Genomic DNA, 230686 nt, shown 5'->3' with positions numbered 1-230686 from the left:
TGCTCTTCATTAAAGTTTGAAAGACCGATTGCACGAACCTTGCCTTCCTTGTATGCCTTTTCCATTTGCTTATATCCTGCAATATAGTTTCCGGCAGGCTGATGAATTAAAAGCAAATCAATATAATCTGTTTGAAGTCTATCAAGAGTTTTATCTACTGCGTCGTCCTGCTCATAAAATGACGGCCAAAGCTTTGTCTCAAGAAAAATATTTTTACGGTCAATGCCAGCGTTTTTCATTGCTCTGCCTACTGCTTTTTCGTTGCAATAAGCATTTGCTGTATCAATAAGCTGACATCCGTTTTTGAGAGCGTAGGTTGCAGATGCTTCTGCCTCGTCAGGGGACAGCAAAAATGTTCCGATACCCTGCATAGGCATTTGATCATCGTTATTTAATTTTGTAAATTCCATAATAGTTACTCCTTTTCTGCTTGATAATTAAATTTTAATATCTAAAGTTTACTTTAGGTCAAGGGTTTACTTACATTCTTCAAAAATTTTTAATATTTCCTCGTGTGTCATCTTTTTGTATGCACCCGGTACAATGCCGCATGAATCTGCAATTTCTTTAAAATTGATGTTTTCATCAATTCCAAGTTCCTTAAAGGTTGTCGGCATACCGATTTCCTTAATAAAATCTGCCAGGGCCTCAACACCTGCCTTTGCAAGCTCTTCGTCTGTTTTGCCGTCTTTTGAAACACCCCAAACATTAACTGCAAACTGAGCAAATTTCTTTTCGCCTGCCTTGCAAATATGTCTGTAATAAACAGGGTGAAGAACGGCAAGACCTGCACCGTGGTTACAGTTAGTGTATGCGCCGAGCTGATGCTCCATTTGGTGGCACTCAAAATCCGTCTTTTTGCCAAGTTTGATGATACGGTTTTCAGCCATTGTTGCGTCCCACATCAGGTTACTTCTTGCTGTGTAGTCCTCGGGATTTTTGATAGCGGCACGCAAATTGGTGATAACATTTTTCATAAGAGCCTCGGATATATCGTCCGATACATTGCTTTCGTTCGGCTCACTGAAATAGATTTCCATAATGTGTGAAAGAGTATCAAAAGCACCCGATACCATTTGAAATTCAGGAACACTGTATGTGTAGGTCGAATCAAGCATAACGAATTTTGCGTTAAGCTGAGGATAATCTTTGCCTGTTTTGATTTTAAGTTCTTCGTTTGTGATTACCGCACCGCCGTTGCATTCACTACCCGTGCCTGAAACAGTGACGATAATACCAAGCGGCAACGGTTCAAAATCAATTACACCCGGTCTTGCCCAAAAGTCAGCCCAAATGTCGCCGTCATATTTTGCACCGAGTGAAATTGCCTTACAGCAGTCCATAACACTTCCGCCGCCGACTGCAAGAATCAAATCAGCATGGCTTTCTTTGGCAAGTTTGACGCCCTCAAGCACCTTGCTGTAGGTCGGGTTTGACGGAATACCGCTAAACTCAACAACTGCCTTATTTTCTTTTTTGAGTACGGTTATAACCTCGTCATAAATGCCGTTTTTCTTAATCGAGCCACCACCGTAGCAGAGCATAACCGTGTCGCCGTAAGCTGAAAGAATATTTGAAAGATATTCTTTTACACAGCCTTCGCCGAAATATACCTTTGATGAATTTTCAAAAACAAAATTATTCATAGCTTTCTCTCCTATCCTGAAAATTTGATTTTATTATTTCATCGAGTGATACATTTTCATTTCTGTATCGCTCGTTTTTGTTTTTCTCGTGCTTAACGATAATTGCCTTTTGAGGGCAAGCGTGAACACAGGCAAGGCAGTATTCGCATTTTTTGCTTCGCCTTTGTGCATAATTTGTCAGCACAATTATATTACCTGTCGGGCAAACCTTTTCGCACACTTTACAGCCGATACATTTATCGGTTATTTTAATCATCTTGCCGTTATTAAATGACGGAATAAGTTTGTTAAGCGTTGCCACTTGCTTGTGGAGCTTTCTGTCTGCGTCTGTTGCAGAGGGAATGCCTTTTTTCATCAGTCGAATATTCTTGATAATATGTGCAATTTGAATATCCGTCTGCTTGTCAATTTTCTTTTCTTCTGCCATATCAAATACAGGCAGGTAATTATCAACGCAGTGAACGGTATCTATATAATCAAAGTTGATACCGAGAGCCTTAAACTCGTTATATGTAAACTCGGGGCAGTCGCTTGCACTGTTGCCATAGGTTAAAATGAGATACATATATTTTGTATCAAACTTCGATTCTTTCAAAAATTCTTTTACCGTATTCGGTATTTCGCCGCAATAAACAGGGCAAACAATACCGATTTGGTTGTCTGAATAGATTGATGAATTTTTTATAGCCTGCGGTATGCTGACAGGATATTTGTCAATACACTTTGCAACATAAAGGCTGTTGCCCGTTGCGGTGAAATAAAATACCATAATTACTTCCTCTTTTTTATCACTTTCGACCCACCGAAAACAGCGGACATATTTATATTATCAAGCTTATTATCAATCGCTGATACCTCATCGCTCGTTAATATAATATCTGCCACTCCTTCGTTGTTTTTCTTTTCAACTATATTATAAGAAAAACGAGACCTCGTATGAAGTCTCGTTTTGTTATTCAGTATATACCTTTAGATTATAACTGCTTATTTAGTTTTAACTATATTCTTAGCCGCATCTAAAACCCGTCGAACATTTTCGCTTGGAGTCATCGAATGTAAAAGACCGTACGGAATGCTGTATTCCCACTCAACAGGAATAACTTTCAGCAAAGGATGAACATTTGCCCAACCCGGTATTGCAAGCAAAACATCGTTCGTGTTTTCGCATCTGTTAAATATGCTCATATTGTAAAAATCGAAATCAACAATATGTATCTGCGTATGATTTTGCCAAATATCATCACGCAATTGGTCAACATAATTGCTCCAGCCACGGTGCATAAGCATTAAATTTTCGCCGTATAAATCGCTGATTTGAAGCTTATCCTTTTGTGCAAGCTTGTGGTGAATGGATACGGCACAGCAAAACGGCTCACGAGATAATTGCAAGCCCTCGCATTTTCTGAGTTTAAGCATTGTGTCGTCAAATATTCCGCCGATAATATCAATGTTCTTCCCCAAATTCGCAAGTATTTCTTTTGCGTTTTCGGGTGTGTTCTCAAATGGAACAATTTCAAATTTTATATCCGGGCATTGCTCTTGAATTTTCGGCCACATTTGCATAAGTAATTGAGCAGGAGTTGTAGGCGACGAGCCGATACGAATAATATTTTCGCCCTCGCTCATTGCATTTTTCGCCCTGACAACACTGTCCTTGCAATAGCCGATAATGTACTTAGCGTCTTGATAAAGCGACTTGCCTGCGTTAGTCAGTATCAACCCACGGTGCGTACGCTCAAACAAAACCAAGTCAAGCGAGCTTTCAAGCAAATTGATTTGCTTAATAACGGCAGTCGGCGTGATATACAATTCCTCTGCCGCTTTGTTAAAACTTCCTGCGTCCGCAACCTTTATAAATGTTTCTATCTGTGGATTATACATCATCCCACCACCTACATAACAAAATTAAATCACAATCTGTTGTATATCAAAATGATAAATATTTTTCTTAATTATACTTTAAAACTCTCAAAAAATCAAATTGACTAATAAATATCCGTCTGAACACACAGGCGGCTATTTTAATTTTTTAACTTTTCCATCTTATGGTGGTACAAAACGCTTCCCCCTGTTCAAACAAGTAAAGGGCATAAAAAATTTTTCCAAATAATTTTCATTAAACCGTCAATTTTGGGTGTGCATTTCGTCACCCTTTGTCCAAATGAGTAGAGAGGTAAATATTAAAAAATATAAATTTTTCAAAAACACCCCCCAAAAAAGCGTTCTCAGTTCTAACAAGTGAAGGGGTAATAAAAAAATATTGGTCAGAGGGTTAATTTTTGCCCGTTTTCGTTGCCTACCAAGTGAGAGGGAAAAATTATTTGCAAATAGGGGGTGCAAAATGCCTCTCCCGGTTCAAACAAGTGAAAGGAGTTTTTACAATGCCGAGATTATCAAAGAAAGCAAAACAAGAATGGGATTTTTTCATAAATCCCGAAACAGGCAGAAGAACATACAACAGCCTTTGCCGAAAATGCAAAAACAAATGCAAGCAGAGCTACAAGGCAATCGTTATTTTCTGCCCGAAGTACAAATCCAAAAGAGGTGCAAAAAGCGTTAAAAAATCGCCGTGAATATGATGACAGCGGTTAATTTAATATAGCGATACTTGTTTTCAATAAAATGTCGATACAAAAGAAAAAATTACCGATTTCGGCACCAAATCAATACAGAAACAGAGGTGATACAGTGAACAAATATTTCAAAATATCGGATGCTAAAAACTTTGCTTTCTACAAAGTACCGAAAGCGTTATTTGAAGAGAAGTACAAATCTGTTTCAACCGATGCGAAAATGTTGTACGGACTTTTGCTTGACCGAATGCATTTGTCCGTCAAAAACGGTTGGATAGATAATCAAGGCAGAGTATATCAGTATTTTACGATAAAGTCTGCCCAAGAAAAACTGCATTTCGGTCACGAAAAAATATGTAAATTGTTCTCGGAACTTGAAACTTCGGACTTAATACTTCGCAAAAAGCAAGGTCAAGGCAAACCGAGCATTATCTATCTGAAACAATTCTGATTTTCGGTTTTCTTAATTTCCGAATAACGGAAGGTAATAAGACTTAGAAGATTAAGACTGTTACCGGCCGAGAAAAGAATATATATGGAGGTTAAAATGATAAAAAACATAAGCATAGATTTACTTGTTCCTTTTGAAAATCATCCGTTTAAGAAAAGAAACGGAATCGAACATCAAGAATTAACAGAAAGCATAAAAGAAAACGGATTGCTTGAACCGATAATAGTTCGTTCTTTTCCGGCGGGTAAATATGAAATTATCAGCGGACACAGACGAGTTGAGGCGTGCAAGGAACTCGGGATAACAAGCGTACCCGCAATAATCGAAGAACTCACAAAAGACGAGGCGATTGTGCAAATGGTGGATTCAAACATACACCGTGAACATATTTTACCGAGCGAAAAAGCTTTTGCATACAAAATGAAATCAGAGGCTTTGAAACATCAAGGTAAAACTTATGGACAAGTTGTCCACAAGTCAAGAGATAACATATCCGATACCGAAAGCGGCAGAAATGTTCAGCGATATATCCGCTTAACAAACTTAATACCCGAATTACTTAAACTTGTTGACGAGGAAAGGATAGCCTTTACTCCTGCGGTTGAACTTTCATATCTGTCGGAATATGAACAACAAATATTACTTGAACAAATAGAATTTACCGATGCAACACCGTCATTATCGCAAGCACAGCGATTAAGAAAATTCAGTGAACAAGGTAGATATTCAACTGATGTTGTATTTGCCGTTTTGTGCGAAGAAAAGCCCAATCAAAAAGAACAGGTTAGATTTATGGAAGATGATATACGCAAATATTTTCCGAAGAACTACACCAAATCCGATATGCAAAAGATAATTATTTCACTGCTTGAAAAATGGCAAAGGCAAAGAGAAAGAAATAGAAGGGACGAAAGATGACAGATAAAAACAAATCAATATATGCACCGTATTTTGAAAAGAATGATGAAGCGTTCTTTATGAAAATAGGCAACACAACTTATGAAGTCAGTACACATTTTAATCCTAACGGCAGAGAAAATGTGCTTCAACAATTTGAAGATTTACTTACAGAATTAAAGATAGCATAAGTTTGCACAATCGACACTGCGGCATTGCAAGTGTACAATACCTATACATTGTAATGCCCTGTTGTCCACAGAAAGGAGCAAATAGTTTATGGCAACAAACAAAAATATACAAGGGCAAGAAGAAAGAATCACCGCTCTGTATTGCCGCTTATCTCAAGACGACAATTTAGAGGGTGAGAGTAATTCAATATCAAATCAAAAAGAAATTCTTATGACTTATGCAAAGAAAAACGGATATTTACATCCGCAATTCTTTGTTGATGACGGTATCAGCGGAACAACATTTAACCGTCCCGGTTTTCAGGAAATGGAAAACCTTATTGAAGCTGGTAAGGTATCAACCGTAATTGTAAAAGATTTATCCCGTTTTGGCAGAGAGCATTTGCTTTGCGGTCATTATACGGAAATTGTCTATCCGACTTTAGGCGTCAACTTCATCGCCATACAGGAAAATGTTGATACCACGAAAGGTATGGGAACGGAAATGATGCCGTTTCATAACATTTTTAACGAATGGTATGCTGCACAAACTTCAAAGAAAATCCGTGCCGTTAATGAAATGAAAGCCTCAAAGGGTATGAGGATTTCTTCAACAGTGCCTTATGGTTACAAGAAAATTGAAGGTAACAAGGAGCAATGGTACATAGATGAGCCTGCGGCTGAAATTGTTAGAAAGATATTTAATCTTTGCATTTCGGGTAAAGGTCCGTCGCAAATTGCAAGACAACTTGAAGCTGAAAAAGTGCTTACGCCGACAGCATATTTCAATTCCGTAGGTAAGAAAATAAGCAATCCTATGCCTGTTAACATCTATCATTGGAGAGAAAATTCTATTGTTCATATTCTTGAAAACAGACAATATACCGGCTGTACTGTAAACGGCAAAAGTACAACAGTCAGTTATAAAGTGCATAAGAAAATTGAGAAATTACAAGAGGATTATCAGATTATTCCAAACACACAAGAAGCAATTATCAGTGAAAACACTTGGTTGAGAGTGCAAGAACTCAGGAAGAACAAAAGGCGAAATACCGCAACAGGAAGAAGGAGTTTGTTCTCAGGTTTAGTATATTGTGCCGATTGCGGTTCTAAACTTCACTTTTGTGCTTCTAAAAGCTTAAAGAAAAATCAAGAGTTTTGGAGGTGTTCTTCCTACAAAGACGGTCGTGGTACTTGCACAATTCACTTTATACGAGATGTTGTACTTGAAGCAATCGTTAAAGAAGCCATATCCGAACTTGCGGATTTTGTTCGTTGCTACAACAGTGCATTTCTTTATCTTATCTCCGAAAAGAAAGGTGCAGAATCCATAAATCGAGAAAAATCTTTGCGAGCCAAAACCGAAAGTGCAAAGCAAAGAATATCCGATTTGGACAAGTTATTCTCAAGAATTTATGAGGATAATATTCTCGGTAAGTTATCCGATGATCGTTATTCCCGTATGGCAAATGAATACGAAGCTGAGCAAAAGCGACTTATATCAGAGGTTGAAGAAAATGGAAAAGCTCTCATTGAACTTCAAAAGCAAACTGTTGATATGAAGATGCTCTATCAAGGGCTTATGGAATTTACAGAGATGAAACAGCTTACTCCGACCGTTGTAAACAAACTTATTGAGCGTATTGAAATTCACAACAATGAGAAGAAACATTCTCACAATAATGTTAAAGTGGATATTTATTTTACGGCAGTCGGGTTATTTGACATCCCAACAGAGCAGCAGCTTATTAATATAATGGAAAGAGTAAAACAGAAAAAAGCGGAAAAATCCGCTTAAATAAAGAAAAGGTGTAACCCCCTTTATCGGGATTACACCATAATTCCTTAAATACTGCCTTATTAGCCCATGGCTAAATCTGACGGGGATTTGACTTTGTTGTAAGCGATTACGCTTTCTTGGATTTTGAGGTGATTTTGTCTGCAATTTTGGTAACTATGACGCAGAGGATGATTGTGAAAACCATATCGGGCAGAGTGTTGCCGACGATAATGTCAACATTCATCAGGAAACGATATACCGCAAAGCCTGCAAGCCATACTATAATGTTGCAGATGTCAACGGCTTTGTTTGCTCTGTCTTTTTTGAGAATGAAAAAGTCTGCAATCTGAATGGCAATCATCGGAGCAAATACCGAACCGATGAGATAGAGAAAATCGGTAATGTCATCCATAGGATAAACAATTGCGGCGATTACACCTACTATTGTTACTGCAACGGCAACATATTTTCCTTTGAGTTTTGAGAATATCGACTCACTCGAAATTCCTGCCGAGTAAGCATCAAGGAAGGTTGTTGTAACTGTTGAAAGAATTACAATTACAAGACCTGCAATGCTGAGTCCTGATTTAAGCATGATTTTTGCAATATCGCTTTCGCCTGTAAGGATAGATGCACTCATACCGATTATGTACATCCAACAGCTTACCGCACCGTAAACAAGTGTGCTTGCGAGAGTTGCCTTGAACGGCTTTTCCGCCTCTCTTGTGTAGTCGCTGATGAGCGGTAACCATGAAAGCGGCATTGCTACCGAAAGCTCAACTGCCGCACCGAATGACATTGAGTCATCGCCTGCCGCACCCATACCGTTGCCGTTTCCGAAAATAAAGAAACACATCACGATTGTGAGAATGAACAGTGCCGCCATTGCGATTGTGTTGAGCTTGCCGAGGTTTGAAATGCCGACAAGAATCCAAAGCACAATCAATGCGCCGATTACGATACAGGCAATCCACCTGCCTGTGTCGCCCATATTCAGAATACTGTTCACGGAAAGCGAACCGTCATAAATCATAATGGCTGTCCAGCCGACAAGCTGAATAACATTGAGGACAGAGAAAAGAAGTCCGCCCTTGTTGCCAAAGCTCATTTTTACGGTTTCCATTGAGCTTTTACGGCACTTACCGCCGATGAGTCCTGCACAAAAGAGCATTGCACATCCGATTATGTGACCGATGATTACGGCTAAAATTCCCTTTTCAAAACCTAACGGAGCAAAGTATGTACCTGTGAGAATTTCGGCGATTGAAACGCCTGCTCCGAACCATATCAAACTGTTTTCAAATACACTTGTCTGCTTTTTCATTGCTCTGCCTCCGAATTTTCTTTTGTAAATTTACTTTGAATGTCAAAAGCGTGGTTCATGGGACCGCTGCCTTTGCCGAGGTCAAGCATTGCCGCAAGTGCGCCTGAAATATAATCCTTTGCACGCTTTACGGAAGCGTCAAGGTCAAAGCCTTTTGCAAGATTTGCGGCTATTGCACTTGAAAGTGTACAGCCTGTTCCGTGTGTGTTGGGATTGTTGATTCTTTTGCCGTTGTACCATGTGTAGGTGCCGTCTTTAAAGAGCAAATCGTTTGCATCGTTAATCTGATGTCCGCCCTTGCAGAGAACCGCACAACCGTACTTTTCGCTGATTATTTCAGCGGCTTTTATCATTTCTTCCTCATTTGAAATTTTCATTTCAGAGAGAACTTCCGCCTCCGGAATATTCGGTGTAAGAACTGTTGCAAGCGGAAAGAGATGCTCTTTGAGCGTGCTTACCGCCTCGTCGCTGATAAGCTTTGCTCCGCTTGTTGCCACCATAACCGGATCGACAACAATATTTTTTGCATCGTACTTTTTCAGCTTGTCAGAAATTGTTTTGATAAGGCTTGATGAAGAAACCATTCCGATTTTTACGGCATCGGGATAAATATCCGTAAAGATACTTTCAAGCTGTTCACCCAGAAATTCGGGTGTGGATTCCATAATTGCCGTAACGCCGGTTGTGTTCTGTGCGGTAAGTGCGGTGATTGCGCTCATGGCATAAACACCGTTTGTTATCATAGTTTTGATATCCGCTTGAATACCGGCGCCTCCGCTGCAGTCACTGCCAGCGATTGTTAATGCTGTTTTCATTTTAATCTCCTCTTTGCATTAATTTTTTACAGCGACAAAAGGTGGTGCCCCCAATCTGCCGCTTTTTCAAAGCTGTCTGCGTAGTAATCGCAAACGGCTTTTATTCTGTTTTTATCATTCCTGCTCGATTCGTCATACACTCCCACCGTTTTGAAACCTGCCTTGTGAGCAGTTTCTGCGGCAAAAACAGCGTCCTCGAATACAAGCGTTTCACTCGGAGCTGTTCCGAGTTTATCAGCACAGGCAAGGTAAATGTCGGGACTTGTTTTGCCTTTTCCGATTTGTGAACAGGTCACAATGTCCGTAAAATATTTTAGAATACCGAGCCTTTCAAATGCCTTTTTAATATGCGTTTTGTCGCTTGATGTTGCAATAATCATTTTGATATTGTTCGATTCCAAAAACTGCAAAATTTCTTTTGTACCGTTTTTTAAACCGACCTCATAAAAGTAAAAATCTTCAATGATTTTCAGCACACCCGAAACTATTTCATCAGTTGAAAAGGAAAGAGTATACTGCTTTTTCATATACTCTGCACCTTCCGTCAGACTCATATCACAGAGCTTTTCGGAAAGTCCGTTTTCGGCTGTTTTGCCGACAGACGAGAGGTAACGCTCTCCTGCGTCATCCCATATCTTCATTGAATCGAGAAGTGTGCCGTCAACATCAAATATTGCAGATTTAATCATTTGCAACCGTCTTTTCCGTAAGTGCTTTAAGCTCTGCTGTTGCCTTTGTAATATCGGGCTGAGCGAAAATAGCACTGATAACGGCAATGCCTACGATACCTCTGCCCTTGAGTTCCGTAACATTTTTGGAGCTGATTCCGCCGATTGCGATTACAGGAATGTCAACAGCCTCACAGATTTTCTGAAGTTCATCGTGTGAAACATCGTCTGCATCGTCCTTTGAGCCTGTTTTGAAAACTGCTCCGACTCCGAGATAATCTGCTCCGTGCTTCTGAGCAAGAAGAGCCTGTTCAACAGTCTGAGCCGAAACACCGATGATTTTGTCGTCACCGAGAATCTTGCGGACATTGCCTGCCTCCATATCACTCTGACCGACATGAACACCGTCAGCGTCAATTTTTTTTGCAATTTCTACATTGTCATTGATTACGAAGGGAACATTGTACTTTTTGCAGAGTTTCTGAATTTCAAGAGCCTCTTCAAGAAAATGCTTTTGGTCAAGGTTTTTTTCTCTTAACTGAATGAATGTTGCACCGCCTTTAATAGCCTTTTCAACCTGACTGCAAAGTGTTTCACCGTTAAGCCATGCTCTGTCGGTTACGGCATAGAGCAACAAATCTTTTTTATCGCAATTCATACTTTGCTCCTTTTTCAAGTGTTTCGGCATCCATATTATAGATAGCGTCAATAATTCGGTTGCGGTATGTTGAGTTGCCGTCTGTTTCTGCCATATTTGCAAAAGCGATTTCACCTGCAAGTCCCATTGTACAAACTGCTGCGGCAGTTGCCTCAAGAACATTGTCGGGATTTGCAACGATAAATGCAGTTGTCATACCCGAAAGCTGACAGCCTGTTCCTGTGATTTTGCTCATCTCGGGACGACCGTTGCGGATTACATAGCACTTTTCGCCGTCACTTACAAGGTCAATAGCGCCTGTGATTGCAATTACGCATCCCGACTTTTTGGCATAATCCTTTACAAATGCAACTGCGTTATCGAGATTTTCTTCTGTTACCGCATCCGATACATCGGCATCAACACCCTTTGTTGTGCCGCTTCCGAGTGCAAGAGTTTTGATTTCCGAGATGTTACCTCTGATAACATCAAATTTGATTTCTTTTGCAAGCTTAACCGCTGTGTCTGTGCGAAGCTTGCTTGCGCCTGCGCCGACAGGATCAAGTAGAATTTTGTGAGAAAGTTCGTTAGCTTTTTTGCCTGCAATGAACATACCCTCAATTGAGTTTTTGTTAAGTGTACCGATGTTGATGTTAAGACCGCCGCAAATGCTTGTGATGTCGGCAACATCATCGGGTTCGTCTGACATAATCGGACTTCCTCCGCAAGCGAGAAGTACATTTGCAACATCATTTACTGTTACATAGTTTGTGATGTTGTGTACAAGCGGTACATTTTTTCTTACATTTTCAAGACAATTTCCAATCATAGCGGATTCTCCTTTATAAAAATAAAACGGACGCACCAACAAAAGGTGTGTCCGTAAAGGCTCGCTGTTTCCCTCCGTTGGCATTATCCAAATCAGGTCATAGGTCGAGGCATTCAGCCTCCTCTCAGCCGACTAACTTGTCAGCTCCCTTACTTATAATATACAATTTGTGTCGTAATTTGTCAATGAAAACTTGACAAATAGTCACCGAGAACGATTATACGAATCTATCCTCAGTAAAATCTTCTGTATTCAGTATATCTTTTATGTAAAAAACACTGATTTTTAAATATCAGTTGACTTGAAGAAGAAAAAACAGTACAATAAAAATGACAGAAGATAAGGTTGACTTTTGTTGTTAAAAGGGGCTACCTTTGATTAAATATTTATTAAACAGGAGAGAAAGTATGTTTTGTAAAAATTGCGGAAGGCAGTTACTGCCTAATGAAAAGTTTTGTGCCGATTGCGGAACGCCTGTACCCGTACAGGAATCAGCTATACAGAACGAAAAGCCGATTGCAGAAAATCAGTCGGTTGAACAGACTGCCGATATGAATGTTCGGAATGAGCAGACTCAGCCTGTTGAAGTTCAGCAGACTGACGCGTTTAATAATCAGACTGCCGCAAACGATTATGCCGCACCGCAGTATCAGACCGTTAATGCACAGGGCGGATATAATCAGTATCAGAACGGACAGCAGGGCGGATATTCTTATGATTATAACAATCAGGGCGTTCAGCCACAGTATGCACAGCCGATTCCAAAGAAAAAGTCAAAGACACCGTTTATAATCACTGCCTGCGGAGTTGCGGTTGCGCTGGTTATCGCAATTGCTGTGTTCTTTATCTTTACAAATCTTAACAAGGCGACTCCTCAGGGTCAGATTCAGGGTACATGGGTTGCCGAAGAGGACGGCGTAAGAATTCAGCTCGAGTTCAAGCCCGACGGTACAATCAATATTCCGAATGCAAAAGAGCTTGGCAAGCTTATTTCAAGTTATGCCGGCAGTTCCGATTACAGTGATTTCATAAACTATGATGAGATTTTTAATATGATTAAACTGACATACAGCATTGATGACCAAAAGACCCTTTCGGTGAATTTTGAGGTGTCTTTTATCAATCAAAGTCAGTCGCAGTCACTCAAATGGTCGGATGATCCCGCAAACGGCGGTTCGGATACATGGGGTATTGACGGAGATAATCTCTATATTGCCGGCACAAAGCTGACAAGAGTTAATAGCTGACAACTATGTTGAATAACTAAAAACAAGGGGCTGTGGCAGAATGCTGTGATAGCCCCGTTTTTATCGGTTGAATATTCAGAGCAGAGAAGCGGAAAGAGTCCTGTATTGTATAGACGGTCAGCTTGATTACTCAGACTTTCCGCCGCCCGAATATAAATACTTTTCAAGACTGTCAAGGGTCGGCTACAACAACCGTCATAAAGGCTGGGACATAAACATCTGCCTTGAATGGCAGTACAAGCTCAGAACGGCTATGTAACCCGACCTGTGAATGAAGCTTTTGAATGCTCCGAGCAGAGAGCAAAGGAACTCATTGACGGCGATATATCTCACATTGTTTTTCGGAAAGTATATTTCGGTATATGAACCCACTTCAATATAATTTCTTCCGAGTCCGGACAGATCCTTTGTTATGATGATTCCGATTTTTCTGTCCTCAATCAGATGGAGCATACGGCGAAAGGCGGGTCTTTCAAAATTCACTCCGCTGTAACCGTCATCCGCAAACACCTGTGCGTTTTCAAAGCCGTTTTTTAATTTGTTCGAACAGAGCCTTTTGTTGTTCTGTGAGAGTGGCTCTGAGCTTTGTTTCAAGCCGCACAACGGTTACAAACGATCCGCCTTTGTCTATGCCGTTTGCTATGCTCTGCGCTGTTTTTTTAAAGAATGAGCGCCTTAATGCAATCTTAATACAGAGTGCCGAATCATTACACCGTTTTTTTATATTTCACGGTATACTCTTTGTAAACAAGTAGAAATAGGAGAAGTATATATGCCTAAAATTACACATAGAAAAAAGCGGCTGTCATCCTTTAAGCTGATCGTTTTGGGCTTTGCCGGCGTCATAGTGCTTGGAGCGCTGATATTGATGCTGCCGTTTTCATCGACTGCCGGAGTTGTTACGCCGTTTCACGAGGCGCTGTTCACATCGACCTCCGCCGTTTGCGTTACGGGGCTGGTCGTGCAGGATACGGGCAGTTATTGGTCCGCTTTCGGGCAGACGGTAATACTGCTGCTGATTCAGATAGGCGGGCTCGGTGTTGTGACAGTTGCGGCATTTTTCGCTATGCTGTCCGGCAGAAAAATATCGCTGATGCAGCGCAGTACCTTGCAGGATGCCATCTCTGCCCCGAAGGTCGGCGGGATTGTCCGCCTGACTCGTTTTATTGTGCGGGGAACTTTTTTGATCGAGCTTATCGGGATGATCGTCATGCTGCCGACATTTTGCGGAAACTACGGTATTAAGGGAATTTGGATGGCGGCGTTTCATTCGGTTTCCGCCTTTTGCAACGCCGGTTTTGACATACTCGGCACCGCCGAAAACAAATACCCGTCACTTACGGGATACATAGGAAATCCGGCGATAAACATTACAATTATGCTTTTAATTATTGTGGGCGGTATTGGATTTTTGACCTGGGACGATATTTACACAAACAAGTGGCATTTCAAAAAATACCTTATGCAAAGTAAGGTCATATTGGTAACAACGGCAATCCTCATTATCGCTCCCGCAGTATTCTTTTTCTTCTGCGATTTTACGGGGCTGCCGCTCGACAAAAGGATTCTTGCGTCGCTTTTTCAGTCTGTCACACCGAGAACCGCCGGTTTCAATACCGCTGATCTTCCTGCTATGACCGGTTCTTCCAAGGCAATTATGATCCTGCTCATGCTCGTCGGCGGCTCGCCCGGCTCCACGGCAGGCGGTATGAAAACGACCACGCTTGCCGTTCTGATTCTGAGTGCATTCTCCGTCTGTCGCAAAAAGGACGATGCCGAAGTCTGCGGCAGGCGCATTGACGGTTCGGCAGTGAAAAACGCCGCAGCCGTTGCCGTAATGTATTTCCTGCTGTTTTTTGTCGGCGGCATTGTTATCAGCACGGCAGAAGGTCTGCCGCTTAGCACCTGCCTTTACGAAACGGCGTCCGCTGTCGGAACGGTCGGGCTTACCCTTGGAATCACACCGCAGCTCGGTGTTCTTTCTCAGCTTATTTTGATCGTCTTGATGTATCTCGGCAGAGTCGGCGGACTTACCCTGATTTACGCGGCGGTTTCCAACAAAAATCATAGTGGAGCAAAGTTGCCGCTCGAAAAAATCACAGTCGGATAAAGGAGTTACTATATTATGAAAAACATATTGTTAATAGGTCTCGGCAGATTCGGTAGGCATATTGCTTTGCAGCTGAATAAGCTCGGACACGAGGTGATGGCGGTAGACATCAACGAAGAAAGAGTCAATGAAAGTCTGACGATTGTCACCAATGCACAGATCGGCGACAGCACAAACACGGAGTTTTTAAGGTCGCTCGGCATCGGGAACTTTGATGTGTGCATCGTCACCATCGGCGGAAATTTTCAAAACTCGCTGGAAACCACTTCTTTGCTGAAAGAACTCGGCGCAAAATTAGTTGTATCCCGTGCCGAGCGTGATGTGCAGGAAAAATTCCTTCTGCGGAACGGAGCGGACGAGGTCATTTACCCGGAAAAACAGGTAGCAAATTGGGCTGCTATTCGGTACACCGCCGACCACATTCGGGATTACATTGAGGTTGATGAGGGTCATGCCATTTTTGAGGTAGAGGTGCCGGAGGGATGGATCGGCAAAACCGTCGGAGAACTGGATATCCGCAGAAAATACAGCATCAATATTATGGCAACCAAGGAGAACGGAAAAATCAATATGGCAGTTTCACCGGAAACCGTTCTTACGGACAAGATCACTCTTTTGGTTCTCGGTGCTTACAAAGAACTGCAAAAGTGTTTTCGCATTTAACAGAGGTGAATGAGGATGGCTGAGCTATTGCTGATTGTCAGCCTGCTTGCCGTATTTGTTTTCGGATTTTATCTTATGAGCAGGCTGGATCAATTTCTTGAAGAAAACAGAAAGGCACTGTTAAAGGAAAACGAATCCTGCGAGCCTTCCGAAGTCCTGCTGCCGCATGGACTGTCCGAAAGTGAAATATTATGTGAGATCCGCCGTTTTCGTGAAACGCACGGAAATGTCGATATTATTCTTTCCGATGGGCAGAAGAATGATTTTTAGGTTGCGGTAGATTTTTTTACAGTTTTACTGTATAATAATAAAATAAAAAGGGCGGTGAAACCGATGAAAGTACAAACCGAACAGTCAAAATTCGATACAGATGAGCATATCCTTGTCTGCCTATCCTCTTCGCCGTCCAATGCAAGGATCATACACACCGCCGCAAAGATGGCTAAGGTTCTTCATGCAAGATTTACCGCCATCTATGTGCAGACGGATACGGTCATAAATGATGAGGATCAGTCCCGGCTTTCGCAGAACATACAGCTCGCGCAAAGGCTCGGCGCCGAGATCGTTATGACGCACGGCGAGAATGTAGCGCTGCAGATCTCGGAATATGTCAGGCTTTCCGATGTCACAAAAATCGTGATCGGGCAAAGCAGTGCCAGACGCAGAGGGCTGTTTGGAAGACCGACTCTCACCGAAAAGCTGATCTCCTCCGCCCCCGATGTTGACATTCATATTATTCCCGACGCACTGAACTACACAAAGTCGCACAGACGCCGTCTGTTCTTTGGTGCAGAGATACCGTCGCTGCGGGATATTGCCGTGACCGTCCTGGCGCTTGCCGTATGTACGGCGATCGGGTTTCTGTTTGACCATCTCGACTTTCCCGATACCAATATCGTTACGGTATACATCCTAGGTGTGCTGATGATCTCCGTTTTGACCAAAGGATACCTTTGCAGTATGGCAGGCTCACTTCTAAGTGTTGTATTGTTCGGATTTTTTCTTACCGAACCCAGGTTGTCCTTTCAGACCTATGCCGTAGGCTATCCCATTACCTTTGCAGTTATGCTGGCGTCTTCCGTTCTCACCGGCACGCTTGCCTCGAAGCTGAAAGATCATGCAAGGCTCTCGGCTCGCTCCGCGTTCCGTGTGCAGGTGCTGTTTGACACTGACCGTCTGCTGCAAAAAGCAAAAAGCAACGATGATGTTTTAAGCGTGACCTGTATGCAGCTCTCGCGGCTGCTTGACCGCAGTATTGTTGCCTATATGAAAGGCGAAAACGGAATGTTGTCCGGGCGGCTGTATGCCGAAAAAAAGGATACACACGCTGAAAAGCTGCTAAGCGATGCAGAGCGGCAGACCGCAGAATGGGTGCTTCAAAACGGTCGCCGTGCAGGAGCAGCGACAGCACAGTTTGGAAAATCCGAATGTCTTTATCTTGCAATCCGTGCAGGCGGCAGAGTCTACGGTGTAATTGGGATACCGATGAAACCCGAAAAGCCCGATTCATTTGAGAGCAGCATCGTACTGTCGGTTGTGAACGAATGTGCGCTGGCAATGGATAATGCTCACAACGCCGCCGAAAAGGAACGAGCGGCAGATTTTGCAAAAAGCGAGCAGCTGCGCGCCGACCTTTTGCGGTCGATCTCACACGATCTGCGCACGCCGCTTTGCTCCGTTTCGGGTAATGCGGACACGCTTTTGCATAACGGAAACTGCCTGGACGAAGCAACCAAGCAGCAGATCTATAAAGATATTTATGACGATTCCGAATGGCTGATCGGCGTGGTGGAAAATCTGCTGTATGTTACACGGCTGAATGACGGACGCCTGAAGCTGGAGCTTACCGACCAGCTTGTGGACGAAGTGGTCAACGAAGCCGTTTCGCATTTGAAGAAAAAATCCGTCGGACACAAGGTGACGGTAAGGTGCGACGATCTGATTCTTGCCCGTATGGACGCACAGCTTATCGTGCAGGTCATTGTCAACCTTATTGATAATGCTTTGAAATATACCGAACAAGGCTCCGAGATCTGCGTAAGTGCGGAAAAACAGGGCGGGGATGCCGTGATCCGAGTTACCGATAACGGAAACGGAATTGCAGACGATATGAAACCGCATATTTTTGAGATGTTTTACACCGGAAAAAATACCATCGCAGACAGCCGCAGAAGCTTCGGGATCGGGCTTACCCTGTGTAAATCTATCGTAGAGCTGCACGGCGGAACGCTGACGCTTACGGATAACGTACCGCACGGCTGCATATTTACCTTTACTTTACCGCTCAGCGAGGTGACTCTGAATGAATAAACCCCTTGTACTCGTCGTGGAGGACGACCGACCCATCCGCAATCTGATCGTAACAACGCTAAAGGCTCACGATTACCACTACCTGACCGCGGAGAACGGACACAGCGCTATTATAGAGGCGACCTCCCATAACCCGGATATCGTTCTGCTGGATCTGGGACTGCCGGATATCGACGGCACACAGGTGATCGAAAGCATCCGCTCATGGTCAAATATGCCCATTATTGTGATCAGTGCGCGCAGCGAGGATAAAGACAAAATCACGGCGCTGGATGCCGGGGCGGACGACTATCTGACAAAGCCCTTTTCCGTAGAGGAGCTTTTGGCACGCCTTCGGGTCACGCAAAGACGGCTGCTGCTGCTTCAGGCAAGCGGCGACGCCGACTCACCCGTTTTCCAAAACGGCAAGCTTAAAATCGATTATGCCGCCGGCTGCGCTTATCTAAATGGGGAGGAATTGCACCTGACCCCGATTGAATACAAGCTTTTGTGTCTGCTCTCTCATAATGTCGGAAAGGTGCTGACGCACACCTATATCACGCAGCAGATTTGGGGCAGCAGCTGGGAAAACGATATTGCTTCTCTGCGGGTGTTTATGGCGACCCTGCGCAAAAAGCTGGAGCCGCAAAAGGACGGTCCGCAATACATTCAGACGCATATCGGCGTCGGTTACCGTATGCTGCGGGTAGACTGAGAAAAGCGAGGAAACAAGGATTTGAACCGATATGCAATAGAAAATCTTTTCGGAATTGAAGGGCTGAATATCGCTTGGTACGGACTCATTATTACAAATTCTTCGCTCTGCTTTTTTCCTTACGGCGTTTACATAGAAGAAATCGACCAATGGCGGCAGGCAACCTTTTTCTACGAATCTGCATTGAATTTAGCTTTACTCACCGCTATGCTGATATGCTACCCGCATTTCAGGCGAAAAGGCTATCTTCTTCCGTTTTATATGATCGGGTACGGAACGATACGGTTTTTTGTGGAGGGGCTGCGCTCCGACAGCCTTTATCTCCTTCCGGGTATTCGTGTATCACAGGTGCTGTCCGGCTGCCTGATTATTCTCGGTATCGTTATACTTTTTATTATCAGTAAAAGACAGGTGGTGCGGCAATGAGAAAAGAGTGGACTTTGTTTCTCACCTTTCTTAAAATCGGCGCCTTTACCTTCGGCGGCGGATATGCTATGATTGCGCTGCTTGAAAACGAATTTGTAGAGCGCAAGAAGTGGATCGAAAAGGACGACTTTCTGAATATGGTAGCCATTGCCGAGTCTACACCCGGACCGGTTGCAATCAACAGCGCCACATACATCGGCTACAAAATTGCAGGCTTGTTCGGTGCTGCGGCGGCTACCGTGGCGGTTTGTATTCCTTCGTTTACCGTAATTTTTTGCATCTCACTGTTTTTTGATCAATTCTTAAGCCTTACATGGGTTTCCCGTGCTTTCCGCGGAATACAGGTATGTGTGATCTATCTGATCTCCTTTGCCGGCTTGAAAATGCTGAAAAGCATTAAAAGAAATGCCTTTAACACGGTCATATTGCTGTCGGTCATTGTTGCAATGCTGGCGTGCACTGTTTTCGCCGTTTCTTTTTCTTCCGTTTACTATATTCTGATTTGCGGCACAGCAGGAGTTGTAATTTTCTTCCTGAAAAAACTGCGGAAAGGAAACGACAATTAACAATGATCTACCTGAAATTATTCCTGAATTTTTTAATGATCGGCACCCTTTCCTTCGGCGGCGGATACGGAATGGTTTCCCTTGTAAGAGAAACAGTCATTTCAAACGGCTGGCTAACGGAAAGCGAATTCTTAAATTTCATTGCCGTTTCGGAATCGACACCCGGTCCGCTTGCCGTTAATATGGCGACATTTATAGGCTCCACACAAGGCGGCATTCTCGGCTCGTTTATTGCTACGCTCGGCGTTGTTCTTCCGTCTTTCATTATTATACTTTTAATTGCGGCGGTACTCAAAAACCTGATGAAATATGCCGGCGTCAACGCTTTTCTCTCCGGCGTCCGCCCATGCGTTATTGCAATGATTCTCGCTACGGCAATCGGTATGGCCATATCAACATTGCTTGGTTTTGCGAATATTCATTCGGCGCTTGCTCCGGATCCTAAATCCATTTTGGTCTTTGCCATTCTGTGGCTGACACATTTCGGATATAAAAGAATCAAAAAAACTGCACCGTCGCCGATTATAATGATACTCTTTTCTGCCGCACTCGGCATCTTGCTTTGGGGAGTATAAAACACAGCCTGTGCCAATTTGCCGTCCGAAACCGGGCGGCTTTGCTGTTTTTACGGAAATATACTGCTTACTATTCCGGACTGACGGACGCCGCCATTGTAGAATAAATCACTTTGCAGTAACTGTTACGCCCGCAACCTTAATCAAAGATCAAAATTTTTTCTAATCATTTTCCTGTTAGCTATAAAAAAGCACAACGCCACAGAGTTTTTAAACTCTGTGGCGTTGTGCTGCTCTCAATCGGTCACTTTTTGAAAGTATCCTTATGTGAGCCTGCCTTTTGCCGGGCTTCCCGGCGGAGTTTTTGGCGTGCCAAAAGGGATTCGAACCCCCGACCTTTCGCTTAGGAGGCGAACGCTCTATCCAACTGAGCTATTGGCACATAACATAACTATTGTATATGATGGCTTGCGATTTGTCAAGAAATTGGGAAATTTTCTTATTTTACTGAATATTCAAAAAAATTAAAAATAAGTGTTGACAAAAGTAAAAGCTTGTGATAGAATGAATCTTGCTGAAACGCTGAAAGGCGACATAAATAAACGGAGAGGTGTCCGAGTGGTTTAAGGAGCTAGTCTTGAAAACTAGTGATCCCGCGAGGGACCAAGGGTTCGAATCCCTTCCTCTCCGCCATTTTATTTTTATAGTGCATTTAACTTCACACGGAGGATTACTCAAGTGGTGAAGAGGCTCCCCTGCTAAGGGAGTAGGTCGCTAACGCGGCGCGAGGGTTCAAATCCCTTGTCCTCCGCCAAAGGTCCGTCGTAATCTATCAGAATTACGACGGGTCTTTTTCTTTTGGCGGAGTTGTTTTTTTATTCAATGTCAATAGTTGGGGTAACCCGAAAAAACAGAATATATGAGAATTACAAGCGGCAGAAATTAAACTGTCGCTTGTTGTTTTTACATATAATTTTATTTATTAGGCATTTTTTACAGGAGCGTACTCGCTGTTTACGGACTGATAATAACTAATCAAAAAAGTAGTTCAGCCGATTTGACTAAACTGCCTCTTATGTTATTCGTATTGTTTATAACAGCTTATCCCTCAAAATCCCATTTTGGAACATAGCTTTCGCTTGCAGAAGAAAGCTCCTGTGTAAATCCGTCAATATTGAGCCTCATCATTTCAAGCTTAACCTTGTCATATTCTCTGCGTGTGATTTTACGGTTAATTCGCGAAAAATCTTTGTCGCTGACCTTGCCCATAGGAATGTACTGACACATAAGGCTTAACAAAACCTGATCGCCAAACCTGCGTTTTACAATGTCAAGCACTTCAAGGCTGTTTTTAGTGTGTGCAGGCAGAATAAGATGCCTTACGATAACGCCTTTTTTCATAATGCCGTCACCGTCAAACTGCGGCAGACCGACCTGAAAAGTCATTTCGTGGATAGCGGCAACAGCCGTATTGACATAATTCGGTGCGGATGAATATTTTACCGCAAGAAAATCGTCCGCATATTTAAAGTCGGGAAGATAGATGTCAACAAGTCCGTCAAGCATACTGAGAGTTTTCGGGCTTGTGTAGCCGCTGCAGTTGTATACAATCGGAATCCTCGGTTTGTAAATTTCAAGACTTTTAACAACAGCGTGTGCAAAATGGTCGGCTGTTACAAGGTTAATGTTATGCACTCCCTTGTCCTCAAGCTCTTTGTAGCATTCGGCAAGCCTTTCCGGAGTGATTGTTCTTCCGCCGTTCTCGTTTGAAATTTCGTAGTTCTGGCAATAAACGCATCTCATTGTACAACCCGAAAAGAAAACAGTTCCGCTGCCCCTTGTACCGCTTATGCACGGCTCTTCGCCATAATGCGGAGCAACCCTTGCAACAACGGGCAGTTCGCCCATTTTACAAAAGCCGTTTCCGCTGTGAGCAGTACGAACCGCACCGCATTTTCTCGGACATAAATTGCAAATCATGATATCACCTTGTTGTCTGATATATAATGTTCGGCAGAACATTAAACACTATTGTACCACAAGTATGACAAAAGTTAAAGTCCTTGCAAATTAAAGTGTGAAATCAGTAAGATAATCTTCAATAATGTCGTCAAGCTGACAGAGTTCAAGTTCTAACTCGTTGCACATTTCGACAAGTTCGGTCATTTCCCGAAAGCTTTCGCTGATTCCCGAAACGGATTTTACAAGCTTTTTGCCGCAAAAGGCACTTATGCCGAAGGTGTTAATCCCGTCCTCAGGTGTATGATTTAATTTGTAGGTTATCATTTTTCCCTCCGAATGACAACCGATCACAATACAATGATACTATTATATTGCGAAATTGTCAATATTGTTACAAAAATATTGCTGAATTGTAAGCAAACAGTGATGCGTTAGTCATAAATTGTACATAATGACAAATGAATGTAAACCGCAGTTAAAGAATTATATAACAATAAAACTTTTGTTCTAAAGGAATCTTAAAAATGTGTAATAAAATGTTGAAAATACCGTGCAGCCTATATTTGCCGTGAAAACGGATTTTTCGGTAAATCACAAAACAATAACAATTAACTGATGAAATATTTCAATAATAGCTAATTATTGCTTTATGTCGGCTTTTATTTGTGCATAATGTATAAAAAGCACTCTCAAAGTTTGGCTTGAGGGTGCTTTTTTAGTTCTCAATAGGAAAAATACGGCATTTATAAATGTTAAAATATAGTTATCGTGCGGTACTTTATGCGAAATAATATTTAGGAGTGAAAATATGAGATTACGCAAACCATTATCGATTCTTCTTTCTCTGTCCATGATTGCAGGTATGTCAGCCTTTGCTTCAAATGCGGCGGTGACAAGCGACAAATCGGTTTCTGCCGGCAGCTATTACAACGCAAGCTATCTTGAAAGCTATGCGAGCAAGGCATATAACGAGTCGGGGCTTGGCTCTGTTTACAGCAAGACCTCAACATCTTGGAAAACCTGGTCACCTGACGCGTCGTCCGTAAAGCTCAAGCTCTACACAACAGGTTCTGACAACGAGGCGGGCGCTTCGGCAATCGGCACCTATGATATGAAAAAAGACAGCTCAACAGGTGTTTGGTCAATCAGCCTTAACGGCGATTTTAAGAATAAGTATTATACATATCTTGTAACAGTAAACGGCACAACCAAGGAAACACAGGATGTTTACTCACAGGCTGTCGGTGTAAACGGCAACCGTACAATGGTTGTTGACCTTGACTCAACCGATCCGAGCGGTTGGTCGGACGATAAGCATGTTCTCTTTAACAGCGCATCCGAGGCGGCTGTATGGGAAGTTCATGTGCGAGATTTTTCAGTTTCCAAAAACTCCGGTGTGAGTGAGGATAACAAGGGTAAGTACCTTGCATTTGCCGAGGGCGGCACAACCCTTAATTCAGACACAAGTTCATCAGCCGTTTCAACAGGCATTGACTACCTTGTTGAGCAGGGCATTAACTGCGTTCAGCTTATGCCTGTTTATGATTTCGGTTCGGTAAAGGAAGATGTTGCAAGTTCTTCTTCAAACCGTAACTGGGGTTATGATCCGGTGAACTATAACGCTCCCGAGGGTTCATACTCAACGAATCCTTATGACGGCAACACAAGGATTACAGAGTTCAAGCAGATGATTCAGGCTCTTCACGACAGAGGAATTTCCGTTGTAATGGATGTTGTTTACAACCATACATATTCTACGGATTCATGCTTTAACAGAACTGTTCCCGGCTATTATTACAGAATGAATTCATCATCCTCATATTCAAACGGTTCAGGCTGCGGTAGCGAAACTGCGTCAGATAAGCTGATGTACAGAAAGTATATGATTGAATCCGTAAAGTATTGGGCGGAGGAATATCACATTGACGGCTTCCGTTTTGACCTTATGGGTATTCACGATATCACAACAATGAACGATATCCGTTCTGCTCTTGACGGACTTTATTCAGACGGTTCGGGTAAAAAGATTCTCATGTACGGTGAACCGTGGACAGGCGGTAGTGTTGCAATTTCCGACGGTTGTTCGCAGTCAAAGGCAGGTTTGCTTAATTCAAGGGTAGGTATGTTCTGCGACAGCTACCGTGACGCAATCAAGGGAAGCACAGACGGTTCCGATAAGGGATTTGTTCAGGGCAACACCGATAAGAGCGGAACGGTTGCAAACGGTGTAACCGGCAAGGGCTTCTCTGCTCAGGCTCCTTCACAGACAATTGCTTATGCCGACGCTCACGACAACCTTATCCTCTGGGATAAAATTGTAAAGAGTAACGGTTCATCAAGCTGGAATTCAACATCTTCATCGCTCAAGGGTCAGGTTAAGAAAGTAATGGGACTTCTCCTTACTTCACAGGGTATCCCGTTTATGACGGCAGGCTCGGAATTTTGCCGTACAAAACAGGGTGATGCGAACAGCTACAAATCAAGCGACGCAATAAATGAGATTGATTGGTCAAGAGTAAATACCTACTCGGATGTTGCCGCTTATTACAAGGGACTTCTTGAAATCAGAGAAAACTATTCTCCGATGAAGAGTTCAACATTCAACACTCCTTCATTCCAGTCAACATACGGCGATGTTGTTGCTTACACATATTCAAACAACAAGTCAAATGAGTGGGGCAAGGTTTGCGTTCTTGTAAACGCAAGTCCAACAAATGATTGGCCGATTACACTTGACGGCAGCGGCTGGACAGTAGTTGCAGACGGCAAGACAGCAGGTCTTAAGAGTCTTGGCACAGTTTCGGGCAACACATACACAGTTCCCGCAAACAGCGCCTGCGTACTGGTTCAGAGTTCAACATTTGACAATCTTAAGGTTAGTGAAAAAACATTCGGTACGGTAACAATCAAACATATTGACGACAGCGGCAAGGTGCTTAAAACATCAACAGCAAAATATGCAGACGGTACAACATACCGTACTTACCCCGACACAACCATCCTTTATGACTACGCTCTCAAGGACACTCAGGGTGTAACTTCGGGTACTGTTACAGGCGGAAAGAATTACAATGTAACTTATGTTTACAGCTCCAGCGGTATTCGTTCAGGCTATGTGACCGTAAATTATGTTGACGAAAACGGTGAGTCAATTAAGGATACCGTTTCAACAAAGTATCGTGAAGGCGACAGCTACAGCGTTCCGTTCACATCAATTCAGGGCTATCAGCTTGACACGGACAAGTATCCTGCCAACACGACAGGTAAATTTAACGGTACTAACACAACCATTAACTTTGTTTATAAGGCACTTGACAAAACAAGTTCGGTTGTTCACTACTATAACTCAAACAACTGGTCAAATGTTCGTTGCTATGCTTACACAGACGGCGGCGAAGAGCCTAACGGCAAGTGGAACAACGCAACTGTTATGACAAGTGAGGGCAACGGATGGCTCAAATGCACAATTCCTGCACCAAGCTCATATGTAATGTTCCACACAAACTCACAGCAGGAGCCGGGTGCAAACGAGACAGGCTACCTTGTTTCGGGCGAGGCATGGGTTCAGAATAAGAAACTCAGCTTTAGCAGCAAGGTTATCACAAGCCACATTGATGCCGCAACAGGTGAAAAGATTGCCGATGATGAAATTTTAATTCAGTCAAAGGTTTCTTCAGACGATACATACAAAACTTCTCCGCTTTCGGGCAGAACAGATGTTATTGCTCCCATAAATGCATCGGGCAGCCTCTCATCGGGTGTTATCAATGTTGTTTATCTTTACACTTCGTCGGAGCGTCCTTCAACTGCTCCTTCAACGGTAACTCCTACCACAGCTCCTGCTACACAGCCGACGGAAAAAATCCTTATCGGTGATGCTGATCTCAACGGTACAATTGATATAATTGACGCAACAGTAGTTCAGAAGTATATTGTAAAGCTTACAACGCTCTCAGACAAGGCTCTTATCGCAGCCGCAAGATGTGACGCTGACGGCGAGAATAATATCGTAAGCATTAAAGATGCAACATACATTCAGACGTATGCCGCAAAGCTTGACGGTTATGCGAATGTAGGCACTTACTATGAGCCGGAGGTTACTCCGACAACCGCTCCCGTGACTGAGCCTGCAACAGAAGAGCCGACAGTTGCTCCGACAACCGTTCCTGCAACAACAGCTCCTGTTACAGAGCCTACAACCACTCCGTCATCAACCTATACAGTTAAGTTTGCGGATTCACTCAACTGGGACGGCACAATCTACTGTTATTCATGGGTTGACGGCGGCAATCCGACAAAATCTTGGCCGGGCGTTGCAATGACATATCTCAACACAAATGATTACGGTCAGAAGGTTTACTCGGTTGAAGTTCCGAACACTGTTAATTACATTATTTTCACAAACGGTTCGAGTCAGACCATTGATATCGGTTTTGACGGCACTTCGCTCAATTATTATACAGAGTCGCAGTATGACTCACATGGTCATGCTTATGTCGGCACATGGTAATCATTTTTTGAAAAAGTGTAAATAAGTAAAAACACAAGTCGGCAAGACAGTACGCAAATTAAACTGTCTCGCCGGCTTTTTATCTTGGCTTGAAATCAAATCTGCGGCGACAGGATAAAAGCGTGACACATTTTACGGGTGCATTTAGTTTTGTTCTGTCAAGAAGCCGAAGAACCTTGCCAACCGTAAAGAAAATTTTAAAAAAACTCTTGACGAATGTGGCTGAGGATGATATAATAATCAAGCTGGCTCATTCGAGGGCATCTTCAAAAATGAAAACACTTCAAAAAATTTTAAAAAAGTTTGAAAAAAGTGTTGACAAATGACGAAGAATGTGATATATTATATAAGCACTCGAAATTACAGAGCAAGCACAGGAGCGAAAAGCTTAATTTGCTGGTGTAGCTCAGTTGGTAGAGCAGCTGATTTGTAATCAGCAGGTCGGGGGTTCAAGTCCGTCCACCAGCTCCATTGAAGCCTACTGTTTAGGCAGTAGGCTTCGATTTTTGAAAACTTAATATGGGAGAATTCCCGAGTGGCCAAAGGGGGCAGACTGTAAATCTGTTGCGTTTCGCTTCGATGGTTCGAATCCATCTTCTCCCACCAAAAATCGACAAATCTCGTAAGGGGTTTGTCGATTTTACTTATTAACTTTTTTACGGCTCAATGTCAATAGTTGGGGTAACCCGAAAAAATTTAATATATGAGAATTACAAGCGGCAGATTAAGTTCTGCCGCTTGTTTTAATGGGTAAACCCATTAATATAAGCGAGATGAATTCAATCGAAAAATTCATCTCGCTTTTTGCTTGAAGATTAAATTGTTTGCTGAATAAAATCAGAAATCATCGTCGAAATCCGTGTCAAATTCATCATCTAAATCAGACGAAAACAAGTCGTCATTATCTTCATCTTCGTCATCATTCATAATATCTTCAATCACGGTGAACTCAAGACCTTTTTCAAGCGGGTCAAGCGTTCCGTCATGGTTTAAATCAAACAATCTTTCAAAATCAAAAATGCCCATAAATTTTCCTCCTTAACATATGGGATATCCTATATGTTAATCATATCAAATGAGGTGTACGATAAAACGGACTTTCCTTTGCTGTCAGACAAATTTATTGAGTTCTGCGTTGTATTTATAGTCAATTGCAGAAAGCTTGCTTTCAATTTCTTCTTTACTGCAACCGAGATCGTCACACATTTTATCAAGGCTGGGGTAGAAATCACGCAGCTTTGTATTAACAAAGCTTAAAAGAATCATCGGATCGTTCGGAATTGTATTTTCAGCCATAATAATCGCCCTTTCAAAATTATTTACTGTATTTACTAATCTTACAATTAGTAGTATAATATACAGGTACAAATTTGTAAACGGTATTTTGTGTGATGCCGTGTGTAACAGATAAATTTTTTTCAAAGGAACTTGGAAATGGATAAGAAATTTGATGTTGTAATCGTTGGCACAGGTGCGGCCGGACTTTATGCGGCACTTAATTTTCCCGAAAGCGTGAATATTCTTCTTGTTTCAAAGCGTGAACTTCAGCTTTCAAACAGCTCTCTTGCGCAGGGCGGTGTTGCGTGTGTGCTTGATACGGTTCACGACAGCTACAAGCTGCATATTACGGATACATTGATTGCGGGAAAGTATAAAAATACTCTTTCCGCTGTTGAAAAGCTTGTTACCGAAGGTCCTTCGGATGTTCTTAAAATAAAAGACCTCGGTGTTGATTTTGACCTTAACGAGGACGGCACAATGTGCAAAACTCTTGAGGCAGGTCACAGCAGAAACAGGATTGTTCATCATAAGGATTCAACAGGCAAGGCAATTGTTGACGGACTTATCGCAAAGGTTACTCAGCTTAAAAATGTTACCGTGTGTGACAACGCTCTTGTTTATTCAATTGACAAGGTGCTGAACGGTTTTTATATAAGCATTTTGAGAAACGGTGAAAAGCTTCACTACGGCTGTAACTACTGTCTGCTTGCAACAGGCGGTATCGGCAGAGTTTATAAATACACAACCAACTCCGCAATTGCAACAGGTGACGGCATTGCGTTTGCATATATGCTTGGTGCAAGAATTAAAAATCTTTCGAGAATACAGTTTCACCCGACAGCATTTGCGGCTGATCATGGCAGAGAGCGTTTTCTTATAAGTGAGGCTGTTCGTGGTGAGGGTGCGGTTCTGCTCAACTGCAACGGTGAGAGATTTGCCTCAAATTATGACAGCAGAGGAGAGCTTGCTCCGAGAGATGTTGTTTCAAATGCGGTTATGCTTGAATCAATTAAGACAAACAGCGAGAATTTCTATCTTGACATAACCCACAAGCCGGCTGATTTTGTAAGAAATCGTTTTCCGATGATTTATGAAAGATGCCTTGAAGAAGGCGTTGACATTACAAAGGACAGAATCCCTGTATTTCCGTGCCAGCATTACCTTATGGGCGGTATTGATGTTGACCTTCATTCACGCACAACCGTTGAGGGCTTGTATGCCGCAGGAGAGTGCTCGCACACAGGTGTTCACGGTGCAAACCGTCTTGCAAGTAACTCGCTCCTTGAGGCGCTTGTTTATTCAAGAACAGCCGCGCTTGATATTACGGATAAAATAAACAAATTCGGCAGAAGAACTCTTGGTGAAGAACCTGTTTACCGTCCTGTTGAGGGCAAGACCATGCCGCATGGCTGTCGTTCAAAAATCAGAGAGATTTTGCAGGACGCATATTTTGTTCTTCCGAAGCCTGAAAAATATGAAGAAAGCAGTAAGCAGATTCACGAGATTATGAGTGAACTGTTTGCAGAAAAGTACGAAATCAATTCCGACCTTGTTGAGGCAAGAAGTGCGGCAATTGTTGCAAGTATCATTTTTGACGAAATTATGGAGGGTACAGACTGATGACACTTAACAGCATTTATGTTGACAATCTTATCAAAACCGCATTGCTTGAGGATATCAACTATCTTGACACAACAACCGATTACCTTATTGACGAAAATCAAGAAAACACGGCAATTTTCCTTGCAAAAAGTTCAGGTGTTCTTTGCGGTATCGAGGTTGCGCTCCGTGTGTTTGAAATCCTTCAGCCAAACGGTTTTGAGGCAAAGGTTTATAAGCATGACGGCGACAAGCTTGTAAAGGGCGAAATCATCGCTGAAATTCACGGTAAGACAAGAACAATTTTAAAGGGCGAGAGAACGGCTCTTAACCTTATTCAGCATATGAGCGGTATTGCAACCGCAACAAACAAGGCTGTTGAAATTGTCAGCGGTACAAAAGCTTCGATTGCCGACACAAGAAAGACACTCCCGGGTATGCGTCCGCTCCAGAAGTATGCCGTTACGGTTGGCGGCGGAAGAAATCACCGTTACAATCTTTCCGATGCCGCAATGCTCAAGGATAACCACATTGACGCAGGCGGCGGAATTGCCAACGCTGTTTCAAAGCTTAAATCAAAACTCGGTCATATGACCAAGGTCGAGCTTGAAGTAAGAAACCTTGACGAACTCAATCAGGCTCTTGAGGCAGGCGTTGATGTTATTATGCTCGACAATATGAGCCCCGAGCTTATGAAACAGGCTGTTGACATCACGGCAGGCAAGGCACTTCTTGAGGCAAGCGGCGGCATCACCGATGAAACTCTTCGTGACATTGCCGAAACCGGCGTTGATATCATCTCAATGGGTGCGCTCACTCATTCGGTTAAGGCTTTTGATATTTCACTTAAAATTAAATAACCCTGAATCAAAAAGGTTATGAAAAGATTTTGAACTGAAAATAAATCCTATTGAATTTTTACGCAAGGTTTTGCAGTAATTTTCAATAGGATTTTTGTTTTATATTTATTTCAGATTTATTGTTCTTGCTAAGAAATAAAATTACAGACAAACAAGTGCCTGCTGAATATTTGTGCGATAATATGCAAAAATATTAAATAGAATTGACTTTTAAAAGAAAATGCGTTAAACTGTATTTACTGAAAATATTTGTTAGAACTTGCATAAAAATTAAGCGGAGCGATAAAAATGGAGATTAAAAGAGATTTTTATCTGAATAAACTGATTTCAAAAATGCACAATAAATTGATTAAAGTTGTAACGGGAATACGAAGATGCGGAAAATCATACCTTTTATTTTCTTTGTTCAAAAATTACCTTCTTGAAAACGGAACTGACGAAAGCCATATTATTGAAATTGCATTTGATTCATTTGAAAACAAAAAATATAGGAATCCCGAGATTTTGTACCCATATGTCAAGAACCTGATAAAAGATGATAAGATGTACTATATTCTTTTTGATGAGGTTCAACTGCTTGATGAATTTGAGTCTGTACTTAACGGATTTATGAGAATGAACAATGTTGATGTTTATGTGACGGGAAGCAATGCAAAATTTCTGTCAAAGGATGTTATAACGGAGTTTAGAGGCAGAGGAGACGAGCTTCATATGAATCCTCTTTCATTTGCCGAATTTATGTCTGTGTATGACGGAAATAAGTACGACGGTTGGAATGAGTATGTTTTATACGGAGGACTTCCGCCTGTTGTTTTACTTTCAACTTCTGAACAAAAAATTGAGTTTTTAAAATATTTGTTTAAGGAAACATACATTAACGATATTATCGGCAGACACAATATTAAAAACAAAGCAGAGTTTGAGGAATTGATTGACATTCTTTCATCTGCTATCGGCTCTTTGACAAATCCCAAAAAGTTATGTGATACTTTTAAGTCAAAGAAAAATAAAGTCATCAGTTCTGAAACAATTAAGAATTATCTTGATTATCTTTGTGACGCATTTGTCGTGAACAAGGCATCGAGATATGATATAAAGGGCAGAAAATATATTGATACTCCGCAAAAGTATTATTTTACGGATATCGGACTTCGTAATGCAAGAATAAATTTTCGACAAATTGAAGAAAATCATACAATGGAAAATATAATCTTCAATGAACTTGTTAACCGTGATTTGAATGTTGATGTGGGACTTGTCAATGTTGTTCAAAACGATAAAAACGGTAATCCGATACGCAAACAGCTTGAGGTTGATTTTGTCTGCAACAAGGGTTCAAAGCGTTATTATGTGCAGTCGGCTTTTGCAATACCCGACAGTGAGAAAATGGCTCAGGAATCAAATTCTCTTTTGCGTATAGATGATTCTTTCAAGAAAATCATCGTCGTAAAAGACATTCCTGCACCATGGTACACAGAGAAAGGTATTCTTGTAATAGGAATTTATGATTTCCTTCTCAGGGCAGACAGCCTTGATATATAAACCAAAAAAACAGCGGTGATTATTCTTCATCGCTGTTTTGTGTTGTTTGAGTCGAAATTAAATTGTTGTGCTTGTAAAATGCAGGGAGCATTGCATAATGACGATGATTTTATAATCGGAAGTTGTGATAACAATTAGCAAGATTTTTGTATATTTCTGTCGGTATCGCAAGATTTCCTTTTCCGACTCCAAGCGAAATATCGGGTTTTGTTGCTCCGTGAAAGTCACTTCCGCCGCTTTTCAAAAGACCGTATTCGTCACAGATTTTCTCGGCAAGCTCTGTTTCGGCTTTGTCAAAAAGCGAATAGTACGCCTCCGTTGCGTTAAGACCGCAAGCCTTTGCTTTTGGCAGAAATTCTCTCAATTCATCTTCGTTCATGTTGAGAAACGGGTGTGCAAGAACGGATATTGAACCGAAACCTTTCAGCCTTTCAATTATATACAGAGATGACGGCCTTTTCGGCGGAACATAGTAGCCGAACTTCGACATAAGCAAGGTTTGAAATGCCTCTTTGACAGAAGAAACATAGCCCTTCTGCATAAGAGCGGCGGCGATGTTTGCACGGTTTACAAAGCCGTCAACCGTGCTGTTTTTGATTTCGTCATAGTCGAGAATATAGCCGTCTTTCGCAAGATTTTTAACGAGCAGTTTGTTGCTTTCTTCCTTTAATTTTTGCGACTCAGCCATAATTTTGGTTATGTCTGAGTAGTTTTCTTTCTTGATAAACAGACCGACAATGTGCAGCTGTTTTGAATTGTATTCGGTTGAAAATTCAATCCCTGCAACGGTGGTTACGCCGTACTTTTTACCTGCCGAAACAAATTCGTCAAGTCCGGCAATCGTGTTGTGGTCGCAGAGCGCAACAGCGTCAAGCCCGATTTCTTTGGCTTTTAAGACGATTTCCGTAGGTGAAAATGTGCCGTCCGAAAATGTTGAATGTGTATGCAAATCGCAGAACATAAAATTCCTCCGATACAAAATGGAGTGGGATAATTTTATCCACTCCATTTTAGCATATACGGTTTGCAAATTCAACGCAGATGAATATTTCACACAAGCTTTTTCAGTTTCAGTGCAAGGTCGGCAATGTGATTTACTCCGTTTCTGAAAACATAGTCAAACTCGCCGGCATAGGTTTTGACTTTGCCGTTAAATCCCTGTTTAAAGCGATATACACCGTAGTTTTTATGCGTTTCGTCATACCAATAGGGAATACCGCAAAAATCGTATGTATGGCAGCCGCTCTCAATTGCGTACTTAATCATCGTCCATTGCATAAGATAATTCGGCATATATTTTCTGTATTCGTTTGATGAACAGCCGTAAACATAGCTTGCAACATTTGCATAATTTACAAGCAATGCACCCGACAAAACTTTTCCGTCAAGTTTTGCGATACATAGCTTTGCGTTGCCGTGAAATGCCTGTAAAAAATTTCTGAAATATTCTTCCGAACGGATTTCAAAGCCGTCACGCCTGCCTGTTTCTTTCATAAGCTCCATAAAATCGTCAAGCTCATCTTCACCACAGAATTTACACTCAACGCCTTTCCTCATTGCAAGGCGAATGTTGTACCGCCATTTTGATTTAAAATTTGCAAAAACTTCATCACACGATTTATCTTTTATGTCAAGCACATAATTTTCTCTGCATTGGGTGTTGTCATATCCTTGCTTTTCACCGTGATAAACAAAGCCGAGGTCAATAAGATTTTTAATCGAGATAAAGTCGGTTTCGTCAATCAGCGGATCGGTTTTGAGTGTGTATGCGTGATATTTTTCTGCAATCAGCTTTATCTGCTCAAATATTTTTCTGACGGTTTTACTGTCGTGAGTGTCGCATACAAAGCCCCTCGGTGCATAAAGCATTGCCGTGTTGAGAATCGGTATTTTCTTTACAAGCACGAGTGTACAGCCGTTGATTTTTCCGTATTCGTCACGAACTGCAACATACTCGGGAATCCAACCCTTTTTAACCTTTGCCCAGTCTGCCGATTGCATAAAGTTTCCGTATTTACTGTTTTTACAAAATTCCTCATACTCTTTAATATCCATAAAAAAACAAGCCTTTCGTAAGTGTATCTATACTATACAAAAGGCTTGTTTCTGAATTTGTTCAAAAATGTATCATAGTTGTTTCATAACACATAATAATCAAATTGTTCGTTGTTTATTTTGCTGTATTCCAAAAACGGCTGTGGGCAGATGTTGATGCTGAAAGATTCGGGACTTACATTAACCGTTATTGAATCGGAACTGACACCCCAGTATTTTATGAGTGCATCGGACAACTCCTGTTCATAACTGTCGCTGTACGGAATAACCAAATACTGCGGAATTTCATTCTCGGTACCGCTGTCCGACAGGTAGGTTGTATCAATGTTAAGCTCATAAATCGTAAAGGTTTCCGTGTCAAACAGCATTGTTATGTTTAGTCCGTATCGTTCGCCCTCTTTGGCATAGTTGCATGTTACAAACATAAAATCGGACGAAACGATTACATTACCGTCAAGTGTTCCGCGCATTGTAAGTTTGTAACCGCTGCAGCTGTCAAATGTAAAAAACTGCGGAATGTAGCCTGCAATATTGGAAAATAAATTTGTGTCTTTAAGCGAATTTGCAAGATTGCTTATCGCTTTTTTGGCATAGCTGATTACAGTTTCTGCTTTCGGAGCATTGTTTTGAAGAACCCAAACGGTATCTTCGTTTGAAACGAGTTTCAAAAATTCTCCGCCGCTCGAAGTAGTTATGTCAGCGGTAAGTTTAAATGTTTCCGCCGTGTTTCCGACAGAATCCCGATTGTCCGTTACCGAATAATAAAAGCGTGGGAGAAACACAACGGTTGCGACTACGGTCAAGGTGAGCAAAGTGCAGATGATATATTTTGCGGATTTTTTAAGGTTAAATTTCTTCATCTTCAAAGCCCTCACTTTCCGTAGAATTATCGGCAAGACTTACCGTAAAGCTGATGTCCGTACCCTTGCCGACTTCACTGACAATTTCAAGAGTTGAGCCGTGAAGCTTTGCAATTTCATTGCAGATTGAAAGCCCGAGTCCGGCTCCGCCCATACTCCTTGAACGGGATTTGTCAACCATATAAAACGGTTCGGTAATTTTGGCAAGGTCATCTTCCGCAATTCCGCAACCGCTGTCGGTAACGCAAAAACGGTATCTGTCGCTGTCAACATATCCCGTGAGTGTAACAGGCTTTCCGCTCTCACTCGCTTTACAGGCATTGTCAATCAGGTTGTACAAAAGCGTTTTCAAGAGTGACGGCTCTGCGTTGACTTCTGCTTTTTCAACATTCAATTTTAATTTCACACCGTATTTTTTCAAAATAAAGAGAACAGACTTTTTAATGTCATCGGCAATTATGTCCGTTCTGATGTTTACGGTTTTGATTTCGTCATTTTTCAAAACTATAAGGTTTAGCAGATTAAGCGAAAGCGCCTCAAGCCGACTGCCCTCTTTGTAGATAAGGTCGGCACATTCTCTGCGTTGTTTAGGCTCCATTTCATAAGAACGGAGCATATCCGCATAACCTATGACAGATGTCAGCGGAGTTTTTAACTCGTGGGTAAAATCCGCAATAAAGTTGTCACGATTCTGCGTTGCAAGCTTTAGCTGTTCAATGTAGTCTTCAACATAATCTGCCATGGTGTTAAAGCTCTGCGAAAGCTCGGTTATTTCGGTTGAAGATGTAATGCCGTGGCTTTCCTTTACTCTCATATTAAAGTTGCCCTCGGCAACTTCCTTTGACGCATCCTTTAACTTAACAAGCGGTCTTGTCAAAAGCTTTGAGAAGATTACAAGCAGAATTGATGCAAACAACGCAACGCCTATGAGAATGAACTGATAAATTGTGCAGTACATATCACGGTCGCTGTACACGCTTGTTATATTGTCAACAGTTTCAATATAACAGCTTTTGGTTACAAGCTGAATTTTGCTTATTGTCTGAATGTAGTATTTTTTATTTTCAGTAACTACTCTGCTTTTTCTGGAATTTACCGACATACCGTGGGCAAATTCATTTTCTGCCGAAAAGCTGAGCTCGTTTATTGAACCGATTTTGATTTTAGAATCCGAATTGCCTGCAATTTGTTTTGCAAATCCGATTGCCGAAACGCGCAGATATTCCAAGTTTCCGTAGGTGGGTTGGTTGTTGTCTGCATATACCGAAAGTGCCGTTGTGATGTAATTGTTGTTCTTTTTGGCTGAGTCAATGCGGTTGTTCAGCGTGTTTGTAAAAACGGTGTTGATGAGGAGAAAACCTCCCACACCGAAGGAAGTAATTATAATAAGAAAGGTAATAAAAAATATTTTCCACGAAAATTTCATTAGGGCTTTCCCTCCGCTTATTCAACAAGACGGTAACCGACTTTATACACAGACTGAATGTTGTCTTTTAAATCAAGCTTTTTTCTTAACCGCTGAATATGCAGATCCACGGTTCTTGTATCACCCATATACGGTTCATTCCATACCCTTTCGTAAATCATTTCACGGTAAAGGGCAATGTTTTTGTTGCGTACAAAAAGCAGAAGTATTTCGTATTCCTTTAATGTAAGGTCAATTTGTACTCCGTTTTTGGTGACTATTCTTGAATTTGTGTCAATTACTATGTCTTTAAAGCTGAGTTTTGTTTTTGCCTTGTTGTATCTTCGCAGTACCGCATCAACTCTTGCCTGAAGTTCCGAAATGTTAAACGGTTTTGTTATGTAATCGTCAGCCCCCAGGTTAAGCCCGTAAACCCTGTCCGATATATCTGATTTTGCAGTAATGAAAATTACGGGTGTGTCAAAGCCTTTGATGTAGTCCATAAGCTCAAAACCGCTGATTTTCGGCAACATAACATCAAGCAGAATAAGGTCAAAGTGCTTTTTCTCCAGAACATCGGCACAGCTTTCGCCGTCAAACACACAATCGGTTTTGTGCCCGTGCCGAGAAAGAGCCATTTCAATAAGATTTGAAATATTCTTTTCGTCCTCAACAATCAATATGTCAGCCAACAACCCCACCTCCAAGACACAGTTTATATTGCCATTGTATCATAGATGTATCATTTTTTACAAATTATCTTTTTTTGCAGAGCTGTACCCCAAAATCGGTTAATGCAGAATATTGTCAAATTATGTGCAGCTGTTAATTGTTTCACGAACCGTACTTGAAAACAAAGTCGAATAATGGTATTATTTTATTCAAGTTATTCAAGCAAAACATTTTGAAAGGAAGATTACAATGGGCAATTCTAAATCGGTAAAAAAAGGCGTTGCAGTTGTAACGGCAGTTATCGTTGCTGCTGTTATGGTTTGCGTTTCGATAGTTTGCAATTTGCTTTCAACAAAAACAGAAAGCTCAAATCAGACATATCTTGATGACGCAAAGGCTCAGCTTACAGAATACAGCGATAACTATAACTACACTAAATTTGAGTTTATGAACTCACTTTTTGAAAAGGCAAATGTAATTGCAAGTGTTGTTACGGAAAATACTTCGGCTGAAACAAATGCCGCACTTGTAAAGAACCTCGGCATCAATTCATTTGTTATGACAGACGCTGACGGCAAGATTATCGCATCGTCAGACGATAAAAAGGTTGGCACAAATTTCCTTGATGACGAAACAACAAAGCAGTTCAAGGCTAACCTCAAGGGTATGAAGGTCAAGAGCATTTCAGAACCGACAGCCGTTGAGGGCGAGGACGGTGTGTATAATCTCATGGCTTGCGTTGCAAGAACAGAGGGCGGCATCGTTATTATTGATACAAATACAAGCGACTATTCGGCTGTTATCGGTGCTGATATTGCAAAAAGCTGCAAGGGTGATACAATCATCGTTAAGAACGGCGAAGTTGTAAGCACAAATATGAACCTTGGCGATAACGGTCTTAAAAGCGCAGGTATTACAGACGAAATGATTCGTTCGGAAAATTTCAATATTACAATCGACGGCACAACATATTCACTCAGCAGTATGCCGTCAGGTGAATATACAATCATCAGCGGACAGGCTGCGACAGAAAGCGGTTTCAATATGATTTACGGTGACATAATTCCGTGCGCCGCAGGTTTTGTAATGATTATCATTTCCGGAATTATACTCAGCCTTGGTGCAACAAAGAAAAAGGAAAACGAGTAATTGTTAATTACAGCATACAAACAAGAAGTTGACATTTCACGAAATTTGTATGTAAAATGACGAAAAGGTCATAAATTCAAGAAATATCTCCGAAAACATTGTGCTTTAGCACAAAGAATATTGTGCCGAAAAATATTGCATAACCGTATTTTGATGATATAATAATGGCATAAACAAAAAAGACGCAAAGCAAAGGAGCTTCTGAAAAGGAGGCTCCTTTTCTGTTTATCTTTTTTGGTATCTTAAAAAGGGGAAATTATTATGACACCTGAGAAAATTGTTGAAAACCATAAGAAATATGTCCTCCAGTCATGGAGCAAGCAAGGTAATCTTAATCCGATTCCCGTTGCAAAGGCAGACGGAATTTACTTTTACGATTTTGACGGTAACAGATATACAGATATGTCATCACAGCTTGTAAACCTCAATCTCGGTTACGGAAATAAAGCAATCGGTGATGCAATCAAGGAACAGGTTGACAAGTTTTGTTTTGTCGGTCCGTCATATGCCACAGAGGCAAAGTCAACGCTTGCAGAGATGATTATAAATCTTCTTCCCGACAGCTTCGGAAAGGTATTCTTTACAAATGCAGGTGCAGACGCAAACGAAAATGCAGTAAAGATTGCAAGAATGTTCACAGGCAGAAACAAAGTATTCAGCCGTTACAGAAGTTATCACGGTTCATCATTCGGTGCAGGCAACCTTACAGGTGAACCGAGAAGATATCCTCTCGAACCGGGTATTCCCGGATTTGTAAAGTTCTTTGATCCTTATGTTTACCGTGAGGCAATCAACTTTGAATCGGAGGAAGAAGCTACTAAGTTTTACCTTACAAAGCTCCGTGAACAGATTATTTACGAAGGTCCCGACAGCGTAGCCGCAATCGTAATGGAAACAATCACAGGTTCAAACGGTGTAATCATTCCGCCGAAGGGTTATCTGCCGGGCGTAAGAAAGATTTGTGATGAGTTCGGAATTCTGATGATTTGCGATGAAGTTATGGCCGGCTGGTGCAGAACAGGTAAGATGTTTGCATTCCAGAATTTTGATGTAGTTCCCGATATCGTAACATTTGCAAAGGGTGTTACCTGCGGTTATGTTCCTCTCGGCGGTGTTGCAGTATCAAAGAAGGTTGCAGAATATTTTGACGATCATCTTCTTTCATGCGGACTTACATACAGCGGTCATCCTCTTGCCTGTGCGGCAGGTGTTGCCTGTGTAAACTACTACGGTGAGGCACACATTCTCGACAATGTTGCAAAGTCGGGCAAGGTTCTCGGAGAAATCCTTGAAGAAATGAAGGCTAAGCATCCTTGCGTAGGTGATGTAAGATATATCGGTCTTTTCTCGGCAATTGAGCTTGTAAAGGATAAAAAGACAAAAGAACCTCTTGTTCCTTACGGCAAGGACGAAAAGGGTATTATGGGAACTCTCGTCGGTATGCTCAAAAAGAAAAAGTTCATGACATACTCACACGAAAATATGCTCTTCGTCAATCCGCCTCTCATTATTACGGAGGAGCAGATTAAGGAAGAAATGGAGAAGATGGACGAAGTTCTTACATATGTTGACAGCGAATTGATTTGATAATATAGGTTAATTAAAATTTCAAAAACGGGAGATAATAAAATGTCACATTTTGTAATACCAAATCATACGGTTGTCGGTACAAATGTTCTCGGTGAGGCCGCTCCTCTTCTTAAAAAAATGGGAAACAAGGCCTTTATAGTAACAGGCAGGCATGTTGCCGTTTCCAATATGATGAAACAGCTTACCGCATTGCTTGATGAAAACGGTATAGGCTGCGTTATCTTTGACGGCATAACAGGCGAACCGACCGACACTATGATTGAAAACGGTGTTGAAATGTTAAAATCCTCCGGTTGTGACTTTATCATCGGCATAGGCGGAGGCAGTCCTCTTGATTCGGCAAAGGCAATTGCAGCAATGGCAGTAAACGAGGGCAGTATAGCAGATTATAACGGAAAGGAAATTACGGGAGAAATTCTTCCCCTTGCCGCAATTCCGACAACAGCGGGAACAGGCAGTGAGGCAACAAAGTTTACCGTAATTACCGATTCCGAAAAGGGAATAAAAATGCTTTTGAAGGGCGATGTGCTTGTCCCGAAACTTGCAATTGTTGACAGCAGTTTTACGGTTGGCACTCCAAAGTCGGTTACTTCGGCAACAGGTCTTGACGCTCTCACTCACGCAGTTGAGGCATACACTTCAAGAAAAGCATTTTCAATGACAGACACGCTTGCTGTTTCGGCAGTTAAGAGAATTATGAAATACTTACCGATTGCCTACAAAGAACCCGACAACTCACTTGCAAGGGAGCAGATGAGTATTGCGGCTCTTGAGGCAGGTATCTGTATCAATAATTCAAGTGTAACAATTGTTCACGGAATGAGCAGACCGATTGGCGCATTGTTCCATGTTCCGCACGGAATGTCAAATGCAATGCTCCTTAAAGAGTGCTTAAGCTTTGCCGTATCGGGTGCATATGAAAAGTTTGCAAACCTCGGCAGAGAAACGGGTGTTGCAAGTGACTCTGACAGCGACGAAACAGCCGCAGAAAAGTTTATTGATTCACTTCAAAACATTTGTGATGTGTGCGAAATTCCTACTCTTGAACAGTACGGAATTGACAGAGATGAGTATTACTCAAAAATTTTAAAAATGGCAACCGATGCGGTTGCAAGCGGAAGCCCCGCTAACACGGTAAAAGAAGTTACCGTTGATGATTGCATTGAAATCTACAAAAAATTGTATGTTTAGTATCTGAAAAATTTAAAATTTTTAACACGGCAAAGGCGCAGTTGTAATTGTACCTTTGCCGTGTTTTTTATTATCGGGAGGAATGATTATGAATTTGAACAGCGAAGCAATCAAGAAAAATGATGTTGAGATTGCGATAAATAATGTGTCGGTGGTATTCAAAGACAATCAGGGCAATGATGTAAAGGCACTCGATAACATTGATTTTGATATTCACAAGGGAGAATTCATTTCACTTCTCGGTCCGTCGGGATGCGGTAAAACAACTCTCCTTCGTACAATCGCCGATTTGCTTGAACCCACTTCGGGCAATGTCAGAGTAAGCAATATGACTCCGAAGGAAATCAGACTTATGCAGAAATTCGGTATTGTCTTTCAGAATCCCGTGCTTTTTGAGTGGAGAACAGTAAAGAAAAATATTGAGCTTCCGCTTGAAATTATGGGCTATTCAAAGAAAGACCGTTCGGACAGAGCCGATGAAATGCTTGAAATGGTCGGACTCACAAAGTTTGCGGACCATTATCCGCAGCAGCTTTCCGGCGGTATGCAGCAGAGAGTCGGCATTGCAAGAGCCTTTGGTATCAGACCTGAAATTCTTCTCATGGACGAGCCGTTCTCGGCACTTGATGAGTTTACAAAGGAAAAGCTTCACCTTGACCTTTTGAAAATCTGGGAAAAGACAAATAAGACAATCGTTTTTGTAACGCATAACATTCAGGAGGCAGTTTTCCTTTCAACAAGAATTTGTGTTCTCTCACCTCACCCAGGCAGACTTTCTGCGGTAGTTGACGCAGACCTGCCGTATCCGAGAACAATTGATATGAGAGATACACCTCATTTCGGAGAACTTGTTTCAAAGGTAAGAAACAGCTTTGAAGGTGGCAGCTTATGATGAAAACAATAACAAAGATAAAAAATTCCAAAGCACTTGTAACCTTGGTATGGGTGCTCGGATTATTGGTGATATGGGAAATCTTCGCTTTTATAATTCAGGCAACAAAGCGAACCCCCGAAAACATTATGCCTCATGTATGGCAGATTTTCTATTCGTTAATTGATCCCAAACCCGTTTCAAACGGTATGAGTTGTCTGCAAGTTGTTCTTTTTAACGCAGGTCAAACGCTTTCAAGAGCGGGACAGGGCTTTATGATAGGTACGCTGATAGGTTTTGCACTTGCAATACTTATGAAGCTTTCACACATTGTTGAAAAGATTGCCGCCCCGTACCTTATGCTTATTCAGCTTATTCCTATTCTCGGCATGGCTCCGATCATTCTTGCAATGACACACGATATAGGTTCAAGCCGAATCATCATTGCGGCAATCCTCACATTCTATCCTGTTGCAACCAACACACTTGCAGGTCTTAACTCGGTAGAAAAACAAAAGTATGAGCTTATGTATTCATATGCCGCAAAGAAATCAACGGTGTATTTCAAAATGCTCATTCCCTCGTGTATACCGTATTTCTTCACAGGCCTGAAAATTGCCGCACCGATGGCAATTACAGCGTCAATCCTTGTTGATACACTTCAGGGTGACGGCGGACTTGGTTGTATGCTTTCACAGTCGCTCAAACACGCAATGTCAATATATGTTTTCTGGGACATCGTAGTGTTCAGTGCGGTTATAGGTGTTTTAAGCTGTTCGCTCATGGGTTGGATTGAAAATGCAGTTTCACCGCTCAAGAGAATTGAACGCAAAACAAAAAAGAAAAAGGAGGCGGCTTAATTGATTAAAAAAAGAAAAAGCCTTTGGCGAAGGCTTAAAGAAAATAAAGTCGCTCAGGGTGTAAGCTCGGTGCTTCTTCCCGTGCTTTTCGGTGTTCTTATCCTCGCCTTGTGGCAGGGACAGGTTCTTCACAAGATTTTCAACACGGACACAAACACTCTGCCGCTTCCGTCAAGAATTTGTCACATCATCATTGACAATATTCCCGCATTTGCACAGAATGCACTCTACACACTTCTGGTTGCGGTTATAGGACTTGTAATCGGTTCAATCATCGGATATCTGATTGCTGCCTTTGCGGCAACCTTTCAGAAATGGGGCAAAGGCGGTCTTACAATTGTAGGTGCATTCAACGCAATTCCGATTGTTGCTCTTGCTCCTGTAATGACAAACTGGACAAAGGATATAAGCAACGATCCGAACATAAGAAGTATGTTTGCAAAAACACTTGTTGTTATAATTGTCTGCATTGCAAGTATGAGTATCAACGCTTTCAGAGGACTTACGGAACTCAAGCCGTTTGCCCTTGACCTTATGAAATCATATGCGGCAAAGAAAAGCACGGTATTCTTTAAGCTACGACTTCCGAATTCCGTACCTTATGTATTTACCGCTCTCAGGGTAAGCGTTCCGATAAGCATTATCAGTGCAGTTGTTTCGGAATATTTTGCAGAATACATTGTCGGTGTCGGCAGAGAAATCAGAGAAAACATAGTTCTCGGTCAGTATCCGACAGCGTGGGCATATATTGTTGTTGCCTGTCTTATCGGACTTGTAATGTACGGTGTGCTGATGCTGGTTGAATCAATTGTTCTCAAGAACAGAAAAGTTAAATAAGTTGTTTACCGCTTTCGGTTTACATACAAATTTTGAAATTGGAGGAATCAAAATGAAAAAGACAAAGGAACTCAAAAAACTGCTCGCAGTTGTATTTGCAGGTGCAATTGCAGTAACAGCTTTTGCAGGTTGCGGTGAATCAGGCTCATCTTCGGATTCATCATCAAAAGACAGTTCAACTTCGGGTGAATTGATGTCAAATGAAGAGATTATCAAGAAAGCCGCCGCTGACGGCAAGGTTGGTAACTGGGGACTCGGTAACGAGTACGAAATTCTTGCACTTCTTCAGAAGTATGACCTCCCCACAAAGTACCTTTCGGAAGATTTCACAATGGACGGTTTCGATCAGGACGATATTACACTTGCTTCGGCAATGACATTTAACGAACTCGGACTTGTAAAGAACGACTATGACGGCGGTTACAAGTACGGCGATACGGTAGGCACAATTGATATGAACGATGAGGGTGTTGCAATGCTCGAGGACAATATTTTCTGTACCAAAGAGTTTGCAAAGAAAAACCCGAACACAGTAAAGGCTTTCCTTTACGCATCTATGAAGGGTTGGAAATATGCCGTTGAAAACCCCGAGGAAGCAGCTCAGATTGTATTTGACGCAGGCTCATCGGTATCATCAGACCACCAGCTCTATATGGCAAAAGAGGTTGCAAAGCTTGTTAAAACAGACACAAAGGGCAAGACAGTAAGCAACTACGGCAATATGGACGAGGACGCAATGCAGCAGACACTCGACCTCTGCAAGAAGTATGTACAGCTTGACGACTCATCAGCTGTAAAGAAGCTTGAAGGCTTCACACTTGACGATATCCGTGATACACAGTACATTGACGCCGCTAACAAGTCAAAGGACGGCAAGTTCGGTACACTCGAAAAGACAGATGTTACAATCCAGCTCAAGTGGTTGCCTCAGGCACAGTTTATGGGCTACTATGTTGCACAGGCAAAGGGTTACTATGACGAAGTCGGTCTTAAAGTAACAATCACACCGGGCGGCGGTGACATTTCTGAAACAACAGCAGTAAACAACGGCACAGTTGATTTCGGTGTTACATGGGTAGCAAACCTCACATCCGCAAATGCAGGCGGTATGGATCTCCTTGAAATCGCTCAGGTTTATCAGAGATCGGGTCTTGAGCTTGTTTACAAGAAAGACCTTTTCACAAAGTAATTGATTCAGGCTTTCGTCACGGCGGTAAACCGACTGCCGTGACGAAAAGGTCACAAATATGAAAGGAAGGAAACATTATGGATTTATTGATTAAAAACGGAACAATTGTTACGGCAAAGGAAAGCTACAAGGCTGATGTTGCAGTAAATGACGGCAAGATTGTCGCAATCGGCAGTAACCTTGATTTCAATGCAGACAAGGTTGTTGACGCAGGGGGAAAGCTCGTTCTCCCCGGCGCAATTGATGTGCATACTCATCTTGCAATGCCGTTCGGCGGCACGGTTTCTGCCGACAGCTACCTTGCAGGCACAAGAGCGGCGGCTTGCGGCGGTGTAACAACTGTTTTTGATTATCCCGTACAGCACAGCGGTGAAACAATTATGGGACTTATAAATTCAAAGAAAGAGGTTCTTGAAAAAGAGGCCTGTGTTGACTATGCCTTTCATTGTTGTATCACCGACCTTAACGGCGGTGAAATCCTTGATGAAATGGAAACAGCCGTAAAAGAAGGTATTACAAGCTTTAAGTGCTTTTTTGTATATAAAAAGGAACATATGATGGTTGATGACGCAACATTTGTAAGGCTTTTGCTCAGAGCAAAGGAGCTTGGTGCGAAAATCAATCTTCACGCAGAAAATCCCGACCTCATTGATATGAGAACGGAACAGTTCCTAAAAGAGGGCAAAACAAGCGCATGGTATCACTACCTCAGCCGTCCCGAATTTGTTGAGGCAGAGGCTGACAAGAGAGCCGTGCATTGGGCAACACATCTTGACGCTCCTCTTTACATTGTTCATATGGCTGACAAAGAAGGACTTGAGGAATGTATTAAAGCAAAAACAGAGGGACACGAACTCTACATTGAAACCTGTCCGCAGTACCTTGAATTTACCTGTGATGTCTATAAGCGTGAGGACGGCAGAAACTTTGTATGCTCACCGCCTATGAAGGGTAAGGAAAGTCAGGACGCTTTGTGGACGGCAATCAAGTCGGGTATGATTGATACGGTTGCAACAGACCATTGTCCTTTCCAAAGCTACGAAAAAGACTGGGGTAAGGATGATTTTACAAAGATTCCAAACGGCTGTGCAGGTATCGAAAATCTCTATCCTTATATGCTCAATGCGGCAAACAGCGGCAAGATTTCTTTTGAAAGAGCGGTTGAGCTTTGCTCAACAAACCCAGCAAAAATCTTCGGTTGCGACGACAAGGGCTCAATTGAAATCGGTAAGGATGCCGACATCGTGATTTACGATAAGGACAAGGACTTTACAATCAGTGTAAACAATATGCATTCGGACTGTGACCATACTATCTGGGAGGGCAAAAAGCTCCACGGTTATCCCGTTCAGACCTACCTCAGAGGCAGTCTTGTTTATGACAACGGCGACTTTGTGGGAACTCCCGGTAACGGTAAGTATGTAAAACGCAGTACATCAAAATAATTTATATAAGTTTTGAAAGTAGTTGATGTTTATGGGATACAGAGAAGTTGTTTTAAAAAGTGAAAGTAGCAGATGCCTGCTCTGCGAGGATGCACCTTGTGCAAATGCCTGCAAGAACGGCGTCAGTATTGACCGCATTATCCGCTCCGTTAATTTTGACAACACAGAGGGAGCAAGATATATGCTTGGCGACAATCCGTGTGCGGGTTGCATTGACGGAGGCTTTATGCAGGCTTGCAACAGAGCAAAGTTTGATTCGCCCGTTAATATCAACAAGATTACGGATATTGTTTCAAGAGAAGAATTTGTTCCCGAATATGATGCGGATCTCACCACCGATTTGTGCGGAGTAAAGTGTGAAAACCCGTTCTTTCTGTCATCATCGGTTGTTGGCAGTAACTACGATATGGTTGCCAAGGCTTTTGATGAGGGCTGGGCAGGAGTTGCATTCAAGACAATCGGAATGTTTACCCCGAACGAGGTTTCGCCACGATTTGCAGAACTTGACAAGGAAGATACCGCATTTGTGGGTTTTAAGAATATTGAACAGATTTCGACATATTCTCTTGAAGAAAACCTTTCCTTTTTCAGGAAATTAAAGAAAAATTATCCGACAAAGGTCATCATCGCATCTATCATGGGCAGTAATGAAGAAGAATGGACAAAGCTTGCATCTCTTTGTGAAGACGCAGGGGCTGATGTTATAGAATGTAACTTCAGCTGTCCTCAGATGGTCGGCGAGGGACTCGGCAGTGATGTCGGAATAAATCCCGAACTTGTATATACCTACACAAAGGCTGTAAGAAAGGGAACAAAGCTTCCGATTCTTGCCAAGATGACGCCGAACATCACCTCAATGATTCCTCCGGCAGTTAAGGCAATGGAGGCAGGCGCAGACGGACTTGCGGCAATCAATACGATTAAAAGTATTATGAATGTCAACCTCGACAATTTTTCAACATCTCCCGATGTTTGCGGAAAATCGTCAGTCGGCGGATATTCGGGCAAGGCTGTAAAGCCGATTGCACTTAGGTTTATCAACGAGATGAAAAGTGATGAAAGACTGAAGAATGTTACGATAAGCGGTATGGGCGGTATCGAAACATGGTATGATGCGGCGGAGTTTATTTCACTCGGTTGCTCAACGGTTCAGATTACAACCTCGGTAATGCAGTACGGCTACCGCATTATTGACGATTTAAAGGACGGCTTGAAACGATATATGAAAGCTCATAATTTCAAGTCTGTTTCAGATTTTACGGGTATTGCAGAAAGCAATATCATTCCTGCCGATGACCTTGACAGAAGTTACATATGTTTTCCGAAGTTTGACCGTGAAAGATGTGTCGGTTGCGGAAGATGCTTCGTATCATGTTATGACGGCGGTCATCAGGCAATAAAGATGAATGACAATCAGAAACCCGTTCTCTACGGCAAAAAATGCGTGGGCTGTCATCTTTGCAAGGTGGTTTGTCCCGTGGACGCAATAAGTTCGGGCAAAAAAGTCAGCAAAACTGCTTTAAATAAGCATTGATATAAAAATATTAAACAGAATTTAATTTATTAAGGATGGTGCAAAGTATATGTTTACATGCAGCAAAGAAAGAATGCAGGGTAAGATTTCAACTTTCAGTACATTCGGTGATGCCGGTCACGGCGGAATTACAAGATATTCACTTTCTCCCGAGGCATTACAGGCAAGAGCAGAGTTTGTAAAGAGAATGACAGCAATCGGTGCCGAAATCAAGACAGACGATGTTGCCAATGTTTATGCAACTCTCAAAGGTTCGGATCCGACTCTTCCGGCAATCGTCATGGCTTCACACTGTGACTCCGTTAAGAACGGCGGTAACTATGACGGTATCCTCGGTGTTATGGGTGCAATGGAAGTTCTTGAAACAGTTGCAAACGATAAGATTCCCCACAAGCACAACCTTGTTGCCATGATTTGGACAAACGAAGAGGGTTCTCTTTATCCGCCGGCTATGATGTGTTCGGGCATTGTCTGCAACGATTATCTTCCTGCCGACATTGCAAAGAATTTCAAAAAAGAAAATATGCTTGCGTCAAAGTCAATTCTTGATCCGACAAAGACATTCGGTATGGCTCTTGAGGCATCCGGCTATAAGGGTGATGAGGCAAACAGACTTAATCCAAAGGATTACAAGGCAATGTTTGAACTCCACATTGAACAGGGACCGATTCTTGAGGCAGCAGGCAATGATATCGGTGTTGTAACCTGCGTACTCGGTATGGTAAACTACCGTATCAAGGTTTACGGACAGGCTGACCATGCCGGCACAACTCCCATGAAGTATCGTCACGATGCACTTTTCGGTGCCGCAAAGGTTCTTGAATATCTCCACACAGAGCTTGATAAGCTTGATCCCGAACTTGTTTACACAACAGGTGAAATTCTTTGTCATCCTGATGTACATACAGTAATTCCGGATTATGTTGAATTTTCACTTGATGCCCGTCATGAAGATCCGCGAGTAATTGAACAGGTAGTTTCCGTAATCGAGAATATCCCGAAAGAGGTTGAAAAGTGCAAGACAGACTATGAAATTGCATGGACAAGAGATACTGTTTACTATGACAAGCAGCTTGTTGATTTTGTTCAGGAGGCAGTTGACGAACTCGGTTATTCAAATCAGAAAATCAACTCGGGCGCAGGTCATGACGCACAGTTTGCATCATATATGCTCCCGACAACAATGGTATTCGTTCCCTCAAAGGATGGTCATTCACATTGCGAACCCGAATTTACTTCAACAGAGCTTTGTACAGAGGGTGCTTCCGTACTTCTCAACGCAGTCCTCAAGTGTGATGCGGCTGATTGATAATCGGTTTTGCGGAGGATAAAATATGGACAATTATATAATTACAATTGCTCGCAGTTTTGGCAGCGGAGGCAAGGAAATTGCCTCCCTGCTTTCCGAAAAGCTGGGTATTCCGTGGTATGAAAGACAGATTCTGACAATGGCGTCACAGGCAAGCGGAATTGATGAAAGCGAATTCGTTGAGGTTGACGAAAAACTTCACGGAAGCTATCTTATAAAGTCGCTCACAAAGCTGCCGACGGCAAATGTTCTTCGTCCCGAATCAAGAGCGTTTGTGTCGGATTTGAATTTGTACAATATTCAGGCGGCAATCATAGAAGAGCTTTCCCGCACACAGTCCTGTATCATTGTCGGAAAATGTGCCGACCATATTCTGAGGGATAGGTCAAATGTCCTGAGCGTGTTTGTTGATGCGTATTATGACGACTGCATTTCAAAAATTCGTTCGAGAATTTATGTTTCGGAAGAGCGTGCAAAAGATATGAAAAAGCGTACCGACAAGTACCGCACGGCTTATTATAAATACTATACAAGAGGCGAAAACTGGAAGGATACGCTTAACTACGATATGTTTTTGAACACATCAAGGAATTCAACGAATGACTGCGCCGAAATTATTGCAAAGGCTGTTGAACTGAAATTCGGCAAATAATTTGATGCAGATTAAGAGGTGAGATTTATGGCAGTAACACTCGGTTCACTGTGCGAAAAGGCGGGCTATCTCTACGGTATGCGTGTGATAGCAGGCAAAGAAGGAATGACCAATATCGTGCAATGGGTTCATTCCGTTGAGGATATTGAGGTAAGTGACTTTCTTCACGGAGGAGAGCTTATCTTTTCAACGGGCATTGCAAACAAAGGTCAGGACTGGTTGCTGCCGTTTGTAAAAAATCTCATTGTCAAAAATGTCAGCGGACTTGTTCTGAACATAGGTCCGTACATAAAGGGAATCCCGTCAGAGGTTATCAGCTATTGCAACGAGAAAAAGTTTCCTCTTATGGATATTCCGTGGAAAACCCGAATTGTTGATATTTCACGGGATTTCTGTAATCAGATTATCTCAAATGAACGCAAGGAGGAAACAATAGGCGATACGCTGAAAAATTTCATTTTCTTTCCGGGTGAGTACGAAAAATACTTTCCTGTTCTTGAAAGCAACGGTTTTGACCTTGCAACCGATTATGCAATCATCGGTGTGAAAGCCGATATGGCTGACCATATTTCTTCAAGAAAACTTGAATCGGCATTTGAACGAACAATTTATTCCTACAAAAAGCACTGGGGCGGTTTTAAGGTGGATAACATGATGTTCTATGTCCTCAATGACTTTTCCGATGATGAAATTGAAAGCATAGCCGAAAAAATTCAGTCGGAAAAGGAGAGGTATATAAGCGTCAACAAGCTGTATGTGGCAGTGAGCAAAACAAATAACAAGCTGAAATCACTCCCGAAAACATACCAGATTGTTTTAAGAATGTTAAGGCTTGCCGTCCGTGCAGATATGACGCCTATGTTCTATGACCGACTTGAAGTCAAAAAGCTGATTCTTGCGGTTGACGATATTTCGTTGCTTGAAAGTATCTATAACGAAAATCTCAAAAAGCTTGAAGTGTATGACCGTGACAACGGCACGGATTATATGAGTTTTTTAAGACTTTACCTAAAGTATGACGGAAGTGTTCAGAGGGTTGCTCAGGAAACCTTTGTTCACCGCAACACCATAAATTATCAGCTTGCAAAAATCAAAAAGATTCTCGGCAATAACCTCAAAACCTTTGAAGAACGATTCAAAATTATATTAGCATTTGAAGTTCGTGATGTGCTTTGACCGCCTCCGTCCCCATAACGATGTTAATACTGAAAATCTCCCGACAGCCTAACGAAAACCGCTGTCGGGGGATTTTTTATGTGTTTATTGTAGTTGTATTTATTTGAGTAACTGATACTAATTGATATCAATTAGTATCAGTTACTATCAGTCAGAGTTAGCATAAGTAAAAAAGAACCGATACAAAAGTATCGATTCTTCTTTGGTGCACCTGACAGGAATTGAACCTGCACTCCTCTCGAAACTAGAACCTAAATCTAGCGCGTCTGCCAGTTCCGCCACAGGTGCAAATATTAAACTGAAATATAAATAGTGGTTTTGCGAAGTGATACGCGCGTCTTCCGGTCTGAAATATAGTCGCAATGCGTCGCACATAAATGTACTTCCTTTTGCTCGTTATTTCAGACAGCGCATTGCTCCCTTTATCTGCCACAGGCAGCGGTCGCAAGGCTACCAATTCCGCCACACCCGCATTTTTTGTTTCTGCAAGACCTACCGTTAGATAATACTATAAATATCAGCAAAAGTCAAGTATAAGCAAGCAGTATATTACTACTGCTTGCAGAACACGATTCCGTCTTTTTTACTGATGGACTTGATTTTTGCCAAAGATTCAACTCTTATGCCCATATCACGAACGAGGCTGCCGCCGCCTTGATAGGCTTTTTCGATAACAATTCCCGCACCTGCTGTTTTTGCGCCTGCTTTTTCAATCAGCATAAGAAGTGCCGTCAAGGCGCTGCCCTTTGCAAGAAAATCGTCAATGATAAGCACATTGTCTTCTTTGCTCAAAAAATCCTTTGAAACAACTATGTCGTAATCCCTTTTATGAGTATAGGAGTGGACGGTTGCGTTGTATGTATCTGAGTAAATGTTTATCGTCTTTGTCTTTTTTGCAAAAACAACGGGAACATTAAAATACTGAGCCGTAAGACAGGCAATACCGATTCCCGACGCTTCAATTGTCAGAATTTTTGTTATGTTTTCGTCCTTGAAAAGCCTGTAAAATTCCTTGCCAAGCTCACATACAAAACTGACATCAATCTGATGATTGAGAAAGCTGTCAACCTTTAACACATTGTCGGTACCAATATGTCCGTCTTTAAGAATTCTGTCTTCTAAAAGTTTCATATCAATCTCTTTTCTGAAAAATAAAATAGTAACAAACAATACGATAGATTATACTACAAAAATTTTCACATTTCAATTGATTTTTGTGATATTCCATGTTTTATTTTTCTTATTTTCGCAAAAAATTAAATTCAGACACAAAAAAGGCAGTCGTGATAAAGCGACTGCCCCTGTGTTTTATACTTCAATATTTTTAATTGAATCAAATTCGTCCGTGATTTCTTTTGACGGCTTTTTTGAAATAAGAGAAACAATAACATTCACAATAAGCGCAAGTCCGAAGCCTACAACAAGTGAATAAAGATTTGTTGCCGCATAAAGCGTCTGACCGTTTACAAGCGGAATATAGTCCCATATGATAACTGTCAGAGCACCTGTTGCCATGCCGCTGATTGCACCCGAAAGTGTTGAGCGTTTCCAGAAAAGTGCCAACAGAACAACAGGTCCGAATGCCGAACCGAATCCTGCCCATGCATCCGAAACAAGTCCCATAATGCTTGATTTAGGATTAAGTGCAATGAAGAATGCGATTACAGCAACAACTGCAACTGCAATTTTGCCGACCAAAAGCGAACTCTTTTCGCTTGCATTCTTTTTAACAGCACCTTTGTAAAGATCCTCCGAAACAGCCGATGCAGTGACGAGAAGCTGACTGTCTGCTGTTGACATAATTGCGGCAAGGATTCCGCAAAGGAAAATACCGCCGATAAAGATAAGCACGCCGTTGCCTGAGAAAAGCTGCTGGATTGTTCTGATGAATACAGATTCGCTTGTTGCATCGTCAAGCTGTGCTGTAAGGTAGCCTCTTGCGATAAGACCGATAAGGCATGACGCAGTAAGTGAAATAATTACCCAAACAACAGCAATTTTTCTTGACTTCTTGATTTCTTCATTGCTCTTTACAGCCATGAATCTGACGAGAATATGCGGCATACCGAAGTAACCAAGTCCCCACGCAAGGTTTGAAATAATCGAAACAGCCGAAACAGGTGTTCCGTCACCGTTTACAAAGAAGTTAAGGAACTGAGCAGGCTGTTCAACACCTTTTGCGGCAAGCGCAGAACTGAAGCTTGTGTCAAATGTGAGAATTGCATATGCAAGCACCGGAACGGTAAGGATTGCAACAATCATCATAAGTCCCTGAATGAGGTCGGTTGTACAAACTGCCTTGAAACCGCCCATGAATGTATATACAAGAATTACTACTGCGGCAACGATAAGACCGATAACATAAACCCGATTGTAGTTTTCGTCACCGCTCGCACTGTCCGAGAAGAGCGTTGCAAAAAGCTTTGCGCCCGAACTAAATGCCGACGCTGTGTAAACCGTGAAGAAAACTGCTATGATTGAAGCCGAAACAATCTTGATTATGTTTTTATGGTCACGGTAGCGATTTTTGAAAAAGCTCGGAATAGTGAGCGAGTTGCCTGCCACAATTGTGTATTTACGAAGTCTTGCCGAAACAATGTACCAGTTGAGAATTGTGCCGATAAGAAGTCCTACGGCAATCCATGCCTCGCCTGTGCCGGCAAGGTATACAGCGCCCGGAAGTCCCATCAAAAGCCAACCGCTCATATCAGATGCCTGTGCCGACATTGCGGCTGTCCAACTGCCGAGGTTTCTGCCACCGAGAAAGTAGTCCTCATTGTTCTTGTTGCCCTTTGAACAAACAAAGCCTATTACGATCATAATAATCATATAAGCTATAAATGCACAAAGAACTATTATGTTGTTTGTTGTCATTATGCCCCTCCTGAAATTAAATTTATAAATCAAATACCTTTTAATTCTACCAAAAATGAATAAATAAATCAAGTGAATTGCAGTATTTAGGACTTTTATGCAGATAATTTGTGCATTTGCAAAAATTTAGGAGTAACATTTTGCACATAATTACGAATAAAATAACTTTTATGTGCATTTAAAAGGGGTTTTTGTGTTGATTTGAAGAATCAAAAGTATTATAATTACATTGATTGAAATTGACTGTAAAAGGTATGTGGAGAGATAGAAATGAATATGGTAAAAAGAACTTGGGCTGAAATTTCACTTAATGCAATTGAGCATAACTATAATGTAATAAGAAATAAGGTTGCAGACGATACAAAGGTCTGTTGTGTTATAAAGGCTGACGGCTACGGCCACGGTGCAGTTGAGCTTTCACAGATTTATGAAAAACTCGGAGCGGATTTTTTTGCTGTTTCAAATATTGACGAGGGTATAGAAATCAGAAAGAGCGGTTCAAAACTCCCTATTGTGATTCTTGGCTACACTCCCGTTTCGGAAGCAAAAAATCTTGCCGCTTATAATATTTCTCAGGCTGTTTTTTCACTTGAGTATGCAAAGGAGCTTTCCGAAAAATGTGTTGAAGAGGACTGTATCTGCAAAATGCACATCAAGGTTGACTCGGGAATGTCAAGAATCGGCTTTATGTGTCAGGAATTTCCACGGGATGAATATTCTATTGAAGAAATTTGCGAGGCTTGTTGCCTTCCGAATCTTGAGGTTGAGGGGCTTTTTACTCATTTTTGTGTGTCTGATGAAGATGCCGAGGGCAGAGAGTTCACAAACAAGCAGTATGAAAACTTTATTCATGTGCGTGACAGCCTTAAAAAGCGAGGCGTTGATATCAGCGTTGTTCATTGCTCAAATAGCGGCGCAATTGAAGATTACCCCGAAACCTGTTGCGATATGGTAAGGGCAGGTATTATCCTCTACGGACTTGCTCCGTCATCAAAGCTTGCCGACAGACTTGACCTTGTTCCTGCAATGACTCTTAAAACAGTTGTTGCTTTTGTAAAAGAGGTTCAAAAGGGTGCAACAATTTCCTACGGCAGAACTTTTACAGCCGACAGAAAGATGAAAATTGCAACCGTTCCTATCGGATACGCTGACGGATTCATCAGACAGAATGCAAAAGACGGCTATATGACGGTAAACGGAAAGAAAGCGAAAATTGTGGGCAGAATATGTATGGATCAGACAATGCTTGATGTTACCGATATTGAAGATGTCAAGACAGGTGACGAGGTTGTCGTATTCGGTACAGGCGAAAACGGTGAGCCTACTGCAGATTCGCTTGCCGAAAATACAGGAACTATAAACTACGAAACCGTCTGTCTTGTCGGAAAGCGTGTTCCGAGAATTTACATTAAAGACGGAAAAATTGAGAATGTGATGTATAAATTATGAGATTACTTGCTGTTGACGGAAACAGTATTGTAAACCGTGCGTTTTACGGAATAAGACCGCTTACTACAAAGGACGGTCAGTTTACAAACGCAATTTACGGATTTCTTACAATGCTGTATAAAATTAAAAATGAAGAAAATCCCGATGCCGTGGCAATTGCCTTTGACCTGAAAACACCGACCTTCAGACACAAGGCTTATGCAGGCTACAAGGCAACACGAAAAGGTATGCCGGAAGAGCTTGCATCACAAATGGAACCGCTGAAAAAGCTTCTTACCCTTTTAGGCTATAAACTTGTTACCTGCGAGGGCTTTGAGGCTGACGATATTCTCGGTACGCTTGCCAAGGCTTGTGAAGAAAACGGAAACGAGTGCGTTATTGCAACAGGTGATCGTGACAGCCTTCAGCTTGTGTCGGACAAAACAAGCGTTCATCTTTGCTCAAACAAACAGGATATACTTTATACCCCCGAAAAGATTCTTGAAACTTACGGTGTAACTCCGAAAGAGCTTATAGAAATCAAGGCGATTCAGGGCGATACTTCGGATAATATTCCGGGTGTTGCGGGAATAGGTCCAAAGGGTGCAGGCGACCTCATTCAGAGATATCACACGGTTGAGTATATCTATGACCATCTTGATGAACTTGAAATCAAGGACGGTGTGCGTAAAAAGCTGACTGCATCAAAGGATAATGCAATTCTCAGCCGTATGCTCGGTGAAATAAACTGCAACGCTCCTGTTGACACAAGTGTCGAAAATTATGTTGTAGATATGAAAGATGCCGATGAATGTGCCGGATTTATGGCAAAACTTGAACTGTTTTCTTTAATAGAAAAATACGGCATCAAGGCTGACAAAAACACAAAGACAAAAGAAACTGAGAAAAAAACACTTGAGGTTGTATCTGATTTTGATGAAAATGAACTTTTAAAAAATGTTAAGTCAGAGAAAAAGCTCTATATTAGCTTTGAAATTGAGAATAAAGAATTAAAATCCTTTGCCGTGCTTTTTGACGGCAAGGTGTATATAAGCACGGACGAAGAACTTTTTGTTAAGTTTATTGCCGACAGTGAACTTGAAAAGTACACAAGAAACATCAAAACGCTCTACGCTTATGCCGATGAGAAAAATATTGATGTTGAAAACATTGTGTTTGATATTGAGCTTGCGGCATATCTGATTGAACCGTCGTCAAAGGATTATTCGGACAAAAATCTTTGTGCCTCTTACGAAATCGCTCTGCCTGTCTGCACTGATGAGCAGAATGAAAAATACGAGGCATTTGCCTGTTATGCAGAATTGTGCGAAAAACTCGGAGATAAAATCAAGGCTCACGGTCAGGAAAAGCTGTTGAGCGAAATTGAAATACCGCTTGCAAAGGTGCTTGCAAGAATGGAAAATATCGGTGTCTGTGTTGACCGACAGGGCATTGAAGGCTACGGCGAAATGCTTTCTGCACAGATTAAGGAGCTTGAAACCGCAATTTACGAAAGTGCGGGCTGTGAGTTTAACATCAATTCTCCGAAACAGCTTGGCGTAGTTTTATTCGAAAACCTCGGACTCCCTTGCAAAAAGAAAACGAAGAGCGGCTACAGCACAAATGCAGAGGTGCTTGAGGGTCTGAGGTATGAACATCCCGTTGTTGAAATGGTGCTGAGATACAGAACGCTCTCAAAGCTGAATTCAACCTACTGCGAGGGACTTTTAAAGGTCATTGCAGATGACGGCAGAATCCATTCAAATTTCAATCAGACCGAAACAAGAACAGGAAGAATCAGCTCAACAGAGCCGAATCTCCAGAACATTCCCGTAAGGACCGAACTCGGCAGAGAGATGAGAAAGTTTTTCTGCGCAGGAGAGGGTCAGGTGCTTGTTGATGCCGACTATTCGCAGATTGAACTCCGTGTGCTTGCCCATATTTCGGGTGACAAAAATATGATAAAAGCGTTCAGGGACAACGAAGATATCCACGCAATCACAGCGTCACAGGTGTTCAATATGCCGCTTGATATGGTAACTCCGATTATGAGAAGCCGTGCAAAGGCGGTCAACTTCGGCATTGTTTACGGTATCGGTGCATTTTCTCTTGCAAAGGATATCGGTGTTTCAAACAGAGAGGCAAAGCGCTACATTGAAAGCTATCTTGCACACTACAGCGGTGTTGACAGCTATATGAAAAATGTTGTTGAAAGAGCAAAGGCTGACGGCTATGTTGAAACAATGTTCGGCAGAAGAAGAAATCTTCCCGAACTCACCTCGGGCAAGCATATGATCCGTGCATTCGGCGAGAGAGTTGCAAGAAATATGCCTATTCAAGGCACAGCCGCAGACATTATCAAAATTGCAATGATTAAGGTTGACGAGCGAATGAAAGCCGAAAATCTCCGTGCAAGGCTTGTGCTGCAGGTTCACGATGAACTTATTGTCGAAGCTCCGCAGGATGAGAGCATGAGAGTTGCACTCATCGTTCAGGAAGAAATGGAAAACGCAGTAAAAATGAGCGTTCCGCTCACAGCCGATGCGGCAGTCGGAAGGACTTGGTATGATGCAAAAGGATAACAGAACAATTGCCTTTGTCTGCACGGGCAACACCTGTCGCAGTCCTATGGCAGAGGCAATTTTTAATGATATGGCAGAGAAAAACGGCGTTTGCGTCAGGGCGGAAAGCTTTGGCATTGCGACCTCAACGGGACTTCCCGTGTCGGAAAATTCCGTGATTGCCTGTAAGGAAATCGGAATTGACCTTTCGGGCAAAGCTTCAACAGCCGTAGCTGATGCCGGCATTGAAAAATACGAAAAATTTTACTGTATGTCGCAAAGTCACGCAAAAATGTTGATGCAGTTTTTTCTTGTACAGTCCGAAAAAATCGCCGTACTCGGTATAAGCGATCCCTACGGCGGTGACATTGAGGTGTACAGACATTGCCGTGATGAAATTGTTAATTCTGTAAAGGAAATATTAAAAGCGTATGAAAATTGACAGAATGACCGAAAATCAGCTTGAGGCGGTTGCACAGCTTGAACAGCGGTGCTTTTCACATCCGTGGTCATTTAACAGCATTGAAGAAGAACTGAACAACGAAACCTCGCTGTTTTTTACCGCAACGGAAGATAATGCCGTTGTCGGATATATAGGAATGAGCGTTGTTGTTGATGAGGGTTACATTTTCAATGTTGCCGTTGACGGCACACACAGAAATCGGGGAATAGGTTCGGCGCTTGTTGAAACGCTTGTGACCTATGCCAAGAAAAATAACCTCTGCTTTCTCACTCTTGAGGTTCGTGAAAGCAACAAAAATGCCCGTTCTCTCTATGAAAAATTCGGATTTATCAAGGTGGGAGAGAGGAAAAACTACTACTCTTCTCCTGCTGAAAACGCTGTTTTAATGACACGCTTTTTTTGACATATATATGTAATAAAACATTATATTAACGATATTACGGAACTTCGTCATAAATGTTTCGTAGTGAAAGGAAAATTATGAAGATACTCGCAATAGAATCGTCCTGTGACGAAACTGCGGCAGCGGTTGTTGAGGACGGCAGAAACATAATCTCCTCGGTGGTTGCTTCTCAGGTTGAGGAACACAAGCTTTACGGCGGTGTTGTTCCCGAAATCGCATCACGCCGTCACGCAGAGGCAATTGTTCCTGTTGTAAGACAGGCTCTTGAAAATGCAGACTGCACGCTTTCGGATATTGACGCAATCGGCGTTACATATGCCCCCGGACTTATCGGAGCGTTGCTTGTGGGGGTGAATTTTGCAAAGGGACTTTCACTTGCAACAGGAATTCCCCTTGTGCCTGTTCACCATCTGCGTTCGCATATTGCGTCAAATTATATTTCAAATAAAGAATTAAAACCGCCGTTCCTCTGCCTTGTTGTGTCGGGCGGTCACAGTCACATTGTTATGGTTGAGGACTACACAAAGATGAAAATTATCGGCAAAACCCGTGATGATGCCGCAGGCGAGGCTTTTGACAAAGCCGCAAGGACAATGGGAATGCCGTATCCCGGCGGAATTGAAATGGACAGAGTTGCGGAAAACGGCAATCCGTTTGCATTCAAGCTTCCCCGTCCCTCGGTTCATGACGCACCGTATGATTTCAGCTTTTCGGGACTAAAAACAGCCGTAATCAACCTCATTCACAATTCGGCACAAAAGGGTGTTGAGCTTAACAAAGCCGATGTCTGCGCGTCATTCCGCTATGCCGTTGTTGATTGCCTTGTTACAAACTTTATCAAGGCGGCTGAGGACTTGAAGCAGAAAAAGCTTGTAATCGCAGGCGGTGTTTCGGCAAATTCACTTCTCAGAAGAACCCTTGCAGAAGAGTGTAAAAAGCGTGATTGGGAAATGTATATGCCCGAAAAATCTCTTTGCGGCGACAATGCCGCCATGGTCGGTTCACAGGGATATTACGAGCTTCTCAGCGGAAATATTGCAGGAACAGACCTCAATGCTTTTGCTACAATGAGTATTGAAAAAGGCTGACTTATTCGCAAATAATCACTAAAACACTTGCTATTTTATCAAGAATATACTAAAATAGTGTTAATAAACCGAAAGGATGATTTAAAATGAGCAATCCTATTGTTACTTTTGAAATGGAAAACGGAAAAATAATCAAAGCGGAGCTTTATCCCGAAATTGCTCCGAATACTGTAAATAATTTTCTCAGCCTTGTAAACAAGGGTTACTATGACGGTCTCACATTCCACCGTGTAATCTACGGATTTATGATTCAGGGCGGTTGTCCCGAAGGCACGGGCATGGGAGGTCCCGGATATTCAATCAAGGGCGAATTTGCCGCAAACGGCTTTGAAAACGACCTCAAACACACAGAGGGCGTTCTCTCAATGGCTCGCTCAATGATGCCCGACTCCGCAGGCTCGCAGTTCTTCATTATGCACAAAAACGCTCCTCACCTTGACGGTCAGTATGCCGCTTTCGGCAAGGTAATCGAGGGTATGGATGTTGTAAATGAAATTGCAGAATGTGACACGGACTATTCTGACAAACCGCTTGACCCACAGGTTATGGCAAAGGTTACCGCCGAAACCTTCGGCGTTGACTACCCTGACCCAAAAAAGTGCTGATATAATTGCGAAAGGAAAATAGATATGAATGTTTTGCTTGCAGGCGGTGCCGGATATATCGGCTCGCACACTTGTGTTGAGCTTATCAATGCAGGTCATGATGTTGTAATTGCGGATAATTTTTCAAACAGCTGTCCCGTGGCGGTTGAAAGAGTGGAAGAGCTTACAGGAAAGAAAATTTCCCTCTATGAAGCCGATGTTTGTGACAGGGATGCCGTTGAAAAGATTTTTTCGGAAAATAAGATTGATGCGGTAATTCACTTTGCAGGTCTTAAAGCAGTAGGCGAAAGCTGCGAAAAGCCTGTTGAATACTACCGCAACAATATTGATTCAACACTCACTTTGCTTGAAGCAATGAAGAAACACGGTGTAAATAACTTTATTTTCAGCTCAAGCGCAACGGTATACGGCACACCCGAAACAGTTCCGCTTGTTGAAACAATGCCAAAGGGTTCTCCGACAAACCCATACGGCTGGACAAAGTTTATGATGGAACAGATTCTTACGGATGCCGCAAACGCAAATCCCGATATGTCTGTTGTTCTTCTCCGTTACTTCAACCCGATTGGTGCTCACGAAAGCGGCAGAATCGGCGAAGACCCTAACGGAATCCCGAACAACCTTATGCCGTACATAACTCAAGTTGCCGCAGGCAGACTCAAATGTCTTGGTGTGTTTGGTGACGATTACCCGACTCATGACGGCACAGGTGTGCGTGACTATATCCATGTTGTTGACCTTGCAAAGGGTCATGTTAAGGCCATTGAATATTCCGCAGTTCATAAGGGAACAGAGGTGTTTAACCTCGGCACGGGAGTCGGATACAGCGTTCTTGATATTGTAAAGGCTTTTGAAAAGGCAAATTCAATCAAAATTCCTTATGTAATCAAGCCCCGCCGTGCAGGCGACATTGCAGAATGCTTTGCCGACGCAACAAAAGCCAAAAATGTGCTTGGTTGGGTTGCCGAAAAGAACCTTGAGGATATGTGCAGAGACAGTTGGAACTGGCAATCTAACAATGTTAATGGTTACAAATAACAAATTATCATCATTTAATTTGTGCAATCCTACAAAAAACAATATTTTGTAAAATAATCTACGGTTAAAGGTCATTTACAGTTGACTTTTAATGGTCGATTGTTGTATAATGATAATGCTTATAGAAGCATTATCACATAAGGAGGAAAAAGAAAATGTTCAAAAAAGCACTTAGCCTTTTACTGTCTATGATGCTTGTTGTGACATCACTCGTTGTAACTGTAATGAGCGTTTCTGCTGCCGGCGATACATATTTCGTATCCGGTTCTGAAGAACTCACAGGTTACAAGTGGGCTGAGACTGCAGCAACTTGCGGAGATAATGTAATGACAGCAAACGGCGATGGTAACTACGAAAAAGTATTTACCAACGTAGCAGTCGGCAACGGCTATCAGTTCAAAGTCGTTAAAAACGACGGTGAAGAATGGATTGGTATCGGTGACGGCTACGAACAGAACTTCACATTCAATGTAAAAACTGCTTGTGATGTAACAGTAACTTTCAACCCAACAACAAAGGAAATCAATGTAACAGGTGACGGCGTTGATATTCCGAAAGACCTTGTTATTGACCATGTTACAGCTGTAGGTAACGGCTTTGGTGAATGGCTCCATGCTAAGGACTGGAAGTTAGATGCTGATGTTAACAACTTAACAGAAACATCTGAGGGTTCAAAGGTTTATCAGATTACCTACGAGAACCTTGACGCTTACGAGAACTATGAGTTCAAGTTTGCTGCAAACAGTTCTTGGGCAGACAACTGGGGCCTTGCTGAGGCAGGCGGTGCTCCGCTCAACGAGTGGTTCGACCTTACTTACAATGGCCAGAATATGGTTGTTGATACCGATGAAGCCGGTTACGATGACGGTTATGATATGGTTCTTACACTTGACCTTTCAAACTTCAGCTATGCAACAAAGCAGGGTGCTAGATGCAAGATTGACATTGTAACAGGTGACAAGCCTACAGAGCCTGCAACAGAAGAGCCTACAACAGTAGCAGCTCCTACAACAGTAGCTCCTACAACAGCAGCTCCTGAAACAGAGCCTGCAACTGAGCCTGCAACAGAGGTAGCTACAACAGCTGCTGCTGAAAATGGTCTTACAGTAAAGGCTACTTCAAACCTCTTCCCTGAGAAGAAGATCGTTCTTAGCCCTGACCAGAAGACATTCAAGGTTACTTATGTATTCCAGTCTAAGGACAAGGATGTGCTTGACTTCCAGTGGTTTATGTACTATGATTCAAACGTACTCAAGCCAACAGATAATACAAATAAGTCAACTTCTTTTGAATATCCCAGCCAGGGCAGCTACATGTTCAACAAGAAGATTCCGGGCGAGATCGGTGCTACCGGTACAAACCTCAGTCTTTATAACTCAACTTCAAAGGAAATCGTATTTGCTTCAGCTGAGTTTGAAGTAATTGATCCTTCAGCTACTGAAACAACAGTTAATCTCGATGCACAGGTACTTCGTCTTTCAAAGGTTGATCCTGACACAGACTACACAATTACAGAAGAAGAAGTAGAGATTACAAACTTTGGTCTCAATCAGGAGAACTATGATAAGTTCGTAACTGTTTGTAAGACAGATTCAGTTCCTGTTTCTTCAGAAGAAACAACAGTAGCTCCTACAACTGAAGAGGCTACAACAGTTGCTCCGACAACTGAAGAGGCTACAACAGTAGCTCCTACAACTGAAGAGGCTACAACAGTAGCTCCTACAACTGAAGAGGCTACAACAGTAGCTCCTACAACTGAAGAGCCGACTGAAGCTCCTACAACAGAAGAAGCTACAACAGCTCCTGCAACAGAGCCTACAACAGTAGCTCCTACAACAGAGCCTACAACAGAGCCTGCTCCTGCAGCAGATCCTATTTATGTAGTAGCCGGTTCAGAAGAATTTGCCGGTCTTAAGTGGATTGGTGATCCTGTAGGCGGTGCTCAGAATGTTATGACAAAAGACGGCGACTTGTACACAAAGACATTCACTGCAACTCCTGCAGGCAAAGACTATCAGATTAAGGTAGTTAAGAATGTAGAAGGTACAGATCCTGAAACAGGCGACAAAGTTTGGAATCAGACTTGGTTTGGTATCGGCGAAGAATACAAAGATAACCTCACATTCAATGTAACAGATACTTGTGATGTAACAGTAACATTCAATCCTGCTACAAACGAAATTAATGTAACAGGTGACAAAGTTAAGGTTGTTACAGATCTCGAAGTTGAGTATATTACAGCAGTAGGTAACGGCTACGAAGGCTGGCTCAACGGTGTAGCATGGGGTGTTGATGCTGCTTCAAACAAGATGGATAAGATTGCTGATAAAGTTTATAAGATTTCTTATACAAATGTAGTATCATCAGACAGCTATGAATTTAAGTTTGCTGCAAACGGTTCATGGGCTGCTAGCTGGGGTCTTCCGGCAGAAGAGAACGGTGCTCCTGTTGGCGAAAACTATGCTCTTACATACAACGGTGAGAATATGGTTCTCGATACAGTAGCTCTTGGTTATGAAGAGGGACACACTCTTAAATGTAACACTTACACTTGACCTTACAAACTTTGACTATCCTTCAAAGCAGGGTGCAAAGGCATTTATTCAGGTTACACCTCAGGCTCCTTCTGACGAAGCTACAATCACAGCTTCTTCAAACATCTGCCAGGCTAACGGCACAGGCACATACAAGGTTGGCGACAAGGTATCTGTTTACTATGTTCTTGATACTAAGGACGCTCAGGTAGAGGATGTTCAGTGGAAACTCTCATTCGACAAGGATGCACTTGAACTCAACTCACTTACAATGCCTGCAATCAATGATGGCCTTGTCAACACTGACAGCTATGAAGGTAACGCTTCAAGTCTTTCACTCTACGACTTTGCCGGCGGTAAGAAGCTCGTTGAGGCTGCATTTACTGTAAAGGCAGCAGGTGAAACAAAAGTAAACCTTAATGTTGTTGATCTTACACTTGCTAAGCTCAACGCTGATACAGGTCATGCAGATGAAGACTCAGAGTACGAGGCAGTTGTTAACAGCGACATTGCTAATGATATCTTTGATAACATTAACTCAGAGGCTAAGGTAGAAGCTTATGTTGAGCCTGCAACAACAGAGCCTGCAACAACAGAGCCTGCTACAACAGAGCCTGCTACAACAGAGCCTGAAACAACAGAGCCTACAACAGTAGCTCCTGAAACAACAGAGCCTACAACAGTAGCTCCTGAAACAACAGAGCCTACAACAGTAGCTCCTGAAACAACAGAGCCTACAACAGTAGCTCCTGAAACAACAGAGCCTACAACAGTAGCTCCTGAAACAACAGAGCCTACAACAGTAGAGCCTGCAACAGTAGCTCCTGAAACAACAGAGCCTACAGATGCTCCTGCAACAGTAGCTCCTACTACACCTGATGCTACATCTGGTTCACAGGCTGCAGCAAAGGGTCAGTCAACAGGTGACACAGCTACTCCTGACACACCGGCTAACGGCACAAGCAGCAATGCAGTACAGACAGGCAATGCTTCTATGGCAATAGTTATCCTCTTAGCTCTTATTTCTGCTACAGGTGTTGTTTATTTCACAAGAAAGAGATTCACAAAGTAATTTGAATTTCTGATTGTAAAAAATTGTTGACGATGTTGACGGTTTTAAAAAAATAATTTTTCACCCCTCGGTGCTCCGAGGGGTGTTTTTGTTTAACCTCCTGTTAATTGGATGTTTTTGCAGTTGAAAATTTTCGTTCGTAAATTTTCACACAAAATTCAGTGAAAATTGTGAATATATTCATTGAAATTTTTTTTGTAATGATATATAATAGAAACATCAAACTAAAGGAATGAAAAAAATGTCTAAAAAAATAAAAAGTATTCTTTCAATTCTATTTGTCGCAATTATGACAGCGTCATGCTTTTGTATTCCTGTTAATGCTGCCGATGATGATTTGAAAATCAAAATCTCGTCTGATGACAAAGATTCCGTAACTGCCAAGGTTGGTGATACTGTAAAGTATGCGGTCTATATGTCGCAGACCAATGAAAAGGTAATCGGCATTCAGATGAGCTTCTTCTATGATGACGCTTATTTAAAAATGGATGCTGATTCGGTTAAATGTGAAAGCTTTCCTAACTCAGTGGGCAACACGGCTTTGAAGAATTATTATATCTTTACATGGACAGATGTACAGAACCCTGTGACGCTTAATTCAAACAAATCTCTTGTTTCCGCAGAATTTAAGGTTCTCAAGGGCGGTGAAACCGATCTTTCATATTTTATTTCTGACATCTACGGTGATGATATGACTTACCTAAAGTCTTATAAGATTACCTGTAAGCTTTGGGTAAACGGTGAAGAGGTTAAGCAGGATGCAGTTCCGATTGTTGATGAAAAGAAAGCAAGCGAAAACAAACTTCAAGGCGACTTCATAAACTATGTTGACGGTATGGGTGAGGAGAATACTCCTAACAAAGATGACCATAAATCTGTAATTGTTGAGAAAAGATACATTGCAACCCAGAAAAGCACCTCAGTTGTTGATGTTACAAAGACTGTTGAAACATCAACAAACGGTTCGGGTTCGGGTTCAAGCACAACAATTATTATCATCGTTGCGATAGCGGTCGTATTGCTTGCAGCAGGTGCGATAATTCTTGTAAAGAAGAAAGACGATAAGAAAAAATCGGATTCGTTAGGTAATGTAAATTCGGACGAAAATAACGAAAATTGATATCTTCTTTGAGTTTAATAGATAAAAATTCATATATTGTCGCTAAATACACAAAATTGTAACTTCAATTTTGTGTATTTTTTTGCTTCCATATAAATTAAAAAGATTGCATTTTTCAATTTTTTGTTATATAATTAATGCATACCGATAGATATCGGAAATTTTTTTTGGAGGAGATTCAAATGTCAAAAAAACTTATTAGTATCATTTTGTCATGTGTTCTCGTTGCTTCACTTGCAGTTGTAGGTGTTGTAAGCGTTTCAGCAGCTATTGACAATGATGGTCGCTACGTTCCGAGTGAGGGCGTAACAGAAACACACAGAATATACTTCTTTATGCCTGAGTCATGGAAGAGTGAAAAGTTCAATGCATCAGACGCCGGTGCATACTGGTGGAGCGGTACAGACGCTTGCGAGTCTAAAGACGGTACATCAAAGGGTGCTCCGTGGCCGGGATACAAGATGCAGGTTTACGATGCAGACGCTAACCTCTTCTATATTGACCTTCCTGCAGATGCACCTAATATTATTTTCAACAACTACCTTAACGGCGGTGAGAAATATACTGATGGAACTTATCAGTACAGCAAGGAACAGTACGAGGCTGCTGCTCAGACAAAGGATGTGACTTGTCAGTACTATTCGGATGGTGATGACGAATACTATGACAATATGTTAGACAGTGAGTTCTGGACAAAGGCTCAGGAGGCTGTTGAGGGTAATGATAAGTCGTTCCTCGGCAACTTCAAGGATAACTTCTTTATCGAGACAGAGTATGACCTCGGTATCTCAATGACATTCGATAACATGATTTTCGTTATTGATCCTGAAAACTCTGATGTTAATGATCTCAGCGGTAAGGTATCTTACGGCGGTAACTTCTACTTCTTCTATGGTAAGAACGCAGATGGCAAATATGAGTACGGCGGACTTCCTAACTATGAAATGGCTAAGGATAATGGTGTAGTCAATGTTCTTGACAAAGATGCTAAACCTGCTACACCTATACAGCCGAATAAGCCACAAGTTCCGGACGACAACAACGGCGGCAACAATAACGGTGGCAACAACAACAACGGTGGCAACAACAACGGTGCCAACAATAACGGTGCCAACAATAACGGTGCCAACAACAACGGTGGCAACACAAACCCAACTGCTACAGTTCCCGCTCCTGATAAGAATGCTACATCTTCAGCAGATTCAGTTTCTACATCAGACACAACACCTACAAGTGACAACGGCGCAGTTCAGACAGGCGTTGCAACAGCAGCTGCAGCTCTCGCAGTTGTTCTTATTGCAGGCGGTGCAGTTCTTTACACACGCAAGAGATTTGAATAATCTCACTTGAATAATTATATATAAATATAATTGCTTATGCCCTCCAATCGGAGGGCATTTTTGCTTTACTGTTTATTATTTGTTCTCTTATGTATGACTGAATAAGCGGAAATTACGGATGAAAATATGCCAAAATTCAGTAAAATGCAAATTTGGTGGAATTTAACACAAAAATTTGGTTGTTATTACATTGAGATTAAGACTCAAAATTCCCTGTAACACTTGATTTTTACTGCGTTTTATACTATAATAAGCATACAGATGCAAGTATGGTGTCGGAAATTCATAAGGAGGATATTTAAAATGTCCAAAAAAGTTATAAGTCTTTTATTGGCTGTTATGCTTACAATGGCAATGATTGCAGTTGCTGCAGTCAGCGTTTCTGCCGATACGGACGATGAAGGCAGATATGTTCCTTCTGAAGGCACGAAGACTTACCGTATATATTTCTATAAACCTGCTTACTGGGAAAACGAGTTCGCATCAGATACAGATATTTTTTGGCAGAGCGGTTCTGACAGCCCTCCTGCTTTCCCCGGTTACTGTGCTCAGAAAGCCGATGTCCCGAATGTATACTATTGTGATGTTCCGACGGATGTTGACAATGTAATCTGGAATAATGTTATTGACGGCGCTGACGGCTCAAGCAATTCTGAGATTGCTCCTGCTTATAAGACAACCGATATAGCTTTGGTCGGTTATGATGCTGAAAAATCCGACTATTATCCTGAAGGTGTAAAAAACTTTGATAATATGATTTATGTCATCAATCCCGACAGCACATCTGTTGACGATGAGGGCAAATCAGTCTGTTCAGGTGAATGGTTTTACTACTACGGTAACGGCGAGTACGGTACTGTTCCTGTAAAGGAAAAGCTTAAGAGCGGTGATTATTACGGCGAAGACGGTGTGTTTCCCACAGAATACACTGCCTTGGAGGAAACAACAACTGCTCCTTCCGCAAAAGCTGCGACAAAACCGGCGGCTACAGAGTCTGCTGTCGAATCAACTGCTGCAACTTCGCCTTCCGAAGCTTCTTCGCTTGCACTCACAGTTAATGCAACATCAAATTATTTTCCGATGGCAACTGCACAGTACAACCCGACTACAAATCAGGTAACGGTTACATACAATTTAGAGTCCGCTGAGAATGTTCTTGACACGCAGTGGTACATTTCGTATGACACGGCAATTCTTTCCCTTTCAAAAGATAACAATGTAAAATCCGTTTGTCCTGTAATGAACGGCAAGGGCGCTTATGTCAACTTGTGTGATGAGGATGACGGCACAGGTTATGTTAGATTCTGTGCAAGCGACCTTTCGCTCTATAATTTCAGTGAAAAAACTCCTTTTGCAAGGATTGTTTTTGATGTAAAGGATATTTCAAAGGTCGCTCCGGTTTCTACAACTGTTGACCTTGTTGTTCAGGTACTCCGTGTTTCTGAGCTTGATCCTGACACCGAAATGACAGACAGTGACAAGGAAGTTGTTCTTGTTGATAAGGAAATTGTAAAAAAAGACCCTGTTGCCACTGCAAAGGTTGACCTTTCTACAATGCTTACACTTTCAACTTATGTTGAGCCTGCTACAACTACTGCTCCTACTACGGTTGAAACGACAGAGGCTCCGTCAACAGAATCTTCAACAGCGACTTCTCAAGCGGCTTCAACCGAGAAGCCAACGCAAATCCCTGCGCAGACTTCTGAGACAGAATTTGTAACAGAGAAAATCAATTCAACATCCGACACTCCCGATACACCCGACAGCAACGGCGGCAATGACGGCGTTGTCCAGACAGGTGAAGCTCCTCTGGCTGTTGTAATTCTTACACTTCTCATCGGCTCAACTTGTGTAATGTTCGTTCTTCGTAAGAAGGAAGAAATCCTTTAACGGCTGATAAAGACTAATAATTAAGAGGGCTGACCAAACAAAGGTCAGCCCTCTTTCTGTGCCGTGATTGAGGTTTAAAATTCTGATAAAAATACAAAAAAACAGCTCCACTATTTTTAGTGGAGCTGTTTCGTAATCTGTAAAATCAGTTAGCTCTGGTAACCTTACCTGAACGCAAACAACGGGTGCAAGCATATACACGCTTTGGTGAACCGTCAACAATAGCCTTAACACGCTGTACGTTGGGCTTCCATGTTCTGTTTGATCTTCTGTGTGAGTGAGATACCTTAATACCGAACTTTACATCCTTACCGCAGAATTCACATTTTGCCATGCGTCTGCACCTCCTTAAAGAAAACTAATTCTATTTCTAACTTTGTTATAATAACAGAAAATGAGAGAAAATGCAAGTGTTTTTTGAAAATTTCTCAACTTGTTTTTTGCTCTTGTAATTTTTGACGAATTATTATATAATGAGAAGTAAATATAGTTACACGATTGTTACCTAAAATTTTGAATTTCAGGAGGCTATTATGCTCTCATTATTACTTAACGGAATCAGAAACGGAAATCTCGACTTCGGTGCCGTAATTGCCGAAATATTGGCTGTGCTTGTCATCATATTTTTAATTCTCCCATTCCATGAATGGGCGCACGCTTTCACGGCGTCACTTCTCGGCGACAAGGCTGTAAAGGGCAGAGGCAGACTTTCACTCAATCCGCTCAGCCACATTGACCCTATGGGTGCCTTGTGTATGCTTTTGTTCGGATTCGGTTGGGCAAAGCCTGTTCCGATTGATCCGAGAAATTTTAAAAATCCAAAGGTCGGTATGGCAATCACCGCAATTATGGGACCGATTGCAAATATCGTTGCCGCATTGGCAGGACTTCTCATTTATTATCCGATTATCCTTTTTACAGGCGCATTTCCGCTTTCGACAATCGGAGGATATGTTGTTCAATTCTTAAGCTTCTACATTTCGTGCAATGTCGGACTTGCAGTGTTCAACCTTATTCCCATTCCTCCGCTTGACGGTTCAAAGGTTCTCTTTGTATTTTTGCCCGACAAGGCTGTTGAGTTTTTTTACAGATATCAGATGTATTTCTTCATCGGTCTTTTTGTTCTCCTTTATGTAGGAGTTCTCAACACACCGATTAACTGGGTGAGCAATCAGATTCTTAACTTCATCAGCTGGCTTGCAAGCCTGCCGTACATGCCGTTTGTCGGTTAATTTAATCATCCGCAACAAAAATTACAACAAAGAAATTATCTATGGAAACACAACAACTTCAATATAAGCTGTCGGCATTTGAAGGTCCTCTTGACCTGTTGCTGACGCTGATTTCTAAAAACAAAATAGATATTTACGACATCAGCATTTCCGAATTGCTCGACCAGTACATGGAGCAGATTAATATGATGCAGGAAAATCAGATGGATATCGCATCGGAATTTCTGACAATGGCGTCAAGGCTTGTATATATCAAGTCTGTAATGCTCCTGCCAAAATATGAGGAAGAGGCTGAAGAGCTCAAGAAAGAACTTTCGGGACAACTTCTTGAATATGCAGTCTGCCGTGAAATGGCGGCAAAGCTGGGCGATATTTATGACTTTGACAGCTTTTACAGAGAGGCTTCTCCCGTTGAATTTGACTTGACTTACAACCGTATTCATCCGAGTGAGGATATTGCAAAGGCATATGTCAGCGCAGTCGGACGGGGCAAGCGTAAGCTTCCACCGTCAAAAGACGCATTTTCGGGTATTGTGTCGCATAAAATCGTGTCGGTAAACAGTAAGATTATCCATCTTATGAGAAGGCTATGGCACGGCAAAAGGCTTGAATATCACGAAATTTTTGAGGTGTGCGAGGGCAAAAGCGACCTTGTGGCAACATTTCTTGCAACGCTGGAGCTTGTAAAGGGTAAGCGTATCAGAATTGAGGGCAGTGGTGAAAATGCCGTTGTTCATATGATTGAGGATAAAAACGCAATGCCTTTGCCACAGGTTGGCGAGGACGAAAACAATGAAAATGAGGAGGTGCAGTAATGGCTGTTGAAAATATTCGTGGTGCGATTGAGGCGATTTTGTTCGCAAACGGTGCGTCGGTTGAATTTTCCCGAATAGCGCAGGCACTTGAAATTTCCGAAAAAAAGGTTAAGGAGCATATTTCTGCACTGATTGATGATTATGAGGCGTCAGGACGGGGCATAACTATAATATTGCTTGACAATTCCTGTCAGATGGTTTCAAAAAAGGAATTTGCTCCGCAGATTCGTACCGTTATGGATTTGAGGAGGAACACTCCGCTTTCACAGGCGGCTCTTGAAGTCCTTGCGGTTGTTGCATACAATCAGCCTGTTACAAAGGCTTTTGTCGAGCAGGTGCGCGGTGTTGACTGCAGTGGTGTAATCGGCAGTTTGACAACAAAGGGACTTGTTGAAGAAAAGGGCAGACTTGAGCTACCCGGCAGACCGTTGCTTTACGGCACAACCGAAAACTTTTTGCGTTGCTTTAACATTTCAAGTCTTGACGAGCTTCCTCCGCTCCCCGAGAGTGATGAGGACAAGGAGTCCGAAGAAAACGGTGAAGAACAGGAGAAAATCGAAAACGGCGGAGAACAGATGGATTTGTTTTCGATACAGTCTAATGACAAACAGTAAAAATTAGGGGGAATACCCTTGCTTTGGTTATATATTTTACTCGGAATTGCTCTGTTTGTTGCGCTTGTGATGTTTATTCCGATTACTTTGCGTGCATCATATAAAGAGGAGTTTTGGTGCGCCGTGTATATCGGCTTTGTAAAGCTGCAGCTTGTGCCGGCAAAGCCTAAAAAAGAAAAGAAGAAGAAAGTTAAAAAACAAACTCCGAAAACCAAACAGCCTAAAAAAGCGACAGAAAAAAAGCCGAGCCTTATTAAAAAATACGGCATTGAGTGGCTTTTGAACCTGATAAAAAGAGTTGCAGAGCTTGCAGTATCTGCATTGCAGGATTTTTTCAGTCACATACTGATAAAAAAATTCTCGCTGAGTATCAGCGTTGCAGGTGACGATGCGGCTGACACGGCTATAAAATACGGCAAATACTGTGCCGTTGTTTATCCGGCAGTAGGCACAATTGTCCGTGTTGTAAAATGCAAAGGCTACGGAGTTGACATAAATCCGAATTTTTCGGAAAAAGCAGAAACAGAAATCAACTTTGACTTTGCCGCAAGAATTTTCGCATTCCGACTTATCGGTCTTGTCGTTAAGCACGGAATCAAGGGACTTAAGCTTCTTGCAGAAGTGAGAAACGAACTATAAATAACTGATGATTTATATAAATATAAAAAAGGAGAATGGCTATGGAACATCCTATCGGTAATCTGATGAATACTACAATGGAAAAAATTAAGGAAATGATTGATGTCAATACTATCATCGGCGATCCAATTACCTCGCCTGACGGTACACTCATCATTCCTGTTTCAAAGGTAAGCTACGGCTTTGCGTCAGGCGGTTCTGATTTGCCCACAAAAAAAGAAAACAAGGACTGCTTTGGCGGCGGAAGCGGTGCGGGTGTTACTATTCAGCCTGTTGCCTTTCTTACCGTTTATCAGGGCGATGTAAGGCTTGTTTCCGTTGATAGTGAAGAAGGCACAGCCGACAAGCTCGTTAATATGATTCCCGATGTTCTCAAAAAGGTAAAGGGAGTTTTCAAAAAGGATAAGAGCGAATCCGCAGACGATTTTTCCGAAATCACACAGGACGATATTGACGGCTGATTCGTAATATTGCAGCACCCCTCGGCATAGATTTATGCAGGGGGTGTCCTTATGAAAAAAATAATCTCGCTTGCGGTGTGCTTTGTTATGCCGTTTGTGCTTATGGGCGCAAAAACTGCGGAGGATACTCCTCCCACAACTTCTGCACAGGCATTTGTTCTTTATTGTCCCGATAACAACACGGTTATCTGTTCAAAAAATGCAGATGAAAGGATGAAACCTGCAAGCACTACAAAGATTATGACATCTCTCATAACGCTTGAGGAGGCGGCATCCTGTGACAGCGAAGTAACCTTCAAACAGGAAATGGTTGCCGAGGGCAGTTCGATGTATCTTAAAGTCGGTGAAAAAGTCCGACTTTCGGACCTTGCGTCGGGAATGATGATGGCGTCGGGTAATGATGCGGCTAATGCGGCGGCATATACGATTTCGGGCAGTTCCGAAAAGTTTTCACAGCGAATGAATGAAAAGGCAAATCAAATCGGTATGACGAATACCCATTTTGTAACGCCGAGCGGACTTGACGATGACAACCATTACTCAAGTGCAAAGGATATGGCTCTGCTTATGTCATATGCACTTGAAAATGACGATTTTGCAAATCTTACGGCTAAGAAGAGCGTGGCCGTTGAATTTCTTGAACCGAAATCAAAGAAAACCGCATATGCAAATCATAACAGGCTTTTGTCGCTTTATCCCTACTGTACAGGCGGAAAAACAGGCTATACAACGGCGGCAGGGCGGTGCCTTGTTTCCTCTGCAAAAAAAGACGGTGTAACGCTTGTGTGCGTCACTCTGAATGACCGTAACGATTGGAATGACCATATTTCTCTTTATGATTACGCTTTTGAAAAGTACAGGGGAGTTGACTGCAAGGACGCTGACTTTTGTGCCGATATTCCGTGCGTGGGCGGTGATAAGGTCAGCATAACGGTTACAGGTGAGAAGAACAGCACAATCGTTTTAAAGCGTGAGGACTGCGATAAAATCAAGAAGAAAATCTATATAGACAGCTTTTTGTATGCTCCGATTGAAAAGAACGAATCGGTCGGCAGAATTGAATACACACTCGGCGGAAAGCTGCTTTATAAATGCAACATTGTTGCAGGCGAAAAGATTAAATCGGATAAAAAGAGTGTGTCAATATTTTCGGCAATAGGAAATCTGTTTTCGTGACAGCTTAAATATACAGAAAATTTTAATAAAAAGGAATTTACATATGGCTAAAATTGAACCTATAAGACTTCAGAAATTCATAGCGCAATGCGGTATTGCGTCAAGGCGAAAGGCCGAGGAGCTTATTCTCGGCGGTCATGTCAAGGTGAACGGCAAAACCGCAATTCTCGGTGACAAGGTTCTTCCTACAGACAAGGTGTTTGTAAGAGGCAAGAGGATTGTTGTGCCGAAGGGCGGTAATTACCGATATATTATGCTCAACAAGCCCCGTGGATTCATTACCACAATGAATGATGAGCGTGGCAGAAAGTGTGTTGCACAGCTTGTTGAGAATGTCGGCGAGCGAGTTTATCCGATCGGCAGACTTGACAAAGACAGCGAGGGTATGCTTGTTTTTACAAATGACGGTGACTTTGCAAACAAGGTTATGCACCCGAAAAACAATGTTTACAAGATTTACAGAGTAACCGTTCGACCGTCAATTGACGAGGATCAGCTTGTAAAGCTTGAAACAGGCGTTGAGCTTGACGGCAGGAAAACCGCTCCTGCATATGTCCATGTAATTCACAAGGAGCAGGGCAGAGTAGTTCTTGAAATGATTCTTCACGAGGGTAAGAACCGTGAAATCAGAAGAATGTGCGAGGCTGTCGGGCTTGAGGTTGCAAGACTCAAACGTACCCAGATCGGCGGTGTAAAAATGGGTATGCTTAAGCAGGGCGACTGGAGAGATTTGACCGAACAAGAGGTTAAAAAACTGCTTGCAAACCCGTTTTTAAACGGCAAACAGCTTTAATTTTCTGTTTTTGAAAAATACTTCCGAAACGGTGAATAAAACTATTCGTTAATTTGACAATAAATTTACGGTTTTGGTGTAATAACTATTAAATGTGTTCAAAATTGAAATAGTACAGCGTGTTTTTCTTGTACTTTTGAAGATTATAGAGTATAATGTATCGTGTAGAAAATTAGTATGCACGCTCAGTTTTCGTGCATATTCAATACATGGTATTGGAGGATTTTAAGATGAGTATTGAAAAGATCAATCAGGCAAAGGCTGAAATTGCCGCAACTTCCGCTTATAAGACAATTACAGCGTTTTTTGATGCAGACAGCTTTTGTGAAATTGATGCCTTTGCAAAATCCGGTGAAGGTTTTGCCGAGGTTGTTGCAGGCTTTGGAACAGTAGAAGGTATGCCTGTTTATGCGTTTGCACAGAACAGCGACATTTGCGGCGGTGCCATGAGTAAGGCACAGGCTGCCAAGCTTAAAAAGCTGTATGGTCTTGCACTCAAGACAGGCGCTCCTGTTGTAGGTTTCTATGACAGCATTGGCGGCAGACTTAAGCAGGGTACAGAGCTTCTCGCAGGTTGCGGTGATGTTCTCAATGCGGCTGCGTCACTTTCCGGTGTTGTACCGCAGATCTCGGTTGTTCTCGGCACTTGCCTCGGAACAAACGCTCTTAACGCCGCAAGCGCAGACATCGTTATCATGAGCAAAGACGCACAGCTTTCACTTTCGGTAACAGGCAAGCATTCCGATGCCGCTTACAATGCTGAAAACGGTATTGCCTCAATCGTTTGTGACGATGCAGACAAGGCAATCAAGGCTGCAAAGGAACTTATCCTTTATCTTCCGTCAAATAACCTCACAATGGCTCCTCAGTCATTTGAAGAAGCTCCGGCAGAGGACGGTTGCGGTTGTGTAGTCAGCAGAACAGTTGACGGCAACAGCATTGTAAAGCTCTTCAATGATTACGGCAAGGAAGCAAATGTTCGTTTTGCAAGACTCGGCGGTCAGGTTGTAGGTATTGTTGTTACAAAGGGCAAGGAGCTTGGTTGCAAGTCTGCAAACAAGGTAGCAAAGTTTGTTCGTTTCTGCGACGCTTTCTCACTCCCTATTGTAACATTCGTAAACTGCCCGGGCTTTGAGTCAATCAAGTCGGCAACAAAGGCGTCAGCCGCTTATGCTGAGGCAACAACAGTTAAGATTTCTGTTGTTACAGGCAAGGCAATCGGTTCAGGCTATGTTGCTCTTGCAGGCACAGGCGCTAATGCAGATGTTGTTTACGCACTTCCCGATGCGGTTATTTCACCTGTTAATGTTGAGGCTGCCGCATTCATTATGGCTCCCGAAGTTATGAATGTTGCCACAGATAAGCAGGCTGAGGTTGCTCAGAAGTTTGCTGACGAGAATCTTTCTGCTTACAATGCCGCTCAGAACGGCTATGTTGACGGTATTGTTGAAGAAGCTCAGCTCCGTCAGACTCTTATTTCTGCTCTTGATATGCTCTCGGGCAAGCGTGTTTCAACACTTTCAAAGAAGCATTCAACTATCTGATAAATGATTACTTGTTAAAATAAAAGGGGATACTAAAAATGAAGAATTTAAGAATTACAGTTAACGGCACAGCATATGATGTTCAGGTTGAAGAACTCGGTGGTTCTTCAGCTCCCGCAGCAGCCGCTCCTGCTCCGGCAGCCGCTCCCGCTCCTGCAGCAAAGCCTGCAGCTCCCGCAGGCGCTCAGGGTTCTGTTGTTGTAAAGGCTCCTATGCCCGGTACAGTTGTTAATGTTGTTGTTTCGGCAGGACAGGCTGTTAAGGCCGGAGATGACCTCGTATTCATCGAGGCTATGAAGATGGAAACTCCTGTTAAGGCTCCGCAGGACGGCACAGTTGCAACAGTTGATGTTGCAAAGGGTGAGTCTGTTGACTCAGGTAAGGTTCTCGTAACACTTAACTAATCAATAATTCGGAGAAAGGGATGCTGTAAAATGGCAAAAAAAATCAGAGTTACCGAAACTGCTCTGCGTGACGCTCATCAGTCACTCATTGCAACAAGAATGACAACAGAGGAAATGCTCCCTGTTCTTGACAAACTCGATAAAATCGGTTATTACTCACTCGAATGCTGGGGCGGTGCAACATATGACTCATGCCTCAGATTCTTAAACGAAGATCCGTGGGACAGACTCCGCACAATAAGAGAGCATTGCCCTAACACGAAGCTCCAGATGCTTTTTAGAGGACAGAATATGCTCGGTTATCGTCACTATGCCGATGACTGCGTTGAGTACCTTGTTCAGCGTTCAATCGCAAACGGTATTGACATTATCCGTATTTTTGATGCTCTTAACGACATCAAGAATCTTAAAACAGCTATCAAGGCCGCTAACAAAGAAGGTGGTCATGCACAGGTTGCTATCAGTTACACAACAGGTCCTGTATTCACAGATGAATACTATGTTGAGTATGCTAAGAGAATTGCAGACGCAGGTGCAGATTCAATCTGTATCAAGGATATGGCTGCTCTTCTTACTCCGACAAGAACCGAAAGCCTTGTAAAGGCTATCAAAGCCGCTGTTCCGGAGCTTCCGCTTCAGCTCCACACCCACTACACATCAGGTCTTGCATCAATGTGTCTTTTAAAGGGTGTTGAGGCAGGTGCCGACGGCATTGACACAGCAATCAGCCCACTCGCTCTCGGTACATCACACGCTCCGACAGAGTCAATGGTTGCCGCTCTTTCAGGCACAGAGTTCGACACAGGTCTTGACCTTAAACAGTTCTCTGACATCCGTGCTTACTTCATGACTCTCCGTGAGAAGTACATCAAGTCAGGACTTCTTGATCCTAAGATGCTCGCAACAGACGCTAACGCTCTTATCTATCAGGTTCCCGGCGGTATGCTTTCCAACCTTCTTTCACAGCTCAAGCAGGCCGGTAAAGAAGACAAGCTTGACGAAGTTCTTGCAGAAGTACCCCGTGTTCGTAAGGATTCAGGTTATCCTCCGCTTGTTACTCCGACATCACAGATTGTCGGCACACAGGCTGTATTCAATGTAATCACAGGCAAGCGCTACTCAATGTGCACAAACGAGTTCAAGGGACTTGTTGCCGGTGAGTACGGTACAACTCCAATGCCTATTGATCCTCAGTTTCAGAAGAAGATTATCGGTGACAAGAAGATTATCAAAGGCCGTCCTGCAGATCAGCTTAAGCCTGAGCTTGATAAGCTCCGTGGCGAGATTGAGCAGTGGATTGAACAGCCTGAGGATGTTCTTTCTTATGCACAGTTCCCGAAGGTTGCCCTCGACTTCTTTGAAAAGAGAAGAAATGCCAAGGTTGGCATCAACGGCGACAAGCTTGACAAGAAAAATATGGTTCACCCAGTTTGATTTGACAACTAAAATTAACATTTATGCCACCTTCATCAACGAGGGTGGCATTTTTTGTAAACTAAAGTTGCTTGAAAATCACCTCTTTTTTTGCTAAAATCCTAGTATAAGCTGACAGTCAGCTTAGTTTTAGAAGAAAAGAGGATGAAATTTCGTGAAAAAATTATTATCAATCTTAATCGCAGTTATGATGTGCTGTGCAGTAACCGTTACCGCCTTTGCGGCAACTCCTGATGAAGCACCTGCAAAAGATATGCAGGCGATAATCAAACAGGCTATGCTCGACAACTACTATACAGATACAAAGCCTACAGAGCTTGAAATCCGTATTGTCGGAGGAAATGAAAAAGGAAGTGTATATTTTGAGCATACCGATAATTTGAGTTATACTTCGGCGGCTTATGAAACACAGCTTGGCAACTATACCTACTCATACACTGCGGCTGATGAGTTGCTCGTTTACAACAACGGCAAAATTTACACAATGAAGAATGCTTACGAAAGCGGAGTTATTGACGATAGTATTCTTGAAGAATTGTCAAAAATGAATTTTGGTTTGAAATCTAATAAACCGAATACAACTGTTCCTACTGAGCCTACAACTACGGTTGCAACAGTTGACGAACCTGTAACAGTACCCGATACAACTTCTGCAACTTCGGCAACTAAGCCTGTTTCAACAAGCGACACAGCTACAAATGACACACCAAACAATTCACAGAACAACAGTGGTGCAGTTCAGACAGGACAGAACAGCATTGCAATATCCCTTGCAGCTGCAATGCTTGCAGGTTGTGCAGTAATTTTTGCAAAACGCAGAAATTATTTTAAATAATTCAAAACATCAACAGAATATATAAAATAAACCGTTCTCGCTTTTGTGAACGGTTTATTTATTTTAGCTTAAAAATTTGTGATAGTTTATCAAGATGTATTGCTTTTTATATCATTTAATGTTACAATTAACCTGCATAAAAATTTAGCGAAAGTTTTTAATAATGCGTAGAATATTTACAAAGTGAGGGATAACTATGAAAAAGTTTTTACCTATAGCTATGGCGGCGGTAATGTCGATGTCTGCGGTTGCGGTTTCGGCAGTTCCTGCAAATGCGGTTGAACCGCTTAACACACCCGTGCAGTATGCACAGGTTGCAAGGGCAAGCTTGGCTACTCCGAAAATTTCAAAGGCCGAAAGCGTTTACGGCGGTGTAAAGCTTACATGGAACAAAGTAAGCGGTGCGGCTAAGTACAGAGTTTACTACAAGGGTCGTAAAGGTTGGACACGAATGGTCGATACAACTTCAACCTCATATATCGACAAGGATGTTTCATCTGGCAGGAATTACACCTATACTGTAAGATGTATTTCTGCTGACGGAAAGAGCTTTACAAGCGGTTATGATTCAAAGGGGACAACTGTAAAATATGTTGCTGCTCCCGAAATTTCAAAGCTTGAAAATGTAAACGGCGGTGTGAAAATCTCTTGGGGCAAAGTAAGCGGTGCAACTAAATACAGAGTTTACTACAAGGGCCGTAAAGGTTGGACACGAATGGTCGATACAACTTCAACCTCATATATCGACAAGGATGTTTCATCGGGCAGGAATTATACTTATACTGTAAGATGTATAAGTGATGACGGAAAGAGTTTTGAGAGTGGATTTAACCCAAAGGGGTCAAGTATCAGATATAATCAAGCTCCTAAAATACTTGAAACCAATGTTGTAAACGGCGGTATTAAGGTGATTTGGGAGTCTGAAAACAATACAAATTACAGATTGTACTGCAAAACAGAAGGTAAGGGCTGGACAAAAGTATGCGATAACAAAACAGGTGTTGTGACACATAAAAATTTACAGCCGAATAAAACCTATACATACACTGTAAGAGCAATCAGTTCCGACGCTAAAAAGTATTTGAGCGGTTATGACCCAGTGGGAATGAGCGCAAAATATGTTGCCACACCGAAAATTTCAAAAACTGAGGTCACATATGACGGCGTAAAGCTGACATGGAACAAGGTTGCAGGTGCAGAGAAGTACCGTGTGTACTACAAAGACGGTGAGGGTTGGAATAAACTTGTAGATACAAAAGGTACAAGTTATCTTGACAAGGGACTTGTATCAAGAGAACTAAGCATAAAAGATAATTCCGTAAACGGTCAGTATATTTATACTGTTCGTTGCATTTCAAGTAACGGCAAGGCTTTTCAGAGCGGTTATGATACAAAAGGTTCTAAGGCGAATTTAGGCAATGAATGTCCGGAAATTGTTCGTGTTGACTCAATGCATGGCGGAATTACAGTTTCATGGACAGATGTTTGCGAAGACAATTCAAAGTATCGTATTTATGTAAAAGAAAAAGGTTCGTGGAAAAAGCTTGCTGATACAACAAATAATTATTACACTCATAAAAATGTAAAAGCAGGACAGACCTACACTTATACCGTAAGATGTGTTTCTAAGAACGGCAAGAAATTTACAAGTATCTATAATCCGTCAGGTGTGACATTTAAGTATAAGACTACAGACAAAACAAGAGATGCATACATAGATTATCTGCTCAAGCATGAATCGGAATGGCTGCCTGAACTCAAGGTAGGAAATGTTGCTTTGGCTGGTGTGCAGTTTGCCGATCTCGATTTTGACGGTGTTCCCGAGCTTATAGTACAGGAAGCAGGGAATGAGGAATACTATTTGAAAGCAAAAGTATATACTTTTAAGGACGGAAAGTTCTCGTTAGTCGGATTTGATGATTATAGAACTTATATCCCGAATCAACTGACTTATTTCTATGACAAATCTGCTAAGAAATATATAATTAATGCCGTTGAATTGTCAACCTCAAATGTTGACCGTTATCTTGACTGCGAAAACTATACATTGAATTATGACGGTACAGTTTTGAATGTTCGTGGATACTCTTGTGCTCATTTGGCTCTTGAAAGTCGGGGATTGGAATACTATTATTACAATCAGAGCGGAAGAACAACAAAACAGGCATATAATGCCACAAATATGAGTGTACTCGGTAATTGTGTAAATGCACATATGTTCAGTCAGTTTGTTTACTGTTCTGTTGACGGCTATCCAAAGCTTTGGAATAGTTATAGCGAAACACAGAAGAAACAGCACCTTACTGATTCTTATAATGCATTCTCATACGATAAATACTAATTGAAACATAGATTGGTGTGAAAAATTTCATACCTATAGCCACGGCGGCGGTTTCGGCGAATGCGATTGAACTGCTGAAAATTTTGCAGCATTTTATGGATGGGTATTTTATAAGTGGCGATTACAAATGGCATAAATTGTATTTTAATATTTACAAAGTTGTTTAAACAATATTTGTTCAGCAGCTTATTAAACAAGGTGCATACATTGTGCATTAAAAGTCATTATACGAGGAGGAATTATTATGAAAAAATTATTATCCCTCGCAATCGCAGCTCTGCTTACTTTTTCGTGTGCTTTAACCGCCTTTGCGGCTGAAGACAATTCGGCAACTCCCGATGAGGCAAAAACACCCGTGGAGCTTAAAATAATTGAGCCTCCGTCAAAAACCTATTTTGGGGAAGATGTTATTCTTCCGCCCGAATCAGTTAAAAATGTTTATGCAGACAGCGAGCATTACTATGCTTTTGCTGACAAAATGAACGCATACAGCTTCAACCCGATTCTTGACCTTTCGGATGCAAAGCTTGAAGTGGTTTACAATGACGGTTCTTCGGAAAGTGTTGATCCAGCCGACTGTACCGCAGAAGTTTCCGATCCGTTTAATTACGGCGAGGTAATGCGAACAGCTCTTGATACCGCAGGCAATCTTGAACTTGATACACCGTATGAAGAAAATCTAAGATAAGGATAATGCAACTAAGAATACTGTGATGAACGATAACGGTTCTGTTCCGACAGGCAGTCCGATTACAACAATGTTATTCACATTATCTGCTGTTATTGCAGGCGGTGCATTGTTTCTTTCTTACAGAAAAAAGTTTGAAAAGTAAATCAAATAATTGACACTCATTTTTCTTAATATTCAGACAACTGCCCCCGAATCTTTCAAAGGTTCGGGGGCAGTTATGTTCTGTAAAAACAAAACGGCAACGGGATAAATTTTTCCGTTGCCGTTTAATACTTTTAATGATTTCTACACTTAATCTTCACCGATAAGCTTTACGATTGTTGCGGTGTGGTGAACCGCATCAAGATACTTTCCGAAAACATCGGCTGTTTTGATTTTTAAACTTGAGGTGTTTACACACGGATGACAGCCGACATATTCGCCTTTCAAAACATCCTCGTCAACAAGAAGTCTTACTCGGTTGTCATTGTCATTCATAAGCCCCATAACGCTCACCGCACCCGGCTTGATGTCGAGAAATTCGAGCATAAAATCGGGAGATGCAAACGAAAGTCTTGCACTTCCGATTTGCTTTGACAGTTCCTTTGTTTTAAAAGGTTTGTCACCCGGCATCATAAGAAGATAGAAGTCGGTTTTCTGCCTGTTGCACAGAAAAAGATTCTTGCAAATCAGCACATCAAGTACAGCGTCAATCTCGTTGCAAGCCTCCATTGTGTCAGCGTGTCCGTGGTCGGTTCGCTGATATTCAATTCCAAGGCTGTCGAGAAGGTCATATACTCTGATTTCACGGTCTTCTTTGCCTGTTAAGTCGGTTGGTCGTCCGTTGTAAAGTTCCATTTAAAATCCTGCTTTCCTGTAGTGTAATGCCTGTATCAATATTCGCTGTCATCAATGCCCGATACGCTGTCTGAGTAATCAGAATCATCATAATAATCGTCATATGTGATTATACTTGTTCCGTTATAATCATCGTTTGCCTTGACATACATATTTTTGTCGAGCATACCGAGATCCTGCAAAACCTCAATTGTCTTTGTAAAGCTTCTCGGAATAACATAGGATGCGGTTGTGTAAGCAGTGTCGGAATCTGCAGATTTGTAATAGGATGACAGGTCTGAAATGTAAATATTGTAGGGTGCGCCTGTTGCAAGCTGTATTACACATACAACATCGGGAATGGATTCAACGAGTGTACTGTAATCTGAATAATCAGGGTCGGCTGAACCGTAGAATGTGTTACTGTATCCGACAACTTTTTTAAATTCTTCATCACTGCAGTTGTCAATATCTTTAAGAAAAGCATCCTTGATGCGTTTGTATGTCTCGCCGGGGCCTGTGAGTGCAACTGACTGGCTGTCATCACCGTAATAGCCTGAAGCAATGCGGTTTACAACCAAGTCAGCGTGCTTTTTCTCCGTATCCTTGCGGTTAAATCCAAAAACTGCAAATTCACTTAAATCATCGTATTCCGCCTTTGCAATAGGACTGTAGGTTTTGATATAACCCTTTGAATTTATTATATCCGTGTTGTCGTCATCGTATAGGGTATCTGAATTATAAAATGCGTTGAATCTGTTGTATGCCCTTGTAATAATGCGACCGTCATTGAGCTTGTATGCATATCCGCAGTATGGCTGCGAAAGCTCTTTGCTAAAAAACAGAAAGTTGTCCGTAAACATTGAAACCCATGTGTTCTTGAACTTGTTCTGAATTGAATAGTCACGCTTGTTGATAAGATTTGAATGTGAGTTGGTGATAAAAGTGATTGTGTCTTTGTCTGTAATATCATCAGCCATATCTTTAAGATTTTTGCCGACAGCACTGCCTTTTGACTGATAGTTTGAATTTGCGTCATAGAAACCGGCACTCTTGATATCCTGAGTTTTCGGTACATAGCTGTTGTAGCCGAATGCGTCAAAACAGCAGAGAGCAACACCGACGCAGCTTACAATAATTAACGCACCGAGCGGAATCGAAGTTTTGATAAGCTTTGAAAAGCCTCTGTACAAAATAAGATGAACGATTATGTAGACGGGAACGCTTGCAAGAATAAATCCGAAAACAAAACCCGCATATCCGCCGAAAACATTCATTGAACCGAAAAGAACACCGAGGAACATACCTGCAAGGAATGAAACAAGCACCTTGATTATGTAGCACGGAAGGTGGAATGCAAATGCCGACTGAGCTCTTTCCGCTTTTCTCTTTTTTGCAAGAAAAGCGCCGAGGGCAATACATACAACCGAGAAAATCAGCCAGTAAATAACATTGATTCCGTCATACGCCGCGAGCGGATTGAGTGCATTCATAATGACGCTGTCTTTGAAAATGCCAACATAGAAACCGTCAAAACAACCCACAACAGTGCCTTTGATGAAGATTGCGGAAAGCGGATAAGCTATGCAAACCGCAACGAACATAAGCACGGAGTTAAGCATCGTTCCGCAGCAAACTGCAATAAGACCGAAAAATGCGATTGACGCGAGTGTACCCATACATATTTCGGGGAATAATTTTGTCACTTCCGAAACAACCGAATGTCCCGAACAAACCGATATAATGGATATTAAGCTGAGAAAGAAAATTGCAGGGATAATCGACATAAGGTAAGCCGATACGGATTTTGCAATAAAAAGTGTTGCTCTTCCAATCGGCAGTGAACCGTACAAATCCGCCTTGCGTTTATTGTGCAGATACGAATAAATTCGCACCGTGTAGATGATTGTAAATACTATTGAAATGAGATAGACGAGCGATGCCGAGGAGTATTGAAAAAGTTCAATTTCTCCGATACCGCTGTTTGCAATGCCTGTAATGCTCAACGCAGAAAGCATCATTGAAAAAGATGAATCGTTTCCGAGTACAACGCAGATTGTAAAGCATACTGTAATTGCAACAGCCGAAATAATACCGAATACAATGAGAAATGTATTGCAGGACTTAAGGTCGCTGAGGAAGAACGACAGCATCTGCTTCAGTCTGCTTTTAAAGGATGTTTTCTGTGTCATAACCTGCAACCCCCATTTCACATATAAAAATTTCTTCCAAGGTCATCGGAACAGCTGAGATATAAATCGGATTAAGCTCCTGCAATTTGGGCATAAACTCTTCCTCTGTTCCTTTGATTGTAAGATTAAATATATTTCCGTTTCTCCATGTGTTTATAACATTGATTTCGTTGAAGAATGAATTATCGGGAACTTCGGTGAATGCAACCTGAACCTTGCGGAGTCCAAGCTTGATTTCGTCAATTTCCCTCTCAAGCAAAAGCTTGCCCTTGTGCATAAGACAAATTCTGTCACATAATTCTTCAAGCTCACGCAAATTGTGTGACGCAACGACAACTGTCATATCATTTGCGGAAACATTGTCAATGATTATTTTTTTTACAAGCTTGCGTACAACAGGGTCAAGTCCGTCAAAAATTTCATCAAGCAGCAGATATCTCGGACAGGTTGAAAGCGCCAATATCAAAGCCGCCTGTCTTTGCATACCCTTTGACATATCAATTATCCTTGCATCAGGATCAATCGGAAACACCGAGCAAAACTGTTTGAAAGCGTTCTCGTTCCAGTTTGGATAAAGACTTCGAAAAAGGATTGCAGTGTTTTCAAGAGTTGAGCTGTTTGAAAAATAGGGGTAATCGGGAATGAAAAAACATTCTCCCTTTACTGACGGATTGTCAAGAATGTTTATTCCGTTAATATTCACCTCGCCCTTATCGGGGTCAAACACACCCGACATAATTCGCAGAAGTGTTGATTTTCCGCCGCCGTTGCTTCCGACAATGCCGAGAACAGAGCCTCTGTTTACGGTAAGCGTGAAATCGTCAACGGCAGTCACTTTGCCGAATTTTTTGGTTATGTGATTAACTTCAATCATTCTCTCTGCCTCCTTCGTATACAGAATTGATGATTTCTATGAGCTGTTCACGGGGAACGCTGTACAGCTCTGCATTCTTTACGGCATCACGGAATGTTTTGAGAGCCATTTCTTGGAAAGCTGCGTTTTTTGTCAACTTGTCTGTCAAAAATGTTCCCCGTCCAACAGTTGAATAGATGTAGCCCTCTGTTTCAAGAACACGATATGCCTTTGCAACCGTGTTTGGGTTTACACCGATTTCCTGTGCTACCGTTCGTACAGGCGGCAGCCTGTCACCCGATTTGAACACGCCTGCCGACGCAAGCTTGATTATATTGTTGCAAATCTGTTCATAAATCGGCACACGGCTTGTGAAATCAATTGTGAACATAGCCGTCCTCCTTTTTTTGTATAGAAAATTGTATAATATGGCCAATCCTACAGTTAAATTGTAACATTCAATTGTACCATTGTCAATGTACAATTTTAATTTAAAAGACCGTTTGAGAAATTTTTAAAAGAACTTAAAAAGAATAAAACAGCCAAAACCGTCAATAACTATTGTAAAGACAAAACCGATAAAAATTCAGATTCGGGGGTAATTCTTTGCAATACGGAAAAGTTGAAATCTGCGGAGTTAATACATCACAGCTCAAGCTGCTGAAGGAAAGCGAAAAGCGTGAGCTGCTTAACACAATCAGAAACGGTTCTCCTGCCGAAAAGAAAATGGCGAGGGATAAGATGATTAACGGGAATTTAAGGCTTGTTCTTTCTGTTATTCAGAGGTTTACAAACAGAGGCGAAAATCCCGACGATCTGTTTCAGGTGGGTGTTATCGGACTCATCAAGGCGATTGATAACTTTGACCCTACGCTTGATGTGCGGTTCAGCACCTACGGAGTGCCTATGATAATCGGCGAAATACGGAGGTTTTTGCGTGATAACAATGCAGTCAGGGTATCCCGCTCAATGAGAGATACAGCCTACCGTGCAATGCAGATAAAGGAACAGCTGACTAATAAAAACAATCGGGAGCCAACCATTGAAGAAATCGCCAAAATAATGGAGATGCCGAAAGAACAGGTGGTGCTTTCGCTTGAGGCGATAGTTGACCCCGTGTCGCTTTACGAGCCTGTTTTTTCGGACGGAAACGATACTATATATGTTATGGATCAAATCGGTGACAAAAACGATGATTCCGCTTGGCTTGAAGAAATTGCGGTAAAAGAGGCGATTTCCAATCTTTCCGACAGAGAAAAACGGATTCTTTCAATGAGATTTTTTCGCGGCAAAACTCAGATGGAGGTTGCGGCTGAAATAGGAATATCACAGGCGCAGGTCAGCCGCATTGAAAAAGGCGCTCTTGATACTATAAAGAAAAGCATTTAGCAATATATGCAAAACAGCTGTTCAATCGGACTACTGTTTTGCGGTTACATAGGTTTGTATAAAAATGTATGGGAAAATTACAACTGATTTTTGTAAAAAAGAAGAAAAAATTTAATTCCGCTTTACTTTCGTGCTTTTGTGTGTTAAAATTTTAATGTATAAAAACTTAATGCTTTATTGCAGAAATAAGGAGGTAACGGTTTTGAATTCTAAACTTAAAAATGATTCTACCGACTATTTGTTCAAGGCGATTCTATCGCTTGAAAACGAAGAAGATTGCTACCGCTTTTTTGAAGATTTATGCACAAGCGCAGAACTCAAGGCAATGTCACAGCGCCTTGTCGTTGCAAAAATGCTTACCGAGAAAAAGGTATATACAGAAATCGTCAAGGAAACCGGTGCGTCAACCGCAACCATCAGCCGAGTAAAAAGAGCGTTGTTTGATAACGATACATATGGCTACACTCTTGTACTCGACAGGATTGAAAACGGAGAAAAAGAGTAATGCCGAGCTATTTGTCGTTTGCCCGATTTTATGACGGACTTATGCAGGATGCCTGCTATGAAAAAAGATGCGGCTATATTCTTGAGATTGCCGAAAAATTCAGACATGATATGGGTATAACCCTTGACCTTGCCTGCGGAACAGGAACTCTTACCCGACTTTTGAAAAAGCGGGGAGTGGATGTTTTCGGGATAGATTACAGTATGGAAATGCTTAGCGAGGCAATGCAGAGTGCTTCCAAAGAAGGTCTTGATATCCTGTTTTTAAGGCAGAAAATGCAAAGCATTGACTTGTACGGTACAATAAATACCTGTGTGTGTACGCTTGACAGCATAAATCACCTTACAAAAATTGAAGATGTTGCAAAGACATTTGACCGTGTGGGACTTTTTATGGACGATGACGGTCTGTTTATTTTTGATGTCAACACGGTGTACAAGCATAAAAATGTTCTTGCAGACAATACCTTTGTGTACGAAAACGACAGCGTTTTCTGCGTATGGCAAAACACCCCCGAGGATGATAACAAGGTAAAAATCGACCTTGATTTCTTTGAGGAAGAAAACGGTGTGTATTATCGTTCATCCGAAAGCTTTGCCGAAAGAGCATATACAGATGATGAAATCAGAAAAATGCTCACGGATGCAGGTTTTGAAGTAGAGGCTGTTTACGGCGATCTTACATTTGAAAGTCCTAAAGCGGATGAACAGAGGGTAATTTATGTTGCAAGAATGAAAACATCACGCAACAAAGAGTTTAATGAATCGAAAGGATAACCGATATGGATAAAATAATTCGTTGTATTACATCTGACGGTGCGATTATGGCGGCTTGCGTTGATGCGTCCGACATAGTTTTTACCGCAAAGAAGATTCACCACCTTTCACGCAGTGCCACAGCCGCACTCGGCAGACTTTTGTGTGCAACATCAATTATGGGCGATATGCTCAAACAGAAAGACGCATCAGTCAACCTTCGTGTAATGGGTGACGGTGAACTCGGTCCCGTTATCGCAGTCGGCGACAGCAGCGGCAATGTAAAGGGATATGTCGGCAATGCAGACTGCCCGACGGAATATTACGAAAACGGTAAAATCAATGTTGCAAAAGCAGTCGGCAGAACAGGTATGCTAAATGTTATGCGTGACTACGGTTCAGGCGATCCGTACATAGGTCAGGTTGAGCTTGTCAGCGGTGAAATTGCCGAGGATATTGCAAACTACTACGCAACAAGCGAGCAGATTCCTACAGTTTGTGCCTTGGGTGTGCTTATTGATAAAGAAGACGGAGAAGTTCTTCTTGCAGGCGGATTGCTTATTCAGCTTCTTCCGGGTGCAGACGATACTGTTATTGACAAGCTTGAAAAGAATATTGCAGAGCTTGAACCCGTTACAACTATGCTTGCAAAGGGTATGAGTATTCTCGATATCTGCAAAACAGCCCTCAAAGGCTTTGAGGTTGAAGTGCTTGACGAAAACCCTGTTAAGTATGTTTGCGGTTGTTCAAAAGAAAAGCTTGAAAATTATTTTTGTACCCTCAGCGATGATGACATCCGTTCTATGGTAAATGAGCAGGGTGTTGCCGTTGCAACCTGTCACTTCTGCAATAAGAAATATGTCTTTACAAAGGATGACCTTGAAAAGCTGATTGCAGAGAAAAACAACAAGGAATAAAGATTTTTAAAGGCCTTGTCGCAAATGTTCGTGATGTCACTCATAAAAATGAAAAAAATTTCAAAAAAGTGTTGACATTTTAATCATAATGTAGTATTATGGTATCTGTCGCCGAGAGATAAACGAGATTCGACAGAACTTCGATACAGCGACAAAGGCATGTGGGAGCATAGCTCAGCTGGGAGAGCATCTGCCTTACAAGCAGAGGGTCACAGGTTCGAGCCCTGTTGTTCCCACCACATTTGGCCCGGTAGTTCAGTTGGTTAGAACGCTAGCCTGTCACGCTAGAGGTCGACGGTTCGAACCCGTTCCGGGTCGCCAATTTTTGCCTCTGTAGCTCAGTCGGTAGAGCAGGGGACTGAAAATCCCCGTGTCGGTGGTTCGATTCCGCCCGGAGGCACCAATTTAATGCGGATGTAGCTCATCTGGTAGAGCGCCACCTTGCCAAGGTGGAGGTAGCGGGTTCGAGCCCCGTCATCCGCTCCATAAAATCAGTACAGTTGGTGTACTGGTTTTTTTATTTTACAGATTTTTTTGCCAACCAAGGGGCTCGAAGGCGACCGTTAAGAAAATGCTCCAGTGGAGCATTTTTAGGGAGAGCGTTGATGAGGGTTAGGGTTACGCACCGCAAGCAGTTGGCGAGGTAGAACTTTTCGCATCAAACAATCCCCGTCATCCGCTCCAAATCCAAAGTACCTGTAACGCAGGTGCTTTTTTTATTTTTGCAATTTTTCTGTTTGAGTTGTAGGGGCGGATATCATGTCAAGTGCAACATGGTAACCACCTGTGCAAGGACATGGTATACAAATTCACAGTCTTGAAATCTTGCGGTGAATACGCTTGCCGGATGACGAGTCATACTCAGCAATAACAAAATTGCGATAGCAAACAAGAAATGAATCATTGTTTGGATTAGGTCTGAATTGAACATAATCATTGATGAAAGTTTCACTAAGATATAATTGAAAATTCTGAAAACGGACATATCCCCACGAATTTACTTTTATGACTTTAAAGCCGGGTTCATATTCAAACGGCTCCACCTTGTCAGCAAAAATCCTTTCGCTGTGAGTATAGACATCGGCAGGACATTTGTTCCCAAGTGCTTCATGAGGTCGCAGGCAATTATACTTAGTTCGCCACTCTTGCAGAGCCTTGTCAGCGTAATCCAAGTTCTTGAATAGATTATGATTTAAAAGTTCTCTTTTCATACTGCCATGAAACCGTTCAATTTTTCCTTGTGTTTGCGGATGTTTAATTCTGCAATGTATGGGAAGAATGTCATTGTTCATAAGGAATTTTTCAAACATAGTAAATCCATGTTTAAAACCTGCAAACTGAGAACCATTGTCAGAAAGTACGCTTGATGGCATACCAAACTCATAAAAAGCTTGCTTAAAAGCGTTAATAACGACATTTTTAGTGTTAGGAAAGCATGCTATTTTGATTGAGTATCGTGAGCTGTCATCAAGAATAGTCAATGGATAGCAATAACGATTATCGGCAGTTAAAAACTCTCCCTTGAAATCAGTTTGCCACATATCATTGCAATGTTCTTTCTGAAAGCGTTTAAAAGGCTTTCTTTTGAGAGATTCCTCTTCAGATATGAGTTGGTGTTTATGAAGAATGTTAGTAATGGTTCTTGGACAAGGAATGTTTTTATACCCTTGATTTTCAAGAAAAATTTTAATTTTATCATCACCCCAACCCGGGTTATCGAAACGAACAGAAACGATTAATTCTTCAATGTCGTCAGGCGTTTTGTTAGGAGAACATAATGGTCTGCGTGACATATCAGTTAAGGGCAGTCCCTGTTTAAATCTATCAACCCACTTGCGACCAGTTTTGCGTGTGATTTCATATTTCCGACATAGAGCACTAAAATTATTTGTTTCTAATGCTTTTGTAACAAATTCTAATCTTTGTTTTTCCACAGTTTTACACTCCCACGGCATAAAAACAGCTCCTTCATTTGCTATTTTCTTGCCATTTATTTTATCATAAAACTGTATACTATGTCTTTGCACTGTTGTATACTATGTTACTACACTGCACATATCATCCGCCCGCAAGTAACTACTGAATTCTTTTGACAGACCCGATTTTATAAATGTCGCAAAACAATTGTTATACTGTAACAGCGAACTGCGCTTTCAAATAATACCGTGTGAAAACACGGGGCGAAACTCTTGTTTACTGTTTGAAATAAGGAGTTTACCATACTTGTATTAATAACTTCAGCGACTATGTTCTGATTGCCGATAATCACGAAATTGCAATTAGCAAATAAATTTTAAAAAACTGCAAAAACGATATTGACAATCGCCTGAATTTGTAGTATTATATTACCTGTCGCTGAGATGTAATCGAAATTCGATAGAACTTCGATGAGCGATAAAGGCATGTGGGAGCATAGCTCAGCTGGGAGAGCATCTGCCTTACAAGCAGAGGGTCACAGGTTCGAGCCCTGTTGTTCCCACCACATTTGGCCCGGTAGTTCAGTTGGTTAGAACGCTAGCCTGTCACGCTAGAGGTCGACGGTTCGAACCCGTTCCGGGTCGCCAATTTTTGCCTCTGTAGCTCAGTCGGTAGAGCAGGGGACTGAAAATCCCCGTGTCGGTGGTTCGATTCCGCCCGGAGGCACCAATTTAATGCGGATGTAGCTCATCTGGTAGAGCGCCACCTTGCCAAGGTGGAGGTAGCGGGTTCGAGCCCCGTCATCCGCTCCATAAAATCAGTACAGTTGATGTACTGGTTTTTTTATTTTACAGATTTTTTGCCAAACAAGGGGCTCGAAAGTGTAGCCTTGCGACCGCCGCCAGTGACGGAAAAAGGGAGCAAAGCGCTGTCTGAAATAAGGAACAAAAGGAAGCATATTTATGTGCAACGCATTGCGACTGTATTTCAGACGATAAACCTTAAAATTAAGAGCGTTGATGAGGGTTAGGGTTACGCACCGCAAGCAGTTGGCGAGGCAGAACTTTTCGCATCAAACAATCCCCGTCATCCGCTCCATTAAATCAGTACAGTTGATGTACTGGTTTTTTTATTTTGCAGAATTTTTTGACAAACAAGGGGCTCGAAGGTGTAGCCTTGCGACCGCCACCGGTGGCGGAAAAAGGGAGCAAAGCGATGTCTGAAATAAGTAGCAAAAGGAAGCATATTTATGTGCAACGCATTGCGACTGTATTTCAGACGGTAAACCTTAAAATTAAGAGCGTTGATGAGGATTAGGGTTACGCACCGCAGGCAGTTGGCGAGGCAGAAATTTTCGCATCAAACAATCCCTATGCAGTAGGTTTTTCGGATTGACATAAAGTTTCCTATCTGTTAGTATGATATTGTAGGAGTTTTTGTACTCTTACAACATATTTTTCCCAAAGGAGGATAGGATTATGGGATTTTTAGATGGAAAAACCGCTGTTATTACAGGCGGAGGAAGGGCTGTTCTCAGCGACGGAGGTTGCGGTTCAATCGGCTACGGCATTGCTGTTGCTTATGCAAAAGAGAGCGCAAACCTTGTTATTACAGGCAGAAATGTCAAAAAGCTTGAGGATGCCAAAGAGGAACTTGAAAGACTTTACGGAGTAAATGTGTTGCCTGTTCAGGCTGATGTCAGCAAGGACGGCGATAACGAAAAGGTTGTTCGGAATGTTGTTGACCGAGCTGTTGAAACATTCGGCGGAATTGATGTTTTGATTAACAACGCTCAGGCCTCTGCATCGGGTGTTACGCTTGCAGATCATACAACAGAGCAATTTGACCTTGCTGTTTATTCGGGACTGTACGCAACTTTCTATTATATGAAGGCTTGCTATCCGTACCTTAAAAAGTCAAAGGGAACGGTTATAAACTTTGCTTCGGGTGCCGGACTTTTCGGAAACTTTGGTCAGTGTGCATATGCCGCCGCAAAAGAGGGAATAAGAGGTCTTACAAGAGTTGCCGCCAACGAGTGGGGCAAGGACGGAATCAATGTCAACATTGTCTGTCCGCTTGCATGGACTGCTCAGCTTGAAAAATTTGAGCAGGCTTATCCCGACGCATTCAAGGCGAATGTAAAAGTGCCGCCAATGGGACATTTTGGTGATGTCGAAAAAGAAATCGGCCGTGCCTGTGTTGCACTTACATCACCTGATTTCAAGTATATGAGCGGCGAAACCATCACCCTTGAGGGCGGAATGGGGCTTAGACCGTAGTTTTATTTCAAGAAAAATTCTTTTATTCTGTTATTCGGTAAATCATTAAATAAAATTAAAAAAACATACTAATATGAGTATTGAATTTTTTGTTCATATGATGTAATATCAAGTTACGGAGTACATACAAAAATTACTTTGAGGTGATTGTATGGGAATTTTTGATATAAAGAACACAGATATTTTCAGCAAGGACTATGACTCTGCAAACGCATGGCTTGAGTATAACATTTTTAATGAATGTGAAAAGGACGAAAACGGAGAGTCATTTGATGAGTCCGATGAAAATAATTTTTGGGATTATTTGAAGAAAAACAAATAATAGGTTACAAACAGCGACCGCAGAGTGATATGCTTTGCGGTCGTTTTTATGTGTTGTTCACACACAAGGACACTCGGCATAATATGAGGGTGTAGAGAATAACTTGATTTACGGGTGTTGTGTATGAAAAAGAGCGACATAAGAACATTTGGCATAATCGGCGGTGACAAGCGACAGCTTTTTCTTGCAAAATCAATTTCTGACAGCTGTTACGATGTTTTGCTCGGCGGATTTGACAGGCTTGAAAGCCACGGTTCATTGAGCCTTTGCAATGTTAAAAAGGCAATTTCGGAAAGTGATGCATTGATTTTTCCGTTGCCGTCAATAAGGACAGACGGCAGTCTTAACACTCCGTTTTCAAACGAGAACATTTTGCTTGACGGTGACGATATTGAAATTATCCTTAAAAAGCCTGTTTTTACTACGATGAAAAGCAGATTTTTAAAGGCATATCCAAGGCTTTCGGACGGTGAAATTTTTGATTACGGAGCAAGAGATGATTTTGCGATTCTCAACGCATTGCCTACAGCAGAGGGTGCAATTGAATGTGCAATGAGAGAATATGAGGGAACGATTTCGGGCAGTAAGTGTCTTGTTGCGGGATTCGGCAGAATCGGAAAAATTCTTGCTCACAAGCTTGTTTTACTCGGAGCAAATGTTACAGTGAGTGCAAGAAAGCCGTCAGACCTTGCATATGTAAAGGCACTCGGCTACAATGCACTTAATACGGAAAATCTCAGAACGGTAAAGCGGTTTGACATTGTTTTCAACACAATTCCGAGGTTGATTTTTGACAGGGAACTTCTTATGAATACCGACACAAACACCCTTATTATAGATCTTGCGTCCCTGCCGGGAGGAGTTGATTTTGATACCGCCGAAAAACTCGGAATTTATGCCGTTAGGGCATTGTCGCTCCCCGGAAAATGTGCTCCGAAAACGGCAGGAGAAATTATAAAAACTACTGTATTTGACATCATCAAGGAGGTTTACAGGTGACAAAAGCAACCATAGGATTTGCAATGTGCGGTTCCTTTTGCACCTTTTCAAAGGCTTTTACGCAAATGCAGAGGCTTGTTGACTCAGGCTATGATGTTATTCCGATAATGTCGCAAAATGCCTTTTCAACATCAACTCGTTTCGGAAAAGCGGAGGAAACGGTAAAGAGGGCAGAAGAAATAACGGGCAAAGCTGTTCTGCACTCGGTTGTGCAGACAGAACCGATAGGACCTAAAAAAATGTGTGACTTGCTTGTGATTGCACCGTGTACGGGCAACACGCTTGCAAAGCTGTCGCTCGGGATTACCGACACGGCGGTAACAATGGCGGCAAAATCGCATTTGAGAATTTTAAGACCTGTGCTGTTGTGCGTTGCAACAAATGACGCTCTCGGTGCGTCGGCACAGAACATCGGCAGACTTCTCAACACGAAAAATATTTACTTCGTTCCTTTAAAACAGGACGATTGCATCAAGAAACCAAATTCGCTTGTGGCTGATTTTAATAAGCTTGAAGATTGCGTAACCCTTGCATTGCAGGGAAAACAACATCAGCCGATTTTTTTATAACAGAACAACAGCCGTCTTGAAATGCAAATTTTCAAAACGGCTGTTATTTTATGTTTGGATTGTCTGTGCGACAGGTCAGATAATCAAGGCTTGTGCCGTAGTAGTCGGCAAGTTTAATAAGCAGGGAGAGAGGGATTTCTCTTTCGCCCCGTTCATATTTTGAGTACAGCGACTGGTCGCACATAAGAACCTTTGCAACTTCTTTTTGCGTAAGGTCGTTGTCCTCACGCAAATCTTTTATTCTCAGTTTCATTTCATCACCAAATAAATTATAAAATAGTACATAGTGTCCTATTGATTTTTAGGACGAATTGTCCTAAAATATAATTACCGGAAAACGGGAAACCAAACTGCATTGTCTTTGCGGTACTCATATTCATATAATCGTATTTATCATAAATTGTGTGTTATTGTTTGCACAAGTGTCCAATGAACTCAAAATACAAGATGATGATTACTTTGAAAAATTTAATTCACTTTAAATCAGAGTGTTGCTTAAATAAAAATCATATTTTATCTGTATATATCTTGACAAATACCGCAAAATGCAGTAAACTAATGTCATAAAAATCCCGAAGAACAACTTCGGGACGAATAGCTTGCCGATTTAATTTCGTGTACAGCTTGGCGGATTTTTACTGTCAGTCAATCCCAAAATATAGTCAGTACTTGTGTGATAATGTTTTGCGAGGCAAATCAAAACAGCTGTGGGGATATCACGCTGACCAAGTTCATAATTGCTGTAAACCTGTTGTGAACAATGCAGAATTTTGCTAACTTCTTTTTGCGTGAGGTCGGCATCTTCCCTCAGTTCCCTGATTCTTTTATACACAGAATTCACCTCGCATACAGTATAGCATACCGCAGATTGTTGTATTGCAATATACTGCAAAATGCAGTAAAGCAGCAATGGTATTTTGGGTTAATTTTTAAATAATTATTCAGAGGGGAATGGTGTTTAAAATAAAAATATTAAACTTGCGTATTAAGATAAAACAATAAAATGATGGAGGAAACTATGAGAAAACATTCAAAATTTATTACGATTTTGCTGTCTGCTTTGTTGGCGGTATGTCTTGTGCAGACAGTATTTGTTCAGGCATTTGCAACCGAAAACTCAGCAACACCTGACGAGGTTTCGAAAAATTTGAAGCCTGTATCAATGAAAATTATTAAGGCTCCTGAATCAGCAGAAGTGGTTAACGGAGAAGTTACTGACAAGAATTTTTGGAGCAAGGTTGTAGTTAAAGTAACTTACAATAATGGAGAGTCTTTTGATGTAAATTGCAAAAATCTTGATGATGGGCGGTTTAATGATATTACACCGCCTTATCCCGAAATTAAAGGATATGAAGGCACAATATCTGGTTATTATTCAGTTGTGAACGGAAAAGTATCTATTACACTTTACTATGACTATGCACATAATGCTTATGCACTTGAAAATTCTTATTTATACGCATATTATGACATTAAAAATGTAAAATTTGATCCTGAATCAAATAAAGAAATGGTTGTAAGTTGCGAAATCACAAAGCTTCCGGATAAAGTCTTTACAGCTCCGTTATTTACAAAAGCAGTGCCTAGAGATGACGACTCACATTATGATTGGTATATGTCACTTGATAAGAACAATTCGATCGCAAACAATATGATTGGCACAGAGTTTGTATTGACCTATTTAAATGGCACTAAAAAAACCTTTAAAGTCACTGAAGATACTGAAATAATGAATAGTGTTTCTGGCACTGATTTTGTTATGTATTATTGGACATATAAGAGTACACAGATTAATGATAATCGTTGGACATATTTAGAGGTTACTGATTTAGGAAATTATAAAGCTGATGTTAATGTTGTTTCGACAGGATTTGAGCAAACTGTTACTATCACAGCAAAATCTGTTTCTAATCCTAATCCACCTCTTCCAAACAGTGGCAAGATTAACGGCAACAGCACTATTGACACTCCAACAAAGCCGAGCGATAACATTTCATCCGCAACAAGTGATGTTGCAACAAAAGACAATGCAGGCAATAACAACACCACAAACGGCACAGCCAACAACGGTGTTGTTGCAACAGGCGACTTTGCAACTCCTGCAATTATTGCCACAGTTATGATTTTGGCGGCAGCGGTTATGTTTGTTCTCAAAAGAAAACATACATTTTAATTTAGTCTAATACTTCCATTTTATGTTTATGGGTATTTAACTTAGAGGAAACACTCGATTGTATAATCGGGTGTTTTTTCTGTATGATGAATGTTGCGGTTCGCCGCTACAGAATGGCATTATCTTTGCGGTATTTATATAATCGTATTTATCATAAATTCTGTGCCGTTACTCGCGGGCGCCCAATGGGACCGCCCCTACAGAATGGTATTATTTTTGTTCCTTTTATAGGGTTTGTATTACCGTAATGTTTGCATTTTTACTTTTTGGCGGTCACAGACCGTTGATACAAAATTAAATTTATAACAAAACTGCACAAAAATTTATGGATAAAGACAGCGTGGGGTATTGCTCATGCTGTCTTTTTGTGTTAAAATTGTAGATAACAAAATGAAATAACGAAGGATTTGTCTATGAAATATTGTTCAAAATGCAAGCGACTGCATAATGATGAAGAAACAGTCTGCAAAAACTGCAAGGCTCAGCTTAAAACAATAACCGATGAAAACACTCCAGTGTATCTGCTTACGGCATCGGGCTTTGAGTTGCAGAGAGTTAAAGCCGCACTTGAGGACAGCACCGTTCCGTGTGACGCTACAATCAGAAAATGTGCTGAAAACAGATACAACGCAAATGCCGCAACAGGCTATGACAGTTCATCTTACGATGTTTATGTTCCGTATTCGGCTTATGAAAAAGCATTTGACACCTGCGTCGGAATCGGCGCAATTAAGCTTGAGAACGAAGAAATTCTTGACGGTGACGCGGAATATTCTGAAAATAAAGGCGACACGCTTGATGATAAGTTCGAGAAGATGACAGGTGCAAAGCGTACTACATTCAGGGTTATAAGTGCCGTTATTTTTCTTTTGCTTATTGCGCTTGCAGTATTCGGTACAGATGCGATAATGAACCTTATTAAAGGATTTTTCGGATAATTCGGTATCCGATTTTGAGATAAAATGAGTTAAAAATGAATGAAATTACGGAGGATTTTTTACAATGAAACAGGAAACAAAGTGTTTGCATTCCGGCTATGTGCCTAAGAACGGAGAACCAAGACAGATGCCCATTTATCAAAGCACCACCTTTAAGTATGATTCAAGTGACGCAATGGGCAGACTTTTTGACCTTGAGGACAGCGGTTATTTTTATACCCGTCTGCAGAATCCGTCAAATGATATGACTGCCGCAAAAATTGCCGACCTTGAGGGCGGTGTTGCCGCAATGCTCACATCAAGCGGTCAGGCGGCTAACTTCTTTGCACTTTTTAACATCTGCGAAACAGGCAGTCACATTGTTGCATCGTCTGCAATCTACGGCGGTACATATAATCTGCTCGGTGTTACAATGAAGAAAATGGGCATTGATGTTACTTTTGTCGATCAGAATCTTCCCGAAGAAGAGCTTGCAAAGGCATTCAGACCAAACACAAGGGCAATGTTCGGTGAAACAATAACCAACCCGACCGTGTCTGTTCTTGATATTGAAAAGTTTGCAAGACTTGCTCACTCACACGGTGTTCCGCTTATTGTTGACAACACTTTTGCAACTCCTGTCAATTGTCAGCCGATTAAGTGGGGTGCTGACATTGTTACTCACTCAACCACAAAATATATGGACGGTCACGGTGTTTCTGTCGGCGGTGCAATTGTTGACAGCGGCAACTTTGACTGGCTGAAATATGCCGACAAATATCCGGGACTTACAACTCCCGATGATTCATATCACGGCATTGTCTATGCCGAAAAATTCGGCAAGCTCGGCTACATTACAAAGGCTACTTCTCAGCTTATGCGTGACCTCGGTTCAATCCAGTCACCGCAGAATGCTTTTTATGTTATGAACGGTCTTGAAAGTCTTCATGTGAGAATGGAAAGACATTGCAAAAATGCTCTTGAAATTGCAAGATTCCTCAAAGCCAATGACAAGGTTGCGTGGGTTGATTATCCCGACCTTGAAGATGACAAATATCACGCACTTGCTGAAAAGTATCTTCCGAACGGCTCATGCGGTGTACTTTCTTTTGCGGTTAAGGGCGGAAGAGATTGTGCGGTTAAATTTATGGACAGCTTAAAGCTCTGCGACATTGAAACTCATGTTGCAGACGCAAAGACCTGTATTCTTCATCCCGCAAGCCACACCCACCGTCAGATGACGGATGAACAGCTTCTTGAAGCAGGTGTTGCACCCGATCTTATCAGACTTTCGGTAGGTCTTGAAAATGTTGATGATCTTATTGCCGACATCAGTCAGGCTCTTGATAAGGTTTGATTTTCTTTAAAAGAAATTATACATAAAATTGCAAAATAAATTTACGGAGGGTTGAATATGTCAGCTTTTGTATCTGCGGTTATTGTTGCGGCAGGCGGTTCTGTGAGAATGGGAATTGCCGACAGCAAGCAGTTTATTCCGCTTTTGTCACGACCTGCAATTGAATACACCCTGAAGGCATTCCAAAAATGCCACCTTATCAAAGAAATTGTAATTGTCTGCCGTGAACAGGATAACGACAGAATCAATAAAATTATCGAGCTTAACGGTTTCGACAAGGTTTCAAAACTCGTCAAGGGCGGTGACAGCCGTGCCGACAGCGTGCGCAACGGAATCGGTGCGTGCAGTGAAAATGCCAAATACTATGCTATTCATGACGGTGCAAGACCGCTTATTACCGTTGAAGAAATTGAGCGTGTTGTTGAGGCGGCTTTTGATACGGGTGCGGCAACTCTCGGAACTTCCGTAAAAGATACAATCAAGGTTGTTGACGGTTTCAATATTATAGAAAGCACTCCTATCCGTTCACAGCTCCGTGCCGTTCAGACTCCGCAGGTTTTTGAGCGCGATCTGTACCGCTTTGCTCTTGAAAATGCCGGCGATAATCTCATCAACTTTACAGACGATTGCTCGCTTATTGAAAATATGGGCGGCGAGGTTCTTGTTGTAAAGGGCAATGAGGAAAATATTAAACTAACAACCCCGATTGACATTGTGATTGCCGAGAGTATTCTCAAGTCAAGACAGCAGGGTTGATTGTGCAAAGGAGATTTATATGAGAATCGGTCACGGATATGATGTGCATAAATTTGCCGAGAACAGAAGGCTGATAATCGGAGGCACAGAAATTCCTTTTGAACTCGGACTTCTCGGTCATTCGGATGCCGATGTGCTTGTTCACGCAATTATGGACGCACTTCTCGGTGCGGCGGCTCTCGGTGATATCGGAAAGCTGTTTCCCGATACGGATGAAAAGTACAAGGGTGCAGACAGCATTCTTCTTTTGAAAGAGGTGTGCCGTTTGCTTGCCGAGTACAACTACAGAATTGTCAATATCGACTCAACCGTTATCGCTCAACAGCCAAAGCTGAAACCGCATATTGACGAAATGAGAAAAAATATTGCCAATGCCTGCGGAATTGATGTTTCGCTCGTCAGCGTTAAGGCTACTACCGAGGAAAAGCTCGGCTTTACAGGCAGACTTGAGGGCATTTCCGCTCACGCAGTTTGCCTTATTGAGCAGTACTAAAAAGTTACAGCTTCAAAAAATGCACATATTTTATTACATACATTCGACACCTTGTTCATATTAATGAACGAGGTGTTTTTTATGTTAAGAAAGGCGTTTGTTTCAATAACATTGTGTGCTGTGCTTTTACTGTCGCCGTTTGTCGGATTAAAAGTGAATGCTCTCAGTGCGGACAGCATATCCGCTCCGTCTGCCGTGCTAATGGAATCGTCAACAGGCAAAGTTCTTTTTGAGAAAAAACCACATGAGCAAAGACCGTGTGCGTCCGTAACAAAGGTAATGACGCTTTTGCTCGTCTTTGAGGCTGTTGACAGCGGAAAATTAAGCCTTGACGATGAAATTACGGCATCCGAACACGCCGCAGGAATGGGTGGAAGTGACATTTGGCTTGAAAAAGGCGAAACCATGAGTGCGGATGATATGATAAAGGCAACGGTTGTGGTATCTGCCAACGATGCGGCAGTTGCGCTTGCGGAGCATATCAGCGGAAGTGAGGACGCTTTTGTTGAAAAAATGAACAGCCGTGCCAAAGAACTCGGAATGAACGACACCGTTTTCAAAAACTGTAACGGACTTGATGAGGAGGGGCATATAACCTCTGCCTATGATGTTGCGCTTATGTCAAGAGAGCTTACAAAGCATGAGAAAATTTTTGACTACACATCAATTTGGCTCGACAATCTTCGTGGTGGTAAAACTCAGATTGTCAACACGAACAAGCTGTTGAAAACTTATAACGGAATTACGGGATTGAAAACAGGCACAACCAACGATGCGGGTTGCTGTATGTCTGCAACCGCAACAAGGGGAGATGTTTCGCTGATAAGCGTTGTTCTCGGCTGTAAAACAGGCAAAGAGCGATTTGCAGATGCGGCGGCACTTCTTGATTACGGTTTTGCAAATGTTTCCGTGAAAGAATTAACACTTCCCGAAGATATGCCGAAAAGCATTGATGTAAACGGCGGTATGACCGACAGCGTAAAGCTTGAATGTAAGGTTTCTTCAAAAATAGTGGTTGACAAAGGAAACGGTGCTAAAATTACAACCGAAATCGACCTGCCCGACAAGATTGACGCTCCCGTTGAAAAGAATAGGAAGATAGGTACGCTTACATATCTTGTCAATTCAAAAAAGGCGCAGAGCTTTGATATTTGTGCAGGCGATTCTGTTCAAAAAACAAGCTTCGGCGCATTGCTTGAATATGTGTTCGCCTCGCTGATTTCCCTTTGATTTTATCGGAAAATCAAGCGTTTGTGCATTGTTATTAAAAGCAGTACAAAAAACAATGCGGGTTTATTTTAAAAATTCACAAATTGACCTTGCAAAAACGCTCATATTATAGTATAATAAAACAACAAAGATACTTATTGCGATTCTATTTTCGCTATAGGAATTTTGGAGGAATTTATAAATGGCAACAAAGTTAAATGACAAGTATTTAAGTGATTTTATCGGCGAACACGAATATGACGGTGTTGCTGCCGAAGTTAAAGCAGCTCACAAGGTGTTGCATGACGGCAGCGGCCTTGGCAACGACTTTTTGGGTTGGCTCAATCTTCCTACAGATTATGACAAGGAAGAGTTCGCACGCATCAAGAAGTGTGCAGAGAAAATCAAGAAAGATACTGATGTATTCATTGTAATCGGTATCGGCGGTTCTTACCTCGGCGCAAGAGCGGCTATTGAATTTCTTTCATCACAGAACTACAACCTTACCTGCAAGGATACACCGCAGATTTTCTTCACAGGTAACTCAATCAGTTCATCTGCACTTGCAGAAATCATGGAGCTTTGCGAGGGCAAGGATGTTTCCGTAAATATGATTTCCAAGTCAGGTACAACAACTGAGCCTGCCATCGCTTTCCGTGTGTTCCGTGAAATGCTCGAAAAGAAGTACGGTAAAGAGGGCGCAAGAGAGCGTATTTACTGCACAACTGACAAGGCCAAGGGTACACTCAAGGCTCTTGCCGACGAAGAGGGCTACGAAACATTTGTTGTTCCGGACGATGTAGGCGGTCGTTTCTCGGTTCTCACAGCAGTAGGTCTTCTTCCTATCGCAGTTTCGGGTGCTGATATTGACGCTCTTATGCAGGGTGCCGCAACAGCTCAGAAAGAATTTGACAACGATGATTTAAAGACAAACGATTGTTACAAATATGCTGCAATCAGAAATATGCTTTACCGCAAGGGCAAAACTATGGAAGTTATGGTTTCTTATGAGCCGGCTTACACAATGATGTCAGAGTGGTTCAAGCAGCTCTTTGCAGAGAGTGAAGGCAAGGATAACAAGGGTATTTTCCCCGCAAGCGTTATCTTCTCAACAGACCTTCATTCACTCGGTCAGTACATTCAGGACGGCAGACGCACAATGTTTGAAACTGTTGTTCTCTTTGATAAATGTAAAAAAGAAGTTACTCTCGGTACAGACCCGACAAATGTTGACGGTCTTAACTTCCTTTCGGGCAAGACAATGGGATTCGTAAATCAGAAGGCTTTCGAGGGTACAGTTCTCGCTCATAATGACGGCGGTGTACCGAACATTGTTCTTAATGTTCCCGAAATGAACGAATCAGAGCTTGGCTATCTCATCTACTTCTTTGAGAAGGCTTGTGCTATTTCAGGTTATATGCTCGGTGTTAATCCGTTTAACCAGCCGGGTGTTGAAAGCTACAAGAAGAATATGTTCGCTCTTCTCGGCAAGCCGGGCTATGAGGATCAGAAGGCTGCTCTTGAGGCAAGACTCGGATAATTTCTTAATAAAGTATAACAACGGAGGAACTAATTATGGTTACTTTACTTATCGGTAAAAAAGGAACAGGCAAAACTAAAAAGCTCATCTCTCTTGCTAACGAGGCTGTTGCCGCTTCAACAGGCAATGTTGTTGTAATTGAAAAAGGCTCAAAGCTCACATATGATGTTACACATAAGGCAAGACTTATTGATACAGAGCAGTATCTCATCAGCGGTTATGATATGCTTTTCGGTTTTATCAGCGGTATCTGTGCAGGCAATTACGATGTTACTGACATTCTCGTTGACTCAACATTCAAGATTTGCCCCGAGGCTCTTGCAGGCCTTGAAACCTTCACAAAGAAGCTTCAGGATCTTGCCGAAACTGCATCAACTAACATTGTTCTACTTATTTCTGCTGACGAAAGCGAAATTCCGGAGTCAATCAACGCTGTTTGCCGCAAGGTTTAATTGATACTTAAAAACAAACTTATCCCTCTCGTTTTTCGGGAGGGATTTTTGTATATACAACTGTATAAATTTAGCACCCTCGTCAATAATAGAAACGGAGGTGCTTATTTATGAGCGATTATTATAACAGGAACAGAAAGAAGAAACGCAGCCGCCGTGAAAAAATCGGTTTCTACACAGCTTGTTCAATTTGTCTTATTGCAGTTTGTATGGCGGTGTATTCAACCTACAATACATTATCGGTTCCAAATACCAAAACTACGACCGTGACACAAAGCAATGAGGTTAAGGTCAATGAAAATGTTACGGGCGTAACCCAAACTTTGCCCGAAGTCAAGCTTGATGTCGAAGTTCCGACAATTGTTGCAACCGAAGAACCGGCAACAAATCCGACAGAAAGTTCAAAAAATGCTCTTGAAACAATGCTTTCAACTAATTTGAGCCTGAACTATCCGCTCAATTCAAATAACATTGTTCGTGAGTACAGCGAAAAAAGTGTTTATTTCAAAACTTTGAATGTATGGAAACCACACACGGGAGTTGATTTCGGAGGAAAACTCGGTGATGATGTAGAAGCAATGACCGGCGGAGTGGTTACTAATGTGTGTGACGACAAAATGCTTGGCAAAATTGTTGAAATTTCAACAGAGAATGTTGTCTGCCGTTACTGCGGGTTAGGGTCGGTTAATGTGAATAAAGGTGATTCGGTTGATGTGGGCTATAAAGTCGGTACAATAGGGGCAGTTCCTTTTGAAGCAGGGGACGAAAACCATATACACATTGAAGTGAAGATTGATGGCAAGTACGCCGATCCGCTTTCTTTTATAAATAACAATGAATAATTGCGATTTTGACGCATACAATATTATTGCAAGCCCTCGTTTCGTTTTAAGGGGCATCAAAAAGGCGGATACTTCTAAGTAAGCATCCGCCTCATTTTTATGATTTTATGTCAATGATAAGAATCACGATTATTAAATTAAAATTCCTAAATTAAAAGTGATTATCTTTCGCTCTCGTGCCATTCTTCGTTACCAAAGATAAAATCATCAAGATCCATAATGACAAATTTCATATAGTACACCTCCTTAATAAAACAATATAGTATATTCAGGAAATGATCGAATATGAGTATTATTTTTTGTTTGAGTTACAAATGTTAATGTAACTGATAATAATGTCAACGGCCTGATCAACTGTCAGGTTTGTGCTGTTAAGGCACAAATCATAGTTGTCCGGAAGACCCCATTTCTTTCCTGAATAAAAACTATAGTAATTTGCTCTGTTCTTGTCTGCCTTCAAAACTGCCTGTTTTGCTCTGGCAGGGTCAATGTCCTGTCTGTCAACAGCTCTTTTAATTCTCTTATCAAGATCAGCATAAATATATACCTTCACAAGTTTCGGATTATCCTTAAGAACATAGTCGGCGCATCTACCGACAACAACGAAATTTTCCTTTTCTGCAAGCTGCTTGATAATCTTGTGCTGTAAAATGTAAAGACGGTCATTAACCGGCAGGTCACCGACTGAAGAAAAGTTGTTACCGTAATTGTACAGTCCCACAGACAATGAATACAAAAGACTGTTGGTAGCTCTTTCGTCAGCGTGCTTAAACACCTCAGGAGAAACACCGCTTTCTTTAGCGGCAATAGAAATGAGCTCCTTATCATAAAACGATATGCCAAGCCTCTCGGCAAGAGCTTTACCAATATCGTGTCCGCCGGAACCATACTGTCTTGTGATGGCAATAATTTTATCAAAACTCATAACTAAACCTCCCAGTATTTGCAATTTGTAAAGTTGTACAGCAGCAACATTAAGTAGCTAAATGTCAAAACTATATCGCTTTACATATACTATAATAACACATTTTTGCGAAAAGTCCAGTCTGTAAAAACAAATTTTACGAAATTTGTACAAAACGAACAAATAAGTCTTATCCAAATTATATAAATGCACAATATAATTGGGTGTGAAATTACATTTAAAGGATAAGAACAAATTTCTTTTTACATATATATGCATATGAAGAGGGATTCAGCGTGTAAAAGGCAGAATAATAGTGAAAAGGCATTAAAAATCAGATAGAATAAAGAATAATATAGAAAATTTGCCGATAATGTAAAAAAGATAAAGAAATTGTCAAAAAGGGGTTTACAAAAGAAGGAAGTGCTGATATAATATCAACTGTTGCGCTGAGAGGCGAGGCAGACAAGAGAAAACACGAACGGTGAAAGAGTGTGGAACGCACGGAAGTGGAGAGTCAACATTCAGAAAGTAATCAAAAGTGTTGCTCGGTTTTGATTTTAAAAGCTGAAAAAACTTTTTAAAAAACTTTTAAAAAGTGCTTGACAAAATCAAAACAGCGTAGTATAATAGCTCTTGCACTGCTGAGGTGTGCGACTTCAAATGAAGAAAGCAAACAAGCCTTGAAAGTGCGTAGGACCTTGAAAATTGAACAACGAGATAATGTAAAGAAACCCGTAATGACTTTGAGAAAAGCTCAAAGAATTACAGTGAGATGTACACTAAAAAGCATCAGGAATTACGGATATAGTCAGTGACATATTCGTCAATGAGCGATTAAAGCTCTGAAATTGATTTGAACAGCTGAAAGGCTGTTGAGATACAAATTTTAGAGAGTTTGATCCTGGCTCAGGACGAACGCTGGCGGCGTGCCTAACACATGCAAGTCGAACGGAACTGTTTTGAAAGATTTCTTCGGAATGAATTTGATTTAGTTTAGTGGCGGACGGGTGAGTAACGCGTGAGTAACCTGCCTTCAAGAGGGGGATAACATTCTGAAAAGAATGCTAATACCGCATGACATATCGGAACCACATGGTTTTGATATCAAAGATTTTATCGCTTGAAGATGGACTCGCGTCCGATTAGTTAGTTGGTGAGGTAACGGCTCACCAAGACCGCGATCGGTAGCCGGACTGAGAGGTTGAACGGCCACATTGGGACTGAGACACGGCCCAGACTCCTACGGGAGGCAGCAGTGGGGGATATTGCGCAATGGGGGCAACCCTGACGCAGCAACGCCGCGTGAAGGATGAAGGTTTTCGGATTGTAAACTTCTTTTATTAAGGACGAAAATTGACGGTACTTAATGAATAAGCTCCGGCTAACTACGTGCCAGCAGCCGCGGTAATACGTAGGGAGCAAGCGTTGTCCGGATTTACTGGGTGTAAAGGGTGCGTAGGCGGCTTTGCAAGTCAGATGTGAAATCTATGGGCTCAACCCATAAACTGCATTTGAAACTGTAGAGCTTGAGTGAAGTAGAGGCAGGCGGAATTCCCCGTGTAGCGGTGAAATGCGTAGAGATGGGGAGGAACACCAGTGGCGAAGGCGGCCTGCTGGGCTTTAACTGACGCTGAGGCACGAAAGCGTGGGTAGCAAACAGGATTAGATACCCTGGTAGTCCACGCTGTAAACGATGATTACTAGGTGTGGGGGGTCTGACCCCTTCCGTGCCGGAGTTAACACAATAAGTAATCCACCTGGGGAGTACGGCCGCAAGGTTGAAACTCAAAGGAATTGACGGGGGCCCGCACAAGCAGTGGAGTATGTGGTTTAATTCGAAGCAACGCGAAGAACCTTACCAGGTCTTGACATCCAACTAACGAAGTAGAGATACATTAGGTGCCTTTCGGGGAAAGTTGAGACAGGTGGTGCATGGTTGTCGTCAGCTCGTGTCGTGAGATGTTGGGTTAAGTCCCGCAACGAGCGCAACCCTTGCTATTAGTTGCTACGCAAGAGCACTCTAATAGGACTGCCGTTGACAAAACGGAGGAAGGTGGGGACGACGTCAAATCATCATGCCCCTTATGACCTGGGCTACACACGTACTACAATGGATGTTAACAGAGGGAAGCAAGACAGTGATGTGGAGCAAACCCCTAAAAACATTCTCAGTTCAGATTGCAGGCTGCAACCCGCCTGCATGAAGATGGAATTGCTAGTAATCGCGGATCAGAATGCCGCGGTGAATACGTTCCCGGGCCTTGTACACACCGCCCGTCACACCATGGGAGCCGGTAATACCCGAAGTCAGTAGTCCAACCTCGTGAGGACGCTGCCGAAGGTAGGATTGGCGACTGGGGTGAAGTCGTAACAAGGTAGCCGTATCGGAAGGTGCGGCTGGATCACCTCCTTTCTATGGAGACCAAATCAGATGAAACAAGCTGGTTTAAATTCCAAGGTCAGCATTACGAAAGATTTCTTTTCAAAACTCGTTGTTTAATTTTCAGGGTCCTGCCCGAGATATACGGGGGTATAGCTCAGCTGGGAGAGCACCTGCTTTGCAAGCAGGGGGTCAGCGGTTCGATCCCGCTTATCTCCACCAATAAGAATAGCACTTGAATCATCAAGCAACAGCTATTCTTAAAAATACGGCTTAAGAAATAACGAGCCAAAACCAATATGGGCTTATAGCTCAGCCGGTTAGAGCGCACGCCTGATAAGCGTGAGGTCGGTGGTTCGAGTCCACTTAAGCCCACCATATAGAAGAGCCGAGGTTCGTAGCCCGAAAATAACGACCGGCGAGGACTAAGATGTGAAAATCACGCAAGTGATTGAAACATATTAGACGAGTGGGAGTTATTTGAGGAGAAGCGAAGAACAACGAGGCTTGACATCATCAAGTCTAATCTCTTCTAAAGCACCTTGAAAACTGAATAAAGAAGCAGATAAAGCGAGAAAAGTATTAGTTATACAGGTAAACAAACTCAAATGATAATTTGAATGCGTAAACCATAGGTAAAAAATACTACAATTAAGCTTAAGGGTAATAAGAAGATTAGTTATAAATAAACTAAAGGCTTATTAAACTGCGAAAAGAGTAATTAACATTACAAGAAAAAGAAGAACCAAAGATATCTCATAATGGTCAAGCTACAAAGAGCACAAGGGGAATGCCTTGGCACCGAGAGCCGAAGAAGGACGTGACTAACTGCGATAAGCTGCGGGGAGCCGTAAGTGGGCTTTGATCCGCAGATTTCCGAATGGAGCAATCCGGCAAGAGGAAAGTCTTGTCATCATATACTGAATACATAGGTATATGAGGGGAACCGCCTGAACTGAAACATCTAAGTAGGGCGAGGAAGAGAAATCAACTGAGATTCCGTAAGTAGTGGCGAGCGAACGCGGAAGAGGCCAAACCGAGAGTAGTAATACTTTCGGGGTTCGGACAGAATACGGTATTGTAAAGGTTTAGTGGAATGGAATGGGAAGTCCAACCGAAGAAGGTGAGAGTCCTGTACACGAAAAGCCTGAACAGCCATCTGTATCCAGAGTACCGCCGGACACGTGAAACCCGGTGGGAATATGGGGGGACCATCCTCCAAGCCTAAATACTACTCGGTGACCGATAGTGAAGAAGTACTGTGAAGGAAAGGTGAAAAGTACCCCTGACGGGGAGTGAAAAAGAACCTGAAACCTTGTGTTTACAAGCACCGAAAGCTCATCAAAGAGCGATCGGGTACCTTTTGTAGAATGGTCCGGCGAGTGAATGTAACCGGCGAGGTTAAGCACCTAAGGTGTGAAGCCGCAGCGAGAGCAAGTCTGAAAAGGGCGTATGAAGTCGGTTGTATTCGACCCGAAACCGGGTGACCTACCCATGGTCAGGTTGAAGTAAAGGTAAAACTTTATGGAGGACCGAACCGACTCCCGTTGAAATGGTAGCGGATGAACTGTGGGTAGCGGAGAAATTCCAATCGAACCCGGAGATAGCTGGTTCTCTCCGAAATAGCTTTAGGGCTAGCCTTGAAATAGATTACCGGAGGTAAAGCACTGAATTGGCTAGGGGCCGAGAGGTTACTGAACCTTATCAAACTAAGAATGCCGGATAATCGTTTTTCAGGAGTCAGACAGTGGGAGATAAGTTTCATTGTCAAAAGGGAAACAGCCCAGACCCACAGCTAAGGTCCCCAAGTATAGTTAAGTGGAAAAGGATGTGGAATTGCACAGACAACCAGGATGTTGGCTTAGAAGCAGCCACTCATTAAAAGAGTGCGTAATAGCTCACTGGTCGAGTGACTCTGCGCCGAAAATTTAACGGGGCTAAACTATACACCGAAGCTTGGGATACATCTAATGTATGGTAGGAGAGCGTTCTGTATGGGGAGAAGTCGTAGCGAAAGCGGCGGTGGACTATACAGAAGTGAGAATGCCGGAATAAGTAGCGAGAATTAAGTGAGAATCTTAATGGCCGAAAGTCTAAGGTTTTTGGAGGAAGGTTCGTCCGCTCCAAGTAAGTCGGGAGCTAAGGTCAGGCCGAAAGGCGTAGCCGATGCACATACGGTTGATATTCCGTAACCATCTGTAATTTAAGCAAAGGGACACTTCAAAAGGGTGTGACCCGGGCGTTGGTTGACCCGGGCGTAAGGGACCGAAATTAGAGTAGGGAAGCACACTTAGCTGAAGGCGAGAAAAGCTTTGCGTATAGAAGCAGATGCCCGTACCGCAAACCGACACAGGTGGACAGGAAGAGAATTCTAAGGCCAGCGGGAGAAGGGTAGTTAAGGAACTCGGCAAATTGACTCCGTAACTTCGGAATAAGGAGTGCTCGAAAGAGCCGCAGAGAATAGGCCCAGGCGACTGTTTAGCAAAAACACAGGTCTCTGCCAAATCGAAAGATGAAGTATAGGGGCTGACACCTGCCCGGTGCCGGAAGGTTAAGAGGAGGAGTGAGAGCTCCGAATTGAAGCCCCGGTAAACGGCGGCCGTAACTATAACGGTCCTAAGGTAGCGAAATTCCTTGTCGGGTAAGTTCCGACCCGCACGAATGGTGTAACGATCTGGGCACTGTCTCAACTACCCACCCGGCGAAATTGTAGTACCGGTGAAGATGCCGGTTACCTGCGGCAAGACGGAAAGACCCCATGGAGCTTTACTGTAGCCTGATATTGGGTTTCGGAAATCTATGTACAGGATAGGCGGGAGACTTGGAAACATGAGCGTCAGCTTGTGTGGAGTCGATGTTGGGATACCGCCCTTAGGTTTCTGGAATTCTAACCTGCGGCCGTGAAACCGGTCGGGGGACATTGTCAGGTGGGCAGTTTGACTGGGGCGGTCGCCTCCGAAAAGGTAACGGAGGCGCTCAAAGGTTAGCTCAGCACGGACGGAAACCGTGCCTCTGAGTGTAAACGCAAAAGCTAGCCTAACTGCGAGGGTGACGGCCCGAGCAGTAACGAAAGTTGGAGTTAGTGATCCGGCGGTATGTGAATGGAAATGCCGTCGCTCAACGGATAAAAGCTACCCTGGGGATAACAGGCTGATCTCCCCCAAGAGTCCACATCGACGGGGAGGTTTGGCACCTCGATGTCGGCTCATCACATCCTGGGGCTGTATTCGGTCCCAAGGGTTCGGCTGTTCGCCGATTAAAGTGGTACGCGAGCTGGGTTCAGAACGTCGCGAGACAGTTCGGTCCCTATCTGTCGTGGGCGCAGGATATTTGAGGAGCTCTGTCCTTAGTACGAGAGGACCGGGATGGACGTACCTCTGGTGCACCAGTTGTCATGCCAATGGCACGGCTGGGCAGCTATGTACGGAACGGATAAACGCTGAAAGCATCTAAGCGTGAAGCCGACTCCAAGATTAGATATCCCATCGTATAACGAGTAAGACCCCTTGAAGACTACGAGGTTGATAGGCTGCGTGTGTAAGTGCCGTGAGGCATTCAGCTTGGCAGTACTAATAGGTCGAGGGCTTGACCACAAGATTTCTTTGGTCAGCTGTGTAGTATATACTTTAACCCGATTGGTCATTCCAATATGAATTTAACTAATATCTCCTTAATCCTCTTCCTTTATTCAGTTTTCAGGGTGTTTGAAAGAACACAGAGATGCACCATTAGCTCAGTTGGTAGAGCACCTGACTCTTAATCAGGGTGTCCCGGGTTCGAGCCCCTGATGGTGCACCAAGAGAAGTTGCAGGGGCTAATGAGAGCAAAGACCATTAGCCTTTGTGACGAAAGACAAGGCTCGTTGGTCAAGCGGTTAAGACTCCGGCCTCTCACGCCGGCAACGCGGGTTCGATTCCCGCACGAGTCACCAAAAGGGTAAAAAGCTGAAAAGCTTTTATATACAAGAGAATAGTTGGTGTTGATGACGCTGAGGGTCCACCTGTTCCCATACCGAACACAGAAGTTAAGCTCAGTGGTGCCGAAAATACTTGGCTGGTGACGGCCCGGAAAGATAGGGAGATGCCAACACAAAGCATACACCCAAAAGGGTGTATTGCTCTATATTCCTCCATAGCTCAGTCGGTAGTGCGAGTGTACAGAAATGTACTTGAAACTATTGCTTAGTCTAAGGAACAACTAAATATATTATTTAAGTCCACTACCGAGGACTTAAATGACAAAATAAGATTGCTCTTTGTGCAGTCTTAATGGAAATCTTTGAGCGATTCAAAGATAATTGTATATTCCTCCATAGCTCAGTCGGTAGAGCGCATGACTGTTAATCATGATGTCACTGGTTCGAGCCCAGTTGGGGGAGCCAAAACAGAGTAGTCTTTTGACTACTCTGTTTTCTTTTTTATCTAAATTTACTGCTAAATCGGGCGAGAAGGTGAGCGTTAAGAAAACAGTCCGGTGGACTGTTTTTAGTGAACTGGGATTGTGCGAGTGCTGTTTAAGAACCAAACATAGTATGCGAGGCAGTTACTTTCCTCCCTTACAAAGTAAGTTGGGGGAGCCACAAAAAAGTCAGTAATTGAACCATAAACGGCTTGTTTACTGGCTTTTTGCTTTGTGAATGACAAGCGCTTATGTTATAAAGAAAAAGGTAACGCTAAATGAAAGTTAAATTGTATGATAATATAAAATTAAAAACAGGACAGACCGCTTCTGTGGTTGAAATACTCGGTAATCACGAGGCTTATATTGTTGATGTTGATTTAGTTGATGATTACGAAACCATTACAGTATTGAATGAACAAATTGCAGAAGTGATTTCTTAACCGCTCCGTAAAAAAAGGCGGTTTTGTTGTTTAACTTGCCGAGAATATGTTCAGAACATGGAAAACGGCTTGTTTACGGCATTATTTAACTTGATTGCAATTTGCCGAAACAAAACATAATACATCAAACCAGCACTTTGAGAAATCAGGGTGCTTTTTTATTACAATTTAAAGGTGGTGACAGAATGAAAATCAGAGTAACAACAGCATTTAACATCAGGCAGAACGCTTTGACCGCCGTGCCGAATACAGCCTTGATGAGGACAATAAACGCATTGCCCAAACCCGAGCCGATGAGTGGCACGATAGGGCTGATATGCTTGAAGAAAAAGCGAAAAAAGCAGGGAATATCAATAAGGTTTCAAGTGAATCTGTTGCAAAATCTCAAAAAACTGTTATAATAAAATCAGAGGATGTGGGTAACTTGGAACAAGCGAAAAAGCGTGACCATAAGATTTTTATTACTGATACAGCTATTGAAAAGGTGAGTTTGGTTAAGCCAAGTGATTTTTCATACAGTCAGGCTTCTCTGATGAAATCGAAACACAAAGAATTATTGAATGTTGCCAAAAAACAAAACAACAGTAATGAGGTTCTTTTTATTGAAAATTTGGATTTTAATAATGAAGTGCGAATTTCAGGAAATGAATTTGTTGTTTCTCCGGGAAAAAATCCGTTTGCTGTTTCTGTTATCGCTCACGCCGAAAGGCAATCGCTTATTTACCTGCATAATCATCCAAGTACAAATACTTTTTCTGTTGGTGACATAGATACTTTTGTGTGTGAGAAAGCTATAAAAGCAATATCTGTGGTAACAAATCAGGGAGAAGTGTATATTTTAAATAAACTTGACAATTATAGTTTTAATAACACAAGAAAACTTTTAAACGAGATTTATCAATCGTATCCGAATGGTGATATTGATGACAGGGATTTTGTGAAAAAGTTTTTGAAGCGTTGTTATGAAGGAGGCATTGAGTATGCAAAATCAAAATAATTCTGTTATGAATATTGACGACAGGGACAGAGGAAGAAAAGGCATAGAAGAAATGCTTGCGAGAATGTCAAAAATGACTGATATGCCCGACAATCCCAAACAAAACAAAACACAAAGAGAAACAGCATAAATCTTAACCGCTCCGTAAAAAGGGCGGTTTTGTTGTATCTTTAACTTGCCAAGAATAGCCTAAGAGCAAGAAAAACGGCTTGTTTTCGGACTTTTTAACTTGTCTGTAACTTGCCAAGACAAAACTTAACACATCAAATCAGCACTTTGAGAAATCAGAGTGCTTTTTTATTGCATTTAAACCCGTCGATTTCGACCGGTTTAGAAAGGTGGTGACAGAATGAAAATCAGAGTAACAACAGCATTTAATGACAGGCAGAACGGCTATGTAACCCGACCTGTGAATGAAGTTTTTGAATGTTCCGAGCAGAGAGCAAAGGAACTCATTGACGGCGGTTTTGCAGAAGAGGTCAAGCCTGACGCTCCCAAAAAGCCGAGAGCCAAAGCAGTTAAAACAGAAAAAACAGATTAAGCACTTTACGAATATGTAAGGTGCTTTTTTATTGTCCGAAGACATTAAACTACGGGAGACACCGTGCAAAACTGAAACAGAGAGACACTCTATAAACTGATTACGGGAGACACCCGAAAAACTGAAAGGATATGAAAAAATGGCGGTTGACGGTATTTTGAGATTTGATACAAAAATTGATACCGATGGGTTCCGTTCGGGTATAAAAGAAATTTCGTCAAAAATGCTTGACCTTAAAATTCATATTTTCAACAAATGACAGAAAATTTTCTTTGCTCAGAGGCTCGTTTTGACTGTTGTAAATTTTAAGAAGTTTGCCGATTTCAATAACTCCGTAAAGATTTGCCGCAGCCGCAAAATATCTGTATAAAAGGTCTTGTGTTTCCTTTGAAAGTGTACATTCTGATATTAAAATTTGTGCTTGCTTTGCGGCAGAGCATTATATCTCATAAGAAAATTGCAAAAATCAATAAAAACAATTAGAATTGTTTACTGCATTAGCAAAATTAAATCATAATTACAACAAACCCTTGCGTAATTATTTCTATATTTGTTAAAAAACACTTTTTTTAATTGCTTTTTTCCATATTCTCCTTTTTTATTGCTTATTGATGCTTTCTGTGGTATAATTCTATAGATGTATTGCGTAAGTTAGTTTTGGGTTGAGGAGTATTAAATATGAAAGACAGAAAAATGTCGTTTTATAACAGAATTGTGAAAAGAATGCTTGATATTATCTGTTCACTTGTAGCGATAGTGTGTCTGTCAGTACTTTACCTTCCGATATGTGCCATAATAAAATGCACGAGCGAAGGTCCTGTTTTTTTTAGGCAGAAAAGAATAGGAAAAAACAAAAAATATTTCAATATTCTGAAATTCCGCACAATGAGAATTGATACTCCCAAGGATTGTCCTACACATCTTCTTAAAAATCCTGAACAGTATATAACTAAGGTGGGTGCGTTTTTAAGAAAGACAAGTCTTGACGAATTGCCTCAAATTTTTAATATTTTTAAGGGCGATATGTCGGTTATCGGTCCAAGACCTGCACTTTGGAATCAGGATGATTTGATTTCTGAAAGAGATGAGTACGGTATAAATGATTTAAAACCCGGCTTGACGGGTTGGGCGCAGATTAACGGCAGAGATGAGCTTCCTATCCCTGAAAAAGTTCAGATGGATAAGGTTTATTGTGACAATGTCAGTTTTGTTTTTGATTTAAAATGCCTTTTTATGACAGTTGTAAGCGTGTTTAAGCATGATGGTGTAGTTGAGGGCGGAACAGGAGCAATTGCTGATGAAGAATAATCGTAAAAAAGTTATGATTCTTACCAATCATTCTTACATGCTGTATCGTTTCAGAAAAGAATTGATTGAAGAACTTATGAAAAACTATGAGGTCGTACTGAGTATGCCTTTTGTAGGACATCATGAGGATTTCATAAATATGGGACTGCGCTGTATTGAAACTAAGATGGAGCGCAGAGGGGTTAATCCGATTCACGATTTTTCACTTATGAAATTTTATAAAAAAATATTACAGGAAGAAAACCCTGATTTGGTAATTACATACTCTATCAAACCAAATGTTTACGGTGGATTGATGTGTGAAAAGTTAAATATTCCGTTTTATGCGAATGTTCAGGGATTAGGAACGGCATTTCAAAAGCCCGGACTTGCTCAGTTTGTAACAGTTCTTTATAAAACCGCTTTTAAAAATGTAAAAACGGTATTTTTTGAAAATCAGGTTAATGCAGATGAATTTGTTGACAGAAAGATTATTTCTGCCGAGAAAGAAACTATTTTGAACGGCGCAGGAATCAATCTTGAAATTTATGAGTACAAGCCTTACCCGAAAAGTGATCCGCCGCATTTTTTGTATCTTGGCAGAATCATGAAGGAAAAGGGCATGGATGAATTGTTTTCTGCGGCTGAGAAGCTTCACGATGACGGCTATAAATTTGTACTTGACCTTGTAGGCTTTTTTGAAGATGAATACAAGGAAAGAGTTGAGTTACTTGAAAGTAAGGGCGTTGTAAAATTCCACGGATTTCAGGAAGAACCAAGACCTTACTATGCGACCGCCGATTGTGTTGTAATGCCAAGCTATCACGAGGGTATGAGTAATGTAAATCTCGAAGCTTCGGCAACAGGCAGACCTGTCATTACCACTGATATTCCGGGTTGCAGAGAGTCGGTGGAAAATGAATATACAGGCTGGCTTTGTGAACCTAAAAGCGTTGACAGCCTTTATGAAAAAATGAAAGCTTTTCTTGAAACAGATATTTCAAAACGAGAAGTTATGGGTAAATACGCCCGACAAAAAATGGTGGACGAATTTGATAAAAAAATCGTTGTAAACGATACAATAAAGGCTTTAGACTTGTAATTAATATAGATTTTTCAGGTGTGATTTAATGATAATTTACTGGTCCATGATACTTTGGATTTTTTTGATATATATTTTGTATGATATCACTCATAAAGAAGATATAGCGCTTACCGATTATAATTTACAACAGGGAATACAAAGAAGAGTTCCGTGGGCGTATGCTTTTTTAGTTTTCGGTTATTTCATATTTTGGGCATCAATGAGGCACTATGTTGCCGATACAACCGCATATGTTGCAGCTTTTAATAACTATTCAACAAACTTTTCGGAAGAGTTTTCAAAATTGAATTGGGATCCATGGTCTTCCGAAGGCAAGGGAGTTCTCTTTAATGCATACAGCATTTTCTTTAAGTGTTTTATCTCAGATAATTACACACTTTGGCTGAGTTCAATTGCGATTTTCTCCGGTGTGTGTGTAATGATAACATTGAGAAAATATTGCATGAATGCAGATTTCTTTTTGGCTTCGTTTTTGTTTTTGGCATTCCTGTGTTATTCGGGTTATATGCTCAACGGTATGAGACAGTTTATTTGTGTTGCCGTGTCATTTTTGTGCTGTGATTTTATTATTACCGGCAAGTTTTTTAAATTCTTGACTATGGTAGCAATTTTGATATTTATCCATTCTACGGCAATTTTCTTAATACCGATTTACTTTATTGCCAGGTTAAAACCTTGGAGCAAGTTAGTTTGGCTTTTTATTTTTGCAATGGTATTGATTACTGTTTTTGCCGAGCCGTTTTTTGGCAAGGTTGATGAATTTGCTCAAGGCACATCTTATGAAAATGATATAAGTACATATTTTAAAGAAGATGACGGCGTTAATCCGTTGAGAGTTTTATTCTATGCTGTTCCACCCGTTTTAGCTTTTGTTTATCGGGAAAAGTTAAGCAAATATTATGAAAAAATGCCGGTGCTTTCTTTGTGCGTAAACTTATCTGTGTTTACGGCATCAGTTTATCTTGTAGGTATGGTTACCAGCGGTATCTTTATCGGTAGGCTTCCGATTTACAGTGAATTATACGATTTAATTTTGATTCCTGTTTTGTTAAGGATATGTTTTAATGAAAATAATAGAAAATATGTCTATTTTGGATATGTTGCAGTATTATTGCTCTATTATTATTTAACAGGACCGACATATTACCATAGCGATTACTTTGGTGGATTTTAATTATTTGATTTAGGGGTTAATAATTTGAATGTTTTAAGAATATTACATATTGTAACATACATGGGGCGTGGCGGTCTTGAAACTATGATTATGAATTATTACAGAAACATAGACCGTACTAAAATTCAATTTGATTTTCTTGTACATCGTCAGGAAAAGGCTGATTATGATGATGAGATATTATCTTTAGGCGGACATATTTATCATATGCCTATGCTGAATCCCTTTTCTAAGGCTTATTTTAATGCGCTTGATGACTTCTTTGATAATCATAAGTACGATATTGTGCATTCACATTTGGATTGCATGAGTGCATATCCTTTAAAAATTGCACAAAAACATGGCGTTAAGGTGAGAATTGCACATTCGCATAATAAAAGTCAAGACAAAAATTTAAAGTATCCCATTAAGCTTCTTTCAAAACATTTAATTTCTAAGTACGCTACGCATCTTTTTTCTTGCGGTAAAGAGGCAGGAGATTGGATGTTTGGCGGAAATGCATATACTGTCTTAAATAATGCAATTGACGCTGAAAAATATCGGTATGACTGTCAAATAAGAAATCAAGTGCGTGACGAACTGAAAATCAGTAAATCTGATTTTGTAATCGGACATGTCGGAAGATTTAATCCTCAAAAGAATCATCCGTTTTTGATTGATGTTTTTAAGAGTGTACATGATAAAAACAGAAATTCCAAACTGCTTCTTGTAGGAACAGGTAACGGACAGAGTAATATAAGAGAAAAAGTTGATAATCTTGGTTTATCGGATTCCGTGTTTTTTTTAGGAAACAGGGGAGATGTGAATAGAATACTACAGGCAATGGATGTCTTTTTGTTTCCGTCTTTGTATGAAGGATTGCCACTTTCAATAATAGAAGCGCAGGCTGCAGGATTGCCGTGTATCATTTCTGACAGTGTTCCGTCTGAATGCAGAGTTACAGACCTTGCTGAGTCGTTAGATTTGAACTTGCCGATTGATGAGTGGGCGGATGTTGTCTTAGAAAAACAAAGTACGATTAGAAAAAACACGATTGATGATATAAAAAAATCAGGTTTTGATGTTAAACAGAATGTCAGCATTTTGGAATCATTTTATAACAGATTTAATCAATAATGTAGGAGAGTAATAATGAGAAATAAAGCAGTGCTTATAATTCCATATTTTGGAAACATTCCTGATTATTTTAATTTATGGTTAAAGTCGGCTGAGGCTAATTGCGAATTTAATTTTTACATTTATACTGATTTGGCTTTAAAAGTGAACAAGAATTCTAATGTTAAAATTAAATATATGACATTTGATTTTATTAAACAAAAAATAAAAAGAATGTTTGGAAATAGTGTAAAGATAAATTCTCCATATAAGCTTTGTGACTATAAACCTGCTTATGGTGATATATTCTATGATGATATAAAAGAATTTGACTTTTGGGGTTTTTGTGATATAGATTTAATTTTTGGTTATCTTTCTCATTTTATTACAGATGATATATTGGATAAAAATGAAAAAGTATTTTATCACGGACATTTTAGCTTGTTTAAGAACACTCCCACTATGAATAGGCTGTATTTAAGAAAATATAATGGCGTTTGTGATTATAATATCGCTTTTCACACAAATTATTGTTGCCATTTTGACGAAGACGGTACTGTAGCATATGCACCAAAGTATGATAACATAAGTTTATATTTTGATTGGCTTTTTTACGATGTTCCGTGTTGTTCATATGAATTTACAACTTTAGCGGGTGATACTGAAAGATATGTGGTTTGGGACAATGGTAAATTGTTTGTTCGTGATGTCACCGGTTTAAATTATGAAGTGATGTATGTACATTTGCAGAAACGCAAAATGTTGGGATGGCAGAATATAACGGATGATTGTGAGCACTTTTATATTTTAAGAAACTATTTTATTGTATGTAAAAAAGATGAACTGATTTTTAGGTTAAATTCCGTGGATGTTGAACAAAGAAAAATTTTTATGGACAGATATCATAAATTGAGAAGAAAACAAGTGTTTAATAATATCATGTCTGGAGCTATAAAAATGCGGATAAATAGATTATTGTTTAAAATTCGAAATTAACGGAAGTATTATTATGAAATTTATAAATAAAGTACAATTGACGATATTTACCCCTGCTTATAATAGGGCACATACAATAGGTCGTACATATAAATCTTTGTGTTCCCAAAAATGCAAGGATTTCGTGTGGCTTATAGTTGATGACGGTTCAACTGATAATACAGCTGAATTGGTAAAAGACTGGATGTCAAAAGATAACGGCTTCGAAATTCAGTACATATATAAAGAAAACGGCGGTATGCATACCGCACACAATGTTGCGTATAGAAATATACATACCGAACTCAATACTTGTATAGATTCTGATGACGCTTTATCTGAGAACGCTGTTGAAAAAATTATAAACAAATGGAATCAGGTAAAAAGCAGGGGTTATGCAGGTATTATTGCACTCGACGCCAATATGAATACGGGAAAGGTTATAGGAAAAGGCTTTCCTAAAGATATGACAGAAACCACATTGTCGGGTTATTATGCGTCAGGTGGTTCAGGGGATAAGAAACTAATTTATCGTACTGATATTATTAATTCTGTCCCTGAGTATCCGGTATTTGATAATGAAAAATATCTTGCACTTGCATATAAATATAAATTGATAGATCAGAAGTATAAACTTGCTGTTTTAAATGAAGTAGTGTGCGATGTAGAATACCAGGAAGACGGTAATTCACACATTATGTATAAGCAGTACATGAAATGCCCAAAGAGCTTTGCCTTCTGGAGAAAGATATGTATGCAATATCCTGATTCTAATAAAAGATTATTGGTAGATTGTGTGCATTATGTTGCCGACAGTATAATAGCAAAGAATAAACATTATATCAAAGAGTCACCTTGTAAAGTCTTAACATTTTTTTTGAGTCCAATGGGCTTTTTGTTTTACCTTTATATAAGAAGCAAGTTAGATTCTATTATGAAAGTAGGAGATTAATGAGGTGAAAACGAAAAAATGAATGCATTATTTAAAACAGATTTTTACCGTATGACTGGTAATGAGTGGAAGGTAAATTTGTCTAATATATGTAAATTTATTTTTCAACATAATATCAGATTTATGTATCATTACAGAAAGTATTCACAAAACCATAGCGTTTACCGTAAATATAAAATTTATAGATATAGCCGAAAATATGGCATAGAATTTGCACCCGATGTACAAATTGGGGAAGGTTTATACCTTGGACATCCATACAACATAACAGTAGGTGGAGGAGTTAAAATTGGTAATAATGTTAATCTTTCAAAGGGATGTACATTAGGTATGGAAAATAGAGGAAATCGTAGAGGAGTTCCGGTAATAGGAAATCATGTGTTCATTGGAATCAATGCGACAGTTGTAGGCAAAATTACTATTGGTGATGATGTGTTTATAGCACCTAATAGTTTTGTTAATTTTGATGTACCTGATCATTCTGTGGTTGTTGGTAATCCGGGCGTGATTCATAGCAAAAAAGATGCAACTTTAGCATATATAAATTTCTCTGTAGAATAAGAGGTTTAGAGCGACAATGAAAAAGGTACTATATTTGATTCCTAATCTCGCACACGGTGGGGCTGAAAAAGTTTTGGTTAATCTCGCCAATAATATGGATAAAACAAAATTTGATGTAACAGTTCAAACTTTGTTTGATGTAGGTGTTAATCGACAGTATCTTAACTCTGATGTAAAATATATCGGCGGGTTCAAGAGAATGCCTCGTGGCAATACATATGTGATGAAACTTTTTTCTCCTGAAAAACTGTTTAAGTATTTTATCAAAGATAACTATGATATTATTGTTTCGTATTTAGAAGGTCCTACTGCCAGAATAGTAAGTGGCTGCAATAACCCAAATACTAAGCTTGTCAGCTGGATTCACATAGAACAGCATACCAAAGAGCTTGCTTCCAAGAGCTTTAGAAGCTATAAAGAAGCATTAGATTGCTATTCAAAGTTTGACAGGACTGTTTGTGTATCTGACACTGTAAAAGATGATTTTGAATCAATTTTTGATACTAAGAAATCTGTTGAAGTTCTGTATAATACAAATGAATCAGAAAAAATAAAAAAACTTTCCGATGAGAAAGTTGATGATGTTAATTTTAGCAAGGACATAATCAATATTATCTCAGTAGCAAAAATTGTACCTTCAAAGGGTTATGACAGGTTAATGAAGATACATAAAAAGCTTATTGAAGAAAATATAAAAAATCATATTTATATTCTCGGAATAGGCGAAGAAAAAGAAAAATACGAAAAGTATTTGACAGAAAATAATCTTACCGATACTTTTACATTTTTAGGTTACAGAGATAATCCGTATAAATATGTTAAAAAGGCAGATTTGTATGTTTGTTCTTCGAGAAGAGAGGGCTTCAGTACAGCTGTTACAGAAGCATTGATTGTCGGAACTCCTGTTGTTAGCACAAATTGTAGTGGTGCGTACGAATTATTAGGCGAAAACAATGAGTACGGTATCGTAACAGAAAATAATGAAGATGCACTTTATGAGGGCATCAAGAAAATGCTGACAACGCCTGATTTGCTTGAAGCTTATGCCGTAAAAGCAAAAGAGCGTGGTAAAGCTTTCAGTACCGAAAAAACAGTAAAGGCTGTTGAAGAAATGTTAGAAAATTTGTGATTGATATGTCATTAAAATCTTTTATTAAGTCCAAAGTGATGAGATTAAGAAGTGAGATTTCAACGGAAGAGTTAGTAAAACTTGGACTAAAGGTCGGTAAAAATTTCAGCAGACAGGAAAAGACCTTAATTGATCAATCACATTGTTGGCTTATAACAATTGGTGATGATGTTACGTTGGCTCCGAGAGTCCATATTCTTGCTCATGATGCAAGTACCAAGAAAGGCATTGGGTTTACTAAAATTGGTCTCGTTAATATCGGAAATAATGTGTTTATCGGAGCTTCTTCAACTGTATTATCTAATGTAACTATTGGCGATAATGTTGTTATCGGTGCCGGAAGTATTATTTCTAAAGATATTCCTTCAAACAGTGTTGCTGTCGGAAATCCTGCAAAAGTTATTTGTAGCTATGCTGAATTTATAAATAGAAAAGAAAATGAACTAAACAGATCACCACATTATGATTCTAAATATACATTAAGAAATCCTAATTTTAATGATGAAATGAAACGAGAAATGATTAGAGATTTATAATTACATAATGGGTTTGGCTATGTTGAATGATTGTTACAAAATTAGATGTTGTGTGGAAAATTTATGTCCATTAAATAAAATGAGGTGTGTAGAAGTGAAAGTTCTTATCATAAATGGTGATTGCATTACGAAAAATTCGTCGGCAAATTTATGTCATTTAGCGTATATACGAGGATTGGTTGATTTAGGATATGAAGTAACTTTACTAAGTGCAGATTCAAAGGAATACGATGTTGACAAATCAATGATAATTCCCTCTTCGGTTAAGTGTATATACTATTATGGTACAACCATTTATGAAAAAATGTCAATAAGCAAAAACAAGAGAAAAGTTGCCCCCTTTGCGCGAGTCGATTATTACACAAATAAAAGCAAAGTGAGTTTTAAATCAAAGCTTATAGATTCTGCCAAACATTTTGTTTTGTCACTTTATGGTGTTCACGGTATTTATAAAAAATTTGTTAATAAAGCAAAGCAATTTAAATCAACTGAAGTTTATGACTATGTTCTCTCCATTTCAACACCGGCATCAAGTCATTTACTTGCCTATAAGTTGATTCATAATAAACATATTAGGTATAAAAAATGGATTCAGATTTGGGAGGATCCGTGGACTTCTGATGTATACGGTTTTAGTGGTTCTAAAAAAATAGAAAATGAGGAAAGAAGATTATTGTCCTTGGCAGAACATATCTGTTATGTCAGTCCGTTGACGTTGGAAAACCAGAAAAAACTATATTCTGAGTCTGCTCACAAAATGTATTGGGCGCCTTTGCCGTTTTATTATAAAAATGATGAACAAGGTTCAACGGTGAATAAATATAATAATTATGGCTATTTTGGCGATTATGCTCCTGTAAGTAGAAATTTAGCACCGTTTTATGCGGCTGCTAAAAATATAGATATTAATGTGAACATTTGTGGTAATCCCAGCAATCTGTTTGCTCAAACAGATAAAATCACAATTTATCCAAGGTTGCAATTAAATGAGCTTAAGCCTATTGAAGATAAAACTAATGTGCTTGTTTTTTTGTGTAACAGAAAGGGCGGACAAATTCCGGGAAAAATATATCAATATTCCGCAACTTATAAAACTATTCTGTTTATTCTTGATGGTACAGACGAAGAAAAGAAAGTGTTAAAATCATATTTTGAACAATTTAACAGATATATATTCTGTGAAAATACAGTTGAGGATATTGAACGTGCAATTAAGCTAATAGAGAACAATGATTTTGGTAATGTAAAAAATGAGCCGATTGATGAATTTAATCCGGCTAAAACAATTATGAAAGTTCTTGAAGGTTAGTATATGGATAGTAAATCGCTGATAAGTGTGATTGTTCCAATTTATAATGTTGAGAAATATCTTGAACGCTGTGTTGACAGCATTGTAAATCAGACATATAGAAATCTTGAAATAATCCTTGTTGATGACGGTTCGCTTGATAACTGTCCAAAAATGTGTGATGACTTTGCCAAAAAGGATTCTCGTATAAGGGTTGTACATAAGAAAAACGGCGGTCTGTCTGATGCAAGAAATTCAGGTATGAAAATTGCTTACGGAGAGTGCATTGTGTTTGTTGACTCCGATGATTACATTCATTGCAATATGATAGATAAAATGTATGGCGTAATGCTAAAAGATGGCAGCGAGGTTGTTTCTTGCGGTGTTAAATGGGTTGACGAAAATGGTGAGGTAATATCTGAACCTACAGTTGACAAGAATGAAATATTAGACACAAACGAAGCAATGCTTGAAATTATAATTGATGGTAAACTTAAGCAGCATGTCTGGAATAAAATGTATAAAACAGAATTGATTCAAGATATTTTATTTGAAAAAGGCAAATATCACGAAGATGTATTTTGGTCTTATCAAGTGTTCGGTAAAGCAAGAAAAACTTCTGTTATTGTTGATTCGTTTTACTATTATGTACAGCGGGATAACAGTATTATGGGTTGTGGCTTTTCTGAAAAAAGGCTTGATGTTTTAGAAGCAAATCGTCAAAGATGCGATTATGTAAAAAGGTATTTTCCTGCATATTATGATACTGCTATCAGCATTTATATGGGAACTTGTATGTATCAGATGCAATGTGCTTTGCATTCAAAAGCGGAAAAATATATCATTGATAATATAAAGGAAAATTTAAAATATAAAAACAAAGGTAATATTTTTAATTATGTTAAAGGAAAACAGGCTGTTTGGATGAAGTTGTATTTTGCGTTTCCAAAATTAACTTGTTTATTAAGAAATTGCTTAAATGTAGGAATTTAGTATGAAAAAAGTAATGTTAGTGTTTGGTACACGACCTGAAGCAATAAAAATGTGTCCGTTAGTAAATGAGCTGAAAAGCAGAAAAAATATAGTAACAAAAGTTTGCGTAACCGGACAGCACAGACAGATGCTTGATCAGGTGCTTGAAATCTTCAATGTTGTGCCGGATTATGATTTGTCCATAATGAAAGACAAGCAGACATTGTTTGATATAACAACAAATATTTTAAATAAAATCAAGGAAGTACTTGAGACTGAAAAACCTGATGTTGTGTTAGTTCACGGCGATACATCAACAACATTTGTTACGGCTCTTGCGTGTTTTTATATGCAGATTCCTGTTGGTCATGTTGAGGCAGGACTCAGAACATATAACATATATTCACCGTATCCCGAGGAATTTAACAGACAGGCTGTCGGCATAGTGGCAAGCTATAATTTTGCTCCTACAGAAATGTCAAAGAACAATTTAATTAACGAGGGTAAGAATCCCGATAATATTTTTGTAACGGGTAATACTGCGATTGATGCCTTGAAAACCACAGTAAGATCTGATTATACACACACTGAACTCGAATGGGCATCTGACAGCAGATTGATTATGTTGACTGCTCACAGACGAGAAAATCTTGGTGTACCGATGCATAATATGTTCAGAGCAATCAGAAGAATTGTCGATGAAACTTCTGATGTAAAGGTTATTTATCCGATTCATATGAATCCGGTTGTCAGAAAAGCTGCCGATGAGGAACTTGGGAATGATGACAGAATACATATCATAGAACCTCTTGATGTACTTGACTTTCATAATTTTCTTTCAAGAAGTTATCTTATATTGACAGACAGCGGCGGTATCCAAGAGGAAGCTCCTTCCCTCGGTAAACCTGTTCTTGTTATGCGTGATACAACAGAAAGACCGGAGGGCATAAAAGCGGGCACTCTGAAATTAGTCGGTACGGATGAAACCATAATTTACAACGAGTTTAAAAAATTGCTCACAGACAGTGAAGAATACGAAAAAATGAGCAAAGCGTCAAATCCATACGGTGATGGCTTTGCGTGTAAAAGAATTGCTGATATATTGGAGAAATAAATTATGAGTATTAAAGAATTGATTAAGAAAGTTATAGGATATAGTAATGTAAAAATGGATTCAAATTACTATCGTGAATTAGGTGCTGTGATAGGTGATAATGTTGTTATTGGTGCAAGTAGCGTTGTAACTCATGATATACCCAGTAACAGTGTTTATGCTGGAAATCCCGCGGAATATATTTGCCGTTTTGATGAGTTTTCAGAAAAACATAAGAATAACCAGATATCTCACCCTATATTTAGAAAATATAGATGGTATGATTGGCCTAACGCTTCAGCTGAAGAAAAAGAACAAATGAGAAAAGAACTAGAGGATAAATTTGGATATCTTTAATTTGAGGCGTGATGAAAAATATGAAGCATAAATATAAGATTACATTGTTTACCCCAACATATAACAGGGGATACATTATAAGTAGATTATATGAATCAATAAAAAGACAAACATTCAGGGATTTTGAATGGATCATATTTGATGATGGTTCAACTGATGATACCGAAAGCCTTGTAAATATTTGGAAGTCAGAAAATAATGATTTCCCCATTATATATATGAAAGGAAAAAACGGAGGTAAATGCAGAGCCACTAATCGTGCATTAGAGGTTGCTCAAGGCGAAATTTTCTTTACAATAGATTCGGATGATTACTTGACTGATGATGCCTGTGAAAAAATAAATGACTGGATGGAATCTATAAGAAATCTTCCTGATTACTGCGGTATAGTTGCCAATCGTGGACAATCGCCTACAGAAACAAGGAATACCACCTGGCGTGATGATCCAAAATCTCCTTGGTATAATAAACCGTATAGAGATGCAACATTTTTGGAGCGTTATCCTGAAACGACAAAATATCCGATTGACGGAGAGAGAGCAGAAGTATTTTGGACGGATATATTTAAAAAATATCCTTATCCTGAGTTTGATGGTGAAAATTTCATTACTCCCTGTATTCCATGGAACAGAATGGCTCACGATGGTTTTAAAATAAGAGTTTTTGAGGATATTATTTGGATATGGGAGTATCTTGACGATGGACTTACCGTCAAAGGCGCAAATAATAGATTTTTAAACAATCCGCAAGGTCATTTTCTTACGCATTATGAAAAAGCAAAGTTTTTGCATTATTCTTTTATTAAAAAGTTAAAAATGTATTATACTTTTTATTGCGATTTTTCAGATAGACTGCCAATCGAGAAAATTGCTGAATATTTGCATGCACCTAAATTTTTAATTAGTATGTGTGCCAAAGTACATAAATTAAGAAAATAATATGTAGAGTGAGAATATATGAGAAAAATTGTTATTACAGGTGGAGAGCTTCAAAACAAAGGAGCTCAATCTATGGTATTTATTTGTGTTTCCGAACTGCACAAAAGGTTTCCAAATCACGAGATTTTTGTAATTTCAGATTTCTATACAGATTCTAAACAGGAAAAAATTTTTTGTTTTAACATAAGAACATTCGGTACGGTTGTAGATGTTATTAGAAAAAATAACCTTAAACAAAAAATATATTATATGATAAAAGGTTATGACAAGAAAGAAAACGAGAAACAGAATGAATTTTTTCGTGATGTTGATTTGATGATTGATATTAGCGGTTACGGACTTGGTGATGCTTGGAACAAGTACGAAATTGAACATTATTTATATAGAATTGAGTGTGCAAAGTATTTTGGCATAAAAGTGTATCTTATGCCCCAATCGTTTGGACCTTTTAAAACATTTGATAAGTCTTTGTTAAAAAGAACTAAAAAGGCACTTGAGTATGCAAGCACAATATACGCAAGAGAGCGACAGGGATACGACTTATTGATAGAGAAATTTAAACTAAAAAATGTTAAAATATCTTATGACCTTGTACTGAATAATAAGAGTGTTGATTTGAACTCCGTATACAAAAATATTCCGATGTCGTGTGACTTTAATGTAAAAACAAATAGTATCGCAATAATCCCAAATGTTAGGAACTCAGTAGTATGCTCTGAAAAAATTTTGCTTGAGGCATACAAATCGTTAATAGATAAATTTATAGTATACGGTAAGAATGTATATATTTTAAGACATTCCAATAGTGATATTGATATTTGTGACAAAATCTTTAAAATGTTCCATAATAACAATGTCTTTTTGATTGAACAGGAATTATCATGTGTTGAATTTAGCAATATTGTAAATAAATTTGATTTTGTAGTCGCATCCCGTTTTCACTCTGTTGTACATTCATATAAGAATGCGGTTCCGTGCCTAACAATGGGTTGGGCAGTGAAGTATTTAGAGCTTCACAAACTCTTTCATCAAGAAAAATACTGCTTTGATGTGAGAAATAATTTTGATATATCAAAATTATTAAGTGCTGCGGAAGATTTGCTGAATAATCATTCAAATCAATCGGAAATTATTTCTAAAGAATTAAATCAAGTACAAAAACACAACATATTTGATGATATAAATTTGGAGAACTAAATGAAATCTGTTGCTGAAATACGAGATAATAATTTATGCTGTTCTTGTGGTATTTGCAAAAATGTTTGCCCTGCAAATGCTATAAAATACATAAGAGAAAACGGAATGTTTGTTCCTGAAATTTCCGATGTCTGTGTATCGTGTGGAAAATGTTATAAGGTATGTCCGTCTGTACAGCATAGTTATGAAAAAAACAACTTGCACCAAGCTATGGTTGGAAATTTAAAATTTGCAATAAACGCTTGGAGTAAAGACAGTGATATTCGTCATTTTAGCGCTTCCGGCGGTGTGATAACTACAATTGTCGAGTATCTGTTATCACACGATTATTATGATTATGTTTTTTCTGTGGATACATACAATTACCATTCTCAGGTAAAAACAAATAAGTATGACAAACACTCATATAACTTAAATGATATAAGCACACAAAAATATACTAAATCAAGGTATATACCTGTATCACATGAAAATTTAGTTGATTTTATCATGAATAACAGTGATAGTAAGGTAATAATAATTGCCACTTCGTGTGCTGTGCGTGGAATATTGAATGTTATAGATAAGTTTAAGCTTAACAGAAATAATTATCTGTTGTTGGGCTTATTTTGTGATCAGGTATATAATTACAATTGCTGGGAATATTACAGCGATATGTTATTTGATAATTACGGAGATATATCCGAATTTAATTTTAAAAACAAAGATAGTGGCGGTTGGCCGGGAAATATGAAATTTTATTTTTCTGACGGGAAATGTGTTTTTAAAAATAAATCAGAACGAGTTAAAATTAAAGACTATTTTAAACCTGAAAGATGTGTTTATTGTGTTGATAAGTTAAATGTTTTTGCTGATATTTCTTTAGGCGACAATTATACAGATCAAAATTCGTCTTCTTTAGGAAGCAATTCCGTTATTATAAGGACGAATTTAGGTGAGAAAATATTTAAACTTATTTCAGAGACAATCGACTACGAGCGTATTGATGTTGATAAAATTTGTGTTGCTCAATATTTTGATGGCAGAAAGAAAAATTATGAATTTTCTTTATTAAAAAATTCCGAGTTGAATGATAACTTTCAGCTCAATTCAGTTATGGATTATGAGCATAATTCAAATGCTGCTTCCGAATATAAAACAGTATTAAGAAATTTACATTATGGTGAAATATATCCACTGAATCGTAAGAAGCTTATTAAGCAAATACAGAAAAGTGGCAGAAAAACTAATCAATTAAAGAGAATATTTTGTGCATTATTAAGGAGATTGCATAATGAAAGTTAATCAACTTCGTGCGGGTACATTACTATCATATGTTAATCTTGCAATAGGTAGTATTATACCTATGATATATACCCCTATTATGTTAAGAATGCTTGGACAGGCTGAGTATGGTTTGTACAGCTTGTCAAACTCCATAGTTGGGTATTTGTCATTGCTGAACTTTGGATTCGGCAGTACCATCATCAGATACATATGTAAATATAGAGCAGAAGGAAAAAAAGAACAGGTAAGAAGTGTATTCGGGCTTTTTCTGCTCATATATGGAATAGTATCTGCTTTGGTAATTATTGGCGGATTTGTTTTAATGTTATGTACAGATGCGTGTTTTTCTAAAGGATTGACCCCACAGGAAGTTGATAAGTTAAAAATATTGATTATTATGATGGCGTTTAACACAGCCATTGCATTCCCAATCAGTGTTTTTTCATCAATTATCACTGCATACGAAAGATTTGTATTTAGAAGAGTTGTTGACATTTTTTCTACAGTATTAGCTCCTGTTGCTAACATTGTACTGCTATACTTTGGATTCGGCTCAATTGGTATGACCTTTTCAGGCTTGTTACTTAATTTTATTGCATGCCCTATCAATATATATTATTGTTTTAAAGTTTTAAAAATAACGCCAAAGTTTGTACGGTTTGAAAGTGCATTTATTAAAGAACTGCTTGTGTTTTCGGTGTACATATTTATAGGAACTTTGGTAGATATGCTGTTTTGGGCTACGGACAAGGTCATTTTAGGTGCATTGGTAGGAACTGTAGTTGTTGCTATTTATAATGTCGGTTCAACATTTAATAATATATTGATGCAGTTATCGCAAGCTGTATCTGGCGTAATTGGTCCTAAAATCAATTCAATGGTTACTTTGGACGGTGATAATACTGAGGCTTTGTCGGAAGTATTTATCAGAATCGGAAGATTACAGTACCTTTTATTGGCATTAGTAGTTTCTGGTTTTATAGCTTTTGGTCACCCATTTTTAATTATGTGGGCGGGTGAAAGTTATGGCGAATCTTATTATATAGCTCTATTAACAATGATTCCTCTGGTAATTCCGTATATTCAAAACACAGGATTAACAATTGTTATAGCACAAAATAAGCATAAATTCCGTTCTTTGGTTTATTTAGCAATAGCTATTTTAAATGCAGTATCCACATATTTTATAGTTCCTTATTGGGGTGGTTTTGGAGCAGCACTGTGCTCTTGTGTATCCTATGTATTAGGTCAGGGAATAATAATGAATATATATTATTATAAGGTTACTAAAATCAATATTCCTTTGTTTTGGAAAAATATTTTATGTATGTCATGGATTCCGGCCTTATTGTGTGTGATGACATTTGTTGTGTCAAATTTTATAAGCTTTTATTCATGGAGTGCATTTTTGTTTGCTGTTTTGATATATGCGTTATTATACTCAATTGGCAGTTGGTTTTTCTCTATGAATGATTATGAGAAGGATGCTATTCGTGTGCCAATTAGAAACCTGATGAATAAATTAAAAAAGCGAAAGGCGTGAATAAAAAATGAAAATAGCTGTGGCCGGAACAGGGTATGTTGGCTTGTCTATCGCTACTTTGCTGTCTCAGCACAACGAAGTTATTGCTGTTGACATCATTCCCGAAAAGGTAAAACTGATTAACGACAGAATACCGCCGATAAAAGATGAATATATCGAAAAATATTTCAAGGGAAAAAATCTAAATCTGTATGCTACCTTAGATTGTGAAAAAGCGTACAAAGATGCAGATTTTGTTGTAATAGCTACACCAACAAACTATGATCCAAAGAAAAACTATTTTGATACATCTGCTGTTGAAGATGTTATAAAACAAGTAATAAAAATCAATTCCAAAGCTATCATCGTTATTAAATCAACGGTACCGGTAGGTTATACTAAGCATATAAGAGAAGAGTTTGATTTTGATAATATAATTTTCAGTCCTGAGTTTTTGCGTGAATCAAAGGCATTATACGATAATCTATATCCTTCTCGAATTATTGTCGGTACGGATTTATCGGACAAAAAAGTTGTTGAAGCAGCAAATTTATTTGCCAAATTATTGAAACAAGGTTCTATTGCTGATAAAGTAAATATACTGATTATGGGTTCTACAGAGGCAGAGGCGGTTAAACTATTTGCAAATACATATCTGGCTCTCAGAGTTTCATACTTTAATGAATTAGATACTTATGCCGAAATGAAAAATCTTGATACTAAGGCAATCATTGACGGCGTATGTCTTGACCCACGAATCGGTAGCCACTATAATAATCCAAGTTTCGGATATGGTGGATATTGTTTGCCTAAAGATACAAAGCAGCTTTTGGCAAATTATAACGATGTTCCCCAAAATATGATTTCTGCAATCGTTGAATCTAATAGGACAAGAAAAGACTTTATAGCAAGTCAAGTTCTGAAAATGGCAGGATACTACGATTATGATAGTGAAAGTCAGTACGATGCCTCAAAAGAAAAAAAGGTTACAATCGGCGTTTTTAGATTAACGATGAAGAGTAATAGTGATAATTTCAGACAGAGTTCAATACAAGGTATCATGAAAAGAATTAAAGCAAAAGGTGCAGAAGTTATTATTTATGAACCAACATTGAATGATGGGGAATCTTTTTTCAGAAGCCGTGTTGTCAATAATTTAGAAGAATTTAAAGCTAAAAGTGACGCAATTGTTGCTAACAGATATAGCCAAATTCTTGATGATGTTAAAGATAAAGTGTATACCAGAGATATTTTTATGAGGGATTAAATGATTTAAATAGAATGTTTTTATACTATCCAAGTAAACCTATAAAAAATTTTTATGTTGACTTGTAAAAGCGTCAAAGCAGGTAATTATATTTTGTTAAACTGTACAAAGTTTTAATTCATAATTCGAAAGGAGAATAATAATGTCTTAGTTGAGGGAAGTACAATTATTTGATTTACAAATACTGAAAGATGTTGTAAGGGTATGTGATAATAATAATATTAAATATATGATTTCATCTGGTACTTTACTTGGTGCTGTCAGACACGGTGGATTCATTCCGTGGGATGACGATACAGATATATATATGCCACTTTCGGATTATAAAAAGTTTTTGAAAATAGCACAGCGTGAGTTGGGCGAAAAGTATTTTGTCCAAAACTACAAAACAGATAAGAATTATTCTGAAATGTGGACTCAGATAAGAGCAAACGGAACTACATCTATGCCTGTTAAGGCTTACAAATTTGATATTCATTATGGTATGTGTATGGATATTTTTCCGGCAGTGGGAGTAAGTGATGCTCCAAAAAAGAAATTAAAACAAAAAAAGGCTTTGAGTTTGAACAGATTGTTACTTCATGATGCCTATGCCAAAGCTGTTAATGAACCGATGAATTATAAACTCAAGCTAATTTATGCCATTCCAAGGTGTATAAGAAGAATGATTTGTAAAATCAACGAACATAGAATTATGCTCGATCCGATGAAATATAATCAATGGGCTGCTGTATGGTATTCAATGGAGATTTCGGTAATACAGCCAAAAAAAATTCTTGAAAAATTCACAAAGATAAAATTTGAAGATGAATATTTTAATACATTTGATGATTATGATTTGTATTTAAAAAATGTGTATGGTGATTATATGACGCCACCTCCTGAGAATAAAAGAGGTGGACATACCGATGAATTAGGAAATATTATTTTTGATTTGCATAAGGATTATAGCGAATACAAAAAAGAATTGTCAGAAAAGTATGATCAAAATGAAAAAAATATAAGGTCGGTTTTACAATGGGTGACTATATCTAAATATAAAAAGGGAGAAATGCAAGTTTATTTATTAGACAAAAATTCATGGACCAGTAAAAAAGCCGCAGATAAATTTTGTAAAATGGTTGAATTCGTAAGCTTATTGAAATGCACAAGCCCATAAATACTTGGACTTGTGCATATTTTTTACTTTTTCTTCTTTTTCAATTCATTTTTAAAGCATTTTTTATCGAATGAGGGGTTGAAGGCGTAGAAGTTCTTTTCGTTGAGTTTATCGGTCAAGAGGCGGAGGTTTTCGCCGAAGCGTTGGTAGTGAACGACCTCACGGGCACGCAGAAAGCGAATCGGATCTTTTACATCGTAGTCATCGCAGAATCTGAGAATGTTATCGTAGGTTGTGCGTGCTTTTTGCTCAGCCGCCATACTTTCGTGCAGGTCGGTTATCGGATCGCCTTTAACCTGCATTGATGCAGCTGTATAGGGAAAACCTGCTGCCGCCTGTGGGAAAATTCCGGTTGTGTGGTCAACAAAATAGTCACCGAATCCCTGTTCCTTGATTTCATCCTCGGTGAGGTCTTTCGTCAGCTGATATACTATTGCACCGATCATTTCAAGATGGTTAAGTTCCTCTGTGCCTATGTCGGTGAGAGTGCCCTTGAGTTCTGGCAGGGGCATTGCAAATCGTTGACTCAGATATCGTAATGACGCACCCAACTCACCATCCGGACCGCCGTATGGCAGAATGTTACTTATTTTGACTGAGAAATATGTTGAGGTGGGAGGCTTTGCGGTCAAATATTATTCTTTTTGTAATTATGGATAGTAAGTCGTTTTGCGTTTTTAAGGGATAATTTTCTTTAATCGAGAAAGCATCATTAATTAAATTGTTCTTTATGAGAATATTGATTGCTTTAATTACAACTTTTTCAATCTTTTCAATTCTTATGCTGTGCGATGAATGGCAGTTGCCGTGAATGTAGGCGGAGCATTGGAGAAAATTATTTTTAATCAGAACGAGGGTTGAATTGCAGTTTGAACACTTGACAAGATTTTGAATAAGGTGTCTGATTTCAGTTTGTTTATGGGAATGTTCTTTGCCTATTATTCTTTGCAAGAATAATATTTGCCTTGCCTGCTCAAAAATATTCTCATCAACAATCGGTTCGTGAGTGCCGTTTGAAATTATCAAATTTTCGTTATAGAAATCTCTGCCCGTTTTGCAGATTGGATTCCACCTGATTTTGCCGATATAAACGGGATTTTGCAGAATATATTCAACGGCACGGCAATCCCAGCGGTTGCCCTTGGCGGTTCTGATTTTTGACGAATTTAAGTTGTCACAAATCATATTTATATCTTTATTATTCAAAAAATCGGCAAAAATTTTACTGACAATTCGGGCTTTTTCAGCGTCAACCACAAGCCTTCCGTCTGTCACTTTATAGCCAAAGGGTGCAATGCTGACGATGCCGCCACGCTCGGCTTTTTCGGTCATTCCTCGCCTTACCTCACCCGAAAGCCGAATCGAATAGTATTCGTCCGACCATTCGATAATGCGTTCAATCAGCTTTCCGAAAGGACCGTCATCAACGGGTTCGGACACGCTGATGACTTCAATACCGTTTTTTCTCAACAGCGATTTATAGAAAATGCTTTCCTCCTGATTGCGGGCGAATCGTGAAAATTTCCAGACAAGTACGGATGAAAACATGGGAGGCTTTTGCTTTGCAAGGCTTATCATTCGGTTAAATTCAGGTCGCTTGTCGGCATATCTTCCCGAAATTCCGTTGTCACGAAAAATAAACTTTTCATCAATCAGATAGCCTTTTTCATCTGCAAATTTTCTGATGATTTTCAGCTGACTTGACGGTGAAAGCTCAGTTTGATTTTCGGTTGACACCCTTATGTATGCCGCCGCATAGTGATTTTGGTTGTAATAATCAGACAAATTAGCCACCTCTTGCAGTAATAATTCTTTTATGCAATAATATGCCTGCGATTGGAAGAAAATTCTTCGGCAAATTTCTCGAAAACACTTTACTTTGCTAACGCACTAATGTATAATATACAGAGGTTGTTTTGCAAGGTGATTTGCAGAACATAGGTAGAGAGTATATCAGATTACGGAGGAATAATTATGAAAAAGAAAAAGTTACTTTCTGTACTTCTTGCAGGTGCAATGTCAGCGTCAATTTTTGTAGGTTGCGGTTCTTCTGCAACGGACTGGGATTATATCTCAAACAAGGGAGAGCTTGTTATCGGTGTTACATATTTTGAGCCGATGAACTACCTTGATGCAGACGGCAAGCTTACAGGTTTTGAAACTGAGTTTGCAGAGGCAGTTTGCGAGAAAATGGGCGTTACTCCAAAGTTCCAGAAAATTGACTGGGATTCAAAAGAGGTTGAGCTTAACTCAAAGACAATCGACTGCATCTGGAACGGTCTTACAATTGATGACGACAGAAAGTCAACAATGGATATTTCAACTCCTTATATGGAAAACAAGCAGGTTATGGTTGCAAAATCTGATGTTGCAGACAAAATCAAGTCAGCAGATGACCTCAAGGATAAGACAGTAGTTGCAGAGAAGAAGTCAGCAGGTGAAACTGTTGCTCAGACAGACGAGTTCTTTTCAAGTGCAAAGTATGTTTCAGTTGACGCACAGGCTAAGGCTCTTCTCGAGGTTAAGTCAGGCACAGCAGATGTTGCGGTTATCGACTATGTAATGTCAATCGGTACACTTAAGAGCGGTTCTGACTACGCTGACCTCAAGGTTGTTGACGGCAAGGACTTTTCACCTGAGCAGTACGGTATTGCACTTCGTAAGGACAGCCCCGAAACACTCAAAAAGCTTAACGATGCTATTCAGGCAGTTGCCGATGACGGCACACTTGATAAGATTGCTGAGAAGTACAGCCTTAAGGATCTTCTTCTTGTAAAAAAGAAATAATTTAATTAAAATAAGCTTGTACATACAGGGCGGACTATGTTCGCCCGTTGTGCTTTTTATTGATTATAAATTTACAGGTTCAAATTTGTAAGCCTTTTGATATATTCAAAACTGAAAATACTTGGATAGAGTGGTATATAAAATGGATCAATTTTTTAATGTAAGCGGTCAGTTGCTTGAGGGATTCGGCGAAAACTGTATAATTTTCATTGTAACCCTGCTTGCGGCAATTCCGCTCGGACTTATTATCTCAATGGGTTCAATGTCAAAATTCAAGCCGTTAAAATGGCTGACAAAAACATTTGTGTGGATAATCAGAGGTACTCCGCTGATGCTCCAGCTTTTCGTAGTGTTCTATGTTCCGCCGCTTGTGTCAAACGGCAGTGTGACATTTGCACGAATGAATGCCGCACTTATCGCATTTATAATCAATTATGCCGCATATTTTTCTGAAATCTTCCGTGGCGGTATCGAGTCTGTTCCAAAGGGACAGTACGAGGCAGGTCAGGTGCTTGGCATGACAAAGGGTCAGATTTTCTTTAAGGTTGTGCTTTTGCAGGTTGTAAAGAAAATTACTGCACCCATGGGCAACGAAATTATCACTCTTGTAAAGGATACTTCGCTTTCAAGCGTTATCGCAATTCCGGAAATTCTTATGAGAGCAAAGGACTTCTCAATGCAGGGACTCATCTGGCCGCTTTTCTATTCGGCAGTATTCTTCCTCGCATTCTGCGGAATTCTTACCTTGCTTTTCTCATTTATCGAGAAAAAGCTTGATTACTACAAGGGTTAAGGGGGAAAGGTTATGTCTTTGTTAAATGTTGAAAACATCCGTAAAAGCTACGGCAAAACAGAGGTTTTGAAAGATATCAGCTTTTCTCTTAAAAAGGGCGAGGTGCTTGCGATTATCGGCTCATCGGGTTCGGGCAAGACTACGCTGTTAAGGTGTCTTAATTTTCTTGAAACTCCGGGCAACGGCAAGATTTCCGTCAATGACAAGGTGCTTTTTGACAGCAATGACAGCTCTGCAAAGAGCGACAGCGAAATCAGAAAAAGACGGCTTCACTTCGGACTTGTGTTCCAGTCATTTAACCTGTTTCCGCAATATACGGTTATCGAGAATATTATGCTTGCTCCAAAGCTTGCCGCAAAAGAGCAGATAAAGCAGACAGGCGAATATATGGGCGCAAAAAGCTATAAAGAGGCTCATGAAATTATCAAGAGCAATGCAAAGTCTTTGCTTGAAAGGGTAGGCCTTTCCGAAAAGAGCGAGTCATATCCTTGTAACCTCAGCGGCGGTCAGCAACAGCGTGTTGCAATTGCAAGAGCGCTTGCACTCAATCCCGATGTGCTCTGCTTCGACGAGCCTACCTCCGCACTTGATCCCGAACTCACGGGTGAGGTGCTTAATGTTATCCGCAGTCTTAAAACCTCCGACAGCACAATGATTGTTGTAACTCACGAAATTGAGTTTGCAAGAGATGTTGCCGACAAGATCATTTTTATGGCTGACGGTGTAATCGCCGAAGAGGGCACTCCCGAACAGGTAATCAACAATCCGCAAAATCCAAGAACCCAGGCATTTTTGTCAAGGTTCAACTGATAACTGAATATTAGGTGGGGAAAGCACTCGAAAGGGTGCTTTTTTACATATTTTTACAAATAACCTTGAAAAGTTTATGCCATTGTGCTATAATAATCGTGTCATTCACTGACAAAGGCACAAAGCCTGAAAAAATGAGAAATTCCGATAGGAAAAACGGAGGAAAAACAAATGAAAAGAATTTTCACAATCAGCGTTGCGGCTGTTATGGCACTTCTTATGGTGCTTTCACTTACAGCTTGCGGTAATTCAACACTCGGCTATTACAAGCTTACAAGTGCAGAAGCAAGCGGTATGAGCTTTGACAGCAGTACTCTTGCCGCTGTCGGTATGGACAAAGGCTACATTCTTCTTAAAGAAGACGGCAAGGCTAAGCTTTCTGCAGCCGGTCAGGAGCAGGAGCTCACATACGATGACAAGAACTTTACAGCAGACGGCGATAGCATTCCATACACACTCAAAGACGGTGTTATTACAATGGAAAAAGATGGCACAAAGCTCGTTTTCACATTTGACGCTAACTTCAAGCCTGAGACATCAACAACAGAGTCATCAAAGTAATAAAACTTAACGGTGCAAAAATTTCGGCAGTCCAAATCGGACTGCCGTTTTTGTATAAACAAAAAAGAAGGGCAGCGGAATTCCGTTGCCCTCAATTTTTATAAGATTTTATCAGTCTGAAAGACACTCGTCAAGCGCATCAACAATTGCGTGCCTGTCCATATGCTGACCGATGAATACAAGCTTGATTTCTCTGTCGCCGTATTTTTCGTCCCACTTTTCAGCCATATCCGGATACTCTGCAAGATAGAGCTTCTGCTGTTTCTTTGGGAATGCGGCAAGCCACTTGCCCTGTTCCGTAGCAGTAATCTGAACGCCTGCCTGCTCGAATACATAAACATCTTCTCTCTTGTCATCAAACCAGAGAACACCCTTTGCACGGACTACGCTCTTTGGCCAGTTCTCAACAAACTGCTGGAGCTTGTCCTGATTGAAAGGACGAATGCGGTGGTAAACAAATGAACCGATGCCGTACTCTTCTTCACCGTCCTCATGATCGTGGTCGTGGTGACAGCAATGGCCGTGTTCGTGGTCGCAATGAGAGTGGTCAAGACCGTCCTCATCATTGTCATGATCGTGATGCTCATGTTCGTCATGGTCTTCATCGTGGTGGTGATGGTGGTGATGATGACCGTGACGGTCTGTATCCTCGTCATCTTCATCCTTATCATAAATCTGAGCCCAACCTGCGGATGCGGCTGTTTCTTCAAAATTAAAGCACTTTGTATCGAGAATATCCTTAACTTCAACCTTGCCGAACTGTGATTCAATAATTCGTGCCTTTGGCTGAAGTGTCTTAATCATAGCCTTAACTCTCTTGAGCTGTTCCTCTGTTACCTTGTCAACCTTGTTGAGGATGATTGTTGAACAGAACTCAATCTGCTGAATAAGAAGGCTTTCAACATCCTCTTCGTCAACATCTTCCTTGAGGAGATCGTCACCGCAGCCAAATTCCGTTGCCATACGGAGTGCGTCAACAACTGTAACAATGTTGTCAAGACGGACAAGCTCCGGTATATTGTTTTCCTTATCGCCCTCAAGAACCGAGATTGACTGTGCAATCGGAAGTGGTTCGCAAATACCGCTCGCCTCAATGAGAATGTAGTCAAACTTGCCTGACTTTACAAGGTCTGTAATCTGGTTGATAAGGTCAACGCTCAAAGTACAGCAGATACAGCCGTTTGTAAGCGGAACAAGGTTTGTATCTTTCTGAGTAACAACGCCTGCCTTTTGAATAAGCTCTGCGTCAATGTTTACTTCACCGATATCGTTTACGATAACGGCACACTTGTAGCCCTCCTGATTGCCGAGGACATGGTTGATAAGAGTAGTTTTGCCTGCACCGAGATAACCTGTAAGAAGCGTTACGGGAACAGGAAGCTTAATGTTAGCCATATATTTCATTTCCTTTCGTTGGATTGTGCTTATTTTATGCGGATTACCGCTGTCCTTAAATATAACACTTTGCAAAATTATTGTCAATACAAAGTGCGGAGTGCGGTCAATCCGAATAGCTGATTATTGCTGTACATTTTGTGTTTTTTGTATAATCACCTTTTATTTATTTTGGTTTTATGTTACAATAGTCAAAAGTAATTTTACGGAGATAGATTATGATTGTACTTGCATCTGCTTCACCACGAAGAAAAGAGCTTTTAAGTTTTATAACAACCGACTTTAAAATTGTTCCAGCAGACATTGACGAAACGGTTGAGAACAATGTTCCGCTTGAAAAGCGTCCCGAATATCTTGCTGTCAAAAAGGCATTGTATATTTCAAAAAACGGCTATGAAAAAGATATTGTAATCGGCTGTGACACAGGAGTTTTTGTTGACGGTAAAATGCTCGGCAAACCTAAGAACAGGGAAGATGCCGAGAATATGTTAAAACTGCTTTCGGGCAGACAGCACAAGGTTATCACGGGTTGTTGTACCGTCAAAAACGGTGTTGCAAAATCATTTTCCAATGTAACGCTTGTTGAATTTTTTGAACTTTCCGATTCGGAAATTGAGGAGTACATTGCAACGGGCGAGCCTTTTGACAAGGCAGGTGCATACGGAATACAGGGCAAAGGTTCTTTGCTTGTAAAGAAGATTGACGGCGATTATTTTAATGTTGTAGGACTTCCTGTAAGTGAATTGAACAGGATTTTGAAAAAGGAGTATTCATATGAATGATAATATAAATAAAACAGTCAATGAAATTCTCGAAAGCTATTCAAAGCATGAACAGACTTGCAGACTTTCGGAGGATAACATTATCAACAAATCTGTGCTTATTCAGGTGCTTGAAGAAATCCGCAAGCTGTTGTTTCCGGGCTACTTTGACAAGAACAGAGTAAGAGAAGAATACATCGGCTATATTGTAGGCGACAGAATAGAATTTATTCAGTACAATCTTAAAAAGCAGATTGCAAAGGCTTTAAAGGGCTGCGAAAAGTGCAACGACCTTTCGTATGACGAGGTTATGGAAAAGTCAGAAAAGCTGGTTTATGAGTTTCTCTCAAAGATTCCGTCTATCCGTGATTACCTTGCAACAGATGTTGTTGCGGCCTTTAACGGCGATCCTGCCGCATACAGTACGGATGAAATCATTCTTTGCTATCCCGGATTTTTTGCAATCACGGTTTACAGAGTGGCACATGAATTGTGGAAACTTAAAATCCCGATGATTCCGAGAGTGCTTTCGGAGTACGCACACGGACTTACGGGAATTGATATTCACCCGGGTGCGACAATCGGCAAATATTTCTTCATCGACCACGGCACAGGCATCGTAATCGGCGAAACTACCGAGATAGGAGAGAATGTAAAAATCTATCAGGGTGTAACCCTCGGCGCGTTGTCAACAAGAAAAGGTCAGCAGCTTAAAGGTGTTAAAAGACATCCTACTATCCGTGATAATGTTACAATCTATTCGGGTACAACTATCCTCGGCGGTGAAACCGTAATCGGCAAGGGCGCAACAATCGGCGGTAACGCCTTTATCGTGAACTCAATTACTGAGGGTATGAAAGTAAGCATCAAAAACCCCGAACTCCAGTTCAGCCCCGACCTTTCGGAAAACAATCAGGACAAGTATTGGTATTGGATGATTTAAGCTTACGCTTTAATGGAAAATGGAAAATTGAAAATTTTGGTCGGGAAAAAAGTTTTGCATAGAACAAACTTCACATTCCCGACCGTATTCGTATTGATTTACCTTGCAAATTAATTGATATAAACAAAATTCTATTAAAGAACAAAACCTGTATGGGCGTTCATTGGACGCCCGCCTTGATGAATGTTTTTGTTTAAACACATATTTTTTGATTTGATTAAAATTGTGTATCCAAATGTAGCGACGAACCGTGTTCGTCAATCGTATCGTGTGTAAACACGATGCGAATAAATATACATAGAAATAACCGAACTTTTAAAAGATACTTTAACAGAAAAACATAACCTTACTTTAAACTAATTATGAACAAATATCTTAAAGAAACGAAAATGTTGGATTATTCAAATCCTAACATACAGCAGTTAATTGAAAACAGAAAATGGCTTGAACTGCAGGAATTTGACAGGCTGAAATCAATTTATAATTTTGTGCGAGATGAAATACTGTTCGGCTACAACATTGACGATAACATTCCTGCCTCAAAAGTTTTGAAAGACGGTTTTGGACAATGCAACACAAAGGGTACTTTGCTTATGGCTTTGCTCAGAGCCTGCAACATTCCTTGTCGGGTACACGGATTTACGATTGACAAAAAACTTCAAAAGGGTGCAATGACGGGAATTGTCTATAAAAATGCTCCGCAAAATGTGTTTCACAGTTGGGTTGAAGTGTATTTTGAAGATAAGTGGTACGAACTCGAAGCGTTTATTCTCGATAAAAAGTATCTGAACAATTTGCAGAAAATTAACAGCAGTTGCTCAGGTGCATTTTGCGGTTACGGTGTTGCCGTTAAAGATTTCAAAAATCCTGTCATAGATTTTGACCGAAATAACACCTATATTCAAAGCGAGGGTATTAATCAAGATTTCGGTGTTTATGATTCTCCCGACGATTTGCTCAAAGAACATCATCAGCAAATGTCACCAGTAAAGGCTTTTTTATATAAAAATCTCGGCAGACATTTAATGAACCGCAATGTCAGAAAAATTAGAAATTTTTAATTGAAAATTGAAAAAGGTGAACTAAAATGTTAAGACTAAGACCGTACAAAAGCTGTGATTCAAAACACATAGCCGACTGGATTAAAAATGAGGAAACTTTTGTAAAATGGGGCGGAGAAAGCTTTGGTTCGTACCCGATTAATGCAAAAATTATTGATGATAAATATAAACTTAATAACGGCGATTGCGTTGAAGATGACAATTTTTACCCTATGACCGCATTTGACGACAGCGGTGTTGTCGGACATTTTATAATGCGATACATAAACGGCAACAACAAGATACTTCGTTTCGGCTGGGTAATTGTTGATGATACGCAAAGGGGAAAGGGTTACGGCAAGCAAATGCTTGAACTCGGACTCAAATATGCCTTTGAAATTTCGGGTGTGGAAAAGGTCACAATCGGCGTATTTGAAAACAATATCCCTGCGTACAAATGCTACAAATCAATCGGTTTCAATGAAATTGCTTCCGACTGCTACGAAACCGAAACCGTAAACGGCGAAGAGAGTAAAATAATCGAGCTTGAAATCACAAAATCAGATTATATAAACCACAACAAAAGGAAGTGACAATATGCCCGACTTCACAGTACGGTACGCTAAGAAATCGGAACTTGAGCGTGTGAATGAAATTCGTTATCAGGTCAACAGGGTTCATTCAAACGGCAGACCTGATATATTCCGAGATGATTTCTGCGATGAGATGAAAAACATAGTATACAAAGTTTTTGACGGCGAATATTCCGATGTTATCGTTGCCGTGAACGGTGACACAATCTGCGGATTTGCAACCGTTGAATACATAGTCAAGGAAAAATCTCCGTACGGTTTGCAGAGAAAATTCTATCAGATTGCTGAATTCGGAGTTGATGAAAACTTCCGCAGAATGGGTGTTGCAACTAAGCTAATAAGCTTCTGCAAACAAGAGGCTAAGAACAGAGGCTTTGACAGGCTGAAACTTGATGTGTGGGAATTTAACGAGGGTGCAATGAAGTTTTACGATTCCGTAGGATTCAAAACCTACAGAGAATACAAGGAAATGAATATTTAAACCGAAAAAATCCGTATGAAGATTGCTCCATACGGATTTTATTTTGTGTATCAAATTTTATTTATTGCCATTTAAAGGTGACGAGTCCGTAAACATAGATAAATGCGATAGCTGTAGGAACTACATATTTGAAAATCGGTTTCATCCACGAACGCACTTTCATACCGATGCCCATGTTGGCTTCTTTAATGAAGTTATCCCAACCCCAGCCGAACTTGTTGCAACAGAACAGAGCAAGCACAAGAGAACCGAGAGGAAGAACATTTGTGGAAACAATGAAGTCCCAAAAATCAAGCCATGTTGTACCCTCTGCAAACGGCTGAAAATGAAGAACGCTGAATCCGAGAGCCGTTGTGAGTGCAAGCACAAACACTACAATTCCGCAAATAAGACTGCCTTTTATTCTTGACCAGCCTGTCAAATCACGAATCATTGCAAGAATATTTTCGCAAACACCCAAAACGGTTGACATTGCCGCAAACACCATAAACAGGAAGAAGAGCGAACCCCATATTCTTCCGCCGGGCATATTGTTGAACACGGTTGCCATTGTGTCAAACAAAAGGTTCGGACCTGAATTAACTTCAAGGTTGTAAGTAAAGCAGGCAGGGAAGATGATTATGCCTGCAAGCAGAGCTACGAGTGTGTCAAGAGAGATAACATTGATTGCCTCGCCCATAAGTGAATGGTCTTTGCCGATATAACTTCCGAAAATAGCCATACCGCCCATACCTGTTGACAGCGAGAAAAATGCCTGATTCATCGCACCCACAACAACATCACCGTTGATTTTTGAAAAGTCGGGTTTGAGGTAAAATGTCATACCCTCACCCGAACCGCTCAAAAACAGACTGTGGATTGCAAGCACAATCATAAGTGCAAGCAAAGCAATCATCATATATTTTGTTATCCTCTCAAGTCCGCCCTGAATGTTGAACGAGAGTATAACAAAGGCGATAACAACCGTTATCATCATAAAAATAACATTGACTGACGGATTTGCAATCATTGTGGTAAATCCGAGGTCACGGTTGTTACCCGTCAGAAAATTTATGAAGTAGTAAATTATCCAACCGCAAACAACTGTGTAAAAAGCCATAATTGCAAGGTTGCCCACAAGGCATGCCCAACCGAAACCGCCCCATTTTTGCTTTGGCTTTTCAAGTTTGCGGTACATTTTAATCGGACTTGTCTGTGCCGCTCTGCCCACCGAAAATTCCATTATCAAACACGGAATTCCCAAAACAATAAGACAGATGATGTACACAAGCATAAAACTTCCGCCACCGTATTGTCCGCACATCCACGGAAACTTCCACACATTTCCGCAACCGATTGCACAGCCTGCCGAAAGCATTATAAAGCCGAGTCGGCTTCCTAATTTTTCACGATTCACAACACAAGTCCTCCTGCCGAATTTATTTTATCTACACAATATTTTTTCGTCATAAATACTGCTCCTTTGTTTATTTTGCAATACAAAGAGTAGTATAGCAAATAAAATACCATTTGTAAAATTGATAAAACTGTGCTATAATAGCGAAGATATCGTTCGTATAAAAGAGGATTTAGTTATGGATACCAATGTGCTTAAAACCTTTGTAGCTGTGTGCGAATATTCGGGATTTTCTGCTGCAGCGGAAAAGCTCGGCTATACCCAGTCAACCGTTTCATCACAGATAAAACAGTTGGAAAGCGAGCTTAACACGGTGCTTTTTGACCGCTTTTACCACAGAATCAGCCTGACTTCCGACGGCATAACGGTTCTGCAACACGCAAGAGAAATTCTTGAATCTCACGAAAAGATGCTTGAAGATTTGCGTACCCCCGAAACAATCGAGGGCAACATTCGCCTTGCAATGTCAAGTTCTGTCTGCAACCGATTTTTTAAAGATGATTTTCTTGAGTTCAGAAAGCATTTTCCTAATATTCACCTTGTCGTTGTCGAAAGCGGTACAGAGCAGATGTTTGATATGTTACGCAAAAATGAGGTTGATTTGATTTTTACGCTTGACAGCCACATTTATGATTCGGAATTTATAATTTGTGCAGAGCATGAGGAAAAGGTTCACTTCTTTGCATCAGTTGACAATCCACTTTTGAATAAAGAAAATATTTCGCTAAAAGAATTATGCACCGAGGATTTTGTACTGACCGAAAGTAATATGAGCTACAGAAAATTGCTCAACAATGAACTTGCCGCACAATCGCTTGAAATTCACCCCGTTTTGGAAATAGGAAACCCTCTACAAATTTGTTCTCTAATCAAAAACAGCAAAATGATCTCGTTCTTGCCTGATTTCATCACGGAGGATTACTACAATTCGGGAGAGATAAAACATCTTCCCGTCAACGATTGTGATGTTTCGGTGTGGACGCAGTTGCTTATCCACAAAAACAAGTGGAAATCTCCTGCGCTTAATGCGTTTATTGATTTTTATCGGGATGTTATACGAAAATAAAAAGTATCACATTTTGCCCTACGCACCGCCGTATTGCGTTATGATAATCTTGGCAAGCTTTGCGTTCGGCTTTTTAATATTGACGGGGTACTGTAACTTTTTTTCATAGACAAACATCAGCAATCCTCCTCGTTTTCCCACGGCCACGGTCCCTTTATCCAGCACCACATATTGGTGCTTGTCATACTCTTTTTCAAAGGACCGAATTTTTCTTCATATTCTTCAACAAGCGGTTTCAATTTTTCTTTGAAACCGTTCATTTTTTGTATCATTGCCGTATCGTGCGGATGAGTGTCAAGATAAATCTGAAGGTCAAGAGCGGCAAATTCGTAGGTTGAAATTTTCTTTAAAAGAATTTCTCTTTCAGTCAAGTCCCTCACCGCATTTCTTTCCGTAGAATGGTTTGTTGAGAACGGGGAACATTGTACCCGACTCAAGTCCCTGCAACGGGCTGTAGGTTGGGGAGTCGAACTGCTGAAAGGGAACATATGCCATAGCCTCGCTTGTTCTCTTTGGCAGACTCGGTATTCCGTACTGCTGAGAAATAATTTCTTTAATATCCAATTTAATTCTCCTTTTTGTTCAAACTTATGAACATTGCTGTTCATTCTCATAATATGCCCGTTTCAAACTTGTGTTTACATAATAAAAAAACAGAGCCGACAGCAATGCCGTCAGCCCTGTTAGAGATGTTTTACCGTGAATATCCGATTAAATGTTAATTAACCTTTTTGGCAGAATTTGAAGTAACCTTTGCAATGATTGCAAAAACTACGCAAAGCACAATTCCGATTGCCGAAACGATGCCTACAAGAGTAAAGTTTGTGTTTGAAATGAGTGAAAAATCAAGCACACCGCTGTCGGGGTTCTGAAGTGACGCAAAAACTGCAACAGCGTCAATAATTACGGCAACCATAAGTGAAAGAATTGAAATTGATGCCGAAACGGTTTCTGTAAGGTTCTTTTCAATTTTCTTTGCAACGCTGATTTTTTCACTTCTGAAGTTAAGACAGCCGAAAAGCCAGAATACAGCCGCCGCATTGATTATTGTTTCGGGAATCATATATGTAGCGTTGTAGCTGAGTGAATAGAGAAGTCCGTCGGTTGAGGGGATTGAAACACCTGCCCATACGGTACAGCCTGAAATTACATGACAGATATATCTCAAAGCACAAACTCCTACCGTGCCTGTTACGGCAGCGGCAGACGGATTGCTGACCTTGTTTCTGAGAAAGCCTGCAAGGCCGATAACCGTGAATGCGAATATATAGTCCAAGAAAATGATTGTTACAGCTGCCAAAAATGATGTTGCGTATGAGAGGGTTGACGCAGTTTGAATAAGCTGAATAATGCTGAATACAAATCCCGAAAGCAATCCCCATTTTACACCGTGACGATATGAGATAATTACAATCGGAACAATGCTGAATGCGGTAACACTGCCGCCGTAGGGAAGTTCAAGAATTTTTACAAAGCTTAAAACTGCCGCAAGTGCAATCATAATTGCACATTCGCACATAACAAGTGCATTTTTCTTACCGTTCGTTTTCATTAAAACTACTCCTTAAAATAAAATTCTCTCGGAGAAAAAACACAACAAAAAAGGAGTATGCCAAAAAGACATACTCCAAGTGCGTACACTTCAAGCTTGATATGTCCCTTCGTTGGCATTATCCAAATCAGGTTTACGGTCGAAATCGAATTTCCTCTCAGCCGATAACAGCTCCCGTTTTGTATGTGATTATTCTCACCTTAACTTAAGAATGTACTCACCCGTTTAAACGGCGGAGAACACTCACAGGATTATTATAAACTGTATTTTGCAATTTGTAAATCATTTTGTGTGCAATGTTACAGATAATCGCATATTAATTGACAAATGCTTCGCTTTTGTGCTAATATGTAATCTGTGATTTTGCGGTTTATTGCCGAATGGCAGTACATTTTGCAATAATTGACAAACTAATTGAAGAAGGTTTTTTAATGGACAGCAGATTTAATTCACCGGCTGAAATTGCGTCGCTGGTGTCAAAATCAGGTGTAACAAAATCAATGCTTTCTCTGCCGAAAATGATTTTGCTCGGACTTATGGCAGGCGCATTTATCGCATTCGGCGGTGCGGCAAGTGATGTTGCAATGCACGGAGTTGCCGATGTGGGGCTTGCAAGAGTGGTTGCAGGCGTAATCTTCCCTGTAGGACTTATGCTCGTTGTGTTCACAGGCAGTGAACTTTTTACAGGCAACTGCCTTATGATTATTCCGACACTTGAAAAGAAAATTAAAGTCGCTTCAATGTTAAGAAATCTTGTAGTTGTTTATATTTCAAACTTTGTCGGTGCAATGATTATTGATTTGCTGATATTTTTTTCGGGACAGCTCAATTATTCAAACGGCGGACTCGGCGCTTTTACAATCAAGGTTGCACTTGCCAAAACAACAATCAATCCTGCAACAGCAATTATCAGCGGCATACTTTGCAACATTCTCGTATGCCTTGCAATTGTTATGGCAACAGGCGCAACAGATGCAATCGGCAAGATTTTCGGTGTATTTTTCCCGATTTGTGCATTTGTAGTTTGCGGATTTGAACACTGCGTTGCAAATATGTTCTATATTCCGACAGGTGTTATGGCGGCAATGAATCCCGAATATGTTGCAAAAGCTCAGGAGCTTTACGGTATTACGGCACAGCAATGTCAGAATCTTGCAAATCTTTCGGGCTGTGAATCTCTGCTGTTCGTTACAATCGGCAACATAATCGGCGGTATGGTCTTTGTGGGACTTCCGCTCTATTTTGCCTATATTCGCAAAAAGAAAAGTGCTTAAAATACATAAACATAAATAATTCAAGAGAGCAGTCGTTTTGACTGCTCGTTTTCTTTTTAGTGCAAATTATTTAAAAGTATGTTATAATAAGCCTTACAAAACAAAAACGGAGGATATAATGGATTATTCACAGATTCTTTCACAGCAGTTTAATATTAAAGAGGAGTATGCAAAGAACATCATCACATTGCTTGATGACGGCAACACTATTCCTTTTATTGCACGATACAGAAAGGAAATGCACGGTTCAATGGATGACCAGTTGATTCGTGAATTTGCCGAAAAGCTTGAATATCTAAGAGGGCTTGACAAGCGCAGAGATGAAATCCGTTCACTCATTGACGCACAGGAAAAACTCACGGATGAAATCAACCTTGCACTTGACAAGGCTGCCACACTAAGCGAACTTGAGGATATTTACCGTCCGTACCGTCCAAAGAGAAAGACAAGGGCGTCAATTGCAAAGGAAAAGGGACTTGAACCGCTTGCTAACGATATTTTAAAGCAGGAAAAAGGTTTTGATCCGTCAAAGTCGGCAGTTGATTATATTGACGAAGAAAAGGGAGTTACCTCCGTTGAAGATGCAATTCAGGGTGCAATGGATATCATTGCTGAACTTGTGTCGGATAATGCGGAAATCCGTAAGAGAATAAGAAATCTTACAAACGCAAACGGTGTGCTTGTGTCTGTTGCAACAGATGAAGAAAAGGACAGCGTTTACAAAAATTATTATGACTACAAAGAGCCTGTTAAAAAGATTGCAGGTCACAGAGTGCTTGCCGTGAATCGTGGTGAAAAAGAGGGATTTCTCAAAGTCAGCGTTGAAACCGACAGCGAAAAACCGCTTAATTCAATTTTCAGAGCAATGATTACAGACAAAAATCAGCTTTGTTCAGACATTATCCGTGAGGCTTGCACAGACGCTTATCAGCGACTTATTTATCCCTCAATTGAGCGTGAGGTCAGAAACGACCTTACAGATACCGCCTCTGAAAATGCTATGAAGGTTTTTGCCGTAAACCTCAAGCAGCTGCTTATGCAGCCGCCTGTAAAGGGCAAAACCGTGCTTGCACTTGATCCGGGATATCGCACAGGCTGTAAGACTGCCGTTGTTGACAGCACAGGCAAGGCGCTTGATACAACCGTAATTTATCCTACACATTCAGACAAAAAAATTCAGGAGTCAAAGCAGACCTTGCTCCGCCTCATCAAAAAGCATCATGTTGATATTATTTCAATCGGCAACGGTACTGCAAGCAAGGAAACCGAGATGTTCACAGCCGAAACAATCAAAGAGGCTGACCACCCCGTTTATTATATGGTAGTTAGCGAGGCAGGTGCGTCGGTTTATTCGGCATCAAAGCTTGCCGCAACAGAACTTCCCGACCTTGATCTCACACTCAGAAGTGCCGTGTCAATTGCAAGACGACTTCAGGATCCTCTTGCAGAGCTTGTTAAGATTGAGCCTAAGGCAATCGGTGTCGGTCAGTATCAGCACGATATGCCGCAGAAAAAACTCGGTGAAACACTTGACGGTGTTGTAGAGGATTGCGTAAACTCGGTTGGTGCAGATCTTAATACGGCATCGCCTGCACTTTTGTCGAGAGTGTCGGGACTTAACGCAACCGTGTGCAAGAATATTGTTGCTTACCGTGAAGAAAACGGTGCGTTCTCATCAAGAGCAGAACTCAAGAAAGTTCCGAAACTCGGACCTAAAGCGTTTGAGCAGTGTGCAGGATTTTTGCGTGTTCCCGAAAGCAGAAATCCGCTTGATAACACAGGCGTTCACCCCGAAAGCTACAAGAGTGCAAAAGAACTTTTAGGACTTCTTGAATATTCTGACAAAGAAATAAAATCAGGCAACTTCTCCGATATTCAGCAGAGAGTAAAGGCAAAGGGAACAAAGTCACTTGCCGATGTTCTCGGAATCGGACTTCCGACTCTTGACGATATTGTAAAGGAACTTTCCAAACCGGGCAGAGATCCCCGTGATGAACTGCCAGCACCAATGCTTAGAAGTGATATTCTCGACATCAAGGATTTGAAAGAGGGAATGGAGCTTAAAGGAACGGTCAGAAATGTAATCGACTTCGGCGCATTTGTCGATATCGGTGTGCATCAGGACGGACTTGTTCACATTTCGCAGATTTGCGATAGGTACATCAAGCACCCGAGCGAAGTTCTCAAAGTCGGTGATGTTGTAAATGTAAAGGTTCTTTCAGTTGATCCCGAAAAGAACAGAATTTCTCTCACAATGAAATTTTAATGCGAATAAAGCAAAAAGACAGTTCTATTGTTCCGCAAATCACCTTTGCATTATTCCGCAACTGTTGATATTGTTCCGTAAAAGGAGATTTTTAAATGCGTAAACTGGCTGTATATGTACACGGAAAGGGTGGTAATGCTACAGAATCGGAGCATTACAAACCTTTGCTACCTGAATATGATGTTATAGGCTTTGACTATAAATCAGAAACACCGTGGGATGCAAAACAGAAATTTACAAATCTGTTCGATAATTATTGCAAAAATTATGATTATATAGTTCTGATTGCGAATAGCATAGGTGCATTTTATTCTATGAATGCCTTTTCAGATAAACAGATTGACAAAGCTATGTTTATTTCGCCTGTTGTAGATATGGAAAACCTCATTACCAATATGATGAAATGGGCGAATGTAACAGAGAATGAACTTCGTGATAAGAAAACAATCTCTACTGAATTTGGTGAAACTTTATCTTGGAAATATCTTTGCTATGTTCGTGAAAACCAAATTTCTTGGAATGTTCCCACCTCAATTTTATACGGTGAAAATGATAACCTTACATCATTTGAGATAATCAATAAATTTGCAGAGAAGATAAACGCTGACCTTACTGTTATGAACGGCGGTGAACATTGGTTTCATACAGCTGAACAGGTGAAATTCTTGGATAATTGGCTAACAAAGTTCATTTGATGTTATTTACAATGACGAGGTGTGCTTATGAAAAAGGCGGTTGCAATAATTTGTACTATTGTTATTTTTGCGTTTTATTTAAGCGTGTCGAATTGTTGAATCAATCGAAAAAGTGTATCGCCTTATTGAAAGCAGTTGAGTAAAAACAAAGGCTGACGATTTCTCGTCAGCCTTTTGTGTGTAATATTCGGTAATTATTCAGCCTTTTACTGCATATGATTTTCAAGGTGATTTTTCAATGCGGCAAAGGTTTCGTCGCTGATAATGTGTTCCATTTTGCAGGCATCTGCGGCGGCAGTTTCGGGATTAACTCCGAGCTTAACAAAGAGCTTTGAAAGAACGGTGTGTCTTTCATATGTTTTTTCTGCAATTTCCCTGCCGAGGTCGGTAAGAATAAGCGAGCCGTCATCGCCGACTTTAAGATAGCCGCCCTCTTTGAGAAGACCGACCGCACGGCTTACGCTTGGCTTTGAATATCCCATTTCTTCACATACATCAATTGATCTTATATAATTGCTCTTTTTTGAAAGAACATATATTGTTTCAAGGTACATTTCACCTGATTCTTTTAATTGCATAGTCTGCACTCCTTTACATTGTCTAATCATATCATGATATGAACAAAAAATCAATAAAATTAATTGTGCTTTCAATAATTATGAAAAAACGATTTACCGAAATCAACAAAAATGATATCCGAATTACAGATGTGAAATATTCAATTTGCCAAAATTCAAAATAAAATAAATTTTTTTCGCAAGCCTATTGACATATTTCGAGTTTTATAGTACCATATAATCGGTTAGCGAGAGCTAACCTTTGATTAACGAATATTGTTAGTATCTGCTAACTTAAAGGAGATTGATTTTATGATGCCTTTGATGTTTGCTAACACAGGTGAAACCAATATTATTAAGAAAGTCGGAGGTTCTCCCGAGGTTAAAAAGCACCTTGAAAATCTCGGCTTTGTTGCCGGCGGAGAGGTTACTATTATTTCGTCACTCGGCGGAAATGTTATCGTTAACGTAAAGGAAACACGGGTTGCAATCAGCGAAGAAATGGCTCGTAAAATTATGATTTGATTCTATGTAACAAACACACGGCGGAGTTGTTCCGAGAGGTGTTTTTATACGGCTTTATGCTCAATTTTAGATGGAGGAAACTGTTATGAAAACTTTAAAACAGGCAAAAGTAGGTGAAACCGTAAAGGTTGTTAAGCTTCACGGTGAAGGCGCTGTCAAACGCAGAATTATGGATATGGGCATCACAAAGGGTGTTGAAATTTACATCAGAAAAGTTGCTCCGCTCGGAGATCCGATTGAAATTACTGTAAGAAATTATGAACTTTCGCTCAGAAAAGCCGATGCTGAAATGATTGAAGTTGAGTAATTTATACTTATAAATCCTACGGGAGAAATCCCGTATTTTTATAACATTACGGTTAGCTTTTGCTAATCTAAGAGAGGATAACTGATATATGGAAATTAAAATTGCTCTTGCAGGTAACCCTAACTGCGGTAAAACAACTTTGTTTAACGCACTCACGGGTTCCAATCAGTTTGTCGGTAACTGGCCCGGCGTAACTGTTGAGAAAAAAGAGGGTAAGCTCAAAAAGCACAAGGATGTTACAATCATGGACTTGCCCGGTATCTATTCACTTTCACCTTATACTCTTGAAGAGGTTGTTGCCCGTAACTATCTTGTCGGTGAACGCCCCGATGCGATTCTCAACCTTATTGACGGTACTAACCTTGAAAGAAACCTTTACCTCACAACACAGCTTACAGAACTCGGTATCCCTGTTGTTGTGGCAATCAATATGATTGACCTCGTTAAGAAGAACGGCGATTCAATCAACATTGATGAGCTTTCAAGACAGCTTGGTTGTAAGGTTATGGAAATTTCGGCTCTTAAAGGCACAGGCATTATGGAAGCTGCCGAGGCCGCAATCAAAGCTGCAGGCTCAGCAAAGACAATCCCCATGCACAGCTTTAACGGTGTAGTTGAACACGCAATCGCTCACATTGAAGAGGCTGCGGTTCACGATATGCCCGAGGAACAGCAGCGTTGGTACGCTATCAAAATTTTTGAGCGTGATGACAAGGTTCTTGCAAAGCTTGACATTCCGCAGAATGTTATTGACCACATTGAAAAAGATATTCAGGCGGCTGAAAAAGAGCTTGATGATGACGCAGAGAGTATCATCACTAATGAGAGATACATCTACATTGCCTCCATCATCAAGAGCTGTTATAAGAAGAAAAACAAGGGTAGGCTTACAACATCGGACAAGATTGATAAGGTTGTAACCAACCGTTGGCTCGGCCTTCCGATTTTTGCGGTTATTATGTTCCTTGTTTACTACATCTCAATGCAGACAGTAGGTACTGCCGCAACTGACTGGGCAAATGACGGTCTTTTCGGTGACGGTTGGCACCTTTTCGGTATAGGTTCATCACAGGCTGCCGAGGCTGAAGAAACCTACGGCGATTCAGATGCAATTATCGAGGCATTCAATGCTAAGTACGGAAATGACGACATTGCCGAAGCTGTTGACCTTGAATCTGAAAATTATTCCGAAGATGCCGCTAAGGCTGCTCTTGCAGAACTCGTAAATCTCACACCTTCAGACGCAAGTGTTACATATTCTGTTCAGGATGAAGAAACTCTTGAAATTACAGAAACTCCCGACACTAAGAAATCTGCTCTTGAAAAGGCTGTTTCAAACTACCTCAACACAGATTATAAAGAGGGTTACGGTGCTCCCGATGCCGCAACATACGGAGTCTGGGTTCCCGGTATTCCTGTTCTTATCGGCAACGGTCTTGATGCAATCAACTGTGCAGACTGGCTCAACGGTCTTATCCTTGACGGTGTCGTAGCCGGTGTAGGTGCGGTTCTCGGCTTTGTTCCGCAGATGCTTGTACTCTTTATTCTCCTTGCTTTCCTCGAAAGCTGCGGTTATATGGCTCGTATCGCATTCGTACTCGACCGTATCTTCCGTAAGTTCGGTCTTTCGGGTAAGTCGTTTATCCCAATGCTTGTAGGCACAGGCTGCGGTGTTCCGGGTATCATGGCATCCCGTACAATCGAGAATGAGCGTGACCGCCGTATGACTATTATGACAACAACATTCATTCCATGCGGTGCTAAACAGCCGTTTATCGCTATGATTGCAGGCGCTATCTTCGGTGGTTCACCGTGGATTGCAACATCGGCTTACTTCATCGGTATGGCTGCAATCGTAGTTTCAGGCATTATGCTTAAAAAGACAAAGATGTTCTCAGGCGATCCCGCTCCGTTTGTAATGGAGCTTCCGGCTTATCATCTTCCGACAGTAGGCAACCTTCTCCGTTCAATGTGGGAGCGTGGCTGGTCATTCATCAAGAAAGCCGGCACAATCATTCTCCTTTCAACAATCCTTGTTTGGTTCACAACATACTTCGGATTTGTTGACGGTACATTCCGTATGCTCGGTGAGGACGAAATCGGAAACTCAATTCTTGCCGCAATCGGTAACGGTCTTGCATGGATTTTTGCACCGCTCGGTTGGGGCAACTGGCAGGCAACCGTCGCATCTATCACAGGTCTTGTTGCTAAGGAAAACATCGTTGGTACAATGGGTATCCTTTATCCGGGCGGATGGACAGAAATCGGCACCGCATTCACAGGACTCAGTGGTTTCTCGTTCCTTCTCTTCAACCTCCTCTGTGCTCCTTGCTTTGCCGCTATGGGTGCTATCAAGAGAGAGATGAACAACATCAAGTGGTTCTGGTTCGCAGTCGGTTATCAGTGCGTATTTGCTTATGCAATTGCATTTATGGTATTCCAGTTCGGTTCAATCTTTGCAGGCGGTCTTAATGTAATCGGTCTTATCTTTGCTGTTGCAGTATTTGCATTTATGATTTATATGCTCGTAAGACCTTACAAAGAGGCTACAACTCTTAAAGTTAAGCCGGCTAAGAAGTAATAAATTTATTGATTAACAATGGGAGGAATAAAAATGTTTGAATGGTTAGCGGCTAATATCGGCACAATCATTGTTGCATTGATAGTTATTGCCGTGATTGCTTTTGTGGTTGCCCGTATGGTAAAAGACAAAAAAGAGGGCAAATCCTCCTGCGGTGCAAACTGTGCGCACTGTGCGTACCGCGGTGACTGCCATAATCATAGGTAAATGTTTTGTAGGGGTGCAGTCCAAAAAGCTGCACCCTTTTTTGTTTGTTATTGAAATTATGAATTTGGTGTTGAAGAAATTTTACGGTGTAAAGTGTATTCAGAACTATATTCTGAATCGTAAAAAATAAAAGGAGGGATAAATATGGAGTATGTTTTTTACGGATTGCTTGCCGTGGCATTCATTGCGTTTGTGGTTCTCGTAATCAGAAGTTACAAGAAAAAGCTTGCAAGCGGATGTTGCGGTGCAAGTGACGAAAGCGTTAAGAAAAACAAGGTTGCCGATAAGGATAAGTCGCATTATCTCTATGAAAAAACTCTTGTTGTTGACGGAATGGTCTGCAAAAACTGTTCCGCAAGAGTAGAAAACGCACTCAATTCAATTGACGGTGTGTGGGCGGAAGCCGATGTTTCCTCCGGCAGGGTTACGGTCAGAATGAAAAGAGAAATTGAGGATAAAGTCCTCAAAAAGACAGTTAACGGTATAGGCGCGTACACCGTTATGAAGGTGGAGTAAGGCTTTTTAGGAGAAGAGAGGCGACCTTATGGCAGTATTGCAGAAAATTGATAATCCGTACGGTATGATACAGACCGTTGAACACTGCGAATCGTTCAGCATATACCGTTCACAGGACAGCACGGGCGATTGCGAGGTCACCGTGTACCCTGTATTTTCGGGCATTGAGCTTGTGTATTACGATGTTCATATGCAAAGTTGTGACATTAATCTTGCAAAGGGAAGAGAAATGCTCATCATCACGCATTGTCAGGAGGGCAGAATTGAGTTTGAATACAAAAACGGCGAATATCTTTACCTTGCGTCGGGTGATTTGTCAATACAGAAGAATACGGAGAACATCCGACACAGATATTGTCCGCTGAGCCACTACCACGGTGTGTCGGTTGCAATTGATATGAACCGTGTGCCAAGGTGTTTTTCGTGTATTCTTGACGATGTTTTTGTCAGCCCCGAAGAGCTTGAAATGAAATTCTGTTCCGAAAAGCCGTACTCAATTATGCGTGAAAATATCAGCATTGAGCATATTTTTTCGGAACTCTATTCCGTTCCCGAAAATATCCGAAAGGGTTATCATAAGGTTAAGGTGCTTGAACTTCTTTTGTTTTTGAGCGGTCTTGAATACAAGGGTGAGAGTGAGGAAAGACGGTATTTTTCACGCTCACAGGTTACCGCCGCAAAAGAGGCAAAAAAATATCTGCTTGCTCACCTTGACGAGCATATAACAATTACAGAGCTTGCCGATATGCTCGGTATCTCTTCAACTTCTCTCAAGATCTGTTTTAAGGGTGTCTACGGCGACACTATTAACGGCTACATAACGAACTGTAAAATGCAAAAGGCCGCCTCGCTTTTGAAAAACACCGACAAAAGTGTTCTTGAAATTGCAGGAATTGTCGGCTACAACAACGGCAGTAAGTTTGCGGGTGCTTTCAGAAGGGTGATGAACAAATCACCGAATGAGTACAGAAAATCGCTCGTTTGAACAGAGCCTTATATGTCCGTAAAGAGCAGTAAAAAGACTTTGTAAAGTGCTATAATAACATTGTCGAAAAGATACGCCTATATTCTTTTCTGACGGACTGCGGAAATATCCGCAGAGTATTTGATGATTACTTTGCCGGGTAATTATTCATAATATCTCTTCTCCTTTCAGGGACAGCGTTTGCTGTCCCTAAATCTTTGCAGAAATTGTCTGTCCGTTTGGAGCGTAGAAAACCTTTTGAGAGCCGATAACAACATTGATTGATGGTATATTTTAACTGTAAGATAAAGACTACAAACAAGTCTTGCTTATGGAATCAAGTTAGCGAAAGCTAACTGTAAAACACTTATCGGATAATCACTGTGGTGTATTTATTCAATTCAACTCTATTCAAATCATTCATTCAATTTTTAGAGGAAAAGATGTCAGAGGATTTAATTATCAAGCATTGTTCCCCAACGCTTGCAGGAATAAAAACGGCTAATCTTTTCAACTGTCCGTACTCGTCACGGCTTGAGTGCGAATGTGATGTAAGAAGGCTGAATAAAATGTTCTGCAAAAAGGGAATAAAAGTTTTGCCACTGAAGTTCAGCAACGGAAAGGCTTTAATCTATATTTTTCGCCCGTCCAAGCTTGCTGTTGATTTATCCGATAAATATGCGTGTAAGCTGCTTGAATCGCAGGGGTATCATTCACATGATGCCGCACGCTGTATAAGGGAGCTTCGCCACCGTCTTAAAGACTCAACTGAGTTTCCGCACGAAATCGGACTGTTCCTCGGTTATCCTCCCGAAGATGTCCGCGGCTTTATTCTTCATAAAGGAAATTGCTGTAAATGTTCAGGCTGCTGGAAGGTTTACGGTAATGAAGAAAAAGCAGTCAAAGAATTTGCCAAATTCAAAAAATGTTCTGACATCTATTACTCTAAGTGGTTACAAGGCACACCTATCCAAAAGCTGACGGTTGCGTGTAACTGATTTAAGGTGCAATTAACTATTAAACTGAAAGGTGAGTATACAAATATGAGTAAAGTAGCAGTAGTATTCTGGAGCGGTACAGGCAACACAGAGCAGATGGCAGAAGCCGTTGCCGAGGGTGCAAAGTCCGCTGGCGCAGAAGTTACTCTTGCAAATGTAAACGATTTTGATTCTTCATCGGTTGCCGATTTTGACGGCATTGCATTCGGCTGTCCCGCAATGGGTGCAGAGGTTCTTGAGGACAGCGAGTTTGAGCCTGTTTTCAATGAATGTGAAAGTGCATTAAACGGCAAAAGCATTGCCCTCTTCGGTTCATACGGCTGGGGTGACGGCGAATGGATGAGAAACTGGGAAGACACCTGTAAGGGTGACGGTGCAAACCTTGTTTGCGAAAGCGTTATCTGTAACGATGCTCCCGATGACGACGCCCTTGAGGCTTGCAAAAAGCTTGGCGCATCACTCGCTTAACTTAGGCAGTAAGTATTCAAATAGTTAATACCAATTTCATAATTTCATAGAAACGCCTGTTTACACCTGTAAGCAGGTGTTTTTATTTGTTCGTTATTATTATTTTTATTCTGTTTGCGAATTATGAATAAGACTTTAAAAAATCCTGCAAAAATTCCCTTTGTTTATTCCAAAAAAACTTGATTTTAAAGCCTTGTTGTATTAAAATAAGCAATGGATACATATAGAAAAGGAAGTAATTGGTATGCTTACATTAGACAAAATCTATCACGCATCATATGTTTTGAAGGATGTTATCAGACAGACTAATATCGTTCAGGCAAGGGGTATTTGTGATGATTGTGATATTTATCTCAAACCCGAAAATCTTCAGATTACAGGTTCGTTCAAGGTAAGAGGTTCAGGTTACAAGATTTCTCAGCTTACCGAAGAAGAAAAGGCAAGAGGTGTTATTGCCTGTTCTGCTGGCAACCACGCTCAGGGTGTTGCACTTGCCGCTACAAAGTACGGAATCAAGTCGCTCATCTGTCTTCCTGACGGTGCGCCTATTTCAAAGGTTGAGGCTACTAAGAACTACGGAGCCGAGGTTTGTATGGTTCCCGGTGTTTATGATGACGCTTATAACGAGGCTTTAAGACTTCGTGATGAAAAGAACTATACATTTATCCACCCGTTTGACGATGAAAATGTAATTGCAGGTCAGGGTACAATCGGTATCGAAATTATGAACGAAATGCCCGATGTTGACGCTGTTGTATGTGCAATCGGCGGCGGCGGACTTATTTCGGGTGTTGCCTGTGCAATCAAGAGCCTTAATCCTAACATTAAGGTTTACGGTGTTCAGGCTGAGGGTGCTCCTTCAATGGTTGAGTCAATCAAGAACGGCGAGCCTGTTCATCTTGACAGCGTTTCTACAATTGCCGACGGTATTCAGGTTAAAGAACCGGGTGAGCATACATTTGAATATGTTAAGAAGTATGTTGACGATATCGTAACGGTAAGTGATGACGAAATCTCATCTGCAATTCTCAAGCTTATTGAGTCACAGAAGATGATTGCCGAGGGCGCAGGCGCAGCTCCTTTGGCTGCTGTAATGTTCAACAAGCTCCCCGTTAAGGGCAAGAAGGTTGTTTGCGTTGTATCAGGCGGTAACATTGATGTTACAATCCTTTCAAGAGTTATCAAGCGTGGACTTCTTATGACAGGCAGACAGCAGACTGTTTGCGTTGAACTTCAGGATAAGCCCGGTCAGCTTGTTGCCGTTTCAAATATTATTGCAGAAAAGGGTGCAAATGTAATTTCTATCCACCACGAAAGAGGCGGAGAGGGTACGGATGTAAACGGTTGTTACCTCCGTGTTGTTCTTGAAACAAGAGATTTTGCTCAGATTAAAGAAATTCACGACGCACTTGTTGACGCAGGCTTTAAGCTTGTTTAATCAGTAATTTTTAATATATTGACAGGAGGTCATTATAATGGAAAAGGTTTATACTAAAAATGCTCCCGATGCTATCGGTCCGTATTCACAGGCTGTAAAGGTAAACGGTCTTGTTTTTACATCTGGTCAGATTGCAATTAACCCTGCAACAGGCAATGTTGAGGCTGCAACAATTGAGGCTCAGACAGAACAGGTTTGCACAAACCTTAAAAATGTTCTTGAGGCATCAGGCAGTTCACTTGAAAAAGCTGTTAAGACAGTTTGTTTCTTAAAAAATATGGAAGATTTCGGTGCTTTCAATGAGGTTTACGGCAAGTATTTCACATCAAAGCCGGCAAGAAGCTGTGTTGCAGTAAAACAGCTTCCAAAGGATGTCCTTGTTGAAGTTGAGGTTATTGCAGAAGTTTAATTCTGGTTAAGAATTAAAACAATATCTACATAAAAAATCACAATCCCGATTAACCGTAAAAAGTTAATCGGGATTTTTGTGTTAATTATGAATACCACAATCCGGTAGGGGCGTTCATTGGAAGCCCGCACGGCGAGCCGCCGTACCCAATTTGTGCAGATAGTTTGTAATGCCCACAAAACATATCAAGCCCGAGCGTAGCATTGTAATTGTTTGTACAATTCATCAACAATATTTTTTAAAATAAAAAAATCGGGAACAAGAATTTGCGTTTGTACACAAACCTTATTCCCGATTTTATCGAACAATTTAATTCTATTAGCCGACAGCCTTTAAAAGTTCGTCAACCTTATTTGTCTTTTCCCATTCAACACCGAGTTCTTCTCTGCCCATATGACCGTAAGCGGCAAGTGGGAGATACTTTGTTTCCGTGAGCTTGAGCTGTCTGATGATAGACTGCGGACGGCAGTCAAATACCTTTTCAACAGCGTTTGCCAGTTCTTCGTTTGAATATTTTGATGTGCCGAATGTGTCAACCATAATTGAAACAGGCTTTGCAACACCGATTGCATATGCAAGCTGAATTTCGCATTTCTTAGCAAGCTTAGCGGCAACAATGTTTTTTGCAATATATCTTGAGTAGTAAGCGGCACTGCGGTCAACCTTTGTCGGATCTTTACCGCTGAATGCACCGCCGCCGTGACGAGAAAATCCGCCGTAGGTATCAACAATAATCTTTCTGCCTGTAAGACCTGAGTCGCCGACCGGGCCGCCGATTACAAATCTGCCTGTCGGGTTTACGAAAATCTTTGTGTTCTCGTTCATAAGCTCATCAGGGATAATCGGTTTGATAACATACTCGATAAGGTCTTTTCTAATCTGCTCAAGTGTAACATCTTCATCATGCTGTGTTGAAATTACAACCGTGTCAATGCCGACAATCTTGTCATCGTCATATTCAACAGTAACCTGAGTCTTGCCGTCGGGACGGAGATATGAAAGAGTGCCGTCTTTTCTTACCTTTGTAAGCTGTTTTGCAAGCTTGTGGGCAAGGGAAATAGGCATCGGCATAAGTTCGGGTGTTTCATCACACGCATAACCGAACATCATGCCCTGATCACCTGCACCGATCTGATTGTCGGTATCGCTTTCGCCGTCTTTAATCTCAAGGCTTTCGTTTACGCCCATTGCAATGTCGGGTGATTGTGCGTCAATTGATGTGAGAACCGCACAGGTGTTGCCGTCAAAACCGCACTTCGGATCGTTGTAACCTATGTTGTTTACAACCTTTCTTGCAACATCTGCGATGTCAACATAGCAATCGGTTGAAATTTCACCCATAACATGAATCATGCCTGTTGTAGCCGTAACCTCGCAAGCAACATGAGCGTTTTTATCCTGAGAGAGGATTTCGTCAAGAACTGCGTCGGAAATCTGGTCGCACACTTTGTCGGGATGACCTTCCGTTACAGATTCGGATGTAAATAAATGTTTAGCCATTTAGAAAACTCCTTCCAAAAAAATAAGCACCGTTCTTCCGAAAGGTGCCGTGTTTACTCATCTTTCGGTAAATACCGCAGGATTTGGCACCTTGCATATGCAGGTTGCCGGACTTCACAGGGCCTGTCCCCTCAGTCACTCTTGATAAGATCATTCTTATTCAATTCTACAAATAAATTATACAGTATCTTTCGACAAATTTCAAGATTTATTTGCAATTTTAAAAAGGTAAAAATAGTAAATATTTCAGCCGTTTGGATTGAAAATTTTAACTTATAGTGCTAAAATTAACCCGAGGTGACTGTAAATGAGTATTACCGTGAGAGAATACGGGAAAAATGATATTAATGGTATGATTTCCGTATGGAATGAAGTTGTAAGGGACGGAGTTGCCTTTCCGCAGACTGAAGAACTTGATTTTGAACGCGGAAAAAAGTTTTTTGCAGAACAAAGCTGTTGCGCAGTTGCAGTCGATGAAAACTGTGAAGTTCTCGGAATGTATATTCTTCATCCAAATAATGTCGGCAGATGCGGTCATATTTGTAATGCAAGCTATGCGGTTTCCTCATCGTCAAGGGGAAAAGGTGTCGGCAGAAAGCTTGTGTCGGATTGCCTTGAGCGTGCTAAAAAATACGGCTTCAAAATTTTGCAGTTCAATGCTGTTGTGAGAACCAACAAACCTGCAAGAAATCTTTATGAAAGCCTCGGCTTTGTAGGCTTGGGAATTATTCCAAAAGGCTTTTTGATGAAGGACGGTCACTATGAGGATATCTGTCCTTATTATAAAGAACTTTAAAATTTCAATTTAATCAGGAGGACAAGAGAGATATGATTATTGATTTTAAACATATGGAAGAACAGATTTTGCCGAATTTTAAAGGCGGAGAAAAGTCGTATGCCGTAAAGAAATTCACGGATGACAGAAATATGATTATGCACGGTCGCCTTGAAAGCGGTGCGTCAATCGGACTTCACACTCACGAGGGCAACTGCGAAATGTTCTACATCATCGAGGGAACAGGCAAGGTGCTTATGGACGGCGAGTATGAAAGGGTTGAGGCAGGCGTGTGCCACTATTGCCCGATAGGTCATACACACAGCCTTATCAATGACAGCGACTCTGACCTTGTGTTCTTTGCAGTTGTTGCAGAGCAGAAGTAATTTTATTTTAGATTTTTAATTTCCGATTATTCTCTGTTGTATCTCAAATCCCTGGGCAAAAACTAAAACAGGGGTGATTACGGTGAACAGAAATGCTGAAAAACTCGGTGAAAAATGGGACTTGCCGCTCGGCTTTACAATGGCTCTCGGTGAAAATCTCGACGCTATGCTTGCCTTGGCAAGTATGCCGAAAAAGCACCGTGACAGGTGCATTGACAGGGCGAGAAACGCAAATTCCCGTTGTGAAATGCAGAGAATCGTATCGGATATAGCGCAAAAATCTTTTAATGATTTTATAGGTTGACAAAAAAGCAACGGAGCGGAAACTTCGTTGCTTTTAAACTGTTATTTGGTATTATTCATTTGTACTTCTATAAAATTCATTTTCACCGATAAGTTCGCTTGCATTTCTCCAACGAACTTTTTTTGAACATATAACTGTACCTTTATAATTGTTTATATTATCATCTTTTACATCACTGCTGTCACACCAATAAATAAGACCGTCTTTTATGAAAAATGATGCGTCCAATATTTCACAGGTGAAATCCGGATTTACAGGGTACATTCTTATATACTCAAGTCCCGAAAACTCAAGTTCAAGTGCGGAAATATCATCAAATTGTCGCTGAATAAGAACAGTTAGTGTTCGTTTTGTATTTGTGGGAAGCATTGACAGGTTTTTATCAACATATGCCCCGCTTGAATATTTCATTTCTTTTATGCAACTGTCGTGAAATCCGATAATTTCTTTCATGAAATTGTCAATTTCTTGTTGTGTACGAAGTTCGTTCCACATAGATATCAACCTACAATCAATAGAAGTATATCAATATTATACGGCATTTTAATTTTCAATTATATTAGCAAACTGTACAATTATTTTCTGATTGTTTTGTTGATAAAGATAATTGAGTCGTGTTGTTTATTGACTTTCAGTGCGGAGAAATTTATAATGGTAATATTGATTTTTCGGAGGTGCTCTTATGACGATAAAATGTTTTGACAAATTGCCCGATGAGGCTGTCAAAATCAGAACGCTTGTTTTTGTTGAAGAACAGGGGTTCAAGGATGAATTTGACAGCATTGACGAGATTGCAACGCACATTGTTATGTTTGACGGTGACAATCCCGTTGCTGTGGGAAGATTCTTCCCGTCAGAAAACGAGGGCGAATATATTGTCGGACGGGTTGCCGTAAAAAAAGAGTACCGTGGCAAAAATCTCGGAGCTGAAATTTTGAAAGTCTGCGAGGTCGAAATCAAAAAAATCGGCGGTACTGCCGTTATGGTTTCGGCTCAGGTTCAGGCTGAAAATTTTTATAAAAAGCAGGGCTATGTGTCGGTGGGTGAAACCTATTTTGATGAGCATTGCCCACACATTAAGATGATTAAAAATCTTTAACAAACTGACAAAACAAGGCGGATGAAGTGTTGCTTCACCCGCTTTTTGCTTATCTGTACTTTTCAACAAAATCGGCGATAAACTTTTTGAAAACGCTTGCCTGTGAAATTCCGATATTTCTGCATATCTCTCTGAATTCTTCAACAAGGTCTTTTGGCGCAGAAAATGAAATCTGGCTGTAAACCTTTTCGTTATATCTGCGTTTTACTTCGGTTGATGTGAAAGTTTTCTTCTTTTCTTCCATAAAAATTCCTCCTCAAAAACAAAACTGCATTTCATAATTTCATTGTTTTCCTGCAAATTACATTGATATTTTCAATGTAACTATATTATACAAAAGCCTGCTGTCCCATTATCCTCCCTATGATTCTGAAAATATAGATTTTGTTGACAGCTGAAAAGTAAAATTGTTCCGAATTTACTTGTATTGAAGGTGAAATTATAATATAATAAGCATTGTTATGTAAATTTTGTTATGTGATTTATTAACGGAGAAAACTATGACTGAAAAAGAAAAAATGCTTAATTCACAGATGTATAACGCAATGGGTGAGAAACAGCTTCGTAACGAACGCTGTTCGGTTAAAAATCTTTGCAGAGAGTACAACAATCTTCCGTTTGAAGATGAAGAGGCTCAAAAAATTCTGATAAAGAAAATTGTCGGCAGTACAAAGGAAAATTTCTACATTACCGCTCCGTTCTGGTGCGACTACGGCTACAATATCGAACTCGGTGAGAATTTCTATTCAAACCACAATATGGTGATTCTCGACTGTGCAAAGGTGAAATTCGGTGACAATGTTTTTGTTGCACCAAACTGCGGATTTTACACGGCAGGTCATCCTGTTGATTATCCGAGAAGAAACGCAGGCTTTGAATATGCCTATCCGATTACCGTCGGCGACAATGTGTGGATTGGCGGAGGAGTTCAGGTCATGCCGGGAGTCACAATCGGAAGTAATGTTGTAATCGGCGGCGGAAGTGTTGTTGTAAAGGATATTCCGTCCGACTGCGTAGCCGTGGGAAATCCGTGCAAGCCTATCCGAAAAATCACGGACGAGGATATGAAAACCTGTTTTGACAAAAGTATGAATAAATAACTTCAAGTGAGGATTTTATGGAGCTTAAAAGTAACGAAGAAAAAATTACCCGTGCATTGCTCGTCAGTGTAGACACGGGCGAATATGACGCACAGGCGTCACTTGACGAACTTTTTGAACTTGTAAAAAGTGCGGGAGCAGATCCCGTTTTATCGGTAACGCAGAATCTGCAAAAAATTGAAAAGGGTACTTTTGTCGGCACAGGCAAGCTTGCCGAGATTGCCGAAATCTGCGAATCACAGGAGATAGATTTGCTTGTGTTCGACAGCGAGCTTTCTCCGACACAGATTAAAAATATCGAGGCTGAAACAGATGTCAGAGTAATTGACCGAACAACGCTTATTCTCGATATTTTTGCCCAGAGAGCAAGGTCAAAAGAGGGCAAGCTTCAGGTTGAGCTTGCTCAGCTTAAATATATGCTCCCAAGACTTACGGGCAAAGGTATCGCAATGTCAAGACTCGGCGGCGGTATCGGCACAAGAGGTCCGGGTGAAACAAAGCTTGAAACCGACAGACGACACATCCGCAGAAGAATTGAAAGCCTGAAAGAAGAACTTTCAGACCTTGAAAAGCACCGTCAAATGTTGCGTTCACGCAGAAAAAAGGACGGTGTAATAACCTGTGCGATTGTCGGCTACACAAACGCAGGCAAGTCAACTCTTATGAACTGCCTTACTGACGCAGGCGTGCTTGCACAGGACAAGCTTTTTGCAACGCTTGATCCTACCTCAAGAGCGTTGAAGCTTCCGAGCGGTGTAACCGTTATGATGATTGACACGGTAGGTCTTGTTCGCAGACTTCCGCACCACCTTGTTGAAGCGTTCCGCTCAACCCTTGAAGAGGCGGCACAGTCGGATATTATTCTAAATGTATGCGACGCATCAAGTGACGAGGCGAGAACACATATGCAGGTTACAACCGACTTGCTTGAATCCCTCGGCTGCGGTGATACACCGATTATAACCGTTCTCAACAAGTGCGATTTGCTTGACGAAACAACGCTTGCACAGGACTTTAAAGCCTGTGTTCGCATAAGCGCAAAGAACGGCACGGGCATAGACGAACTTCTTAATGCAATTGAGAACAATCTTCCTGTCAGAATGAAAAGAGTAAAAATTCTTCTGCCGTTTGCACAGGCAGGTCTTGCAAATGAAATCCGCAACAAAGGCACTCTCATTTATGAAGAATATGTTGCCGAAGGACTTTCGGTTGAGGCTGTTGTTGACGAAGCACTTTATGCTAAACTTGCAAAATATGAATGTGAATAACTTAAAATTTATTTAATTTGACATTCTGTTTTTTGGTTGTTATAATTATTGTGAAAGGAAAATGATATGTCATTCTTTGATATGATTCAATCATTTGACACCTCGGTTCTTGAATTTATTCAGAACACATTTAAATGCTCTTTCCTTGATCCGATTATGGCTTTTTTCAGCTATATGGGTGAAATGGGACTTTTCTGGATTGCAGTCGGCATTGTGTTTATAATTTTCAAAAAAACTCGCTCAATGGGAGTTATGATGCTTGTTGCAATGGCAATCGGCTTTCTTATCGGCGAAATCGGAATAAAAAATCTTATAAACCGACCACGGCCGTTTATGGTGAATATCGATTATTCAACAAGACCGTCTGAGTTGAATCCCGGCTCTGGGCTTAACATAGCCATTCCGTCAGGCAGCAGTTTTCCGTCGGGACACAGCTGTTCGTCGCTTGCGGCGGCTACCGTTATGCTTATCAAGGACAAACGGTTCGGAATACCGGCACTTGTGATTGCACTTTTGATTGTGTTCTCAAGACTTTATAACTATGTTCATTATCCGTCAGATGTTCTCTGCGGAATGTTACTCGGTGTGATTTGTGCCGTTGTCGTTGTGCTTGTGTTTAAAAAGACAGGTCTTGACAACAGGCTGTCACCGCAAAAGGTCAAAGAAGGCTGATTTTATGAAAAATTACAGATTTGTAGGCAAAACTTCAAAAGAAGAATTTCTCATCAAGGGAATAAATGTTTTCAACGAGCATTGGATTCATGAGGGCAGCTGTGCCACCGTGACAAATCCTCAGAACGGCAAAAGCTATGTATTTTCAAAGTACATAAGCGGAGGAGTTGAGTTCGTTGCAGGAAAGGACGCAAGCGGTTACTGGCTGTTCTTTGTTGAGGTATAAAACTGTAAAATTCTTTGAAAGAATAATATATATTGGGAGTAAATTTTAAAAATGGAAAACGAAAAATTACTGGCAAAAAATTTGTTTGATTACAGCAGGACTATTGCAAAGCCCTTGCTTGAAACCGTTGATTATCCGTGGGAGGCTCTTCCGAAAATAAGCGAATTTATCATTGAACTCGGAAAAACTCTTGATCCCGAAATCTACGAACAGAGGGGAGAAAATGTGTGGGTTGCAAAGAGTGCAAAGGTTTTTGACTCCGCATATCTCGGCGGACCGCTCATCATCTGTGAAGATGCCGAGGTCAGACAGTGCGCCTTTATCAGAGGCAACGCAATTGTCGGAAAAGGTGCAGTTGTAGGCAACTCAACAGAGCTTAAAAATTCAATTCTTTTTGACGGTGTTCAGACTCCGCATTATAACTACATCGGTGACAGTATTCTCGGCTACAAGTCACACACAGGCGCAGGTGTAATCACATCAAACCTTAAGAGTGACAAGAGCCTTGTAACCGTTCTTTGCGATGGCGAAAAGGTTGACACAAATGTTAAAAAGTTCGGTGCAATGCTCGGTGACCATGTAGAGGTAGGCTGCAACAGCGTTCTTAACCCCGGTTCGGTAATCGGCAGAAACACCAACATCTATCCGCTTTCGTTTGTAAGAGGTTATGTTCCCGAAAACAGCATCTACAAGCGTCTTGGCGAGGTTGCCGAAAAGTTTGAATAATATTTATGCATTTGTCGGCAAGAATAATTATTGTGTAGTTTTTATGCGATAAAGGAAAAATAACAGATTTTAAATTTTTGCGTTTTTTTGTTGACAATTGTGATGTTATTTGTTACAATAACCAAGGTTTTGATGACTTTTATCAGAACAATTTTCTGCCGTGTGCAGAAGTTGGATTGTATAAGCCCGTAATACGGACGGGTGTTTCTACAAACTGCCTTAAACAGTTTACTATAATCCCCGTTAAGGGGCGTAGTATTATGTTTTGGCGGTTTTTTTATTCCCCTTAAATGTTATCCACAACAAATAAAGGAGAAAATGATAATGAAAAAGTACGATGTTATTATTGTAGGAGCAGGTCCGGGCGGAATTTTTTCTGCATATGAGCTTGTAACAAACAACTCTGAAATAAAGGTTGCCGTATTTGAAAAAGGTCATCTTCTTGAAAAGAGAAAATGTCCGATTGACGGTGACAAAGTTAAAAAGTGCATTTCATGCAAAACCTGTTCCATTATGAGCGGTTTCGGCGGTGCGGGTGCGTTTTCGGACGGCAAGTACAACATAACAAACGATTTCGGAGGCACGCTCTACGAACATATCGGCAAGAAAAAAGCTATTGAGCTTATGGAATATGTTGACAAAATCAATATGAAGTTCGGCGGAGAGGGTACAAAGCTTTATTCCACAGCAGGCACAAGCTTTAAGAAGCTTTGCTTACAGAATAAGCTTAATCTTCTTGACGCATCAGTCCGTCATCTCGGTACGGATATCAACTACATTGTGCTTAAAAATCTTTATGATTACCTTGAAAACAAGGTTGATTTCTACTTTGATACACCTGTTGAAAATGTTGAACTCAAGAACGGCAATGATAAGGAAGGATACCTTGTTGACACAGCTGATGAAAATTATGAGTGCAAAAAGTGCATTGTTTCGGTCGGCAGAAGCGGCAGCAAGTGGATGGAACATGTTTGTCATAACCTTAATATTCCCACAAAGTCGAACCGTGTTGACATCGGTGTTCGTGTGGAGCTCCCTGCCGCAATCTTTTCACACCTCACAGACGAACTCTACGAAAGCAAGATTGTTTACCGCACAGAACAGTTCGAGGACAATGTGCGTACATTCTGCATGAATCCGAAGGGTTGCGTTGTAAACGAAAACACAAACGGCATTATCACAGTAAACGGTCACAGCTATGAGGACAAGGCAAAGCAGACAGAGAACACAAACTTTGCACTCCTCGTCAGTAAGCATTTTTCAGAGCCTTTCAAGGACAGCAACGGTTATGGCGAAAGCATTGCCCGTCTTAGCAATATGCTGGGCGGCGGTGTAATTGTTCAGCGTTTCGGTGATTTGATTCGAGGTCGCCGAAGCAATCCGAGCAGAATCAAAGAAGGACTTGTTGTTCCGACTCTTGATGCAACACCGGGCGATTTGAGTCTTGTGCTTCCAAAGAGAATTCTTGACGGTATCATCGAAATGATTTATGCTCTTGACAAAATTGCCCCCGGCACAGCCAACGATGACACACTTCTCTACGGCGTTGAGGTCAAGTTCTATAATATGGAAGTTGATGTTGACGAGCATCTCGAGTCGCCCCACAAGGGACTTTATATCATCGGTGACGGCAGCGGTGTTACACATTCACTTTCTCATGCCAGCGCCGGCGGTGTATTCGTTGCAAGGGAAATCTTAGCAAATTAAAAATTGACGGCGAGCTGCCGTTCCCAATTCGTGAAGATAAATTGCATAATAAACAGCATATTATGCCCGAGTGCAAAATTGCAAGTGTTTATGCAGTCTATGCTGTAGGGGCGTTCATTGGACGCCCGCATTGATGTAACATTTTGTTTATTCACATAACTTATGATTTAATCAAAAATGTGTATTCATTTGCAACGGTGAACAAGGTTTGCCGTTGCAAAACAGACGATATCTTTCTGTGACTGCAAACAATAAAAATAACCATAACCTATTGATTTTATCAATCGGTTATGGTATAATAAACCCATTGTGAAGCAGACTGGATATTCAGCTTGTCTTGCAATGGTGTTCTTTTGTACAATATATTTCTTTTTACGAACAAAGAAATGAATAATTCAGTTCAGAATTGCAAGAAGTCAAAAAGCGTGCAATTAAGTGAGCGACAGGCCCTGTGCGATTGGGGTCTGTGAATCATGTCAGGCGGGGAACCGAGCAGCATTAAGCAGTATTGCCGATGCGATGCAGTAAGTCTGTCGTTCACTCATTTGTACGATTGCCGTTGTTTCGGCTGACGGCTTGCATTTTTTGTTGATTGAGGGGTGAATTTTTGTATCAGGTACTTTACAGAAAATGGCGACCTAAAACCTTTTCCGATGTTTCGGGACAGGAGCATATAACCACAACTCTTTTAAATGAGCTTAGCACCAACCGTCTTAACCATGCGTATCTTTTTACGGGTTCAAGGGGTACCGGCAAAACTACCTGCGCAAAAATTCTTGCAAAGGCGGTCAATTGTCTTCATCCCGTAAACGGAAATCCCTGCGGTGAATGTGAAATATGCAAGGGCATCGACAGCGGCGGTATTCTTGATGTTACCGAAATGGATGCCGCCTCCAACAGAAAAATTGACGATATTCGCCAGATTATTGACGAGGTTCAGTTTAAGCCGTCAAAGTGCAAATACAGGGTTTACATTATCGACGAGGTTCATATGCTTACAACCGAGGCTTTTAATGCCTTGCTCAAAACGCTTGAAGAACCTCCAGAGCACGCAATTTTTATTTTGGCAACTACCGAGGTTCACAAGCTTCCGCAGACAATTCTGTCACGATGCCAGCGTTTTGATTTTCACAGAATCCCACCCCGTGCAATAGCAGACAGACTGCTCTATGTTGCAAGTCAGGAGGGAGTGACGCTGAGCGATGGTGCAGCGTTGCTTGCCGCATCTGTTGCCGACGGTGCGTTGCGGGATGCTCTTTCTCTTCTTGACAGATGTATTGCAATCAGCTCAGACATTGATGAAGATGTTGTTCGCAGTGCCGCAGGACTTGCAAGAAAGACCTATCTTTTTGAGCTTGCTAACTGCGTTATCAATAAGAATACCGCAAAGGCTCTTGAAATTGTCAACAGGCTTTACGGTGAGTCCAAGGATATGGCAAGGCTCTGCGATGAACTGCTTTCGCATTTCAGAACGCTTATGCTGATAAAGTCGGTGAAAAATCCGAGAGATATCATTATTATGGCTGACGATGAGTTTGAGCAGGCTCAAGTCCAGTCGGATTATCTGTCACTTGCCGACATTGTTTATTATATGGATGTGCTTTCAAGGGCATATCAGAATATGGGTAGGGGAACAGGCGACAGAACAGAGCTTGAAATGGCGGTTGTAAAGCTGTCGTCGGCAGAGCTTGACGGAACGGTTGAGGCTTTGACCGCAAGGGTAACCGCCCTTGAAAAGGCAGTTAAAAAGGGAATAAGGGTAAACTGTGTTCCCGAACAGGTACAAGCTGTGTCACAGCCTGTTCAGAGTGAACCTCCAAAACCGGAGGTTCAAAAATCCGAACCCGAAAAAGTGCAGGAAGTAAAGCCTGTTGTTGAAACGGAAAAGGATGAGCCTGTTGCTCCGACAACGAAAATTCAGGGTCAGCCTGCACAGGAACAGCCTGTTTTGACAGCTTCCGCACCTAAAAAAGCAGTTCAAAGGCAGAGCGTTGACCTTGACGCAATCTATAACAACGCACAGCCCTTCCCCGATTGGGCGGAGGTAGTCAATAATATGAAACCTGTTTCAAGGGCAATTGCGGCGGCATTTGCAAATTCTTCTGCTTACACAAGCGGAAAATATATGCTGATTGACACAGATAACGAAATGGCTTTTGAACTTCTCAAAAATAACGAAAGACGGCAGGAAATCCGTCAGCTTATTTTTGAAACAACAGGTCAGCACTATAACCTCGGTCCGTACAAAAGACCGAGTGCAAAACAGGAAGACAAAACCGATCCCGTTGACAGGCTTGTTGAAAGCTTGCAGGGAAGCGATGTAATAATAACACAAAAATAACCGAAAGGAAGATAAAATTATGAAAGCAAGATTACCAAAGGGTTACGGCAGCGGCGGAGCAAACAACATTCAGCAGCTTGCCCGTCAGGCTCAGAAGCTTCAGGACGATATGGAGGCAGCATCAAAGGAGCTTGAGGCAAAAGAGTATGAGGCAGCAGCAGGCGGCGGTGCGGTAAAGGTTACCGTGACAGGCAAAATGGAACTTACAAAGGTTGAAATTTCACCCGAGGTTGTTGACCCTGAAGATGTAGAAATGCTCGCAGACCTTGTTATGGCAGCCGCAAATGAAGCAATCAGAGCAGCCGCCAAGGAAAAAGAGAGCAAAATGGAAACAATCTCGGGCGGACTTAACATTCCGGGAATGTTCTGATTATGTCGGGATATAATGTTGCTCCGCTTGAAAATTTGGTGGAGCAGTTTGAAAGAATGCCGGGGATCGGCAACAAAACCGCTCAAAGGCTTGCGTATTATGTTCTCAATCTGTCAAAGACTGAAGCAGAACAGCTTGCAGGTGCGGTGATGGATGCCCACACAAAGATTCACTATTGCAGTAAATGCTGTAATCTTACAGACAAAGACCTTTGTCCCGTGTGTGCAAATCCCGCAAGGAATCATTCCGTTATCTGCGTTGTTGAAACTCCGAGAGATGCTACGGCAATTGAAAACACCCACGAATTTAAGGGCGTTTATCATGTTCTCCACGGTTCAATTTCGCCGCTTAACGGTATCGGCCCCGACAATCTTACTATAAAAGAACTGCTTTCAAGGCTTAACGAGGAATCGGTTGAAGAGGTCATTATGGCAACCAATCCGACTGTTGAGGGTGACGCAACGGCTTTGTATATTTCAAAGCTCTTAAAGCCACTTGGTGTAAAGGTGACGAGGCTTGCCTACGGTATCCCCGTTGGCGGCGATCTTGAATATGCCGATGAATACACCCTTGCAAAGGCTCTTGAGGGCAGGAATGAAATTTAATTTCACTCACTTTCCAAAGTAGGGTTTACAGCAGTGAAAAGGCGGAAGCTACTGCGAAAATTAACCGCCGTTTATGATGTTGATTTACCTATTGTTAATTCTTTTTTAAAAATTCCGAGAAAATCGGAATATATTCCTGCATAAATCTTAACCGCTCCGTAAAAGGGGCGGTTTTTTAGAGGTCAAGTCTGACGCTCCCAAAAAGCCGAGAGCAAGAACGGTTAAAACAGAAGAAGCAGATTAAGCACTTTACGAATATGTAAGGTGCTTTTTGTTGTTTGTGAAGATTATTATAAAATAACTTTTATTTCAAAAACTGTACAATAATTACAGCAATGCAATTGACATATTGTGTATAATGTGGTAAAATTTAAGCAAAATAATATTAACAGGTTTCAATAAATCAGGAGGTGCAATTGTAATGAGCGTAGTAAAAAATGCTAAAAAAGCAGGCAAAAGGAGTCTGGCTTTGATTCTTAGCCTGTCGGTTTTGTTATGCGGTATATCATCGTTATCGGTTACGGCAAAAGAAAACGACAAGGATTTTACACGGCTGTATGATTATGATGAGCTTGCAAAGCGTTATCTTTCGGAAAACAAAGAGGCGCAGTCCGAATATCCAAACGGTGCATTTATGTTTCCTCTTTCATCGTCACAGCTTAAACAGGACGAATTTTATGCTGTTGATGTGTTCAGAGAGGGCGGAACAAAGGGCGAGGCTTCAATTACGGTAAAATCAGTCGATTTGACAGCCTGTTACGGTGTTGATTATGAGATTTTTCTTGATAATAAATCCTCTTCAACGCCCGTTGACGGTGAAGCAAATCCCTATTACGACATGGAGGAATACAGCTTTATTGCAACGCACACTCAAAGCGAGAGGATTTATCCGTCAAACAATGATGAAAATACTCAGCAGGTGCGTAAAAATGCGAGCAAGCATAACGACTATCTTCTTAATGAAGTAATGCCGACTTCGAGTGAGTTTACTCTTAATTTTGCAGACGGTGAAAAATCTAAGACCGTATATATTCAGACTCATCAAAAGGACGAAGTTACGGCAAATCTTGAATTTACACTGAATCTTTGCAATCCAAAGGGCGGCAGTATAGGCGCTCAGACAAGCTGTGCCTTTACAATACTTGAAGACAGGGAAATCCCCCCTACATATCTTGAGCTTGTCGATACAAGCGTAAACCCAAACAGCGATGAAGCGTATGTTACCGTAAAAAGAACCGGTAATATGGGTACTACGGGTACATTTTCAATAAGAACCGAATCCGCTACCGCAAAAGCAGGTCAGGCATACAATGCTGTTCAAATGCCGCTTGAATTTACTCCCGGAATGTCTGAAATTAAAATTCCGGTTACAATGCTTGACGGTGCAAAAAACGGCACATATTTTAATGTGTGTCTTGACGACATAACCGTTGCCGACAGTAAAAGTCAGACAAAAAAAGTGAACATTACCGATATGACAACCGCAGAGGAAAGACATCTAACCACTCTAACGGCTTCGGAAGAATATGTTTCATCTTCAATGGTTGACACAAACACAGGCACAAGAGGAGTTCAGATAATTGACGCCTCACAGTTTGATGTTGCTACCGCTACGGACAGAGGTACAGGCAGTCAGAATCACGCATATAAAGCGGACGGTGCTGATATGAAGCTTGAATACGATAACAACTGGAGCAGTAAGAATAACTGCGTTTCAGCCCGTTCAAGAGAAAAAATTAACTTTACCGGTGTTGATTCAATCACAATTGCAATTGATAACTTCGGCGGTTCAACAGCGTCTGACGACCAACTTTTTTATGTTGCCGATACCGATAAATTTCAGTCGAATACCTCTAACTATGATTGGGTGCATGAACTCGGCGGTATAGGCGGTTGCTGGAATATGACAAATATCGGCGATTCGTTTATTCAAAGAACAGCTAATCTTGATCAGAATCAGGTTAAGGGAGATCATTATCTCTATCTCGCTCTTCACAAGGGTGCAGTAGTGGGTTATGCCGGTTACAAGGTTTATAATCGCGGTGCTGAAAATCTTAACCACAATCTTCGATTGAATATGACAAAATATAACCTGAGCATTATTGAGCCTGACACTACGGCAATTTATGTTGACGGCAAGCTTTCAAATGTACAGGTCGCAAAAAATGTTCTTCTGGTTGACCCTGCGTCTATGCATGACAGCGACAGAAACACAGGTGCATCCTTTGATATTTACAGAGATGAAACATCGGCTGTTTCTGCGGCTATTGACACTCAGTTTAACGGCTTGGTAAAGCTTGAGGGTGTGTATTTCTGTGAAAGCGGAAAAACATCAAATCATTCTGAGCTTTATAAGCTTGACAGCGATTCGTTTACTCTTACCTCTGAAATTCTTGAAAAATATGCTTCATATATAAAGGATAAGAAGATAGTAATTCAGCCTGTGTATACGGTGTCAAATTCTTCTTTGCGCGTTGAAAGCTTTGACAACACAAAAACAACAGGACAGAAATTTGTTGTCGATAATGAAAACTGCAAGGGTGAATTCTATTATTCAAACGAGCATATTGGTACGCTGAGCTGGACTAAGCCGAGAGAGAATACAAATAACTACCTTGTTGCGGATACCCTTAAATTCAATTTTGAATATGCCGATGGAATTTCGTCACATCTTTGGAATATGAAGCTTGACACAAGGGCGGCGTCAACGGATAATTTGCTGTCAACTGCCGATATTATAACCAAAAATACAGGAACTCTTTCAGTTGATGTACAGCTTTCGGATTTGTATTTTTCGGTGACTCCGAATTTCAGCCTTGCTGACACAACAACTGTATTAAAGGTTACAAATCCCGACAACGGTGATTTTATCGGCAAAAACGGAAAGTATGCAGTCAAAAACTCCGACGGCTCGGTTACACTTAAAGGCTACTCGGCACAGGACGGTGTAACCGATACTGTATTTAATAATATGTCGGTAAATGAAATCATAACTTTTTATGCTCAGCCTGACAAGGGCTACCGTGCAAGGTGGAGCTATACCGACAGTGCGTCGCATCAGACAAAAAACTATTACGGAAACAGCTTCTTCTTTGCAATACAAAACCCTTACGATGTCAATGATAACCATATTACATTGACCTTTGAAAAAACAGGCAATGATTATCAAACCTTTAACTTCTACGGACAAACAATGCTGCAGGAGGGTACGGTTATAAATCCGCCGACAAGCCAAACCGATACATACAACCTTGTAAGCGGAGCACAGATTACGATGGACAGCTATTCGGCTGTGTCGGATGAGAACGGTGAATTTTGTCTTGAATCAAATCCTAACGGTGAAAACTCCGAAATAGTAAAAATTTCGGCATCAAAGGACGAAATCCACAGAGCGTTGGTATTCTTCAACCACCGTTACTATATTTGCGATATCAATATGGCTGACTATCTTTCATCAGGTAATGAAACAAGTATAACAGCACAGCTAAAATTGCAGTATAAAACAAACGGTGTTGTTCCCACAAGGATTAACGCAGTTTCTTCGGACGGAACGGTTTACGGCGATACAATTACACTCATAACCGCAAATGCCGTTCAGTTTGACCTGTCGCTGAACACAAAGGGACAGAGTGCCGACAAACCTGTCAATCTTGTTCGCTGGAGCATTGAAAATGAGGACGGAATAAAATCCAAATATGATGTTGAGCTTGAAAAAGGTCAGACAGTTTCGCATTGGGCAAGTACACTTTCGGAAATGGTAAAGCAGGGCGACAGGCTTTATGTTGAAATGTTATGGAAAGGTTACGACAGTAATGCAAACGAAATCTATTCAAGCTACGGAAAGTTTGATACAGGATACAACTTTGTTGCAACCTCGGTAATAGATACAATAACCTATGCGCCTGATGTGGGTGCGCCGAGTACAATGGCTCAGCCTATCCCTGTTTTGGGCAATGTAAGTCCTACTGTTTCATTAAAAGGTTTTACCCCGATTATCAATTCAGGTACGGCAGGAAAAGACAAGGACGGTCACGAAATCAATACACTTACAATCGGAGTAAGCTTCGGCAAGCTGAAAGATGCCGCTTCAAAAGACAGCACATGGGCGTCGGCAGGTCCTCTTGATAAGGCGAAAAAGCTCGGAAACATATTGGACGGTTACGATACAGCCAACAATTCATCCGCAGGTCTTCCAAAAAACGCCATAGGTCAAGCACTTACCGACTCGCTGAATATGAAAACGGCGGTAAAGCTCTCGTTCAGCATTACATTGTGTTATCAGGGCAACTATTATGTTGACGATAACGGCGAATGGAATTTTGTCGGAAACCTGTTTATTGCAGGTGCAGGCGGTTCAATAAGAGTGAGTATGCCGTTTGTGCTGTGCTACATTCCGTGTTTTGCATATTTTACGGCTTCAATCAATGTGAACATTTATATGGGCATTTTTGCAAACAATGACGGTGAAACAGGTTCATCGGTTGCTCTTACTATCGATCAGCTCGATGATGCAAACGCTTCAACCTTCCAGGGTGTATATGAACTGAAAATCGGACTCGGAGCGGGTGTCGGCGTTGGCTTTGACGGCTTGCTCTCTGCATCGGGCGGTGTTGACTTTAAGTTTGATATCCAATTCAATGATTATCTCAGAGGAGTAGGAACTGTCGGAATGTCAGGCAGTATAACGCTTGAACTTTTGTTCCTTAAAGCGTCTTGGAGCGACAACTTCTTTACAACCGAAATGTTCAACACTCTCGACGATTCAAATGATGTTATGAATTTGAGCAGGCTTCAGTCTAAGATTGAAACTGATTTGCTTAAAAATACAACGATAAAGGATATGGTTGTTTCAACAGCAGAAACCTCCAAAAAATTGACTGTTCCGAAAAATGCGACCGAAGAAAAGGTTGTGCAGTCAACCGACACACTCGTAAATCCAGAAATTATTTCAATCGGCAATGATAGATATCTTATCGTAAGTACATCAACAGATATTGCAACATCTAAGGATAATGTTCTTCATTTCTATATCTATGATGAAAAATCTGACAGCATTGTTGATTCAGGCTCACTTTTAAAGCGTGCGGTTGAAGACGCTTACGGCAAAGAAACCTCTGAAAAAATTTCACAGCTTACAGAGGATTACGAAAAAATAGACCACGACGCAGTTATGACGGACTGTGGAGATGATATCCTTATCGCTTGGAACAAGTGTATGATAGCGTCACGCAGCAATAACCGTGATTTGCTGAATTCAGTCGGCATTGCAACTATTTTCTATAATAAGGAAAGCGGCAAATTCCACGATTATAGGGTGATATCGGATAAAAGCAAAAAGCAGCTGTATATGATGCCGAAGGTTGTGTACAACAGCAAGAGCAATTCTGTACAGATGTTCTACCAGTCAATGAACATGGAAAAGGTTACCCTTGATACCACTATTGAGGAGCTGCAGTCAATGCCAACCGCTTTGCTCACATCCACCTACAGTGCGGAAACGGGAAAATGGTCGGCAGGAGAGGCGTTATCAATCAACGGAAAGTATCTCAAATATTTTGACGCCGTTTCATACGGTGACGAAACCTTGCTTTCATATGTTGCCTCCGACACATACGGCTTTACGCTTGATTCTATTGATAAATTTGAGGTTGAAAGCGATTTTGACTCATCGCAGTTTGAAACAAACAATTCTCTTTATATCCAAAGCTTTAAGATGGACAACGGAAAAATGACATCATCGAATCCAATGCGTCTTACAAAGGACGGATATGTTACGGCTAATCCAAGGTTCATTAACATAAACACTCAGGGTGTTGAGAATACTCTGTTGTTCTACAAGTGTAACGGAGCATATGCTTATCAGAATATTACCAACATTTTTACAAACGGACTTTACAGTGACGCAGACGGATATTCACAGATAAGCGACTCGTATGTTGAGCCTAACTTCATTTCCGAAAAAGACGATTATACCACAAACGATGACTTCTCGGTTTTCACAAACGGCAGCGGTGATATCTACGCATTGTGGACAACAACCGAGAGCAATCAACAACAAATATGGGCAAGGCAGTTTGTTTTCAACCGTTTTGATAAGGTTACGGAAGTAGGTAAACTCGATTCCAACGGAGTCCTTATGTATGACGAAAATTCAAATCCGATTACCGAAAAACTTGACAACCCGATATATCTGCTTAACGGTTACTGGGGAGGCAAGACCTATCTTACAGAAAACGGTATTTACGGAAGCAAAAACTCAGGTCTGTATAAAGGCAATTTCTCAGCGGTAGTTCTTGAAAACGGCGACCTGCTTACTGCATTTAATGCCTTTGACAGAAAGATTACGGATGAGGGTTGTACATATGTAAACAATATGTTTGTTGTTTCCGAATATAATACGGATTCCGAATATCATATGCCTGAGGCGATAGATGCAATTGAGTTCGGCAACGATTATCCAACGGGCGGTGAAACAGTCAATGTTACCTGTCACGCTGAAAATCTTGGCATCAAATCGGGCAGAAATGTAACCGTAACACTGTATGTAAACGGAAAAGCTTATGACAGTACAAAGGAAAGCGTATGGCTTTCGGCAGAGGCAAAAGTTTTTGATTTCTATTACACTCTTCCCGATGATAAGAAAGCAGACGAGGTTTCAATGTATTTCACAGTAACTGAAAACGGAGAAGAAAAGCTCGTTTCCGATTCATTCAGTTTCAAGCAGGGTGCAGACCTTGACATTACATCATTGACATTGTCCGAAATCAACCTGATTACCGATGATAACGACAACGCTAAGTTCTTCGTTCGTGCAACGGTTCAAAATAAGGGCAATGAAGATTATTCGGGCGGAGATTATGTAAGGCTTGTTGATTATGATGTTGAAGAAATGTGTAAAGCAATGGAGGACGGCTATAAGGCGAAAAATCCGATTTACACCTCCTTTGGCAGAGAAAAGATAAACAGCGTCAAAATCGGAAATACTGCCGAGGTCTGCTTTATATCCGACGATATCCCTTCACGGGTGTTTGAAAAGACAGGAACCGATACGGCATATCTTGAATGCTTGATTTCCGATAAGAACGAAAAGAATTGGAAAACACGCAATTCAGAGGAAGATATAAATGTAATCTCTGAATTTTATCCCGGACTTACATCAAAGCCTGTTCCGGAAAAAGTTCAGTCCCTGAGCATAGACGATGTTGCCGTAAAGGTTGATGAGTCCCAAAAACTTGACAAGACTGTTCAGCCTGTTGCTTCACAGATAAACAGTAAGATTAAATACACTTCATCTGATGAAAGCATAGCAACGGTTGACAATTTTGGTGTTGTTACAGGTCATAAGGAGGGTAAAGCTGTCATTACTGCAGCGACAAACGGTATTACCGATACCGCAAATGTAATCGTTGACAATTCAGCTGTCACACCGACAAAACCGACCGCACCGAACCCCTCGGATTCGGCTGTATCTGAAACAAAACCCATTGATTCTTCAGATTCGGCTGCATCTGAAACAACCCCGCTTGACTCCTCAGGCAACGGCACTCAAATCAACAACAACGCAGACACAGTTCAAACAGGCGGAATAATATTGACAGCAATTTTGTTCGCTCTGATAATTTCTGCCGCAGCTGTAATCTATATGAAAAAACGAAGAAACAAAATTTAAACCTGAGCAGATTTGTTTTATGAACAGCAGTAAAAACGAATAAACGATAATCCCCTTATGGCAATATCATAATAATTGTCATAAGGGGTCTTTGTGTTTCATCTGAAAGTATGACTCTGTCTGTCGGTGCCGATATTGATACAGAGTCGGAATTTATCAACCCTAATTTTGTTTTTTAAGAAGATATTCAATTGTATAATCAATATCTTTGTGTTATTATGTAATAAAGTGATACAATCTTAATTTGGCGGTTCACATAAAATCTATTTAAAATTAACCGGTTGGTGGCATATGGTTCGCAAAGTAGACAAAACAAAACTTCTGACTGTTATCGGGATAATTATATTCCTGTTTGGCGGTGCGGTGAGAATTTTTTCTCATCTTACTTCCTCAGCAGATAATTATATGGAAAATTTTGATGTTATTATTTTTTCGGGGCTTATTATAGGCTGGGGTGTGTCTGTTTCATATCGCATTGTTCAGAAGAATATAAGAATCTGCCTTGTGATATCCGCAACGCTTATGCTCTTGTGGATGGCTCTTCGTGCTATAAAATACAACAGCCCTGCCGACATCAACACATACGGACGGTACCTTTGGTATTCATATTACATAGCAATGGTGTTTTTGCCGCTTATGATGTTTTTTGCAACGCTGAATATCGGTAAGCCTGAAAATACAAATAACCGAAAATATCTTTTGATTATACCTGCCGCCGTTCTTGTGCTGCTTGTTATGACAAACGATTTTCATCAGCTTGCTTTTGTATTTGAACCCGATTTTCACAATTGGAACAAACAATACAGTTACGGTCCTGTTTACTATGTAATTGTAGTGTGGATTTTTATGCTTGTGCTTTCGTCAATTGTGCTTTCAATCAATCAATGCAGAATTTCCGCAACACGCAAAAAGCTGTGGATTCCGATTGTAATAATTCTTGTCGCAATAATTTATACCGTTTGGAACAATCTGAATCACGGATATTCGGGACTCAGAATTTACAATGTTCCCGAGGTGTTCTGTTTTGCCTCAATTGCTTTATGGGAAAGCCTTATTCAGATAGGTCTTGTGCCGTCAAATACGGGTTACGGCAATTTTTTCAATGCGTCAAATCTTAACGCTCTCATATTTGACAATGAGGGCAATATGAAATACCGCTCAAAAAATGCGGCAAATGTTTCAAAAAATGTTGTTCTGAAAAACGGTAACAGCGTTGTGATTGATGAAAATATAATTCTTAAAAAGCATAATATAAAAGGCGGTAAGGCAGTTTGGACGGAAGACATATCGGCAATTAACCGAATTAACAGAGAGCTTTCGGAGATTAAGGAACAGATTTCAGAATACAATGTAATCTTGAAATCAGAGGCAGAGCTGAAAAAACGCAGAGCGGCAGTAACCGAACAGAACAAGCTCTATGACAACATAACCGAATTTATCCGCCCGCAGCTTTGCGACCTTGAAAATATACTCAAAAACATTGAAAATAACAGCGGAGATATTTCGGTCAATTATGCCCGTGCCTGTGTTGTGAATGTTTACATCAAGAGAATAAGCAATCTGTTCATTATGGCAAAAAGCAGAAAAATGCTGAATGCTTTTGAGCTTGAAAACAGTATCCGAGAACTTGCCGAGTACATTTCTGTTTACGGAATTTCCTGTTCGTTTTTCAGCAATGTATCGGGAGAAATATCCGCTGAAAAGTCAATTGCAATCTTCAAATTTATCGGAGAATTTATAAGACTCAAAATGAATTGCACAGATGCGTTGCTGTTTAATTTAAAGGCTGATAATAAATTTATTGATTTAAAAATCAATTGTGACAGCAAAAATGAAATGAAAATTCCCGATGATTTACTTGACGATATTACAAAACTCGGCGGAAATGTCACCACGGAATATGACGGCGACACGCTGTTTGTGTTTGTTCGTATGCAGAGCGGAGGTGACGGCATATGACTCCCGTGTTTGAAATGCGTTCATTCATTTGCGTTGCACTGATGAGCGTACAGTTTGTTGTTACCTGCATGGCAATCCACAACGCAACAGTGTCTTTTCTGTATAAAATCAAATTGTGGAGGTCGGTTTCGGCTGTTGCTATTGCGGTGATTTCATCGGCAATGTTTTTGGTAAGCACTCAGATTCTGAGTAAAATTTACTATGACAATTCAATTAACATAATGGCTGAATTTTTCGGCAGAATGCCGTTTGCTCTGTCTGTCGGTATAACAGCATACTGCACGGCAATGTCTGTGTACATAACGGCAAGGCTTCACCGCTGCAGGAACAACAATATTTCCGCAATGTCAATCAAGGAGAGCTTTGACGGTCTGCCTGCCGGACTTTGCTATTTTGATAAAAACGGACTTGTTGTGCTGAAAAATAACCTTATGGAGAGTATATGCCTTGAGCTTACGGGTAAATCGCTTAACATTGCAGCGCCTTTCAGAGAAAAGATAAAAGAGGTTTCTCAATATGAAAATGACGGAACATTTACAGTCAGATTAAATGACGGCAGAGTTTTCAGCTTTTCGTTGTCGGAAACGGAAATTTTTTCAAAGTCATATTTTCAGCTTGTCGCAACCGACATAACAGAGTTTACGAAGCTGACTTCAATTTTGGAATATGAGATAGGCGAGCTGAAAAAGGTTAATGTTCATCTGAAAAAATACAATGAAATGGTCTGTGACCTGACAAGAGAAGAAGAAATTCTCCGCACAAAGGAGATAATTCATGACAGGCTCGGAAGCACTCTCATAGCAACAAGAAAGTATCTCGAAAACAATAATCTGCCTGAAAATAATAAAGAATTGCTTGAAATGTGGAGAAACAATATTGCTGTTTTAAACACCGCAGAGAACGACCGCAAAGACGAAAACTTTGCTAAGGATATTGAAAATTCCGCAAGGCTGGTGGGCATAACGCTTGAAATAGCCGGCAATCTTCCGACAGACAATAATGCGGTTGCACGGGTGCTGACCTTTGCAGCATTGCAATGTCTTAACAATGCCGCAAGACACGCCAAGGCGGATAAAATGCTTCTTGAAAGTCTTGACGACGGTGAAAATTATATCTTTAAATTCAAGAATAACGGCAGAAAACCTCCCCGAAAAATTAACGAGGGCGGCGGACTTTCTTCCGTAAGAAAAAAAGCGGAGCAAATCGGCGGAAGCATGAAAATATCGACTTCCGAAATTTTTGTTCTTGAAATCACAATTCCAAAAAGTGAGGTGCTTCAATATGACAAGAGTACTGATAGTTGAAGATCAGTCAATGCCGAGAACTTTATTTGAAATGTATGTAAATCAAAGTGAAAGCTATACGCTGGCAGGCTCAATCAGCAATGCCGATATGGCGGATTATCATTGCGAAAATTCAGATGTTGATTTGATTTTAATGGATATTTGTACGGCCATGGGTGCAAGCGGTCTTGAGGCGGCTGAAAGAATTAAAAAGAAGTTCCCGAAAATCAAGATAATCATAGTTACCTCAATGCCTGAATATTCCTACCTGAAGCGGGCAAGACTGGCAGGGGTTGACAGCTTTTGGTACAAAGAGGTAAGTCCCGAACCTATCATTGAGCTTATGGACAGAACAATGAACGGTGAGCGTGTGTTTCCCGACACAACTCCCGAAATCAGATTCGGCAATGCAATGAGTACGGATTTTACGGAAAGAGAGCTTGAGGTTTTGCGTGAACTGACAAGCGGCGATACAAACACGGAAATTGCAAAAAGGCTTTACATTGCTCCCGGTACTGTCAAAAACTATATACAGTATATGCTTGAAAAAACAGGCTTTAAGTCGAGAACAGAGCTTGCCGTAAAGGCAAGAGAGGCGGGAATTGTAATCCTTGATAACAAAAATGACGACAAATAAATACTTTTTTCTGAATATGTGCCGTTTGGCACATATTTTTTTGCTGTTAAAACAGTATAATACAATTACAGGATATAACTGGTCAGACGGTGAATATCTTTTGTGCAAAACGCTATCTTTGTCCGATTAATAATCAAAGACAAAGATGCATAAAATTTATTATTTAATGACAGGAGGAAAAACTATGGAGGCAAAAGGTTCAACTTTTCTTAAAGTAACGGGAATCCTTATGATTGTATTCGGTGCTATTGCACTGATCGTGTCAATCATCGCCATTCTCGGTATCGCCGCACTTGCAGCTTTTAACGACGGTACATACGATATGACTATGCTTTATGTCGGCGGTGTTTTCGCACTTATCAGTGCGGTTGCTGAGTTTGTTGCAGGTATTATCGGCGTTATCAATGCAAAACTTCCGAACAAGGCAAACACATGTATTGTATGGGGCGTTATTGTTGCGGTTATGTGTGTTGCAGGCGAAATTATCAGTATGATAGGCGGCTCACAGTTTAATGTGTTCTCTCTTATCTGCGGTCTTGTTATTCCTGCACTTTACATTATCGGTGCTGTTAAGAACAAAGCATAATTATTTTATTATTTACCCCCCCTTTTTTAATTACCCACCATTGATATTTTTAGCACAAGTTCACAGCTGTCCGAGCAATCGGGCGGCTGTGTTTTTTTGTTTATGTTGTGAAATATGCCGTTTGGCACATTCATCTTTTACCGCAAAATTGTACAATATAAGTGAAAGATATAGGTGAAAAGGGGTGATGTCCGTTGAAGAAAATTTTGCTCAGTGTTCAGAACAATTTGCTTAGTGAGGCTATTCAAAATGCACTTGTCAGGAAGGGAAGATTCTGCATTGAAAATGTTTCGCCGAATCAGGACGGAGAAATTCTTGATTTGTGCATTGCACAAAGAGTTGATGTTTTGCTTATGGATGTCACAAGACTTGCCAATTCAACTGTCGAGAAGCGGCTTGAGCTTTGTGAGAAAATAAAAGAACATTTGCCAAACTGCAAAACGGCTCTGCTCTGTGATGAACAGTCATACCCCGATCTTGCCGACAGGGTTAAACAGGCAAAACAATTCGGAAAAATAAGCTCGTTTTTTTATTCATCCGTAACGGCAGATTATCTTGCTGCCGCACTTGACGCACTTTAAAAAGGAGGTACTGTTTATGGGTATATTTGACAGCTTAAAAAATATGACAAATCAGGCTGTAAAAAACAATGTTACAAAGGCTGTTTCGGGAGCAGTAAACAATGCAAGGTACAAAAGCAAAACATTCGTATTTGCCGATTATCCGAAAAATGCAGATGAACTCAAAAAAATGCCGGAGCTTGACTTTTCGTCACCTCTTTCAACAGCGGCATTTGCAATGCTTGTGTTGCTTGAATATGATGAAAGTCCGGAAAACACAATAGAAATGCTCAATGTATTAAAAGGACCTCAGCCGATGAACGGGATGGATATTCAATTTTTGCGTGACAGAATCAAGGGCAGGGGATATATTCCTCGCTCGTATTTTGAGGGTTCATCCGTGAAGAACGATTATACACCGAATGTTCCGTACAAAATAACCGTTTCCGAGTATGCATATACCTATCAGAGCGAGGGTTATGCAAAAGTTCAGGTTCAGTCGTCGGGAGCGGACTCACCTCGCCCGATTGAGCTTCGCAGAAAGGGCAATCAATGGTTCTTGTGGCGCAATCTTGCACTCTCCGACATACGAACTCCCGCTTCGGATGACCCTTGGGCATAAAGGAGGGTTTTTTATGAAAATCAAGAAAAAAGCAAAGCGTATTTCGAGTGTTGCCCTGTGTGTGCTTATGCTTTTAACGGCTCTTCCTATGACAGCCATAACCGCAAATGCGGCGGCTCAGGCTTATATCAAATATATCGACACCGAGGTTTACATAGGAGATGTCCTTAACATTATCGTGGGAGTAAACGGCGGCAGTACAGACGAAACCTTTACCTATCAATGGCAGGCAAAGTATCCGAGCCTAAGCTGGGTTAACCTCTCCGATAAAACCGACAGACCCAACTCGAAATTTTCGGGTGTTTTTACAGACCATCTTAAATTTCAGACCTACGCAGAACTTGTAGGACCTGACTCAGGGTGGAAAGATGTTGTCTTTAGATGTAAAGTAACGGGTTCAAAGAGCGGTACTTTTTATTCGGGAAAATGTAACTTTCCGGGACTTCTTGAGAAGACAGAAATTCCTATAATTGGATTTTTAGGCTTGGAGAAACCTGAACAGCGGAAAATCCCCTCAACTACGGCAACTCCGATAAACAGCACTTACTACAGTTTTGATTATATTGAGTGGTATGAGTACAAAAACAACAAAGTTAGCAGAAAGCTCAACGACGGAGAAGCTTTTGACAGCGGTATGTATTGTTGTCAGCTATACTTTAATATGAACAGAGGATATGCGGTTGCCAAGAACGCAGTATGTGGCTTGTACAACGACGACGGTCAGGCGACAATTCTTCAGGATGAAACCACAGGTCAATATTATATTTGGGCATATTACGTTGTTGCAGATAAATCGCCATCATTTACACATCAGTCCACAGAGGCAGAAATTATGAAAGGCAAAGAAAAAACTATATCGGTTACTGCCAACAATGCCGCAAGCTATCAGTGGCAGATGAAAGTAAGGAGAAGAACAAGCACCGGTATAGCAAGATATGTGTGGCGAAACATAAGTGACGACTCATCCACATCAAGCAAATTTTCCTTCAAGGGTACAAAAACAAATGCTTTGAGCATCAGACCGAATACGGATTTTGATGAAACTCAGTTCAGGTGTGCTGTCACGGGTGAAAACGGTGATGTCATTTACAGTGTATCGGTTAAAGTGACGCAAGAGGTTAAGGCCAAAATTATAATGAACTTCAAAACAGGCGGCTCACCGAAGGACACTATTACTGTTAAGATGGATAAATACACTTTTGACGGCGTTTATAAGGGCAGCTTTGAACATGAAATGGAAAACAGTAATGCAGAACCTTTATATTTGTATTATGAAACATTCCCAGGCAAATATGTCATTACTGTAAGCAAACCGCAGTGTGTTACAAGGGTGTATGAGATATATCTGTATAAAGACGATATTAGTTTTGATGTAAACATTACAGTTCCGTATGATGTCAATATGGACGGTGTGGTTAATGTTATTGACGCAACACTTGTTCAAAAACAGGTTGTTCATAATGTTGAATTTGATTCCTATCAATTAAAACTCGCCGACACAGATAATGACGGAACAATTTCTGTCGTAGACGCTACAAACATTCAAAAGAAAATCGTTGGTCTTTTGTAAAGGAGAACGCTTATGGGACTATTTGAAAAGAAATATTGTGACCTTTGCGGGGAAAAGGTAAATGCCCTCACAAGGCAAAAGCTTTCAGACGGCTATCTTTGCAGCGACTGCAAGCACAAATTAAGTTCGCTTTCATCAGGTTGGAAAAACAGAACAATAGCTGATGTTAAAACTCATCTTGAACAGCGTGAACAGAACAGACAGAAATATTCGGCATTTGTTCAGTCGGCAAGTGCCGGCACAAATGAAAAGCTTGTTGTTGATTTTAATAACAGAAAATTCTATTTCACAATAGGCAGAGATTTCAAAAACAGCAATCCTGAAATATTCGATTTTTCACAGCTGCAGGACTTTTGGCTTGAACTCGGATATACAACTCTGCAGGATTCCGACCGTGACGGAATCCCCGATGAGTACGACCGCTATGATAACCGTCAGGGCATGAACAGCGGTTTTGGCAGTCAGTTTGACGCAACAAACTCATTTTCCGGGCAAAACGGTATGCTTGATGTTCCTCTTGCGCTTCAGCCGTATGTTCGTGATACAAACACATCGTCATCTCCGCAAAGAATATCTTCTCTGAAAGCAAAATTCATCGTAAATCATCCGTTCATAACCGACATATCAATGTATGTTGATTCGTCAATCGGTACTGTAAGAAATGAGCTTATGAGAGCGTTTGATGACGGAATGCAGTTGATGAGATTATGCGAACAAATCAGAAACGGTATGCAGAACAATATGGGTTATCAGCAAAGCGGAATGCCGATGCAGAATAATATGGGATATCAGCAGAACGGAATGCCGATGCAGAATAATATGGGATATCAGCAAGGCGGAATGCCGATGCAGAATAATATGGGATATCAGCAGAACGGAATGCCGATGCAGAATAATATGGGATATCAGCAGAACGGAATGCCCATGCAGAACAATATGGGTTATCAGCAAAGCGGAATGCCCATGCAGAACAATATGGGTTATCAGCAAAGCGGAATGCCCATGCAGAACAATACAGGTTATCAGCAGAACGGAATGCCTGTGCAGAGCAACACAGGAAATCAGCAGCCGCAACAGCCGTTTAATCCGCAAAACTCTGCGGCAATTGTTTGCCCTGCCTGCGGCTATAAGCCTGACGGTAATCCTCCAAAATTCTGTCCGTTCTGTGGAACGACTATGACATAACCGATATGGATTTACGGTCGTTATTTCATAATATTTCCAAACGAAAAATGCGTGCAAAAAAAGAAATAGTGTCCGTGAGTTATTCAAAAAATCATTCAAATTTTGACTACTGCTGTTCTTTTTATGTGCGAAAAGAAGGTACAATTTACCTTTTTGACGCTATCTGCAAATGCGGCTATATCGCTTTTGAAAATGTTTTGATCAACGAAACGGATATGAAGTTGTTGTGCGACGCTGCCGATAACGCGTTGGAAATCCTGAAAAAATATAATCCGAAAAACAAAGAACTGACAGTCGATGACGCCACGGTTACAATCGTTGAAATCATATTTTCCGACAAAAACAGTATGTCGGTCAGTATGACGGAACAAACCTTGGATTCGCTTGAAAAAGCGTTCTTTGCTCTTGCTGAAAAATATTGCAAAGATGTTTAATCTCTAAAAATAATTGAAAAGCAACCCTATGAAAACAACTCCCACGGTAAAATAATCGTGGGGTTGTTTTTTTGCAACAGAAAACTATCGCCTTTTTTCTTGCCATTACCGTAGTAATTGTTTATAATTAAGTTATGAGAATAAAAGAAGGCATAAACGATGCAAACAATAGATGAGGCACTTGATAAACTGAAAAAGTCGGATTTTCGCAGTCGGTTTCATTTAAAGCAAAAGGACATCGACTACATAAATGAAAAGGGAATGGATAAAATCCGCTCCCACGCAGAAGATTTTGTCAGAACACGGCTTGCACCAAAATATATTCCGAATGACGGAAAGCAAACGCCTATGAGGGGACACCCTGTTTTTATTGCACAGCATGCCTGTGCATGTTGTTGCAGATGGTGTCTTAACAAGTGGTATAGAGTTGCAAAGGACAAACAGCTTAACGAGGTCGAACAGCAGAAAATTGTAAATCTGCTTATGGCTTGGATTGAACGGGAATACAATGATTATAATTCCAATAAAGAATGATAGACAAGGGCAAAAAGATGAGTGATAAATTAAGCGTGTTGAAAGATTACTTCGGACACGATTCTTTCAGAGACGGACAGGAACAGATAGTTGACGCTTTGCTTGACGGCAGAGATGCACTTTGCATTATGCCAACAGGTGCAGGCAAGTCTATGTGCTATCAGATTCCCGCATTACTTTTTGACGGGGTGACAATTGTTGTGTCACCTCTCATTTCGCTTATGAAGGATCAGGTCGGCTCGCTTGTTCAGTCGGGAGTCCCTGCGGCATACATAAACAGCTCGCTTTCATATCCGCAATTTCTGCGAGTGCTTTCAAATGTTGAACACGGAAAATACAAAATTATCTATGTTGCACCCGAAAGGCTGTTGACTGACGGATTTCTCGACACCTGCAAAAAGATAAAAATCTCAATGGTTGCAGTTGACGAGGCTCATTGCGTTTCACAATGGGGACAGGATTTCAGACCGAGTTACCTCAAAATTGTTTCATTTATTAAATGCCTTGAAAATCGTCCGATTGTCGGAGCATTCACAGCAACGGCTACAAATGATGTAAAAGAAGACATAAAGAAAATTCTCAGGCTTGAAAATCCGTTTGAAATTACAACGGGATTTGACCGCCCCAACCTTTTCTTCGGTGTAATAAAGTCATCGTCAAAGGACGAAAAGCTTATTGACCTCATTCGGGAGCGTGGTGACAGGTCGGGAATTGTCTATTGTGCAACCCGAAAAAATGTTGAATCTGTCTGCGAATTGCTCTGCGATAACGGCTTTTCGGCTACAAGATATCACGCAGGACTTGATGAATACGAACGCAGGAAAAATCAGGAGGATTTCGTTTTTGACCGAAAAAATATTATGGTCGCAACCAATGCTTTCGGTATGGGAATTGACAAGTCAAATGTTACATATGTAATTCATTACAATATGCCGAAAAACATTGAAAGCTACTATCAAGAGGCAGGACGAGCAGGCCGTGACGGCGGTGAGGCTGATTGCATTCTGCTCTACAGTCCTAAGGATGTTCGCCTAAATCGCTTTATGATTGAAAATTCCGAGGGCAACGATGAGCTTACAATTGAAGAAAACGAGCAAATTCGTGAGCGTGATTTTGAACGCTTAAAGCATATGACCTTTTACAGCACAACAAACGATTGTCTGCGTGGATTTATTCTGCGGTATTTTGGCGGTGATAAAAAGGCTTACTGCGGAAAATGCTCCAACTGTCTTTCTGTTCACAAGCTTGTTGATGTCACAATTGACGCTCAAAAAATTATGTCATGCATTGCAAGAACAGGACAAAGGTACGGCAAAACTGTGATTTGTGATGTGTTAAAGGGCAGTAAAAGCGAGAAAATTCTAAAAGCTGAGCTTAACAATCAGTCAACCTACGGAATAATGAAAGAGGTTACGGCAAGGCATATTTTCGGCACAATTGACTTTCTTGCCGAAAAGGAGTATATTTCAGCCGACAATGAAACCGAGGCTCTAAAACTTTTGCCAAAGAGCCGATATGTGCTTTTCGGACGGGAACGGCTTGTGATGAAGAAAGTTGAAAACTCCGAAAAGGTTGTCAAAACGCACCGCCCCGAAGTGCCTGTCAATGCCGATTTACTTGACGCACTCAAGGCTTTACGAAAAAGCATTGCATCCAAAAAGAGCGTTCCTGCCTATGTTATTTTTAGCGATGCAACGCTGATTGATATGTGCAAAAAATGCCCCGAAACATCCGATGAAATGCTTGAAGTTTCGGGTGTGGGCAGAACAAAGCTTGAAAAATTCGGAAAAGAATTTCTTGAAGTAATCGCAAAATTCAGATAACTTCATATACTGTTAAAGGATGAACGCAAGCCGTTTGTCCTTTTCTTTTACAATTATCAAAATTGTATTGAAATAATTAGTACAAAGTGGTACAATAGTTACGGAGAGAAAACAGATTGGAGGCATTTGTATGGCTGATATATTTGATTACATAAGCTGGCGCGGCGATTTGACATTTGAGCAGGACGGTTTTAACGAGCTTGACGCACTTGTGCTTTCACGGCTTTCATATCTTCCTTTTGACGGTGCGGTATCGTCCTGTCTGTTTGATGAAATTACCCTTGAACAGGCGGCAATGCGTGTGTTTGCAACCGATGATTACGAGAAAAATCTATTGTGGAAGGGTGACGCCGACCTTTTGAAAGCAACGGCAGAGAGCAAGAGATTCGGCAAAATCCTTGTTTCGGGGTATGTAAACGAGGTTGAGTCCGATGTGAGTATGCAGTTTTCCGCAATCACTTTTGAATTTCTTAAAAAGAATTATTTTATTTCATACAGAGGAACGGACAATTCTCTTGTCGGCTGGCAGGAGGACTTTAATATGTTCTTTACATTTCCGTTGCCGTCGCAGAAAAAGGCTCTTGATTATTTTGAAAAGGCAGTCCGTATGCTCAACGGAAAATTCATTCTGGGCGGTCACTCAAAGGGCGGAAATCTTGCGGTTTATGCCGGTGCTTTCACCGATGAAAATTCAAGAAATCATATTGATTATATTTACAATTTTGACGGACCTGGGTTTTCTCTTGACAAAATCAAGGACAGCGGATTTTATGAAATTGACGACAGAATCTACACCTTTGTTCCGCAGTCAAGCATTTTCGGCATGATATTTGAGCATGAGGAGAGCTACACAATTGTAAAGAGCAATCAAAAAGGTTTTCTTCAGCACGATATCTATTCATGGGAGATTGAGCAGAACAGTCTTATCAGGCTGAAAAGCACTACAAATTTCAGCGTTTTCTTTGACCACACGCTGAAAGAATTTGTTGAATCGCTGACAATTGCTCAAAGACGGGAGTTCACAAAAGAGGTTTTTGCCCTTTTGTCGCTGACCGAAACCGCAACCTTTAATGAGATGCTGAAAAATCCGCTTAAAAACACGGGAACAATCCTAAAATCCTTTGCAGGTCTTGACAGCAAAACAAGAAATATGCTTCTGAAAACAATCTTCGCATTCGTTAAAAGTGCTAAAAACAATTTTTCCGACATAACAGGCGGTCAAAACAAAATTACCGTCAGTTAATTATAAAAAAGCTCATATATGCTCCGATACTTTTTAGCATCGGAGCATTTTCTTTGCAAAAAATCATTTGTCAAGACGAAATTCCCGTTTTGTCAATTGACACTTTTGAAATTTGTATTGTCAGTCTTTGAAAATTTTTCATAATATACAAAAAATCCCGACACGGTGTATGCTGTGTCGGGGTTTTATTTTGCTTTTTAAATGTCAATCGTCAGTTCAACGGGGCAATGGTCAGAACCAAAAATTTCGGTATGGATTTTTGCGCCGTCAAGCTTGCTTTCAAGAGCTTTTGAAACGATAAAATAGTCAATACGCCAGCCCGAATTTTTTTCACGAGCCTTGAATCTGTATGACCACCACGAATACACGCCCTCTGTATCGGGATAGAAATAGCGGTAGGTGTCGATAAATCCGTCATCGAGCAACGCTGTCATCTTTGAACGCTCTTCATCGGTAAAGCCTGCATTTTTACGGTTGGTTTTCGGATTTTTTAAATCAATTTCATTGTGTGCAACATTCAAATCACCGCACATAATAACCGGCTTTTTTTCTTCAAGTTTTTTAAGATATGCCTTGAAATCATCTTCCCATTTCATTCGGTAATCAAGCCTTTTCAGCTCACTTTGCGAGTTTGGAGTGTAGCAGGTGACAACAAAGCAATTGTCAAATTCTGCCGTGATAACTCTGCCCTCGTGGTCGTGTTCGTCAATGCCGATTCCGTAACTTACATTTAACGGCTCTTCCTTTGTGAACATAGCCGTTCCCGAATAGCCTTTTTTGTCGGCATAGCACCAATACTGATGATATCCTTCAAGCAGGAGGTCAATCTGTCCCTCTTGAAGCTTTGTTTCCTGAAGACAGAAAATATCTGCGTCAACATCTTTGAAAAAGTCCTCAAAGCCCTTTGTAACACAGGCACGAAGTCCGTTTACATTCCACGAAATCAATTTTTTCATAATTTACTCCCGTACATACAAAAGGGAGCAAGCATTGCCTGCCCCCAAATTGCCAATCTGTTAATTATTCTTCTGCGGAAAATTCATCCTTACCTACACCGCAGAGAGGGCATACCCAATCCTCGGGTACATCTTCCCATGCTGTGCCTGCATCAACGCCGTTGTCGGGATCGCCGATTTCAGGGTCGTAAACATATCCGCAAACATCGCATACATATTTCATACTATCAAATCTCCTGTTCAAAGTCTGTTGTGTAATCGGTTAGTTGTTGGTCATACGATTATCAAGCTGACTTTTTTGATTTTTTATTGTTTTAATGATTACTTAAAGTATCTGTTAAGAAGACCTCTAAAGCCTGCGCCGTGTCTTGCTTCATCCTTTGCCATCTCGTGAACTGTGTCATGAATAGCGTCAAGGTTCTGAGCCTTTGCACGCTTTGCAAGGTCAAACTTACCTTCGCAAGCACCTGTTTCTGCATCTACACGCATCTGAAGATTCTTCTTTGTGCTGTCTGTAAGAACTTCGCCTAAAAGCTCTGCAAACTTGGCAGCGTGTTCAGCCTCTTCAAAAGCATACTTTGTAAATGCGGCAGAAACCTCGGGATAGCCTTCTCTGTCTGCAACTCTTGCCATTGCAAGGTACATACCGACTTCACTGCATTCTCCCTCAAAGTTAGCTCTGAGATCCTTGAGAATATCTTCGCTTACGCCCTGAGCAACGCCAACCTCGTGAACTGTTGCGAAAGACGCCTCCTCGTCCATCTGCTTAAATTTTTCCTTCGGTGCCTTACAAACAGGGCAAGCCTCGGGAGCTTCGGGACCTTCATAAACATAACCGCATACTGTGCAATACCATTTCATAATTACTTCTCCTTTGTAATAAATATTAGTGTACTTCTGCCGAGCATTTGGGACATATGCCGTAGTAGATAACAAATCTGTTTTCTACCTTAAATCCCTCTTCGGCAAGCTGTGACTTAAGGTCATCAGCATTTTGATTGTCTTCAACATCAATAACTGCTTTGCATTTGTTGCATACAAAGTGGGGGTGCGGCTCTGTGTTGCCGTCAATACGCTCCTCACCGTTTACATTACATATAACGCTGACCTTTCCTTCATCCTTAAAAAGAGCAATGTTTCTGTAAACCGTGCCAAGACTAAGGTCAGGAATTTCGGGTTTTAATTTATCATAAACCCAGCGTGCGCTCGGATGAGTGTCCGTACCGCACACAGCGTTGTAAATTGCATTGCGTTTTGAGCTGAAATTTCTTTTTGCCATAATTCATAAATCCTTATGCAATATTAGTCAGTACCGATTGACCAAAATCAGTAATCAGTATTAACTTTGGCTATATTCTATCACGCAGATGCTTGATTATATTTACAATAAAGAATTATAGATAAAAAATCTTGCACAAAGAATTGGGAGGAAATATAGTGAAATCAAACAAAACAGTAAAAATTATCGTTTTAACGGTACTCTTCCTGTCTGCGGTAATTTTAATATCGGTAATGACAGGTGCAACAAAAGAAACAACGGCTGATACCGACAGCGTGAAACTGCCCGTAATAATGTATCACTCACTTTTAAAGGATGAAAAACTGCAAAATGACTACACAATCTCGCCGACTCTTTTTGAAAATGACCTTAAATATTTGACCGAAAACGGCTACACAACCGTTGTTGTAAAGGACCTTACCGATTATGCTTACGGCAAAAAATCATTGCCCGAAAAATGTATTATGCTGACCTTTGACGATGGATATTATAATAATTATTATTATGCACTCCCTTTGCTTGAAAAATACAACTGCAAGGCGGTCATATCTCCGATTGCGTCAGTGTCTGAAAAATTTACCGAAACCAAGGACATTTCCGTGAACTACGGTCATATAACCTTTGACGATATAAAAGAAATGTCCGATTCGGGCTATGTTGAAATTCAGAATCATTCGTACGATATGCATTCTTTGAAATCACGGAAGGGTGTTTTGCCAAAGGCGGGGGAGAGTGACGAAGCATATAAATCTATTCTTACGGAAGATGTTGCCAAGGCTCAAGGCTTGCTTGAAAATGCAACAGGGAAAAAACCGACCTGCTTTGTATATCCGTTCGGTGCAAAAAATGACCTGACTGAAAAACTGATAAAAGAAATGGGCTTTTCGTGTACACTAACCTGTACGGAAAAGCCCAATATAATCACTAAAAATCCCGACAGCCTCTACGAGCTGGGACGATACCGCCGTGACCGCAACGAGTCAATGCAGAACCTTCTTATACGAATTGAAACGCAGACATAATATTTATACGGCAGATTTTTCAGCTTTGGCATTTCTTACAAAAGCCTCGCACAAAGCTATGAAGATGAAAAACAGCGGAGTTGTAATCGGCTGATAAAGGTTTACAATAGCCTGAACAGCATAGCAGATAACAGCCGAAACGCACGCAATCAGCATCGGATTTTCCTTTGCATACTTAACTGCGTTCTTAATCGTACCGCACACAATGGCAAGATAGGAGAGAAGTCCCGTAATTCCGATTGTGATAAGGTAGTTTAGATATTCGTTATGAGCGGCATTTGTTGAGCTGTCACCGTATTTTAAAAGGTCGTTAAAGTACGGTCTGAATGCGGAGTAGAACATATCGGGACCTACGCCGAACAGCTTTTCAATGAATGAAGCGTCGCCGAAAATCCATATCGACCTTATCCACATAAAGCCTCTGTGCGTACCCCATTTATCGTTAAAACGGATAATTCTTTCAAAACTGCCGAGGTCGGTTTTGGTGTCAATACAGCTGAAATAAACCATAATTCCTATCATGGCAACAGCACAAAGTCCGAATACAACAGCAAGAGCAATCGGCACGGCTTTTGAAATTGTGATGTTTGGTTTTTTGTAATCAATAAGATACAAAATCCCTGTAATAACGGCACAAGCTGCAAGCAATATCCAGCCGATGCCTGAGAATACGAAAATTTCCTGAAACTTATCAAAGCCCTTGCTTTTGTCGTCAAAGCAGAGTGAGAACAATCTGAGCAGCTTTGCAAACAACAGCATAACAGTTGCCGAAAGGAAAAATCTTTTCAGTCTGACAAGGCTGTTTGAAAACCATACAAGGTAAATAATCATAAATACAGCCATGCCGAGAATGCCGGAATCGCTGTCGGCAGTCATAAGAGCCGCAAAGCCCAATCCTGTTGCAATAAGATAAATTGCCCTGAGCAAGGTTTTCTCCGTGATAACCGACATTGCAATCATAACAGGCATAGCGATGCAGATGTAGCTTGAAAGCAGATTTTTGTTGCCGATTGTTGAAGTGAAGTCGGTAATAGTCTGTTGGTCGGTGAGAAGAGTAAACATCCCGAGAGGATCAATATAGAATGAGTTAAGCACCGCAAGTGCATAAACAATCATTGAACCGAACGCAAGCGCAACAAATATGTATTCAAAATATTTAAAGCACCTTGTAATCATAAAATATGCTGCGGTGTAAAATGTCATCAGCAAAAGTCCGTTGTTTCGTCCGTCAGAGCCTAAAAGCGCATCCAAAGGACTTGCGGACAACAGCGTTGAAATGAAATTTATCCCGAGGAATACAATAAATGCCCAGTCCATAAACGAAAGCTCTTCATACAAATGCTTTGGTTTAGGCTTTTCAAGCTTTGAGTCTTCCGGCGGTTTATCAACACTTGCGGTCATAATAATAAGAAATTCCGCAATAACGAGAATGCCCGTCAATATAATGAAAAAGTAATACTTGTCATGCCTGATGTTAAAATATGCGTCGGTAAAAAACAACGGAAAAAGCGTGAACATAACAAGCAGATAATAGTTTGTGAGCGCCTGCTGTACCGAATATTTTTCTTTTGGCTTAGCAGTGGGATTCTTATGCTTTGTAGAAGCCATAATATAATAACCTTTCAATGTAATATACTTCAATTTTATAACGCACGCACAATGTTGTCAAGAAATAAAGTTGTTTAGAAGTCCTGTTTTTCAAATAAATTTTATTGTTATATAATCAAAAAAACAACAATTACATATTTTTGCACCGTTTTTATTTTAGAAATTATACTCATAAGCAAAATAAGTGTTGTAATTATCTTCCAAAAATGGTATAATTCACGCAGAGATGTATTTCCATATTTGCAGGAATTTGCAGGACAAAAGACTTTTGTATTTGATTTCAGGTAATTTATGAATTTTATCTATTTGCAGATTGGGCGGTTTTATGAAAAAATTAGTTATTTTTGGCTTTGACGGAACTCTTGCCGACACAGCCCCCGGAATTTTATATTGTTTCAATACAACGGCAGTTGCAATGGGTTATGAGCCTGTTGAACACAGCGCACTCTACGGAGTAATCGGCACACCGCTTGAATACGGCTTTAAAACGCTCTTTAATATGAGTGATGACGAAATTGAATATGCCGTAAAGAATTACAGTAAACTTTATTCCCAGAAAGGAAAAGAGATGTTCACCGTCTATGACGGAATTTATGACGCTCTTCGTGAACTCAAGAAAAGCGGTTTTAAGCTTGCAATTGCAACTCAAAAGCACAGAATGTTTACAACAGATATGCTTGAAAACTACGATGCTGCGGATGTGTTTGACGCAGTTTGTGCAACAGATGTCGGTACAAACCTAACAAAGAGCCATCTGCTCTTGCAGGCGTGTGAGCAGACAGGTGTTTCAGTTGAGGAAAGTGTCCTTGTAGGCGACGGCACTATTGAAGCAAACGGTGCCGAAGAAATCGGTATGGACTTTCTCGCTGTTCTCTACGGATGGGGCTTCAGAACCAAAGAAGAAACCGAGAAATATAAATGCAGCGGCACAGTGGCAGCTCCTGCGGAAATTGTTCCGAGAGTTCTTGCGCTCTGATTGTGCAGATCACCGCAAGCCGCATTATTTCAAGGCTGAGATAAATAAAGCTTCAGAACACAAATCAAATCGGGCGGTCGTAACGACCGTCCGATTTTTGCATATTTGCATAAAATATACTTGTATTTTTCAAAGGCGGTAATTGTATATTAACTGATTTTGTTTGCACCAAAGCGAAGAAAAATATGTGATAAACAAAAATACAAGAATGTGAAAATATTATTGCAAATCTGATTGGTACTTTAAGCACATAAATGCAACTGCTTATGTAGGTATATTGAAAATATAATTGTTCATTTTTGACAAAAACATATATAAATATACAAAATCATCCAAATGGTCTTGACTGATAGAGATTAAGGGTATAAGATTTAATGGTTGATAATACTTATTAAAATATTCTATTCAGGAGGAGATAAGTTTGAAATCAAGAAAAATATTGCCAATATTACTTTCAGCAATGGTAACTTTTGGCATCACAACAGCAGTATCTGTTACTGCAAATGCAGTTGAGGTTGCAAAAGCACCTGTGCAGAATAAACAGAACGCACAGACAAGTCTTGCAACTCCCAGAATTTCAAAGGCAGAAAGTGTTTACGAAGGCGTAAAACTCAGTTGGAACAATGTTGACGGTGCTGCCTTGTACCGTGTGTATTACAAAGGTAAAAACGGCTGGACAAAGTTGACCGATACAACCTCAACCTCCTGTATTGACAGTGATGTTTATTCAGGCGGAAACTATACATACACAGTAAGATGTATCACCGAAGACGGAAAAAAATTCTCGAGCGGTTACGATTCTAAGGGAACAAAGCTAACCTACATTGCCGCTCCCGAAATTTCAAAAACCGAAAGCGTCAACGGCGGAGAAAAGCTGACATGGAATAAGGTTAAAGGAGCTAAAAAGTACAGAGCTTATTTAAAAAACGGCAAACAATGGATAAGAATAGGTGATACAACCTCAACATCCTTAGTTCACAAAAATGTTGCGTCGGGCAAAAGCTATACTTACACGGTACGCTGTATAAGTTACAACGCAAAAAGCTTCACAAGCGGTTTTGACCATAAAGGAACAGAAACAACCTATATCGCAACTCCTCAAATTTCGAAGCTTGAAAGCGTAAACAGCGGTGTAAAGCTTTCATGGAACAGCGTTGGCGGTGCGGAAATGTACCGCGTGTTCTACAAAGGACGGCACGGTTGGACAAAGCTTGTTGATACAGCAGAAACCTCCTGCGTTGACAGCGATGTTTTGTCCGGCAATAACTATACTTATACGGTAAGATGCATCAGCAATGACGCAAGAAAGTATCAAAGCGGCTATGACAAAAACGGCGAGTCCGTAAAGTATATCGCCACTCCAAAGGTTACAAAAACAAATGTCACCTATAACAGCGTAAAGCTTACCTGGAACAAGGTTAAGGGTGCTGAAAAATACCGTGTTTACCGCAAGAACGGAAACACTTGGAAAAGAATTGCCGATACAAAATCAACTTCCGTAACGGATAAGAATCTGTCGGCTGAGAAAAGCTATACTTATACTGTACGCTGTATTACTGCGAACGGAAAGAAATTTGCAAGCGGATATGATTCAAAAGGCTTTACAGCGACAACATCCCCGGTACCGCCTGTTATATTTGATAAAACAAGCGTTACGGTTGATAAGGGCAAAACCTACACAATAAAAACTAAAGTGGCAGACAAATCAAAGCCTATAACCTGGTCAACATCCAACGCAAAGGTTGCAACAGTTGACCAAAAAGGCAAAGTAAAGGCAGTGGGCAAAGGTTCTGCAATAATAACAGCTGAGGTTGACGGCATAAAGACCACATGCAAAGTAAAGGTAAAGGTTATAAAAATATATCTCAGTCCGTCAAATCAAAATGCAAACACCTATGCAACGGGCAATACCAACGAAATGGCTCAGTGCGACAAAATTGCAGCCGCAACAGCAAAAGCACTTAATCGCTGCGGATTTGAGGTTATGGTTGCCAAGTCGGGTACACTTATGCAGAAACGCTGTCCCGAGTCGGACAAGTTCGGTGCAGACATTCATATGCCGATTCACACAAATGCCAGCGGTTCCGGTAACTACACAGGCGGAACAAGAGTATTTTGCCTGAATTCAAGTGGTAAAAAAGCCGCACAGGCTGTATGCAATTCACTCGGTGCAATCACTCCGGGTAAAGATGACGCTGTTATCTACAAGAAAGATCTTTATGAAATCAATGTTCCGAAAGCACTTTCTTTGTATGTTGAGTGTGAATTTCATGATACCGTAACAGGCTCAAACTGGATTCGCAAGAATATTAATGAAATAGGCGAAGCAATATGCAAGGGCTTGTGTAAATATTACGGTTATACATATGTAGCACCTGCAAAGAATACAAAGACAACAAAAAAATCAGCACAGGCTGTTTCATCACAGAACACGACCGATTCCACACAGCCTGTGACAGAAGAAGAACTTGTACAGGAACCGACAACGGTATCTCAGCAGGAATCATATGAGTCGGTACAAATACCAACAGAACCGACTCAGCCTGAAACAGAGCCTACAACAATAGCTTCCGACAGTATATATTAAAAAGCAGCTGATAATATATCATTCGGAGGAATAGCAGTGAAAACAAAAAGAATAATGCCGTTGTTGCTTTCCGTGATAATGACAGCAGGCGCAGTAACGGCAGTTCCGTTTAAGGCAAGTGCGGCTGAGTTAAACGCACCCGTCGTTTCGTCACAGTCGGCAAGGTCAAGTCTTGCAACCCCGAAAATCTCAAAGGCAGAAAGTGTAAACAACGGTGTAAAAATAAGCTGGGGAAGGGTAAACGGTGCTGCAAGGTACAGAGTTTACTACAAAGGCAGTAAGGGTTGGAGAAGGCTTGCAGACACAACCTCAACTGCATACACAGACAAAGCCGTTTCATCGGGCAAAAATTATACCTATACCGTAAGATGCCTCAGTGCAGATGCAAAGAGATTCACAAGCGGTTATGATTCAAAAGGCAAATCCGTAAAGTTTTTGTCAGTGCCGAAAATAAAAAAGACGGAAAATGTTTACGGCGGAGTAAAACTCACCTGGAGCAGGGTTAGCGGTGCTGAAAAATACCGTGTATATTGCAAGAAAAACAATAAGTGGAAGGGTCTTGGCAATACAACCTCAACATCATTCATCGACACCAAGGCAATGTCAGATCATAACTGTACTTACACCGTAAGGTGTATCACAAAAGACGGCAGAAATTTTGCAAGCGGTTATGACGGCAAGGGCAAGTCAATCTTATATACGGCGTCCCCAAGGCTTTTGAACGCCGGTGCTGCATACGGCGGAATAAGGATTGAGTGGAAAGAAGTTATCGGTGCTGAAAAATACCGTGTGTATGTCAAGAACGGTAAGAACTGGAAAAAGCTTGCCGACACAACATCAACGGAATTTACGGATAAAACCGCAGGCAGCAAGGGGACATATACCTACACCGTAAGATGTATAAATCCATCCGAAAATACATTTATGAGTGGGTTTGATTCAAAGGGTATAACCGTAAATGCTGCCGATAAGCCGTATATTATGCTTGACAAGGCTAAACTTTCTCTTTATAAAAGCAAAAGCTATACTTTGAAGAAAATTATTTCCGATAGAACCAAAAATGCAGTATGGTCATCTTCAAATTCAAAGGTAGCTACTGTTGACAAAAACGGCAAAGTTACGGCAAAATCAAAGGGTGTTGCCACAATTACCGCCAAAGTGAACGGCTATTCCGCAACCTGCAAGGTGACTGTCATTCAGCCGGTTAAGGCTAATAAAATCATCTCAACGGCAAAATCACTTGTCGGCAAGGATGCGGGCAAGGGCTGCGACATTATGAAATGGTACGGAAATTATGATACAACAGTCAATGCTGTTGCGTGCTGTTGTGCAGGTCAGATGTATCTTTTTAATAAAGCAGGTGCGTTGGATATGATTCCGGGCGGCAAAACCACATCGTGCGGTGTTGTTGCCGTGAACTTTTTAGAGGCAGGACAGCTTTACCGTGCGAGTGATGTTAAGCCGGGCGACCTTGTTATTTTTTCGTGGAGCGGAAAACCTACAAAATATGACTCAAGGCTGAAAGCCAAGGGCTGTAAGTCACTTGACCACATAGAGCTTTGTATCGCTGTAGATGATTACACCATAACAACAGTAGGTGCGAATAACGGTGGCACAGAGTGCGATGATTTCAGAGTCAGAACAAGATATAAGAGTAACATTTCCTGTTGTTGCAGACCGAAATATGCAAAATAAATAAACAAAAACAACCGCTTGTTTAGGTGTACTAAGCAGGCGGTTGCTTCTTTATTCAACAAAATATTTGATACAACATTCCTTACTGCGATGACTTACAAATATCTACTCCAATGAACATGATATTCTCAAAAAATTGTTTCAACTTGCTATTGCAATTTGCGATGATTTTATAGGTTAACAAAAAAGCAACGGAGCAAAAACTTCGTTGCTTTTAAATTGCTGTCTGTTATTCGTTTGCACTTTTATAAAAATCTCTAAAATTGAAAGTTGAAAATTAAAATTTAGTTCGGGCAACAGATTTACAAGATGCAAAATTTCTGTTGCCCGATTGTTTATGTAAGTAATCGCTATACATTAGCAATAATGAGAGCCGACCATTAGTTGATAACTGAATTAGCATAGAAATTATAAAATAGATTATACTATTATGATTGTGCAAATATTACATAATACAGATGAAATATTTCGAAAATTATTGCATCGTGTAATTCTTAGTGGTATAATCTCCTTATAGAGTTAAATATTTACTTATGATTTATATATTCAAAGGGGAATGTATTATGAATGAGATAGAAAAAAGGGAAGAAATGGCTATGTCCTTAATGGATATGGAATTGATTCCTGACATGGATGAAAAAATACTTGCGGAAGAATATAATTGCAAAAAATTTAGTTTTACAGATTTGGCAGCACTCGGAGTTGCTTTTCAACCGATAATGTCTATGCTTCAGCAACGAATAACAGGTGAAGGCGGAAGTGGTTTATATTTTGTTAATACTATGGGCAGACAGATGTTTCATAAGAAAGGAAGTACTGATTTTATAGGCTCACTTAAAACTGATATAGGTTCAGTAGGCGGCGGTCAGGCAAGTCTAATGCAATTACCTTGTGATCCTACAATGATTTGTTTAGCGGTTGCTTTGGTTGGTATTGAATTAAAGTTTAATGAAATTAAAAACATACAGATTGAAATGCTTGAATATGTAAAATCCACTCAAAGGGCAAAAATTCGTGGAGATATAAATACCTTGTCCGATGTTATGAGCAATTACAAATTTAACTGCGATAACGAGAAATATAAAACAAATAAACATATTCTTGTTCAGGATATCAAAAAAGAGTCGGAACAAGCATTGTCGCTTCATACTGAGCAAATTGTCAAAATTTTAAATAAATCTGATGATTGGCATTGGGACAATGATGTAAAACAGGTTAAGAATAAATTGAAAGCAGAATTTGATGATTATAAGCTTTCTTTGTTTTTGTATTCCTATGCTTCATTTCTTGAGGTAATGCTCCTTGAAAATTTTGACAAAGACTACTTGAATAGTATTTCTGACAAAATTGAAGAAAAATCCAAAAAGTATGATGAGTTTTTTGATGAATGTTGCAAGAGAATTGAAAAAGCCTCTAAATCTTCTGTGGAAACATTTTTCACAAAAGGATTATCAGATTTGAGCAGAGGTTTTGGCAAGGTGATTGCAAGCATACCTGTTATATGTGAAGGTCCTGTTGATGAAGGTCTTATTGGAGCAGGTGACCAACTTGAAAAATGGAATACCGAAAAGTCAAAAGATATTATAGATGATTTAGCCAAGGATGCTGATGTGTGTGCAGTTCCGTTCCTTGATAATATAAAAATGCTTAATAAGGTGTATAATGAACCTATAGATATGCTTATAGGCTCTGACGGGGTTTATTTGGTTGAAGCCCAAAAAGCAGTGTAATGTACTAAAATGACATCTCAAAAGTGGGATGTCATTTTTTACGCCTCACAAACTGTACCTATAAAAATTCTGAAAATTGTGCATACAAATAATGACAGTGGTGTTGTATAATGACAACATCACAAGATAAATGTTGAACTGTTCAGAAATTTTAAGGCGTGGTATGATGACAAAAAAAGCTGTACTAATCAATGATCTCTCAGGGCTTGGCAAGTGTTCGCTGACGGCGGCAATCCCTGTTTTGTCCGTAATGGGCATTCAGGCGTGTCCTATGCCGACAGCCGTTTTGACAAGTCAGACGGGATTTGAAAGCTTTTACTGCAACGATTGCACGGATAAGCTTGATTATTACACAAGTGAATGGAAAAAACTCGGCTTTCAGCCTGACGGAATCTATACGGGTTTCCTCTCAAGCGAAAAGCAGGTGGACAAAATTCTTTCATTTATAGACAGCTTTGAAACCGACAACACGCTTGTACTTGTGGATCCGGTTCTCGGTGACGGTGGAAGAACCTACAGCCTTTATACCGAAACCCTTGGCAAAAAGATGAAAAAACTCGTTTCTGTTGCCGATGTAATCACCCCGAACCTTACCGAATGTTGTATTCTGTGCGATACCGACTATTCAGAACTGATTAAAAATGCCGATTCTCCCGATTTTCTCGATACGGTTGCAGAGCTTGCCAAAAAGCTTTTGAAACTCTACAAGGTGAAAACCGTGATTGTTACAGGCATTGAGCATAAAATTTCCGATGAGGTTACAAAGATTAACAATCTTATTGCAACCGATGATGAGGTGTTTTGTGTCAGCTGTGAAAAGACGGGCGGAAGCTATTCGGGTACAGGCGACTTGTTTGCCTCGGTTGTCTTTTCGGGACTGCTCCGTGGTGACAGCCTGAAAGATACCGTAAATCTGGCGGTAAAATTCATACAGACCTCTCTTTGTGAAACCGTTAAACTCGGTATTCATCGCAACGAGGGTATTGAATTTGAAAAACATTTAAAAATGCTTTTGTGAGGAAATTACTATGACTGCTAAAACTGTTTCAAAAACCGATTCAAAATATAATGTAAAACTGATTGCAATTACGGCAATGTGTGCGGCTCTTGTTACCGTAACAACTGCTTTTATCAAGATTCCGTCACCGCTTGGATACTCTCATGCAGGCGACTCTATGATTTATCTCGCCGCAAGTATTCTTCCCGGTCCTTTCGGAATTATCGCATCATCAATCGGCGGCGCTCTTGCCGACCTTATTTCGGGTTATCCGCATTGGGCAATCCCAACAGCTATTATCAAGGCTCTTAACGCAGTTCCGTTTGTGCTTTGCAGAATGGCAATGAAAAAGCGTGGCAAAGATGAAAAAATCATCAGTCCGTCATCACTTCTTATGCTCATTCCAACAACAATCGTTACAATCGGCGGTTACTTTATTGCAAACGGTCTTATGTACGATTTTGCCGCAGCAATTGCGGAACTTCCCACTTGCTGGTTGCAGCCCGGTGTAGGTGCTTTAATCTTCATCGTTGTAGGCATCGGTCTTGATAAAATCAATTTCAAGAAAAAACTCTCGCTTTAATGTGAGTTTCAATAAGGAGAAGAAAACATAATGGCAGATATTCTTTATGTGTACAAAACATCTATCTATGCTAATCTGACGAACAAATGCCCTTGCAGATGCACATTTTGTATCCGCAACAATACCGATTCGGTCGGCAGTGCAGATACACTCTGGCACAAGCATGATCCGAGTATGGAGGATATTAAAAAGGCTGTTGATGATTTTGATTTCACAGGCTACAAGGAGCTTGTATTCTGTGGCTACGGCGAACCGACTTCGGCTCTTGACAATATGCTTGAAACCGCAAAATATGTAAAGGAAAAGCACCCCGACATCAAACTCAGACTCAACACAAACGGTCTTTCTGACAGAATCAACAACAAGCCCACAGCTGAGTTGATTTCAAAGTATATTGATTCTGTTTCAATCAGCCTCAATACCTGTTCATCGGAAAAGTATGACGAAATTTGCCGTCCTGTTTTTGACCATGCGTATGAGTCAATGCTCAAATTTGCAGAGGATGCAAAGAAATATTTTGAACATACGCAGTTTTCAATTGTAGATACAATCCCCGAGGAGGACATCAAGGCTTGTCAGAAAATTGCCGATGACAGGGGAATTTATCTCAAAATCAGAAAATATTCCGACTGATCAATGCTTTAATCGCAGACTATAAAACAAAGCAGAAACAATAAAAAGTATCCATAGTAACGGTTTTGAAGCAGAATTAAGCCGTTGAACAAAAATTTGAAAATAAATCGTTGCTATGGATGCACTTAATTTTGCACCAAAACACAGGCAGCCCCAACGCTGAACAAGAGAACAACGGCACTATGTTTCAGTTAATTCATTGTGTCAGTTATTTTATTTTTTTGAATAAAAATCAAAAATAGTGTTGACAAATCGAAAAATACGGTGTATAATAAGCAAGCTGTTGTTAGTAAACAACATTTCGAGGTGTAGCTCAGTTTGGTAGAGTGCTTGGTTTGGGACCAAGATGCCGCAGGTTCAAGTCCTGTCACCTCGACCAAAAAAGGTGGTTTTTTAACCACCTTTTATTTTTTGCCAAATTTTCTTAAAGTGCTCTAAAATGGCTTAAACACTGGGATTATGAGCTGTTGCTCAGTTAATTTGAGTAAACTTGAAAACACTTGAATTAAGAGGCTCAATGTCAATAGTTGGGGTAACCCGTAAAAACAGAATATATGAGAATTACAAGCGGCAGCGAATTAAGCTGTCGCTTGTTTTAATGGGTTTACCCAGTGCCACGCTTGCGTGGCACAAACAACCACCCGCTATGCGGGTGTGCATAAAAAGTTATACAAAAAAATCACCAATCGTATTACAATAAGAATGTTCAAGTCTATTGTAAAAAAAGAAAGGTGATTTTAATGGCAAATAAAACAAATAGTTTATCCCACACAAAATGGATGTGCAAATACCATGTAGTGTTTGTGCCAAAGTATAGAAGAAAAATAATATATGCACAGTATCGACAGAGTTTGCAAGACATAATAAGATTGTTATGTCAGTACAAAGGAGTGGAGATACTAGAGGGGCATATGATGATAGATCATGTACACTTGCTCTTAAGTATACCACCGAAGATGAGTGTGTCAAGTTTTATGGGATATTTAAAAGGAAAAAGTGCGTTAATGATGTTTGAGAAACACGCAAATCTGAAGTATAAGTTTGGAAATAGGCACTTTTGGGCAGAAGGATATTATGTGAGTACAGTAGGTCTAAATGAAGCAACCATAAGGAAATACATAGAAGACCAAGAAAAGCATGATATAGCACTAGATAAATTAAGTGTACGAGAATATGAAGACCCTTTTAAGGGTGGCGAGTAATACAAACACCCTTTAAGGGGTGGCGAAAGAGGCAAAGGCAATAGGCTTGAACCAAGTGAAAGCCAGCGTCTTGAGACGCTGGCCGGTAGCATGGGCTTATAGCCCTAGAGCAAACCACCCGTTGGACGGGTGGTTTTGATTCAACAAAAAATCATCACAAATGAGAAAAATTACCTACATATTGTTGACTAATCATAATTAAAGATATAAAATTTAGTTACAGATGCAAGTATCATCAAAACATACTTTTTAGGAGGCATAATAATGAAAGCAAAAAGAATAATGCCGTTATTGCTTTCTGCAATAATGATGGTAGGCACGGCAACAGCAGTTCCGTTTACGGCAAGCGCTGTTGAAACGAATGCCCCTGTTGTTTCGGCACAGTCAGCAAAGACAAGTCTTGCAACCCCGAAAATCTCAAAGGCTGAAAGTATAAACGGCGGTGTAAAAATAAGCTGGGGCAAGGTAAAAGGTGCGGTAAAATACAGAGTTTACTACAAGGGCAGTAAGGGCTGGACAAGGCTTGCAGATACAACCTCAACTGCATACACAGACAAAGCCGTTTCATCGGGCAAGAATTATACATATACCGTAAGATGCATTAGTGCAGATGCAAAGAGATTCACAAGCGGATACGATTCAAAGGGCAAAACTGTAAAATATATTTCAGCTCCGAAGATTACCAAAGCCGAGAGCGTAAACGGCGGTGTAAAAATAAGCTGGGGCAAGGTGAACGGTGCTGAAAAGTACAGAATTTACTACAAGGGCAGTAAGGGCTGGACAAGGCTTGCCGACACAACCTCAACTGCATACACAGACAGTAAGGTTTCATCAGGCAAGACATACACCTACACCGTGAGATGTATCAACTCATCTGCAACTAAGTTCACAAGCGGATACGATTCAAAGGGCAAATCCGTAAAATATATTTCAGCTCCTAAGATTACCAAAGCCGAGAGCGTAAACGGCGGTGTAAAAATCAGTTGGAACAAATCAAACGGTGCGGTAAAATACAGAGTTTACTACAAGGGCAGTAAGGGCTGGACAAGGCTTGCAGATACAACCTCAACTGCATACACAGACAAAGCCGTTTCATCGGGCAAGAATTATACATATACCGTAAGATGCATTAGTGCAGATGCAAAGAGATTCACAAGCGGTTATAATGGCAAAGGCAAGTCAATTAAATATGTAGCCGCTCCTAAAATTTCAAAAACTGAGGCAACCTATAACAGCGTAAAAATCAGCTGGGGCAAGGTGAACGGTGCTGAAAAATACCGTGTGTATGTAAAGAACGGCAAAAGCTGGAAAAAGCTTGCAGACACAACCTCAACCACATTCAATGATAAGAATGTAAGTGCCAAAAAAACATATACCTACACAGTAAGATGTATCAATTCATCAGCTAACAAGTTCACAAGTGGATATGATTCAAAGGGTGTTACCGTAACAGTCCCTGTAAATCCAACTCAAGATATTAAGATTGGTGACAATTACGAAAATCGGGGAGTGGTAACCGGAATTAGGTACTATAAAAAACATGACGAGGTAACAATCCACCACTACAGTGAGTGGGTTTCAACTACCCGAGAAGAGCCGGTATTTAGTTCTGGCTACATAGATGTATGTAATAATTGTGGGCAAGAATTAGCAGATTCTCACCAATTAGAAGAGCATATGCTTTGGGAAGTAAGAGAAAATGATGGCTGGGGTTCTTATCACGCAGTAGAAGTTACAAAACAGGTTGGTACTAAAATAGTAGAAGGTGGTCATTGGACAGAAGAGTGGGAAGAAACGATTTCACATGCTTATTATGAAAAAGTATCAGCTAACGATGACTGGGATCTAAAACAAATTGATTGGAAAGGTAAATCAATGAGCGGTACAGATAATATACATAGATAAATATTACATCTGAGGATGTACACATCACTCATTGTGACAAACATGTTGACGAAGGTGTACCGAGCGGTTACTACAGTGATGTTATATCATTCAAAGTCGGTGAACGCGTACAGCGTGAAGGTTGGTATGTCGATTAAAAACCCGTAACAAACATGGCTGACAAAAGCCGTGACATAAATTCAAAAAGACCTCGTGAAAATATCCACGGGGTCTTTTCATTATGCGAAAGGAGAATAACCAAATGCTTGACTTTTTCACAGACCTCTATTACTACAAAAAAGCCTATCTCATAGGCGAAGACTGCCTCGGTTATGCAGTACAACCCTAAATATTTATGCTCACGCTTTTAAAGAGGCGGAGGCAAAGGCTCTGGGAGCAGTTGCAGATGTACTTGACAGCAATAGCTTTAACAAGACTAAACAGGCTTAAATATACTCAATAGCGCACAAAATCGAAATATAAGAAAAAACAAACCTCGAAAAAGCGCATAAACAAGCGATTTTTCGAGGTTTTCTGGTGGTGCAGGTAACCCTGACAAGTGGCTTATTTATCGGCTTTTTATGGTGTGACAGTAAAGTTGACAGTGCATTTTCGGACAGTCATACTATTGCAATGTTATTGCTCTTCATATAGCTGTCAGCTACAGCAAGATTTTCCATACTGTATTTTTGGAAAACATCACAGTATGTATCAAGCGTAATTCTTATATCAGTATGACCGAGAAGATTTTGCAGTACCTTTGCAGGCATACCTGATTCAATACATCTTGTTGCATATGTGTGACGAAGTGAATGTAAATCAACCTTTCCGTAAACACTCTTATCAAGTATATCATACTTTTTCAGCGTGTTTGCGTATTGATAATTTACCTGATTAGTTGTGACAAGTTTATCCACACTTGAAGCAAATATAAGACCGTCTTTTTTATCTCCGATACACTGTTTTAAAAAATCAGCCATATCATCATTAAAATAGATTGTACGCATACCTGCTTTAGTCTTTGTTGAGCCGCTTATATATGTTTTGCCGTTAAGACCTCTGCTGACAGTCTTACAAACATTTATTGTACGGTCATTAAAGTTAATATCTTTGACTTCTAAGGCGTTAATTTCGCCCATACGCATGCCTGTAAACATTGACAAAAGCATTTGTTCCGAATAGCGTATATCCTCGCTTTTGAGAACATCTATCAGCTTTTTCTGTTCATCAACAGTCAATGCTCTTACTTTTACAAGCTCCTGCTTTGACTTTGGCTTTCTGATGTTCAGCATAATGTTTTCTGTAACAATTTTCTTCCTTACAGCTTCATTGAAAACTGACTTTAAAAGCTGATATGCTTTATCCAAGTATGACTGCGAATAAGAGATTTTAGAAATGAAAAAATGCTTTATTACATCTTCCGTAATCTCACGCATTGCTAAATCATAAATAGGACTCATTGACTTTAATGTTTCATTCTTGCGGTCATATGAAGTTTGCTTAATCTCATTAAGAGAGAATTGTTCTTCAATCATCTTTTCGGCAAGCTCATAGACAGTTGTGTTATCGGGTTCGTCAAAAAATCCTGCTTTTGCCTGAATACGATATTCAAGCAACTTATTCTTAACAATGCGTTCGGTTTTACCGTAAGCCGTCTTGCGTTTTTTCTCACCGTTAATTTCAAGCGTTATCTGACCTGCAAAGCATTTTCTGCTTTTAACATAGTATACAGAACCGTCACCGTAATCAAGTTTCTTACATTTTGACTTTGGTTTTGTGCTTTTTGTGTTAATAAAAATCGTTCCTTTCCCAACCGTAAAGCACAAAAGATTTTTACTATATCAGTATTGTATAGCCTTAAATCTTTTGTGTCAATACGGTTGCTTAAATATTATGTGAATGCTTTAAATACTCATACCCTTCTTTTCTGCGACCAGTTAAGAAAAGCATTTAGCTCAACTTTAAGATTTTTACCTACCCGTATTAAAGGGAAATCTGCTCTCAACATAATATTGCGTGCAGTAGGCAAGGAACAACCAAGTGCTTCGGCAACCTCTTTAGTACCGATGAATTTAATCTCTACACTCATATTAAGTCCTCCTTTTCATCAGGAAGGCTTTCTACAAGCTCAAGAAACTCCTTACAAGAAGTGCGTCTGCCGTCCTTATCTCTGGTGGGGTGGTAATTTTCACCGTGAAGAGGAATACCAAGTCCACCTAAGTAATAACGAAGGTCTTCAAAGCTGTACCCATTATTTGATGAACCAATTCGTTGATTTGTATTCTTATCTACAATCCAATATCTTTGACAAGGTCTGTATCTCAAAGCCTTGTAGCCTAAGTAAACTGGTTGTAAGTCATATCCTGCTACACTAAACACTTCTTTGATACGCCAACTGGAATAATAATCATATGTCGTCATAAAGGTTAAATCGCTGAGCTCGCTACCGCCTGTATATTCGAGAATTTCATCTGAATCATCTTCATCACACATATTCTTTTTCTCATCATTCATATGCTACCACCTTCCGTTTCTTCTGCGTGAAAATAGGGTATATCTTCAAACAAAGCGAACTGAATGATGTAATCACATATGCGAGGTGAATTGTAAAAGTAACCGTCAATACAATGCTCACTAAGACCGTATGAGGTTGCCGCACTGTATATACAGCTATATGACTGGAGAAAATTCGAAAGAGTCATAACTCCGACTCTATCAAAAATTTTGTCATGAAATATCAGAGAACCGCCTCTTGACACTTGTTCACTATAATAAGTCCCAAGCAGTTTGTCCTCTAAAATATCAACTCTGTCGCACCAATTTTTAATACCTGTTGTGATTCCGATATTAAGAATTGTGTCAATGTCCTCTTTTGGCAAATGAACCGTATGCTTTTGTATTTGACCGTTAAAGTCCTCAAAAGCTACTAAAAGGTCATTTGTTAGCTTCCAATACTTTACTACTTCATTAAGCATATAATTATCACTCATAATCATTCTCCTTATAGAAAATTATAATATAAAAATATGAAGTAAGATAATCATATTTCTATGGTAACCAGTTTTTAGGTTTTTCGGTTTTTATTTGTGTGTTTATAAGAAATTAAGTTTCTCGGTATTTATGTATTTCGGGTTCAATATCTCACTCCATATCCTTTGAATAAAAAGTGCGTTCAAATTCTTCATCAGATACTACCTGATTATCTGTGTTACTGCTTGTATTTATTGCCGTTAGTGTAAACGGATTGTCACTTTCAGAAATTTTCTTTATAATCTCTGCAACATCAATCTTTGTAAGGTCAACACTGACAAAGCAATCTGATAAACTTTGCTGTGATAAACTAAGAAAATTCTTTCTAAGCCAAGCCCTTATCTGAGGGTTAATTTCAAGTTTTTTCTTATGGTATTTCTTGTATATTTCATACAGAATACTCCAAAATTCAGCAACAGCTTTTTCACCCCATATAACGCTGATTTTGTATATCAAAGGGAACAAACCGCTACCGTAAATAATATGCTGAATGCTTTTATTCAAACTATTGTTAGCAGGACTTTCACAACGCAAAGCGTGAAAATTACTGCATTCAATTATTTTAAGCAGGTCGTTTGTAAAATCAGTAAAACAGCTGTTAAGAGGGTCATAAAAACGGTATCTGTCACATATTTTGCTTGCAATGAACTGCGATACAGAAACATCATCTGTTATATGTTCCAATTGCTCGGTTATTTGATGAGCATAGTTTCCTCTGTATGAAGCCTCAAATCTAACCCAACTGTCGCACTGCAATGCTTCATCAAGGCGAAAACCGTTGTTGCTAATTTGCTCCGATTTTTTATCATAAACCCGAAGTAGTGACTGTGCGTTTTCAGCCCTTGAACCGATATAGATTGACTCAGTCACCAAATTTTTTTCAACAGAAGAAATCTTTCTTTTACTGTGTCTGTAGTTACAGTCAAGCACCTGTAGACTTTCGTCCTTTAACCTGCTGTATATGCTATGCGGTGATAAATCATAATTTTTGTAGTCAGCAGTTAAATCTATACGGCTCAGTCTGTATCTGTATAACGGACTTTCAATGTTGCTTAAAAACTTTCCGATATTTATATTCTCACCGTAGAAATCAAAATACCGCTTTTGATATACTGCCCAAGAGTGAGCAGAGAAACGAACTAATATTCCCATATGCACAAAAGTTTCGTGTAACGCTATAGTGAAATAATATGGAGCGTTCTCAATAGTAAATGCTTGTGAATATGCCTGCGGCTTTTTATCACGCATTTCTACAACTTTACCGAGCAACAATTCTATGTCCGCCTTATAGATAAATTCCTGTATCATTGAATAAGCTGTACTTTGCCAATCGTTACAAACATCATCAATCGGATAAAAGAAAACTAAAGAAAATTCATCTACACCGACTTTCAATTCTTTATCCATTCATATAATCACTCCTATAATATCGAACGCATATTCGATAAAATTATATTATCCCCTTCATTAAAGTGAGGGGATTGACTTGCCGTCAGGCGGTTCGCACCTTGACGGTGCTACCGCCCACGGCAAAGCAATTACTTTTGCGGTTTAAGACTCTCATTAACTAAATGAATAGCACTTGCCTTTGCCGCAATCTGATGTCCTGCACTTGTCCAATACAGCGATAATTCAAGATTATCAAAGCGTACATAAATACGGCTGTTGCCGTCAATAGGATTGTCAATCTGTTTATCACCGTCAATACGAACGCTAAGCCTATCAAACTTATTTTCCTCAAGAATAACGATATACTTATATCCTGTAACCGTGCTTGTTCGGCGTCCATCCACATAGGCATATGACGGTATAACATCTATCAACAATAACTTACTGCCAACAGAACCCAGTACATCAATTTTTGCATTTTTAATATCCATAGCTATCTCCTTTCTGTTTATTTTGAACTTCATTTGAAGTTCTTGATTATATAAAAACACATGGAGTTGCGAATTTTGGGATACTTTGGATAGGAAATACCCCTTTTTAAGAATTTTTAAAAAATTTTTCTGCTTCTTCAAGCCACAACTTCAAGATTTGCGTTTGCTTTGCATAGTCATAATTACGAAGTAATTCCATAAGTTCACTGGGAAAGCCCTCTAAGAGATATGTACCATACAATAAGTAATCTAATGAACATTTTGTAGTGAGCGAAAATCTAATCAGATACTCAAGAGCAGTATTTCTTATGTCTGTGTACTTTTTGCTCTGAACATCACTTTTCTTTGAATGATACTTGTCCATTGTGTTTTTAGATACACCTAACAATTCGCTGAACTGTTTTTGTGTCAATTTCCTTTGTTGATGATTACAAAAATACTTGCGTACCTCATCTAATCGAGCTCTATAATCAAGAAAAAAATCTTCATCTTCATCATCAAAATCTTCGATATATTTTGAATTACCCTCTAATAAATTAAAGCAATTAAAGCAAAAATCGTTAATCTTGCTTTTACCTGAATGTTTACAAATTTTCCTTAATTCTTCAATTTCGGGTAAATTATGACCGAAAACCAAATAATCTAAAGAAACATTAAAACGCAGATGAATGAGAAATAAAAAATCAGTGGACGGAAAAACGATTCCGTGTTCAACCTTACTGACATAATCCTTTTTATAGCTAAATTCAATGTCAGTAAGCGAATAGTCACCGTAATTATCATAATCATCATCAATTTTCGGGTTTAAAAACTCAAGAAACTCATTTACAGTCTTAGGCTGACCGTTAAAGCCTTCTTTTCTAAGCCCCTTTCTCAACTGCTGTATTCTTTCTCCAATAGCCTTCTTGTATGCATTTCTTTGCATAATTATTGACAACTTTCTTGTGCCATAAATTTACACAGAGTGCAGGACACACTCTATAAGTGCTTATGTTAGAAACGCAGGGAAGAATTGATACTCAACCAAGGTTTAGATGTATCAACCACGACAAAAAAGGTATGGTTTTAGATTTTGAAAGTGTTAGGGTACAAAGAAATGTGTTATAGGGTATAGTGCAATTTTGGCTAATAGTAAAAAACGCTATTTTATCGACCATAAAAAATTGCCATAAACCACAAGAAACGACAATTTATTTTAAAGCATAAAAAATAGCCCAATCAGAGTAATGATTGAGCTATTCTTGTGCATAAATATTCAATTTGCTGTATAAATAATTATCGGGATAAAGCTGTTTTTATAACGGCTTTTGTATCGTTTATGTTTCGTAACATAGGCACAACTATTTCTCTCAAAGGCTTTCCGTCAGTTTGCAGATATCCTTTGCCCCTTGATTTTGGTTCTATCATCTCCTTATTATCATTAAATACCATTGCTATACTCTCTTTGCTGAGCGTACCAAGACCTACCACATTGCCAAAGTTATCTCGTCCTGTAATATATGTTGAATCGGCTCTTTGTAGTGACATAATGATAAAAATATTTGCACCTCGACCTAACATAAGAATGTTGGCAAGTTTTTGCTTGTAGTTATCCTGCTCTTTCTTTACGGCTAAAGAACTGAGGAAACCCGACCACTCATCAATACATAAATAAATCGGTTCATATTCTGAATTTACACTTGCATTTGCCATTCTGTTTTGTAATTCATCAAAAACACAGTCAACAGCTTCACCGACAGAATTATGCTTATAGTAATTCCGACAGTCATTAAACTCAATAAAGTCAATGCCTTTAAAGTCTGCCAAAATCAATTTGACAGACTTCTTTGCTATTTGACCTAATATGTATGTTAGAAGATAAGTTTTACCGCTTCCGCTTGGTGCTACTATCAGCATATGAGGTACAGAGGAAAAGTCCACCGTAACAGGCACTTTTACACCCTGTGAAAGAATAGATAAATCTACACCGACAGTTAATTTACTGCTATCAAACCTCATCGTCATACACCTTATCTGTTGTTATATTCAGCTGTTCATCTCTCTTTTTGGATTTGATATAATGCCTTACATCATCTTCACAGCTAATATACATCACGGCAAATTTTAGTAAATGCTGTTCCTCGTTATATACAACCTTTTCAATATATACGCTCGGTATCATACCGTAGGATTTGCTGTTGTAGTATGAGGGTAAATTAACCATGCCGTAATTAAGCAATTGAGCTTCAATATACGATTGGATAATTTGCTTTAATGTATCTTCATCAAAGTCATATGATTTTTTTGGCATAATAATCTGAAAGGTGTAAAAAATACAGTTGTCAACACATAGTGGATTGTACCCCTCTTTTAAGAGAGAACTGCAATCTTTACCAAGCGGAAGTTTTAAAAACTCGTTGTTGCTCTGTAATACATCATACAAAAAGTAAAGTAAGCTCGGATAAACGCTGTTTACAACTTTCATTCTTGCTTTGTTTGAAGCAAAATTAGCTGTTAAGCGAAGAGCGGATTTGATAGATTTTCTGTCGCTCAATTCCAATACCAACAAGAAAACCACAACCAAAACAGTCATTGCAATTAGGCAGATAAACCCTGTCAGCAAATAACTTACTGCTCCTGACAAAGAAAACGGTATTCCGAGTTTGTTGCACTCTGAAAGATATTCAGAGCCGAAAGCCATAATTACGAAAAAAGCTACTGCAAAATAGGTGAGCAGTACCACCCTAAAAGATTTTTTATTCATAAAAAATCCTCCTTCATATTTTTTGAACCTCTAAAGCAATCTTTGAAGTTCTTGATTATATAAAAACACATGGAGTTGCGAATTTTGGGATATTTGTAACTAATCATAACGAAACCGCAGGAAATTTTATATTTTCTGCGGTTTGTTTATTTTATAAGGTTCGCTATGGTTAAAGCCATAGCGTTATTTTTTTGTCCGATTTTTGCCGATATTCACGCTCACAAGCCTTAACTGTTTTCTATATTCAAATCGTCACCGTAGGCTTTAATTTCACATTTTGCTCCGCTTATTTTATAAGTAAAGAATTGCCCTACGGCGTATCGTAAACTTGCTTCTTGACTTATGAAATTTCACTACGCTTTTAATGCTCAAAAAGCCCAGACGATGACGATTTAAACGAATATAAAAAAATCAGAAAGGAGTGAAAAATACAGCGTGAATATCTAAATCGGACTTATTAAAAGCCCACCAATTCAGAATTACCGAATATAAATTTTAATTGAAATCAACTTTCAAAGGAGAAACCATTATGAAATACTTTACAAAATGCAAAACAGCCGAAGACCTCAAAAAGGAATACAGAAGATTAGCTAAACAGCTTCACCCCGATTTAGGCGGTGATACAGAAGAATTTAAGGTAATGCAAAACGAATATGAGATTATGTGGGAACGCCTGAAAAATATACATACAAATTCAGAGGGCGAAACCTACACCAAAGAAACAACGGAAACACCGCAGGAATTTATAAATATAATCAATGTGCTTACAAGCCTTTCGGACATTGAGGTTGAAATTTGCGGTACTTGGATTTGGGTATCAGGAAATACCAAAGCACACAAAGAAATGTTGAAAGAATTAAAATTCCGATACGCTCATAAAAAACAGGCTTGGTATTACCACACAGAACCGTACCGCAAGAGAAGCAAACGAGAATTAATGCTTGATGAAATCCGTGATATGTTTGGTTCTGAAAAGTATAATCAAAGCGAAAACAAAACTCCGACATTACACAGTTGACAAAAAAGGGGAACAGCTGAAAAGTTGTTCCCCCTAAAATTGAAATCACTTTCAAATTTTACAGTTTCATTCATATAATTTTTGAAAGTTATTTTACAAAAATATTGAATTTTCACATATTATATGCTAAAATAAAAGTGCCAAACAAAATTTAATTAAACTATGCTTGAATGTGTGTATTTTTATTTGGGTAAAAATACAGGCTCTGTTTTAGCATACTTTCTTAGTATAGTTTAAAATTTTGTTTGGCGACAAAAGGGCTATGTATTTTTCGGGTGCGTAGCTTGTCTATGTACCCTTTTTTTATGAAAAATAAAAAGTTTTAATAAAATTTAATTTTTTCTCACAAAAAATGAACCTTTTCGACATTTCAATTGTCTAATATATAGAGCTTACGACATAAGCCCTTTGTCGCCAAGAATATATGATGAGAGGAAATGGAATTTTATGAAAAAAATTATTTGTTTAGCACTGGTTGCAACCTTTATAACCTCTTTGGTTGGGTGTTCAAATTTAGCTCCCGAAAGTAGCAATAACAGCGAATCTGCAAAACCTAAAAGTATAAAGAAATTATATGAGCGTGAAGTTATTCAATTTGCCGAAGATAACGGTTATGAATTTGAAAGGTCTGATACTTCTGATATTGCTTCTGACAGCGGTGAAACTTTAGGTGCTTTAACAGGTGTCAGAATTTCAGGTGTAGTTTCAGGAAACAAAGAAAATGAAACAACCACAGGTGTATCGGCAAGTAATCAAAAGAGTGTTTATGGCAATAACATAATCAATGCAGGAAGCTCCTACGGCGGTAACTTTACGATTATGTACATAGCGTATTCTTCAAATGAATACGCAGAAGCAGGAGTAAGCTCTTTTATTTATGATTTGGAAGATAGTTATTATTTTCGTGAAAAAGAGCATTACACAGTGGCAGATGAATCAGGCGATAATTATTATAAGCACACATTTTATATGAATCCTGATGATGAACTGATAGATACGGACTATTTCCAATATTGTGAATTTTATTCAATCGACAATACTGTATTGATACTAATGGTTAATAATGCTTCCGTAAAAGATGAAGCACTTAAAAAGTTTAACAGCTTATTTCAATACAACAAATAATAGAGGGGCAATGGTATGAAAACCACAAAATCTTTAATTTTATTGATTGCAATGTTAGTGCCAATGACAAGTGTTGCTTTAAGTGGCTGTAATGGAAATAACGAAGTTTCAAAGGCTACCCCCGACCAAGCGACCGCACTAATTACAACACAGCAAGTAACTACACAGGCACAAACAGAACCAACGGTTGCAGAAACTACACAAGCACCAAAAACTGATTACAAGGAAGCATACAAAGCATATAAAACTATACTTCAACAAAATGCTTTTGAAATTAAAGCGTATGATTATCAGAACAAAACAGATGAATCAAAGCAAATTGTCTTTGCGGATATAATGGGTGATTTTACCCCTGAACTGATATTTGTTAAGTCTGTTGAAGATACATACAACGATTACACATATGTAACGCTAAATATATATACTTATTCTGACGGAGAGTGTAAAAAGATTTCTTTTAAAAATAAGGACGAATACCAGTTACAAACATCACTTCAACATACATATGACCCGTACATTTTATTTAAATCATCAGACGGAAAAGATTTATACTTGTTTACACAGAGAAGAATGACATCTAATGTGTGCAGATTTTTCAAATTTACAACTGATAATTGTGAAGAAAATGAAATTGATTTTAAAATGATTATGGAACAGACAAAAACTGAGATTCCTAATATCAGCAATTCGGGCAAGCTATTTGATAAAGAAGTCGGCTACAGTAAATGCGATAAATACAAATACAGCATACTTGATAATATGGGTTCTTTGCTGTTGTACAGCGATTATATGGACGCTGAATATGATAACTATTACAGCCCTGAAAAGTGCAAAGCTATGTCATACACGGAAGCAATGTCATTTTTAGATAAATATGATGATAAATCAGAAACAAAAGTAGATTACAGCCCAATAGCAGGATTTTACAGAGTGCGTAAAAACGGTATGGTAAGCAGTACAGTTGAAATAGCTGATGACGGTACTTTTGTAAGTGAAGTGAAAGGATTTTCAGCAAATAAATACTATGAATCTATTTGTCACGGTGTAATTACAAACCTTAAAAAGGTGAATGATAACAAATATACATTTAATTGCAGTGATACTGTCCTTGATGAATCTGAAACAAGGAATATAAGCGGTAAAACTTGGACAATAGAACATTGTGATAATGATTTTGACACAACAGATGAAATTACTCTTTATACAGAGGGAACAATTCCTGCTGATATGGATTCAGACGATTATAAAAATTATAAATATTGGGATGCACCTAATATTGAACAAGCGATAAAGAATAAAATCATCTTTTTACAAAACGGTTCAATCTACGATTTAAGCAGTAAAGATTGATTTTTTGAAAGAAAAAAATGAAAAAATTGAAAAAATAAAAATTTTTTAAAAAATTTCTCGAAAAAATGAACCTTTTGAGTATTTCAACTGTCTAATATATAGAAACGCAAAAAAATTATAAAGGAGGAAATATTATGAAAACAATCAAAGAGCTTGTATTGAGTGCTAAAAACGGCAATAAAAAAGCATTTGATAAGCTGTATAAACTTACAAGCAATGATGTATGGTTCACTTGCGTTTCTTTGCTCAAAGACGAAGAAAACGCAAAAGACATAATGCAGGAAACCTACATCACCGCATTCTTAAAACTTGATACACTCAAAGATGAAGAAAAATTTTGCGGTTGGCTCACGGCAATAGCAACAAACAAAAGCAAAAATAAATTGAAAGGAAAGGTGGAATATCAGATTGATGATGAAATTCTGATTGCGGAAACTGAAACAGATGAGTTAATGCTCCCCGAAGAGTACATAAACAAAGCCGAAAAAAGAAAGGTGCTTTTACAGATTATAGAAGACACACTTTCATTCAATCAGTATCAGGTTGTTTTGATGTTCTATTTCAACGAGCTGTCAATTGCCGAAATTGCTCAGGCACTTGAAATTTCAGAGGGAACAGTAAAATCTCGCCTAAATTCATCAAGGGCAAAGATGAAAACTGCAATTGAAGATTACGAAAACAAAAGCGGTGACAAGCTTCACGGCGTTGTTGTTGTACCTTTCTTTACAACTATTTTCAAGGAAGAAGCAAATAGCCTTGCAGTACCGAACATTACAATCAAGCTCCCGAACGGACAGACACTTGCAACCTCTGCAACAAAAGGCATTGCAACAGGTGCAAAGTCAACAGTTTCATCTATCGTAAAGGCAACAGCAACTGCGACAGTAAAAACAAAGGTAATTGCCGTTGTCTGCGGTGCTACAATACTTGCAGGCACATCAGCAGTCGGCATAAGCATTCTTGCAGGCTGTAACGCTGAGAAAGAACCGACAGAACCGTCAGTAATATCTTCAACCGTACAGACATCAACTGTTCCAACAACTGTACCTAAAACTACAGTACCAAAGGCAGTTAAAGATTTGGTAGACAAGGGTGAAATCAAGGTCGACAAAGACGGCAACATCACTGATAAGAATGGTAAGAAAGTTGAAGTAAAAGACGGCAAAGTAGAAGTAAAAACCGATGACGGTAAGACAGTTACAGTTAAGGTTGACGATGTAAAAACTACGGTATCTAACAAAAACAACAGCAACAAGGGTAACACCGAAAAGAAAGAAGATACTAAGAAAGACAACACTTCAAAGACAAATACATCTGATAACGACAAGAAGCCAGCTAAGCCAAGCAACTCTTCAAGTAATAATCAGAAGCCAGCTAAGCCAAACAACTCTTCGAGTAATAACCAGAAGCCAGCGTCTAAGCCGAGTGAGTCATCAAAGACTGAAACACCTACAGCGAAGCCAAAAAAGAAGGTATGGGTAGATGATTACAAAACAGTACACCACGAAGGTTATTGGAAGGTAGTAGGTACAGAAGAGGAGCCAGTATATGGTTGGGTAGGAGTATATGTATGCAATGACTGCGGTATGAAGTTAACAGATGCTAACCTGAATGAACATCTTCTTTGGGAAGCGGAAGAAAATGGTGGCAAAGGTTCATATCATGTGGCAGAGGACTATGTACAGACAGGCACAAAAACAGTAGAGAAGAAGGAATGGGTAAAACCTTATGATGAAAAGGTTAAAGACGGCGGTCACTACGAGTACAGATAATTAAATTTGACAGCAAGTATAAATCCTTAAAATAATTATTAGGAAGAGAGGGTTCATAAAGAACCCTCTTTTTCTATGCTAAAAAAATAAATATTATACTAAAGAAAGTATTCAATTTAATTATAATATATGGTATAATATAATAAAATAAAAGGAAAGGTTGTGGAGTATATGGAATATATTAATTGCTTGTTGTTATTATTCATCTATTTCGTAGTGATAGAATTTTCATATGCAATGGACTTAGTTTCATGGTACAAGAGAGGTAAACATAGTGTAGCTTTTTGTATATTGATGGTTGTGGGTGGAATAGTACTTGTATCGGTATTAATTTATATGGGGTACACTTTTAAATAGTATCTTTAGAAAGTAATTATATTTAAAATAGAAAAGAGGTATTAAGATGACAATATGTAGTTTTGTAGGTGATGAGGCATAATGTTAATTGAGAACAAAAATATAGAGGATTGTTATGGTATGGGAATGCTCTGTAATCAACAAAATAAAAAAAGAGGTTAAGCATTAGAAAAAATTGCTTAACCTCTTTGTTGTTTTAATAATAGAAAAATCTTTTGTGTTACGGTGTAATAAAATTTAAAAATATATTATCTTGTTTCCTTGAAAATCGGCAGGCAAACTAAAATGACAGTAAGTTTGACAGTAAGTTTGACTGCATTTTATCTTGTTTTAACTTAATTCAAAATTACTCAACTGAATTTTTAAAATCTCAAAAACCCAGTGTTTAAGCCACTTTTAAGGCATTTTAAGTAATTTTGGCAAAAAATAAAAGGCGGTTAAAAAACCACCTTTACTGGTGCAGGTAACAGGACTTGAACCTGCATGAAATTGCTTTCACATGGACCTGAACCATGCGCGTCTGCCAATTCCGCCATACCTGCTTATTTAATTTTGTTGTACAAATTAGTTGTGAGTTAATCACATATCTGCCAACCTGAGATATAGCCACAACGCTACCCCTGACCTACTGTTTAGAAGGCAGTTGGTCACTCTTAGCAGCCATTATTTGTGCAACACCCAAAATGTGCTATATTATTATAGCAGACCGACAGGTAAGTGTCAAGTGACATTTACTTTATCGGTCTGTTTTACGCTGATTATTTATCAGAATCGGGTTTGCGGATTTTGAAACCGTCATATTTTCCGATGTCGCAGAGGGTAATTTCGTGGCAACCCATTCTTGTTGAAAGCGGTGCAAGCTCCATATAGTCGCCGTAGAGGAAAGTAAGGTACTTGTCATATTCCTTTGGCACGGGGAACTTGTAACCCTCAAAGTCGGCATAAGCAACATCGTCAAGATATTCCTTTGGAAAAGCACCGTTATAAATATTTCTGCCCATTCCGTCATAGAGATATTTTGCATTCTTTTTGTTTTTAAAGAATTTTAAAGTGCGGACTTCAAGCCACATACTGAATCTGAGCGGAAATATTTTCTTGCAGAAATTTGTTACAATGCTCTGGATTCTACTGCCGTTTTCAGCCTTGCGATTATTCCATTTATTGAACACCAGCGCTCTTGTGAACAGGGTCATTGCCATATGAATTTTTCGTCCGATTGCAGAATTTGCTGTTTTGTCGTGACAGAAAATATCAAACGCAATTCCGTTGTGCATTGCGTGATGGTCTTTTGCAAAGTCGGTTGCAAAGAAAGTGTCGTCAAGTCTGACCTTGGCAAATTCATAGAAACAAGCCTTGTCCGTATGGTACGATTGAAAAGTCATATTGCTCGGAAGTTCCTTTGGCGCAATCTCGCAAAAGCGGTCAAAATCTTCACGCAACATCATAATATCGGCATCATCATCCCACGGAATGAATCCTTTGTGACGGATTGCACCGAGAAGTGTTCCGCCGCCGAGAAAATATTTTATGTTGTGCTTTCGACAAATTCTGTCAGTTTCAAGCAGAAATGCAAGCTGAATTTCGTGAATTGAATCAAGTCTGCGCTCGTGTGAGTGGGGGATACGCAGAACTTTTTCGGCCTTCATCTTGTCCATTATGCAGATTTTCAGCATGGTTTCAAGGTCAATGTCGGGAGTGCATCCGTTTATGGAAATCTTGTTTGAATTTATTGCACAGCCGTCAAGCTCCGTAAAATTGCCCGACTCAATTGTACAGCGACTGCCGTAAATATCGTTGAGAACAGCCGCAATCATAATCAGTGATGCATTGCAGTTTTTGCCGCCGACATTATAAACTGCGTTTTCTTCAAGATTTGTCATTGCGAAAACAATCGCCTTTAAAACATCGTTGATATAAACAAAGGTGCAGCGATCCCTTGTTGCAGGAACAACTGTGTCACGGCGGTTGGCTATATCGTCAAAAACAGGATCAAGCACGCTTGTAAAGTTGCTTGACGCTCCCAAAATTATGCCCGTTCTGAGCGTTGTAACGGTTGATTCGCTGTTCTTCAAAACCGAGTGCAAGGTGGTTTCTCTCGTTCTCATAAGCTGACCTGCAAGCGATGAGGGAGAGGTTGCGTCAAGTTCTGCGTACTCGTTTTCGGAATAAACTCTGTGCGGTTTGGCTTTGCCGTAAATTCTGCTGTCGTTCACAACGACAACCCTTGCGCCTGTGGCTTTTGCAATTTTGGCACAGGCATTTATCTCTGCAATGCCGTCAATCATAATCTGTGGGTTGTTGTCTGTATGTTCGCCGCAGATTCCTGTTGTAATTACATAGTCGGCACTTGAAATTTCTGATGCAGAATTATAATCAACAAAATCAAAATCATCTCTTAACAAGAGTTCGCTGTGGTATGATGCCATTGCGTTGCGTGATTTGCCGAGAAGGATAACTTTTATTCCGAGCCTTTTAGCATCGTTATTGTACAGAAAGGCATAACAAAGACACCTTGCAAGTTCACCGCCCGAGATGACAATTGTTTTGTTCCTGAGCTTTGCAAGAGTTTCTTTTTCAACTCCGGGCAATGCCGCCCTGTCGGCCTCAAATTCGTTTAAAAAATCTTTAATACGCATTACTTTATCCTTCGTAATTCTGCACGCAGTTCTGTTGCTCTTATACTGCGTTTTATTCCGTCTTTAAGCGTGGTTTTCGGACTAAAGCCGAGTGATTTTATTTTATCGTTGCACAAAACATACGGTGTGGGGGATGACGGAGAAAATTCAGGTTCTTCTTCGTCTTTTCTGTGAACGAACACTACGGAGAGATTTTTTTCGGGATTTGCCGATTTTACAAGCTGTGCAAATTCCCGCATTGTCACATTTGCGTTATCGTTTGAAATGTTGTATGCCTCACCGCTTTTTCCGTTAAGCAAAATATCAATCAATGCAGAAACCGTGTCCGTCACATAGCAGAAGCTGAACTTTCCGCCACCGTTATCCGTAAGCATAATGCTCTGATTTTTTGCCGCACTGACAATCAGCTTTGCCCATTTTCTTTCATCGCTCATTCTGACACCTCCGAGTGTGGGGCAGGGACGGGCGATTTTTACATTCATACCGAACTTTTCAGCATAGCAAACAGCAAGTGTTTCGGCTGAACGCATACTTTGTGCGTATGCACTGTCGGCATCGGTCGGATCAAGATAGCCGAGGTCGTTTTCGGAAATGTTATTTTTACCGCTGAAAACCTCCCCGTAAACCATATATGAAGATACGAGCAGAACCGATTCGGCATTTGACTCTTTTGCATATTCAAGCACATTTGCAAAGCCCGAAATGATTGTATCCGCAATCTCGGGATTACTGCAATCTTCCTCTGCAACCTCACACGGGCAGTTGCAGTATATTACAAAGTCGGCCCTTTCAATCTCCGGAAAGTTCTTTGACTCTCCGATTTCAACAACAAAATCTTTGCGGAGAGTAAGGCTGCCGAACTGCTTTTCGGCATCTTCACGGCTTTTTGCAAGGGTGATTACCCTTGTGTTGTTTTCGAAAAAATCATTGCCGTCAAGCAATGCGCATATAATGTAATATGCAATAAGTCCGTGACAGTCCGACACGAAAACAGTCTTGTTTTTTAACTGTTGAAAATTTATCCTGTTGTCTGCAATTCTTTTAATGTCCTCAAAAATTTCGGAGGACAGATTGCCTTTTACGGTACAGTCCATATGGGTTTACCTCTCAGATAAATCAGAAAAGCTCCGCAATTGTGGAGCTTTTGCTTTATTCCGAAACGGAATTATTTTTTCTTTTTTGATTCCTCATAAACTCTGAGGGTTTCATCTGTCGGTCCGTCAAACATAACAGTTCCTTTTTTCAGGAAGATTGAACGCGCGCAGATTTCTTTAACCGAAGCGGCATTGTGACTTACATAAAGTACGGTTACACCGCTTTCGATAATCTCTTTAATTTTACTTTTACACTTCTTTTTGAAGGTTGCGTCACCGACCGAGAGCGCCTCATCAACAACAAGAATATCGGGTTCAATGTTGACATTGATAGCAAAACCAAGACGCATTTTCATACCGCTTGAGTATGTTCTTACAGGCTGGTCAATGTAATCTCCAAGCTCTGCAAAGTCGATGATTTTCTCCTCAATCTGCTTAATGTAGCTGTCCTCAAGACCGAGAACATAACCCTTCAGATAAATGTTTTCTCTGCCTGTCATTTCCATGGAAAAGCCTGCAGTGAGCTCAAGCAATGCGGCAACCTTGCCATCAACGGTGATTTCGCCTTCGTCGGGAAATGCAACGCCCGTAATCATCTTGAGCAGAGTTGACTTGCCTGCACCGTTGTCGCCGACAATACCAACCGATTCGCCACGGTTGATTACCATTGAAACATTGTTAAGTGCCTTGTTTGTTTTTGCATTTCTCGGCTTAAAGAAAAGAGCCTTGAATCTTGCTTTGTCATCTTTGTAGAGAGTGTAGGTTTTGCTGACATTTTTAAAGGTAATAATCGGATCGGATACTTTTGTTTCAGCCATAATATTACCTCCTTAAAGTACATCAGGAAGTTTTTTCCTGAGTCTGTTGTAGTTGAAAATACCAAGGGCGAAAATTACAACAAATTCA

217 protein-coding genes, 21 tRNA genes, 3 rRNA genes, 1 other RNA gene, 1 pseudogene and 3 riboswitches (2 of these 246 running past the window's edge) are annotated in these 230686 nt (G+C 40.4%); of the genes and pseudogenes, 180 read left to right on the top strand and 63 right to left on the bottom strand.

Features of this window, described 5'->3' with window-relative positions; genetic code table 11:
* From QDI94_RS05875 to QDI94_RS05860, 4 genes are all read right to left on the bottom strand, one after another.
* On the bottom strand, positions 1-410 hold the 5' end (the start) of the coding sequence (locus QDI94_RS05875) for an aldo/keto reductase (RefSeq protein ID WP_278867872.1). Its footprint begins 436 nt before the window's first position; the window shows 410 of its 846 coding nt (coding positions 1-410); the start codon lies at positions 408-410; the stop codon falls past the left edge of the window.
* Between the two features lie 66 nt (positions 411-476).
* The gene (locus QDI94_RS05870) at positions 477-1646 is read right to left on the bottom strand and encodes an iron-containing alcohol dehydrogenase (RefSeq protein WP_278867870.1); all 1170 of its coding nucleotides are present in this window, start codon (positions 1644-1646) and stop codon (positions 477-479) included.
* A complete protein-coding gene (locus QDI94_RS05865) occupies positions 1639-2415 on the bottom strand; it encodes an EFR1 family ferrodoxin (protein WP_278867868.1) in 777 nt (258 codons plus the stop codon). Before QDI94_RS05865 ends, QDI94_RS05870 begins: the two co-directional genes overlap by 8 nt.
* A 215-nt stretch (positions 2416-2630) precedes the next feature.
* Positions 2631-3527, bottom strand: coding sequence for a LysR family transcriptional regulator (locus QDI94_RS05860; RefSeq protein WP_249377252.1), 897 nt, complete (start codon positions 3525-3527; stop codon positions 2631-2633).
* A gap of 500 nt (positions 3528-4027) precedes the next feature.
* On the opposite strand from QDI94_RS05860, the gene QDI94_RS05855 reads away from it, so the two are divergent.
* From QDI94_RS05855 to QDI94_RS05835, 5 genes are all read left to right on the top strand, one after another.
* Positions 4028-4219, top strand: a complete 192-nt coding sequence (locus QDI94_RS05855) for a hypothetical protein (RefSeq protein ID WP_278867866.1) — start codon at positions 4028-4030, stop codon at positions 4217-4219.
* A 115-nt stretch (positions 4220-4334) separates the two neighbouring features.
* On the top strand, positions 4335-4670 hold the full coding sequence (locus QDI94_RS05850; protein WP_278867863.1) for a replication initiator protein A: 336 nt from the start codon (positions 4335-4337) through the stop codon (positions 4668-4670).
* Between the two features lie 96 nt (positions 4671-4766).
* Positions 4767-5588 (top strand): ParB/RepB/Spo0J family partition protein, encoded by an 822-nt coding sequence (locus tag QDI94_RS05845; RefSeq protein ID WP_278867860.1) that lies wholly within the window; start codon positions 4767-4769, stop codon positions 5586-5588.
* Complete coding sequence (locus QDI94_RS05840; RefSeq protein ID WP_178573970.1) at positions 5585-5758, top strand: transposon-encoded TnpW family protein; 174 nt, start codon at positions 5585-5587, stop codon at positions 5756-5758. Before QDI94_RS05845 ends, QDI94_RS05840 begins: the two co-directional genes overlap by 4 nt.
* Positions 5759-5846: 88 nt before the next feature.
* A complete protein-coding gene (locus QDI94_RS05835; RefSeq protein WP_278867856.1) occupies positions 5847-7535 on the top strand; it encodes a recombinase family protein in 1689 nt (562 codons plus the stop codon).
* Positions 7536-7644: 109 nt separating this feature from the next.
* Here QDI94_RS05835 and cytX read toward each other — a convergent pair whose 3' ends face one another.
* Genes cytX through thiM form a run of 5 tightly spaced genes read right to left on the bottom strand, consistent with a single transcriptional unit; the run spans position 7645 to position 11790 of the window.
* Positions 7645-8841: a putative hydroxymethylpyrimidine transporter CytX gene (gene cytX / locus QDI94_RS05830; RefSeq protein WP_101028783.1), complete on the bottom strand. Its 1197-nt coding sequence runs from the start codon at positions 8839-8841 to the stop codon at positions 7645-7647.
* Positions 8838-9656 (bottom strand): bifunctional hydroxymethylpyrimidine kinase/phosphomethylpyrimidine kinase, encoded by an 819-nt coding sequence (gene thiD, locus QDI94_RS05825; RefSeq protein ID WP_021882611.1) that lies wholly within the window; start codon positions 9654-9656, stop codon positions 8838-8840. Before thiD ends, cytX begins: the two co-directional genes overlap by 4 nt.
* Positions 9657-9682: 26 nt before the next feature.
* Positions 9683-10345: an HAD family hydrolase gene (locus QDI94_RS05820; RefSeq protein ID WP_278475275.1), complete on the bottom strand. Its 663-nt coding sequence runs from the start codon at positions 10343-10345 to the stop codon at positions 9683-9685.
* Entirely contained in the window at positions 10338-10982 is a 645-nt protein-coding gene (gene thiE / locus QDI94_RS05815) for a thiamine phosphate synthase (protein WP_015522708.1), read from the bottom strand. Before thiE ends, QDI94_RS05820 begins: the two co-directional genes overlap by 8 nt.
* Positions 10969-11790: a hydroxyethylthiazole kinase gene (gene thiM, locus QDI94_RS05810; RefSeq protein ID WP_015522707.1), complete on the bottom strand. Its 822-nt coding sequence runs from the start codon at positions 11788-11790 to the stop codon at positions 10969-10971. The genes thiE and thiM overlap by 14 nt, the downstream gene beginning before the upstream one ends.
* 407 nt (positions 11791-12197) lie before the next feature.
* On the opposite strand from thiM, the gene QDI94_RS05805 reads away from it, so the two are divergent.
* Positions 12198-13037, top strand: coding sequence for a zinc ribbon domain-containing protein (locus QDI94_RS05805; RefSeq protein WP_278475276.1), 840 nt, complete (start codon positions 12198-12200; stop codon positions 13035-13037).
* A 195-nt stretch (positions 13038-13232) separates the two neighbouring features.
* Here QDI94_RS05805 and QDI94_RS05800 read toward each other — a convergent pair whose 3' ends face one another.
* Complete coding sequence (locus tag QDI94_RS05800) at positions 13233-13640, bottom strand: recombinase family protein (protein WP_278419164.1); 408 nt, start codon at positions 13638-13640, stop codon at positions 13233-13235.
* A gap of 169 nt (positions 13641-13809) precedes the next feature.
* Between QDI94_RS05800 and QDI94_RS05795 the strand changes: the two genes are divergently transcribed.
* From QDI94_RS05795 to QDI94_RS05760, 8 genes are all read left to right on the top strand, one after another.
* Positions 13810-15147 carry a TrkH family potassium uptake protein gene (locus tag QDI94_RS05795; protein ID WP_278475278.1) on the top strand — a complete coding sequence of 446 codons (1338 nt, stop codon included), beginning with the start codon at positions 13810-13812 and terminating at the stop codon, positions 15145-15147.
* A gap of 15 nt (positions 15148-15162) precedes the next feature.
* The gene (locus QDI94_RS05790; protein WP_101028778.1) at positions 15163-15810 is read left to right on the top strand and encodes a potassium channel family protein; all 648 of its coding nucleotides are present in this window, start codon (positions 15163-15165) and stop codon (positions 15808-15810) included.
* 15 nt (positions 15811-15825) lie between these two features.
* Positions 15826-16080, top strand: a complete 255-nt coding sequence (locus tag QDI94_RS05785; RefSeq protein WP_278867854.1) for a hypothetical protein — start codon at positions 15826-15828, stop codon at positions 16078-16080.
* A gap of 63 nt (positions 16081-16143) precedes the next feature.
* Positions 16144-18120, top strand: a complete 1977-nt coding sequence (locus QDI94_RS05780) for an ATP-binding protein (protein WP_278867852.1) — start codon at positions 16144-16146, stop codon at positions 18118-18120.
* The gene (locus QDI94_RS05775) at positions 18113-18814 is read left to right on the top strand and encodes a response regulator (protein ID WP_117970610.1); all 702 of its coding nucleotides are present in this window, start codon (positions 18113-18115) and stop codon (positions 18812-18814) included. Before QDI94_RS05780 ends, QDI94_RS05775 begins: the two co-directional genes overlap by 8 nt.
* A gap of 21 nt (positions 18815-18835) precedes the next feature.
* Positions 18836-19240: a prolipoprotein diacylglyceryl transferase family protein gene (locus QDI94_RS05770; RefSeq protein WP_278867850.1), complete on the top strand. Its 405-nt coding sequence runs from the start codon at positions 18836-18838 to the stop codon at positions 19238-19240.
* Positions 19237-19806: a chromate transporter gene (locus tag QDI94_RS05765; protein ID WP_278867847.1), complete on the top strand. Its 570-nt coding sequence runs from the start codon at positions 19237-19239 to the stop codon at positions 19804-19806. Before QDI94_RS05770 ends, QDI94_RS05765 begins: the two co-directional genes overlap by 4 nt.
* Before the next feature lie 2 nt (positions 19807-19808).
* Entirely contained in the window at positions 19809-20381 is a 573-nt protein-coding gene (locus tag QDI94_RS05760; RefSeq protein ID WP_278419157.1) for a chromate transporter, read from the top strand.
* Positions 20382-20686: 305 nt separating this feature from the next.
* Here the strand turns inward: QDI94_RS05760 and QDI94_RS05755 are convergent.
* A tRNA-Arg gene (locus QDI94_RS05755) sits at positions 20687-20763 on the bottom strand.
* Positions 20764-20925: 162 nt separating this feature from the next.
* On the opposite strand from QDI94_RS05755, the gene QDI94_RS05750 reads away from it, so the two are divergent.
* Positions 20926-21014: transfer RNA gene (locus QDI94_RS05750), tRNA-Ser, on the top strand.
* Positions 21015-21045: 31 nt separating this feature from the next.
* Positions 21046-21135: transfer RNA gene (locus tag QDI94_RS05745), tRNA-Ser, on the top strand.
* A 287-nt stretch (positions 21136-21422) separates the two neighbouring features.
* Here QDI94_RS05745 and QDI94_RS05740 read toward each other — a convergent pair.
* Together QDI94_RS05740 and QDI94_RS05735 are read right to left on the bottom strand one after the other, a co-directional pair.
* Positions 21423-22301 carry a radical SAM protein gene (locus QDI94_RS05740; RefSeq protein ID WP_278867845.1) on the bottom strand — a complete coding sequence of 293 codons (879 nt, stop codon included), beginning with the start codon at positions 22299-22301 and terminating at the stop codon, positions 21423-21425.
* 90 nt (positions 22302-22391) lie between these two features.
* On the bottom strand, positions 22392-22607 hold the full coding sequence (locus tag QDI94_RS05735) for a DUF6514 family protein (protein WP_278867844.1): 216 nt from the start codon (positions 22605-22607) through the stop codon (positions 22392-22394).
* A gap of 484 nt (positions 22608-23091) precedes the next feature.
* Between QDI94_RS05735 and pulA the strand changes: the two genes are divergently transcribed.
* The 3 genes from pulA to QDI94_RS05720 all read left to right on the top strand — a co-directional run bounded on the left by pulA (position 23092) and on the right by QDI94_RS05720 (position 27399).
* A complete protein-coding gene (pulA, locus tag QDI94_RS05730) occupies positions 23092-26793 on the top strand; it encodes a type I pullulanase (protein WP_278867843.1) in 3702 nt (1233 codons plus the stop codon).
* Between the two features lie 395 nt (positions 26794-27188).
* A tRNA-Thr gene (locus QDI94_RS05725) sits at positions 27189-27264 on the top strand.
* 50 nt (positions 27265-27314) lie between these two features.
* A tRNA-Tyr gene (locus QDI94_RS05720) sits at positions 27315-27399 on the top strand.
* A gap of 231 nt (positions 27400-27630) precedes the next feature.
* Here the strand turns inward: QDI94_RS05720 and QDI94_RS05715 are convergent.
* Complete coding sequence (locus QDI94_RS05715; RefSeq protein WP_117978865.1) at positions 27631-27819, bottom strand: hypothetical protein; 189 nt, start codon at positions 27817-27819, stop codon at positions 27631-27633.
* Positions 27820-27903: 84 nt separating this feature from the next.
* On the bottom strand, positions 27904-28089 hold the full coding sequence (locus QDI94_RS05710) for a DUF4250 domain-containing protein (RefSeq protein ID WP_015523376.1): 186 nt from the start codon (positions 28087-28089) through the stop codon (positions 27904-27906).
* A 138-nt stretch (positions 28090-28227) separates the two neighbouring features.
* Between QDI94_RS05710 and QDI94_RS05705 the strand changes: the two genes are divergently transcribed.
* From QDI94_RS05705 to QDI94_RS05695, 3 genes are all read left to right on the top strand, one after another.
* Positions 28228-29694 carry an L-aspartate oxidase gene (locus QDI94_RS05705; protein ID WP_021882606.1) on the top strand — a complete coding sequence of 489 codons (1467 nt, stop codon included), beginning with the start codon at positions 28228-28230 and terminating at the stop codon, positions 29692-29694.
* Positions 29694-30533: a carboxylating nicotinate-nucleotide diphosphorylase gene (gene nadC / locus QDI94_RS05700; protein ID WP_278867840.1), complete on the top strand. Its 840-nt coding sequence runs from the start codon at positions 29694-29696 to the stop codon at positions 30531-30533. Before QDI94_RS05705 ends, nadC begins: the two co-directional genes overlap by 1 nt.
* 288 nt (positions 30534-30821) lie before the next feature.
* On the top strand, positions 30822-32075 hold the full coding sequence (locus QDI94_RS05695; RefSeq protein ID WP_278867838.1) for an ATP-binding protein: 1254 nt from the start codon (positions 30822-30824) through the stop codon (positions 32073-32075).
* A gap of 109 nt (positions 32076-32184) precedes the next feature.
* On the opposite strand, the gene QDI94_RS05690 is transcribed toward QDI94_RS05695, so the two are convergent.
* The 5 genes from QDI94_RS05690 to QDI94_RS05670 form a co-directional block, all read right to left on the bottom strand.
* Positions 32185-33036, bottom strand: coding sequence for a PHP domain-containing protein (locus QDI94_RS05690; RefSeq protein WP_278867837.1), 852 nt, complete (start codon positions 33034-33036; stop codon positions 32185-32187).
* An 89-nt stretch (positions 33037-33125) separates the two neighbouring features.
* Entirely contained in the window at positions 33126-34130 is a 1005-nt protein-coding gene (locus tag QDI94_RS05685) for a lipid II:glycine glycyltransferase FemX (RefSeq protein ID WP_278867836.1), read from the bottom strand.
* A gap of 83 nt (positions 34131-34213) precedes the next feature.
* Positions 34214-34990, bottom strand: coding sequence for a hypothetical protein (locus tag QDI94_RS05680; RefSeq protein WP_015523382.1), 777 nt, complete (start codon positions 34988-34990; stop codon positions 34214-34216).
* Positions 34977-36416 (bottom strand): sensor histidine kinase, encoded by a 1440-nt coding sequence (locus tag QDI94_RS05675; RefSeq protein ID WP_278867835.1) that lies wholly within the window; start codon positions 36414-36416, stop codon positions 34977-34979. The genes QDI94_RS05680 and QDI94_RS05675 overlap by 14 nt, the downstream gene beginning before the upstream one ends.
* A gap of 17 nt (positions 36417-36433) precedes the next feature.
* The gene (locus QDI94_RS05670; protein ID WP_021882601.1) at positions 36434-37087 is read right to left on the bottom strand and encodes a response regulator transcription factor; all 654 of its coding nucleotides are present in this window, start codon (positions 37085-37087) and stop codon (positions 36434-36436) included.
* A 229-nt stretch (positions 37088-37316) separates the two neighbouring features.
* Between QDI94_RS05670 and QDI94_RS05665 the strand changes: the two genes are divergently transcribed.
* The 12 genes from QDI94_RS05665 to QDI94_RS05610 all read left to right on the top strand — a co-directional run bounded on the left by QDI94_RS05665 (position 37317) and on the right by QDI94_RS05610 (position 50870).
* Positions 37317-38216, top strand: coding sequence for a hypothetical protein (locus QDI94_RS05665; protein ID WP_278867833.1), 900 nt, complete (start codon positions 37317-37319; stop codon positions 38214-38216).
* Between the two features lie 261 nt (positions 38217-38477).
* On the top strand, positions 38478-39803 hold the full coding sequence (locus QDI94_RS05660) for an aminotransferase class III-fold pyridoxal phosphate-dependent enzyme (RefSeq protein ID WP_101029879.1): 1326 nt from the start codon (positions 38478-38480) through the stop codon (positions 39801-39803).
* 42 nt (positions 39804-39845) lie between these two features.
* The gene (locus QDI94_RS05655) at positions 39846-40997 is read left to right on the top strand and encodes an iron-containing alcohol dehydrogenase (RefSeq protein WP_278867831.1); all 1152 of its coding nucleotides are present in this window, start codon (positions 39846-39848) and stop codon (positions 40995-40997) included.
* Positions 40998-41085: 88 nt separating this feature from the next.
* Entirely contained in the window at positions 41086-41889 is an 804-nt protein-coding gene (locus tag QDI94_RS05650; RefSeq protein ID WP_101029877.1) for an ABC transporter ATP-binding protein, read from the top strand.
* Positions 41889-42728: an ABC transporter permease gene (locus tag QDI94_RS05645; RefSeq protein ID WP_101029900.1), complete on the top strand. Its 840-nt coding sequence runs from the start codon at positions 41889-41891 to the stop codon at positions 42726-42728. Before QDI94_RS05650 ends, QDI94_RS05645 begins: the two co-directional genes overlap by 1 nt.
* Positions 42729-43565 carry an ABC transporter permease gene (locus QDI94_RS05640; protein WP_278867829.1) on the top strand — a complete coding sequence of 279 codons (837 nt, stop codon included), beginning with the start codon at positions 42729-42731 and terminating at the stop codon, positions 43563-43565.
* A 52-nt stretch (positions 43566-43617) separates the two neighbouring features.
* A complete protein-coding gene (locus QDI94_RS05635; protein ID WP_278867827.1) occupies positions 43618-44754 on the top strand; it encodes an ABC transporter substrate-binding protein in 1137 nt (378 codons plus the stop codon).
* Between the two features lie 77 nt (positions 44755-44831).
* Positions 44832-46199, top strand: coding sequence for a dihydropyrimidinase (gene hydA, locus QDI94_RS05630; protein ID WP_278867826.1), 1368 nt, complete (start codon positions 44832-44834; stop codon positions 46197-46199).
* Between the two features lie 31 nt (positions 46200-46230).
* Positions 46231-47733 carry an NAD-dependent dihydropyrimidine dehydrogenase subunit PreA gene (gene preA / locus QDI94_RS05625; RefSeq protein WP_278867825.1) on the top strand — a complete coding sequence of 501 codons (1503 nt, stop codon included), beginning with the start codon at positions 46231-46233 and terminating at the stop codon, positions 47731-47733.
* Positions 47734-47782: 49 nt separating this feature from the next.
* The gene (locus QDI94_RS05620; RefSeq protein WP_278867823.1) at positions 47783-49042 is read left to right on the top strand and encodes a Zn-dependent hydrolase; all 1260 of its coding nucleotides are present in this window, start codon (positions 47783-47785) and stop codon (positions 49040-49042) included.
* 25 nt (positions 49043-49067) lie between these two features.
* On the top strand, positions 49068-49694 hold the full coding sequence (locus tag QDI94_RS05615) for a cytidylate kinase-like family protein (protein ID WP_278419134.1): 627 nt from the start codon (positions 49068-49070) through the stop codon (positions 49692-49694).
* Positions 49695-49721: 27 nt separating this feature from the next.
* Positions 49722-50870, top strand: coding sequence for a PucR family transcriptional regulator (locus QDI94_RS05610; RefSeq protein WP_278867822.1), 1149 nt, complete (start codon positions 49722-49724; stop codon positions 50868-50870).
* Between the two features lie 203 nt (positions 50871-51073).
* Here the strand turns inward: QDI94_RS05610 and QDI94_RS05605 are convergent.
* The 3 genes from QDI94_RS05605 to putP all read right to left on the bottom strand — a co-directional run bounded on the left by QDI94_RS05605 (position 51074) and on the right by putP (position 53744).
* Positions 51074-51158 (bottom strand) — tRNA-Leu (locus QDI94_RS05605).
* A 264-nt stretch (positions 51159-51422) separates the two neighbouring features.
* The gene (locus tag QDI94_RS05600) at positions 51423-52001 is read right to left on the bottom strand and encodes a xanthine phosphoribosyltransferase (RefSeq protein ID WP_278867821.1); all 579 of its coding nucleotides are present in this window, start codon (positions 51999-52001) and stop codon (positions 51423-51425) included.
* A gap of 177 nt (positions 52002-52178) precedes the next feature.
* Positions 52179-53744, bottom strand: coding sequence for a sodium/proline symporter PutP (gene putP, locus QDI94_RS05595; protein WP_278867820.1), 1566 nt, complete (start codon positions 53742-53744; stop codon positions 52179-52181).
* Between the two features lie 270 nt (positions 53745-54014).
* On the opposite strand from putP, the gene alr reads away from it, so the two are divergent.
* The 12 genes from alr to QDI94_RS05535 all read left to right on the top strand — a co-directional run bounded on the left by alr (position 54015) and on the right by QDI94_RS05535 (position 69286).
* Positions 54015-55193, top strand: coding sequence for an alanine racemase (gene alr, locus QDI94_RS05590; protein ID WP_278867818.1), 1179 nt, complete (start codon positions 54015-54017; stop codon positions 55191-55193).
* On the top strand, positions 55190-57754 hold the full coding sequence (gene polA, locus QDI94_RS05585) for a DNA polymerase I (RefSeq protein WP_278867817.1): 2565 nt from the start codon (positions 55190-55192) through the stop codon (positions 57752-57754). Before alr ends, polA begins: the two co-directional genes overlap by 4 nt.
* Positions 57738-58175, top strand: coding sequence for an arsenate reductase/protein-tyrosine-phosphatase family protein (locus QDI94_RS05580; RefSeq protein ID WP_278867815.1), 438 nt, complete (start codon positions 57738-57740; stop codon positions 58173-58175). The genes polA and QDI94_RS05580 overlap by 17 nt, the downstream gene beginning before the upstream one ends.
* Positions 58165-58599 carry a ribosomal protein S18-alanine N-acetyltransferase gene (rimI, locus tag QDI94_RS05575; RefSeq protein ID WP_278867813.1) on the top strand — a complete coding sequence of 145 codons (435 nt, stop codon included), beginning with the start codon at positions 58165-58167 and terminating at the stop codon, positions 58597-58599. Before QDI94_RS05580 ends, rimI begins: the two co-directional genes overlap by 11 nt.
* Positions 58600-58676: 77 nt before the next feature.
* The gene (gene tsaD, locus QDI94_RS05570) at positions 58677-59687 is read left to right on the top strand and encodes a tRNA (adenosine(37)-N6)-threonylcarbamoyltransferase complex transferase subunit TsaD (RefSeq protein ID WP_278475500.1); all 1011 of its coding nucleotides are present in this window, start codon (positions 58677-58679) and stop codon (positions 59685-59687) included.
* Between the two features lie 86 nt (positions 59688-59773).
* Positions 59774-60292, top strand: a complete 519-nt coding sequence (locus tag QDI94_RS05565; protein WP_176790450.1) for a peptidylprolyl isomerase — start codon at positions 59774-59776, stop codon at positions 60290-60292.
* Between the two features lie 24 nt (positions 60293-60316).
* On the top strand, positions 60317-61330 hold the full coding sequence (gene galE / locus QDI94_RS05560; RefSeq protein ID WP_278867810.1) for a UDP-glucose 4-epimerase GalE: 1014 nt from the start codon (positions 60317-60319) through the stop codon (positions 61328-61330).
* A 155-nt stretch (positions 61331-61485) separates the two neighbouring features.
* A complete protein-coding gene (locus tag QDI94_RS05555; RefSeq protein WP_278867808.1) occupies positions 61486-63885 on the top strand; it encodes a hypothetical protein in 2400 nt (799 codons plus the stop codon).
* Positions 63845-64936, top strand: coding sequence for a hypothetical protein (locus tag QDI94_RS05550; RefSeq protein WP_278867807.1), 1092 nt, complete (start codon positions 63845-63847; stop codon positions 64934-64936). Before QDI94_RS05555 ends, QDI94_RS05550 begins: the two co-directional genes overlap by 41 nt.
* A 241-nt stretch (positions 64937-65177) precedes the next feature.
* Positions 65178-66056: a cohesin domain-containing protein gene (locus tag QDI94_RS05545; protein WP_278867806.1), complete on the top strand. Its 879-nt coding sequence runs from the start codon at positions 65178-65180 to the stop codon at positions 66054-66056.
* A 182-nt stretch (positions 66057-66238) separates the two neighbouring features.
* Positions 66239-67396, top strand: coding sequence for a hypothetical protein (locus QDI94_RS05540; protein WP_278867805.1), 1158 nt, complete (start codon positions 66239-66241; stop codon positions 67394-67396).
* Positions 67397-67699: 303 nt separating this feature from the next.
* Complete coding sequence (locus tag QDI94_RS05535; protein ID WP_278867804.1) at positions 67700-69286, top strand: hypothetical protein; 1587 nt, start codon at positions 67700-67702, stop codon at positions 69284-69286.
* A gap of 145 nt (positions 69287-69431) precedes the next feature.
* Here the strand turns inward: QDI94_RS05535 and rpmB are convergent, their stop codons facing one another.
* On the bottom strand, positions 69432-69620 hold the full coding sequence (rpmB, locus tag QDI94_RS05530) for a 50S ribosomal protein L28 (RefSeq protein WP_015523414.1): 189 nt from the start codon (positions 69618-69620) through the stop codon (positions 69432-69434).
* A gap of 199 nt (positions 69621-69819) precedes the next feature.
* Here rpmB and QDI94_RS05525 point away from each other — a divergent pair, with 199 nt between their 5' ends.
* The 13 genes from QDI94_RS05525 (at position 69820) to QDI94_RS05465 (ending at position 82262) form a co-directional block, all read left to right on the top strand.
* Positions 69820-70518: a site-2 protease family protein gene (locus tag QDI94_RS05525; protein ID WP_101029858.1), complete on the top strand. Its 699-nt coding sequence runs from the start codon at positions 69820-69822 to the stop codon at positions 70516-70518.
* 41 nt (positions 70519-70559) lie between these two features.
* Entirely contained in the window at positions 70560-71333 is a 774-nt protein-coding gene (locus QDI94_RS05520) for a segregation and condensation protein A (RefSeq protein ID WP_278867803.1), read from the top strand.
* Positions 71333-71947, top strand: coding sequence for an SMC-Scp complex subunit ScpB (gene scpB, locus QDI94_RS05515; RefSeq protein ID WP_278867801.1), 615 nt, complete (start codon positions 71333-71335; stop codon positions 71945-71947). The genes QDI94_RS05520 and scpB overlap by 1 nt, the downstream gene beginning before the upstream one ends.
* 18 nt (positions 71948-71965) lie before the next feature.
* Positions 71966-72586 (top strand): DUF2953 domain-containing protein, encoded by a 621-nt coding sequence (locus QDI94_RS05510; RefSeq protein ID WP_278867799.1) that lies wholly within the window; start codon positions 71966-71968, stop codon positions 72584-72586.
* Between the two features lie 41 nt (positions 72587-72627).
* Positions 72628-73047 (top strand): GerW family sporulation protein, encoded by a 420-nt coding sequence (gene ytfJ, locus QDI94_RS05505; protein ID WP_278419858.1) that lies wholly within the window; start codon positions 72628-72630, stop codon positions 73045-73047.
* A 51-nt stretch (positions 73048-73098) separates the two neighbouring features.
* The gene (locus QDI94_RS05500; protein WP_278867797.1) at positions 73099-74223 is read left to right on the top strand and encodes a D-alanyl-D-alanine carboxypeptidase family protein; all 1125 of its coding nucleotides are present in this window, start codon (positions 73099-73101) and stop codon (positions 74221-74223) included.
* Positions 74224-74266: 43 nt separating this feature from the next.
* Positions 74267-75016, top strand: coding sequence for a pseudouridine synthase (locus QDI94_RS05495; RefSeq protein ID WP_015523420.1), 750 nt, complete (start codon positions 74267-74269; stop codon positions 75014-75016).
* A 230-nt stretch (positions 75017-75246) separates the two neighbouring features.
* On the top strand, positions 75247-76560 hold the full coding sequence (locus tag QDI94_RS05490) for a carboxyl transferase domain-containing protein (RefSeq protein WP_278867795.1): 1314 nt from the start codon (positions 75247-75249) through the stop codon (positions 76558-76560).
* A gap of 38 nt (positions 76561-76598) precedes the next feature.
* Entirely contained in the window at positions 76599-76964 is a 366-nt protein-coding gene (locus tag QDI94_RS05485) for a DUF2118 domain-containing protein (protein WP_046433336.1), read from the top strand.
* Positions 76965-76994: 30 nt separating this feature from the next.
* The gene (locus tag QDI94_RS05480) at positions 76995-78398 is read left to right on the top strand and encodes an oxaloacetate decarboxylase subunit alpha (protein ID WP_021883774.1); all 1404 of its coding nucleotides are present in this window, start codon (positions 76995-76997) and stop codon (positions 78396-78398) included.
* 154 nt (positions 78399-78552) lie between these two features.
* Complete coding sequence (locus QDI94_RS05475) at positions 78553-79233, top strand: hypothetical protein (protein WP_278867792.1); 681 nt, start codon at positions 78553-78555, stop codon at positions 79231-79233.
* A 196-nt stretch (positions 79234-79429) separates the two neighbouring features.
* Positions 79430-81574, top strand: coding sequence for a fibronectin type III domain-containing protein (locus QDI94_RS05470; protein ID WP_278867790.1), 2145 nt, complete (start codon positions 79430-79432; stop codon positions 81572-81574).
* Positions 81575-81818: 244 nt separating this feature from the next.
* Positions 81819-82262 carry a hypothetical protein gene (locus QDI94_RS05465; protein WP_278867788.1) on the top strand — a complete coding sequence of 148 codons (444 nt, stop codon included), beginning with the start codon at positions 81819-81821 and terminating at the stop codon, positions 82260-82262.
* 294 nt (positions 82263-82556) lie between these two features.
* Here QDI94_RS05465 and QDI94_RS05460 read toward each other — a convergent pair whose 3' ends face one another.
* The 4 genes from QDI94_RS05460 to QDI94_RS05445 are packed head-to-tail and all read right to left on the bottom strand — an operon-like array spanning position 82557 to position 86517.
* Positions 82557-83102 (bottom strand): prolyl-tRNA synthetase associated domain-containing protein, encoded by a 546-nt coding sequence (locus QDI94_RS05460; RefSeq protein WP_278867786.1) that lies wholly within the window; start codon positions 83100-83102, stop codon positions 82557-82559.
* A 35-nt stretch (positions 83103-83137) separates the two neighbouring features.
* Positions 83138-85273 (bottom strand): hypothetical protein, encoded by a 2136-nt coding sequence (locus QDI94_RS05455; RefSeq protein WP_278867785.1) that lies wholly within the window; start codon positions 85271-85273, stop codon positions 83138-83140.
* The gene (locus QDI94_RS05450; protein WP_278867783.1) at positions 85251-86147 is read right to left on the bottom strand and encodes an ABC transporter ATP-binding protein; all 897 of its coding nucleotides are present in this window, start codon (positions 86145-86147) and stop codon (positions 85251-85253) included. Before QDI94_RS05450 ends, QDI94_RS05455 begins: the two co-directional genes overlap by 23 nt.
* Entirely contained in the window at positions 86140-86517 is a 378-nt protein-coding gene (locus tag QDI94_RS05445; protein ID WP_178586236.1) for a GntR family transcriptional regulator, read from the bottom strand. The genes QDI94_RS05450 and QDI94_RS05445 overlap by 8 nt, the downstream gene beginning before the upstream one ends.
* A gap of 215 nt (positions 86518-86732) precedes the next feature.
* Between QDI94_RS05445 and sigG the strand changes: the two genes are divergently transcribed.
* From sigG to QDI94_RS05405, 8 genes are all read left to right on the top strand, one after another.
* Entirely contained in the window at positions 86733-87515 is a 783-nt protein-coding gene (gene sigG / locus QDI94_RS05440) for an RNA polymerase sporulation sigma factor SigG (RefSeq protein ID WP_101029843.1), read from the top strand.
* Positions 87516-87717: 202 nt separating this feature from the next.
* Complete coding sequence (locus tag QDI94_RS05435; RefSeq protein WP_101029842.1) at positions 87718-88020, top strand: YerC/YecD family TrpR-related protein; 303 nt, start codon at positions 87718-87720, stop codon at positions 88018-88020.
* A complete protein-coding gene (locus QDI94_RS05430; protein ID WP_278867777.1) occupies positions 88020-88796 on the top strand; it encodes a class I SAM-dependent DNA methyltransferase in 777 nt (258 codons plus the stop codon). The genes QDI94_RS05435 and QDI94_RS05430 overlap by 1 nt, the downstream gene beginning before the upstream one ends.
* A gap of 5 nt (positions 88797-88801) precedes the next feature.
* Positions 88802-89692 carry an Hsp33 family molecular chaperone HslO gene (gene hslO / locus QDI94_RS05425; RefSeq protein WP_278867774.1) on the top strand — a complete coding sequence of 297 codons (891 nt, stop codon included), beginning with the start codon at positions 88802-88804 and terminating at the stop codon, positions 89690-89692.
* Positions 89693-89855: 163 nt separating this feature from the next.
* Positions 89856-89931 (top strand) — tRNA-Val (locus QDI94_RS05420).
* A 5-nt stretch (positions 89932-89936) separates the two neighbouring features.
* Positions 89937-90013, top strand: a tRNA-Asp gene (locus QDI94_RS05415).
* Positions 90014-90019: 6 nt separating this feature from the next.
* A tRNA-Phe gene (locus QDI94_RS05410) sits at positions 90020-90095 on the top strand.
* A 7-nt stretch (positions 90096-90102) separates the two neighbouring features.
* Positions 90103-90178: transfer RNA gene (locus QDI94_RS05405), tRNA-Gly, on the top strand.
* A 323-nt stretch (positions 90179-90501) separates the two neighbouring features.
* On the opposite strand, the gene QDI94_RS05400 is transcribed toward QDI94_RS05405, so the two are convergent.
* Positions 90502-91626 carry an IS481 family transposase gene (locus QDI94_RS05400; protein WP_278866599.1) on the bottom strand — a complete coding sequence of 375 codons (1125 nt, stop codon included), beginning with the start codon at positions 91624-91626 and terminating at the stop codon, positions 90502-90504.
* Positions 91627-92098: 472 nt separating this feature from the next.
* Between QDI94_RS05400 and QDI94_RS05395 the strand changes: the two genes are divergently transcribed.
* The 8 genes from QDI94_RS05395 (at position 92099) to QDI94_RS05360 (ending at position 95778) form a co-directional block, all read left to right on the top strand.
* Positions 92099-92174 (top strand) — tRNA-Val (locus QDI94_RS05395).
* Positions 92175-92179: 5 nt separating this feature from the next.
* Positions 92180-92256: transfer RNA gene (locus QDI94_RS05390), tRNA-Asp, on the top strand.
* 6 nt (positions 92257-92262) lie between these two features.
* A tRNA-Phe gene (locus QDI94_RS05385) sits at positions 92263-92338 on the top strand.
* Between the two features lie 7 nt (positions 92339-92345).
* Positions 92346-92421 (top strand) — tRNA-Gly (locus QDI94_RS05380).
* Positions 92422-93087: 666 nt separating this feature from the next.
* Positions 93088-93888, top strand: a complete 801-nt coding sequence (locus QDI94_RS05375) for an SDR family NAD(P)-dependent oxidoreductase (RefSeq protein WP_278867772.1) — start codon at positions 93088-93090, stop codon at positions 93886-93888.
* A 151-nt stretch (positions 93889-94039) separates the two neighbouring features.
* A complete protein-coding gene (locus QDI94_RS05370; RefSeq protein WP_278419852.1) occupies positions 94040-94210 on the top strand; it encodes a hypothetical protein in 171 nt (56 codons plus the stop codon).
* A gap of 123 nt (positions 94211-94333) precedes the next feature.
* A complete protein-coding gene (gene dpsA / locus QDI94_RS05365) occupies positions 94334-95209 on the top strand; it encodes a dipicolinate synthase subunit DpsA (protein ID WP_278476062.1) in 876 nt (291 codons plus the stop codon).
* Entirely contained in the window at positions 95206-95778 is a 573-nt protein-coding gene (locus tag QDI94_RS05360) for a dipicolinate synthase subunit B (RefSeq protein WP_278476061.1), read from the top strand. Before dpsA ends, QDI94_RS05360 begins: the two co-directional genes overlap by 4 nt.
* Positions 95779-95821: 43 nt before the next feature.
* On the opposite strand, the gene QDI94_RS05355 is transcribed toward QDI94_RS05360, so the two are convergent.
* Positions 95822-96031, bottom strand: a complete 210-nt coding sequence (locus QDI94_RS05355; RefSeq protein ID WP_278476060.1) for a helix-turn-helix domain-containing protein — start codon at positions 96029-96031, stop codon at positions 95822-95824.
* A 354-nt stretch (positions 96032-96385) separates the two neighbouring features.
* On the bottom strand, positions 96386-96610 hold the full coding sequence (locus tag QDI94_RS05350; protein WP_278419849.1) for a helix-turn-helix domain-containing protein: 225 nt from the start codon (positions 96608-96610) through the stop codon (positions 96386-96388).
* Between the two features lie 186 nt (positions 96611-96796).
* On the opposite strand from QDI94_RS05350, the gene QDI94_RS05345 reads away from it, so the two are divergent.
* From QDI94_RS05345 to QDI94_RS05305, 9 genes are all read left to right on the top strand, one after another.
* Entirely contained in the window at positions 96797-97951 is a 1155-nt protein-coding gene (locus tag QDI94_RS05345; protein ID WP_278867766.1) for a hypothetical protein, read from the top strand.
* 413 nt (positions 97952-98364) lie between these two features.
* On the top strand, positions 98365-98889 hold the full coding sequence (locus QDI94_RS05340; RefSeq protein WP_278867764.1) for a hypothetical protein: 525 nt from the start codon (positions 98365-98367) through the stop codon (positions 98887-98889).
* Positions 98890-98953: 64 nt separating this feature from the next.
* Positions 98954-100225 carry an O-acetylhomoserine aminocarboxypropyltransferase/cysteine synthase family protein gene (locus tag QDI94_RS05335; RefSeq protein ID WP_278475678.1) on the top strand — a complete coding sequence of 424 codons (1272 nt, stop codon included), beginning with the start codon at positions 98954-98956 and terminating at the stop codon, positions 100223-100225.
* 57 nt (positions 100226-100282) lie between these two features.
* Positions 100283-100981: a 2-C-methyl-D-erythritol 4-phosphate cytidylyltransferase gene (gene ispD, locus QDI94_RS05330; protein ID WP_278475679.1), complete on the top strand. Its 699-nt coding sequence runs from the start codon at positions 100283-100285 to the stop codon at positions 100979-100981.
* Between the two features lie 19 nt (positions 100982-101000).
* Entirely contained in the window at positions 101001-101474 is a 474-nt protein-coding gene (gene ispF / locus QDI94_RS05325; RefSeq protein WP_278867761.1) for a 2-C-methyl-D-erythritol 2,4-cyclodiphosphate synthase, read from the top strand.
* An 81-nt stretch (positions 101475-101555) separates the two neighbouring features.
* Positions 101556-102704 carry a D-alanyl-D-alanine carboxypeptidase family protein gene (locus QDI94_RS05320; protein ID WP_278867759.1) on the top strand — a complete coding sequence of 383 codons (1149 nt, stop codon included), beginning with the start codon at positions 101556-101558 and terminating at the stop codon, positions 102702-102704.
* A gap of 181 nt (positions 102705-102885) precedes the next feature.
* Positions 102886-104223, top strand: coding sequence for a glucose-6-phosphate isomerase (locus tag QDI94_RS05315; RefSeq protein WP_015522771.1), 1338 nt, complete (start codon positions 102886-102888; stop codon positions 104221-104223).
* Between the two features lie 35 nt (positions 104224-104258).
* On the top strand, positions 104259-104675 hold the full coding sequence (locus QDI94_RS05310; RefSeq protein ID WP_015522772.1) for a hypothetical protein: 417 nt from the start codon (positions 104259-104261) through the stop codon (positions 104673-104675).
* 110 nt (positions 104676-104785) lie between these two features.
* Positions 104786-105517, top strand: a complete 732-nt coding sequence (locus tag QDI94_RS05305) for a M23 family metallopeptidase (protein ID WP_278867756.1) — start codon at positions 104786-104788, stop codon at positions 105515-105517.
* A gap of 292 nt (positions 105518-105809) precedes the next feature.
* Here the strand turns inward: QDI94_RS05305 and QDI94_RS05300 are convergent, their stop codons facing one another.
* On the bottom strand, positions 105810-106442 hold the full coding sequence (locus tag QDI94_RS05300) for a cytidylate kinase-like family protein (protein WP_176790844.1): 633 nt from the start codon (positions 106440-106442) through the stop codon (positions 105810-105812).
* 865 nt (positions 106443-107307) lie between these two features.
* Here QDI94_RS05300 and QDI94_RS05295 point away from each other — a divergent pair.
* The 31 genes from QDI94_RS05295 (at position 107308) to QDI94_RS05145 (ending at position 135056) form a co-directional block, all read left to right on the top strand.
* Positions 107308-108837, top strand: a 16S ribosomal RNA gene (locus QDI94_RS05295).
* A 113-nt stretch (positions 108838-108950) separates the two neighbouring features.
* Positions 108951-109026, top strand: a tRNA-Ala gene (locus QDI94_RS05290).
* A 79-nt stretch (positions 109027-109105) separates the two neighbouring features.
* Positions 109106-109182: transfer RNA gene (locus QDI94_RS05285), tRNA-Ile, on the top strand.
* Positions 109183-109567: 385 nt separating this feature from the next.
* A 23S ribosomal RNA gene (locus tag QDI94_RS05280) occupies positions 109568-112397 on the top strand.
* A 129-nt stretch (positions 112398-112526) separates the two neighbouring features.
* Positions 112527-112602: transfer RNA gene (locus QDI94_RS05275), tRNA-Lys, on the top strand.
* A gap of 58 nt (positions 112603-112660) precedes the next feature.
* Positions 112661-112735: transfer RNA gene (locus tag QDI94_RS05270), tRNA-Glu, on the top strand.
* A gap of 41 nt (positions 112736-112776) precedes the next feature.
* A 5S ribosomal RNA gene (rrf, locus tag QDI94_RS05265) occupies positions 112777-112893 on the top strand.
* The 16S, 23S and 5S rRNA genes sit together here with 5 tRNA genes alongside, the layout of an rRNA operon.
* 216 nt (positions 112894-113109) lie before the next feature.
* Positions 113110-113185 (top strand) — tRNA-Asn (locus QDI94_RS05260).
* A gap of 295 nt (positions 113186-113480) precedes the next feature.
* Positions 113481-113645 carry a hypothetical protein gene (locus QDI94_RS05255; protein ID WP_169923217.1) on the top strand — a complete coding sequence of 55 codons (165 nt, stop codon included), beginning with the start codon at positions 113481-113483 and terminating at the stop codon, positions 113643-113645.
* Positions 113646-113961: 316 nt separating this feature from the next.
* Complete coding sequence (locus QDI94_RS05250; RefSeq protein ID WP_278867753.1) at positions 113962-114642, top strand: hypothetical protein; 681 nt, start codon at positions 113962-113964, stop codon at positions 114640-114642.
* Positions 114626-114772, top strand: coding sequence for a hypothetical protein (locus QDI94_RS05245; RefSeq protein ID WP_278867750.1), 147 nt, complete (start codon positions 114626-114628; stop codon positions 114770-114772). Before QDI94_RS05250 ends, QDI94_RS05245 begins: the two co-directional genes overlap by 17 nt.
* A 219-nt stretch (positions 114773-114991) precedes the next feature.
* Positions 114992-115183 (top strand): hypothetical protein, encoded by a 192-nt coding sequence (locus QDI94_RS05240; RefSeq protein WP_278867747.1) that lies wholly within the window; start codon positions 114992-114994, stop codon positions 115181-115183.
* 678 nt (positions 115184-115861) lie between these two features.
* Complete coding sequence (locus tag QDI94_RS05235) at positions 115862-116491, top strand: sugar transferase (protein WP_242958558.1); 630 nt, start codon at positions 115862-115864, stop codon at positions 116489-116491.
* Positions 116481-117572, top strand: coding sequence for a glycosyltransferase family 4 protein (locus QDI94_RS05230; RefSeq protein WP_278867743.1), 1092 nt, complete (start codon positions 116481-116483; stop codon positions 117570-117572). Before QDI94_RS05235 ends, QDI94_RS05230 begins: the two co-directional genes overlap by 11 nt.
* A gap of 28 nt (positions 117573-117600) precedes the next feature.
* Positions 117601-118749 (top strand): EpsG family protein, encoded by a 1149-nt coding sequence (locus QDI94_RS05225; protein WP_341460960.1) that lies wholly within the window; start codon positions 117601-117603, stop codon positions 118747-118749.
* A gap of 24 nt (positions 118750-118773) precedes the next feature.
* The gene (locus tag QDI94_RS05220) at positions 118774-119865 is read left to right on the top strand and encodes a glycosyltransferase family 1 protein (RefSeq protein WP_278867740.1); all 1092 of its coding nucleotides are present in this window, start codon (positions 118774-118776) and stop codon (positions 119863-119865) included.
* A gap of 15 nt (positions 119866-119880) precedes the next feature.
* Positions 119881-120840 (top strand): DUF6625 family protein, encoded by a 960-nt coding sequence (locus tag QDI94_RS05215; protein WP_101028630.1) that lies wholly within the window; start codon positions 119881-119883, stop codon positions 120838-120840.
* A 13-nt stretch (positions 120841-120853) separates the two neighbouring features.
* A complete protein-coding gene (locus QDI94_RS05210; protein ID WP_278867737.1) occupies positions 120854-121771 on the top strand; it encodes a glycosyltransferase family 2 protein in 918 nt (305 codons plus the stop codon).
* Positions 121772-121789: 18 nt separating this feature from the next.
* Complete coding sequence (locus tag QDI94_RS05205; protein WP_278867735.1) at positions 121790-122332, top strand: serine O-acetyltransferase; 543 nt, start codon at positions 121790-121792, stop codon at positions 122330-122332.
* 16 nt (positions 122333-122348) lie between these two features.
* Positions 122349-123461 (top strand): glycosyltransferase, encoded by a 1113-nt coding sequence (locus QDI94_RS05200; RefSeq protein ID WP_278867732.1) that lies wholly within the window; start codon positions 122349-122351, stop codon positions 123459-123461.
* Between the two features lie 5 nt (positions 123462-123466).
* The gene (locus QDI94_RS05195; RefSeq protein ID WP_278868709.1) at positions 123467-123997 is read left to right on the top strand and encodes a DapH/DapD/GlmU-related protein; all 531 of its coding nucleotides are present in this window, start codon (positions 123467-123469) and stop codon (positions 123995-123997) included.
* A 94-nt stretch (positions 123998-124091) separates the two neighbouring features.
* A complete protein-coding gene (locus QDI94_RS05190) occupies positions 124092-125306 on the top strand; it encodes a glycosyltransferase family protein (RefSeq protein ID WP_278867730.1) in 1215 nt (404 codons plus the stop codon).
* A 3-nt stretch (positions 125307-125309) separates the two neighbouring features.
* Positions 125310-126278 carry a glycosyltransferase gene (locus QDI94_RS05185; protein WP_278867728.1) on the top strand — a complete coding sequence of 323 codons (969 nt, stop codon included), beginning with the start codon at positions 125310-125312 and terminating at the stop codon, positions 126276-126278.
* A 1-nt stretch (position 126279) separates the two neighbouring features.
* Entirely contained in the window at positions 126280-127371 is a 1092-nt protein-coding gene (gene wecB, locus QDI94_RS05180) for a non-hydrolyzing UDP-N-acetylglucosamine 2-epimerase (protein WP_278867725.1), read from the top strand.
* Between the two features lie 3 nt (positions 127372-127374).
* Positions 127375-127707, top strand: coding sequence for an LbetaH domain-containing protein (locus QDI94_RS05175; RefSeq protein WP_101028622.1), 333 nt, complete (start codon positions 127375-127377; stop codon positions 127705-127707).
* 11 nt (positions 127708-127718) lie between these two features.
* The gene (locus QDI94_RS05170; protein WP_101028621.1) at positions 127719-128645 is read left to right on the top strand and encodes a glycosyltransferase family 2 protein; all 927 of its coding nucleotides are present in this window, start codon (positions 127719-127721) and stop codon (positions 128643-128645) included.
* 18 nt (positions 128646-128663) lie between these two features.
* Complete coding sequence (locus QDI94_RS05165) at positions 128664-129842, top strand: polysaccharide pyruvyl transferase family protein (protein WP_101028620.1); 1179 nt, start codon at positions 128664-128666, stop codon at positions 129840-129842.
* On the top strand, positions 129843-131126 hold the full coding sequence (locus QDI94_RS05160; protein WP_101028619.1) for a Coenzyme F420 hydrogenase/dehydrogenase, beta subunit C-terminal domain: 1284 nt from the start codon (positions 129843-129845) through the stop codon (positions 131124-131126).
* A complete protein-coding gene (locus QDI94_RS05155) occupies positions 131116-132651 on the top strand; it encodes an oligosaccharide flippase family protein (RefSeq protein WP_242958555.1) in 1536 nt (511 codons plus the stop codon). The genes QDI94_RS05160 and QDI94_RS05155 overlap by 11 nt, the downstream gene beginning before the upstream one ends.
* 7 nt (positions 132652-132658) lie before the next feature.
* On the top strand, positions 132659-133897 hold the full coding sequence (locus QDI94_RS05150) for a nucleotide sugar dehydrogenase (RefSeq protein ID WP_101028617.1): 1239 nt from the start codon (positions 132659-132661) through the stop codon (positions 133895-133897).
* Between the two features lie 151 nt (positions 133898-134048).
* Entirely contained in the window at positions 134049-135056 is a 1008-nt protein-coding gene (locus tag QDI94_RS05145; RefSeq protein ID WP_101028616.1) for a LicD family protein, read from the top strand.
* 23 nt (positions 135057-135079) lie between these two features.
* On the opposite strand, the gene QDI94_RS05140 is transcribed toward QDI94_RS05145, so the two are convergent.
* Both QDI94_RS05140 and QDI94_RS05135 read right to left on the bottom strand, forming a co-directional pair.
* A complete protein-coding gene (locus QDI94_RS05140; RefSeq protein ID WP_242958559.1) occupies positions 135080-135646 on the bottom strand; it encodes a manganese catalase family protein in 567 nt (188 codons plus the stop codon).
* Positions 135639-136841, bottom strand: a complete 1203-nt coding sequence (locus QDI94_RS05135; RefSeq protein ID WP_278867715.1) for a recombinase family protein — start codon at positions 136839-136841, stop codon at positions 135639-135641. Before QDI94_RS05135 ends, QDI94_RS05140 begins: the two co-directional genes overlap by 8 nt.
* A 189-nt stretch (positions 136842-137030) precedes the next feature.
* On the opposite strand from QDI94_RS05135, the gene QDI94_RS05130 reads away from it, so the two are divergent.
* The 4 genes from QDI94_RS05130 to QDI94_RS05115 all read left to right on the top strand — a co-directional run bounded on the left by QDI94_RS05130 (position 137031) and on the right by QDI94_RS05115 (position 140007).
* On the top strand, positions 137031-137843 hold the full coding sequence (locus QDI94_RS05130; RefSeq protein WP_278867712.1) for a transporter substrate-binding domain-containing protein: 813 nt from the start codon (positions 137031-137033) through the stop codon (positions 137841-137843).
* A gap of 142 nt (positions 137844-137985) precedes the next feature.
* Positions 137986-138636, top strand: a complete 651-nt coding sequence (locus QDI94_RS05125; protein WP_021883421.1) for an amino acid ABC transporter permease — start codon at positions 137986-137988, stop codon at positions 138634-138636.
* 12 nt (positions 138637-138648) lie between these two features.
* Positions 138649-139446: an amino acid ABC transporter ATP-binding protein gene (locus QDI94_RS05120; protein ID WP_021883420.1), complete on the top strand. Its 798-nt coding sequence runs from the start codon at positions 138649-138651 to the stop codon at positions 139444-139446.
* 171 nt (positions 139447-139617) lie between these two features.
* Positions 139618-140007 carry a hypothetical protein gene (locus QDI94_RS05115; protein ID WP_278867708.1) on the top strand — a complete coding sequence of 130 codons (390 nt, stop codon included), beginning with the start codon at positions 139618-139620 and terminating at the stop codon, positions 140005-140007.
* A 111-nt stretch (positions 140008-140118) separates the two neighbouring features.
* Here the strand turns inward: QDI94_RS05115 and QDI94_RS05110 are convergent, their stop codons facing one another.
* Positions 140119-141402 carry a GTP-binding protein gene (locus tag QDI94_RS05110; protein ID WP_101028610.1) on the bottom strand — a complete coding sequence of 428 codons (1284 nt, stop codon included), beginning with the start codon at positions 141400-141402 and terminating at the stop codon, positions 140119-140121.
* A 218-nt stretch (positions 141403-141620) separates the two neighbouring features.
* Here QDI94_RS05110 and QDI94_RS05105 point away from each other — a divergent pair, with 218 nt between their 5' ends.
* The 5 genes from QDI94_RS05105 to QDI94_RS05085 all read left to right on the top strand — a co-directional run bounded on the left by QDI94_RS05105 (position 141621) and on the right by QDI94_RS05085 (position 145220).
* On the top strand, positions 141621-142184 hold the full coding sequence (locus tag QDI94_RS05105) for a Maf family protein (RefSeq protein WP_101028609.1): 564 nt from the start codon (positions 141621-141623) through the stop codon (positions 142182-142184).
* Positions 142177-143106 carry a serine O-acetyltransferase EpsC gene (gene epsC / locus QDI94_RS05100; RefSeq protein WP_015523570.1) on the top strand — a complete coding sequence of 310 codons (930 nt, stop codon included), beginning with the start codon at positions 142177-142179 and terminating at the stop codon, positions 143104-143106. The genes QDI94_RS05105 and epsC overlap by 8 nt, the downstream gene beginning before the upstream one ends.
* 362 nt (positions 143107-143468) lie before the next feature.
* The gene (locus QDI94_RS05095; RefSeq protein WP_278867703.1) at positions 143469-144167 is read left to right on the top strand and encodes a transglutaminase-like domain-containing protein; all 699 of its coding nucleotides are present in this window, start codon (positions 143469-143471) and stop codon (positions 144165-144167) included.
* A gap of 26 nt (positions 144168-144193) precedes the next feature.
* The gene (locus QDI94_RS05090; RefSeq protein ID WP_278867700.1) at positions 144194-144739 is read left to right on the top strand and encodes a GNAT family N-acetyltransferase; all 546 of its coding nucleotides are present in this window, start codon (positions 144194-144196) and stop codon (positions 144737-144739) included.
* Between the two features lie 4 nt (positions 144740-144743).
* Positions 144744-145220, top strand: coding sequence for a GNAT family N-acetyltransferase (locus tag QDI94_RS05085; RefSeq protein WP_278867698.1), 477 nt, complete (start codon positions 144744-144746; stop codon positions 145218-145220).
* Between the two features lie 61 nt (positions 145221-145281).
* On the opposite strand, the gene QDI94_RS05080 is transcribed toward QDI94_RS05085, so the two are convergent.
* Complete coding sequence (locus QDI94_RS05080; protein ID WP_021883415.1) at positions 145282-146616, bottom strand: sodium-dependent transporter; 1335 nt, start codon at positions 146614-146616, stop codon at positions 145282-145284.
* A gap of 178 nt (positions 146617-146794) precedes the next feature.
* Between QDI94_RS05080 and QDI94_RS05075 the strand changes: the two genes are divergently transcribed.
* Positions 146795-147682: a LysR family transcriptional regulator gene (locus QDI94_RS05075; RefSeq protein WP_021883414.1), complete on the top strand. Its 888-nt coding sequence runs from the start codon at positions 146795-146797 to the stop codon at positions 147680-147682.
* A gap of 24 nt (positions 147683-147706) precedes the next feature.
* Here the strand turns inward: QDI94_RS05075 and QDI94_RS05070 are convergent.
* The 4 genes and pseudogenes from QDI94_RS05070 to QDI94_RS05055 form a co-directional block, all read right to left on the bottom strand.
* Positions 147707-147799: pseudogene (locus QDI94_RS05070) on the bottom strand (manganese catalase family protein); the annotation flags it as partial.
* Positions 147799-148062, bottom strand: coding sequence for a spore coat protein CotJB (locus QDI94_RS05065; protein WP_278418411.1), 264 nt, complete (start codon positions 148060-148062; stop codon positions 147799-147801). The gene QDI94_RS05065 and the pseudogene QDI94_RS05070, both read right to left, overlap by 1 nt.
* Complete coding sequence (locus tag QDI94_RS05060) at positions 148046-148246, bottom strand: spore coat associated protein CotJA (protein ID WP_242956402.1); 201 nt, start codon at positions 148244-148246, stop codon at positions 148046-148048. The genes QDI94_RS05065 and QDI94_RS05060 overlap by 17 nt, the downstream gene beginning before the upstream one ends.
* A 154-nt stretch (positions 148247-148400) precedes the next feature.
* Positions 148401-149234: an energy-coupled thiamine transporter ThiT gene (locus QDI94_RS05055; protein WP_117966487.1), complete on the bottom strand. Its 834-nt coding sequence runs from the start codon at positions 149232-149234 to the stop codon at positions 148401-148403.
* 87 nt (positions 149235-149321) lie between these two features.
* Positions 149322-149422: riboswitch (TPP riboswitch) on the bottom strand.
* Positions 149423-149665: 243 nt separating this feature from the next.
* Here QDI94_RS05055 and QDI94_RS05050 point away from each other — a divergent pair.
* The 3 genes from QDI94_RS05050 to QDI94_RS05040 all read left to right on the top strand — a co-directional run bounded on the left by QDI94_RS05050 (position 149666) and on the right by QDI94_RS05040 (position 153469).
* On the top strand, positions 149666-150508 hold the full coding sequence (locus tag QDI94_RS05050; RefSeq protein WP_021883410.1) for a formate/nitrite transporter family protein: 843 nt from the start codon (positions 149666-149668) through the stop codon (positions 150506-150508).
* A 118-nt stretch (positions 150509-150626) separates the two neighbouring features.
* The gene (locus QDI94_RS05045) at positions 150627-152774 is read left to right on the top strand and encodes a Tex family protein (protein ID WP_278867690.1); all 2148 of its coding nucleotides are present in this window, start codon (positions 150627-150629) and stop codon (positions 152772-152774) included.
* Between the two features lie 95 nt (positions 152775-152869).
* Entirely contained in the window at positions 152870-153469 is a 600-nt protein-coding gene (locus QDI94_RS05040) for an alpha/beta hydrolase (RefSeq protein WP_278867687.1), read from the top strand.
* A gap of 206 nt (positions 153470-153675) precedes the next feature.
* Here QDI94_RS05040 and QDI94_RS05035 read toward each other — a convergent pair whose 3' ends face one another.
* Positions 153676-154047 carry a metal-dependent transcriptional regulator gene (locus tag QDI94_RS05035; RefSeq protein ID WP_117881374.1) on the bottom strand — a complete coding sequence of 124 codons (372 nt, stop codon included), beginning with the start codon at positions 154045-154047 and terminating at the stop codon, positions 153676-153678.
* 291 nt (positions 154048-154338) lie between these two features.
* Here QDI94_RS05035 and QDI94_RS05030 point away from each other — a divergent pair, with 291 nt between their 5' ends.
* The 10 genes from QDI94_RS05030 to QDI94_RS04985 all read left to right on the top strand — a co-directional run bounded on the left by QDI94_RS05030 (position 154339) and on the right by QDI94_RS04985 (position 162439).
* Entirely contained in the window at positions 154339-154551 is a 213-nt protein-coding gene (locus QDI94_RS05030) for a FeoA family protein (protein WP_117950276.1), read from the top strand.
* Between the two features lie 85 nt (positions 154552-154636).
* Positions 154637-154858, top strand: a complete 222-nt coding sequence (locus tag QDI94_RS05025) for a FeoA family protein (protein WP_021883406.1) — start codon at positions 154637-154639, stop codon at positions 154856-154858.
* A gap of 88 nt (positions 154859-154946) precedes the next feature.
* Positions 154947-157439 (top strand): ferrous iron transporter B, encoded by a 2493-nt coding sequence (gene feoB / locus QDI94_RS05020; protein ID WP_278867684.1) that lies wholly within the window; start codon positions 154947-154949, stop codon positions 157437-157439.
* 33 nt (positions 157440-157472) lie between these two features.
* Positions 157473-157646, top strand: coding sequence for a FeoB-associated Cys-rich membrane protein (locus tag QDI94_RS05015; RefSeq protein ID WP_101028599.1), 174 nt, complete (start codon positions 157473-157475; stop codon positions 157644-157646).
* Positions 157647-157790: 144 nt separating this feature from the next.
* Positions 157791-158162 (top strand): heavy-metal-associated domain-containing protein, encoded by a 372-nt coding sequence (locus QDI94_RS05010; RefSeq protein ID WP_278867679.1) that lies wholly within the window; start codon positions 157791-157793, stop codon positions 158160-158162.
* A gap of 28 nt (positions 158163-158190) precedes the next feature.
* Positions 158191-159147, top strand: coding sequence for a helix-turn-helix domain-containing protein (locus tag QDI94_RS05005; RefSeq protein WP_021883403.1), 957 nt, complete (start codon positions 158191-158193; stop codon positions 159145-159147).
* Positions 159148-159569: 422 nt separating this feature from the next.
* Positions 159570-160124 carry a DUF3793 family protein gene (locus QDI94_RS05000; protein WP_278867676.1) on the top strand — a complete coding sequence of 185 codons (555 nt, stop codon included), beginning with the start codon at positions 159570-159572 and terminating at the stop codon, positions 160122-160124.
* A gap of 45 nt (positions 160125-160169) precedes the next feature.
* The gene (locus tag QDI94_RS04995; RefSeq protein WP_015523591.1) at positions 160170-160592 is read left to right on the top strand and encodes a flavodoxin; all 423 of its coding nucleotides are present in this window, start codon (positions 160170-160172) and stop codon (positions 160590-160592) included.
* 244 nt (positions 160593-160836) lie between these two features.
* On the top strand, positions 160837-162030 hold the full coding sequence (ilvA, locus tag QDI94_RS04990; RefSeq protein ID WP_101028595.1) for a threonine ammonia-lyase: 1194 nt from the start codon (positions 160837-160839) through the stop codon (positions 162028-162030).
* A 37-nt stretch (positions 162031-162067) separates the two neighbouring features.
* On the top strand, positions 162068-162439 hold the full coding sequence (locus QDI94_RS04985) for a RidA family protein (protein WP_015523593.1): 372 nt from the start codon (positions 162068-162070) through the stop codon (positions 162437-162439).
* Between the two features lie 318 nt (positions 162440-162757).
* On the opposite strand, the gene metK is transcribed toward QDI94_RS04985, so the two are convergent.
* Positions 162758-163939: a methionine adenosyltransferase gene (gene metK / locus QDI94_RS04980; RefSeq protein WP_278867670.1), complete on the bottom strand. Its 1182-nt coding sequence runs from the start codon at positions 163937-163939 to the stop codon at positions 162758-162760.
* A 54-nt stretch (positions 163940-163993) separates the two neighbouring features.
* Positions 163994-164090, bottom strand: a riboswitch (SAM riboswitch).
* Positions 164091-164246: 156 nt separating this feature from the next.
* Between metK and QDI94_RS04975 the strand changes: the two genes are divergently transcribed.
* From QDI94_RS04975 to QDI94_RS04965, 3 genes are all read left to right on the top strand, one after another.
* Positions 164247-164735 carry a GNAT family N-acetyltransferase gene (locus QDI94_RS04975; protein ID WP_278867668.1) on the top strand — a complete coding sequence of 163 codons (489 nt, stop codon included), beginning with the start codon at positions 164247-164249 and terminating at the stop codon, positions 164733-164735.
* Between the two features lie 32 nt (positions 164736-164767).
* Positions 164768-165100, top strand: coding sequence for a cupin domain-containing protein (locus QDI94_RS04970; protein ID WP_278867667.1), 333 nt, complete (start codon positions 164768-164770; stop codon positions 165098-165100).
* A gap of 82 nt (positions 165101-165182) precedes the next feature.
* Positions 165183-165404 (top strand): hypothetical protein, encoded by a 222-nt coding sequence (locus QDI94_RS04965; protein WP_278867665.1) that lies wholly within the window; start codon positions 165183-165185, stop codon positions 165402-165404.
* Positions 165405-165455: 51 nt separating this feature from the next.
* On the opposite strand, the gene QDI94_RS04960 is transcribed toward QDI94_RS04965, so the two are convergent.
* Entirely contained in the window at positions 165456-165899 is a 444-nt protein-coding gene (locus QDI94_RS04960; protein WP_278867663.1) for a KH domain-containing protein, read from the bottom strand.
* Between the two features lie 187 nt (positions 165900-166086).
* On the opposite strand from QDI94_RS04960, the gene QDI94_RS04955 reads away from it, so the two are divergent.
* A complete protein-coding gene (locus QDI94_RS04955) occupies positions 166087-166503 on the top strand; it encodes a GNAT family N-acetyltransferase (RefSeq protein WP_278867661.1) in 417 nt (138 codons plus the stop codon).
* Between the two features lie 49 nt (positions 166504-166552).
* Here QDI94_RS04955 and QDI94_RS04950 read toward each other — a convergent pair whose 3' ends face one another.
* Positions 166553-166747 (bottom strand): hypothetical protein, encoded by a 195-nt coding sequence (locus QDI94_RS04950; protein ID WP_278867660.1) that lies wholly within the window; start codon positions 166745-166747, stop codon positions 166553-166555.
* A 256-nt stretch (positions 166748-167003) separates the two neighbouring features.
* On the opposite strand from QDI94_RS04950, the gene QDI94_RS04945 reads away from it, so the two are divergent.
* The 23 genes from QDI94_RS04945 to QDI94_RS04835 all read left to right on the top strand — a co-directional run bounded on the left by QDI94_RS04945 (position 167004) and on the right by QDI94_RS04835 (position 195623).
* Positions 167004-167603 carry a sugar O-acetyltransferase gene (locus QDI94_RS04945; RefSeq protein ID WP_278867658.1) on the top strand — a complete coding sequence of 200 codons (600 nt, stop codon included), beginning with the start codon at positions 167004-167006 and terminating at the stop codon, positions 167601-167603.
* Positions 167604-167620: 17 nt separating this feature from the next.
* Entirely contained in the window at positions 167621-168871 is a 1251-nt protein-coding gene (gene hflX, locus QDI94_RS04940) for a GTPase HflX (protein WP_278418439.1), read from the top strand.
* Between the two features lie 66 nt (positions 168872-168937).
* On the top strand, positions 168938-169543 hold the full coding sequence (locus tag QDI94_RS04935) for a phosphatase PAP2 family protein (protein ID WP_101028585.1): 606 nt from the start codon (positions 168938-168940) through the stop codon (positions 169541-169543).
* A 4-nt stretch (positions 169544-169547) separates the two neighbouring features.
* Positions 169548-169769: a hypothetical protein gene (locus QDI94_RS04930; protein ID WP_278867656.1), complete on the top strand. Its 222-nt coding sequence runs from the start codon at positions 169548-169550 to the stop codon at positions 169767-169769.
* Positions 169770-169820: 51 nt separating this feature from the next.
* Positions 169821-170495: an acyltransferase gene (locus tag QDI94_RS04925; RefSeq protein WP_278867655.1), complete on the top strand. Its 675-nt coding sequence runs from the start codon at positions 169821-169823 to the stop codon at positions 170493-170495.
* A gap of 156 nt (positions 170496-170651) precedes the next feature.
* Positions 170652-170749: riboswitch (purine riboswitch) on the top strand.
* 70 nt (positions 170750-170819) lie between these two features.
* The gene (locus tag QDI94_RS04920) at positions 170820-172202 is read left to right on the top strand and encodes an NAD(P)/FAD-dependent oxidoreductase (protein ID WP_117838418.1); all 1383 of its coding nucleotides are present in this window, start codon (positions 170820-170822) and stop codon (positions 172200-172202) included.
* A gap of 440 nt (positions 172203-172642) precedes the next feature.
* Positions 172643-172741: signal recognition particle sRNA small type (ffs, locus tag QDI94_RS04915), an RNA gene on the top strand.
* A 68-nt stretch (positions 172742-172809) separates the two neighbouring features.
* Positions 172810-174543 carry a DNA polymerase III subunit gamma/tau gene (gene dnaX / locus QDI94_RS04910; protein ID WP_101028582.1) on the top strand — a complete coding sequence of 578 codons (1734 nt, stop codon included), beginning with the start codon at positions 172810-172812 and terminating at the stop codon, positions 174541-174543.
* A gap of 19 nt (positions 174544-174562) precedes the next feature.
* On the top strand, positions 174563-174913 hold the full coding sequence (locus tag QDI94_RS04905; RefSeq protein WP_101028581.1) for a YbaB/EbfC family nucleoid-associated protein: 351 nt from the start codon (positions 174563-174565) through the stop codon (positions 174911-174913).
* A gap of 2 nt (positions 174914-174915) precedes the next feature.
* Positions 174916-175518: a recombination mediator RecR gene (gene recR / locus QDI94_RS04900; protein WP_101028580.1), complete on the top strand. Its 603-nt coding sequence runs from the start codon at positions 174916-174918 to the stop codon at positions 175516-175518.
* 421 nt (positions 175519-175939) lie between these two features.
* Entirely contained in the window at positions 175940-183187 is a 7248-nt protein-coding gene (locus QDI94_RS04895) for a Calx-beta domain-containing protein (RefSeq protein WP_278867652.1), read from the top strand.
* 291 nt (positions 183188-183478) lie between these two features.
* The gene (locus QDI94_RS04890) at positions 183479-185146 is read left to right on the top strand and encodes a histidine kinase N-terminal 7TM domain-containing protein (protein WP_278867650.1); all 1668 of its coding nucleotides are present in this window, start codon (positions 183479-183481) and stop codon (positions 185144-185146) included.
* Positions 185143-186450 (top strand): sensor histidine kinase, encoded by a 1308-nt coding sequence (locus tag QDI94_RS04885; RefSeq protein ID WP_278867648.1) that lies wholly within the window; start codon positions 185143-185145, stop codon positions 186448-186450. The genes QDI94_RS04890 and QDI94_RS04885 overlap by 4 nt, the downstream gene beginning before the upstream one ends.
* A complete protein-coding gene (locus QDI94_RS04880) occupies positions 186428-187066 on the top strand; it encodes a response regulator transcription factor (RefSeq protein WP_101028576.1) in 639 nt (212 codons plus the stop codon). Before QDI94_RS04885 ends, QDI94_RS04880 begins: the two co-directional genes overlap by 23 nt.
* A 184-nt stretch (positions 187067-187250) precedes the next feature.
* Positions 187251-187652, top strand: coding sequence for a hypothetical protein (locus QDI94_RS04875; RefSeq protein ID WP_278418451.1), 402 nt, complete (start codon positions 187251-187253; stop codon positions 187650-187652).
* A 194-nt stretch (positions 187653-187846) separates the two neighbouring features.
* Entirely contained in the window at positions 187847-188233 is a 387-nt protein-coding gene (locus QDI94_RS04870) for a response regulator (protein ID WP_101028574.1), read from the top strand.
* A gap of 16 nt (positions 188234-188249) precedes the next feature.
* Positions 188250-188834, top strand: a complete 585-nt coding sequence (locus tag QDI94_RS04865) for a DUF6935 domain-containing protein (protein ID WP_101028573.1) — start codon at positions 188250-188252, stop codon at positions 188832-188834.
* Positions 188835-188847: 13 nt separating this feature from the next.
* Positions 188848-190404, top strand: a complete 1557-nt coding sequence (locus QDI94_RS04860) for a dockerin type I repeat-containing protein (RefSeq protein ID WP_278475482.1) — start codon at positions 188848-188850, stop codon at positions 190402-190404.
* A gap of 12 nt (positions 190405-190416) precedes the next feature.
* Positions 190417-191589: a DUF4428 domain-containing protein gene (locus tag QDI94_RS04855; RefSeq protein WP_278867647.1), complete on the top strand. Its 1173-nt coding sequence runs from the start codon at positions 190417-190419 to the stop codon at positions 191587-191589.
* 74 nt (positions 191590-191663) lie between these two features.
* Positions 191664-192023 carry a hypothetical protein gene (locus tag QDI94_RS04850; RefSeq protein ID WP_278418458.1) on the top strand — a complete coding sequence of 120 codons (360 nt, stop codon included), beginning with the start codon at positions 191664-191666 and terminating at the stop codon, positions 192021-192023.
* A gap of 159 nt (positions 192024-192182) precedes the next feature.
* Positions 192183-192557 (top strand): DUF4186 domain-containing protein, encoded by a 375-nt coding sequence (locus QDI94_RS04845; protein ID WP_278867646.1) that lies wholly within the window; start codon positions 192183-192185, stop codon positions 192555-192557.
* Positions 192558-192574: 17 nt separating this feature from the next.
* The gene (recQ, locus tag QDI94_RS04840; protein WP_278867644.1) at positions 192575-194380 is read left to right on the top strand and encodes a DNA helicase RecQ; all 1806 of its coding nucleotides are present in this window, start codon (positions 192575-192577) and stop codon (positions 194378-194380) included.
* Positions 194381-194510: 130 nt separating this feature from the next.
* A complete protein-coding gene (locus tag QDI94_RS04835; protein WP_278867642.1) occupies positions 194511-195623 on the top strand; it encodes an Mbeg1-like protein in 1113 nt (370 codons plus the stop codon).
* 197 nt (positions 195624-195820) lie between these two features.
* Here the strand turns inward: QDI94_RS04835 and QDI94_RS04830 are convergent, their stop codons facing one another.
* From QDI94_RS04830 to QDI94_RS04815, 4 genes are all read right to left on the bottom strand, one after another.
* Positions 195821-196579, bottom strand: coding sequence for an exodeoxyribonuclease III (locus tag QDI94_RS04830; RefSeq protein WP_278418461.1), 759 nt, complete (start codon positions 196577-196579; stop codon positions 195821-195823).
* Positions 196580-196643: 64 nt separating this feature from the next.
* A complete protein-coding gene (gene rd / locus QDI94_RS04825) occupies positions 196644-196802 on the bottom strand; it encodes a rubredoxin (RefSeq protein ID WP_015524278.1) in 159 nt (52 codons plus the stop codon).
* Between the two features lie 98 nt (positions 196803-196900).
* Positions 196901-197440: an NADH peroxidase gene (locus QDI94_RS04820; RefSeq protein WP_015524277.1), complete on the bottom strand. Its 540-nt coding sequence runs from the start codon at positions 197438-197440 to the stop codon at positions 196901-196903.
* A 25-nt stretch (positions 197441-197465) separates the two neighbouring features.
* Positions 197466-197858 (bottom strand): Fur family transcriptional regulator, encoded by a 393-nt coding sequence (locus tag QDI94_RS04815; protein WP_101029498.1) that lies wholly within the window; start codon positions 197856-197858, stop codon positions 197466-197468.
* A gap of 158 nt (positions 197859-198016) precedes the next feature.
* Here QDI94_RS04815 and QDI94_RS04810 point away from each other — a divergent pair, with 158 nt between their 5' ends.
* Positions 198017-198880, top strand: coding sequence for a polysaccharide deacetylase family protein (locus tag QDI94_RS04810; protein ID WP_278867641.1), 864 nt, complete (start codon positions 198017-198019; stop codon positions 198878-198880).
* Between the two features lie 3 nt (positions 198881-198883).
* Here QDI94_RS04810 and QDI94_RS04805 read toward each other — a convergent pair whose 3' ends face one another.
* On the bottom strand, positions 198884-200488 hold the full coding sequence (locus tag QDI94_RS04805; RefSeq protein WP_278867638.1) for an O-antigen ligase family protein: 1605 nt from the start codon (positions 200486-200488) through the stop codon (positions 198884-198886).
* Positions 200489-200813: 325 nt separating this feature from the next.
* On the opposite strand from QDI94_RS04805, the gene QDI94_RS04800 reads away from it, so the two are divergent.
* The 10 genes from QDI94_RS04800 (at position 200814) to QDI94_RS04755 (ending at position 212796) form a co-directional block, all read left to right on the top strand.
* Positions 200814-201464, top strand: coding sequence for an HAD family hydrolase (locus QDI94_RS04800; RefSeq protein WP_278867636.1), 651 nt, complete (start codon positions 200814-200816; stop codon positions 201462-201464).
* 421 nt (positions 201465-201885) lie between these two features.
* Complete coding sequence (locus tag QDI94_RS04795) at positions 201886-204051, top strand: N-acetylmuramoyl-L-alanine amidase (RefSeq protein WP_278867633.1); 2166 nt, start codon at positions 201886-201888, stop codon at positions 204049-204051.
* Between the two features lie 36 nt (positions 204052-204087).
* Complete coding sequence (locus QDI94_RS04790) at positions 204088-205746, top strand: Ig-like domain-containing protein (RefSeq protein WP_278867631.1); 1659 nt, start codon at positions 204088-204090, stop codon at positions 205744-205746.
* 563 nt (positions 205747-206309) lie between these two features.
* A complete protein-coding gene (locus QDI94_RS04785; RefSeq protein WP_278867629.1) occupies positions 206310-207476 on the top strand; it encodes a hypothetical protein in 1167 nt (388 codons plus the stop codon).
* Between the two features lie 163 nt (positions 207477-207639).
* Complete coding sequence (locus tag QDI94_RS04780) at positions 207640-208494, top strand: pyridoxamine kinase (protein ID WP_278867627.1); 855 nt, start codon at positions 207640-207642, stop codon at positions 208492-208494.
* Positions 208495-208504: 10 nt separating this feature from the next.
* On the top strand, positions 208505-209056 hold the full coding sequence (locus QDI94_RS04775; RefSeq protein WP_278867624.1) for an ECF transporter S component: 552 nt from the start codon (positions 208505-208507) through the stop codon (positions 209054-209056).
* A 30-nt stretch (positions 209057-209086) separates the two neighbouring features.
* The gene (locus QDI94_RS04770; protein ID WP_278867621.1) at positions 209087-209689 is read left to right on the top strand and encodes a TIGR04100 family radical SAM protein; all 603 of its coding nucleotides are present in this window, start codon (positions 209087-209089) and stop codon (positions 209687-209689) included.
* 302 nt (positions 209690-209991) lie between these two features.
* Positions 209992-210068, top strand: a tRNA-Pro gene (locus QDI94_RS04765).
* A 361-nt stretch (positions 210069-210429) separates the two neighbouring features.
* A complete protein-coding gene (gene tnpA / locus QDI94_RS04760) occupies positions 210430-210891 on the top strand; it encodes an IS200/IS605 family transposase (protein ID WP_101105764.1) in 462 nt (153 codons plus the stop codon).
* 264 nt (positions 210892-211155) lie between these two features.
* Positions 211156-212796: a fibronectin type III domain-containing protein gene (locus QDI94_RS04755; protein ID WP_278867617.1), complete on the top strand. Its 1641-nt coding sequence runs from the start codon at positions 211156-211158 to the stop codon at positions 212794-212796.
* A 599-nt stretch (positions 212797-213395) separates the two neighbouring features.
* On the opposite strand, the gene QDI94_RS04750 is transcribed toward QDI94_RS04755, so the two are convergent.
* From QDI94_RS04750 to QDI94_RS04710, 9 genes are all read right to left on the bottom strand, one after another.
* Complete coding sequence (locus QDI94_RS04750) at positions 213396-214601, bottom strand: tyrosine-type recombinase/integrase (protein WP_278867614.1); 1206 nt, start codon at positions 214599-214601, stop codon at positions 213396-213398.
* A gap of 86 nt (positions 214602-214687) precedes the next feature.
* The gene (locus tag QDI94_RS04745; protein WP_015523386.1) at positions 214688-214864 is read right to left on the bottom strand and encodes a MerR family transcriptional regulator; all 177 of its coding nucleotides are present in this window, start codon (positions 214862-214864) and stop codon (positions 214688-214690) included.
* Positions 214861-215289: a hypothetical protein gene (locus QDI94_RS04740; protein ID WP_278867611.1), complete on the bottom strand. Its 429-nt coding sequence runs from the start codon at positions 215287-215289 to the stop codon at positions 214861-214863. The genes QDI94_RS04745 and QDI94_RS04740 overlap by 4 nt, the downstream gene beginning before the upstream one ends.
* A complete protein-coding gene (locus QDI94_RS04735) occupies positions 215286-215765 on the bottom strand; it encodes a hypothetical protein (RefSeq protein ID WP_278867608.1) in 480 nt (159 codons plus the stop codon). Before QDI94_RS04735 ends, QDI94_RS04740 begins: the two co-directional genes overlap by 4 nt.
* Positions 215766-215916: 151 nt before the next feature.
* Complete coding sequence (locus QDI94_RS04730; RefSeq protein WP_278867605.1) at positions 215917-217212, bottom strand: replication initiation factor domain-containing protein; 1296 nt, start codon at positions 217210-217212, stop codon at positions 215917-215919.
* Positions 217213-217343: 131 nt separating this feature from the next.
* The gene (locus QDI94_RS04725; protein ID WP_147639990.1) at positions 217344-217685 is read right to left on the bottom strand and encodes a hypothetical protein; all 342 of its coding nucleotides are present in this window, start codon (positions 217683-217685) and stop codon (positions 217344-217346) included.
* A gap of 106 nt (positions 217686-217791) precedes the next feature.
* Positions 217792-218610, bottom strand: a complete 819-nt coding sequence (locus QDI94_RS04720; RefSeq protein WP_278867600.1) for a helix-turn-helix domain-containing protein — start codon at positions 218608-218610, stop codon at positions 217792-217794.
* Between the two features lie 350 nt (positions 218611-218960).
* Positions 218961-219683, bottom strand: coding sequence for a type IV secretory system conjugative DNA transfer family protein (locus QDI94_RS04715; protein WP_169923300.1), 723 nt, complete (start codon positions 219681-219683; stop codon positions 218961-218963).
* Positions 219673-220428, bottom strand: a complete 756-nt coding sequence (locus QDI94_RS04710) for a hypothetical protein (RefSeq protein ID WP_278418488.1) — start codon at positions 220426-220428, stop codon at positions 219673-219675. Before QDI94_RS04710 ends, QDI94_RS04715 begins: the two co-directional genes overlap by 11 nt.
* 529 nt (positions 220429-220957) lie before the next feature.
* Between QDI94_RS04710 and QDI94_RS04705 the strand changes: the two genes are divergently transcribed.
* The 4 genes from QDI94_RS04705 to QDI94_RS04690 all read left to right on the top strand — a co-directional run bounded on the left by QDI94_RS04705 (position 220958) and on the right by QDI94_RS04690 (position 225693).
* A complete protein-coding gene (locus QDI94_RS04705; protein WP_278867596.1) occupies positions 220958-221446 on the top strand; it encodes a DnaJ domain-containing protein in 489 nt (162 codons plus the stop codon).
* A 447-nt stretch (positions 221447-221893) separates the two neighbouring features.
* A complete protein-coding gene (locus QDI94_RS04700) occupies positions 221894-222571 on the top strand; it encodes a hypothetical protein (protein ID WP_278867593.1) in 678 nt (225 codons plus the stop codon).
* A 15-nt stretch (positions 222572-222586) separates the two neighbouring features.
* Entirely contained in the window at positions 222587-223921 is a 1335-nt protein-coding gene (locus tag QDI94_RS04695) for a hypothetical protein (RefSeq protein WP_278867589.1), read from the top strand.
* A gap of 134 nt (positions 223922-224055) precedes the next feature.
* On the top strand, positions 224056-225693 hold the full coding sequence (locus QDI94_RS04690; protein WP_278867587.1) for a sigma-70 family RNA polymerase sigma factor: 1638 nt from the start codon (positions 224056-224058) through the stop codon (positions 225691-225693).
* An 812-nt stretch (positions 225694-226505) separates the two neighbouring features.
* Here QDI94_RS04690 and QDI94_RS04685 read toward each other — a convergent pair.
* The 5 genes from QDI94_RS04685 to QDI94_RS04665 all read right to left on the bottom strand — a co-directional run.
* Positions 226506-226592 (bottom strand) — tRNA-Leu (locus QDI94_RS04685).
* Between the two features lie 216 nt (positions 226593-226808).
* Entirely contained in the window at positions 226809-228686 is a 1878-nt protein-coding gene (locus QDI94_RS04680; protein ID WP_278867584.1) for a LicD family protein, read from the bottom strand.
* Complete coding sequence (locus tag QDI94_RS04675; RefSeq protein WP_278867580.1) at positions 228686-229780, bottom strand: NAD-dependent epimerase/dehydratase family protein; 1095 nt, start codon at positions 229778-229780, stop codon at positions 228686-228688. The genes QDI94_RS04680 and QDI94_RS04675 overlap by 1 nt, the downstream gene beginning before the upstream one ends.
* A 71-nt stretch (positions 229781-229851) precedes the next feature.
* Entirely contained in the window at positions 229852-230598 is a 747-nt protein-coding gene (locus QDI94_RS04670) for an ABC transporter ATP-binding protein (RefSeq protein ID WP_101029205.1), read from the bottom strand.
* Positions 230599-230610: 12 nt separating this feature from the next.
* Positions 230611-230686, bottom strand: partial view of an ABC transporter permease gene (locus QDI94_RS04665; RefSeq protein ID WP_278418497.1) — the end only. Its footprint extends 746 nt past the window's final position; the window shows 76 of its 822 coding nt (coding positions 747-822); the start codon falls outside the window, past its right edge; the stop codon is at positions 230611-230613.

Source organism: Ruminococcus bromii (assembly GCF_928721825.1).
Lineage (GTDB): Bacteria > Bacillota > Clostridia > Oscillospirales > Acutalibacteraceae > Ruminococcoides > Ruminococcoides bromii.
The sequence above is the reverse complement of the archived record's forward strand: the minus strand, read 5'-3'. Positions and strand labels throughout refer to the sequence as shown.

Excerpts from the sequence above, each read along its gene's own strand:
- QDI94_RS05870 (WP_278867870.1), bottom strand. The coding sequence starts at position 1,646 with ATGAATAATTTTGTTTTTGAAAATTCATCAAAGGTATATTTCGGCGAA.
- QDI94_RS05865 (WP_278867868.1), bottom strand. The coding sequence starts at position 2,415 with ATGGTATTTTATTTCACCGCAACGGGCAACAGCCTTTATGTTGCAAAG.
- QDI94_RS05860 (WP_249377252.1), bottom strand. The coding sequence starts at position 3,527 with ATGTATAATCCACAGATAGAAACATTTATAAAGGTTGCGGACGCAGGA.
- QDI94_RS05855 (WP_278867866.1), top strand. The coding sequence starts at position 4,028 with ATGCCGAGATTATCAAAGAAAGCAAAACAAGAATGGGATTTTTTCATA.
- QDI94_RS05845 (WP_278867860.1), top strand. The coding sequence starts at position 4,767 with ATGATAAAAAACATAAGCATAGATTTACTTGTTCCTTTTGAAAATCAT.
- QDI94_RS05840 (WP_178573970.1), top strand. The coding sequence starts at position 5,585 with ATGACAGATAAAAACAAATCAATATATGCACCGTATTTTGAAAAGAAT.
- QDI94_RS05835 (WP_278867856.1), top strand. The coding sequence starts at position 5,847 with ATGGCAACAAACAAAAATATACAAGGGCAAGAAGAAAGAATCACCGCT.
- cytX (WP_101028783.1), bottom strand. The coding sequence starts at position 8,841 with ATGAAAAAGCAGACAAGTGTATTTGAAAACAGTTTGATATGGTTCGGA.
- thiD (WP_021882611.1), bottom strand. The coding sequence starts at position 9,656 with ATGAAAACAGCATTAACAATCGCTGGCAGTGACTGCAGCGGAGGCGCC.
- QDI94_RS05820 (WP_278475275.1), bottom strand. The coding sequence starts at position 10,345 with ATGATTAAATCTGCAATATTTGATGTTGACGGCACACTTCTCGATTCA.
- thiE (WP_015522708.1), bottom strand. The coding sequence starts at position 10,982 with ATGAATTGCGATAAAAAAGATTTGTTGCTCTATGCCGTAACCGACAGA.
- thiM (WP_015522707.1), bottom strand. The coding sequence starts at position 11,790 with ATGATTGGAAATTGTCTTGAAAATGTAAGAAAAAATGTACCGCTTGTA.
- QDI94_RS05805 (WP_278475276.1), top strand. The coding sequence starts at position 12,198 with ATGTTTTGTAAAAATTGCGGAAGGCAGTTACTGCCTAATGAAAAGTTT.
- QDI94_RS05795 (WP_278475278.1), top strand. The coding sequence starts at position 13,810 with ATGCCTAAAATTACACATAGAAAAAAGCGGCTGTCATCCTTTAAGCTG.
- QDI94_RS05790 (WP_101028778.1), top strand. The coding sequence starts at position 15,163 with ATGAAAAACATATTGTTAATAGGTCTCGGCAGATTCGGTAGGCATATT.
- QDI94_RS05785 (WP_278867854.1), top strand. The coding sequence starts at position 15,826 with ATGGCTGAGCTATTGCTGATTGTCAGCCTGCTTGCCGTATTTGTTTTC.
- QDI94_RS05780 (WP_278867852.1), top strand. The coding sequence starts at position 16,144 with ATGAAAGTACAAACCGAACAGTCAAAATTCGATACAGATGAGCATATC.
- QDI94_RS05775 (WP_117970610.1), top strand. The coding sequence starts at position 18,113 with ATGAATAAACCCCTTGTACTCGTCGTGGAGGACGACCGACCCATCCGC.
- QDI94_RS05765 (WP_278867847.1), top strand. The coding sequence starts at position 19,237 with ATGAGAAAAGAGTGGACTTTGTTTCTCACCTTTCTTAAAATCGGCGCC.
- QDI94_RS05760 (WP_278419157.1), top strand. The coding sequence starts at position 19,809 with ATGATCTACCTGAAATTATTCCTGAATTTTTTAATGATCGGCACCCTT.
- QDI94_RS05740 (WP_278867845.1), bottom strand. The coding sequence starts at position 22,301 with ATGATTTGCAATTTATGTCCGAGAAAATGCGGTGCGGTTCGTACTGCT.
- QDI94_RS05735 (WP_278867844.1), bottom strand. The coding sequence starts at position 22,607 with ATGATAACCTACAAATTAAATCATACACCTGAGGACGGGATTAACACC.
- pulA (WP_278867843.1), top strand. The coding sequence starts at position 23,092 with ATGAGATTACGCAAACCATTATCGATTCTTCTTTCTCTGTCCATGATT.
- QDI94_RS05715 (WP_117978865.1), bottom strand. The coding sequence starts at position 27,819 with ATGGGCATTTTTGATTTTGAAAGATTGTTTGATTTAAACCATGACGGA.
- QDI94_RS05710 (WP_015523376.1), bottom strand. The coding sequence starts at position 28,089 with ATGGCTGAAAATACAATTCCGAACGATCCGATGATTCTTTTAAGCTTT.
- QDI94_RS05705 (WP_021882606.1), top strand. The coding sequence starts at position 28,228 with ATGGATAAGAAATTTGATGTTGTAATCGTTGGCACAGGTGCGGCCGGA.
- nadC (WP_278867840.1), top strand. The coding sequence starts at position 29,694 with ATGACACTTAACAGCATTTATGTTGACAATCTTATCAAAACCGCATTG.
- QDI94_RS05695 (WP_278867838.1), top strand. The coding sequence starts at position 30,822 with ATGGAGATTAAAAGAGATTTTTATCTGAATAAACTGATTTCAAAAATG.
- QDI94_RS05690 (WP_278867837.1), bottom strand. The coding sequence starts at position 33,036 with ATGTTCTGCGATTTGCATACACATTCAACATTTTCGGACGGCACATTT.
- QDI94_RS05685 (WP_278867836.1), bottom strand. The coding sequence starts at position 34,130 with ATGGATATTAAAGAGTATGAGGAATTTTGTAAAAACAGTAAATACGGA.
- QDI94_RS05680 (WP_015523382.1), bottom strand. The coding sequence starts at position 34,990 with ATGAAGAAATTTAACCTTAAAAAATCCGCAAAATATATCATCTGCACT.
- QDI94_RS05675 (WP_278867835.1), bottom strand. The coding sequence starts at position 36,416 with ATGAAATTTTCGTGGAAAATATTTTTTATTACCTTTCTTATTATAATT.
- QDI94_RS05665 (WP_278867833.1), top strand. The coding sequence starts at position 37,317 with ATGGGCAATTCTAAATCGGTAAAAAAAGGCGTTGCAGTTGTAACGGCA.
- QDI94_RS05660 (WP_101029879.1), top strand. The coding sequence starts at position 38,478 with ATGACACCTGAGAAAATTGTTGAAAACCATAAGAAATATGTCCTCCAG.
- QDI94_RS05655 (WP_278867831.1), top strand. The coding sequence starts at position 39,846 with ATGTCACATTTTGTAATACCAAATCATACGGTTGTCGGTACAAATGTT.
- QDI94_RS05650 (WP_101029877.1), top strand. The coding sequence starts at position 41,086 with ATGAATTTGAACAGCGAAGCAATCAAGAAAAATGATGTTGAGATTGCG.
- QDI94_RS05645 (WP_101029900.1), top strand. The coding sequence starts at position 41,889 with ATGAAAACAATAACAAAGATAAAAAATTCCAAAGCACTTGTAACCTTG.
- QDI94_RS05635 (WP_278867827.1), top strand. The coding sequence starts at position 43,618 with ATGAAAAAGACAAAGGAACTCAAAAAACTGCTCGCAGTTGTATTTGCA.
- hydA (WP_278867826.1), top strand. The coding sequence starts at position 44,832 with ATGGATTTATTGATTAAAAACGGAACAATTGTTACGGCAAAGGAAAGC.
- preA (WP_278867825.1), top strand. The coding sequence starts at position 46,231 with ATGGGATACAGAGAAGTTGTTTTAAAAAGTGAAAGTAGCAGATGCCTG.
- QDI94_RS05620 (WP_278867823.1), top strand. The coding sequence starts at position 47,783 with ATGTTTACATGCAGCAAAGAAAGAATGCAGGGTAAGATTTCAACTTTC.
- QDI94_RS05615 (WP_278419134.1), top strand. The coding sequence starts at position 49,068 with ATGGACAATTATATAATTACAATTGCTCGCAGTTTTGGCAGCGGAGGC.
- QDI94_RS05610 (WP_278867822.1), top strand. The coding sequence starts at position 49,722 with ATGGCAGTAACACTCGGTTCACTGTGCGAAAAGGCGGGCTATCTCTAC.
- QDI94_RS05600 (WP_278867821.1), bottom strand. The coding sequence starts at position 52,001 with ATGAAACTTTTAGAAGACAGAATTCTTAAAGACGGACATATTGGTACC.
- putP (WP_278867820.1), bottom strand. The coding sequence starts at position 53,744 with ATGACAACAAACAACATAATAGTTCTTTGTGCATTTATAGCTTATATG.
- alr (WP_278867818.1), top strand. The coding sequence starts at position 54,015 with ATGAATATGGTAAAAAGAACTTGGGCTGAAATTTCACTTAATGCAATT.
- polA (WP_278867817.1), top strand. The coding sequence starts at position 55,190 with ATGAGATTACTTGCTGTTGACGGAAACAGTATTGTAAACCGTGCGTTT.
- QDI94_RS05580 (WP_278867815.1), top strand. The coding sequence starts at position 57,738 with ATGATGCAAAAGGATAACAGAACAATTGCCTTTGTCTGCACGGGCAAC.
- rimI (WP_278867813.1), top strand. The coding sequence starts at position 58,165 with ATGAAAATTGACAGAATGACCGAAAATCAGCTTGAGGCGGTTGCACAG.
- tsaD (WP_278475500.1), top strand. The coding sequence starts at position 58,677 with ATGAAGATACTCGCAATAGAATCGTCCTGTGACGAAACTGCGGCAGCG.
- QDI94_RS05565 (WP_176790450.1), top strand. The coding sequence starts at position 59,774 with ATGAGCAATCCTATTGTTACTTTTGAAATGGAAAACGGAAAAATAATC.
- galE (WP_278867810.1), top strand. The coding sequence starts at position 60,317 with ATGAATGTTTTGCTTGCAGGCGGTGCCGGATATATCGGCTCGCACACT.
- QDI94_RS05555 (WP_278867808.1), top strand. The coding sequence starts at position 61,486 with ATGTTCAAAAAAGCACTTAGCCTTTTACTGTCTATGATGCTTGTTGTG.
- QDI94_RS05550 (WP_278867807.1), top strand. The coding sequence starts at position 63,845 with ATGAAGAGGGACACACTCTTAAATGTAACACTTACACTTGACCTTACA.
- QDI94_RS05545 (WP_278867806.1), top strand. The coding sequence starts at position 65,178 with ATGTCTAAAAAAATAAAAAGTATTCTTTCAATTCTATTTGTCGCAATT.
- QDI94_RS05540 (WP_278867805.1), top strand. The coding sequence starts at position 66,239 with ATGTCAAAAAAACTTATTAGTATCATTTTGTCATGTGTTCTCGTTGCT.
- QDI94_RS05535 (WP_278867804.1), top strand. The coding sequence starts at position 67,700 with ATGTCCAAAAAAGTTATAAGTCTTTTATTGGCTGTTATGCTTACAATG.
- rpmB (WP_015523414.1), bottom strand. The coding sequence starts at position 69,620 with ATGGCAAAATGTGAATTCTGCGGTAAGGATGTAAAGTTCGGTATTAAG.
- QDI94_RS05525 (WP_101029858.1), top strand. The coding sequence starts at position 69,820 with ATGCTCTCATTATTACTTAACGGAATCAGAAACGGAAATCTCGACTTC.
- QDI94_RS05520 (WP_278867803.1), top strand. The coding sequence starts at position 70,560 with ATGGAAACACAACAACTTCAATATAAGCTGTCGGCATTTGAAGGTCCT.
- scpB (WP_278867801.1), top strand. The coding sequence starts at position 71,333 with ATGGCTGTTGAAAATATTCGTGGTGCGATTGAGGCGATTTTGTTCGCA.
- ytfJ (WP_278419858.1), top strand. The coding sequence starts at position 72,628 with ATGGAACATCCTATCGGTAATCTGATGAATACTACAATGGAAAAAATT.
- QDI94_RS05500 (WP_278867797.1), top strand. The coding sequence starts at position 73,099 with ATGAAAAAAATAATCTCGCTTGCGGTGTGCTTTGTTATGCCGTTTGTG.
- QDI94_RS05495 (WP_015523420.1), top strand. The coding sequence starts at position 74,267 with ATGGCTAAAATTGAACCTATAAGACTTCAGAAATTCATAGCGCAATGC.
- QDI94_RS05490 (WP_278867795.1), top strand. The coding sequence starts at position 75,247 with ATGAGTATTGAAAAGATCAATCAGGCAAAGGCTGAAATTGCCGCAACT.
- QDI94_RS05485 (WP_046433336.1), top strand. The coding sequence starts at position 76,599 with ATGAAGAATTTAAGAATTACAGTTAACGGCACAGCATATGATGTTCAG.
- QDI94_RS05480 (WP_021883774.1), top strand. The coding sequence starts at position 76,995 with ATGGCAAAAAAAATCAGAGTTACCGAAACTGCTCTGCGTGACGCTCAT.
- QDI94_RS05470 (WP_278867790.1), top strand. The coding sequence starts at position 79,430 with ATGAAAAAGTTTTTACCTATAGCTATGGCGGCGGTAATGTCGATGTCT.
- QDI94_RS05465 (WP_278867788.1), top strand. The coding sequence starts at position 81,819 with ATGAAAAAATTATTATCCCTCGCAATCGCAGCTCTGCTTACTTTTTCG.
- QDI94_RS05460 (WP_278867786.1), bottom strand. The coding sequence starts at position 83,102 with ATGGAACTTTACAACGGACGACCAACCGACTTAACAGGCAAAGAAGAC.
- QDI94_RS05455 (WP_278867785.1), bottom strand. The coding sequence starts at position 85,273 with ATGACACAGAAAACATCCTTTAAAAGCAGACTGAAGCAGATGCTGTCG.
- QDI94_RS05450 (WP_278867783.1), bottom strand. The coding sequence starts at position 86,147 with ATGATTGAAGTTAATCACATAACCAAAAAATTCGGCAAAGTGACTGCC.
- QDI94_RS05445 (WP_178586236.1), bottom strand. The coding sequence starts at position 86,517 with ATGTTCACAATTGATTTCACAAGCCGTGTGCCGATTTATGAACAGATT.
- QDI94_RS05430 (WP_278867777.1), top strand. The coding sequence starts at position 88,020 with ATGCCGAGCTATTTGTCGTTTGCCCGATTTTATGACGGACTTATGCAG.
- hslO (WP_278867774.1), top strand. The coding sequence starts at position 88,802 with ATGGATAAAATAATTCGTTGTATTACATCTGACGGTGCGATTATGGCG.
- QDI94_RS05375 (WP_278867772.1), top strand. The coding sequence starts at position 93,088 with ATGGGATTTTTAGATGGAAAAACCGCTGTTATTACAGGCGGAGGAAGG.
- QDI94_RS05370 (WP_278419852.1), top strand. The coding sequence starts at position 94,040 with ATGGGAATTTTTGATATAAAGAACACAGATATTTTCAGCAAGGACTAT.
- dpsA (WP_278476062.1), top strand. The coding sequence starts at position 94,334 with ATGAAAAAGAGCGACATAAGAACATTTGGCATAATCGGCGGTGACAAG.
- QDI94_RS05355 (WP_278476060.1), bottom strand. The coding sequence starts at position 96,031 with ATGAAACTGAGAATAAAAGATTTGCGTGAGGACAACGACCTTACGCAA.
- QDI94_RS05345 (WP_278867766.1), top strand. The coding sequence starts at position 96,797 with ATGAGAAAACATTCAAAATTTATTACGATTTTGCTGTCTGCTTTGTTG.
- QDI94_RS05340 (WP_278867764.1), top strand. The coding sequence starts at position 98,365 with ATGAAATATTGTTCAAAATGCAAGCGACTGCATAATGATGAAGAAACA.
- QDI94_RS05335 (WP_278475678.1), top strand. The coding sequence starts at position 98,954 with ATGAAACAGGAAACAAAGTGTTTGCATTCCGGCTATGTGCCTAAGAAC.
- ispD (WP_278475679.1), top strand. The coding sequence starts at position 100,283 with ATGTCAGCTTTTGTATCTGCGGTTATTGTTGCGGCAGGCGGTTCTGTG.
- ispF (WP_278867761.1), top strand. The coding sequence starts at position 101,001 with ATGAGAATCGGTCACGGATATGATGTGCATAAATTTGCCGAGAACAGA.
- QDI94_RS05320 (WP_278867759.1), top strand. The coding sequence starts at position 101,556 with ATGTTAAGAAAGGCGTTTGTTTCAATAACATTGTGTGCTGTGCTTTTA.
- QDI94_RS05315 (WP_015522771.1), top strand. The coding sequence starts at position 102,886 with ATGGCAACAAAGTTAAATGACAAGTATTTAAGTGATTTTATCGGCGAA.
- QDI94_RS05310 (WP_015522772.1), top strand. The coding sequence starts at position 104,259 with ATGGTTACTTTACTTATCGGTAAAAAAGGAACAGGCAAAACTAAAAAG.
- QDI94_RS05305 (WP_278867756.1), top strand. The coding sequence starts at position 104,786 with ATGAGCGATTATTATAACAGGAACAGAAAGAAGAAACGCAGCCGCCGT.
- QDI94_RS05300 (WP_176790844.1), bottom strand. The coding sequence starts at position 106,442 with ATGAGTTTTGATAAAATTATTGCCATCACAAGACAGTATGGTTCCGGC.
- QDI94_RS05255 (WP_169923217.1), top strand. The coding sequence starts at position 113,481 with ATGAAAGTTAAATTGTATGATAATATAAAATTAAAAACAGGACAGACC.
- QDI94_RS05250 (WP_278867753.1), top strand. The coding sequence starts at position 113,962 with ATGCTTGAAGAAAAAGCGAAAAAAGCAGGGAATATCAATAAGGTTTCA.
- QDI94_RS05245 (WP_278867750.1), top strand. The coding sequence starts at position 114,626 with ATGCAAAATCAAAATAATTCTGTTATGAATATTGACGACAGGGACAGA.
- QDI94_RS05240 (WP_278867747.1), top strand. The coding sequence starts at position 114,992 with ATGAAAATCAGAGTAACAACAGCATTTAATGACAGGCAGAACGGCTAT.
- QDI94_RS05235 (WP_242958558.1), top strand. The coding sequence starts at position 115,862 with ATGAAAGACAGAAAAATGTCGTTTTATAACAGAATTGTGAAAAGAATG.
- QDI94_RS05230 (WP_278867743.1), top strand. The coding sequence starts at position 116,481 with ATGAAGAATAATCGTAAAAAAGTTATGATTCTTACCAATCATTCTTAC.
- QDI94_RS05225 (WP_341460960.1), top strand. The coding sequence starts at position 117,601 with ATGATAATTTACTGGTCCATGATACTTTGGATTTTTTTGATATATATT.
- QDI94_RS05215 (WP_101028630.1), top strand. The coding sequence starts at position 119,881 with ATGAGAAATAAAGCAGTGCTTATAATTCCATATTTTGGAAACATTCCT.
- QDI94_RS05210 (WP_278867737.1), top strand. The coding sequence starts at position 120,854 with ATGAAATTTATAAATAAAGTACAATTGACGATATTTACCCCTGCTTAT.
- QDI94_RS05205 (WP_278867735.1), top strand. The coding sequence starts at position 121,790 with ATGAATGCATTATTTAAAACAGATTTTTACCGTATGACTGGTAATGAG.
- QDI94_RS05200 (WP_278867732.1), top strand. The coding sequence starts at position 122,349 with ATGAAAAAGGTACTATATTTGATTCCTAATCTCGCACACGGTGGGGCT.
- QDI94_RS05195 (WP_278868709.1), top strand. The coding sequence starts at position 123,467 with ATGTCATTAAAATCTTTTATTAAGTCCAAAGTGATGAGATTAAGAAGT.
- QDI94_RS05185 (WP_278867728.1), top strand. The coding sequence starts at position 125,310 with ATGGATAGTAAATCGCTGATAAGTGTGATTGTTCCAATTTATAATGTT.
- wecB (WP_278867725.1), top strand. The coding sequence starts at position 126,280 with ATGAAAAAAGTAATGTTAGTGTTTGGTACACGACCTGAAGCAATAAAA.
- QDI94_RS05175 (WP_101028622.1), top strand. The coding sequence starts at position 127,375 with ATGAGTATTAAAGAATTGATTAAGAAAGTTATAGGATATAGTAATGTA.
- QDI94_RS05170 (WP_101028621.1), top strand. The coding sequence starts at position 127,719 with ATGAAAAATATGAAGCATAAATATAAGATTACATTGTTTACCCCAACA.
- QDI94_RS05165 (WP_101028620.1), top strand. The coding sequence starts at position 128,664 with ATGAGAAAAATTGTTATTACAGGTGGAGAGCTTCAAAACAAAGGAGCT.
- QDI94_RS05160 (WP_101028619.1), top strand. The coding sequence starts at position 129,843 with ATGAAATCTGTTGCTGAAATACGAGATAATAATTTATGCTGTTCTTGT.
- QDI94_RS05155 (WP_242958555.1), top strand. The coding sequence starts at position 131,116 with ATGAAAGTTAATCAACTTCGTGCGGGTACATTACTATCATATGTTAAT.
- QDI94_RS05150 (WP_101028617.1), top strand. The coding sequence starts at position 132,659 with ATGAAAATAGCTGTGGCCGGAACAGGGTATGTTGGCTTGTCTATCGCT.
- QDI94_RS05130 (WP_278867712.1), top strand. The coding sequence starts at position 137,031 with ATGAAAAAGAAAAAGTTACTTTCTGTACTTCTTGCAGGTGCAATGTCA.
- QDI94_RS05125 (WP_021883421.1), top strand. The coding sequence starts at position 137,986 with ATGGATCAATTTTTTAATGTAAGCGGTCAGTTGCTTGAGGGATTCGGC.
- QDI94_RS05120 (WP_021883420.1), top strand. The coding sequence starts at position 138,649 with ATGTCTTTGTTAAATGTTGAAAACATCCGTAAAAGCTACGGCAAAACA.
- QDI94_RS05115 (WP_278867708.1), top strand. The coding sequence starts at position 139,618 with ATGAAAAGAATTTTCACAATCAGCGTTGCGGCTGTTATGGCACTTCTT.
- QDI94_RS05110 (WP_101028610.1), bottom strand. The coding sequence starts at position 141,402 with ATGGCTAACATTAAGCTTCCTGTTCCCGTAACGCTTCTTACAGGTTAT.
- QDI94_RS05105 (WP_101028609.1), top strand. The coding sequence starts at position 141,621 with ATGATTGTACTTGCATCTGCTTCACCACGAAGAAAAGAGCTTTTAAGT.
- epsC (WP_015523570.1), top strand. The coding sequence starts at position 142,177 with ATGAATGATAATATAAATAAAACAGTCAATGAAATTCTCGAAAGCTAT.
- QDI94_RS05095 (WP_278867703.1), top strand. The coding sequence starts at position 143,469 with ATGAACAAATATCTTAAAGAAACGAAAATGTTGGATTATTCAAATCCT.
- QDI94_RS05090 (WP_278867700.1), top strand. The coding sequence starts at position 144,194 with ATGTTAAGACTAAGACCGTACAAAAGCTGTGATTCAAAACACATAGCC.
- QDI94_RS05085 (WP_278867698.1), top strand. The coding sequence starts at position 144,744 with ATGCCCGACTTCACAGTACGGTACGCTAAGAAATCGGAACTTGAGCGT.
- QDI94_RS05075 (WP_021883414.1), top strand. The coding sequence starts at position 146,795 with ATGGATACCAATGTGCTTAAAACCTTTGTAGCTGTGTGCGAATATTCG.
- QDI94_RS05055 (WP_117966487.1), bottom strand. The coding sequence starts at position 149,234 with ATGAAAACGAACGGTAAGAAAAATGCACTTGTTATGTGCGAATGTGCA.
- QDI94_RS05050 (WP_021883410.1), top strand. The coding sequence starts at position 149,666 with ATGGACAGCAGATTTAATTCACCGGCTGAAATTGCGTCGCTGGTGTCA.
- QDI94_RS05045 (WP_278867690.1), top strand. The coding sequence starts at position 150,627 with ATGGATTATTCACAGATTCTTTCACAGCAGTTTAATATTAAAGAGGAG.
- QDI94_RS05040 (WP_278867687.1), top strand. The coding sequence starts at position 152,870 with ATGCGTAAACTGGCTGTATATGTACACGGAAAGGGTGGTAATGCTACA.
- QDI94_RS05035 (WP_117881374.1), bottom strand. The coding sequence starts at position 154,047 with ATGCAATTAAAAGAATCAGGTGAAATGTACCTTGAAACAATATATGTT.
- QDI94_RS05030 (WP_117950276.1), top strand. The coding sequence starts at position 154,339 with ATGATGCCTTTGATGTTTGCTAACACAGGTGAAACCAATATTATTAAG.
- QDI94_RS05025 (WP_021883406.1), top strand. The coding sequence starts at position 154,637 with ATGAAAACTTTAAAACAGGCAAAAGTAGGTGAAACCGTAAAGGTTGTT.
- feoB (WP_278867684.1), top strand. The coding sequence starts at position 154,947 with ATGGAAATTAAAATTGCTCTTGCAGGTAACCCTAACTGCGGTAAAACA.
- QDI94_RS05015 (WP_101028599.1), top strand. The coding sequence starts at position 157,473 with ATGTTTGAATGGTTAGCGGCTAATATCGGCACAATCATTGTTGCATTG.
- QDI94_RS05010 (WP_278867679.1), top strand. The coding sequence starts at position 157,791 with ATGGAGTATGTTTTTTACGGATTGCTTGCCGTGGCATTCATTGCGTTT.
- QDI94_RS05005 (WP_021883403.1), top strand. The coding sequence starts at position 158,191 with ATGGCAGTATTGCAGAAAATTGATAATCCGTACGGTATGATACAGACC.
- QDI94_RS05000 (WP_278867676.1), top strand. The coding sequence starts at position 159,570 with ATGTCAGAGGATTTAATTATCAAGCATTGTTCCCCAACGCTTGCAGGA.
- QDI94_RS04995 (WP_015523591.1), top strand. The coding sequence starts at position 160,170 with ATGAGTAAAGTAGCAGTAGTATTCTGGAGCGGTACAGGCAACACAGAG.
- ilvA (WP_101028595.1), top strand. The coding sequence starts at position 160,837 with ATGCTTACATTAGACAAAATCTATCACGCATCATATGTTTTGAAGGAT.
- QDI94_RS04985 (WP_015523593.1), top strand. The coding sequence starts at position 162,068 with ATGGAAAAGGTTTATACTAAAAATGCTCCCGATGCTATCGGTCCGTAT.
- metK (WP_278867670.1), bottom strand. The coding sequence starts at position 163,939 with ATGGCTAAACATTTATTTACATCCGAATCTGTAACGGAAGGTCATCCC.
- QDI94_RS04975 (WP_278867668.1), top strand. The coding sequence starts at position 164,247 with ATGAGTATTACCGTGAGAGAATACGGGAAAAATGATATTAATGGTATG.
- QDI94_RS04970 (WP_278867667.1), top strand. The coding sequence starts at position 164,768 with ATGATTATTGATTTTAAACATATGGAAGAACAGATTTTGCCGAATTTT.
- QDI94_RS04960 (WP_278867663.1), bottom strand. The coding sequence starts at position 165,899 with ATGTGGAACGAACTTCGTACACAACAAGAAATTGACAATTTCATGAAA.
- QDI94_RS04955 (WP_278867661.1), top strand. The coding sequence starts at position 166,087 with ATGACGATAAAATGTTTTGACAAATTGCCCGATGAGGCTGTCAAAATC.
- QDI94_RS04950 (WP_278867660.1), bottom strand. The coding sequence starts at position 166,747 with ATGGAAGAAAAGAAGAAAACTTTCACATCAACCGAAGTAAAACGCAGA.
- QDI94_RS04945 (WP_278867658.1), top strand. The coding sequence starts at position 167,004 with ATGACTGAAAAAGAAAAAATGCTTAATTCACAGATGTATAACGCAATG.
- hflX (WP_278418439.1), top strand. The coding sequence starts at position 167,621 with ATGGAGCTTAAAAGTAACGAAGAAAAAATTACCCGTGCATTGCTCGTC.
- QDI94_RS04935 (WP_101028585.1), top strand. The coding sequence starts at position 168,938 with ATGTCATTCTTTGATATGATTCAATCATTTGACACCTCGGTTCTTGAA.
- QDI94_RS04930 (WP_278867656.1), top strand. The coding sequence starts at position 169,548 with ATGAAAAATTACAGATTTGTAGGCAAAACTTCAAAAGAAGAATTTCTC.
- QDI94_RS04925 (WP_278867655.1), top strand. The coding sequence starts at position 169,821 with ATGGAAAACGAAAAATTACTGGCAAAAAATTTGTTTGATTACAGCAGG.
- QDI94_RS04920 (WP_117838418.1), top strand. The coding sequence starts at position 170,820 with ATGAAAAAGTACGATGTTATTATTGTAGGAGCAGGTCCGGGCGGAATT.
- QDI94_RS04905 (WP_101028581.1), top strand. The coding sequence starts at position 174,563 with ATGAAAGCAAGATTACCAAAGGGTTACGGCAGCGGCGGAGCAAACAAC.
- recR (WP_101028580.1), top strand. The coding sequence starts at position 174,916 with ATGTCGGGATATAATGTTGCTCCGCTTGAAAATTTGGTGGAGCAGTTT.
- QDI94_RS04895 (WP_278867652.1), top strand. The coding sequence starts at position 175,940 with ATGAGCGTAGTAAAAAATGCTAAAAAAGCAGGCAAAAGGAGTCTGGCT.
- QDI94_RS04890 (WP_278867650.1), top strand. The coding sequence starts at position 183,479 with ATGGTTCGCAAAGTAGACAAAACAAAACTTCTGACTGTTATCGGGATA.
- QDI94_RS04885 (WP_278867648.1), top strand. The coding sequence starts at position 185,143 with ATGACTCCCGTGTTTGAAATGCGTTCATTCATTTGCGTTGCACTGATG.
- QDI94_RS04880 (WP_101028576.1), top strand. The coding sequence starts at position 186,428 with ATGACAAGAGTACTGATAGTTGAAGATCAGTCAATGCCGAGAACTTTA.
- QDI94_RS04875 (WP_278418451.1), top strand. The coding sequence starts at position 187,251 with ATGGAGGCAAAAGGTTCAACTTTTCTTAAAGTAACGGGAATCCTTATG.
- QDI94_RS04865 (WP_101028573.1), top strand. The coding sequence starts at position 188,250 with ATGGGTATATTTGACAGCTTAAAAAATATGACAAATCAGGCTGTAAAA.
- QDI94_RS04860 (WP_278475482.1), top strand. The coding sequence starts at position 188,848 with ATGAAAATCAAGAAAAAAGCAAAGCGTATTTCGAGTGTTGCCCTGTGT.
- QDI94_RS04855 (WP_278867647.1), top strand. The coding sequence starts at position 190,417 with ATGGGACTATTTGAAAAGAAATATTGTGACCTTTGCGGGGAAAAGGTA.
- QDI94_RS04845 (WP_278867646.1), top strand. The coding sequence starts at position 192,183 with ATGCAAACAATAGATGAGGCACTTGATAAACTGAAAAAGTCGGATTTT.
- recQ (WP_278867644.1), top strand. The coding sequence starts at position 192,575 with ATGAGTGATAAATTAAGCGTGTTGAAAGATTACTTCGGACACGATTCT.
- QDI94_RS04835 (WP_278867642.1), top strand. The coding sequence starts at position 194,511 with ATGGCTGATATATTTGATTACATAAGCTGGCGCGGCGATTTGACATTT.
- QDI94_RS04830 (WP_278418461.1), bottom strand. The coding sequence starts at position 196,579 with ATGAAAAAATTGATTTCGTGGAATGTAAACGGACTTCGTGCCTGTGTT.
- rd (WP_015524278.1), bottom strand. The coding sequence starts at position 196,802 with ATGAAATATGTATGCGATGTTTGCGGATATGTTTACGACCCTGAAATC.
- QDI94_RS04820 (WP_015524277.1), bottom strand. The coding sequence starts at position 197,440 with ATGAAATGGTATTGCACAGTATGCGGTTATGTTTATGAAGGTCCCGAA.
- QDI94_RS04815 (WP_101029498.1), bottom strand. The coding sequence starts at position 197,858 with ATGGCAAAAAGAAATTTCAGCTCAAAACGCAATGCAATTTACAACGCT.
- QDI94_RS04805 (WP_278867638.1), bottom strand. The coding sequence starts at position 200,488 with ATGGCTTCTACAAAGCATAAGAATCCCACTGCTAAGCCAAAAGAAAAA.
- QDI94_RS04800 (WP_278867636.1), top strand. The coding sequence starts at position 200,814 with ATGAAAAAATTAGTTATTTTTGGCTTTGACGGAACTCTTGCCGACACA.
- QDI94_RS04785 (WP_278867629.1), top strand. The coding sequence starts at position 206,310 with ATGAATGAGATAGAAAAAAGGGAAGAAATGGCTATGTCCTTAATGGAT.
- QDI94_RS04780 (WP_278867627.1), top strand. The coding sequence starts at position 207,640 with ATGATGACAAAAAAAGCTGTACTAATCAATGATCTCTCAGGGCTTGGC.
- QDI94_RS04775 (WP_278867624.1), top strand. The coding sequence starts at position 208,505 with ATGACTGCTAAAACTGTTTCAAAAACCGATTCAAAATATAATGTAAAA.
- QDI94_RS04770 (WP_278867621.1), top strand. The coding sequence starts at position 209,087 with ATGGCAGATATTCTTTATGTGTACAAAACATCTATCTATGCTAATCTG.
- tnpA (WP_101105764.1), top strand. The coding sequence starts at position 210,430 with ATGGCAAATAAAACAAATAGTTTATCCCACACAAAATGGATGTGCAAA.
- QDI94_RS04755 (WP_278867617.1), top strand. The coding sequence starts at position 211,156 with ATGAAAGCAAAAAGAATAATGCCGTTATTGCTTTCTGCAATAATGATG.
- QDI94_RS04745 (WP_015523386.1), bottom strand. The coding sequence starts at position 214,864 with ATGAGTGTAGAGATTAAATTCATCGGTACTAAAGAGGTTGCCGAAGCA.
- QDI94_RS04740 (WP_278867611.1), bottom strand. The coding sequence starts at position 215,289 with ATGAATGATGAGAAAAAGAATATGTGTGATGAAGATGATTCAGATGAA.
- QDI94_RS04735 (WP_278867608.1), bottom strand. The coding sequence starts at position 215,765 with ATGAGTGATAATTATATGCTTAATGAAGTAGTAAAGTATTGGAAGCTA.
- QDI94_RS04730 (WP_278867605.1), bottom strand. The coding sequence starts at position 217,212 with ATGGATAAAGAATTGAAAGTCGGTGTAGATGAATTTTCTTTAGTTTTC.
- QDI94_RS04725 (WP_147639990.1), bottom strand. The coding sequence starts at position 217,685 with ATGGATATTAAAAATGCAAAAATTGATGTACTGGGTTCTGTTGGCAGT.
- QDI94_RS04720 (WP_278867600.1), bottom strand. The coding sequence starts at position 218,610 with ATGCAAAGAAATGCATACAAGAAGGCTATTGGAGAAAGAATACAGCAG.
- QDI94_RS04715 (WP_169923300.1), bottom strand. The coding sequence starts at position 219,683 with ATGAGGTTTGATAGCAGTAAATTAACTGTCGGTGTAGATTTATCTATT.
- QDI94_RS04710 (WP_278418488.1), bottom strand. The coding sequence starts at position 220,428 with ATGAATAAAAAATCTTTTAGGGTGGTACTGCTCACCTATTTTGCAGTA.
- QDI94_RS04705 (WP_278867596.1), top strand. The coding sequence starts at position 220,958 with ATGAAATACTTTACAAAATGCAAAACAGCCGAAGACCTCAAAAAGGAA.
- QDI94_RS04700 (WP_278867593.1), top strand. The coding sequence starts at position 221,894 with ATGAAAAAAATTATTTGTTTAGCACTGGTTGCAACCTTTATAACCTCT.
- QDI94_RS04695 (WP_278867589.1), top strand. The coding sequence starts at position 222,587 with ATGAAAACCACAAAATCTTTAATTTTATTGATTGCAATGTTAGTGCCA.
- QDI94_RS04690 (WP_278867587.1), top strand. The coding sequence starts at position 224,056 with ATGAAAACAATCAAAGAGCTTGTATTGAGTGCTAAAAACGGCAATAAA.
- QDI94_RS04680 (WP_278867584.1), bottom strand. The coding sequence starts at position 228,686 with ATGCGTATTAAAGATTTTTTAAACGAATTTGAGGCCGACAGGGCGGCA.
- QDI94_RS04675 (WP_278867580.1), bottom strand. The coding sequence starts at position 229,780 with ATGGACTGTACCGTAAAAGGCAATCTGTCCTCCGAAATTTTTGAGGAC.
- QDI94_RS04670 (WP_101029205.1), bottom strand. The coding sequence starts at position 230,598 with ATGGCTGAAACAAAAGTATCCGATCCGATTATTACCTTTAAAAATGTC.